This is a genomic window from Microtetraspora malaysiensis (assembly GCF_001528665.1).
Taxonomy (GTDB): domain Bacteria; phylum Actinomycetota; class Actinomycetes; order Streptosporangiales; family Streptosporangiaceae; genus Microtetraspora_A; species Microtetraspora_A malaysiensis.
Genome location: NZ_BBYJ01000010.1, coordinates 113958 through 316434 on the forward strand (window position 1 = coordinate 113958; position 202477 = coordinate 316434).

Below are 202477 nucleotides of genomic sequence, written 5' to 3' on the forward strand. Positions count from 1 at the left end.
GGACGAGGAGCTGGCCACGATCGTGGTCCGCCCGCGCGGCTGGCACCTGACCGAGAAGCACATCCTGGTGGACGGGGAGGAGCTGTCGGCGTCGCTCCTCGACTTCGGCCTCTACCTCTTCCACTGCGCGGAGCGGCAGATCGCCAAGGGCCGCGGGCCGTACTTCTACCTGCCGAAGATGGAGTCGCACCTGGAGGCGCGGCTCTGGAACGACGTGTTCGTCCGGGCGCAGGAGCTGCGCGGGATCCCGCGCGGCACGATCCGGGCCACCGTGCTGATCGAGACCTACCCGGCGGCGTTCGAGATGGAGGAGATCCTCTACGAGCTGCGCGAGCACTCGGCGGGCCTGAACGCGGGCCGGTGGGACTACCTGTTCAGCGTCATCAAGAAGTTCCGCACCCGGGGCCGGGAGTTCCTGCTCCCCGAGCGCAACGCGGTCACGATGACCGCGCCGTTCATGCGCGCGTACACCGAGCTGCTGGTCCGCACCTGCCACAAGCGGGGCGCGCACGCGATCGGCGGCATGGCGGCGTTCATCCCGTCGCGCCGCGACCCCGAAGTCAACAAGGTGGCGCTGGAGAAGGTGCGCGCCGACAAGACCCGCGAGTCCGGCGACGGCTTCGACGGCTCCTGGGTCGCCCACCCCGACCTGGTGCCGATCTGCCGGGAGGTCTTCGACGGCGTGCTCGGCGACCGCCCCAACCAGCTCGACCGGCTGCGCGAGGACGTGCGGGTCACCGCCGAGGACCTGCTCTCGGTCTCCAAGACGCCGGGCGAGATCACCGAGGCGGGCCTGCGCAACAACGTGGACGTCGCCCTGCGCTACCTCGCGGCCTGGATGGGCGGGCTCGGCGCGGTCGCGATCCACAACCTGATGGAGGACGCGGCGACCGCCGAGATCTCCCGCTCGCAGATCTGGCAGTGGATCCACAACGACATCGAGCTCGCCGACACCGGCGCGGTCGTGACGCGTGAGCACGTCGAGCAGATCATCGGCGAGGAGCTGGACAAGCTCGCCGCCGAGCCCGGCTACGACGAGAAGCTGTTCGCCGAGGCGACCGCCCTGTTCAAGGAGGTCGCGCTCGACGACGACTTCGCCGAGTTCCTCACCCTGCCCGCGTACGCGCGGCTCCCATGACGAGGAGCTCCGCGGCCCGCCCGGCCGCTCCCGGCCGGGCGGGCTCTCCCCTGGCGATATCCGCGGCGCGGTGATGGACTGAAGCGTTGGACGTTTCATCCCAGATCGTGGTGAAAGGGCGGGCGTCTCGACGCCGAAGGAGATCCGATGTCCGATGCGGTCCTGGACCGGCTGGCCGTCCGGTTCGCGGAGCTGCTGCCGGCAGGCGCGGTGATCACCGATCCCGTACGCCTGCGGACGTACGAATGCGACGGGCTCACCCTCCACCGGGCGATGCCGGGGATCGTCGTCCTCCCGGAGACCGCCGAGCAGGTCGCCGCCGTGGTCCGGCTGTGCGGCGAGTACGACGTGCCGTTCGTGGCGCGCGGCTCGGGGACCGGGCTGTCCGGCGGCGCGCTCCCCCGGACCGACGGCGTGCTGATCGTCACGTCGCGGATGCGGCGCATCCTGGAGATCGACATGCCGAACCGGCGGGCGGTGGTCGAGCCGGGGGTGACCAACCTGGCGATCACCGAAGCGGTGCGCGAGCAGGGCTACTACTACGCGCCCGACCCGTCCAGCCAGCAGGTCTGCTCGATCGGCGGCAACGTCGCGGAGAACGCCGGTGGGGCGCACTGCCTGAAATACGGGTTCACCGTCAACCACATCCTCGGCCTGGAGATCGTCACCCCCGACGGCGAGATCGTCGAGCTGTCGGCGCTGGACCCGGGCTATGACCTGCTCGGCGCCTTCGTCGGTTCCGAGGGCACGCTCGGCATCGCCACCAAGATCACCGTACGGCTCTCGCGGGCGCCGGAGGCGGTCACCACCCTGCTCGCGGCGTTCGGGAGCATCGAGGGGGGCGGTGCGGCGGTGTCGGCGATCATCGCGGCGGGCATCGTCCCGGCGGCCATCGAGATGATGGACGCGCTGGCCGTCGAGGCGGCCGAGGCCGCGGTCGGGTGCGCGTACCCCGAGGGAGCGGGGGCGGTTCTCATCGTGGAGCTGGACGGCCCCCGGGCCGAGGTGGAGCACCAGTTCACCGCGGTGGAGCGGATCTGCCGGGAGACCGGCGCGTTCGAGATCAGGGTCGCGGCCTCAACCGAGGAGCGGGCCGCCATCTGGAAGGGACGCAAGTCGGCGTTCGCGGCCGTCGGCCGGATCAGCCCGGCGTACATCGTGCAGGACGGCGTGGTCCCGCGCACGGCGCTCCCCGAGGTGCTGGCCGGGATCGACCGGCTCCAGGAGGAGTACGGCATCCGCGTGGCCAACGTCTTCCACGCGGGCGACGGGAACCTGCACCCGCTGGTCCTGTTCGACGACGCGGCCCCGGGTGAGGGTGAGCGCGCCGCCACGGTCAGCGGGCGGATCCTCGACCTGTGCATCGAGCACGGCGGATCGATCACCGGCGAGCACGGCGTCGGCGTCGACAAGTCCCGATATATGCCGAAAATGTTCACGGAGGAGGACCTGGACACGATGCAGCTCGTCCGCTGCGCCTTCGATCCCCGCAGTCTGTCCAACCCCGGGAAGGTCTTCCCCACCCCTCGGTTGTGCGGCGAGGTGCCGGGCGTCCGCAAGGGAGTCCATCCCCTCGTCGAGTCCGGCCGGGCGGAGCAGTTCTGATGAACGGCGCGACCGGCCCCGGAGCCGCGCTCGCCGCGGCGGGCGTGACGATCCGGCCCGCGGGCCCGGACGACGCGGTCGCCGGGGTGACGCCGCGCTGGGTGGCCTTTCCGGAGACCACCCGGGAGATCGCCGCCGTGATGCGGGTGAGCGCCGCGCACGACCTCGCCGTCGTGGTGGCCGGCGCCGGGACCACGCTGCACTGGGGCCGCCCGCCCGAGCGGTGCGACATGCTGATCGACACCTGCCGCCTCAACGAGATCCTGGAGCACGAGGCGGGCGACCTGGTGGTCCGCGTCCAGGCCGGGGTGCCGGTGGAGACGCTGGCCGAGGCGCTCGCCGCGAAGAGGCAGGAGCTGGCCCTCGACCCTCCGCTGGAGGGCGGCACCGTCGGCGGCCTGCTCGCCGCCGGACTCGCGGGCCCGCGCGCCCTCCGGTACGGCACCGCGCGCGACCTGCTCATCGGGATCACCGTCGTCCTCGCGGACGGCACGATCGCCAAGGCGGGCGGCAAGGTCGTCAAGAACGTCGCGGGCTACGACCTGGGCAAGCTGTTCACCGGCTCGTACGGCACGCTCGGGGTGATCGCGGACGCGACGTTCCGGCTGCATCCGCTGCCGACGGCCCGCGCGTGGGTCGTATGGCCGGGCGCGGCGCCGGATGAGGTCCTCGCCGTCGTCCCGGCCGTCACCGCGTCCCAGGCCGAGCCGAGCGCGGTCGAGCTGGACCGGCCCGCCCCGGACGGTCCCTGCGCCGTCGCGGTGCTCGTCGAGGGCGCGGCCGCCGCCGAACGCGCCCAGGCCGTACGGGACCTGCTGGGCGAGAAGGCACGGGTCGCGGACGAACCGCCGCGATGGTGGGGACGGCTCCCGGAACCGGGACATCCCGGCCCCGGACCGTCTTCGGAGCCCGGCGGGCGCCCCGGCGAGGGGGGTGTCCTGGTGGAGATCAGGACCGTGCCGTCACGGCTGCCCGGCCTCTTCGCGGGCGCCCTGGCCAGGACAGACGCGGCCGTACGGGGCTCCCTGGCGTCGGCGGTGCTCCGCGTGGCGCTCCCCGCGGAGACCGATCCGGCCGCCGCGGCGGCCCTCGTCTCCGCGCTCCGCGCCGAGCTGGCGGACGCGGGCCGGGTCGTCGTGCTCTCCGCGCCCGAACCCGTCGCGCGGCGCGTGGACACGTGGGGGCACGTGGGCGGCCTCGCGCTCATGCGCCGGATCAAGGACCGTTTCGACCCCGATCGCCGGATGTCCCCCGGCCGGTTCGTGGGAGGGATCTGACCATGGACCCCGAGCTGATCAAAGACTGCGTGCACTGCGGGTTCTGCCTGCCCACCTGCCCGACGTACGTGCTGTGGGGCGAGGAGATGGACTCGCCGCGCGGCCGGATCCACCTCATGGCGCAGCACGTCGAGGGCACTCCGGTCACCCCGGAGATGGCGGGCCACTTCGACGCCTGCCTCGGCTGCATGGCCTGCGTGACCGCCTGCCCGTCCGGCGTGCGGTACGACCGGCTCATCGAGCAGACCCGGGCCGTGGTGGAGCGGGAGCACGTGCGCGCCCCCGGGGAGCGGGCGATCAGGGAGTTGGTCTTCACGCTGTTCCCGTACCGGCGGCGGCTGCGCGCGCTGCGCCTGCCGATGCGGCTGGCCACGCGGCTGCGGCCGTTCCTGGAACGGGTGCATCCCTCCCTGGGCGCCATGGCCGAGCTCGTCCCGCCGCCCGCCCGGCCGGTACGGCTGCCGCCGCGCGTCCACGCCGTCGGGCGGCGCCGGGCGACCGTGGGCATGCTCGTCGGATGCGTGCAGAGCCAGTTCTTCCCCCAGGTCAACGCGGCGACGGCGCGTGTGCTCGCACTGGAGGGCTGCGACGTGGTGATCCCTCCGCGACAGGGATGCTGCGGCGCGCTGTCGCTGCACTCGGGCCGGGACGCCCGCCGGTTCGCCACGCGCACGATCGAGACGTTCGAGCGGGCCGGCGTGGAGGCCGTCGTCGTGAACGTGGCCGGCTGCGGGTCGAGCATGAAGGAGTACGCCGAGGTGCTCAAGGACGAGCCCGGAGGCTGGGCGGAGCGGGCCGCGGCGCTGCGGGTGCGCGACCTCGCCGAATACCTGGTCGAGCTGGGACCGGTGGCGCCCCGCCATCCCCTGCCGGTCATCGTGGCCTACCACGACGCGTGCCATCTGGCGCACGCCCAAGGGGTGCGTTCCCAGCCCCGTGAACTGCTGCGCGCGATCCCCGGCCTGGAACTGCGGGAGATCGCGGAGTCGGCCGTCTGCTGCGGGTCGGCGGGGACATATAACCTTTTCCAGCCGGGGCCCGCCCGAGATCTGGGCGACCGCAAGGCCCGGCACGTTCTGGCGACCCGCGCCGACGTGCTGGTCTCCGCGAACCCCGGCTGTTCCATGCAGATCGCGGCCGCGATGCGCAGGTCGGGAGAGGGCGGGATGAGGGTGGCGCACACCGCAGAGGTGCTCGATGCCAGCCTGCGCGGGCTCGGCGCCCGGGCGCTGGGCGGCCGATGAACGGGATGAGGACGGTGCGTCCGTGAGCGTGCAGAGCGTCGAGCGGGCGCTCGACGTGCTGGAGGCCCTGGCCGGCCAGGGCGGCGCGGCCGGGCTGTCGGAGATCGCCGCCCGGACCGGCCTGCCGTACGGCACGATCCACCGGCTGCTGCAGACGCTGCTCGCGCGCGGCTACGTCCGGCAGGAGACCGACCGCAGGTACGCCCTCGGCGGCGCGCTGCTGCGGATCGGCGGCGCGGCGGAGCGGATGGTCGCCGCGTGGGCCGAGCCGTACCTCGCGAAGATGGTCGAGCTGTCCGGCGAGACCGCCAACATGGCGGTGCTGGAGGGCGACTTCGTGGTCTACGTGGCGCAGGTGCCGTCACCGCGCCGGTTGCGGATGTTCGCCGAGGTCGGGCGGCGGGTGCTTCCGCACAGCACGGCGGTGGGCAAGGTGCTGCTGGCCGACCGGCCGGACGCCGCGGCCGTCCTCGTGCGTACCGGGCTGCCGCGCCGCACCGACCGGACGATCGTCGAGACGGACGAGCTGCTCGCCGAGATCGGCCGGGTCCGCGAGCGCGGGTACGCGCTGGACTTGGGCGAGGAGGAGAGCGGCGTCCACTGCCTGGCGGTGCCGGTGTACAGCGGCGGCCGGGTGCTGGCGGCGATGTCGGTGTCCGGGCCGGCCGAGCGGATCGACGCGCACGACCGCGAGGAGCTGGCCGCCTCCCTGCGCGCGGTGGCGGACGACTTCGGTGCCTCCGTCTTCGGCGGCTGAGGGCTCACGGGAAGCTCCAGGGTGCCGGGCGGCACGAGAACGAGGAGGATGGGGCGCATGTGCCGAAGCATCAAGACCCTGCGCCCGCCCTTCACGGACGACGTGACCGACGACGACATCCGGGCCGCCGCGCTGCAGTACGTCAGGAAGATCTCGGGGTTCCGGGCCCCGGCCGCGCACAACACCGCCGCGTTCGAGCGGGCCGTCGAGGAGATCATGCGGGCCAGCGCCGACCTGCTCGCCTCGATCGAGGTCCGCGGGGCGCGGGCGTAGGCCCGGCGATCGCACGGTCACGACCCGGCGGGCGGCCGGGAGGGTCAGCAGGTGGCGTACAAGCGAGGCCCAAGTCACGCTCCCGACACTGGCGTCATGGGACTCTTCTCTGACTTCTTCCTGGCCCGGCGGCTGCGCAAGGGGCCGACGCTGCTCCTGCCGTACGTGCCCGACCCGGCGGCCGTGCTGGAGGCCGTACGATTGCACGCTCCGGACGCCCGGCCGTACGGCGACGGCCTGCGGGTGGGCGGCAACGTGCGGCTGCGCGGCCCGATCGCGTTGCCTCCGGGGCTGGCGGCGAGGGCGGGGATCCCGGCCGGATGGCAGACCGCCTACGTCGCGGGCAACATCGACGACGAGGAGGGCGGCGAGTACGACCGGCCCATGGCCCTGGCGGCCGGCCTGGCCGAGCGGCTGAACGGCACGGTGCATCCGCGCGGGCCGGAACCCCCGGCGGACCTGGCCGAGGTCACCGGCGGACGGCCGGTCCCCGTCGCCGAGCTGGTCGCGGCGCTCGCCGGAGAGCTGCCCGGCCTGACCGCCCGCGCCGTGGCCGGGGGGATCACCGTGCTGAGCTGCGGCGCGAGCCCGGTCGAGATCGTCGTAGAGGAGGACGAGGACGAGACCGGCTACTCCGTCTGCGTGGACGACGGCGTGCGCGGTCCGGGCCTCGCCGAGACGGCCCGCCGGGTCGCCCTGACCATCGCCGCCCGGGGCGGAGGCACCGCCAGGGACCACAACGGGTTCCTGATTCACGAGACCGGCTGATCCACGAGGAGGACGGGATGGAACTCGATCCGCGCGAGCGGCGGAGGAGGAGGTGAAGGGCGCGTCGGCGCCCGCCTATCCCTGGAAGGACCCATCCTCCTCATGTTGCTAGAAACCGGAGGTCCACCCTTCGCGCCCTCCTTGGCGGAGAGGCGGAGCGGGTGGTGAGTTCGACGGCTCCGCGCCTGGGCCTGCCGGCCGGCGACCCGGCCGAGCCGGACGGTTCGACGGACGCCGGGCTGATCCGTGCCTCCCTGGAGACGCCGGAGGAGTTCTCCGGCGTCTTCGACCGGTACGCGGACGAGATCCACGCCTACGTCTCCCGCCGTCTCGGCCCCGAACTCGGCCAGGCCGACGACGTGACCGCGGAGACCTTCCTCGTCGCCTTCCGCAAGCGGCACAAGTACGACCTGACCCGGCCGGACGCCCGGCCCTGGTTGTACGGCATCGCGGGCAAGCTGATCTCCGGGCATCGCCGCTCGGAGACGCGCCGGCTCAGGTCGCTGGCCAAGGCCGCGGGCGGCGCGGACGGGCCCGGGGCGGCGCTCCACGAGGAGGAGCGCAGCGCCGAACGCGCGAGCGCCGCCGCAATGCGGCCCGCGCTCGCCGCCGCCCTGGCGCGGCTGTCCGCGGCCGAGCGGGACCTGCTCCTGCTCATCGCCTGGGCCGATCTCACCTACGAGGAGACCGCCGAGGCCCTCACGATCCCTGTCGGCACGGTCCGCTCCCGGTTGCACCGGATCAGGGCGAAGCTCCGCCGCCACCTTCACCTTCCCGAGGAGCCAATCGCATGAACGACGAAATCGAGATGGTCAGGCAGGACCGCCCGGAGGCCGCGCCGTACTCGCGGGAGGCCAAGCTCGCCGCCCGGCGCGCCCTGATCGGCCCGGCCGCACGCCGGCGGCGGCCGTACGGCATCGTGCTCGCCGGGGCGCTCGCGGTCGCGGCGGCGAGCGTCGTCGCGGTCGGCACGCTCGTCCCCGGCACGAAGGACGCCGGGACGGGCTCGGTGAGCGCCGGCGGGCCGGCCGCGGTCACCCTGCCGAGGATCGCGAAGATGTCGGCGGAGGAGGTGCTCGGCCGCGCCGCCCGCGCGGTGACCGACCTGCACCCGCGCGACGACCAGTTCATCAAGGTCACATCTCAGACGATGTACGGTGCCTTCCACGTCGATCTGGATCCTCGAAGCGGCGCTCAGGAGGATGAGAACCGCTACCTCTACCGGACCAAGCGGGCGATCTGGCTCTCCGCGGACGGCACGAGGGACGGCGCGCTCAAGATCGAGAATCTGGCGCCGCGCGCCTACCCCGGCTGGCCGCTTCCCAAGGAGGCGAACCAGGAGAAGCCGGGCACCGACTGGAACAAGTTGCCCACCTGCGGCCGCGTCTCCGACACCGCGTACACCAGCCTGAAGAAGCTGCCGGAGGACGCCGAGGGCATGCGCGCCTACCTGTACTCCAGGGAGCACGGTGACCGGCCGGCGGACGCCGCGGCCTGGACGGCCGTCGGCGACCTGCTCAGGGAGACGTACATGCCCGCCGCGCAGCGGGCCGCGCTGTTCAAGGCGGCGGCGACGATCCCCGGCGTCACCGTCACCGAGGACGCCGAGGACGCGGCCGGGCGCAAGGGCATCGGCGTCGGGCGCGAGTCGGCCGGCGTCCGCGAGGACATCGTCTTCCACCCCGGGACGTACGAGCTGCTGGGCGAGCGCGGCATCGTGGTGGACGAGAAGGAGGCCAAGGCGCCGCTCGGCAGCCTGGTCGCCTCCACGGCCCAGCTGACGGTCTCGGTCGAGGACACGGCGCCCGAGGTCGACGACCCGCACGTGGGCTGCGGCTGATCTCCGGCTTTCCGCCGCGCGCCTGATCGGGGCCCGCTCCCCACGGCCATAGGAGCGGGCCCCGATCAGGCGATCACGTCGTCAGGCGCACTGCTCCAGCATGATCGTCTTGTCCTCGGGGGTCACCGGCAGCTCGTACTTCAGCGCGACCTGCGCGAACCGCACGACGTACGAGCAGCGGATCTCGATGACCGGTGGGAGCCAGTTGGCCGGGCCGGAGTCGCTCTTCGACGCGTTCATCGACCCGTTCACGGGCAGCAGGTTGAGCGGGTCGTTGGCGATCTGCTTGCGCTTGACGTCGCTCCACCGCGACGCGCCCATCTGCCAGTCATAGGAGAGCGGCATGACGTGGTCGATCTGGACCTCGGCTGCCTTCTCCTTGCGCCAGTCGATCGTCTTGCCGGTGTAGGGGTCGTCCAGCGTCATGGAGATGAGGATGCAGGTCGACCCTTCGCGATATTGCAGCTTCTGGCCGTCCCGCCGGAGGAGGTCGTTGCGGGTGTCGCAGCCGTTGCGGCCGAAGGGAATGTCGTCCACGCTGTCGCTCCACGCGGAGCCGAACTTGTCCCGGCTGTATCCGTCCTTGGTGCCGCGCTTCTTGGTGGCGACCTTCTCGATGAGATCGCGGGCCTTCGCCTTCTCCTTCGCCCCCGTGATGGGCGCGAGCCCCGGCCGCGTCCCATCGGTGTTCTCCAGCGGACTGGCCCCCCGCCCGCTCCCGCCCGCCTTCGGCGAGGCGCTCTTGGCGAGGTGTTCGACTCCGGTGTCCGGTACGTCCAGCGGCCCACAGCCCGCCAGTACGGCCGCCACCACCGAGAAACCGAGGATCGCCCTGGATCCGCGTGCCCGCATTGCCACCCCTAGGTCAAGGAATTTCCTACCTAGGTATAGCAAAGGGTCAAGAAGTAGTAATTATCGGGAAATGTCAGGTTTTCCAGTCAACCCGGACACGGGCTCGCGAACGGGGGCGGAGTCAGGCACCGGCTCGGGAGCGGAGCCGGACGCGGACGGCGTGGCGGAGGACGCTTCCGCCGCCGTGGCGGGGTTGCGCCGCCTGCCCAGCAGGGCGCGGAAGGCCAGGCCGGCGGCGAGCCCCCAGAACGCGGCTCCGATGCCGAAGGGAGCGATCCCCGACGCGGTGACCACGAACGTGACCACCGCCGCGTCGCGCTCCCCCTCGTTCGCGACGGCGGCCTGGACCGCCGACCCGAGTGTGGCCAGCAGCGCCAGCCCCGCCACCGTCTCGATGAGCAGCGGCGGCGATCCGGCGATCAGCGAGACGGTCAGGCCGATGGACAGGCCGAGCACGATGTAGACGACCCCACCGGTGACCGAGGCGATCCAGCGCCGCTCCCGGTCGGGATGCGCGTCCGGGCCCGCCGCCAGCGCCGTCGTGATCGCCGCGAGGTTGACGGCGTGCCCGCCGAAGGGGGCCACGGCGATCGTGGCGAGCCCCGTCGAGGTCAGGATCGGCCGGAGCCTCGGGTGGTAGCCGTACGTCGCGAGCATGCTCATCCCGGCCACGTTCTGGGACGCCATCGTGACGATGAACAGCGGGATCGCGATGCCGACCACGGCGCCGACCGAGAACGCGGGCGCCTCGACGGTCACCGCGGGCCACAGGCCGCCGCCGTGCTCCGCCCGGGGCTGGGTGAGCAGGATGACGGCGACGGCGACGACCAGCGCACCCGGCACCGCCCACCTCCTGGCGAAGCGGAACAGCACCGCCCAGGCGACGACGATCGGTATCGCCGGCCCGGGGAACTGTACGACCGCCTGGACGGGGGCCAGGCACAGCGGCAGCAGCACTCCGGCGAGCATGGCCCCGGCCAGCGGGGCGGGGATGGCGTGCAGCAGGCGGCTGAACCGGTCGGACAGCCCGGCCAGCACGAACAGCAGACCGGTGACGGCGAAGGCGCCCAGCGCGGCCCGGTAGTCGGCTCGATGATCGGCGCCGTCCGACCCGATCGACGCCAGCAGCGCGGCGCCCGGCGTGGACCAGGCGACGCTCATCGGCATGCGGTAGCGCAGCCCGAGCACGATCCCGAGGATCCCCATCGCGAGGCAGAGCGCCAGCAGCCCGGACGTCGCCTGTGCCTGGTCGGCCCCGACGGCCCGTAGCCCGGCGAGCACGACGGCGAACGAACTGGCGAAGCCCACGACGGCCAGGACGACCCCGGCGAGGATCGGCTGCAGCACGCGCCCCATGGCAGAACTCCGTTCGTTCCGTATACGGAACACAGAGTTTATGCCGTCGCGTTCCGCAAACGGAACGGATGAGCCTGATACTGGGCACATGAGGGAAAACTCCGCCGCCTTCGCCGCCGAGGTCGGCCGCCGCGTCCGGCGGTTGCGCGCCGAACGCGGCCTTTCCCTGTCTGAGCTGGCCCTGCGGGCGGGCGTCGGCAAGGCCACGCTGTCCGGACTGGAGGCCGGCACCCGCAACCCGACCGTCGAGACCCTCTACGCGATCACCGCCCAGCTCGACGTGCCCCTCGCGGCCCTGCTCACCGACGCGCCGACCGACCCCGCGCGGGGAACCGTCCCGCCGGAGGCGGTCCACGGGGACGCGGTCTCCGCGGCGCTCCTGGAGACCTTCGTGGACGGCCGCGTCACGACCGAGCTCTACCGGCTGCGGATCAGGCCGGGCCGGGTGCAGATCTCCCCCGCCCACCCGCTGGGCGCCGTGGAGTTCCTCACCGTCTTCACCGGGACCGCCAAGGTGGGCCCGCTCGACCGCCCGATCGTCATCCCGGCCGGCGGCCACGCGAGCTGGGTGTCCGACATGCCGCACATGTACGCCGCGGAGACCGGCGAGGACGTGCACGCCTCCCTCGTCATCCGCCACACCTCCCCGACGCCGCCGGAGAGGCCCTGAAGCCCCGCGACGAGAAAGGGGCGTCCGCCCCGGTCGGGTGAGACCGGGGCGGACGCCCCTCACGCTCTCGCGAGCTCTCCGTGGCCGGAGAGCCGGGAATCAGAGGCCGTACTCCTTGGAGATGCGCTCGTGCCGCTCGATCTCGATCCCGACCTCACGGGCGAGGTCGAGCCAGGCGAGCGGGTGCACCCACTGCTCGGTCGCGTCGTCGAGCACCGCGTCCAGCTCGGCCGGGGCCACCGTCGGCGGCACCGCGATCCAGCCGAACACTCCGGGCAGCCGCTCACCGGTCGCCGGGTGGTTCACCTGGTAGTTCTCGTCGCTGTAGACCCACATCGGCCAGCCGCGCTCGGCGAGCAGCTCGTTGAACTCGGTCCACTCGTCCTCCGAGGGCGCCGCGCCGTCGAAGAACCAGCTCGTGTACCCGCCGGGGCGCAGCATCGTCACGCCCGCGAACGGGATGACGAAGCTCTCCCGCTCCTCGGGGTCCTCCGGGACCGGCTCCAGCGGACGCGGGTCGATCACGACCACGTCGCCCGCGTTGTAGTCCATGCCGCGCGGCTGCGGGATCGCGAGGCGCGCCGTCGCCGGACCGGTCCGTACGGCGAGCACCTCCCGCTGGCTGCCGTCGGGCGCGGGCAGGATGGTGCGGACGAGGTGCCACTCCTCCTCGATCGGCCCCTCCGCGGACTGGATCGGCATGCCCAGCTTGGCGGCGGCGGCGCGGACGGCGGTCCAGTCCTCGGCCGCGGTGGCCAGAACGATGATCCGCCAGATGTCCTCCTCCTCCGCGTCGTCGGAGTCGAGGAGCGGCAGCATGACCTCGGCGCCCTTGGCGTTGTCGCCGAGCTGCTGCACGGCGCCCGACCAGAGTCGGCGGCCCTCGACGGCCGCTCCGGCGGCGACGGCCTGCTCCGCCTCGGCCGCGGTCTCCGGCCAGCGCTCGCGGGCGCGGTGCAGCCGGGCGAGGGCGAGGTGGGAGTGCCGCTCGGGCAGGCGGGCGGCGAGTTCCTCGACCCGCTCGTCCTGGTTCGCCTCGATCAGCAGGCCGGTGAGGTACGCGAGGTCCTCCTCGGCGGCGGCGGCCGGGTCGCCGTCCACCGTGATCATCTTCCAGTAGATGTCCGCCCCGGTGCCGGGGTAGCCGAGGAAGCCGAGCGTGGTGGCGTGGCGGCGGGTCGCCTCCAGGTCCCGGCCGGACAGCGGCCAGAGCCAGCCCACCCACCGCTCCGGGTCGGCCGTGCGGCCGTCGGCGGCGTCGAAGTAGGAGACCAGCTCCTCCTGCGGGCCGGGCGCGGGCAGGAGGGGGGCCGCGTCGATGGCGGCGCGCAGCGCGGCGATCCGCTCGGGGAGGCCCTCCGTGGTCTTGAGGTCGGCCAGCGCCGCCTCGGCCAGGTCGGCGAGCAGCCGGGCCTGCCACAGGGCCTGGCGGGCGACGGCCAGGTCGCCGGCGGCCAGCGCCAGCTCCACCCGGGCCCGGTGCCCGCCCATCGTCTCGAAGTACGCGAGCCACTGGCGCAGCACCCGGCCGAGCTGCCAGCTGTTGGAGATCGAGCCGCTGCCGGCCAGCTTGGCGACCGTCAGCGCCCACTCCACCCACTCGCGCGGGTGCTCGCCGACGACGTCGAGGTCGGGCAGCGCCTCGACGGCCTCGTCCGTACGGCCGAGCTCGATCAGGATGGCGGTGCGCAGCAGCGCCTCGCGGCGCGCCTTGGCGACCGGGTCGTCCGGCTTGAAACCGGTGGCCGCGTCGAGCGCGGCCAGGGCGGCCTCGGCCCGGCCGTCGGCGAGCAGCGCCCGCGCGGAGATCGCGCCCAGCTCCCAGCTCGCCTCGCGGCCGGCGGCCCGCAGCCGTTCGACCGCGGCCTCGGCGTAGGTGACCGCCTCGCCGGCCTTGCCCGCGTCGAGCAGGGCGGCGACGTACTGGGTGATGAGCCCCGGGAAGGCGAGCGAGTCCGGCTCCATGCCGTCGAGCGCGGCGCCGACGGAGGCCAGCCGCTCATCGGCGTATCCGGGACCGTCCGTGTTCGCCTGGGCCATCGCCAGCACCTCGACCGCGACGGACGCGGCCGGGCACTCCCGGACGTCGTCCCGCTGTGCGAACTCGAGGAGCTGCCGCGCGTCGTCGAGCGCGACCGCGCCGTTCGCCCGGTCGCCCACCCGGCCGATCATGTGCCAATAGCGGGCGAAGAGCTCCAGCCACGGCTTGCCGAGCACCTCCGCCTGCTGGGCGATGGCCGGGGCCACGACGTCGAGCTGCCCGTACCGCCCTTCGAGGGCCTGCGCCGGGACGTCACCCAGCGCCACGGCCAGACCGGCGTTGCCGGCTTCGTGCAGTTCCCGCTGGGTGCCGCCGACCCAGGCCCAGATGTCCACGTCCATGGGGAGTCAGTCTGCCAGCTCACCGACCATGCCCCAAACGCCGCGACCCATGTGTTAACCGGGCGTTGGGGAAAACGGTCGATCAGAGGTCCAGTGCGGCGGGCCACTCTCCGGAGGCGACCAGGACGGCCGGGCCGGAGAGAAGGCTGGTCTCCTCGTCGAGGGTGACGGTCACGGTGCCGCCGAGCACGCGGACGGCCCAGGCTCCGGTACTCTCCCCGGCGGCGTGCGCGGCGGCCACGGCGGTCGCGACCGCCCCGGTGCCGCAGGATCGGGTCTCCCCCGACCCGCGCTCGTGCACGCGCATGGAGACGGTACGGTCGTCCACCCGGTTGATCAGCTCGACGTTGACCCCGTCGGGGTAGACGTCGCGGTCGAAGCCGGGCTGCGCGGTGAGGTCGAGCCCGGCCACCGGGTCGTCGATGAGGCAGGCCAGGTGCGGGTTGCCCATGTTCACGTTCAGGCCGCGGTATTCGCGGCCGTTCACGGTCGTACGGCTCTCGCCGAGGACGCGGGGCCGGCCCATGTCCACGGTGACGTCGCCTTCGGCGGCCAGCCGTACCCGCCTGACACCGGCCCGGGTGGCGACGCCGAACTCGCCGGGCGCGGCCAGCCCGGACGCGACGAGGTAGCGGGCGAAGACCCGAACGCCGTTGCCGCACATCTCGGCCACGCTGCCGTCGGCGTTGCGGTAGTCCATGAACCACTCGGCCCGGCCCGCCTGGTCGGCCACCTCGGGGCAGAGCTTGGTGCGCACCACGCGCAGGACGCCGTCGCCGCCGATCCCCGCGCGCCGATGGCACAGCGCCGCGACGGCCGCGGGCGTCAGATCGAGCGCCGCGTCCGGATCCGGGATGATGACGAAGTCGTTCTGGGTGCCGTGTCCCTTGACGAACCGCATAACAGCGGATTTTAGTCGCCGCCGACCGCGCCGGACGCGGCCCGCCTCCGGCTGACGTGGGACTACCGCCGGACCAGGGTGAGCGCCCGGTCCGTCAGGTCGGGGGCGTCGAAGGGCAGCCACACGACCCGGGGGTCGCGGCGGAACCACGACTCCTGGCGGCGGGCGAACCGGCGGGTGGCCCGGATCGTCTCGTCCCTGGCCTGTTCCTCGGTCCACTCCCCGTCGAGGAAGCGCAGCACCTGGGCGTAGCCGAGCGCACGGCTGGCCGTACGCCCCTCCGCCAGGCCGTGCTCGGCGAGCCGCCGCACCTCCTCGACGAGGCCGGCGTTCCACATGCGGTCCACCCGCAGGGCGATCCGCTCGTCCAGGATCGGCCTCGGCACCTCGACGCCGATCTGCACGCTGTCGTAGACCGAGTCGTACGACGGCATGGTGGCCGAGAAGGGCCGCCCGGACAGCTCGATCACCTCAAGCGCGCGGACGATCCGGCGGCCGTTGCTCGGCAGGATCTGGGCCGCCGCGACCGGGTCCTGCCGGGTGAGCCTCTCGTGGAGGGGGGCCGGTCCGATCTCGGCCAGCTCCTTCTCCAGTCGCTCGCGGATGGCCGGGTCGGTCCCCGGGAACTCCAGGTCGTCGAGCGCGGCCCGGACGTAGAGCCCGGAGCCGCCGGCGAGAACCGCCGCCCGGTCCGCCGACCTGAGCCGGTCGATCAACGGCCGGACCAGCCCCTGGTACTCGGCGACGCTCGCGGTCCGGCTCACCGGCCAGATGTCCAGCAAATGGTGCGGCACGCCCCTGCGCTCGGAGACGGTCAGTTTCGCCGTTCCGACGTCCATGCCTCGGTAAAGCTGCATGGAATCGGTGTTGATGACGTCACCGCCCAGCCGGAGCGCCAGATCGACGGCCAGGTCGGACTTTCCGGCCGCCGTGGCGCCCACAACGGCGATGACAGGTAGCGGTCCCACAACGATAAGTCTCTCAACTCCTGGGTAAGGGGGTGCCGTACGGCCCGGTCGCATCGAATCGGGGTGAATTTCACGATGTCGATCATCGACAAGGTCAAGGAGATACTCAGCAACACGGCCGAGAGGCTGCAGAGTATCCCGAAGCAGCGTCACGCCAAGATGCACGAGGACATGGAGCGCGACGTCAAGGACACCGCACGCGACACGTTCGAGGACGCCAAGGGCAAGCTCGGCGGGGAGTCGGGCAGGAGAGAAGGCCCTGGCGACATCACCGGCGGAACCGGTGGAGGCGGACCCCGCTGAGGCCGGTCGCGCCGACGGGCGCGAAGGGGGCCGCGTCGCCGCCCCCGAAAGGTCCCGGGTGCCGCTCCGCGAGGCCGGAGCGGCACCGGATCAGAGGGCCCAGTCGAGGGTGGGCTGCAGGTAGCCCTCAAGGGTGAGCAGCCAGCGCTTCGACTCCACGCCCTCTCCGCCGCTGAAGCCGCCCAGGCCGTTGCCCGCGACGACGCGATGGCAGGGCACGATGATCGGGATGGGGTTGCTTCCCATGATCGATCCGATTCCGCGCGCGGGAACGCCGGTGCCGCTCCGGTCGGCCAGCTCGCCATATGTCACGACGTGTCCGTACGGGACCGTGGTGAAGAGCGTGCCGAGCACCCGGCGCTGAATGCTGGACATCAGCCGCCAGTCGAGCGCCACGCCGAACTCGCGTAGCTCGCCGGCGAAGTACGCCGCCAGCTCCTCCCGGACCGGCGCCGTGCGGTCCGGGTCCTCGACGACGGCCATCCGCAGCCGCTCGCTGATCCGCGCCCGAGTCTCGGGGCCGTCGTGGAACTGCGTGGCGGCGACGCCGTCCTCCGTCACGGCGGCGAGGACGTCGCCGACTTTCGTCGGGACGCTGCTGAAGGCGACTGTCTCCATACGTTCCATTCTTCCGGTCCGTTCCGCCGCTGCGGACACCGTCTCAGCCCGGTACAAGCCGTGCTGAGGAGGATTCCCACCCATCGCGATAGTTTTCAGACGTGCTGCGCGAACTCGTCGTCCTTGGAACCGCAAGCGCCGTGCCGACCCGGCGGCGCAACCACAACGGCTACCTGCTGCGCTGGGACGGCGAGGGATTCCTGTTCGACCCGGGCGAGGGCACCCAGCGGCAGATGCTGCACGCCGGGGTGAGCGCGCACGACATCACCTGGATCTGCGTCACGCACTTCCACGGCGACCACTGCCTCGGGGTGCCCGGCGTCGTCCAGCGGATCGCCCGGGACCGCGTCGGCCACCAGGTCCAGGCGGCCTACCCCGCCGCGGGCCAGACGTACTGGGAGCGGCTGCGCCACGCCTCGGCCTTCGCCGACACCTCCGTCATCAAGACGCGGCCGGTGTCCGGCGAGGTCGCGCACCTGCCCGCGGGACCGGTGACCCTCACCGCGCGACCGCTCTCGCACCCCGTCGCGTCGTACGGCTATCGCGTGGACGAGCCGGCCGGGCGACGGATGCTCCCCGCCGAGCTCGCCAGGCGCGGCGTGACCGGCCCCATGGTCGGGGAGCTGCAGCGGAACGGCACGGTGACCGCCCCCGACGGCTCCACCGTCCATCTCGCCGACTGCAGCGTGCCGCGCCCCGGCCAGAGCGCGGCGTTCGTGATGGACACCCGGCTCTGTGACGGCGTGTACGCGCTGGCCGAGGGCGTCGATCTGCTCGTCATCGAGTCCACGTTCCTGTCCGCCGAGGCGGCCCTGGCCACCGAGTACGGCCACCTCACCGCGGCCCAGGCGGGGAAGGCGGCGGCCGAGTGCGGCGTGCGGCGGCTCGTCCTGGCCCACTTCTCGGAGCGGTATTCGGCGGACGACGAGCCGCGCTTCCTCGACGAGGCGGGCGAGGCGTTCGGCGGCGAGATCGTCCTCGCCCGCGACCTCATGCGGGTCCCGGTGCCGAAGCGGCAGAGCTGATCGATCGACGGCGCGGTCAGGCGGCGTCCGCGGCGGACCACCGGGCCACCAGGTAGCCGACGCCGTAGGGGGCGTCCTGATAGAGCAGCTCGCCGCGCAGCCCGCCCGCGGCGATCGACTCGTCGCGGGCGCCCGCCGCGGCGGCGAGGGTCTGGAACACGGCCCGCCCGGCCACCCACAGATCCGCGGCCTCCGCCGGGTCGAGGACGGCGAGCCGGTCGACCCGGGCGTTCCCGAGCGCGTCCGCCAGCATCTCGTCGTACGGCGCCGCCGCCGGGTGCAGATAGCCCGGGGACTTCTCCGTCAGCCGGGCCGAGCCGTCCCCCATGGCGAGGACCGCGACCCGGTCGCCCGCCCGGGCGATCTTCGCGCCGAGCGCCGCGCACTCGTCGGGCGGCGCGTCGATGGCGACCGCCTCGAACCGCGCGGCCGGAACCGGCCCGGGAAGCTCCGCGCGGTCGAGCAGCCAGCGGCCGACGGTGAGTGACAGGGGGAGGACGGGGGCGCCCCGGCCCACCCGGACGTCCACGCCCCACGGCCGCAAGGTGCCCGCGGCGTCACCGGGATACGAGGCGCTCCGGTCGGCGCCCCCGAGCACGACGATCACGTCGGGCCCGGATCGGACGAGGGACCGCAGCGCCTCCGTGCACGCCGTACGGAGCGGATCGAGCTCGGACGCGGCCGATCCGGCGAGCTCGGGGACGATCAATGGCGGATGCGGGCATACCGCGGCGGCGACGAGCACCGCCCCAGGCTATCCGTCGCGCCATCGGCCGCCGACCGTCCCGCCGGACGGGCGCGGATCAGTAACCGCCGGCGGGCTCTCCGGGCTCGACGACGCCGGCGCCTCCGGTGCGGTCCAGCCCGTCCGGGTCGTCCGTCCCGCCGGTGGACGGCTTGGCCGGCGACTTCCCGGTGGTGGACGACTTCGTCTCGTTCGGGGTGGCACCCTTGCGGCCGTTCCCGCCGGAGCCGGATCCGCCGCCGGACGCGGAGGAGCCTCCCGTGGTGGTCGAGCCGCCGCCCGCACCCGCGTCATCGGGCGCGTCGGCGTCCGGCGGGCTCGCGTCGTCCGCCCCGGCGTCGGCGGCCGGCGTGGGGCGGCTGTCCGCGGACTGGCCGCTCTCGGCCGGCCCGCCCGCTCCTCCCGAGCCCGCGACGGCGTACACCACGCCGCCGGTGGCCAGGATCGCGACGAGCGCGGCCCCGGCGACGACGCGTTTGTCCAGACCGCTCCTGCGGCGGGATCGCGGACGGCCCGCCGATCTCGGCGGGCTCGCGGGAGTGGGCCGGGTCGGCTCCTCCTCGTGGTGCGGCGGTCGATCGTGCGTGTCCAAGGTGACAACAACTCCCTGCGGCTGGTCGGGGGAAATCTCCAGGCCCCCGAAGGGCCCGGCCAGCCTAGCCAGCAGAAGCCACCTTTCGCACATTAACCACACAAATAACATCACTTCATCGGAAATGATCTCAAATCGCCCACAAGTGGAACGGGCCGGTGGAGCGAGATCGCCGAATCGGCGCCACGCGCCCGGCCGGTGCACCACACTGGTCCCGCCCGCCGTGACGGAGCGGCGTCGGCCGATCACGAAAGAGTCATGTTTTGTCAGGCTTGAGCGATTTTGCGGACGTCCCGCGACGACAGCACCCATGGCGTACGGGCATCGCCCTGGCGGGAGCCGCCGGCGTCGTCGCCCTGGGCGGGCTGGGCGTGCTGCTCGGCACCACCGGCGGTCCGGTGGAAGGCGACGACGGACATCGGCGTCATCCCTCGACCGGCGGGGCGGCCCTGGGAGCGCGGGACTCCGCGCGCGGCCCGGCGTCGCTCGGCCACGTTCGCGGCCGCGACCCCGCGCCCGGCGGGCCCGCACTCGGAGGCACACCGGGGGCCGTGGACAGCTCGGCCACCGGCCGGAGCCACGGCGGGCACACCGGTACACCGGCCGACCGGAACGGCGGCGACTCCGCGGCGGACGCCTCCCGAGCCGGGACCGCCGCCACCGGCCCGACCGGATCGGACCGCACGCGGGCGAGCGCCGGCACAGACGGCGGGGAAACAGGCCACATCGGCACAGAAGGCCTGGTCCTGGACCCCGGAGGGCTCGGCACGGTCCGCCTCGACCCCGACGACCCGGGAACGACTCCGCGCTCCCTCACCCGGCTCACGCTGCCGCCGCCGTCGCGTCCCGTGACACGGATGTCGCCGATGCCGTTCCCTCCCCCGGTCCGGAGCACCGCCGACGCGCGGCCGTCGCCCGCGCCCGGAGAGCCGGCGACCCCGAAGCCGACGCCGACGAAACCGGCTCCCACGAAGACGGCGGGCGCCGGAGGTGCGTCGATCACCGGGAATACCGGGACCGCGCGACGGAGGTCCGCCACGCCGTCCGACCGCAGCCGGCCGCGTGGCCGGCTCTTCCCGGACCCCTGCGCGACCTTCCACGACTTCCGCCGGGACTTCTGCCACCGGTTCGTCGACAGCCTGATCGCGCCCCGCGCTTGAGCCCCGTACGGCGGCACGACGCGAAAAGGGGCGGTCGCCCCTTTCAGAACGTTCGGAAGCCGCCGCCCGGGCTGACGGCCATGCCGCTCACCGGCCCTTGGCCACGCCGGGCGCCCGCCTCAGGGGTGGACGGAGCAGGCCGAGGAGGGAACGGCCTCGGCCGGCGGCCGGCCGATGGTCGGCATGCCCAGGCTGACCGCGCTCCCGGCGCTCGGCGCGGCCTGCCGCGCCTCCCACGCGTCCCCCGCGCGCGTCCGCCGTACGGAGACGACCGTGTCGGCGACGAGGTGGTGCGGGGCGGCGTACGTCACCTCGGCGGTCACCATGTCGCCGGGACGGGCGTCCACGGCCGCGAGGTGCACCAGTCGGTTGTCGGCGGCGCGACCGGACAGGCGGTGCGTGGCGTCGTCCTTGCGGCCCTCACCCTCGGCGATCAGCACCTCGAGAGTGCGTCCGACCTGCTTCTTGTTCTCCTCCCAGGAGATCTCCTCCTGGAGGGCCACCAGGCGCTCGTAACGCTCCTGGACGACGGCCTTGGGCACCTGGTCCTCCATGGTCGCCGCCGGGGTGCCGGGGCGGATGGAGTACTGGAAGGTGAAGGCGTTGGCGAAGCGGGACGCGCGGACCACGTCGAGGGTCTGCTGGAAGTCCTCCTCGGTCTCGCCGGGGAAGCCCACGATGATGTCGGTCGAGATGGCCGCGTCGGGCATGGCGGCCCTGACCCGGTCGATGATGCCGAGGTAGCGCTCCGCGCGGTACGAGCGGCGCATGGCCTTGAGCACCCGGTCGGAGCCCGACTGCAGCGGCATGTGCAACTGGTGCACGACGTTGGGCGTCTCGGCCATCGCGTGGATGACGTCGTCGGTGAACGCCGCCGGGTGGGGCGACGTGAAGCGGACCCGCTCCAGCCCCTCGACGTCGCCGCAGGCGCGCAGCAGCTTGCCGAACGCGAGCCGGTCGCCGAACTCGACGCCGTACGTGTTGACGTTCTGGCCGAGGAGGGTGATCTCCAGGACGCCCTGGTCGACCAGGGTGCGGATCTCGCTCAGGATGTCGCCGGGACGGCGGTCCTTCTCCTTGCCGCGCAGCGACGGCACGATGCAGAAGGTGCAGGTGTTGTTACACCCGACGGAGATGGCGACCCACGCGGCGTAGGCGGACTCGCGCCTGGTCGGGAGCGTCGAGGGGAAGGTCTCCAGCGAGTCCTTGATCTCGACCTGCGCCTCCTGGGCGATGCGGGCGCGTTCGAGCAGCACCGGAAGCGAGCCGATGTTGTGCGTGCCGAAGACGACGTCCACCCACGGGGCCTTGCGGACGATCTCGCCCTGGTCCTTCTGGGCGAGGCAGCCGCCGACGGCGATCTGCATGCCCTCCCGGGCCATCTTGATCGGCCGTAGATGCCCGAGGTTGCCGTAGAGCCGGTTGTCCGCGTTCTCCCGCACGGCGCAGGTGTTGAACACGATGACGTCCGCCGTCTCCCCCTCCGGGGCGCGGACGTATCCGGCGTCCTCCAGCAGCCCGGAGAGCCGCTCGGAGTCGTGCACGTTCATCTGGCACCCATAGGTCCGTACCTCGTACGTGCGGGCGCCTGCTTCGGTGACAGTCATCTCAACCAACAAGGGTAGGCGCTCCGGCGACCCCGGAACGCCTCCGCGGGCCCATCCCGGATCGGGACAACGAAGATCCAAACCGAAGATGCCGACAATGGCCGGAAACAGATGGTCAAAGGGTCGGGTACGGCCCGTTTCCCGCCGACGCCCGGAAGCCGGGCTTGGCCGCCCGGTTCGGCCGGGCCGTAACCGCCGATGAGGCCCTGGCCGTACCCGCGTATGCGACCCGGTCCGTATCGGCGCGCGAGGCCCCCACGGCCCTTCACGGAGATCACGAGAGCCGCGTCCCACATATCGGTCGTCCTCCTCTTGCGACGGCTCGGGCGCTACGGGAAGATCTCTAAACGACTTTTTTGGCCAGAAGATGACATCCATTACGGATTGACTGCATTTTGGTCACATGTCTCCCTTGCATTGAGAAATAACGTTACGAGGAGGCTGTGGTGCAGCCCCAGGAGAATGTCGAGCAGTACGGATACCGGCAGGAATTACGCCGCCACATCGGGCTGACCGACCTGGTGTTCTACGGCCTGATCTTCATGGTGCCGATCGCGCCATTCGCGATTTTCGGCCAGGTGTACTCCATCTCCAAGGGCATGCCCGCCCTCACGTACGCGATCGGGATGATCGCACTGCTGTTCACCGCAGCCTCCTACGCACAGATGGTCAAGGCGTTCCCGCTGTCGGGCTCGGTCTACAACTACGCCGGCCGCGGCATCGCGCCCCCTGTCGGTTTTATGACCGGATGGGCGATCCTGCTCGACTACATCATCGTCCCGAGCCTGCTTTACCTCGTCGCCTCGATGGCCATACACGCCTCGATTCCCGCGATCCCCGTCTGGGCGTGGCTGCTCTTCTTCGTGGTGGTCAACACGGTCATCAACCTGCGCGGCATCCGGATGACCATCTCGCTCACGAAGGCGCTGATCACGATCGAGCTGATCGTGCTCGGGCTGTTCCTCGCGGCCGGCATCTGGGCCCTGCTGCAGGGCAAGGGTCACGGGTTCAGCTTCGCGCCGTTGTTCAATCCGGACACCTTCTCCTGGCCCGTCGTGTTCGGCGCGGTCTCCGTGGCCGTCCTGTCCTTCCTCGGGTTCGACGGCATCAGCATGCTCGTCGAGGAGGCCAAGGGCGGCTCCGCCCAGGTCGGCAAGGCCATGCGGCTGGCGCTGATCCTGGCCGGCGCGCTCTTCATCGTCCAGGTGTGGGTCGCCGCGCTGCTGGTCCCCGACCCGGCCGGCCTGATCGCGCACGGCGACCCGGGCGACACCGCCTTCTACGACACGGCGGAGATCGCCGGAGGGAGCTGGCTCGCCCACGTCACGTCCACCGCGACCGCCGTCTCCTGGGGCGTTGCCGACACGATGGTCGCGCAGGTGGCCGTCTCCCGGCTCCTCTACGCGATGGCGCGCGACCGGCAGCTCCCGTCCTTCCTGGCCAAGGTCTCGGTCAAGCGCTCCGTGCCGACCAACGCCACCCTCTTCGTCGCGGCGCTGTCCATCGTCGTCGGGCTGTGGATGTCGTCCCGCGACGACGGCGTCGGCCTGCTCAGCAGCCTGATCAACATGGGCGCGCTGATCGCCTTCATCGTGCTGCACATCTCCGTCATCACGCACTACGTGATCCGCCGCAAGTCGACCGACTACTGGAGACACCTGGTCGTCCCGCTCATCGGCATGGCGATCCTGATCTTCGTCGTCGTCAACGCCAATATCCTGGCGCAGAAGGTGGGTCTGATCTGGCTCGCCATCGGCGCCCTGGTCCTGCTCGTCCTGTACGCCATGGGACGCAGGCCGACCCCGTCCGGCCTCACCGTCGCGGAGGAGCAGCACCAGTGAGCGGCGCCGTCGGCGGCCGGGCACCCGGCCCGCCCACAGGCCCGCACCCCGCTCAGGACCGGCCGGCACGGCACCCTGCCGATCCGCCGGTCCGGACGCCCCCAGCAGAGGACCCCCCGACGTCATGAACCGGCCGCCGCTCCATCACGACCTGTATCTGATCGCCCACGACCAGACCGGCAAACCCCTGATCCACCTGTCCTCGCTGGGCGTCGGGCTGGCGGGCGCGGTGCTGCTCGACCTGGCCCTGAGCGGCCGCCTGGAGATCACCCAGGGACGGCTCGCCGTCTATGACCGCAGCCCGACCGGGGACATGATCGCCGACAGCCTGATCCCGGTGATCCTCAAGGACCGCGACAACCGGGACGTCAAGTTCTGGCTCAAGAAGGTGGCCGAGGACGTCTACGACCGCGCCTGCGGAGGCCTGGTCGCCGCCGGCGTCCTCACCCGGGTGACCCGGAGGCGCATGGGCGTCATGTCGCAGACCCGGTACGAGCCGGCGGACGTCGCCCCCGTCGTACGGGCGCGGGCCGGGGTGCGCGGCGCGGTCGAGGCCGGCGAGCAGCCGGACGCGCGGTGCGCCGCGCTGTGCGGCCTGGTCGGCGTGCTGCGGCTGGAGTCGGCGCTCCACCTCGCCCAGCCGTCCGGGCCGCTCGTCAACCGCCTGCGCGCCATCGCCCGGGAGTACCCCCGCCCGGTCAACGAGGTCATCGGCGTCGTCGAGACCCTCATCAGCGAGAACGCCATCGCCCTGTACCGGTGACCCCGCCCCGCCGCACCAATCCCCCTCCAACCGGGACAAAGTCCCATCATTCTTGGCGGTGACGTCGCTAGCCTGAGCCAGGCGATCAGGGAGGTCACGGTGCGGCGTGCGGCATGGATCGTGTGCGCGGCCACGCTCCTGCTGGTCGTCGCCGCGCTCCTGCTCAGCGTGCGCAACGAGGCGGAGCCGCTCTCCCAGAGCCACCTGCTCTTCGTGGCCGCCTTCGGGGGCGTGGGCGGGCTGATCGGCGTACGGCGGCCCGGCAACGCGATCGGCCTCGTCATGGCGACCGGCGGCCTGTCCTTCGCCCTGCTCGACGCCTTCGGCCAGTATGCGATCTTCGCGCGTTCCGCCGGGGCTCCGCTGGCCGAGGCGGCGGCCTGGCCGCAGACCTGGCTGTGGATCCCGGCGAACGTCTCACTCGCCTCGGTCCCCCTCTTCTTTCCCGCCGGGCGGCTCCCCTCGCCGCGCTGGCGGCCGTTGCTGGGCGCGGTGGGCGTGATCTGCGTGGCGGCGATGGCGCTGAGCGCCGTACGGCCGGGGCCCAACGACCAGGCCGGGCTCGGCACCGCGGTGGTCAACCCGCTCGGCGTGCCCGCTCTCGCGGATCTCTCCCGGATCGCCGACCCGGTGACGACGGTCCTCTCGGGCGTGCTGTTCGTCGTCGGCGCGGCGGACCTCGTCCGCCGGTCCCGGCACGGCGGGCGGCGAGAGCGCGACCAGGTCAAATGGCTGGCGTACGCGACCGGGCTGGCCGGTCTGATCATCGCCGCCCGCCTGGTCGCCGGGCTCACCGACGACGTGCCGGAGGTCGTCTGGCCGGCGACCGACACGTTCTGGGAACTCGCGGGGACGCTGGGCGGCGCCCTCCTGCCGGTCGCGGTCGGCGTGGCCGTGCTCCAGCATCGGCTGCTCGACATCGACTTCGTCATCAACCGGACGTTCGTCTACCTCCTGCTCTCCGGATGCGTCGTCGGCGGATACGTCGCGACGGTCGGCTACCTCGGCGCGATCTTCGACTCCGAGGGCGCGCTGCCGGTCTCGATCGTGGCCGCCGGAGTGGTGGCGCTGGTCTTCGCCCCGCTGCGCGACCGCGTCCAACGCTGGATCAACCTGCTCATGTACGGCAGGCGCGACGATCCGTACGCCGCCCTGGCGCTGCTGGGCCGGCGGCTGGAGGAGACGGCGGAGCCCTCCGCCGTGCTGGCGGCGGTGGCCCGATCCGTGGCCGAGGCGCTACGGCTGCCGCACGTCGCGGTCGAGGCGGCCGGCGGCCCGTCCCACGCGCACGGCGTGCCCGCCCCCGATCCCGTACGGCTGCCGCTGGTCTACCACAACGAGCCCGTCGGGGAGCTCGTCCTGTCCCCGCGGCCGGGCGAGAGCGGGTTCGGGCCGAAGGACCGGCGCGTCCTCGCCGACCTGGCCAGGCAGACGGGCGTCGCCGTCCACTCCGTACGGCTGTCCGCCGACCTCCGGAGGTCGCGCGAGCGCCTGGTCGTCGCCCGGGAGGAGGAGCGCCGCCGGCTCCGCAGGGACCTGCACGACGGCCTCGGTCCCACGCTCGCGGCGCTCACCATGCGGGCGGAGGCCCTGCAGGACATGGTCGAGGACGAGACGGCGAAAGCCATGCTGGAAGAGATCATGACCGACGCCCAGGCGGCCATGAACGACGTGCGCGCGTTGGTGGAGGGGCTGCGCCCGCCCGCGCTGGACACCCTCGGCCTGCTCGGCGCGATCCGCTCACACGTCGCGGACCTCCCGAGGAGCGCGCGGGCGCGGCTGGACGTGCGGGTGGAGTGCGCGGGAGAGCTGCCCGCGCTGCCCGCGGCGGTGGAGGTCGCCGCGTACCGGATCGCGGTGGAGGCGCTGGCCAACGTGCGCGGGCACTCCGGGGCCACGCGCGCCCTGGTCCGCCTGTCCGCGGCCGGCGGACGCCTGCGCCTGGAGGTCACCGACGACGGACCCGACCCGGCGGGCCCGGACGCCGACCCGGCTTCGAGGGGGGTGGGCGCGGGCGTGGGGACGGCGTCGATGGGCGAGCGGGCGGCCGAGCTCGGCGGGTCGTGCCTGGTCGAGCCGCGGGCCGAGGGCGGCACCCGGGTGCTCGCCGAACTGCCTCTCGGCGCCGATCGAGAGACTCCCCCGGAGAGCCGGGAGACGACGGAAGGAGAGCCGGAACCCGATGAACCCGATCCGCGTGCTGCTCGTTGACGACCACGCCGCATTCCGTGCCGGGCTGCGCGCGCTGCTCCGGTCCACCGAGGGCGTGGAGGTGGCGGACGAGGCGGCCAGCGGCGAGCAGGCGCTGGCCCTCGTCACGAGGGTGCAACCCGACGTCGTCCTGATGGACCTGGCGATGCCCGGCATGGGCGGCGTCGCGGCCACCGAGCGGATCGTGCGGGACCACCCCCACGTCAGGGTCCTCGTCCTCAGCATGTCGGACGACGACGACTCGGTGCTCGCCGCCGTACGCGCCGGGGCGAGGGGCTACGTGCTGAAGGGGGCGCGGCGGGCCGAGCTGGTCCGCTCGATCCAGGCGGTGGCCGAGGGCGAGGCCATCTTCGGCGCCGCCCTGGCCGTACGGCTGACGGACTACTTCTCCCGGGGGTCCGGCGAGAAAGAGGTCTTCCCCGAGCTGACCCGGCGGGAACGGGAGATCCTGGAGCTGCTCGCCTCCCACCTGACCAACCCGCAGATCGCCGCGCGGCTCGGCCTGAGCCAGAAGACCGTGCGCAACCACGTGTCGAGCATCCTGGCGAAGCTGCGGGCGGCCGACCGGGCCGAGGCGATCATCCGCGCCAGGGAGTCCGGTCTCGGTGGTTGAGGATCGGGATCAGGCGGCCGCCCAGCCCGCCACGGGCATGCGCAGCACGCGCACCCCGACCCAACCGAACGCGGCGAGCTGGAACAGCGCTCCGATCGACTGGACGGCCGGCGTCTGGCCCATGGTCAGGAACGGTCCCACGATCCCCATGAGCGTCGCCGGGGGCAGCCACCACGGCCCGGCCTTGGCGAGGGCCAGGCCCGTCATGAGCGTGAGCACGCCGACGTGGGCGAGAAACCCCGGAAGCAGCATGCCGTACACGAAGCCGCCGAGCGCGCCGGCGGCCTCGGTCACCCGTACGGCCTGCTCGGCCGGCATGGTCTGGGCCAGCGCGAGGTCGTAGAAATCGGTGACGAAGAGGGCGACCGCGCTCGCGGCTCCGGTCAGCCCGATCGCGGCGCCCACATTGCCGGTGCGCGGCATGCGTCCGCGCAGCAGGTGCGCGAGCCCGAGTATCGCGGGGATCAGGGCCATGGCGGCCCACTGGAACAGCAGCGCGCTCGCCTGGACCTGCACCGGCCGGCTCGCGAAGACCGCCGGGGTGTGGTCCGTGCCCGGCGGCGAGGTGAGGAAGGCCAGGAACTCCAGCACCGGCCAGGCCAGCATGGCGATCCCCGCGACATTCCTTCGGAACAGATCGGAATCTTTCAGCATCGATGACTCACCGCTTCTCCCCGGGCCGCTCTCGGCCGCTCTGGACGTATCACTACGAACCCAGCCAAGCGGCCCGCCGTCCCAGGACGGATGTGCCACCGTCCCGGGGAATGCGGGAGAAATGGCCTGATGCGAGCACGTAGGCAGCCTGTGATCTGATCGGTACCGTGACCTAGTGACACGGCGACGTCGACGCCCCTACGTTGTTGACCATGACCGAGCCTGGTGACCCCCGCACGCTTGTCAGCCTGAGAGGCGTCAACAAGAGCTTCGGCGCACTTCATGTGCTCAAAGACATCGACCTGAACGTCGCGCGCGGCGAGGTCGTCGTGGTCATCGGGCCGTCCGGCGGCGGCAAGTCCACCCTGTGCCGTCTGGTGAACCGCCTGGAGACCATCGACTCGGGCACGATCACCTTCGACGGTCAGGAGCTTCCCGCAGAGGGGAAGGCGTTGGCCCGGTTCCGTTCCGACGTCGGGATGGTGTTCCAGTCCTTCAACCTCTTCTCGCACAAGACGATCCTGGAGAACGTCACCCTCGGGCCGATAAAGGTCCGCAAGGTCTCCAAGGAGGCGGCCGAGAAGCGCGGCATGGAGCTGCTTGAGCGGGTCGGCATCGCCTCGCAGGCCGCGAAATATCCGGCCCAGCTCTCCGGAGGCCAGCAGCAGCGCACCGCCATCGCCCGTGCGCTGGCCATGGACCCCAAGATGATCCTCTTCGACGAGCCCACCTCCGCACTGGACCCCGAGATGGTGCAGGAGGTGCTCGACGTCATGACCGGCCTGGCCCGTGACGGCATGACCATGATGGTCGTCACCCACGAGATGGGCTTCGCCCGCCGGGCCGCCAACCGCGTCGTCTTCATGGCGGGCGGTGAGGTCGTCGAAGAGGGCGCGCCCGACGAGTTCTTCGACAGTCCGCGCTCCGACCGGGCCAGGGACTTCCTTTCCAAGATCCTCACGCACTGATCAGGCGATCCTCCCCGAGCCGCGACCCGGCTCAGCGCACGGAAGAAGAAGGTGGCAGTTATGCGAGCACGTCGAATCTGGGCGGCTCTCGCCGTCGCCGCCACAGCCGCGAGCCTGTCGGCCTGCGGCGGGGGCGACGAGAGCTACTCCAGCGTCGCCGAGAAGCTGGAGAAATCACAGAAGGTGGTCCTCGGCACCAAGTGGGACCAGCCCGGCCTGGGCCTGAAGAAGGGCTCCGAGCCCGAGGGCTTCGACGTCGACGTCGCCAAGTACGTCGTCAAGGAGCTCGCCGGCGGCAAGGACGTGGACATCACGTGGAAGGAGTCCGCGTCGTCCAACCGCGAGGCGTTCCTCGCCAACGGCACCGTGGACATCATCTTCGCGTCCTACTCCATCACCGACAGCCGCAAGGAGAAGGTGACCTTCGGCGGGCCGTACATCGTGGCCCACCAGGACGTCATGGTCCGCAGCGACGACAGCGCGATCACCAAGCCGACCGACCTGAAGGGCAAGCGGATCTGCCAGGCCGCGGGCTCCAACTCCTACAAGCGGATCACCGACCCGCCGCCGGACGGCGAGCTCAACCTCGACGCCCAGCTCGTCGGCGCGGCGACCTACTCCGAGTGCGTGAGCAAGCTCGGCGGTAACAACCTCGACGCCGTCACGACCGACGACCTGATCCTCGCCGGGTTCGCCGGCCAGGCCCCGGGCAAGTTCAAGATCCTCGGCCAGCCGTTCACCGACGAGAAGTACGGCGTCGGCCTGAAGAAGGGCGACACGAAGACCTGCGAAGCCGTCAACGCCGCCATCACCAAGATGTACCAGGACGGCACCGCGGAACAGCTCTTCACCAAGTGGTTCGGCCAGGCACAGGGGCTCAAGGCCCCCACCGCTGCTCCGACGTTCGAGCCCTGCGCCTGACCGTGTCCTGAGGACACCTGACACGGCCGCCGCCGAGCCGGTTCCCCGGCCGGCGGCGGCCTCCATCACCGGTGGAGCACGATGGACGATCTGATCAAATACGCGCCGGACCTGCTGGCCGGCTTTCTGGAGAACGTCAAGCTCTCCCTGATCTGCGGGGCCCTGGCGCTGGTCCTCGGCACGGTCCTGGTGGCGGCGCGGGTCGCGCCGACCCCGGTTCTGCGTGCCGCCGGAACGCTGTACGTCAACGTCGTGCGCAACACGCCGCTGACGCTGGTGCTGGCCTTCTCCTCGCTTGGTCTCAGCGACACCATCGGGTTGACCTTCTCCGAAACCCCGAGCACCAACAGCTTCTGGCTGGTGGTCTTCGGGCTGTCCGCGTACACCGCGACCTTCGTCTGCGAGGCACTGCGCGCGGGCATCAACACGGTGCCGCTCGGGCAGGCCGAGGCGGCGCGCGCCATCGGGCTGACGTTCCTGCAGTCCCTGCGGCTGATCATCCTGCCGCAGGCGTTCCGGACGGTCGTCGCGCCGCTGGGCAGCGTGATGATCGCGATGATCAAGAACACCACCGTGGCGATCGCCGGAGGCTACCTGATGGAATCGGCCTTCCGCATGAGGGACACCTTCGACGACACGGGCGTGTCGATCCCCATCTTCCTCGGGCTGGTCGTCGCCTTCATGGCCGTCACCCTGCCGGTCGGGTTCGTCACCAGCCGCCTGGCGTCGAAGCTGGCGGTGGCCCGATGAGCACGAACATCCTCTTCGACGCGCCAGGCCCGCGCGGACGGTTGCGCAACAACGTCCTGACCCTGCTGTCCGTGGTCGTCCTGGCCGCCGCCGCGTACTACGTCTACGCCAGGTTCGACGCCAAGGGGCAGTGGGAGGGCGAGATCTGGAAGCCCTTCCTCGACGTCTCCACCTGGACCGAGTACATCATCCCCGGACTGCTCGGCACGCTGAAGGCGGCCGGTATCAGCGCGGTCTGCGCGCTCGTCTTCGGCGCGATCTTCGGCCTGGCCCGACTCTCCGACCACCGATGGGTCCGGGGCGTCGCGGGCGCGGTCGTCGAGACGTTCCGCGCGATCCCGCTGCTGCTGCTGATCTTCTTCCTGTTCTTCCTCGCGCCGAGCGTGTTCGGCGGCGGCGACTACACGCTGATCGCGCTGGTGGCCGGGCTCACGCTGTACAACGGGTCCGTGCTGGCCGAGATCGTCCGGGCCGGGGTCCGCGCCGTGCCGACCGGGCAGGCCGAGGCCGCGCAGGCGATCGGGTTGCGCAAGAGTCAGATGATGCGGCTGGTCCTGCTCCCCCAGGCGGTCACCGCCATGATGCCGGCCATCGTGAGCCAGCTCGTCGTGCTGCTCAAGGACACGGCGCTCGGCTACATCATCGCGTACGTGGACCTGCTGAACATGGGCTTCAAGCTCATCCCGGCGGTGTACTTCGGGTCGCTCATCCCGGCCGCGATCGTCATCGGCGTCATCTACATCGCGCTCAACATGTCGCTCAGCGCGCTCGCGAACTGGCTGGAGCGGCGCACGAGGCACAGCAACCGTACGGCCGCGCAGCCGATCACCCCGCCCGTAGACACCGGAGCCGGCATTCCCGCCTGATCGTCGCCGGTCGGGCGATCCGCGCGGGAAGCTCGGCTGTCGCGATCGAGCGGCCGTGGGGTCGCGCTTCATCTCCGTGGCACGCGCCGTGGAACAGCGGGCCGGATTCTTTCCGGTTCCTTGTCGTGTCGCTGCTTGGCCTCGCGCCGGGCCCGCCCGGATCCTTGGGCTCGTGCGGCGTGTCGCGGCCCTGTTCCTGGGCCTTTCGGTGACGGTCGCCTCCCTCACCGCGTGCGGCAGGGGCGGCGTCCTCGTCATCGGCGTGCGCGTCGGCTACCCCGGGCTGGTCGTCCGGCTCCCTGACGGCGGCTACACCGGCTTCGACATCGCGGTCGCCCAGTACGTGGCCCGCGAACTCGGCTACAGCGACCGGCAGACCGTCTACACCGGCGACCTGGACCAGGCCGACATCGTCGTCGGCGCGACCGACACCCCCGACGCCGCCGGGCCGTACCTCGTGACCGGCTCCGACCTCCTCGTACGCGCGCGGGACCTGACCATCGCCGGCCCGAAGGACCTGCGGGACAGACGCGTGTGCGGCACCCCCGCGGACGCGGCTCCGCTGGTCCGCAAGCTGGGGGCGGCGTGGAAGGCCGCGTTCCTCGCCGTGGCGAACGTGCCCGCCGCGTGCGCTCCGCTGCTGGCGAAGGGAACGGTCGACGCCATCGTGGCCGACGCGCCGGTCCTGGTGGGGCTCGACGCGCAGTACCCCGGCAGGTTCCGGCTCTGCGGCCGTTCGCTCGCCGTCCACCGGTACGGCATCCGCGCCGACGCGGAGGAGACACGGGAGGAGATCGACGCCGCCCTGCGGCAGATGTTCGACGACGGCGCCTGGCAGCGGGCGGTGATCGGCCATCTCGGCGTGCTCGCCGCCCGTTACACCACCCCTCCCGCTCTCGACCCGCGATAGCGCTCGCCGTTCCCGGACGTGGTGCTGCCTGTGCTCCTGTGTCTGGAGGGGGTGAGCGGACACGGCGCCCTTCCTTCCGCCAGGATGGGAGGCATGTCCCCCGAGCCCATGCCGCACGGCGCCTGGCCATCGCCGATCTCGACCACCGACGTCGCCCGGTCGGGGCTGTCACTCGGCTTCCCCACCGTGCTGGGCGACCAGCTGTGGTGGGAGGAGGACCGGCCGGCGGAGGGCGGGCGGCGCACGGTCGTCCACCGTGACGCCGAAGGGATCCTGCACGAACTGCTCCCCGCCCCCTGGGACGCGCGCACCCGCGTCCACGAGTACGGCGGGCGTTCCTACGCCGTCGTGCCGGGGCGGGGCATCGTCTTCGCCGACCACGCCGACCAGCGGCTCTATCTCGCCGCCGCCGAGACCGATCCGTGGCCGCTCACGCCGGAGCCCGACCGTCCCGGCGGGCTGCGCTACGCCGACCTGCTCGTCCACGAGAGCCCCGACGGCCCCGAGTTGTGGTGCGTACGCGAAGGCCACCACGACGACGGGGCGGTCAGCCGCTCCATCGTCTCCCTATCTCTCGCGACGGCGTCCCTGGCGGCGGCGCACGAGGGCCGGACGGACGGGATCGTCGAGCGGGTGAGCGGAAGCGACTTCTACGCCTTCCCCACGCTCTCCCCCGATGGGCGGCACCTCGCCTACATCTGCTGGGACCACCCGGCCATGCCGTGGACCGGCACCGAGCTGCGGGTGACCCGGATCTCCGACGGGCACACCGTGGCGATCGCGGGCGGCACCGACGAGTCCGTGCTCGCCCCGTGCTGGCGCGACGACCGCACCCTCTACTTCGTCTCGGACCGTTCGGGCTGGTGGAACCTCTGCCAGTCCGACCTCCTCGGCGGCGCGCGCCGGGCGCTCCACCCGGCCGAGGAAGAGTTCGCCGGACCGCTCTGGCAGCTCGGCGGCCGGCCGTACCAGCCGTTGGGCGACGGCCGGATCGCGGTGCTGCACGGGCGCGGCGACCTGCGGCTCGGCATCCTCGACCCGGCCGCCGGGACGCTCTCCGACGTCGAGGTCCCCTACACCGGCTGGCTCCCCGCGCTGGCCTGCGACGGGCGCACCATCGCCGGCATCGCGTACGGCCCGGGCCTGCCCAGGGCGGTCGTCCGGATCGCCGCCGGCAGCGGCCGGGTCGAACTGCTGTGCGGCGACATCGCCGAACTGCCCGACGCCGCCTACCTCCCGACGCCACGCGCCGTCGAGATCACGAGCGGCGACGGCCGCTCCGTCCACGCGTTCCTGTACCCGCCCTCCGGTCCCGGCGCGGCCGAGTCGACCGCCGCGCCATACGTCGTGTTCGTGCACGGCGGTCCGACCGGGCACGCGACGACCGAGCTCAGCCTGGAGAAGGCGTTCTTCACCAGCCGCGGCATCGGCGTGCTCGACCTCAACTACGGCGGTTCGACCGGGTACGGCCGCGCCTACCGGGAGCGGCTGCGCGGGCAGTGGGGGATCATCGACGTCGAGGACGCCGTCGCGGCGGCGCGGTGGCTCGCGGCGGCGAACCTGGCCGACCCGGCGCGCATCGCGATCAGGGGCGGCAGCGCGGGCGGCTGGACCGTGATGGCGGCCTGCTGCGCCTCCGACGTCTTCGCCGGAGGCGTGTCGATCGCCGGGGTCAGCGCCCTCGCCCCGCTCGTCGCCGTCACGCACGACTTCGAGTCCCGCTACATCGACTGGCTGGTCGGCCCCGAGGCGCTGTACGGCTCCCGCGAGCCGCTGGCCAGGGCGGGCGAGATCGGCTGCCCGATGCTGCTGATGCAGGGGCTGGCCGACCCGGTGGTGCCGCCCGCCCAGTCGGAGGCGTTCGCCGACACGATGTCGGCGCGCGGCGTGCCCTGCACCTATCTCACCTTCGAAGGCGAGTCCCACGGTTTCCGCCGCCAGGAGACCAAGGCCACCGCCCTGGCCGCGGAGCTCTCCTTCTATCTGCAGATCTTCACCGCGATGGCCTGATCCGGATTTCTCGGTCCTCGGCGACCACTGGTCGCCCATCCTGGCCTCGCTCGCGCCGTTCTACTGGCTGCACGACGGGCCGGAAACCCTGCTCGCCCTCCAAGGGGTGCTGCTGGCCGCGGCGATCCCGCCGCTGTGGCTGCTCTCGCGGCGGCGGCTCGGCGGACCCGGCCAAGGCCCGTGGACACCCCGCTAGCGAGCGAACTCGGTGGCGCGGGACTCGCGGACGACGGTGATACGGATCTGACCGGGGTAAATCAGCTCCTCCTCCACCTGCTTGGCGACATCGCGGGCGATGACCTGGGCTTGGATGTCGTCCACGGCGTCGGGGCGGACCATGACCCGGATCTCGCGCCCGGCCTGCATCGCGAACACCTTCTCCACGCCGTCGTACGACTGGGCGATCTCCTCCAGCCGCTCCAGCCGCTTCACGTACGCCTCAAGCGACTCGCGCCGGGCCCCGGGGCGGCTGCCGCTGATCGCGTCGGCCGCCTGGGTGAGCACCGCCTCGACCGTGCGTACCTCGACCTCGTTGTGGTGCGCCTCGATGGCGTGGACGACGTCCTCGTGCTCGCCGTACCGACGGGCGATCTCCGCGCCGATCAGGGCGTGGCTGCCCTCGACCTCGTGGGTCAGCGCCTTGCCGATGTCGTGCAGCAGGGCGCAGCGCTTCACCAGGTCGCGGTCGATCCGCAGCTCAGAGGCCATGATCCCGGCGATGTGCGCGGACTCGATCAGGTGCTTGAGCACGTTCTGCCCGTACGACGTCCGGTAGCGGAGCTGGCCGAGCAGCGTGATCAGCTCGGGATGCATCTCGGTGATGCCGAGCTCGACCAGGGCGTCCTCACCCGCTCGCACGCACAGGTCACGCACCTCGGCCTTGCTGCGCTCGTACGCCTCCTCGATGCGCTGCGGATGGATGCGGCCGTCGAGGACGAGCCGATCCAGCGTCAGCCGGGCGGTCTCCCGCCGGACCGGGTCGAAACAGGAGAGAAGCACCGCCTCGGGCGTATCGTCGATGATCAGGTTGACCCCGGTCGTGGACTCGAACGCCCTGATGTTGCGGCCCTCGCGCCCGATGATGCGGCCCTTCATGTCGTCGCCGGGCAGGTGCAGCACGCTGACCACGGACTCCGTGGTCTGTTCGGTGGCGACCCGCTGAACCGCCAGCGTCACGATCTTGCAGGCGCGTTTCTCGCCCTCTTTGCGCGCTTCGCTCTCGATCTCGCGGACGATCAGGGCGGCCTCGCGTTTGGCCTGGTTCTCGATCTCTTTGACCAGCTCGCTCTTGGCCTGCTCGGCGGTGAGTCCCGCCACTCGCTCCAGGATCTTTTTCCGGTTGTCGGCGACCTGGTCGAGCTCGACCCGTCGATCGGCCAGCTCGGTCTCGGTCTCGGCCAGCTTGCGCGCCCGATCGGCCTGCCTGCGCGCCTCCTCGTCGAGCCGTTGCTCCCGCTCGACCAGGCGGCTCTCCCGGCGTTCAAGATCGGAGCGTAGCTCTTTGACCTCGCTTTTGAGGAGCCGCCCCTCCTCCTCGACTTCCTTGCGCATCAGCGCGGCGCTCTCGGCGACGGACTCGGACCTCTTGACGATCTCGCCCGCGTCTCTCTCCGCCTGCCCCCGGATCTCCTCCGCCTGACGCCTCGCCTGCTCAAGCTCCTCGTTCACCTCGGCCTCGGCCGCGGCGACTTGCTCAGGGGAAGGGCCTTTACGCCGGGAGACTCCGGTGTGGCGCACCACCATGACGAGCGCGGCGATCGCTACGAGCGTCAGCAGCACCACCGCCAGCGCCAGAACGATCACGATCGAATTCATGCGCGCTCACCCCTCCTCGCGTCGCAACTTCGAGCTAGCGAGGGGGTAACGCGCACAGCACGGCAGAGCTCGGCGACGTCAACGGAACGTCGTGAAATCCGGCAGCCCTGGGGGCTGCCGTCATATCCGGCAAGCCGGTCGATATCTCTCGTTCTGTCATCCACCGATATGGCAATCCGCACTGCGGAGTAACTCCTCACTGCGGTCGAGATTAAGCGTCAGCGAGGTAACGGGCAAGCAAAGGAGTGGCGTCAAATCGCTTCCCCCGGTCAGATCCGGCGTCAGAACCGGTCCGGCCTCCGGGTCCGGCGCGCGGCGAGGGCCCGGTCAGCCCGCCCGACACGCCCTCAGCGCGAGTCGCCGGCGCATCGCCCTACCGCACCGTCACCGCAGGTCGCCGTCGAAGAAGTCGTCGACCTCGCTGCCCTCGCCTTCCAGCGCCTCGCGGACGACCCGGAAGGCGAGCCCGGGACCGTACCCCTTGCGGGCGAGCATCCCGACGAGCCGGCGCGTACGGGTCTGCGGGTTGAGGCCGCGCGTGCCCGAAAGCTTGCGGGCGACCAGCCTGCGCGCCGTCTCCACCTCCTGTTCGGAGTCGAGCTGGTCGACGGCTTCGTTGACCGTGTCCTCGTCCACTCCCCGGTGGCGCAGCTCCTGTGCGAGCGCCCGCCGTGCGAGACCGCGCCCGGCATGCCGGGAGCTGACCCATGCCGCCGCGAACGCCTGGTCGTCGATGAGCCCCACTTCGGAGAAGCGCTCAAGCACGGCCTGCGCGGCTTCCTCGGGCACTTCCCGCTTTCGCAGGGCTTCGGCGAGCTGGGCCCTGGTCTTCGGCGCCATGGTGAGCAGCCGAAGGCAGATCGCCCTGGCCACGGCCTCCGGGTCGGCGGACGGCCCGTGCTCCGCGGAGAACTCCTCACCACGGGCAGCACCGCGCCCACGGCGAGAACGACGCTCGCCCTCAGGCCCGGACTCCCCGAAGAGATCCCCGCCGTCGAATGCACCGCGCCCACGGCGGGAGCGACGCTTCCGCTCAGGGCCTCGTTCCTCTGGAGAGTCGCCGTCGGCGAAAAGGCTCCCGAGGTGAGGAGCTCCGGCCTGGCCGTCTGGAGTCCAGCGGTCGCGAGCCCCCGCACCGTCGAAGGCGTCCGCGCCCTCGAAGGCGGCGGCGCGATCCGCACCGCGCGAGGAACGACGAGGTCGCTCCCCCGGGGCCGCGCCCTCCGAGCGGAACCCGCGCTCGCGCACCCGGATCTCCTCCCGAAGTGCCTCCAGCGAGGGGACACCCGACGCCGGAGGCCCGGACTCGGCGTCTCCCGGCCACGGCTCGTCGGCGGAGCCGGGAGACTCGTCACGCCTCACGGCCGTGCTCAGACATCACCCGGTTTGGGCGTGGCCGCCTTGGATCCGCGTCCGCCGGAGGGAGCCGTTGCCGCCGGAGCGGGAGCGGGCGCCTCGGCGGCGTCCAGGCGCGGCCCGACCCCGAGCTTCTCCTTGATCTTCTTCTCGATCTCGTTGGCGATGTCGGGGTTGTTCTTCAGGAAGTTGCGGGCGTTCTCCTTGCCCTGGCCGAGCTGATCGCCCTCGTAGGTGTACCAGGCGCCGGCCTTGCGCACGAAGCCGTGCTCGACGCCCATGTCGATGAGGCCGCCCTCACGGGAGATGCCCATCCCGTACAGGATGTCGAAGTCGGCCTGGCGGAAGGGCGGCGCCATCTTGTTCTTGACGACCTTCACGCGGGTGCGGTTGCCGACCGGCTCGGTGCCGTCCTTGAGCGTCTCGATGCGCCGGACGTCCAGCCGGACCGAGGCGTAGAACTTCAGCGCCTTACCACCCGTGGTGGTCTCGGGCGAGCCGAACATGACGCCGATCTTCTCGCGGAGCTGGTTGATGAAGATGGCGGTGGTGCGGGTCTGGTTGAGCGCGCCGGCGACCTTCCGCAGGGCCTGGGACATCAGGCGGGCCTGGAGGCCGACGTGGCTGTCGCCCATCTCGCCCTCGATCTCGGCCTTGGGCACCAGGGCGGCGACGGAGTCGATGACGATGATGTCGACCGCGCCGGAGCGGATCAGCATGTCGGCGATCTCGAGGGCCTGCTCACCGGTGTCCGGCTGGGAGACGAGCAGCGCGTCGACGTCGACGCCGAGCTTCTTCGCGTACTCCGGGTCGAGGGCGTGCTCGGCGTCGATGAACGCGGCGATGCCGCCGGCCCGCTGCGCGTTGGCCACGGCGTGGAGCGCGACGGTCGTCTTACCGCTGGACTCCGGCCCGTAGACCTCGACGATGCGACCGCGCGGGAAGCCGCCGATGCCGAGAGCGACGTCGAGGGCGATCGCGCCGGTGGGGATCACCTCGACCGGTGCGCGCGCGTCGTCGCCGAGGCGCATGACGGAGCCCTTGCCGAACTGCCGCTCGATCTGTGCGAGGGCGGTCTCAAGGGCCTTCTCGCGGTCGTTGATTGCCATTGGGTGCCCCCTGGGGGTCGTGGTCTGTTGGTCACCGGAAAGCTACGGGGTGCCACCGACATTTTCCGGAGTTCCGCGGGCCGGCACCCGGGAACCGATGCCGAACGCCCCGGGAAGCACCGAGGAGTCCCGGAAAGCGGCTGCGGCTGCCGGGCGGACGCGGCACACCCTGCGGCGGCGGGTTCAAATATAGCCGAACGACTGTTCGATCACATCGGGAACGTCCGGCGAGTCGGGCGCGCCGTCCGCTGATGCCGTACGGCACGGCCTCGGGCGGCCGGGCGGCATCACCGACGAGGGCTCTGGGCACGGAGACGGCCCGCACGCCTGGCCGCACATCGATGCCCGCCGACAGCCGCTGGGCCGCGCCGCCGCCCCACCCCAACCACGAAGTCACATTCATGGGCATTCCGTCACCGCTGTTGCCTGGCCGGTGACCTGTGGCGATCCTGAGGGAAAGCCGGTTCTCTCCTCAAGGCGGCCATGTGACGAGCACCAGCACCTACGGACCGCAGCGACGTACGCACCTGGAGGAACTCGCCGGACGGCTCCCCGAGCGCGGGCTCGTCGGTCGCATGCTGGGCGGAGACGACCCCGTGCTGTGGGTGTGGCACCCCGAGACCGGGAACCAGACGATCATCTTCGCCGCGCCGACGATCGACGGCTGGATGTTCCTGTGGTCTCCCGACGGCCAGGAGAGCGCCGAGGACCCGGGAAAGACGGCCGACGCCGTGACGCACCTGCTCTCCGGTACCGGCCGAGGCGGGCCGGGGCCGGATGGCTCAGATGGCGATGACGACCTTGCCGAACGCCTCCCCTGAGGCGTAGTACCGGTAGGCGGCGGGGGCGTCGTCGAAGGCGAACACCCGGTCGATGACCGGACGCAGCCCATTGGCCTCGATGACGCGGTTCATCTCGAGGAACTGCGCCCGGCTGCCGACCGCGACGGCGCGCAGGGTCGCGCCGGAGGCGAACAGCGCCCGAGGGTCGATCGGCCGCGCGGTGCCGGAGACGAAGCCCACACAGGCCACATGGCCCGCCATCGCGACCGCTTTCAGCGACTGTTCCAGCAGACCGGCGACGTCGACGACGCGGTCGGCGCCGCGCCCTCCGGTCAGCTCACGGACCTCACCGGGCCAGTCGGGTGTGGCCCGGTAGTCGACGACCTCGTCGGCGCCGAGCTCGGCCAGGCGTGACGCCTTCGCCGGGCCGCTCGTCGTGGCGATCACCCGGGCTCCGAGAGCCTTGGCGAAACGCAGCGCGAACAGCGACACCCCGCCGGATCCCTGCAATACGACGGTCTGACCGGCGCGCAGTCCGGCGCCGTCGCCGGTCAGGGCGTTCCAGGCGGTGACCGCGGCGCAGGGAAGCGTCGCGGCCTCCTGGTAGGAGAGGTGAGCGGGAATCGGCACAAGGGCCTTCTCGTCGAGCAGCGCGAGTTCGGTCAGCATGCCGTCCAGAGACCCGCCCAGTTGCGCGAGGTGCTCGACCCCGAACGGGCCGTCCTGCCAGCTGGGGAAGAGCGTGGCCGTCACTCGGTCGCCGGCACGCACCGAGCTCACGCCGGGTCCGAGCGCCACGACCTCGCCGGCTCCGTCCGACACCGGCACCACATCCGGCTTCACCGGCAGAACGTAGTCGCCGCGCACCACCATCAGCTCGCGGAAACTCAGCGATGCGGCCCGTACGGCGACCAGCACCTGCCCCGGGCCGGGGACGGGGTCCTCATGCTTCCTGATCGACAGGCCGTCCAGCCCGGCGCCACTGTCGAGGTGATAGCTCCGCATCAATGGGTTCCTTCTGCTCCCGGCGCCCGGCGCTCAGCCGTCCAGGCCAGTCTCGGCGGCCAGCGGGACTTCGCCGGCGGTCTTGCTGTAGCCGAGCGCCTCGATGATCTGGCCATGGCGCACGTGCATGAGGTTCACCCCGCGCACCGAGTCGGCGGGGCCGTCGCCGAAGCGGTAGCGCCAGCGGATCGTCGCCCGGTCGCCCGCGACCACCACCTCCTCGGGCTCGAACTGCGTGGTGCGGTCCTCGGCGAGCGCCTGCCAGAAGGCCAGGCAGGCTTCGCGACCTTCGTACCGGTCGCCGTCGGGTGCCGGCTGAACAGCCTCCATCACGCAGTCGTCGCCGATCAGGTCGGCGAGCACGGACGGGTCGTGGTGGACGAAAGCCTGGTTGAACCGGTCGATCACGTCGGCGGTGGTGCGCTCGGACATACGGCCTCCAAGGAGATAGAACGTTCGGTATACGCATATGTATATCGACCGGTTGTTCTACTCGTCAAACACACGAAGACCTCCGTGTGTGGCGTGGAGCTCGGGCATCTCCACCACACCGGAGGTCTTCCTGTTGATCAAGCGGAGCCGTCGACGACGCTCATGGTCCGTGGGTCAGAGGCCCTCGTCCGGGCTGAAGATCTCGTAGTGGATGCGGTCGGCGGGGACGCCCAGGTCGAGCAGGCGCGTCCGCACCGCGCGCATGAACGGCACAGGACCGCAGAGGTAGGCGCGGGTGCCGTCGAGGATCTCGACGCCGCCCAGGTCGACCAGGCCCGTACGCTCGGCGGGCCACCCCTCCCCCGGCTCCTCGTACCAGACGTGCGTGACGGCGTGGGGGATCTTCTCGCTGAGCAGTTCCAGCTCGCCGCGGAAGGGGTGGGTGAGCGGGGAGCGGTCGCCGTGCACCACGGTCACCGGCCGGGTGGTCGCGGTCGCGGCGAGGTGGGCCATCATGCTGATGATCGGGGTGGCGCCGATGCCGGCGGAGGCGAGCAGCAGGGGGCAGTCCCCCTCATCGAGGGCGACGTCGCCGAAGGGGGCGCTCACGCGGAGGATGTCCCCCTCGCGGACGTTCGCGTGCAGCCAGTTCGAGACCTCGCCTTCGGGGTCGCCCGCCACCCGCTTGACCGAGATCCAGTGGTCGGAGCCACCCGGCGCGCAGGACAGGCTGTACTGCCGGATCTGGCGCGCCCCGTCCGGAAGCTCCACCTGGACCGAGACGTACTGGCCGGGCCGGAAGGGCGGCGTCGGGCCGCGGTCGGCGGGCCGCAACATGAAGGTGGCGACGTCAGGGGTCTCCTCGACCCGCCCGACCACGCGCCACGGCCGCCACACGTCGCCGTCGGCGACGCCGGACTCGGCGTACAGGCGCGCCTCCAGGGCGATCAGCGCGCCGGCCATCAGCCAGTAGACCTCGTCCCACGCCGCCGCCACCTCCGGGGTCACCGCGTCCCCGAGCACCTCGGCGATCGCGGCGAACAGGTGGCGGTGCACGATGCCGTACTGCTCCGCGGTGATGCCGAGCGAGGCGTGCTTGTGCGCGATGCGCTCGAGCAACTGCTCGGGACGGGTGTCCGGGTGCTCCAGCAGCGCCACCGCGAAGGTGGCGATGGAACCGGCCAGCGCCCGGCCCTGTGCGCCGTTGGCCTGGTTGCCCCTGTTGAAGAGGTCGCGCAGCAGCTCCGGGTGGGCGGTGAACATCTTGCGATAGAAGATCGGGGTGATGTCGTTGATCGCCCCTCCGACGGCGGGCAGGGTCGCGCGGACGACGGCGGCCGATTCTGCTGAGAGCATGACGAACTCCTTAACATGATTTTGAGATACCAATTTCAGCCGCGCCGTTCACCGCAGCCGGAAAGGAGTGTGGACGAGGGTCAGGCGGGTGGAGAGGTGAGCAGCTGGAGGAGCATCGGCCTGGAGGAGTCGCCGACCAGATCGCGTACGGTCAGCGGATCGAGTGAGGAGTAGAACGCCTCCTGGGCGTCACGCAGCGCGCCGCGCAGGCGGCACGCTCCTCGCAACGGGCAGGGCGGCTCGTCGTCGCATCCGACCACGTCATCGGCGCCCTCCAGTTGGCGCACCAGCCAGCCGACGGAGGCGTCGCGACCGACTCCGGTGATCCCAAGACCGCCTCCCCTCCCCCGCCGGGTTTCCAGGACGCCGAGGTGCTGCAGCCGGCTGACCACCTTGGCGACGTGCGTGTACGGCGCGGCCACGGAAGCGGCCACCTCCCTGGAGGTGGGCAGCTCCTCCGCTCCGTCTATCACCGCCAAGCGCATGGTCACCCGGAGCGCGAGGTCGGTGAACTTCGTCAACCGCACGTCATAAAAGCTAGCAAATCGGCATCTGAGGGTCCAATTTGGGGCCCCACATACGACCAGGATGGGGAGCCACGGACGCGTCCGGGCGTGAGGTGGGTGCTAGGCGCCTGATCAGCGAAGCTTGGGGTCCACGTCGACGACCGTGCAGACGGCGCGCCAGACCCGCTTGGCGGCCACGCCGTCGGCGAGGGCCTGCTCGACGGTCTTGCCGTCGAGATCGGCGATGACATAGTCCTTCGCCCACGATTCGGCGTACGCCTCGCCGAAGTGGCGGTGCATACGACTCCAGAAGTCCGTCAGGCGCATCCCCCAAGTATGCTGCCGCGCCAGAGTGGCCTCAAATGCCGGGAGAGCCGTGCGTCTCGCCGAACGGGGCGGCGCGCAGCGAGGCGGGGCGCCGCCGGCCGGAGAAGATCGCATCCGTTTTTGTCGGAGGGCGCAGGCATGATGGCGACCTGACATCCCTCGCCCGCGGCGACGCCTCGCCGCCCCCTGTTGAGGAGGACGACGTTGAGTGCTCCCCGGCCTCTTCGCGCCGCCCGCGGCAGCGCAGGCTCGGCGACTGCGACGCTGCGCCAGAGGTCGATGGGGTGGCGTAACGGCCGCGGCGCATGCGCGGGTCCGGGCAGCGGCGAGCCGTTACGCGAGAGATGGCCATAGCCTGGGAGAAGCCCCGGAGCGCCCGCCGCGAGCCGGCCGTCGGCCCAGTGCGTGACCATGCGACAGCCACGCTGAAACCGGAGAGCCGGGAGAACCTGGAGACCACCATGCGAGACCGTTCCGCGGTTCCTCTTCGCCCCGACGGGCCGGGCCCGTACGCCGCCGCGGGTGTCCGATGAACGTGCTCGACCACTTCGGGCCGGTGACCAGGGAGTGGTTCACCGGCGCCTTCGCCGCGCCGACGGCCGCGCAGGAGGGCGCCTGGTCGTCGATCGCGCGCGGCGACAACACGCTGGTCGTCGCTCCGACCGGTTCGGGCAAGACGCTGGCGGCCTTCCTGTGGTCGCTCGACCGGCTCGCCACCGAGCATGCCGGTGCCACACCGGAGCCGGACAAGGCGCCCGGACGGCTGTGCCGGGTGGTGTACGTCTCCCCGCTCAAGGCGTTGGCCGTCGACGTCGAACGGAACCTGCGCGCGCCGCTCACCGGGATCAGGCAGACCGCCCGCAGGCTCGGCCTCCCCGCGCCGGAGATCTCCGTGGCGATCCGATCGGGTGACACGTCCGCCGAGGACCGGCGCCGCTTCGCGACCCGCCCGTCGGACATCCTGATCACCACACCCGAGTCGCTGTTCCTCATTCTCACCTCGCAGGCGCGCGAAGCCCTGCGGGGGGTGGAGACGGTCATCGTCGACGAGGTGCACGCGGTCGCGGCCACCAAGCGCGGGGCCCACCTCGCGCTGTCGCTGGAGCGGCTCGACGCGCTGCTGCCCCGTCCCGCGCAGCGCGTCGGCCTGTCCGCGACCGTACGGCCGGTGTCCGAGGTGGCGACCTTCCTCGGCGGATCACGCCCCGCCACAGTGGTCCAGCCGCCCTCGGAGAAGGTCATCGAGGTCGACGTGGTCGTCCCGGTCGAGGACATGACGGAGCTGGCGCCTCCTCCTCCCGGCATGGACGGCGAGCCGGCCGAGCACCGGCGGAGCATCTGGCCGCACGTGGAGGAGCACCTGCTCGACCTCATCGAGGCCCACCGGTCCACGATCGTCTTCGCGAACTCGCGCCGCCTCTCGGAGCGGCTCTGCACCCGCCTCAACGAGCTGGCGGACGAGCGCGCGTCCGCCGAACCGGCGGCGGGGCCGGGCCGGCCCGGCGGTCCGGGGTCTCCGCCGGGACAGGGGCCATCCGCGCCGCCACCGGGTCGCGGCGGAACGGTCGACGACGAAACCGCCGCCGGGTCACGCCCCCGCGGCTCTCTCGGCACCCCGGACGAGATGATGGCGCAGGCCGGGGCGTCCCGCGGCGCGCCCGCCGAGATCGTGCGCGCGCACCACGGCTCCGTGTCGAAGGAGGAGCGGTCCCAGATCGAGGAGGCGCTGAAGTCGGGGCGGCTGCCCGCCGTCGTCGCGACCTCCAGCCTGGAGCTGGGCATCGACATGGGGTCGGTCGATCTCGTCGCGTGCGTGGAGTCGCCTCCGAGCGTGGCCAGCGGCCTGCAGCGCATCGGCCGCGCCGGGCACCAGGTCGGGGCCGTCTCCCGCGGGGTGATCTTCCCGAAATACCGCGGCGACCTCGTCCAGACGGCGGTCGTCGCCGAACGCATGAAGAGCGGCCAGATCGAGGAGCTGCGCTACCCGCGCAACCCTCTCGACGTGCTGGCCCAGCACATCGTCGCGATGACCGCGCTCGACGAGTGGACGGTGGACTCGCTGGAGGCCCTCGTCAAGCAGGCCGCGCCGTACGCGACGCTGCCCCGGAGCGCCCTTGAGGCGACGCTCGACATGCTCGCGGGCCGCTACCCCAGCGAGGAGTTCGCCGAGCTGCGGCCGCGCATCGTGTGGGACCGGGTGACCGGAACCCTGCGCGGCCGGCCCGGCGCACAGCGGCTGGCCGTGACCAACGGCGGCACGATCCCCGACCGCGGGCTCTTCGGTGTCTTCCTCGTCGGCGAGCGGGCCTCCCGGGTCGGCGAGCTGGACGAGGAGATGGTCTACGAGTCCCGCGTGGGCGACGTCTTCGTGCTCGGCGCGACGTCCTGGCGGATCGAGGACATCACCGCCGACCGCGTGCTCGTCTCCCCCGCCCCCGGACAGCCGGGCAAGCTGCCGTTCTGGCACGGTGACGCCCCCGGCCGCCCCGCCGAGCTGGGCCGGGCCGTCGGCGCGTTCGTCCGGGAGCTGTCCGGTGCGGGGCTCCCGGCCGACGGCGGCCGTAAGCCCGGTGGAAAGGACCGGCGGCCGGAGGCGTCCGCCGCGGCCCGGGTCAGCCAGGCCGGGCTGGACGAGTTCGCCACCGGCAACCTGCTGGCCTACCTGGCCGAGCAGCGCGAGGCCACCGGATACGTGCCGGACGATCGCACCCTGCTCGTCGAGCGCTTCCACGACGAGCTGGGCGACTGGCGGGTGGTGATCCACTCGCCGTACGGGGCGCGTGTGCACGCGCCGTGGGCGCTCGCCATCGGGCGGCGGCTGCGCGAGCGGTACGGCCTCGACGTGCAGGCGATCCACTCCGACGACGGCATCGTGCTGCGCATCCCGGACACGCTCGACGAGCCGCCCTCGGATGTCGCGGCGTTCGACGCCGACGAGATCGAGCAGATCGTCACCGAGGAGCTCGGCGGCTCGGCCCTGTTCGCCGCCCGCTTCCGTGAGTGCGCCGGGCGCTCCCTGCTGCTGCCGCGCCGTACGCCGGGGCGGCGGACGCCCCTGTGGCAGCAACGCCAGCGCGCCGCGCACCTGCTGGCCGTGGCGAGCAAGTACGCCGGGTTCCCGGTCGTGCTGGAAACCATGCGCGAATGCCTTCAGGACGTCTTCGACGTGCCCGGGCTGGTCCGGTTGATGCGCGACATCGCGGCCCGGCGGGTCCGGCTGGTCGAGGTCGAGACCGCCCAGGCGTCGCCGTTCGCCGCGTCGCTGCTGTTCAACTACGTCGGCGCGTTCATGTACGAGGGCGACGCGCCGCTCGCCGAGCGCCGCGCGCAGGCCCTGGCCCTCGACACCGCGCTGCTCGCCGAGTTGCTCGGCCAGGCGGATCTGCGCGAGCTGCTCGACCCCGACGTGATCGCCGAGGTCGAGCGCGAGCTGGCCCGGCTGGACCGGCCGCTCCGCGATCCCGAGGATCTGGCCGACCTGCTCCGCACCCACGGTCCGCTGCTCGCGCAGGACGTGTCGATCCGCGAGGGCGACCCCGCCTGGCTGACCGAGCTGGAGCGGGCCCGCAGGGCCATCCGGGTGCGGGTGGCGGGCGAGGAGCAGTGGGCCGCGATCGAGGACGCCTGGCGGCTGCGCGACGCCCTCGGCACCCCGCTTCCCGTCGGGGTTCCGCAGGAGTTCCTCGATGCCCCGGCCGCCGCCTCGGGTCCCGGTTCCACCGCACGGCCCGATCCGCTGGCCGACCTGATCGCCCGACATGCCCGCACGCGCGGCCCTTTCCCCGCCGACACGGCCGCCGCCCGGTTCGGGATCGGCGGCGCGGTGGCCGGCGACGCGCTGAGACGCCTGGCCGCGAGCGGGCGGGTCGTCTCGGGCGAGTTCCGCCCCGGCGGGCGCGGCGAGGAGTGGTGCGACGCCGAGGTGCTGCGGATGCTGCGCCGCAGGTCGCTGGCCCGGCTCCGCAAGGAGGTGGAGCCGGTCCCGCCCGAGACGCTGGCCACGTTCCTGCCCGCCTGGCACGGCGTCACGCCCGCCCGGCCGTCCCACGAGCACGGCGCCGACGGAGGGCGGCGCGGCGGCCCCACGCGGGCCATGGACGACCTGGTCAACGCGATCGAGCGGCTCCAAGGGGCGGCGGTGCCCGCTTCGGCGCTGGAGACGCTGATCCTGCCCGGGCGGGTGCCGGGCTACTCTCCCGCGCTCCTGGACGAGCTGACCGCGTCCGGCGACGTCATCTGGTCGGGCCAGGGGTCTCTGCCGGGCGGCGACGGCTGGGTGTCGCTCTACTTCGCCGACACGGCTCCGCTGCTGCTCCCCGAGCCCGCCCAGATCACGATGACGCCGCTGCACGAGAGCATCCTGAGCGTGCTGAGCGGCGGCGGCGCACTCTTCTTCCGTGAGCTGTCCAACCGGGTCGCGTCCCTGGCGATCGGCGCGGCCGGGCCGGGCGAGGCCGTTCCGGACGACCCGGCCCTGGCCGCGGCGCTGTGGGACCTGGTCTGGTCGGGACGGGTCACCGGCGACACGCTGGCTCCGTTGCGGGCGGCGCTCGGCTCCGGGCGGCCCGCGCACCGGCCCCCGGCGAGCCGTTCGCTCCGTGCCCGGCGCGCGGTGCTGCCGACGCGCAGCGGGCCGCCGACGGTCAGCGGCCGATGGTGGCCGCTGCCGGCTCCCGCCGTCGACGGCACCCAGCGGGCGCACGCGCAGGCCGAGATCCTGCTCGAACGGCACGGCGTGTTGACGCGGGGCGCGGTGGGCGCGGAACGGCTGCCGGGCGGGTTCTCCGCGGTTTACCAGGTGTTGCGGGCGTTCGAGGAGAGCGGCCGCTGCCGCCGGGGCTACTTCGTCGAGGGGCTCGGCGGCGCGCAGTTCGCGCTGCCCGGGGCGGTGGACCGGATGCGCGCCATGTCCCCGGGCGGCTCCGCCGCGTCGTCCACGGCCGGCGCGCCCGCGTTGGAGGACCTGTGGACGACCCCGCCGCCGCGCGCACCCCGGCGTGTGGTCGTGCTGGCCGCCGCCGATCCGGCCAACCCGTACGGCGCGGCGCTGCCCTGGCCCGACCGGCCCGGGGAGATCACGCACAAGCCGGGCCGCAAGGCGGGCGCGCTGGTGGTCCTGGTCGAGGGGCGGCTCGTGCTCTACGTGGAGCGCGGCGGCAAGACGCTGCTCTCCTTCGGCTCCGGGGAAGCCGGGGGCGGCCTCGACGGCGACGACCTCCAGTCGGCGATCGACGCGCTGGCCCAGGCGGTGCGAGACGGGGCGCTGGGCAAGCTCACCGTCGAGCGGGCCGACGGGGCGGCGATCATCGACTCGCCCCTGGCGGCGGCCCTGGAGGCGGCGGGCTTCCATCCGACGCCCAAGGGCCTGCGCATCCGCGCCTGAACGGCTCGTCTCGCCCGGAACGCCCCCGCCGGGTCCGGACGAGACGAGCCGTTCAGGAGACCACCTTCTCCGGTGCTTCGAGCAGCTCCTTCAACGCGCGAAGGAACAGCGCCGCGTCTCTGCCGTTGATCAGGCGGTGGTCGTAGGCGAGGCCGATGTTGGTGACGGTGCGGCTCACCACAGCTCCCGCTTCGAGCCGTAGCTCGTCCTGCGGCGCCGTCACGGCGAGGGCGCACACGTTCCCCGGGAAGATCAGCGGGATCGCGAGCGTCACGTCACCGTCATGGTGCAGGGTCACCACGATGTTGGCCCCGGCCAGGTCGCTCTCCCGGAAGTCCCCGGTGATGGCGGCCAGGCGATACTTCATGAGCAGGTGCGCGACCTCCCGCACCGGCCGGCGGGCGGCGTCGTGGACGACCGGCACGTACAGGCCCTCGCCGGCGTCGAAGGTGACGCCCACGTTCGGAACCTCCGCGGGCATGGCATGGCCGTCGTCGACGAGCGTGGCGAAGAACAGCGGGAACGTCTCGTGGAGCCGGGCCACCGCGCACGTCACGAGTTCGGGCAGGCTGACGGGCCGTCTGACCTCCCTCGTCAACCCGGCCGACAGTTCGAGCGCCGCTCCGACGTCGGCCCGCACGACCGTGTACGCCGCCGGAACGGTCTCGTGTGACGTTCGGACCGCCCGAGCGACCGCCCGTTGCACCCGCGAGAGCGGGTACGGAACGCCGCCGGGGGCCGAAACGGATTCGGCACCGGACGCGGAGCCGGGCGGCCCTCCGGGCGTCTGGGCGGACGCCCCACGGGGCGGCCCATCGGAGGGGTCGGAGCGTGCCGGGCGATCGGCCACGAGCCGTTCGATGTCCGCGCGGCGGACCACGGAGACGCCGAGACGGCGTACCTCCGCCGGATCGATGCCCAGCTCGTCGATCAGCTCCTGCGCGGGTCCGGTGACCAGCGGCCGGTGAGCGCTCCGGTCGCCGGACACGGGCCCCGAGCCCGCCTCCGCGGCGGAGGCCGGATCGGCCTCCGGACCCGGGCCGAAGGCGTCCGGGCGCCCGTCACGGGGGTCCGCGGCGAGGGCGCTCCCGCCGGCCGTGGCATTCGGCGCGGGCGTGGGGCGCGCGTTCTCGGGGGTGAGGCGGGCGATCACGGTCCCCGGAGGGCAGTCGGCGTTCACGGGGACGGCCTGCCAGACGAATCCGTCCTGCTCGGCGACCAGTTCCTCCGTGGCCTTCGACGTCTCCAGAACCGCGATCGGGTCGCCCGTCCCGGCCCGCTGCCCGTCCTCGACGAGCCACTCCACCAAGACGTAGGAGCTGTCGTTGCTGTTGAACTTGGGCACCCGGATGTCAGTCACGCAGGGCCTCCAGCACGGCGTCGTAGATGGTGGACTCCCCTACGAGGACGGCGCTCTCCAGGTGGGCGGCGGCGGGGATGACACTGCCGACGGAGTTGACCTGCGCCACCGGCCGCCGGAGATCCCGCCACATCAGGCGGTGGATCTGGTGCGCCACCTCGCTCCCCCAGGTTCCGCCCGCGGTCCCCTCTTCCACGACGAGTACGGCTCTCGCCCGGCGCAACGCGGGCCCGAGCCGTCCCGCGCCGACGGCCCGGGCGCCGGAGTCAGTGAGGTCGAAGGGGTCGAAGGGGTACAGCCGCGAGGGCACGTACAGGCAGCAGGTGATCTCGTGGTCCAGCAGCAGGGCGCGCATCGCGCGGGTCACCCGGTCGACCATGCCGCCGGGCGCGATGATGACGCAGTCGGCCTCCTCGGGGTCGTCCAGGAAGACGCGCGCCACGCCCGGCCCGGTGTGCCCCGCCGGGATCATGTCGGAGCGGAACGGGTCGGGGACGTCGTACATCCTCCGCGTATAGAGCACTTTGTCCTCGAAGAACACGGACGGCTCGCCCGAGGCCAGCATGGCGTTCATGACCGCCCGGTTGTCGTGGAGCGGCGACATCTCGTAGACGGACAGCCCCGGCACACCGATGAAGTGCTTCTGCAGGCTCTGGCTGTGGGTCGGGCCGTACCCGCGGCCTCCACCGGTCGGGCAGCGGACGACCATCCGCATCGGGACGCGGGTGCCGTACATCGAGCACGACTTGGCGGCGAAGTTGACGATCTGGTCGAAGGCGAGGGCGACGAAGTCGCCGAACATGATCTCCACGATGGCCGTGTCGCCGCACAGCGCGAGACCGGCGGCCAGCCCGGTGATGCCCGCCTCGCTGATCGGCGTGCCGAGCACACGCCCCGGGAACCGGCTGGAGAGCCCCTTGGTGATCTTGAACGCCCCGCCGTAGGGGTCGAGGATGTCCTCACCGATGACGTACGCGGCCGGGTCGGCCTCCAGGACGCCGTGGAGGGCCGCGTTGAGATTCTCGGCTACCCGCATGGTTCCCACCTCGACAGCGGGCGCGCGGAGATCTCGCGGACGATCGCGGCGACCCGGTCCCGCTGGATCTCGTCGGCCCGCGCGAACCTGCCGGCATCGGCCTGCGCGTACCGGCGGTACCAGTCGTGCGCCTCGGCCTCCCGTACGGCGTCGCGGGGGCGGGTGTCGTCGCCCTTGCTGTGCGGGCCGAGCCGGTGGGTGGCGAACTCGACGACCAGCGGCCGGTTCTCCAGCCGCACCTCCGACACAAGGGGCGCCAGCTCGTCCCTGATCACTCCGATGTCGGTGGTGTCGACCCGGTGGTGGCGCGCCCCGAACGCCTCGGCGCGGGCGGCGACGGTCCCGGCCATCTGCCGGGCGGTCGGGGTGGACTGCGCGATCCCGTTGTTCTCGACGACCACGAGCAACGGGAGCCGCCAGAGCGAGGCGATGTTGAGCGCCTCGTAGACGGCGCCCTCGCCCCAGGTGCCGTCGCCGATGAAAGCGCAGGCCAGCGCGCCCGGAGAGGTGTTCTTCAGATGCAGGGCGACCCCGGTGGCCACCGGCAGGCTCTCCCCCTGGACGCCGGTGGACATGTAGCGATCGCGGTAGACATGCTGGCTGCCGCCCACACCTCGGCAGACGGCCCCTTCCCTGCCCATGATCTCGGCGAGCAGCCCGGCCGGGTCCTCGAACCGGGCGAGGTAATGGCCGTGGCCGCGATGGTTGCTGAAGACGAAGTCGTCCGCCCCGAGCAGCGGCCGGAGGGAGACCGGCACGTACTCCTGGCCGAGGCAGGTGTGCGTGGTGCCGGCGAGCAGGCCCTGGCCGAAGAGGTCGAGCAGCGCCAGTTCGAAGTGCCTGATCAGAAGCAGCAGGTCGAGATCGCCGTCGTCCGGGAGCGGCGGGCGGGCGAGTACGGCGGACGGCTCGGTCACCGGCCGCCGTCCACGCCGACCGGCTCCTCGCCCGCGGCGCCCTCGATGCTCCGCAGCACGCCCGCGATGGTGGGCGTGTCGAAGAAGACGTCGAGCGACACCTCGACGCCCAGCCGCTTGCGCATGCGGGCGATGATCTGGGTGATCGTCAGCGAGTGGCCGCCCAGGTCGAAGAGGTCCTCGTCGTCGCCGATCTCGTCGATGCCGAGCACTTCCTGCCAGATGGCCCTGATGTCGTCGGCCGGGCCGGGCGCTCCGGTGCGGGCCACGCCCGAGGACGCGGGGCTGTCACCCGAGAAGGTCGGTCGGTCGCCCGTCAGGATGTCTCCGATGGCGGAGTCCGGATTATTCATGATCGCTGTCAGGTCCTTCGCTGTCTGGGTGACTCCCGCGACCGCGCGCGGGTCGTACTGCATGATCACGTCGAGTCCGTCGGGGCCGTCGACGGCCTGAATGTGCAGGACACTGCGGACGGAACCGGTGAAGACCGCCCAGTCGACCGCCGTCCGCAGCCCGGCGAACTGGGGCTCCGGCCCCCGCCTTCGGTAGCTCAGGGAGACCGGCGCCATCGCCGTACGGGGCCGGAGCCCGCGTACGGCCCGGGCCAGGGGCACCGGCCGGAACCGGTACATCAGCCGCAGTTCCGCGTGGAGCTGTGTGGCGAGTTCGGCGACGGTGGTGCGCGGCGACGGCGCCGACGCCACCGGCAGCTCGTTGACGAAGAGGCCGATGTGGTCGCGCGACTCCGGCGTCCGCGTGGACATGTCCACCGCGCACACCGGCTCCTCGTTCCCGTACGCGTACAGCAGCGCGTGCACGGAGGCGAGGAAGAGCTCGAAACGCGAGACCCGCGGCGCCCCGGGTACAGCGGCGGCGGCCGGGCCGCCGTCGAGAAGGCCGGGCACCCGGAAGGTGTGGACCGCCCCCCGCGCCGCTCCTCGCGACCGCGCCGTCCCGTCCGGCGGAGCGGACAGGCCGGGCAGGAGCACTTCTCCGGGTTCGCGCCGGCGTTCCCGCCAGAACTCGCGGGCGTCCACGAGCAGCCTCTCCATCCGCGCGCGTTCGGCCGCCGCGTGGTCGGCGTATGTCCCGGACAGCGGGGAGATCGGGTCGCCGTTGTAGAGCGCGGCCAGGTCGCGGAGCAGGATGTCCTTGGACTCGCCGTCGAAGACCAGATGGTGCGCGACGATGATCAGAACGTGCCGGGCGGGCGCGACCCGGACGAGCCGGAACCGGACCAGCGGCCCCGCCTCGACGTCGAACGGCCGCTGGACCTCCTCGCGGACCAGATCGTCGAGGTCTCCGGCGAGGGTCACGTCGATGCTCGGGGGCAGGCCGGGCACCTCCACCGGCACGCCGTCGTGCTCCCGGATCGCGGTCGCCAGGACGGGATGGCGGTCGGCCAGCACCTCACACGCCTCGATCAGCCGGGGGGCGTCCAGATGCCCCTCGAAGGTCACCAGCAGCGGCATCCGGTAGGCCGTACCCGCCCGGCCCATGCGCTCGGTGATCCACATGCCGACCTGGGCGGGTGACGCCGGCGTCGGGACGTTCATGGGCGCGCCCGCAGGGCCCGCTTGTCCACCTTGCCGCCGGCGTTCCTGGGCAGGGCGTCCACGGTGACGATCCGGGAGGGGATCTCGTGCTGGGCCAGCCGCTCCGCCAGGAAGGCGCGCAGCGCCGCGAGGGACACGTCGCCGTCTTCCGGCGCACCCTCGCTCGACCGGTCCGGCCCGGGAGCGCGCGGGACGACGGCCGCCGCCACGGCCATGCCGAGCACGGGGTGCGGGAGGCCGTAGGCGGCCGCCTCCGCCACGGCAGGGTGGGCGTGCAGCGCCTCCTCGACCTTGAGCGTGGAGACCTTGAACGCTCCCGACTTGATCACGTCGCTCTCCCTGTCGACCAGGTAGAGGTAACCGTCCTCGTCGATGTAGCCGAGGTCCCCCATCCGGATCCAGCCGCCCCGGAAGACGTCGGAGGCCGCGTCGGAGTCGTTGTAGTACGAGCGGGGCACGGCGGGCGAGCGCATCCACACCTCGCCGGTCTCTCCCGTGGCGACCGCCTCTCCTTCCGGCGAGGCGATCCGTACGGCGCCGCCCGCCGCCGCCCTGCCGACGGACCCCGGCCGCTCCGGGTCGACGATCATGATCGTCTGGGCGGGCGCGGCCTCGGTCGAGGTGTAGTAGTTCGCGATCGTCGCGTTGGGGAACATCCCCGCCAGCCGGGTGGCGACCGCCGTGGGCAGCGGCGCCGCGGCGGAGCCGAGCAACAGGACGCTCGACAGGTCGTGCTCCTCGCGGCGGCCCAGCAGTTCGGCCGCCATCGCGGGGACCAGGAACACCGTGCCCGCACGGTGGTCCGCGATGAGCCGGGCGAAACGGTCGGGGGTGAACCGGGGCAGGGTGACCACGGCCGGATGCGCGTTGAGCGCGTTGACGAGCATCATCTGCCCCGCGTTCGTCCCGATCGGGAAGGCGTGGACCAGGTGCCGCGAGTGGGCGAACATCCGCATCCCGGGACGGCGCGGGTTGAGCACGGCGCCGAAGGCCAGGTTGGCGTGCGTGGCGGCGACGCCCTTGGCCGTACCCGTGGTGCCCGACGTGTAGAGGATCTGCGCGACGGCGTCCGGCTCGTTCGGCAGTCCGGGCGGCTCCGCCGAGGCCCGGGGCAGGTCGGCGAGTTCGCCGATCGTCATGGAGATCGAGCAGTGTGCCGCGATCCGCGCGACGTCCGCCGCCGGTGCGCGGTCCGCGAGGGGCACGGCCACCGCACCGGCCTTGAGCACTCCCATGAACGCGATCGCGTAGTCGATCCAGCGCGCGGCGGGGAAGATCAGCCCGATGCGCTCTCCGCGTCCGATCCCCATGGAGAGCAGGGCGCCCGCGACCTCGTTCGAGCGCCGCTCCCACTCCTCGAAGGTCAACTCGCCGGTTCCCTGGACGATCATGGCGACCTTCCCGGGCTCCGCGGCGGCCCGGGCCGCGAGCAGGGCGGGAAGCGCCGGCGTTTCGAGCGCGGTCCTCACAGAACGACTCCGAACGATCCGATGAATGATTCTCAGCCGCCGACCTGTCCGGCGCTTTACTGGAAAGATTCTTTCCAGTTATGTCGGGACCGGATTCTGACACGCCGACGCGACAGCCGACAAGGGGGCGATCAGATCACCCGGCAGCACCGGTCGCACCGCCGCCGAAGGGGTTGTGGCCGAAAGGATCTGATGCCACACTTGACCTCCCGATAACTGATAAGAAACTTTCCTATTCTTTTCAGCCGACATCCGCCTCGGCCGTTTCGGGCTGCGGTCATTCGATCCGTTGGAGGCGTACGCCTTGACGCTTGCCATCTCCGACATCCCGCTGTCCCTCGGGCAGGAGCGGCTCTGGTTCCTGCACGAGCTGAACCCGGGCGACGCCTCCTACAACATCTGCGTCACCGAACGGCTCCGCGGGCCGCTCGACCCCGTCGCCCTGGAGCACGCCCTCGGTGCGGTCATCCGGCGCCACGACGTGCTGCGGACCCGCTACCCCGCGGTGGACGGGCGCCCCGTACAGGTGGTCGAGGACGGCGTCCCCGCGCTGGAGCGCGTCACCGCCCCGGACGAGGAGCGGGCGGCGGAGCTGGTCGCCGAGCTGACCAACCAGCCGTTCGACCTCGCCCACGGCCCCGTGATCCGGGCCCGCCTGATCACGCTCGGCGACACGGGGAACGAGACGCCCACGGCGGCCGAGGCCGAGCACGTCCTCGTCGTCGTCCTGCACCACATCGCGGGTGACGGCTGGTCGCTTGGGGTGCTGTTCCGCGAGCTGGCGGCCCATTACGCGGCCTTCCTGGACGGCGCGCCGCCCGCCGTCCCCGACCTGCCGATCCGGTACGCCGACCACGCGATCCGCCAGCGCGCCACGGACGACACCCGGGAACGCGACCGCTCCCTGGCGCACTGGAAGGAACGGCTGGCCGGGGTGCCGGTCCTCGCCCTGCCCACCGACCGGCCGCGCCCCCGGGTACGGAGCTCGCGGGGCGAGTGCGTCACCCTCCGGCTGCCCGCCTCCCTGACCGAGGGGCTCACGCGGCTCGCGCGGGCCGAGCGGGTCACGCCGTTCATGCTGCTGCTCACCGCCTTCCAGACCCAGCTCTCGCGATACTCCGGCCAGCCGGATTTCTGCGTCGGGTCCCCGGTGGCCGCGCGCGAGGACGAGGAGACCGAGCACCTGATCGGCTTCTTCCTCAACACCCTCGCCATCAGGGCCGACCTCTCCGGCGACCCCACCTTCCGGGAGCTGCTCCGCCGTACCCGCTCGACCGTGGTGGAGGCGCTGGTCCACCAGGACACCCCGTTCGATCGGCTGGTCAGCGAGCTCGGCGTCCAACGCGATCTGAGCCGGACCCCGGTCTTCCAGACGCAGTTCAGCCTGCGCAACGAGACGAACGACCGCCTGAGCCTCGCGGGTGTCGTCGCCGAGCGGTACGACCCCGGATTCCGGCAGGCGAAGTTCGACCTGTCGCTGGAGATCGTCCCGGCCGGGGACACCCTCGACGCGTTCTTCGTCTACAGCGCCGACCTCTTCCACCGCGAGACCGTGGAGCGGTTCGCCGCCAACTTCGCGACCCTGCTGCGGTCGGTGACCGGCGATCCCGAAACACGGGTCTCCGAGCTTGCGCTGCTCGCGCCCGCCGAGCACGCGCTTCTCGACGGATGGAGCCGCTGCCCCGACGTCCCCGAGCCGCCCGCGCCGACGCTTCCCGAGATGGTCGCCGCGACGGCTCGCCGCTCTCCCACCACTGTGGCGGTACGATACGGCGCGGACGAGCTGACCTACGGCGAGCTGGAGGAGCGGGCCGGAGGGCTGGCGGGCCGGCTCAGGGATCTCGGTGTCGGCCCCGACGTCCTTGTCGGGATCCGCCTGGAGCAGTCCCTCGACCAGGCCGTGGCCATCCTCGCCGTGCTGAAGGCGGGCGGCGCGTACGTGCCGCTCGACCCGGAACAGCCCGGGGAACGCCTGCGGCACATGCTCGACGGCGTGGCCGTGCTGATCGCCGGGACCGACGGCGTCCAGGAGGGCCCCGAGAGCGCGACGGCCGCTCCCCCGCCCGGCTTCACCGGGCCCGTGGTCGATCCGGACGAGACCGGCACGGGTGACGCCGGCGCGCCGCCGTCCCCGGACGATCTCGCCTATGTGATCTACACGTCCGGGTCGACCGGACGCCCGAAGGGCGTGGCCGTACAGCACCGGCAGGTCATGAACTACCTGGCCGACGTACGGGACCGGTTCGGCGTCGCCGAGGGCGGCAGCTTCGCCCTGCTCCAGTCGCTCACCTTCGACTTCGGCATGACCGTGTTCTACCTGGCGCTCATGACCGGGGGCACGCTGCACCTGCTGCCGTCGCGGATCTCCGCCCCCGAGCTGGCCGCGCGCATGCCGGAGATCGACGTTCTCAAGATGACGCCGTCCCACCTCGGCGCGCTGGCGGCGGACGTCGCCGCGCGGGATCTCCTTCCCCGGCGGCTGCTGATCCTGGGCGGCGAGGGGTCGAGCTGGGAATGGGCGCGCGACCTGGCCGCGCTCGGCGCCTGCCGGGTGGTCAACCACTACGGCCCGACCGAGGCGACCATCGGCGTCACCACGTACGACGTCGAGGCGGGCGCCGAGCCGACCGGGCCGGTCACCCCGATCGGCCGGCCCCTCGGCCACGCGCGCGCCTTCGTCCTCGACGCGCACCTGCGACCGGTGCCGGTCGGCGTGCCCGGCGAGCTGTGCGTCGGCGGCGACCGGCTGGCCCGCGGATACCTCGGCCGGCCCGATCTCACCGCCGAGGCGTTCGTCGAGTCGGAACGGCACGGCCGGATCTACCGGACCGGCGACCTGGCCCGGTGGCTTCCGGACGGCACCCTCGAGTTCCTCGGCCGCCGCGACCTGCAGGTGAAGATCCGCGGCTACCGGGTCGAGCTCGGCGAGGTGGACGAGGCGCTGCGGCGCTGCCGGGGCGTCGGCCACGCGGTGACCGACACCCGGCACGGCGAGCTGGTCGCGTATCTGGTGGCCGAGGACGGCTTCGCGGCGGCGGACCTGCCGGGCGTCGCCGAGCTGCGCCGCGACCTCGGCGCGCGGCTGCCCGACTACATGGTGCCGACCCGCTACACCTGGCTCGACACGCTTCCGCTGAAGGGGCACGGCAAGGTCGACCGGGCCGCGCTGCCCGATCCGGAGGGCGACCGTCCGGACCAGGAGGTCCCGTTCGAGCCGCCGGCCGACCCGGTCGAGGAGATCATCGCCGCGGCCTGGTGTGACGTGCTCGGCCTGCGGCGGGTGGGCGTGCTCGACGACTTCTTCGATCTCGGCGGCCATTCGCTGCTGGCCACCCGGGTCGTGGCCCGGCTGCGTCGCGAGCTGCCGCCCGGAAGTCATCCGATCGCCCTCATGGACCTCTTCCAGCGGACCACCGTCCGCGAGCTGGCCGAGCTCGCGCGAAGCGGCGGCGGCCCGCGCGGCCTGCTGTACGAGCTGACCCCGCCGCGCGCGGGGCGGGTCGCCTCGACCCTGGTCTGCGTGCCGTACGGCGGGGGGAGCGCGGTCGTCTACCAGCCGCTCGCCGACGCGCTGCCGGAGACGTGGGCGCTCTTCTCGGTCGCCGTTCCGGGGCACGATCTCGGGCTGGCCGAGGACCCGCGTCCGCTGGGGGAGGTCGCGGAGCGATGCGTCGCGGAGATCACGGAGAAGGTGGCCGGCCCGCTCGTGCTGTACGGCCACTGCGGGGTCGGCGGCGCGCTGACCGTCGAGATCGCCCGGAGGCTGGAGGCGGCGGGGAGGGCGGTGGATGCGATCTACCTGGGCGGCGTCTTCCCCTTCGCCCGTCCGGTGAAGGGGCTGCTCGGGCGGTGGGCCGCGCTGACCCGGCTGGAGCGGCTGCGCAGCGACCGCGCGGACGTCAACTGGCTGACCGCGCTCGGCGCCGACCTGTCGGACCTGGACGACGAGCAGAAGGCGTTCGTCGTGCGGAACATGCGGCGGGACGCCCGCGAGGCCGAGGACTACTTCACCCGGCTGATCGACGAGGGCACCGACCGGCTGTCCGCACCGATCATCTCGGTGGTCGGCGAGTACGACCCGGCGACGGACTACTACGAGGAGCGCTATCGGGAATGGGGGTTCCTCACTGACACGACCGCCCTGGTCGTCCTGGACGAAGGCGGCCACTATTTCCTGAAATATCGGGCGAATGAGCTGGCGGCCGTCGTCACCTCCCCCCATCGGGGGCTCTCCGAGAGCGACCCCCCGAGCGACGCGGAGCGGGACCCCCGAAGCAGGACAACCACCACCGGCCAAACCACGGGCCAAACCATCGGCCACACCGCCGGACCCGACCCCTCGGTGCGCCGGTTCCTCGCGGTCGCCCTCGGTCAGATGGCCTGCCTGATCGGCTCCACGCTGACCGAGTTCGCCCTCCCGGTGTGGGCGTACCTCAAGACCGGCTCCATGGCGCAGTATGCCGTGCTCCAGATCCTCGCCGTGATCCCGGGCATCCTGGCCGCGCCCCTCGCGGGCGCGATCGTGGACCGGTCGAGCCGCCGTACGGTGATGATCGCCGGAAACGTGGCCGCGCTCACGATCCAGACGGTCGCCGCGCTGCTCCTGTGGGCCGGCCGCCTCGGCATCGGGCCCCTGTACGTCCTGCTCACCGCGTTGTCGGTCGCGTTGACCTTCCAGCGGCTGGCGTTCACGTCGGCCGTGCCGCAGATCGTGCCGAAGCGGTATCTCGGGCACGCGAACGGCGTCACGCAGACCACCCTCGGCGTCGCGCAGTTCATCGCGCCGCTCGCCGCCGTGGGCCTGCTGTCGGCCGCGGGGCTGGAGGGCATCCTCGTCCTCGACGTGGCGGGGCACGTGTTCACGCTGGTCGTTCTCGCGCTCGTGGCCTTCCCCGCGACGATGGCGCACCGCCGCAGGGAGAGCGTCGGCCGGGAGATCGCGGAGGGGTTCCGGCTGTCGATGGGCAACCGGAGCTTCCGCGCCATGGTGATCTTCTTCGCCCTGCTGTCGCTCGGCCTCTCGCCGGTGTTCATGATGTACTCGCCCCTCGTGCTGTCCTTCGGCACGCTGACCGACGCGGGCGTGATCGCGGTCGTCGCGGGCGCGGGGGCGGTGTGCGGTGGCCTGACGATGGCCCTCTGGGGCGGCCCCGCCCGCGGGCGGATGCGCGCGATGCTGCTGACCACGGCGTTCATCGCCGCGTCCTGCCTGGTCGTGGGGCTCGACACCTCGCTGGTCCTGATCGGCGTGGGCGCCTTCGGGGTCTCGTACGGCCTGGCCCTGGTCAACGGCGTCTACGCGACGATCATCCAGGTGAAGGTGCCGCAGCGTTTCCACGGCCGGGTGTTCGCGCTCAATCAGATGGTCGCCTGGTCGACGATCCCGCTGGGGGTCGGCGTGATCGCCCCGCTCGGCACCCGGCTGCTCGGCGACATCGGCGCGATGTACCTGGTGTTCGCGGCGTACATCGCGGCCGTCACCCTCGGCGCGCTCCGCACCCGCGTCCTGGCCCGCTTCGACGCCGAGGTGCCGGACGCCACGCCCGACGACCTCGTCGGACTCGAACGGCGATCGGGCGGATCGGCATGAGAAGCGCCGGGATGTTCGCACGGAACCGCACAGAAAGGGACGAAATGCTGAAGGAACGGCTGGCCGAGCTGGTGTCGGAGTCGTGCGACGGCGAGATCAGCAAAGCCGAGGCCCTGGACGCGACCGTGCCGCTGTCCTACCTCGGCGTCACCTCACTGGCCCAGATGCGCCTGATCGACGCGATCGAACGCGAGTACGGCGTGGAGGTCGACCTCGGTGGCGACGTCTCCTTCCTCGACAGCGTCGACGGGCTGGCCACGTGGCTCGCGGCGGCACGGTGATCTCCTTCGCGGGCACGCGCTCGGGCACCGCGCCGCTCACGTGGGGCCAGCGCGCCATCTGGCAGGCCATCCTGCGCACGGCGCCCGACGACCATTACTTCAACTTCGGCCGGGTGGTCGAGGTGCCGAGAGGCGCCCGGCCCGCCTCGGCCGCACAGGTGTCGCGCGGGATCGGCCTGCTCGTGGAGCGGCACGAGGCACTCCGCACACTCGTCGGGCCGGGCCCGTGCCAGGACCTGCGCGACCGCGGCGAGCTGCCGATCCGGGTCGCGGCGGACGCCGACCCGGCCGCGCTCCTGGCCGAGCTGTCCGCCACCGCCTTCGACTACGCCGAGGAGTGGCCGCTCCGGGTGGCGCTCGTGACCACGGGCGGACCCCTCCGCGCGGAGGAGGTCACGCACGTGGTGCTCGTCTTCTGCCATCTGGCCGCGGACGGGCACGGCGCCGAGCAGGTCGTCCGCGACCTGCGGCTGTTCCTCCTGCGCGGCGCGATCCCCGGCGACCCGCCGCGGCAGCCCCGCGACCTGGCGCGGTGGCAGGGGTCCCCGGACGGGAGGAGGCAGGCGGCCGGCGCCGCCGCCCTCTGGGAGCGCGAGTACGGCAGGATCCCGCCCACCATGTTCGGCCGGCCGTCCGGCGTCCCCGAGCGGCCGCCCATCCGGCGGGCCGTCCTCACGTCGCCGGCCGTCCACCTGGCCACCCAGCGGCTCGCCCTGCGGTACGGCGCCAGCACCTCGACGGTCCTCCTCACGGCGGTGACCGCGCTCGTCGGCGAGGTGACCGGACACGAGAACGTCGCCGTCCTGCCGATCGTGAGCAACCGCTTCGGCCGGGACACCCGGACCGCGGTGACCACTCTCTCCCAGGAAGGGCTGTTCGTCCTCGGCTCCGCCCCCCGCGCCGGACTCGGGGGCGCCTTCCCCGACCTGCTCGCCGCGGCCCGCCCGGCCGTGCTGCGGGCCTACCGGAGCGGGTACCACGATCCGGACGACCGGGAGCGGATCACCGCCGAGGCCGGCCGGGAACGCGGCGTCCCCGTCCACCCGTACTGCTGCTTCAACGACATGCGGTTCGCGGAGCGGGTGGAGGAGCACGACGACGAGCTGATCCGGCGGGCCCGCGCGGAGACCTCGATGTCCTGGCCTCTCAGCCAGAACGAGCTCAACTGCCGGTTCTGCGTCCACGTGAGCGAGGCGACGCGGATCTCGGTCACGGCCGACACCCGATGGCTTTCGGCGGCGGACGTCGAGCGATACCTGCTCGATCTGGAGCGGCTGCTCGTCGAGGAGGCCCTGCGGTGACCGCTCGCGTGCGCGCATACGCGACCCCCACCTCGTGCGGGCAGGGCGAGTCGCTGGAGTTCCGCCTGGAGGGCCCGCCCGAGATGGGCCCCGAGATGAGTGTCGCCGTCCATGACGCGACCTGCGACCGGCTCATGCTGACGACGTCCGTACAGGGGCCGTCGTGGCGGCTCGACGTGCCGCCGGACTGGCCCAGTTCGCTCTACCGGGCCAGGTTCGTCGCCGGCCCTCCCGAGCCGGACGTGTCCGTGCCCCGCGCCTCCGGCGAGCTTCCCGGCACGGCGACGTCCTCGGACGACGAGGTCTACTTCGTCGTACGGCAGGCCGTCCCGGGCACCACGTCGCCGATCCTCGTCTCGATCCCGTTCGCCACATGGCAGGCCTACAACCGGGCGGGCGTCCCCGGGGAGAGCGTGTACTGGACCGAGCAGCCGGACCGCGCGGCGCGCGTGTCGTTCGACCGGCCCGGCGGCGGGCCCCCGCCCGAGCGCTGGGAGGACGGCCTGCTGCGATGGCTCGGCCCGGCGGGGTACACCGTGGAGTACTGCTCGGGCCTGGACCTCGATCTCGGCCTGCTGTCCCGCTACCGGCTGCTCGTCGTCAACGGGCACGACGAGTACTGGACGGCCGGGATGCGCGACGCCTGCGAGGAGTTCGCCCGGCGCGGCGGGAACATCGCCTTCCTCTCCGGGAACACCTGCTGGTGGCAGATCCGCATGGAGGGCCGGACCATGGTCTGCCACCGCGACCCGGTGAGCGACCCGGTCGAGGACCCCCGCCTGACCACGGTGGAGTGGTCGAGCGCGCCGGTCTCCCGCCCGGAGAACGCGCTGACCGGGGTGAGCTTCCGCAACGGAGCGGGCACGTGGGGGCCGTCCATGCCGCTCATGCGGGAGGAGCCGTACACCGCGAGGTTCGCCGCGCACTGGGTCTTCGAGGGCACCGGGCTGACGGACGGCGACAAGTTCGGCCAGGGTGCGCTCGGCTACGAGACCGACGCGGCCGAGTTCACCGAGATCATGGGGGTGCCCCGGGTCACCTGCCGCGACGGCACCCCGCCGTCGTTCGTCGTGCTCGCGACGGCCGACCTGCGGCACTGGAGCACCTGCGGGCAGGGCGGCTGGGCCACCATGGGCGTCTTCTCCCTGGGCCGCGGCACAGTCTTCAACGCCGCCACGGTCAACTGGGGCAACACCCTGCACGACCCGGTCGTGAACCGGATCACGCGCAACGTCCTGGACCGGCTCGCACGACCGGCGCGGCCACGCTGGGAAGTGATCGGCCCGGCCGCAGACATCCGCGCGCTCGCCGCCTGGCGCTCCACCCTGTACGCAGTGGGCGCCGACGGCGGCCTCCTGACCCGCGAGCTGTGCGGACAGAACCTGCCCTGGCGGCCGATCGGCTCCGGCGGCGGGGTGATCTGCCTGGACACGCCGCGGGAGGCCGCCGCCGGCCTCGGCACCGGCCTGTACGGCGTGACCGCGGACGGGATGCTGCGCTATCGCGAGGCGGAGGCGGGTCCCGCGGAATGGACGGACGTGGGACCGGCTCCTCGGGGCACGATCGCCCTCGCGGTGCATGACGGCGCGTTCTTCGCCGCCACGTCGGGCGGCCGCCTGTGGACGGCGCCCTTCGGCGACATGGCCGCCGACGCGCCCGTCTGGCGCGACATCGGCGACTCAGGCGGCGCGATCTGCCTGAGCGGGAGCAACGGCCGTCTCTACGCCCTGGGCGCGGACGGGCGGGTCCGCACCCGCCTCCCGGTGACCGGGCCGGAGCCCTGGTCGGACCTCTGCGGGGCGCCGGGGGCGGCGGTGCTCGCCGCCCACGCGGGCCTGATGGTGTCGGCCGGTGGAGGCCGGGAACTGATGTGGCGGACCGCCCAGAAGCCGGTCGTTCAGAAGCCGGTCGTTCAGAAGCCGGTCGTTCAGAAGCCGGCCGCTCAGAAGCCGACCGGGCCGTAGATCGCGGCGGAGGCGCCCGTCGTCATGGCCCAGTAGCGGTCGCCGTAGGACCAGTGCCACCACTCGGTCGGGTAGTTCACCAGCCCGACGGCCTCCAGGGCGGCCCCGAGGACCTTGCGGTTCTGCCGGGCGTCGTCGCCGATCCCGGGCGCGTCGGTGTAGCAGGCGCCGCCGCTCTGCTCGGGGTTGTCGTTCACCGCGGTGCCCATGTCGAGTTCGACGCCGTCGTCGCCGCACAGCGTGAGATCCACCGCCGCGCCGGCGGTGTGCGGCGCGACCTCGATCGGCGAGACGTACCGGCTGGCGGCGCTGTGCAGCTCCTCGGGCGACATTTCGGGAAACGCCGCCCGGAGCTCGTCCTTGTAGTCCTCGAAGTACGTACGCTGCAACGCGGGCGGGCGATATCCCTCCACGACCACGATGTGGTACCCGGCCGGCAGCAGGGCCTGCGCGTCCTCAAGCCGGGCCAGCACCCCTTCCCGCAGGTGCGCGTACGCCCCGGCGTCGTCGGCGAGACGACCGTCCACGCGGAGCCTGCCTCGGACGTCGTGGAGCGGCTCGCCGCACTCCTCGACGGGCAGGGAGGTCACGCGGGGGTCGGAGATGAGGACGATGTCAGACATGACCAAAAACCTACCCTGCTCTTGCCGACGCGCGGGCTGAGCGGACCCGAGGGCTGCCGCAGGCGATCAGACCGTGGACGAGAAGACCTGCTCCCGCGCCTGATCCAGCGCCGCGACCAGGGCGCCCCGCAGGATGGGGTCGCCCTCGACCTGGGTGACCGCGACCTTGGGGCGGCTCGGGCAGATCCGGGCCACCGCCTCTTCCACCCGGCGGGCCAGTTCCCAGCCCCCGGCCCGCCCGATGTCGCCGCTGAGGACGACCAGCCCGGGGTCGAGCACCACCGCCACCGCCGCCACCCCCACCGCGAGCCGCCGGGCCAGATCCTCCAGGAAGCCGGAGTTGCCCGTGGCGACGGCCGTCCGGACGAGGTCGGTGACGGGCGCGGCGGCGAGGCCGTGCCCGGCCGCGATCTCGGTCAGAGCCGTGTTCCCGACCAACCGCTGGAACGAGCCGGACTGGGGGTCCGTGACGTCCGCCGGCAGCGGCTCACCGGGGACGGGAAGCCAGCCGAGCTCGCCCGCGCCGCCGGAGATGCCCCGATGAAGCCGCCCGCCCAGCATCACGCCGAGCCCCTGACCGACGCCGGTCCACAGGATGACGAAGTCGTCCACACCCTTGGCGACGCCGTACGCCTGCTCGGCGAGGGCGACCAGGTTGACGTCGTTCTCGATGGCCACCGACCCGCCGAGCTCGGCCCGCAGCCCGGCGAGGACGCCGACGTGCCAGGCGGGCAGGTCGAACGAGTAGCGCACGTCACCGGTCGCCGGGTCGACCACGCCGCGCGTGCCTATCACGAAGGACCGCAGCCGGGCCATGTCCACGCTCGCCGTCGCGCAGGCGCGGAGCACGGCGTTGCGCACGATGCCCACCGGATCGGCGGCCTCGCTGGGGTCGACGGTCACCTCGGCCACCACCGTCCCCGTGATGTCCGCGACGAGGGCGGTGACGCTGTCCGGCACCACCTCCAGAGCCGCGACGTACGCGCTGGTGGGGTCGACGGCGTACAGCGCCGCGTTGGGGCCGCGGCCGCCCGGCCGCTCGCCCGCCATGGTCACCAGACCCCGTTCCTCCAGCCGCGCCAGCAGCTGGCCCGAGGTGACCCTGGAGAGCCCGGTCAGCTCTCCCAGCTCGCCCCTGGTCAGCGGGCCGTGCGCGACGAGCAGTTCCAGCGCGGCCCGGTCGTTCATCTGACGCAGCAGCCGGGGTGTTCCCGGTCGTAGTGACACCGGCCGCGTCTCCTCTCGTCACGATCCGCTAACGGCATGTTTTTTTTAATAAAGTTTATTGTTAGTTTAGCCCCAGCCGCCCCGGAGGCAAGCGATCAGGCCACGGGACGCGCCAACCGAGCGCCACCCCGACGTGAAGCCGGGAAGGGAGAAACCCAACGTGAAGTTCGTGAAGATCACGGCCGCCACCACCGCGACCGCCGCTTTGGCCCTGGGTCTCGCCGCTTGCAGCAGCGAGGACAAGCCCGCGACGCAGCAGACCGCCGCCGCGTCCGACGCCGCGTCCGGCCCCAAGTACGCCGGGCAGACCCTCACCGTGTGGCGCCTCGGCGCTCCCACTGAGGTCTCCGACAAGTACATGGCCGACCTGGGCGCCAAGTTCAAGGAGGTCACCGGCGCGGAGGCCAAGGTCCAGTACATCCCGTGGCCCGACGCCCAGAAGAAGTGGACCGCCGCGCTCGCCGGCGGCGAGGGCCCGGACGTCACCGAGTTCGGCAACGACCAGGTCGCCGCGTGGGTGCAGCAGGAGGCGCTCTCCGACATCACCGACCTGACCAAGAGCGACGCGGACCTGCAGCAGATCCCGCAGAACCTGTGGAGCTACGAGACCATCGACGGCAAGATCTACGCGGCGCCCTGGGGCGGCGGCACCCGCGCCGTGCTGTACCGCAAGGACTGGTTCGACAAGCTCGGCATCTCCGTGCCGACGAACTGGGACGAGCTGGTCTCCGCGGCCAAGAAGATCGTCGAGAAGCAGGGCAAGGACGTGGACGGCTTCGCCTTCAACGGCGGGTCGGACGCCAACATGTCGCTCTCGCCGTTCGTCTGGTCGGCCGGCGGCGACTTCGCCGCCTTCGAGGGCGGCAAGTGGGTCGGCAAGCTGACCGAGCCCGCCTTCAAGGAGGGCTTCCAGTTCTACACGGACCTGGTCGCCAAGGACGGCGTCTCCGGCAAGGGCCGCCTGACCCAGAACTCCGTCGACATCTCCCAGCGCTTCGCCGCGGGCAAGGTCGGCATGTACGTCACCGGCGGTTGGGACATCGCCGCCATCAAGGAGCAGAGCAAGGGCAAGATCGACGAGTCGAAGATGGCGTTCTTCTCGCTCCCCGCGAAGGACGGCAGCGGCCCGGCCCCGGCCTTCCAGGGCGGCAACGACATCGCCATCTGGAAGGACGCCAAGAACCCCGAGCTGGCCGCCGAGTATCTGAAGCTCGCCGCGGGCAAGGAGTTCGGCGTCCGGTACGCCAAGGAGGGCGGCCTGCTCCCGCTCTACCCGGACGCGCTCGCCGAGCTGGGCAACGACCCGGCGCAGAAGCCGTTCACCGACACCTTCAAGGTCGCGAAGGGCTTCCCCGCCAGCCCCAACTGGGCTGAGGCCAACGACACCAAGGCGGTGCTGCAGAACGCGGCCCGCTCCGTGATCGACGGCAAGAAGAACGTGGACCAGGCTCTGGCGGACGCCAACACCGAGCTCGAGAACATCCTCAACCAGTAACGCCATGACGACTCACACGTCGACAGCGGCCCGGGGCGGGGACAACTCCTCCGCCCCGGCGCGGCGCCCGCGACAGTCACCGCACAGATCCAGCGGGCTCCCCGACTGGGTCGTTCCGTACGTCCTGCTCCTACCCGGTCTCCTGGTCATCGCGGCGCTGCTGCTCTACCCGCTGTACCAGATAATCGACATGTCCTTCCACAAGGTCGGACTGGCGCAGATCAAAGCGATCAACCCGCGCCCCGCGGAGTTCGTGGGGGTGGACAACTACACCCACATCTTCGAGTCCGACCTGTTCTGGCCGTCGCTGCGTAACACCATCCTGTTCGCCGCCGTCACGGTCGCCCTGACGCTGATCCTCGGAACGCTCGTCGGCCTGCTGCTCAACAAGCTCGGCAAGAAGATGTCGATGCTCGTCATCGTCGGCATCATGGCCGCCTGGGCGACCCCGCCCACCGCGCAGAGCGTGGTCTGGAAGTGGATATTCGACTCGGACTCCGGCGTGGTGAACTGGTCGCTGAACCTGGTCCCCACCTGGCTGTCCGAACTGGTCTTCGGGGTCTCCGACTGGAGCGGGCACCCCTGGTTCAACAGCACGATCACCATCTACTTCGTGTTCGTCCTCATGGTGGTCTGGGGGGCCTTCCCGTTCATCGCGGTGTCGGTCCTCGCCGGTCTGAAGAGCATCCCCAGCGAGCTGTACGAGGCCGCCCAGATGGACGGCTCCGGCCCCTTCACCACGTTCAGGAAGGTCACCTTCCCGCTGCTCAAGCCGGTGTTCTCGGTTCTGATGGTGCTGTCCATCATCTGGGACTTCAAGGTCTTCACCCAGCTCTACCTGTTGGGTGGCGGCACCGTGAACCGGGACGCGTTCAACCTCTCCCTGTGGAGCTACGCCGAGGCGTTCAGCAACCCGCCGAAGATGGGCATCGGCGCCGCGATCGCCGTCGTGCTGACGGCCATCCTGCTGGTGATCACCTTCGTGTACGTCCGGCAGATCGTGAAGACGGAGGACGACATCCGATGAACGACGGTCTGACCCGCAAGCGTCTCGGGCGCGCCGCGCTCAACGGAGCCGGGATCGTCGTGTTCCTGTTCGCGGTGTTCCCCGTCTACTGGATGATCTCCACCGCGTTCAAACCGAACGACCAGATCTTCACCACCGAGTTCATCCCGTTCCCCAGCCCGCCGTCGCTCGACCACATCTCCCGGGTGTTCACCAAGGGCGTCGCCGGGCACTCGATCTGGCAGTACCTGCTGAACAGCGCGATCGTGGCGGTCAGCGCCGTCGCGCTCGGCGCGGTCTTCGCGCTGCTCGCCGCGACCGCGGTGGCCAGGTTCAGGTTCCGGTTCCGCACCTCGTTCCTGATCCTGCTGCTGATCGTGCAGATGGTGCCCGCCGAGGCCCTGCTGATCTCGCTGTTCACCATGGTGAAGCGGCTCGGCATGTACGACCAGCTCATCGGCTTGGTCGTGATCAACGTCGGGCTCACCCTGCCCTTCTCCGTCTGGATGCTGCGCACGTTCGTCGCCGCGGTGCCCAAGGAGGTGGAGGAGGCGGCCTGGATCGACGGCGCCAGCCGGTTCTCGACCTTCTGGCGGGTGCTGTTCCCGCTGGTGGCTCCCGGCCTGGTCGCGACCAGCATCTTCTCGTTCATCACCACCTGGAACGAGTTCGCCTACGCGTTGACGCTGATCAACGACCAGGGCAAGTACACGATGCCGGTCGCCCTGCAGTTCTTCGTCGGCCAGCGCTCGACGGACTGGGGCGGCATCATGGCCGCCTCGACGTTGATGACCATCCCGGTCCTCATCTTCTTCCTCCTGGTGCAGCGGCGCATGGTCTCCGGACTCGTCGCGGGCGCCGTCAAGGGCTGAACCCGCCCCTCACCACCGCGCGCTGAACCATCAGCGCCATCCACGCCATCTCGTACGGCTCCGGCATATCGCGGGAGCCGTACCACGACAGTCATGGAGCCGAAGACAGCCATGTCCGACTTCTCCGCGAGCATCGGCAACCGGGGGCTATACCGTCTCGCGGCCGGCACGCTGCTCGTCGCCTTCCCCGGCACGACCGCCCCGGACTGGGTTCTCCACGAACTGGAGAACGGCCTCGGCGGTGTCACCCTCTTCGGATTCAACGTGGAGAGCCCCGAGCAGCTCTCCCGCCTCACCGCGCAGCTCGGCGGAGCGGGCCACCCGGTGGTCTCGCTCGACGAGGAGGGGGGCGACGTCACCCGCATCGCGTACCACACCGGCAGCCCGTACCCGGGCAACGCGGCGCTGGGCGCGGTCGACGACGTCGAACTCACCGAGCGGGTCTACCGCTCGATCGCGGCGGACCTGGCCAGGTCCGGCGTCAACCTCGACATGGGCCCGGTGGCCGACGTGAACTCCGCGGACGACAACCCGGTGATCGGCACCAGGTCCTTCGGCGCGTCCACCGAGCTGGTCTCCCGGCACACCGTGGCCGCCGTACGCGGGCTGCAGGCGCTCGGGATCGCGGCCTGCGTCAAGCACTTCCCCGGGCACGGCGCCACCCGGCAGGACTCCCACCTGGAGATCCCGCGGGTGGACGTTCCGCGCGACCTCCTCTGGGAGCGCGAGCTGGCGCCCTTCCGCGCCGCCATCGAAGCGGACACCAAGTCGATCATGACGGCGCACGTGGCGGTCCCCCACCTCACCGGTACGGCTCCCGCCACGCTCTCCCCCGCCGCGCTGACCACGCTGCTGCGCGGGGAGATGGGCTACGACGGCGTCGTGATCTCCGACGCCCTCGACATGCACGCGATCTCCAAGAGCGTCGGGCTCGGCGGCGGCGCCGTGCTCTCCCTGGCCGCGGGCGCCGACCTGCTCTGCCTCGGACCGCTCCCGACACAGCAGGAGATCCACGGCCTCCTGGACGAGATCATCCGGGCCGTGGCCGACGGCCGGCTACCGCTCGCCCGCCTTGAGGAGGCCGCCGACCGCGTCGCGCGACTGCGCGAGTGGTTCGCGCTCGCGCGCGACGAGGCGGCGGAGAGCGACATCATCGGCCTGGACGCCGCCCGCCGCGCCGTCACCCTCTCCGGATCGCCGGCACCCCTGGTGGATCCGTTCGTGATCGAGGTGGACACCCCGCCGACGATCGCGGTCGGGGACGTCCCGTGGGGCGTCGCGCCGTGGCTGCCCGAGGCCGAGATCGTCCGGATCAAGCCGGACGCGGCCCAGCCCGCCGAGCTGCTCGGCCGCGCCAAGGGCCGCTCGCTGGTCATCGTGGTCAAGGACGCGCACCGGTATCCCCTCAGCCGCGACCTCGTGTCCACCCTCCTCGCCGAACGCCCCGACGGGGTGGTGGTCGAGATGGGGCTGCCCGTCTGGCGACCCCGGGCGGCGGCGTACATCGCGACCTACGGAGCCGCGCGGGCCAACGCCCAGGCGGCCGTGGAGCTGCTCACGGTCTAGCTCCAGGAACAGCATGGACGCCCGGCCCGCGCGCACCCGCGCGGCCGGGCTTCCGCCGTACCCGGACGCGCTAAGAAGCGAAGATCTCCTCGCGGGCCTGTTCGAGCGCGGCCAGGACGGCGCCGCGGAGCACCGGGTTGCCCTCGACCTCGGTGGTGGCCACCTTGGGGCGGATCAGGCAGATCCGCGCGACCGCCTCCTCCACCCGCGCGGTCAGCTCCGTGCCTCCCGCCCGGCCGACCTCTCCGGCGAGGACCACCAGCCCCGGGTCGAGCACCACGCACACCGACGCGACGCCGAGGGCCAGCCGGGAGGCGATCTCGTCCAGCAGCGGCCCGCCGGGCTCCCCGGCCTCCACCGCCACCGTCACGCACTCGGCCGCGCTGCCGCCGACGAACCCGTACTCGCGAGCCAGCTCGGTCACCGCCTCGGAGCTGACCAGGGACTGCAGGCCGCCGGCGAGCGAGGGCAGCCGCCCGGGCGTCGCCTTCACGGTCTCGGCCAGCGGCACGCCGGGCACGGGGAGGTAGCCGATCTCGCCCGCGCTCCCGGTCCGGCCGCGGTGCAACCGGCCGCCGAGGACGACGGCGAGGCCGATGCCGCGGCCCACCCAGACAAGCACGAAGTCCTCGTCGTTCCGGGCCGCCCCGTTGGCACGTTCCGCGACCGCCACGAGGTTGACGTCGTTCTCTATGGTGACCTCGCGACGCAGGTCGCGGGCCAGCGCCGCGTGGATGCCCTCGTGCCAGTGCGGCAGGTCGAAGGAGAACCGCACGTCGCCGCTCCGCGGGTCCACGACGCCGGGTGTGCCGATCACGACGCCGCGCAGCCGCGACAGCGCCACCTTGGCCGACCGGCACGCCTTGACGACGGCGCTGTGGACCGCGGAGACCGGGTCCTCGTGCTCGCCGGGCTCCACGGTCACCTGGGCGACCACCTTGCCGTTGATGTCGGCGATCGCCGCCGCGACCCGCCGCGGGCCCACGTCCAGCCCCGCGACGTACCCGCAGGAGGGGACCACGCCGTACAGAGCGGCGTTCGGGCCCCTGTTGCCCGCCTGCTCGCCGACGACCTCGACGAGGCCGCGCTCCTCCAGCCGGGCGAGCGTCTGCGACGCGGTGACCTTGGACAGCCCGGTCAGCTCGCCGATCTGGCCCCTGGTGAGCGGCCCCGAGGCGAGGAGCAGTTCGAGCGCGGCCCGATCGTTGATCTCCCGTAGCAGCCTCGGGACGCCGGGACGTCGCTCCACCGTCCTACTTTCCATGCTCGCCCCCGAAAATCCGTTAGGTGCGCCCGCGACCAATCAGCAAAGTTTCCTGCCAGCTTAGCGATCAGGCAATCCCCCCGCATCGGACGGAAACCCTGAGACCTCGCTATTGCCCTCCCGATCAAGAAGTACGAGGATCGCTCATGTCTTCGGCAGAGGAGAGCGCATGGCCGGACAGGTCACCGAAAATCGCGACACCCCCATCGTGGGCCGGCTCACTCCCCGGGCCGCGACCCCCGTCGCCATCGCCCTGGGCGTCCTGCTGCTCAGCGACGTGCTGCGGGGCTTCCTGCCCTCCCTGATCACCCTGTACGGCAGGGCCGGCGAGACCCCACCGGAACAGATGGGACTCTTCGCCGCGCTGTGGTTCGCGCTGCCCTTCGCCGCGGCACCGGTCGCGCGTCTCACGGGCGTCCGCCCGATCCTGCTCTTCGGCGCCGTCGCCCTGGTCGCGGCCCGGATCGGCCTCCAGACGACCGACGGCGGCGACCCACAGCTCTACCTCTCCGCGATCGGCGTGTGCGCCGGCCTGCTCTTCCTGTACGGCGCCGCCCGCACGGCCGCGCGCGACGCCGCCCCCGTCGGCATCGCGGCCGGACTCGCGGCCTCCACCGTCGTCCACCTGCTGCTCGACCGGATGGACCTGGTCTGGCGGGACGGCCCGCTCCCCTGGATCGCCGTACTCGCCTTCTGCGCCGCCTTCCTGGCCGCCGTCCTCACGTCCGTACGGCTCGCGCACCGGCCGGGCGACCTCGCCCCCGCCGCCGTGTGGCTCCTCGCCGGTCCGGCCCTGATGCTCACCGGCATGTTCTCCGGCGGCCCCGGATTTCTCGAACTCGGCCAGGACTGGGCCGCGCTCTTGTCCTTCGACGTGGCGCTGCGCGTCGTGCTGGTGTGCTGGGGCGTCGTGTGCGCCCGGACGGCCCCGTGGAGCGGCTGGGCCGGGCTCATCCTGATCGTCGCGGCGTCCGCCCAGGCCACCGACCTGGCGGGCGGCCTCGTCATCGTCACGCCGGTCGTCCTGGGCGCCTGCCTCGGCCAGGCCGCGCGCGGCGACCTCCCCACCGGCCGGCCACCCAGGAACGGCGCGGCCGTCCTCGGCGGCATGGCGGTGTTCCTCGTCGGCACATTCCTCTACTACGCGGCCTACGACACGAACCTCGGCTTCCCCAACGTGGTGATCCCGATCGCCGCCGCGGTCCTGGTCGCGGTGACGGGCACGCGGATCTCCCGGCGCCGCCCCGCCGTACCGGCCGGGCGGCCGGCGATGCGGTGGCTCGCGTTCGCCCTGCCGCTGGCCCTGGTCGCCGGGGTGCTCTCCTGGCGGCCCGCCCCCGGCACGCGGGCGGCGGACGGGCCCGAGTTCACCCTGATCACCTACAACATCCGCATGGGGTTCGGCCTGAAGGGACGGCTCGACCTGGACCGGATCGCCGACTGGGCCCGCGCGCAGCGCCCGGACGTGGTGCTGCTCAGCGAGGTGGACCGGGGCTGGATGCTCAACGGCGGGCACGACGACCTGGCCAGGATCGCCGCGGGCCTCGGCATGCGCTACTACTTCGCCCCCGCGGCCGACCCGCTCTGGGGCGACGCGCTGCTGACGAACCTGCCGGTCCGGCAGATCGTCTCGCACCCCCTGGGCCGGCACGACTACCCGACCGGAGCCCAGGCCCAGGCGATCGTGCTCACCGTCGGCGGCACGGAGGTCGGCATCGTCAACACCCACCTGCAGGCCCCGCCCGGGCAGGCTCCGGAGGCGGCCGCGATCGTCCGCGCCCTCGCGCAGCCGAGAGGCGGTACGGCACGGCCGGTGCTCCTCGCCGGCGACCTCAACACCACGCCGGACGATCCGGCGATGCGGGTCCTCACGGCCGCCGGACTCTCCGACCCGCTGCTCGCACTCGGCGACCCGCCCTCGTCGCCCGCCGACGCGCCCACCGAGCGCATCGACCATGTGCTCCTCTCCCCCGGGCTGCGGGCGGTCGAGGCCCGGGTGCCGCGGGTCCCGTTCTCCGACCATCTCCCGATCGTCGTACGGCTCCGCCTGGAGTGAGGGCGTACGGCCCGAGGGCGGCGTCGAACCAGTCCCAACCAGGCGGGATAATCGACTACATGCGACTTTCTGCCCGTGTCGACTACGCCCTCCGTGCCGCCGCCGAGCTCGCCGCCGCGGGCGAGGGACCCACAACCGTGGGCGAGCTCGCCAAGGGTCAGGAGATGCCCCCGAAATATCTGGAGAACATCCTGCTCCAGATGCGCCGCGCGGGACTGGTCCGCGGTCAGCGCGGCCCGGAAGGCGGCTACGTCCTGGCCCGGCCGGCCGACCAGATCTCGCTCGCCGACGTGATCAGGGCGGTGGACGGCCCGCTGGCCAACGTCCGAGGCGAGCGCCCCGAGCACGTGGGATACACCGGCGCGGCCGAGGCGCTCCAGCGTGTGTGGATCGCGTTGCGGGCCAGCGAGCGCGCCATCCTGGAAGAGGTCAATCTGGAGCAGATCGCCAAGGGCGAGCTGCCCCAGAAGGTCACCGACCTGGCCGCCGACCCGTCCGCGTGGAACTCACACACGCCGGTCTGAGATGCCCGAGGGCGACGCGGTCTATCGGGCCGCCAAGCGGCTGCGCGGGGCGCTCGACGGCCGGACGCTCACCCGATCGGACTTCCGGGTGCCCCGGCACGCCACCGCCGACCTGCGCGGCCACACCGTCCTGGAAACCGTCTCCCGAGGCAAGCACCTGCTCACCCGTGTGGAGGGCGGCCTCACGATCCACACGCACCTGCGCATGGACGGTGCCTGGCGGATCTCCCCCGCCGGGCGGCCTGCCCCTCGCGGCGACGTCGTACGGCTGATCCTCGCCAACGTCGAATGGCAGGCCGTCGGCACCAAGCTGGGCGTGGTCGACCTGCTGCGCCGGGACAAGGAGGACCTGGTCGTCGGCCATCTGGGGCCCGATCTCCTCGGCCCCGACTGGGACGCGGCGACGGCTGTGCGGAATCTCCATGAAGCGCCGGGGACCACCATCGGGGAGGCGCTGCTCGACCAACGAAACCTGGCGGGGATCGGCACCATCTGGCGAGCCGAGACGCTCTTCCTCGCGCGTCTGTCGCCGTGGCGGACGGTCGGGTCGCTGTCGGCGGACGAACTCGAAAACGTGGTGACGCTCGCCCATCGAATCATGGACGCGAGCAAGGACGCTCCGGCCCCGGTCACCACCGGCGACTCCCGGCCAGGGCGGGCATTCTTCGTTTATGGCAGGGCACACCGCCCCTGCCGGCGTTGCGGTAACCCGGTCAGCAGTGGAGAACTCGGGCCGCGGTCGTACGAACGGTTGATCTACTGGTGCCGCGCCTGTCAGGCAGACTAGGCGGCGACCATGTCCTTGACCTCGGGAAAGCCGTCGAACTCGGGGCCGGGTAGGCCACCGGGGACGGTCTCCGGAATCGGCAGCCGCTCGTGCTCGGGCACGTCGGCCAACACCGGCGCATGCTGCAGCTCGGCCAGCGCGAACTGGTCGGAAACCTCACGAAGCACCTGGGACAGCGGGACACCGAGAGCACCGCAGATCGAGGCGAGCAGCTCCGAGGACGCCTCCTTCTGGCCGCGCTCCACCTCGGACAGGTAACCGAGTGAGACACGCGCCAAAGTGGACACCTCGCGCAGGGTGCGGTTCTGCCGCACCCGCAGCCGCCGCAGCACATCACCGAGCAGCTGACGCAGCAGGACCATCTGTCGCTCCCTCCCGAGCGCAGGCGTCTTCACGGCGCTCCGCGCGGTCACCTCGTATCGCTCGTTCTTCGAACGCCCTTCGTACACAGTCCTCGCCGTCATCATTGGTTCGTTCGGCCCTTTCCCCGGCCGTTTCCCGGACTTGCTCCTCGCCGATGGCTCACGGACCTCACTCACAGCTCCACCGTACCCGTATCGAGCGACACCGCGGCAGACCGTGGCGAGCATGTTCGCTGGTGACGTAACGCGGTAATCACCCCGATTGTTCCCCCAAATTTGCTTCTAGCACACCTCTCAGGAGCTCCAAGGCCTCCTGGGCGGTGGCTTCGCGGATGCTCTCGCGCGACCCGCTCAACACCATGTTCCGATGCCAGACCCGACCGTCCGGGCCGCAGAGCGCGGCGTAAACGGTGCCGACGTCCTTGCCGTCCTGCATGTCCGGACCGGCCACCCCGGTCACCGCCAGGCCATAGTCGGCCCCGGTGGCGTCGCGGACCCCCTTGGCCATCGCGACGGCGACGTCGGGATGCACGGCCCCCTCCCGCTCAAGCAGGTCGGCCGGAACCCCCAGCAGCTTCGTCTTCAACTCGGTCGCGTACGCGATCACGCCGCCGCGAAAAGCGGCCGAGGCGCCCATGGGGTCGGTCAGCCCGGCCCCGAGCAGGCCGCCCGTCAAAGACTCGGCCACCGCGACGGTGGCCCCCTGCCTGACCAGCAGCGACAGGATGTGCGCTGCGGCTGAACCCCTCACGCGGCCCGCGACCTCCTCGCCACCTGACGCAACCGGACCGCCCGGACCACATAGTCGACGCCCGTGCCGATCGTGACAGCCAACGCGAGTCCCATGGACAGCCACCGCAGCAGGTCGGGCGTCTGCGGGAGGATGTAGAACGCGATCGCCACGATCTGCAGGACGGTCTTCACCTTCCCGCCGTAGCTGGCCGGTATCACGCCGTGCCGGATGACGATGAACCGGAGCAGGGTCACCCCCGCCTCCCTGCTGATGATCACAATGGTGACCCACCAGGGCAGCTCGCCGAGCAGCGACAGGCTCACCAGCGCGGCCCCGATCAGCGCCTTGTCGGCGATGGGGTCCGCGATCTTCCCGAAGTCGGTGATCAGGCCGTACCGGCGGGCCAGCCAGCCGTCGAGCTGATCGGTGAGCGAGGCGATGAGGAAGACCCCGAGCGCGGCGAACCGCCAGCCCTCCCCCTCCATGAAGAGGAACACCGTGAAGACCGGCACGATCGCCAGCCGCACGATGGTCAGGGCGTTCGCGATGTTCCAGGTGCTGACCAGGCGAGCGGGAGCCTCCGCCGGCTCGGCGAGGCGCGGCGCCGACGGCTCCGGGATGATCTCCGGCGAACTCGCGGCGGTCATCGAAGGCTCGCTGCGCTCGGTCATGGACCGGCCTTGATCCGGGCGATCAGGTCAACCCCCTCCGAGTCGACGGCGACGGCGGGGACGATCTGCCCGGGCACCAGGCCGATGCCCTGGACGGTGACCGAACCGTCCACCTCCGGCCCCTGATGGGCCGCCCGTCCCTCGTAGCCTCCGTCGCCCAGATCCTCCTCGATGAGGACCTCGAGGTCGGTGCCGATGCGCTCCTCCGCCCGCTGAGCGACGAGCTCCTCGGCCAGCTCGGACAGGATGGCGACCCGCTCGTCCACGACCTCCTGGTCGAGCTTGCCGTCGAAGGACGCCGCCTCCGTGCCCTCCTCGTCTGAGTAGCCGAAGACGCCGATCACGTCGAGCCTGGCCTCCTGAAGGAAGGCCACCAGCTCGTCGAAGTGCTCCTGGGTCTCCCCCGGGAAGCCCACGATGAAGTTGGAGCGCACACCCGCCTCGGGGGTCCGCTCGCGGATCTGCTCCAGCAGGTCCAGGAAGCGCCGGGGGTCGCCGAACCGCCGCATCCGCCGCAGCACCGGCCCGCTCGCGTGCTGGAACGACAGGTCGAAGTACGGCGCCACGCCTTCGGTGGAGGCGATCACGTCCAGCAGGCCGGGCCGCACCTCGGCCGGCTGCAGGTAGCTGACCCGGACCCGCTCGATGCCGTCGGTCGCCGCCAGCCGCGGCAGCAGCGCCTCCAGCGCCCGCAGGTCGCCCAGGTCCTTGCCGTAGGACGTGGAGTTCTCGCTGACCAGCACCAGCTCCTTGACGCCCTGCTCGGCCAGCCAGCCCGCCTCCGCCAGCAGATCCTCGGGGCTCCTGGAGACGTACGCGCCGCGGAAGGCCGGGATGGCGCAGAAACTGCACCGCCGGTCGCAGCCGGAGGCGAGCTTCAGCGAGGCGACGGGACCGCCGGTCAGCCGCTTGCGCAGCGTGCGGGGGCCGCTGGCCGGGGCCAGGCCCTCCGGCAGGTCACCGCCGTGGCCGGGGATCTGGGCCCGCGCGGCCTGCCGCTCGACCGGAGAGATCGGCAGCAGCAGCCGCCGGTCGCGCGGCGTGTGCGGCTTGAGCGCCCGGCCGGCCACCACGTCGTCCAGCCGCTCCCCGATCGAGGTGTAGTCGTCGAAGGAGATCACCGCGGCCGCCTCGGGGAGCGCCTCGGCGAGTTGCTCGCCGTAGCGCTCCGCCATGCAGCCGGCCGCCACGACCTTGGCGCCGGAGTCGGCCGCCGCGAGCAGCGTGTCGATCGAATCTTTCTTCGCCGAATCGATGAAGCCACAGGTGTTCACGACGATGACGTCCGGCGCGTCATCGCCCATCTGCCAGCCTGCGGCTTCGAGACGCGCGGCCAGCTCTTCCGAGTCCACCTCGTTGCGCGCGCAACCCAAGGTGACCAGCGATACGGTTCGGCGAGAAGACATGATGAAACTACGGTATCGGGAGTCGGGCCCTAGCGGGGACCCGGGACTCCCGGCCCGTAGGTGCGCCGCAGCATCTGCCCTCCCTTGCCCGGGGTGCCGAGGTCCTTGCCGTTCACCTCAAGGTGGAAGGCGCCGGCGTCGCCGAAGACGACTTTTACCTGGTCACGCGCCTTCCAGGTGGACGTCTTGCCCTTCGGGACAGTGCCCTGGAAGAGCTGGCGGCCCGCGCCGTCCCTGACATTGATCCAGGACGGCCTCTTGGCGGTGACCTTGAGCACGACCATGTCGCTCTCCGGCTTGGCCGGGGCGTGCCGCGCCTCGGGCGCCCGCCGGGTGTGCGCCGCCGTCTCCTGGACCGCGTCCCCACCTCCGCCGAGCAGCCGGACGATGCCGAAGATCAGGGCGAGGACCACGGCGACCGCCAGCGCCATCGTCCATCCGGATGCCCTGCGCGCCCGGGCCCCGAGGGAGCGGCCGGCCTTGAACACGCTCGACGCGCGCACCGGCATGACGGACCCGCCGCGCAACTCGTCGTACTGCCTGACCGTCTCGTCGGGGTCGAGCCCGACCGCCCTGGAGATCGCGCGCAGATGCCCCCGCGCGTAAAAGTCGCCTCCACAGAGCGAGAAGTCGTCCCGCTCGATGCCCTCGATCACGGTCTCGCGTATGCGCGTGCGCTGGCTGAGTTGACCGATCGTCAACCCCATGCGCTCCCGCGCCTCCGCCAGAGCTTCGCCTATGGTCATAGTTTCCGCCCCCCGAAACGACTACGCCGGAACCATCACCCGTCATCGACGGTGCGTAGTTGGTCCCATTCAATCAGTAGTCGGTCCGAGACAGCCCAGTACGGGCACTCCATATCGTAATATTCCGGCTACTCTCCGCGCAGATCGGCGAGCAGTCCCGGCAGGTCATCCGGCTTGACGAGGACCTCGCGCGCCTTGGACCCCTCGCTCGGACCGACGACATTGCGGCTCTCCAGCAGGTCCATCAACCGCCCCGCCTTGGCGAAACCGACCCGCAGCTTGCGCTGCAACATCGACGTGGAGCCGAACTGGGTCGAGACGATCAGCTCCGCCGCCTGGATCAGCAGGTCGAGGTCGTCGCCGATCTCCTCGTCGATCTCGCGCTTGGCCGAGGCCGGGGCGGCCACGTCCTCGCGGTACTCGACCTGCATCTGCGACTTGCAGTGCTCGACGACGTCGGCGATCTCCTTCTCGGAGACGAAAGCGTTCTGCAGGCGCATGGGCTTGCTCGCGCCCATCGGCAGGAACAGCGCGTCACCCTGCCCGACCAGCTTCTCCGCGCCCGGCTGGTCGAGGATGACCCGGGAGTCGGCGAGCGAGGAGGTCGCGAACGCGAGCCGGGACGGCACATTGGCCTTGATCAGGCCGGTGACGACGTCCACGGACGGCCGCTGCGTGGCGATCACCAGGTGGATGCCGGCGGCGCGGGCGAGCTGGGTGATGCGGACGATCGAGTCCTCCACGTCACGCGGCGCGACCATCATCAGGTCGGCGAGCTCGTCGACGATCACCAGAAGATAAGGGTAGGGCTGGTAGACGCGCTCGCTGCCGGGCGGCGGGATGAGCTTGCCCGCGCGTACGGCCTTGTTGAAATCGTCCACGTGCCGGAAGCCGCTGGCCGCGAGGTCGTCGTAGCGCCGGTCCATCTCGCCGACGACCCATTCGAGGGCCTCGGCGGCCTTCTTCGGGTTGGTGATGATCGGCGTGATGAGGTGCGGGATGCCCTCATAGGAGGACAGCTCCACCCGCTTGGGATCGACGAGCACCATCCGGACCTCGTCCGGGGTGGACCGCATCAGGATCGAGCTGATCAGGCCGTTGATGCAGGTCGACTTGCCCGCGCCGGTGGCGCCCGCGATGAGGATGTGCGGCATCTTGGCGAGGTTCGCCACTATGGTGCGGCCCTCGACGTCCTTACCGAGGCCCACGATCATCGGATGGTGGTCCGCCTGGGCCACCTGGGAGCGCAGCACGTCGCCGAGCGAGACGAGGTCCTTGTCGGTGTTGGGGATCTCCACGCCGATCGCCGACTTGCCGGGGATCGGGGACAGGATTCTGACATCGGCGGACTTGACGGCGTAGGCGATGTTCTTGGTGAGCGCCGTGACCTTCTCGACCTTGACCGCCGGGCCCAGCTCGATCTCGTACCGGGTGACGGTCGGCCCCCGGGTGAACCCGATCACCTGCGCATCGATGCCGAACTGCTCCAGCACGCTGCTCAGCGCGTTCACCACGATCGTGTTGGCCTTCGTCTGCGGCTTGGGCGCCGACCCCGTCCGCAGCATCTGCGTGTCCGGCAGCGTGTACGGCCCGGCCTGCGGCGAGAGAACGAGCTGCTCGACCTTGCGCGGCGCCGGGGTCGGCTCCGGCGGCGGGGAGGGCGCCTTGGCCGAAGCCGCCGCGGTCTCCGCCTCGTCGTCGACCAGCCCGGGGACGATCTCCGGCGCGTGGTCCGCGCGCCGTCCCTCGTCCTCCGACAGCACCGGGGTGTCGTACGGCTTGACGTTGTCGCCGATCTCAGTCTCGCCGTCGGACGTCCCCGGCTTCTTCCGTACGCGCTTGGGACGCTGCGACTTAGACCGGTCGCCGGAGGAGCCCCGCCCGGCCGAGTCCGGGCGCTGGAAGAGCATGTGCCGGATCTCGGCGAGGCGCTCAGGGACCCGGTGGACCGGGGTGGCCGTGATGACCAGGACGCCGAAGCCCGACAGCATCAGCAGCAACGGGATCGTGATGAACGCGGGCAGGATGCTCGACGGCGGGGCCGAGACGAGGAAGCCTAGCATCCCCCCGGCCTCCGAGATCTTGTCCATGCCGTCGTTCGGCCCGCCCGAGGGGTACGGCGTGCCGTGCGTCACGTGGACGATCCCGAGGATGCCGGTCAGCAGCGCCGCCCAGCCGATGCCCATCCGGCCGGTCTCCGCGTTCTGGTCGGGGTGGCGCAGGAAGCGCCAGGCGAGCAGCCCGAGCAGGAACGGCACCGACCAGGTGAGCGCGCCGACGGTGCCGTGGATGACGGCGTCGACCACCGCGGCGACGCCGGTCTTGGTGTCCCGCCAGGTCATCGCGGCCACCACGATCGCGCCGGCGAGCACCGAGAGGCCGAGGCCGTCACGGCGGTGCGCCGGGTCGAGGTCGCGGGCGCCCTGCCCGAGAGCGCGTACGGCGCTACCCATGCCGTTGGCGATCACGGACCAGACGCCGATGACCAGCTTGCCGATCATGAGGAAGACCCAGCTCACCGGGTCCTGGCCGGTCGCGACCTGACGAGAGCGGGCCGAGCGGGACCCGGAGCCGGACGGGCGGGAACCCGACCCGGACCGGCCGCGGGACCCCGACGGCGTCCGCTTGGCGGCGGCCGGGCGGGACCCGGTCCGCGGCGTGGGACGTTTCCCTGAACCGTTGCCGGACGTACGGGTGGCCATGATGTCAAAGTTACCCGCGAGACTCGGCCGAGATCCCGGAGGCACGCCGAAGGGAGCTCCAGCCGGTCAGCTCTCCACGGTGCGGCCGCCGAGCCGGGCGTAGTCGGGGTCGGCGACGTCGAGCCCGGGCAACTCGGCCGCGTAGACCTCCGCGTCGTCGCACGGGTGGTAGCCGAGGGCCCGTCCCGGCTCCAGGTCGAGCCACCCCCTGGTGTTGGCCGACACGCCCCACACCAGCGCGTAGGTCAGGTCCGGTGCCGTCAGGCAGGCGTGGGCCAGCCGCACCATGTCGCCCGGGCTGAGCCACGTGGACAGGGCTCGGGCGTCGGGCGGACGGGGCTCGAAGGAGCCGATGCGCAGGCAGGCCACGCGCATGCCGTACCGGTCGGCGTAGTACCGCCCCAGGGCCTCGCCGTACGCCTTGGAGACGCCGTAGAGCGAGTCGGGCCGGACCGGCGTGTCGGCCGGGGCGCACTTCTGGCGCGGCGTGAACCCGGCGGCGTGGTTGCTGCTGGCGAAGACGATCCGTTCCACGCCCGCGAGCCGCGCCGCCTCGAAGACCCGATACGTCCCCTCGATATTGGCGTCGAGCACGCTGTCGAAGGACGCGCCCGTCGAGGGGTCGCCCGCCAGGTGGACGACGGCGCGCACACCCTCCATGGCACGGGTGAGCGTCGCGGGGTCGGTGATGTCACCGACGACCTGGTCGATGCCGGCATCCCCGATCGGGGCCCGGTCAGTGAGGCGCAGCCGGTGCCCGAGCGCGGGCAGTCCCCCGCGCAGACAGGCGCCGATGCGACCCGCGGCGCCCGTGATGAGCGTGATCATGTACCGACCCTAGTGGCCCTCCCGCCGATTTTTGCCCCGGGCAAACCTTGCCGATCACGGCACTGGCCGCCGGCACGGCGAAGCTGGGAGCTCGATCGCAGAGTGCGGCTGCCGGTGGTCACGGGACCGGTCGGGCGGCCCACTGGTGATGCCCGCCCGGCCGCGCCTCGGTCCGGCGGGGTTGTCCACAGGACGGTGACACCGGTCACCTTGTCACGAGCCGCCTGGTGCAGGATGGGTCCAGCCGCCGGCGCCTGGCCCGCGCCCCTCCGGCGGACCGCGTGAGATCGTGATTGGAGACCCACACCGATGACCCTTTGGAGCGTCGACGCCCGCACCGGCGACCCCCGCGGCGAGTTCGCCGAGTCATCCGCTGATCAGGTCGATCTGGCTTGCCATACCGCCGAGGCGACCCGGCGGGCGCTGGACGAGGCGGGCCCGCGCGGACGCGCGGAGCTGCTGGAGGCGATCGCCGCCGAGCTGGAGGCGGCCAGGGACGCGCTCGTCGCCGCCTCCGACGCCGAAACCGCGCTCGGCGTGCCGCGGCTGACGGGCGAGGTGGGCCGGGCCGCCGGGCAGTTCCGGCTGTTCGCCGCGGCGTTGCGCGAGGGGTCCTTCCTGGACGTGCGCGTCGACCTGCCCGCCCCCTCGGCGACGCCGCCGCGCCCCGACCTGCGCCGGATGAACGTGCCCGTCGGCGTGGTGGCCGTGTTCTCCGCGAGTAACTTCCCGCTCGCCTTCAGCGTCAGCGGGGGCGACACCGCGAGCGCCCTCGCCGCCGGCTGCCCGGTCGTGGTCAAGGCCCACCCGCTGCACCCCGAGACCTCGGAGCTCGCCTTGGCGGCACTGCGCGCCGGAGCGCGCAAGGCCGGCCTGCCCGCGGACGTCGTCCAGCTCGTCCACGGCCAGGACGCCGGGATCGCCCTGGTCCGCCACCCGCTCGTGAAGGCCGTGGGCTTCACCGGGTCGGTCCCCGGAGGCCGCCACCTGCACGACGTGGCGAAGTCGCGGCCCGAGCCGATCCCCTTCTACGGCGAGCTGGGCAGCCTCAACCCGCTGGTCGTCACGCCGGGTGCGGCGCAGGCGCGCGGCGCCGAGATCGCCTCCGGTCTGGCCGCGTCCGCGACGCTCGGCTCCGGACAGTTCTGCACCAAGCCGGGCCTCGTCCTCGCCCCCGCCACGGACGCGGGTCGCGCGCTGGTCGAGGCGCTGGCCGCGCACTTCACCGAGACCGGGCCGCAGGTGCTGCTCGGCGACAACATTCGCCGCGGCTTCGCGTCGGGGGCGGACGCCCGCTCCTCGCTGCCCGGCGTGACCGTCGCCGCCACGGGCAAGCCCGGGGACGACCGGCAGGTGGCCGCGCGCCTGCTGACCGCCCCCGCCACGCTGCTCTCCGACGGGAACGCCGCCGAGCTGCTCCTTGAGGAGTGCTTCGGCCCGCTGACCGTCGTGCTGACATACCAGGACGAGGACGAGCTGGTGGCGGCGCTGTCGGCCACGCCCGGCAACCTGACCGCCACCCTGCACAGCGAGCCTGGCGAGGAGGAGCCGGCGACGCGGCTGCTGTCCGTCCTGCGCGACCGCGCCGGTCGGCTGATCTTCAATGGGTACCCAACCGGCGTCGCGGTGTCCTGGGCTCAGCAGCACGGCGGGCCGTACCCCTCGTCCACCGAGCCGGCCACGACCTCGGTGGGTCAGGCGGCGATCTTCCGCTTCCTCAGACCGGTGGCCTACCAGGACACTCCCCAGGCCCTGCTGCCCGAGGCGCTGCGCGACGACAACCCGCTGCGGGTGCCCCGCCACGTGGACGGCGTCCTGGACCTGCCGCGCTGATCCCCAACGGGCAACTCTTGAACTTATCAATAGTTGACCCTATAAAGAGAATGTGCGTGACGAGACGTCCGAGGACAGGTTCTTCCGCGAGCTGGGCGGCGCCTGCTCTGAGCTGAGACAGGCGTTCGCCCGGCATGTGGGGATGAGTGCCCACCGAGTGCAGTTGCTCGTTCGGCTGCGGCGTGCGGGCGAGACCAGCCACAGCGACCTGCGCCAGGCGCTGGGCCTCGACGGTGCGAGCATCACCCGGCTGGTCAAGGAACTGGAGAGCGAAGGACTGGCCGGCCGCCGCCTCGATCCGGCGGACAACCGCTACACCCTGGCCGCGCTGACTCCCGCCGGCGAACAGGCCGCCGCAGATCTGGAGCGATCACACCAGGCGTACCAAGAGCGGCTGCTGGACGGCGTCGCCACACAAGAGCAGGAGATCGTGCTGCGCGTCCTGCGGCGCGTCCGCGCGAACATCACCGGGCAGGAGACCCATGACCAATGACGTGCGGGCGGCGGCCCGACGGATGTACGCGGCGTTCAACGCCCACGACCATGACGCCGCCCAAAACATCTTCACGGCCGACTTCTACAGCCACCCCTTGGCCACCACCGGGCCGGACAGCGTCGTCCATGCCTGGCGGCGGCTCCACGAGACCTTCCCCGAGGCCCACGTCACCGTCGAGGACATGGTTGTCGAAGGGGACATGGCCGCCGTCCGCACGCGCGTGCACGGCGTTCCCGGACAGCAGTCGCCCATGATGCTGGAGTTCTTCCGCGTGCGCGACGGACGCATCTCCGAGCTGTGGGGCCTGTCCTCCCTGCAGCGCTCCTGAAGTCCTGCTCCCGACGGCCGCCTGCAGCGCGTTTCGCGATCTCGGTTGCCGGGATTTCGTCGGAAGGCGTCAGCCGACCAGGGAGAGCCACCGGTCGTGGGCCCCTCCGAAGGGGCCGTCACCGCGCCGTACCGCGTCCATCAGCCAGGCGGCCGACCGCTCCGCCTGGCTGATGATCTCCGCCGGATAGCCGTAAATCACCTGGTGCTCGGCGAACTCGTCCTCGTCGTCGAGATGCAGGCGGCCGTCCTGGAAGCGCAGCACGTCGAGATCCAGATCGACCATGGTCACCTCGCCGTCACGCCACTCGGGCACGGTGGTGACATCGCAGTAGATCGCCGTCTTGTGGTCGGCGGGGTTGAACGTGGCCGTCCACCACGCCTGGTGGGGGAACAGGATCACGAACGGCCGCTCCCATACGACCGGAGGCTCCTCGCCCCTGCGGCCGCTGGTCCCGGCCGGGCACCCCACCCACACGCCGAACTCGTCGTCTCCGAGCAGGCGTGCCCGATGGTTCCAGTGCAGCGACCCGCCGTACTTGCGGTATACGACCCTGACCTGATCCGCCTCGGCCGTCACGCGGCCCCTTCCTCCCGTACGTCGATGATCGCTCCGAACGTACGCGCCGGCGCACCGGTCGCACAAGGTGAGGAGCACCGGGCACACACGGTCCCCGGTGCTCCTTCCGCTATACCTCGACCACCACGGGGATGATCATCGGGCGGCGGCGGTAGGTGTCGCTCACCCACCGGCCGACCGTGCGACGAACCGCGCGGCGGATCTGCTGCACGTCCGCGACCCCGTCGGCCGCCGCCTCCTGAAGGGCGGCCTCGATCTGCGGGATGACCCCGTCGAGCGCGTCCGGATCGATGCCGGAACCGCGAGCGGTGATCTCGGGACCTCCGGTCAGCTTGCCGGTCGTCGAGTCGACCACCACGACGACGGAGATGAAGCCCTCGTCGCCAAGGATGCGGCGGTCCTTGAGCGCGATGTCCGTGATGTCGCCGACCGACGTCCCATCGACGAACACGTAGCCGCAGGCGACCGCCCCTGTGATCCGCGCCTGACCGTCGACGAGGTCGACCACCACGCCGTCGTCGGCGATGACGATGTTCTCGTCAGGCACGCCGGTCAGCCGCGCGAGCTGGGCGTGCGCCCGCAGGTGCCGCCACTCCCCGTGCACCGGCATGAAGTTCGACGGCTTGGTGAGGTTCAGCACGTACAACAGCTCACCGGCCGCCGCGTGCCCGGACACGTGGACGCGGGCATTGCCCTTGTGCACGACTCGGGCACCCCAGCGGCTCAGGCCGTTGATGACCTTGTTGACCGCCGTCTCGTTGCCCGGGACCAGCGAGGACGCCAGCAGGACCGTGTCGCCGGCAGCGATCCGGATGGGGTGGTCGCGGTTGGCCATGCGCGACAGCGCGGCCATCGGCTCCCCCTGGGACCCGGTGCAGATCAGCACCACGTCCTCCGGCGGCCGCTCCTCGATCTCGCGGGAGTCGACCAGCAGCCCGGCGGGCACGTTGAGGTAGCCGAGGTCGCGGGCCACCCCCATGTTGCGGACCATGGACCGGCCGATCAGCGCCACCTTGCGCCCGTGCTTTTCCGCCGCGTCCATGACCTGCTGCACGCGGTGGATGTGCGAGGCGAAGCTGGCCACGATGATCCGCTTCTCGGCGGTGCGGAAGACGCCGTCGATGACCGGGGCGATGTCCCGCTCACTGGTGACGAAGCCGGGCACTTCGGCGTTCGTCGAGTCCGACATCAGGAGGTCGACGCCCTCGGCCCCGAGCCGGGCGAACCCGCCGAGGTCGGTCAGCCGCCCGTCCATCGGGAGCTGGTCCATCTTGAAGTCGCCGGTGTGCAGCACGATGCCGGCCGGCGTCCTGACCGCGACCGCGAGGGCGTCCGGGATCGAGTGGTTGACCGCGAAGAACTCGCACTCGAACGGCCCGAACCGGCGCCGCTCCCCCTCGATGACCTCGACCTTGACCGGCTGCATCCGGTGTTCGGTGAGCTTGCTCTCGATCAGGCCCAGGGTCAGCCGCGACCCGACCAGCGGCAGGTCCCGACGCTCCCGCAGGAGGTACGGCACCGCGCCGATGTGGTCCTCGTGGGCATGGGTCAGGACGACCGCCTCGATGTCATCCAGTCGGTCGCGGATGTAGTCGAAGTCGGGCAGGATCAGGTCGATGCCCGGCTGCTCGGGGTCGGGGAAAAGCACCCCGCAGTCCACCACGAGCAGACGGCCGTCGAACTCGAAGACCGCCATGTTGCGGCCGATCTCCCCGAGACCGCCAAGCGCGACGATGCGCAGGCCGCCCGCGGGCAGCGGCGGCGGAGGCCCGAGTTCAGGATGCGGATGGCTCATGCGAACTCCTCGATCCGCCCACCGCGGGTTCCGATCGCTCCCCCGTTCACCGGTTCTCCCCGCCGGTCGGCTGGATCCCCCGGAGATCGCGACCGTTATGTCTGGTGATGCGCTTGCTCATTCGTCTCCATCATTACTAGCTATCTGCAAGCTTCAGGCCGCCCGCGACAAGGTCCACGCGCAGCATCGCGATCTGCTCCTCGGTCGCGTCGACGAGCGGCAACCGCATGTAACCGGCGTCCTGGCCGATCAGCCGCAGCGCGGCCTTGGACATGATCGCCCCCTGGGTCCGCGTCATGATGCCCGCGACCACGGGCAGCAGCCTGCGGTGCACCTCCAGGGCGCCGGCGACGTTCCCGGACCGGTAGCGCTCGATCATCGAGGCGAGGTCCGCGCCGACCACGTGACCCACCACGCTGACGAACCCGGCGGCGCCCACGGACAGCCACGCCAGGTTCACCAGATCGTCCCCGGAGTAGAACACCAGGTCGGTGGCCGTCATGACCTGCGAGCCCGCGAACAGGTCGCTCTTGGCGTCCTTCACGGCGACGATCCGGGGATGCTGGGCCAGCCGGATGAGCGTCTCGGTCGCGATGGGCACCCCCGTCCGGCCGGGAATGTCATAAAGCATCACTGGAAGACCAGTAGCGTCAGCCACAGCGGTGAAATGACGATAAAGGCCCTCTTGCGGCGGTTTATTGTAATAGGGAGTCACCACCAACAGACCATGCGCTCCGGCGCGCTCGGCAACCCGGGCGAGCTCCACGCTGTGATGCGTGTCGTTGCTGCCGGCCCCTGCCACGACCGTGGCCCGGTCACCCACTGCCTCGACCACCGCGCGGAGGATGCGCTCCTTCTCATCGTCGGTGGTGGTGGGGGACTCTCCGGTCGTGCCGCTCACGACGAGTCCGTCGTTGCGCTGCTCGTCGACCAGATAGGCAGCGAGACGCTGGACGCCCTCGTAGTCGACGGCTCCGTCCTTGGCGAACGGGGTGACCATCGCGGTCAGCATGCGACCGAAGGGGGCGTCAGAGGTTCCAGTTGGCGATGCCATAGACCGAACGCTACCCGGATCCTCGGAATCGGTGGACCTCGCCACCCCGTTACCCGGACGGCCCCGTACGGACCGGGTCAGGACGGGATGGAAAGAGGCCGCTGATATGTGCTCGGGGGTACACAGATCAGCGGCCTCTACTCCATGAATCGCCGCGTCTTACGATCGCGTTACACGTAACGGACGAGAATTTTTCAAAACTCGCGGCTGATGACGTTTTCCCAGGTCACGGGCACCCCGGCCTGTCTCGACCAGGTCACGGTCATCTCTCCTGCCGTACCCCGCGCACGACACCGGCCGCAGCTCGCCCCGACCGGGCGCCGACGCTGGCGTGGGCCACCGCGCTGTCACCGGGCCTCGCCGAGCAGCAGCATGAGCCAAAGGGCCTCCATCTTGGCCGTGACGAGCCGATCGCTCTCGTGGATCCGCGCCCCGTCGGGTCCACGTACTGTCCGGCGCATGAACAGCAGACCGCCGGAGTGGCACAACTCATAGATCGTCGCCTTGCATTCGCACGTATGCCGACGAACCCGGACGCGGTCGCTCCGCTGACTCGGGGCGAGCCAGCGGATCTTCTCGTGCCCCCTTTGCGCCGGGGCCACGTGAACGCCGTGATACGGCTCGGGAATCGGGTTTTCCGGAACGGCCGTGGGGGGCGTCTCCATCTCCGGCGCACCTTTCACCATCTGATCCGTAAAGTTGGAGTCACAGACAGGGACCATTACTCTGGGTTGTCCATCGGATACGCCAAGATTGGGCGACCGCATCAAAGCCCACCCCCAGGGATGGATGATGGCCAATTCCGATCCGGTCTACCTGCGCGTTGTCGAGGACATTCGACGTCAGATCGTCGATGGCACTCTGCCGCCGGGCGCACCGATCCCCTCACGTCACCAGATCACGCGGAAATACGGCGTCGGCGAGACCGCGGCCCGGCACGCGTTGCGCGTGCTCGCGCACGAGGGTCTCATCGTCGGCCGCGTCGGCTCCGGCCACCGCGTCCGAGAGAAACCGATATTGCTCCCCCTCTACCGAAGCCGCCTCCCCGACACCCTGGCCACGCTGCCGTCGGAGATCCACGGCGGCGGCTATCGCCCCACCTGGAGCTGGCGCAGCGAACTTTCGGAGGCCCCTCCGGAAATCGCCCAGCGCCTGCGGCTCGGGCAGGGCAGCCAGGTGACCAAGGTCTTCCACGTGGTTCGCGGCGACGGGCGACCGATCCAGCTCGCCACCTCCTACGAGCTGCTGGAGTTCAGCCTGGGGCAGCCCCCCGACGAGGGCACGACGGAGCGCAAGAGTGTTCTGGAACGCCTGGCGATCTCCGGGACGAAGATCACCGAGATCAGCGAGAGCGTTCACGTCAGGGTCCCCCAGCCGACCGAGAGCGACCTGCTCGAACTCCCGGCCGGGGTCCAGGTGATGCACGTCGAGCGCACCCACTGGACCGGCGACCGCCCGGTCGAGACCAGTGACATCGTCATCCCGGGCGACAGGTTCCGCCTGGTCTACGGGATCCCGGTCCAGCTCTGACTGTCGGTGGCCGCTGGTAGAACCGATCCGGATTCCCCGTCCGGAGGTGGCGATGCGCGTCAAGGATCTGCCCGTGGCCGACCAGCCCCGAGAGCGCCTGCTCGCCTCGGGCCCGGCCGCACTCGCCGATCGTGAGCTGCTCGCGCTGTTGCTCGGCTCGGGCAGCAAGGGCGCCAACGCCGTCGAGCTGGCCTCGCGGCTCATCGCCCATTGCGGCGACCTGGGAGAGCTGGCCCGGGCCGAAGCCCATCGCCTGCTGGCGGTTCCCGGCGTGGGTCCCGCCAAGGCCGCCCGCGTCGCCGCCGCCTTCCAGCTCGTACGGCGTGCCCAGGCCGAGCCGGAGCGGACCCGCATCACCTGCTCGGGAGACCTGGCCGCCGCCGCGGCACCACTCCTGCACGGCCAGGCGAGGGAACGCCTGGTCGTGCTGGTCTGCGACACCAGGGGCAACGTCCTGCGGCGGACCCTGGCCAGCGAAGGGGGCAGCGACCACACCCCCGCACCCGTTCGCGACATCATCACCACCGTCCTCGTCTCCGGCGGGGCCGCCTTCGGCCTCGCCCACAACCACCCCAGCGGCTCGCTTGAGCCCAGCCAGGCCGACCTGGAGGTCACCGCACGCCTGCTTGAGGCGGCCGAGACCGTCGGCCTGCGCTTCCTCGACCACGTGATCGTCACCGACACGCGCTGGCGCCGTATCCCCCTTCTCTCCCCTCCCCCTCAAGGCGCACGCGATTGATGATACGTCTAGTCGTATCCTTCCGTCTAATCTAGAGGAATCCTTCGGCTAGACAGACATAGCTCAACGGGATGGGTCGACACCGGTCGCCTATGTTGCCGACCGTGCTCGATCATGATGGCGACACCCACCTCTACGTGCAGATCGCCGAGATCATCCGGCAGCAGATCCTGCGCGGCGAACTGGCTCCGGGAAACGCGGTCCCAAGCGAGGCGGCGATCCAGAGTCAGTTCGGCGTGGCGCGCACGACGGCCAGGCGTGCCTTCCACATGCTTCGCGAAGAAGGACTCATCTACACGGTTCAAGGCGAGGGCACGTTCGTCGGGCCCCCGGGCGAGGCGCCTCGGGAGGCGCGGAGGACACCGCTCTACCGGCAGATCGCGGATGACGTCATCGAGCGCATCCGCCAAGGAGAACTCCGCCCGCGCCGCCCGATCCCGAGCGAGACCACCCTCCTGCAGCAGTACGACGTGGCGCGTGAGACCGTGCGCAGAGCCATCGCGCTCCTCCGAGAGGAGAAGTGGGTCTACACGGTCCCGCAGCGCGGCAGCTTCGTCTCCCCCGAGGAGAACTGGCCCAAGGATTAGCCGAACCGATCAACTACTTGTATCGATACGTCTAGTCTTGAAGCGTGCTTGACCGAGAGGGACCGATACCTGTCTACAAGCAGGTCGCTGAGATCATCCGTCGGCGCATCGATCACGGTGAGCTGAAGGCAGGCGACGCAGTTCCCAGCGAGGTCGAGCTGGAGGCCGAGTACGGCATCGCCCGCATGACCGCTCGGCGGGTGGCCCGGGAGCTCAGAGAACTCGGCCTCGTGCACACCATCCAGGGCGAGGGAACCTTCGTCGGAGACGACACCGCGCCGCGAAACCACCGCCGCCCCCTGCTCTACCAGCAGATCGCCGAGGAGATCGCCGAACGCATCCGGCGTGAGGAACTCAGCCCCAATCGGCCGATCCCCAGTGAGAAGGCCCTCATGCGGCAGCACTCGGTCGCCAAGGCCACCGTCCGGCAGGCCGTCGCGCTTCTCCGCGAGCGGAAGTGGGTCTTCACCGTCCCCTACCGGGGCACGTACGTCTCCCCCCGCGAGGACTGGCCCCAGGACTGAGGGCGATCTGGGACGTTTTTCTGCGGTTTGGCGGGTAGTGACCGGATGCGGGCGGCCTGTCCTGGCCGCGCCGTGATCGTCCGACAAGAGGTCCAGGGGGGATCTCATGGTGAGACGGATTGTCCTTCTGCTGGCAATCGTGATCAGCGCGCTGGTGGCAGGGGCCACCGGCGCGTTCGCGCAACCGAGCCCCAGTCCCACCGGCGCTCACAGTCCGAGCCCGAGCCCCGGCGTGAGCGAACAGGACCAGATGTTCCTCATCAAGGCCCACCAGGGCAACCTGGCGGAGATCCGGGCGGGAAGGCTGGCGCAGCAAAAGGGGCACACGTCGGCGGTACGCGACCTGGGAACGAGGCTGATCAAGGATCACACCAGGCTCGACACGAAGCTCCGGCAGGTGGCCAAGGACGTCGGCGTCCAACTGCCCCATGAGCCGAGCAAGCAGCAGCAGGCCCAGCTCAAGGAAGTGAGCGGGCTGAGCGGCGCCAACTTCGACCACGCCTGGGTCCAGTCGCAGCTGACCGCCCACCGCCAGACCCTGACCCTCATCAACAAGCAGCTGGCGAACGGCAAGTCTGAGCAGGTCAAGAAGACGGCCCAGGAGGCGAAGCCCGTCATCCAGGAGCACCTGACGCTGCTCAGGAAGGCGGCGGCCACCACAACTCCGCACATGGGCACTCCGACCGCGCACCCCACGCCCACCCACTGAGCGCCCCGTCCGGGCACGCCGGCGAACGCCGGGGCCCGGCACAGCCGCCTACGGCGCTCCTCCGCTTCCGAGGTCGCTCTCAGGGAGTCCGCTCCCGCACGGACGACCTCGGAAGCGCACGTCTGGAGAACCGCGGATCAGAGCATCCGGAATGATCGATGCAGCACGCCGGCTGCGTACGGTCGCTCAGGTCCGGTCCGGGCGCCTCGCCCCGAGTCCGCGGCTCACCTGGGTGACCGCCACGCACACCAGTACGGCGAGAGCCGCCGCGACCGTCGCCCAGCCGAACCGTTCGCCCATCAGGAGCCAGGCCCACAGCAGCGTCAGCAGCGGCTGCGCGAGCTGGACCTGCCCGGTACGGGCGATCCCGCCCATGGCGAGACCCGCGTACCAGGGGATGAATCCGAGGAACATCGAGACCAGGCCGACGTAGGCCAGCCCGCCCAGCGAGACGGCGTCCGGACTCGGGTCGGTCGTGAACGCGAGCACGACGGTGACGGGCACGGTGACCGGAGCGGCCACGACCAGCGAGTACGAGATGACGCGCCAGCCAGGGGTCTCCCTGGCCAACCGCCCTCCCTCGGTGTAACCGGCGGCGGCTCCGACCAGGGCGAGCACCAGGAGCAGATCCGCCACGGCGAAACGGCCGCCGCCGCGGGTGAGGACGAAGACCGTGATGGAGAGCGCGCCGCCGGCGCAGGCGATCCAGAACAGCGGCCGCGGCCGCTCCCCCGCGCGTAGCACCGCGCCCACCGCCGTCGCCGCGGGAAGCAGGCCGGTCACGACGGCCGCATGGGCCGTGCTCGCCCCGCCGTGCAAAGCCAGGGCGCTGAACAACGGGAAGCCGAAGACGACGCCCACGGCGATCACGAGGTACGACCGCAGATGCCCCCTCGGCGGCAGCAGCGGCGCGCCCGCCATGGCCAGGCAGGTGACGGCCGCCAGGGTGGCGAGACCGGCGCGCGCGAACGTGAGGAGGTACGGGTCGAACCCCCGCATCCCGAAGACGGTGCCGGGGAACGAGCCGGAGAACGACACAACGCCGACCAAGGCGAGCACGGTGCCCAACCAGGCGCTCCGCCGAACGGCGGCTCCCGCGCGGCTCGGCGCTACTGACGCCGTCTCGATAGCGCTATCGTAATCTCTCATGAATGACGATAGCAGTATCGCCCGTTTGGCCGCGATCCTGCGCGACGAGACGGAGCGCGCGCGGCCGGGCGATCGGCTGCCGTCCAGCCGGGAGCTGATGCGGCGGCACGGTGTCAGCCCGGTGACCGTCTCCCGCGCCATCGCGCAGCTCAGCGCGGAGGGCCGGGTCGTGACCAGGCCGGGCAGCGGAGCGTTCGTGGCCCCGGCGCGCGGGCGCGCGGCCGAGGCCCTCGACCTCTCCTGGCAGACCGTGACGCTCGACGACCGTATGGTCGATGACTCCGCCGTCTCCGGGCTCCTTGCCCGGCCGGCCGACGGAGTGATCCCGTTGACCGGCGGATATCTACCTCCCGACCTCCGACCGCTTTCGGCCCTGTCCGCCGCGGCCGCCCGTGCCGTACGACGGCCGGAGTCGTGGTCGCTACCTCCCCTCAACGGCGACCCGGGGCTGCGGCGATGGTTCGCGAGCGAGGCGGGCGGCACGGCCACGCCGGACGACGTGCTCGTGGTCAGCGGCGGCCAGGCCGGGCTCACCCACGCCCTGCGCGCGCTGGCCGCTCCGGGCAGGCCCGTCCTCGTGGAGACCCCCACGTACCCGGGGGCGCTGGCGGCGGCCAAGGCCGCCGGGCTACGTGCGACCGCCGTCCCGGTCGACCGGGACGGCGTACGGCCCGACCTGCTGGCCGAGGCGTTCGCCGTCACCGGGGCGCGGGTCTTCCTCTGCCAGCCCACGCTGCACAACCCCACCGGCGCGACTCTCCCTCTCGAACGCAGGGAGCAGGTGCTCGCGGTCGCGCGGGCGGCGGGTGCGTTCGTCATCGAGGACGACTACGCCCGCTATCTCGGGGCCGACCCGACCCCGCCCTCGCTCGGCTCGATGGACCCGAACGGCACGGTCGTCCACATCATCTCGCTGAGCAAGATCTCGGCGCCGAGCATGCGGGTGGCGGGGGTCATCGCCCGCGGCCCGGCGGCGCACCGCCTGCGGGCGAGCCAGGTGGTCGAGTCGTTCTTCGTCGCGCGGCCGCTGCAGGAGGCGGCGCTGGAGTTCGTCAGCTCACCGGCATGGCGGCGTCATCTCGCCGCCGTACGACAGGAGATCCTGGTGCGGCAGGGGGCGCTGCTCTCCGGTCTGGCCCGGTATGTGCCGCAGGCCGAGGTCGAACTCCGGCCTCACGGAGGGTTCCACGTCTGGGTGCGCCTCCCCCAGGGCACGGACGAGGCGGCGGTCGTCGAGGCCGCGCAGCGCAAGGGGGTGCTGGTCAGCCCCGGCCGCATCTATTACCCGTCAGAACCTCCCGGACCGCGCATCAGACTCACCCACATCGCCTCGTCGAGCGTCGCGGAGCTGGACGAGGGCGTGCGCCGCCTGGGCGCCGCGTTCCAGGACACACGCTGATCGAACGGAAGCGCCCCCGGCAGGCGAACGCCGCCAGGCCGCCCGCGTCGACCGGCACGGCGTTTCTGCAACCGCACGTCATCACCTCGGGCGGCGCTGAGCCCGGTCTGCATCCGGAACACAGCCGCGGCCGGGCCGGGGACGGTGCGGTCATTTCCCCGTCTGCGCCTCCCATACAGTGGTCGCGGGAGGGGATCACGCAGATGACAGGCCCCGCGGAGCTGCTTCGCGATTTCGTGAACACCTACGACGTCGAGTCGGACGTCGACGATCTCGCGTCACCGGCCGAGCTGACCGTATGGCTACAGGAACGCGACCTGATCCAGGACACGGATCGCGCGGCGGACGACGACCTCGTCCTCGCCGTCCGGCTGCGTGAGGGCCTCCGTGAAGCGTTGCGCCGAAACCACGACGCGACGCCGTACGAGATCGGTGCGGGACTGGAAGCGGCCCTGGCGACGTTCCCGCTGCGGGTGACGCTGGTGGGAGGCGTGCCCACTCTGGAGCCGGCGGCGTACGTCCCGCGCGGTGGTCCGGGATCATCGGGAACGCTCGGGCCGTCCGGCGTGCCAGGCGATGCCGACACAGGGTGTGCCGCCGGCACGTGGGGAACGGCCGGCCTCTCGGAAATGCCCGGCTCCCACGACTCGGCCGCCTCCAGTACGCCGGGGCCCTCCGGCGCCCCGGCGGTCTCCTCGGAGGGTGGGGTGGGCGCGGGCCTCGCCCGGATCGTCGCCGCGATCCCCGCCGCCCACGCCGAGGGGATGTGGCCCCGACTGAAGGTGTGCGCGGAGAGCACGTGTCAGTGGGCCTTCATAGACTCTTCCAAGAACCGCTCCCGATCCTGGTGTTCCATGCGGGTGTGTGGAAACCGCACAAAAACTCGGGCATATCGGGCACGACGCCAGACGGACGGTTCATCTCGCATCTCCTGACCAGTACGGTGATACATGTACAGAGAGGAGCCGGCCGCATGGGTGTTAGATCTGCCCGTCTGGAAGACGTCGACGCGGTGACGAGCACCCAGATCAGGGCGTGGAAGTGCGGATATCGCGACTTCCTCCCCCCCGGCCCGCTGGAGCAGATGACCGGCCCCGCCGCCGAGAAGATGTGGCGGCGACAGTGGGACGAGGCGATCCTCTCACCACCCACCCCGCGTCACCGCGTTCTCGTCGCGGTCGAGCGGGTGGTGCCCGACACGGACGCGTTCACGGCGCTCGGTCCCGGCGGCATCCTGGCCAGCGCGGCGTCCCGGGCGTCCGACCGGGTCGTGGGGCTCGCCTCGCACGGCCCCGCCGAGGATCCCGACCTGCGCCCGTCGGAGACCGCCGAGCTGCTCACCCTCCTCGTCGACCCGAACCACATCCGCCGCGGACACGGCAGTCGCCTGCTCAACGCCACGGTGGACCACCTGCGCGAGGACGGCTACAGCAGCGTCGTCACCTGGGTGTTCGCCGACAACCACCCGATGCTCGGCTTCCTTGAGTCGGCGGGGTGGGGCGAGGACGAGGCGGAGCGCGTGCTCGACATGGGCCGCCCCATCAGGATGATCCGTCTCGGCACCGACATCAGCTGACCTGCCCCAGCGTGAGCAGGATCCCCGTCGGTTCTCCGGCCCTCGTGGACGTGCCGTGTCCGTCGGTACGTCCTGCCCTGAGCCGTTGCACGACGGGACGCCCGCGGATGGTCGTGGCCGTGCGCGGGCTTCCACTCTCCGGTGATCTCACAAAGGTATAAACGTGGCCACACCAGCTCAATGGGTCGCGGGCGCGCGTCCCCGTACCCTTCCCGCAGCCGTCGTTCCGGTCGCCGTCGGCACCGGCGTAGCTGTCGCCGAGGGCGGAGCCGTCTGGTGGCGGGCACTCCTCGCCCTCTTCGTGGCGCTGGCTCTGCAGGTCGGCGTGAACTACGCCAACGACTACAGCGACGGCGTCCGAGGCACCGACAAGGACCGGGTCGGCCCGATGCGCCTCGTCGGGTCCGGCGCGGCCGCTCCCAAGGAGGTGCTGGCGGCGGCGCTGGGCTGCTTCCTCGCGGCCGCAATCGCCGGCCTGGCACTCGTGGTGGCCACCCGTGCCTGGTGGCTGCTGCTGGTCGGTCTCCTCTCGATCCTGGCGGCCTGGTTCTACACCGGGGGTTCCCGCCCGTACGGCTACCGCGCCATGGGCGAAATCTCGGTCTTCGTGTTCTTCGGCCTCGTCGCGGTCGCCGGGACGACATACGTCCAGTTGGAGCGGCTGCCCTGGCTGGCCCTGGCCGCCGCCGTCCCGGTGGGCCTGCTCGCCTGCGCCCTGCTCGTCGTCAACAACCTGCGCGACATCGTGACGGACGGTCCTTCGGGCAAGCGGACACTCGCCGTCGTCCTCGGCGACGGGCGGACCCGGCTGCTCTACGCGGCCGCGCTGATCGTGCCCTTCCTGATCGCACTCGGCGTCGTCCCCGACCGGCCGTTCGCCGCGATCGCCGTGCTCGCGCTCCCGCTGGCCATCGCACCGGTGCAGACGGTGCGCTCGGGGGCGACCGGGCCCGCGCTCATCGCGACGCTGCAGCAGACGGGGCGCCTCCAGCTCGCCTTCGGCGCCCTGTTCACCCTCGGCCTGGCCCTCTGACCAAGAGGCGCCGGCGAGGGCCGAAACCAAAGGGCAATCTGACGGCGGAGCCGTCAGGCACGTGTACGGGGCGCTCTGGCGCCCCGTACACGTATCGGCCTTTCGCTAGTTCACGGATGTGACGCCTTGGGCACGACCGTCGGCCATCCCCCTGATGAGTGAGACGACCTCATCGATCCGGGAGTCCATCCGATCGAAGCGAGAATCCATCCCGTCGAAGCGGGAATCCATCCGATCGAGACGAGAATCCATCGCATCGAAGCGAGAGTCCATCCGATCGAGCCTGGCGTCGATGTGGGTGAAGCTGGAGTCCACCGCGTCGAACCGGGCGTCGACGGAGTCGAAGCGGACCGAGACCTCCTGACGGAACTCCGTCATGTCGTCGCGTACGGCCTGGATCATGCGCGTGTTGGCGGCCTGAGCCTGCCGCACATCGGCGCGGACCCGTTCGACCTTGTTGTCCACCATGCCGATGGCGATCTTCATGGACTGCATGTCAAGTTCCAGTGCGGTGACCCGCTCCTCGAAACCAATGCCGGTCATGCCTCTCCCCTGGGCGGTCGGTTAGGGCCGCCGGGCGGCGACCCATGGGACAGCCTTCCTGAAGGCGGAAGTGGGGTGGCAAGCCGAAGCTCGTTCGGTGGATAAGCGGCTGCCTGTGGATGAGGTTTATAGGTCGAGGAGGTTCTCCAGACCGACCGTGAGCCCCGGAAGATCGCGTACCCGGCGCACACCGAGGAGCACGCCAGGGGTGAACGACGACCGGTTCATGGTGTCGTGCCGGATGGTGAGGATCTCTCCGTCACCGCCGAGCAGCACCTCCTGATGGGCGATCAGACCGGCCAGGCGGACGGCGTGGACGTGTACGCCGTCCACGTCGGCACCGCGGGCCCCCGGCAGCTCGGAGGTGGTCGCGTCCGGGGAGGGGCCGACGCCCGCCTTCCTGCGGGCCTCCGCCACCAGCTCCGCCGTACGGCGCGCCGTCCCCGAGGGGGCATCCGCCTTGTTCGGGTGGTGCAGCTCGACGATCTCCACCGAGTCGAAGTACTTGGCGGCCTGCTGGGCGAAATGCATCATCAGCACGGCGGCGATGCCGAAGTTCGGGGCGATCAACGCGTTCGTCCCCGGGTTGGCCGCGAGCAGGGCGCGCACCGTGTCCAGCCGCTCGGGGGTCCAGCCCGTCGTCCCGATCACCGGATGGATGCCGTGCGTGACACACCACTCGACGTTGTTCATCACCACGTCGGGATGCGTGAAGTCGACCACCACCTCGGCGCCGGCCAGCGCCTCCAGCGGATCGTCCTTGTCGACGGCCGCCGCCAGCTCCAGGTCGTCGGCCGCGTGTACGGCCTTGCAGACTTCCACGCCGACGCGGCCACGCGCGCCGAGAACACCCACCTTAATCACGGGCCAAGGCTATACCCGGACGTCACGCTCTCACCTGCAGCATGCGCGGCGCCGGCAGCTGAAAGACCCTGGACATGCGAAGGGCCCGGACCACCACGATCCGGGCCCCTCTCACGGGTTCAGGCGATCGCCCCGCTGAAGTCCTTGTCGGCGTACGGCCCGATGACGGCGAGCGTCAGCGGCCGGGTGAGGATGTCCTGCGCCACGGCGCTGACGTCCTCGGGCGTGACCGCCTCGATCCGGGCGAGAACCTCGTCCACGGACATGAGCTCTTCGTAGACGAGCTCGCTCTTGCCGATCCGGGACATACGGGAACCGGTGTCCTCCAGGCCGAGGACCAGCCCGCCACGCATCTGTCCCTTGCCGCGAGTGATCTCCTCGGCGGTGATGCCCTCGGCGACGATCCGGGACAGCTCGTCCCGGCAGATCTTGAGAACGTCGTCGATCTTCGAGGGGAGGCAGCCGACGTAGATGCCGAACTGGCCCGTGTCGGCGTACTGCGAGGTGTAGCTGTACGCGCTGTAGGCCAGTCCGCGTTTCTCACGGATCTCCTGGAACAACCGGGACGACATGCCGCCGCCCAGCGCCGCGTTCAGCACGCCGAGGGCGAACCTGCGGTCGTCGCCGCGGGAGACGCCGGTGGTGCCCAGCACGAGGTTGGCCTGCTCGGTGGGCCGGTCGACGACCCGGATGCCGGACCGCTGCTCGACGCCGGGGCCGTCGAGGCGCGGAGGCGCGGGCGGCGCGAGCTGGGCCAGGGCGCCGGCGCGCTCGTACGCCGCGGCGACCAGTTCGACCACGCGCTCGTGGTTCACGTTGCCCGCCACGGAGACGACCGTCAGCGGGGGAAGGTAGTAGCGCTGGTAGTACTCGTGGATCCGATCGCGGCTGAGCGCGTTGATCGACTCCTCGTTGCCCAGAATGGGCCGGCCGATGGGCGTGTCGCCGTACAGCTCGGCGGAGAACTGCTCGTGCACGACGTCCGACGGGTCGTCGTCGTGCATCGCGATCTCCTCCAGGATCACGCCGCGCTCGGACTCCACGTCCTCGGGGGTGATGAGGGAAGAGGTGACGACGTCGGCCAGGACGTCGATCGCCAGGGGGAGGTCCTCGTCGAGCACCCGCGCGTAGTAGCAGGTGTACTCCTTGGCGGTGAACGCGTTGATCTCACCGCCGATGCCCTCGATGGACGCCGAGATCTCCATGGCGTCCCTCGTGGAAGTGCCCTTGAAGAGCAGGTGCTCGAGGAAGTGGGTGGCCCCCATGTGCTCGGGGGCCTCATCACGGGAACCGATGCCGACCCACATGCCGACGGCGACACTGCGCACCGTCGGCATGGTCTCGGTCACCACTCGCAGACCGCCGGGAAGGACGGTGCGGCGGATGACCCCCGCACCGTCCTTGCCGGGATAGAGGATGGTGGTCGTCACGAGTTGCGGTCGTCCCGTCCGCCGCGGGTGCGCCGACGCGGACGCTCGGAGCGGTCCTCCTGCTGCTGCGGCGCCTCGGCGGGCTCGGCCGCCTCATCGCCGCCCGCGGCCTTCTCCGCGGCTTCCTTCTCGACGACCTCGACCGGGACGAGCGACAGCTTGCCGCGCGAGTCGATCTCGGCGATCTCCACCTGGATCTTCTCGCCGACGTTCATGACGTCCTCGACGTTCTCGATGCGCTTGCCGCCGTGCAGCTTGCGGATCTGCGAGACGTGCAGCAGGCCGTCCTTGCCGGGCAGCAGCGAGATGAACGCCCCGAAAGCGGCGATCTTCACGACCGTGCCCAGGTAGCGCTCGCCGACCTCGGGCATGTGCGGGTTCGCGATGCCGTTGATCAGCGACCGGGCGGCCTCAGCGGACGGACCGTCGGTGGCGCCGATGTAGATCGTGCCGTCGTCCTCGATGGTGATCTCGGCGCCGGTGTCGTCCTGGATCTGGTTGATCATCTTGCCCTTGGGCCCGATGACCTCGCCGATCTTGTCGACCGGGACCTTGATCGTGATGATGCGCGGCGCCGTCGGGTTCATCTCCGCGGGAGAGTCGATGGCCTCCTGCATCACGTCCAGGATCGCCAGGCGGGCCGCCTTGGCCTGCTTGAGCGCCGCGGCCAGGACCGACGCCGGGATGCCGTCGAGCTTGGTGTCGAGCTGCAGCGCGGTGATGAGGTCCTTGGTGCCGGCGACCTTGAAGTCCATGTCGCCCATGGCGTCCTCGGCGCCGAGGATGTCGGTCAGGGTGACGTACTGGTCACCCTCGCCGATCAGGCCCATGGCGATGCCGGCGACCATCTCCTTGAGCGGCACACCGGAGTCGAGGAGCGACATCGTCGAGGCGCAGACCGAGCCCATCGAGGTCGAGCCGTTCGACCCGAGAGCCTCCGACACCTGGCGGATCGCGTACGGGAACTCCTCGCGGCTCGGCAGCACGGGGATCAGCGCCCGCTCGGCGAGCGCACCGTGACCGATCTCGCGCCGCTTCGGCGAGCCGACGCGGCCCGTCTCACCGGTGGAGTACGGCGGGAAGTTGTAGTTGTGCATGTACCGCTTGGTGCGCTCCGGGTTGAGCGTGTCGATCATCTGCTCCATGCGCAGCATGTTGAGCGTGGTGATGCCCAGAATCTGGGTCTCACCGCGCTCGAACAGAGCCGAGCCGTGGACCCGCGGCACGACGTGGACCTCGGCGTTGAGCTGCCGGATGTCCTTGGTGCCACGCCCGTCGATGCGGATGCCCTCGGTCATCACCCGCTCGCGCATGAGCTTCTTGGTCAGCGACCGGAACGCGGCGGAGACCTCCTTCTCACGCCCCTCGAAGTCGGCGAGCAGCTTCTCGGCGGCGAGGGCCTTGACCCGGTCGATCTCGGTCTCGCGCTCCTGCTTGCCGGCGATCGTCAGCGCGGCGGCGAGCTCGCTGCGCACCGCGGCGGTGACCGCCTCCAGGACGTCGTCCTGGTAGTCGAGGAAGATCGGGTACTCGGCGGTCTCCTTCGCGGCGACCTTGGCCAGCCGCGACTGCGCCTCGCACAGGACCTTGATGAACGGCTTGGCCGCCTCCAGACCCTGGGCCACGGCCTCCTCGGTCGGCGCGGCGTCGCCCTCGGCGACCAGCTTCAGCGTGTCGCGCGTGGACTCGGCCTCGACCATCATGATCGCGACGTCGCCGTCCTGCAGGACCCGGCCGGCCACCACCATGTCGAAGGTGGCGCCCTCCAGCTCTGAGTGCGTCGGGAAGGCCACCCACTGGCCGTTGATCAGCGCGACGCGGACGCCGCCGATCGGGCCGGAGAACGGCAGCCCCGCGAGCTGCGTCGACAAGCTCGCCGCGTTGATCGCGACCACGTCGTACAGGTGGTCCGGGTGCAGCGACATGACGGTCGCCACGACCTGGATCTCGTTGCGCAGGCCCTTGACGAACGACGGGCGCAGCGGCCGGTCGATCAGGCGGCAGGTGAGGATCGCGTCCTCGGACGGCCGCCCTTCCCGGCGGAAGAACGAGCCGGGGATGCGGCCCGCGGCATACATCCGCTCCTCGACGTCGACGGTGAGCGGGAAGAAGTCCAAGTTCTCCTTCGGATGCTTGGACGCGGTGGTGGCGGAAAGGACAGTCGTCTCCTCGTCCAGGTAGACGACGGCGCTTCCGGCCGCCTGGCGCGCGAGCCTGCCGGTCTCGAACCGGATGGTACGCGTGCCGAACGAGCCGTTGTCGATAACGGCTTCTGTGCTGTGGACACCCTCCACGGGGGACCTCCTTCTCGGGTCGGTCTCCCCCACGTCCGTGTGCTGCGGTCAAGGCAGCCTGACCGGCCTACCCCTTCCTTTGCCGGCTCCCCGTCAGGTGCAGTGCCGGTCTTCGATCGAAGCGCCCGGTTCCCTCCGCGGCTGTGCCGCATGACCGGGGGCCACTACCGAGGACCGGCCCTCTCACGCCGCGGATCGCGCGTGTGCTTGCGTGCGGACGCGGGGCACTGTCTGTCGGGTTGAGGAGACTATCCGGTCTCCTCTCCCTTTCGGCTATTAAGTTTGCGCGGTCCTAAGCCCGCTTCTGCGGCGACTCGCCGAACCGTAGGCCTATTTTGACCTGATATGTGAAAGGAGCGGCGTTGGATCGCCGCTCCTTTCACCCTATCGACGAAGGCCGAGCCGCTCGATCAGGGAGCGGTAGCGGGTGATGTCCTTGGCCTGCAGGTACTTCAGCAGGCGGCGCCGACGGCCGACCAGCAGGAGCAGCCCGCGACGGCTGTGGTGGTCGTGCTTGTGGGTCTTCAGGTGCTCCGTCAGGTCGCTGATCCGCTTGCTGAGCAGCGCGATCTGGACCTCGGGGGACCCGGTGTCACCCTCGCTGGCGCCGTACTCGGCGACGATGGCCTTCGTGGTGGCGGTGTCAAGCGACACTGCATCTCCTTTTCTGGGAGGCACGCGTAAGGATGGTTCCAGCTCGCGAACGACCGTGCGTGCCAACAGTCGCCGTGCCAGCCCGGCCACTCGGCGGACATACACCCGCACCGATGGCCGACATGCAAGGCTACCATCGCGTTCCGCCACCCGGGACGGGCGGGGCGTGACCGGCCGCTCTTCAGCCGCTGGTCAGCCGCCTGGCCTCGGCCACGTCGGCGTGCATCTGCTCGATCAGCGCCTCGATCGAGTCGAACTTGAGATTGTCGCGGAGTCGCGTCGTGAAGTCGACCGCCACGTGCATGCCGTACAGATCGAGGTCGTCGCGGTCCAGCGCGTACGCCTCGACCGTCCGGGCGACGTTCTGGAACGTGGGGTTGGTGCCGACCGAGATCGCGGCGGGCCAGAGCTCCCCCTCGTATCGCGAGGGCGACTCGGTGCAGCGCAGGTAGCCGGCGTAGACGCCGTCGGCCGGGATCGCGGTGTGCTGCGGCGACTCGACGTTGGCGGTCGGGAAGCCGAGGGCCCTCCCCCGCTGGTGGCCACGCACGACCACGCCCTCGACCCGGTGCGGACGACCCAGCTCGGCCGCGGCGGCCTCGACGTCGCCCTCCGCCAGCCGCCCGCGGATGCGGGTGGACGAGATCGCCTCGCCCTCACTCACCAGGGGCACGCCTTCCACCACGAAGTCGTACTTCTCACCGAGCGTGCGCAGCGTTTCCAGATCGCCGGACGCCTTGTGGCCGAAGCGGAAGTTCTCCCCCACGACCACGCCGGCCGCGTGCAGCCGGTCGACGAGCGTGGTCTGCACGAACTCGTCCGGCGACATCCGGGAGAACTCCACCGTGAACGGCATCACGCACACCGCGTCGACGCCCAGCGACACGAGCAGCTCGGCGCGGCGGCGCGTGTCGGTGAGCAGCGGCGGGTGGCTGCCGGGGCGGACCACCTCGTCGGGATGCGGGTCGAATGTGATGGCGACCGAGGGAAGTCCGAGCTTCGCGGCCATGTCCACCGCACGCGCCACCATCTGCTGGTGACCGCGATGTACCCCGTCGAACACGCCGATCGTGACGACGGATCTGCCCCAGTCCTCGGGCACGTCGTCCAGTCCGTGCCAGCCCTGCACCTCGACCTCGATTCCCTCACACGCGATCCGGCAGTAGACAAGACTGCCATGCCCGGACACCTGACCGGGAACCAACCCCCGCCGATCCTCTTCTCACGGGACGAACACCGCGAGCGGCCGGGCCGTACGCCCCCGCTCCTCGACGAGCGCGAGCAGCGTGCCGTCGGGGGCGAAGACGCCGATGGGACCGGAGCCGAGCCCCGCGGCGGGCAGCCGGCCGCCGTGCGCGACCAGGCGCGCCTCCTCCTCGGTCACGTCCCTGCGTGGGAATGCCGCCGCCACCGCGTCCGCCATGGGGAGAATCACGCACTCCTCCACGAGCTGCTCGATCGTGCGCGCCGACTCGATCGTGTACGGCCCGACACGGGTACGGCGCAGCCGGGTGAGGTGCCCGCCGACGCCGAACCCGTTCCCGAGGTCGCGGGCCAGCGCGCGGATGTAGGTGCCGCTTGAGCAGGTGACAATCGCGTCCACGTCCACCACGTCGCCCTCGTGGCGGATCGCGGTCACCTCGAAGCCGTACACGGTGACGGGGCGGGCGGCCAGCTCGACCTCCTCGCCGGCGCGGGCCCGCTTGTACGCGCGCTCGCCGTTCACCTTGATCGCGCTCACCTGGGGCGGAACCTGGCTGATCTCGCCGGTCAGCGCCGCGACGCCCTTGCGGACGTCCTCGTCGGTCACGTGCCCGGCCGGCACGGTCGCCACGACCTCGCCCTCGGCGTCGTCGGTGTTGGTGCTCACGCCGAGCCGGATCGTGGCCTCGTACACCTTCTCGGTCAGCGCGAGGTGGCCGAGAAGCCGGGTCGCCTTCTCGACGCCGACCACCAGAACGCCGGTGGCCATCGGGTCGAGCGTCCCCGCGTGGCCGACCTTGCGGGTGCCGGCGACGCCGCGCATCTTGCCGACCACGTCGTGGGAGGTCCACTCCGCGGGCTTGTCCACGATGATGAGGCCGCTCGGGGGCGGGGTTCGCCTGGCCTTGGCCGTGCGCATGACGCTGGTCCTCCGCAGGGATGGTCGAGCAGGGATGGTCGGGAGAGGTGGATGGGACGCCCGGTCAGGACGAGAGCAGGGGGCGCAGGGCCGCCATGATGTCAGGCGGCGACTCGCGGGAGGAGAAACCCGCGGCGCGCGGATGACCGCCTCCGCCCAGGGCCGAGCAGGCGCGTCCCACGTCCACGGCCCCCTTGGACCGGGTGGAGACGTTCCACGTGCCCGTGTCGTCCTCCTTGAGCACCACCGCGACGTCCGCCTCCTCGACCCGGCGGACGACGTCGATCACGCCCTCCACCTCGTCGTACGGCAGGGCCGCCGCGGCGCGCTCCGCCCGCGTCACGTACGTCCAGACCAGGCCGTGCCCGCCGGCGGCGGCGGGTTCGAGCGTGACCCGGCCGATCGCGGCGCCGAGGACGGTGAGATAGCCGAAGGGCGCGCCGTCCCACAGCTCCCGCGCGATCTCGTCGGGACGCAGCCCGGTCGCGATCAGCCGCGCGGCCAGCGCGTGGACCTCCGGCGTGGTGGAGTACTTGAACGAGCCCGTGTCGGTCACCAGCGCCGTGTAGAGGCAGGTCGCGACGTCGATATCCACGGCCAATCCCAGGCGCCGGACAAGCTCCTCGACCAGGACGGACGTGGCGGCGACGGTGGAGTCGACCAGGTTCAGCGTGCCGAACCCGGTGTTCGACGCGTGGTGGTCGACCACGACCAGTTCCCCGGCCTGGCCCGCGTGCGGGGTGAGCAGGCCCAGCCGCTCCACGGTGGAGGCGTCGAAGGTCATCATCAGCGGCGGCCCGGTCGGATAGTCCAAGGGATCGACCAGCAGGTCCTGCCCCGGCAGGAAACGCAGCAGCCGCGGCACGGTGAAGCGGCGGTCGCCGAAGGACGCGACCACCTCCTTCCCCGCGCCGCGGAGGGCGAGGCCGAAGCCGAGCATGGAGCCGAGGGCGTCACCGTCCGGCGACACGTGACAGGCCAGCGCGATCCGGTCCGCGGCGGCGATCAACTCGACCGCGCGCGCCCAGTCCCGCTCGTCGGGCGCCGGGATGCCGCCCGCCGCGGGCTCGACCCGACCGCCCGCGTCCCGTGTCACGTCCGGTGCCACCTTCCGCGCCGCGTCCGCTCAGATCGCCCGGTGGCCGGGGCGCTCGGACTCGTCGTCACTCTCGTCGTCGCCCGCCTCGCCGTCGTAGGCCTCCTCAAGGCGGTACGGGTCGGCCTCGCCGGCGTAGTTCGCGCCCTCGGCCCGCTTGGCGATCTCGGCGTCCTTGGCCCTGGCCACGGCGAACAGGTCGTCCATGTGCCGGGCGCTGTCAGGCAACGGGTCGTGCACGAACGTGAGCGTGGGGGTGTGCCGCAGGCCGGTCTGCCGGCCCACCTCGGAGCGGATGATCCCCTTGGCGCTCTCCAGGGCGGCGGCCGTGCCGGCCCGGTCCACCTCGGATCCGAAAACGGTGTAGAAGACCGTGGCGTCACCGAGGTCGGCGGTGATCCGGGCGTCGGTCACCGTCACGAAGCCGAGGCGCGGATCCTTGATCCGTCGCTCCAGCATCTCGGCGACCACCTGCTGAATGCGGTCGGCCAACTTCCTGGCGCGCGCTGCGTCCATGGCCGCGCTCCCCCTTCTCGGTTCTGGCACGGCCGCGCTCGGGGCACGGCCGTCTATTCTTCGTCGTCGTTGAAAAGCCGCTGTCGCGCGGACAGCAGCTCGATCTCGGGGCGGAAGGCGACGAGACGCTCGCAGGCGTCGAGTACCTCACCGCAGTTGGCCGCGGAGGCCGACACCACGGCCACACCGATCTCGGCACGGCGATGCAGGTCGAGATGGCCGGTCTCGGCCACGGCCACCCCGGGAAACCGCCGTTGCACCTCGGCGACGAGGGGGCGGATCACGGAACGCTTCTGCTTCAGCGACCGCACGTCGCCGAGCAGGATGTCCAACGTCAGAGCACCGATGTACATCGATTTCTCACCGCAGAACGACGGTCACGCCGCCGCCCCCGCACCAGGCGGGGGCGGCGGCGTCACACGTCACACGCGCGGCTTCTCCTGCATCTCGAACGTCTCGATGACGTCGTCGATCTTGATGTCGTTGTAGCCGACACCGATACCGCACTCGAAGCCCTCGCGGACCTCGGTCGCGTCGTCCTTGAAGCGACGCAGCGACGAGACGGTGAGATTGTCGGCCACCACGACACCGTCGCGGATGATCCGTGCCTTGCTGTTGCGGGTGATCGTGCCCGAGCGGACCAGAGCACCGGCGATGTTGCCGATCTTCGGCACCTTGAAGACCTCGCGGACCTCGGCGGTACCCGTCCTGACCTCTTCGAACTCCGGCTTGAGCATGCCCTTGAGGGCCGCCTCGATCTCCTCGATCGCCTGGTAGATGACCGAGTAGTACCGGATGTCGACGCCCTCGCGCTCGGCCAGGTCGCGCGCCCGGACCTCCGGACGCACGTTGAAGCCGATGATGACGGCGTTGTCGTCGGCCACCGCCAGGTTGACGTCGTACTCCGTGATCGCACCGACGGCGCGGTGCAGAACCCGGAGGTTGACCTCTTCGCCGACGTCGATCTTGAGTAGCGCGTCCTCGAGGGCTTCCACCGAACCGGAGACGTCACCCTTGATGATGAGCTTGAGCTCGTCGACCTGACCCTTCTCGAGGTCCTTGAACAGCTCCTCGAGAGTGCGCCGGCGGCCGGACTTCGCCATGTCGGCGATGCGCTGACGGGCCGCCCGCTGCTGGGCGATCTGCCGCGCCATCCGGTCGTCGGTGACGACGATGAAGTTGTCGCCCGCGCGCGGGACAGCGGTCAGACCGAGCACCAGGACCGGACGCGACGGGTCGGCCTCTTCGACCGTCTCGCCGTTGTCGTCCAGCATCGCCCGGACGCGGCCGAAGGCCTCGCCACAGACGATGGAGTCGCCCACCCGGAGCGTGCCGCGCTGCACCAGCACGGTCGCCACCGGACCGCGGCCCTTGTCGAGATGCGCCTCGATGGCCAGGCCCTGGGCGTCCATGTCCGGGTTCGCCCGCAGGTCGAGCTCGGCGTCGGCGGTCAGCAGGATCGCCTCGAGCAGCTTGTCGATGCCGAGGCCCTGCTTGGCGGAGATGTCCACGAACAGCGTGGAGCCGCCGAACTCCTCGGCCACCAGGCCGTACTCGGTGAGCTGGGCCCGGACCTTGGTCGGGTCCGCACCCTCCTTGTCGACCTTGTTGACCGCGACCACGATCGGCACGTCCGCCGCCTGCGCGTGGTTCAGCGCCTCGATCGTCTGCGGCTTCACGCCGTCGTCTGCGGCGACGACGAGCACCGCGATGTCGGTGGCCTGGGCACCACGGGCACGCATGGCGGTGAACGCCTCGTGACCGGGGGTGTCGATGAAGGTGATCTTGCGGGTCTCACCCTCGTGCTCGGTGGCCACCTGGTACGCACCGATGTGCTGGGTGATGCCACCCGCCTCGCGCGCGACCACGTTGGTGTGCCGGATCGCGTCGAGGGTCTTCGTCTTACCGTGGTCGACGTGGCCCATGACGGTCACGACCGGCGGACGCGGCGCGAGGTCGGCCTCGTCACCCTCGTCCTCACCGAACTCGATCTTGAAGGACTCGAGAAGCTCGCGGTCCTCCTCCTCCGGGCTGACGACCTGGATGATGTAGTCGAGCTCAGCGCCGAGAAGCTGCAGCGTCTCCTCGTTGACCGACTGGGTCGCGGTCACCATCTCGCCGAGGTGCAGCATGATCTGCACCAGCGACGCGGGGTTCGCGCCGATCCGGTCGGCGAAGTCGGACAGGGACGCGCCACGCGGCAGACGGATCGTCTGCCCGCCGCCACGCGGAGCCTGGACGCCGCCGATCGACGGAGCCGACATGTTGTCGAACTCCTGGCGCCTCTGCCGCTTCGACTTGCGACCACGGGTCGGACGCCCGCCGGGACGACCGAAGGCGCCCGCCGTACCGCCACCGCGGCCGCGGCCGCCGCCACCGGGACGACCGACGAAACCGCCGCCGCCACCACCCGGGCCACCGCCCGCACCGGGACGACCGCCGGTGCCCGTACGGGCACCGCCGAAGCCGCCGCCACCACCGGGACGACCGGCACCGCCACCGCCACCGGGACGGCCACCGCCGCCACCGCCGGGACGGCCACCGCCGCCACCGCCGGGACGACCGGCACCGCCACCCGGAGCGGCCGGGCGGCCCTGCGGCATCATCATCGGGTTCGGACGCGGACCACCGGGACGCGGACCACCGGCGCCAGGCCCCGGACGGGGACCGCCGGCACCAGGGCCAGGACGGGGACCGCCCGCTCCCGGACCGGGACGCGGACCGCCGGCGCCGGGAGCACCCGGGCGCGCCGACGGCGGACGCGGCATCGCGCCGTCGCGGGCGCCGTCACGCCGCGGCTCGCGAGGACCACGGTCGCCGCGGTCGCCGCGGTCGCCGCGCTCGCCACCGTCGCGGGCGCCGGGACGCGGAGGCCGCTGACCCATGCCGCTCGCGGTGGACGAGAACGGGTTGTTGCCCGGACGCGGACCGCGCGGGCCCGGCTTGGGCGCACCCGGACGCGGAGCCTGACCGGACGGCGTCGGCGCACCCGGAGCGGCCGGACGCGACGCGGGACCCGGGCGCGGGCCCGGCTTCGGCGCGCCGCCACCCGGACGGGGGCCGGACGCGGCCGGACGCGGGGTCTCGGGCCGCGCAGCCTCGGGCCGCGGAACCTGCGGACGCACCGCGGGCCGCGCCGCCTCGGGCCGCGCAGCCTCGGGCCGCACCTCCTCGGGCGCGGGCTGCGTCGGATGGGGCATGGGAACCGGACGGGGCGCGGGCCGCGGGCCCGGCTTGGGGACCGGCCTGACGCCGGCGTCCGGAGACTGGGAAACAGGCGCCGCCGCGCCGGCGGCCTGGCCTTCGGCCGGCCTCGGCGCAGGCCGAGGCTGCGCCGGACGGGGAGACGGCTTGCCGCCCCTGGAGGAGTCGCCCTTACCGAACGCCTCCGTAAGCTTGCGGACGACCGGTGCCTCAATCGTTGAGGACGCCGATCGCACGAACTCGCCCATCTCGGTGAGCTTGGCCATCACGACCTTGCTCTCTACTCCGAACTCCTTGGCGAGTTCGTAAACCCGGACCTTCGCCACTGCACTCCCTAACTCGGCCCGGGAGGCTGGCTGGCCGCCGGACCGTCGCTACCTAGACGTACTCATCGCCGCGTGCTCATCAGGCGCTCATAGCAATCTGACTCCGCCCATCAACTCGGCGTCCCTTACATGACAGTTCGTTCCGACCCCATGCCTACCGTGAGATCGGCAATTGGTAACCATTCACCCGGTCAGCGCCGGGCGTCAAGCCCCGCGAGGTAGTCACTCAGACGCGTCACATCGAGCGTCCTCCCGGTGCGGAAGGCACGAGAGAACGCCCGGCGACGCATCGCGAGCTCCAGACAGCTCGGCGCGGGATGCAGTGACGCACCTCGCCCAGGAAGCCGTCCTCGCACGTCGGGGACGATGACGTCCTCGACCACGACCAGGCGGAGCAGCTCGGACTTGACCGTGCGAACCCGGCAGCCCACGCAAGTTCTCAGCGGGGCCGCCTGGCCACCATGCTCCAGCTTACCTTGCCGACGCATCAGCGGGATCGGCCGGTGCCTCCTGGGTGTCCGGCCGGATGTCGATGCGCCATCCGGTGAGCCGGTTGGCGAGGCGGGCGTTCTGCCCCTCCTTGCCGATCGCCAGCGAGAGCTGGTAGTCGGGCACGATCACCCGGGCGACGCGCGCCTCCGCGTCGACCACCTCGACACGGGAAACACGCGCGGGCGACAGGGCATTCCCCACGAACTCCGCCGGGTCCTCCGACCAGTCGATGATGTCGATCTTCTCGCCGTGCAGCTCGGTCATCACGTTGCGCACACGCGAACCCATCGGGCCGATGCAGGCGCCCTTGGCGTTCACGCCGCCCTTGCGGGAGCGTACGGCGATCTTCGTGCGGTGGCCGGCCTCGCGGGCGATGGCGGCGATGTCCACCGTGCCGTCGGCGATCTCGGGCACCTCAAGGGCGAAGAGCTTCTTCACCAGGTTGGGGTGCGTCCGCGACAGCGTCACCGACGGCCCCTTGGGCCCCTTCTTCACCTGCACCACGTAGCAGCGGATCCGCTCGCCGTGGGTGTACTCCTCGCCGGGGACCTGCTCGTTGTGGGGCAGGATCGCCTCGATCTTCCCCAGGTCGACCAGGACGACCCGCGGGTCCTTGCCCTGCTGGATGATCCCGGCGACGAGCTCACCCTCGCGGCTGGCGAACTCCCCGAAGTTGATCTCGTCCTCCGCGTCCCGCAGCTGCTGCAGGATCACCTGCTTGGCCGTGGTCGCGGCGATGCGGCTGAAGTTGCCGGGGGTGTCGTCGTACTCCCTCAGCACCTCACCGCCCTCGCCCAGCTCGACCGCCCAGATGGTCACGTGACCGGTGGCGCGGTCAAGCTCGGCCCTGGCCTTCTGCGCCGCGCCCTCGGTACGGAAGTAGGCGATCAGAAGCGCGTCCTCGATCGCCTTGACGACGAGGTCGAAGGAGATGTCCTTCTCCCGCTCCAGGCTGCGCAGGACGCTCATGTCAATGTCCACAAGGCTCCCCCTTAGCCCTCGTCCTCGATGTCGCCATCGAGATCTTCACCGTGGCCGTCGTCCGCCCGGTTGAACTCCACCTGGACCCGCCCCTTGGCCAGGTCCGCAAGATCGATGCGGCGCGTGCCGTCCAGCTCCACGCCGGACTCGTCGACGCCGGTCACCCGTCCCTCGACGGAGGAGCCGTCTCGCAGGTCGGCCTTGACCAACCGGCCGTGGGCCCGCCGCCAGTGGCGCGGCTCGGTGAGCGGCCGGTCGACTCCCGGCGAGGTGACCTCCAGCACGTACGGGCTGCCGCCCAGCACGTCGGCCTCGTCAAGCTCCTTGGAGACGGCCTGGCTGACCTCCGCCACGTCGTCGAGGCTTATGCCGCCGTCGCGATCCACCACCACGCGGACCAGCCGCCGCTTGCCCGCCGGAGTGATCGTCACGTCCTCCAGATCGAGCCCCTCGGCGGCGACCACCGGGCCGAGCAGCTCCAAAAGGCGGCCGCGTCGAGCATCCTCGCCCATGCCGACCTCCCTGATTCAATTGGCGTACCTCGCCGAATGTGCCAACAGCCTATCGACACCACGGGGCGGAAAGAGCGCGACGCCTGGCCCCGACTACGGCGTCTCCCCCCTTACGATGCTGTCTCGTGGACGGAGGATCGACGCTGACGAGGCGCTCGTTGCTGGGTGTCGCGGTGGCCGGGGTGCTCGTCTCGGGCTGCTCGTCGTCCCCCGCCGCGAAACCCCGCGTGCCGGGGCCCCCTGATCCCGAGACGCTGCTGCTCAGGTCGCTGATCGCAGGCAAGGAGGAGACCGTCGCCCTGTACCACGGGGCCGCGCTCTCCCTGACGAAGCTGGCCGCCGAGCTGCGGCCGTTCGAGCAACGCCATCTGGCCCATCTGGCCGCGTTGCGCGGCATGCTCCCGCAGGGCGCGGGCACGTCCGCCCCCGCGTCCGCGGCTCCGTCCGGTGCGGCACCGTCCGGGTCGCCGTCACCGTCGGCGTCCGCCGTCTCGCTGGCCGACCTGCGCCGCGCGGAACGGCGCGCGGCGACCGCGCGCCCCGGGCAGACGGAGGGGGCCTCCCCTGCCCTGTCCCAGCTCATCGCCAGCATCGGCGCCTGCGAGGCCGTGCACGTGATCGCCCTCGGGAGGCTGCGATGATCGACCCGCTCGAAAAGGCGCTCGCCGCCGAGCACGCCGCCGTGTACGCCTACGGAGTGATCGGCGGCAAGACCGGCGGCGCGCTGCGCACGAAGGCGACGGCCGGGTTCGACGCCCACCGGGCGCGCCGCGACCGGCTGCGCACGCTGATCCTGCGGCGGGGCGGCACACCGCCGGAGGCGAACCCCGCCTACCCGCTCCCGTTCGACGTGAAGGACAAGGACGACGCCGTACGGCTCGCGGTGCTGATCGAGGAGCGGGTCGTCGCCGCCTACCTGGAGCTCGCCGGCGATGGGGACGCCTCGCTGCGCCGGCTCGCCGCCCAGGCGATGCAGGAGGGCGCCGCCCGCGCGTACGACTGGCGGCCCGCGGTGGCCGCGTTCCCCGGGATGCCGGCGGAGCGGACCACCGGGTCGCCGCCGGTCAAGACCGAGCCGACGCCGGTGCCCGCGGCCTCCCCATGAATGTGCCCGGTCCGGCCGTGCCGGACCGGGCGATGCCTCGGGTACGTCAGGCCCGGCAGGCCGCGAACACGCGCTCCACGGCCTCGGCGAGCGGGATCTCCTCCTTGGCGCCGGTGGCGCGGTCGCGCAGCTCCACGACGCCCTGAGCCAGCCCCCGGCCCACGATCAGCACGGTGGGCATGCCGAGCAGCTCGGAGTCCTTGAACTTCACGCCGGGCGAGACGCCGGGGCGGTCGTCCACCAGGACGCGCAGGCCGCGCGCTTCGAGCTCCTCGGCGATCTGGGTCGCCACCTCGATCTGGTTCTCCTTGCCGGTGCCGACGACGTGGACGTCGGCGGGCGCGATCTCGCGCGGCCACGCCACGCCGAGGGCGTCGTGCCGCTGCTCGACCAGCACGGCGACGGCGCGCGAGACGCCCACGCCGTACGAGCCCATGGTGACGCGGATCGGCTTGCCGTCGGGGCCGAGGGCGTCGAGCCCGGCGGCGTCGGCGTACTTGCGGCCGAGCTGGAAGATGTGGCCGATCTCGATGCCGCGGTCGATGGACAGCGGGTGCGCGCAGCGCGGGCAGGAGTCACCGGCCCGGATCTCCGCCGCCTCGATGGTGCCGGCCGGCTGGAAGTCGCGGCCGGCGACGACGTGGGCGGCGTGCTTGCCGGGCTCGTTCGCGCCGGTGATCCAGGCGGAGCCGTCGACGACGCGCGGATCGACGAGGTAGGTGAGGCCCAGCGAGGCGAGCACCTGCGGGCCGATGTAGCCGCGGACGAGCCCGGGGTGCCGGGCGAAGTCCTCGGCCTCGAAGATCTCGGGGACGCCGGGGGTGAAGACCGCCTCCAGGCGCTTGAAGTCGACCTCGCGGTCGCCGGGCACGCCGACGACGACGACCTCGACCTTGTCTGATCCGGGGGTGCGGACCTTGACCACGATGTTCTTGAGGGTGTCCGCGGCGGTGATCCCGAGCCCGTGGTGCTCGTTGACGTACTCGACCAGCGACTCGATGGTCGGGGTGTCCGGCGTGTCGAGGACGCGGAGGGCGGGCTGCTCGGCCGTCACGGCGGGCGGCGCGGGCGTGGTGACCGCCTCGGCGTTCGCGGCGTATCCGCAGTTGTGGCAGGCGACGAAGGTGTCCTCACCGGTGGGGCAGGGCGCGAGGAACTCCTCGGAGGCCGAGCCGCCCATCGCGCCGGACATGGCGAAGCAGATGCGGTAGTCGATGCCGAGCCGGTCGAAGATGCGGATGTACGCCTCGCGGTGCTGCTCATACGAGTGCTTGAGGCCGTCGTCGTCGAGGTCGAAGGAGTAGGAGTCCTTCATGACGAACTCGCGCCCGCGCAGGATGCCCGCCCTGGGCCGGGCCTCGTCGCGGTACTTCGTCTGGATCTGGTAGAGGGTGACCGGATAGTCCTTATAGGAGGAGTACTCGCCCTTCACCATGTCGGTGAACATCTCCTCGTGGGTGGGACCCAGGAGGTAGTCGGCGCCCTTGCGGTCCTTCAGGCGGAAGAGCGTGTCGCCGTACTCGGTCCAGCGGCCGGTCGCCTCGTAGTAGTCGCGGGGCAGCAGCGCGGGGAAGAGCACCTCCTGGCCGCCGATCCGGTTCATCTCCTCGCGCACCACGCGGGCGACGTTCTCCAGGACGATCTTGCCGAGCGGCAGCCAGGAATAGATGCCGGGCGCGACCCGCCGGACATAGCCGGCGCGGACGAGCAGCTTGTGGCTCGGCACTTCCGCGTCCGCCGGATCCTCACGCAGGGTGCGCAGGAACAGGGTCGACATACGCAGCAGCACGGCTACTCCTCGCTCGGTGATGGGAGATCTCATAAGAGACGATGTGCTAAGGCTATCCACTCCCGGCCGCGAAGTGCCCGCCGTTATCCCCAGGCTCCGCCGTGAGCTCTACTGTCGACCCCTGTTCGAACCCGGAACGTGGCTAGGACACGGCGGTCAGCGCGTAGATCACGACGAGCCCGAACGCGACCCCGGAGGCGCGCAGCCGGGACGGCAGGGTGGGGCGCAGGCACAGTGCGGAGGCCAGGCCGAGCGCGAGCGCCGTGCCCCACTGCCACACCGGCAGCGCCGCGCCGTTCAGCAGGTCCAGGTAGCCGTCCACGTCGTCGGCCAGGAAGAGCACGGCGAGGCCGCCGGCGGCGACGTCGCCCCACCTGTCCCGCAGCCGGGTGAGGGAGGCGAGCACACCGCTCAGGACCATGAGGAACAGCAGGCGGTTGAGGGAGTCGGCCACGCCGTCGAGAGGGGACTGCCCACCGATGACGGCCGCGCAGACGATCCGCGAGATCAGCGCGCCGAACGCGGTGAGGGTGCTGTTGACCAGCGCCCAGCCGAACCCGAGCGACAGGCGGCCGGACAGGATCACGACGGCGACCACGAGGTAGGGGTCCGCGGCGGCCGAGGCCTGCGCGGGGGCGAACCTGACGCAGACGGCGGCGACCACCCCGGCGACCACGCCCATGGCGAGTCCGAGCAGCATGTCGCGCTGGATGCGGTTCTCCCACCGCTCCAGATCCGCGAAGTCACCCGGCAGGTCGCCTACGACCCGACGCCGGAGCTTGTCCAAGGCCACAGCCACTCGATCCCCCGAAATCCTACGAAAGTGGCAATAGCGAGTATATAGATGCCTCAAAACAGGACAAAATACCCCACAGGAAGGCAATGATTGGCAAGCAAACGCTTGTTATCCTGCCCGCGTGACCTCTTCTGATGAACTGCGCGAGCTGCGAGCCGCCGTACGATCCTTCCTCGACGCCCACCCCGGCGCGGCGGACCAGAACACGTGGCGCCGCTTCGCCGGAGAGCTCGGGGTCGCCGGGCTGGCCGTCCCCGAGGAGTACGGCGGCGCCGGCTGCGGACTCGCCGAGGCGGCCGTCGTCTGCGAGGAGATCGGCCGGGCGCTGTCGCCGCTCCCCTATCTCTCCACCGCCGTCCTGGCCGTCACCGCGATCACCGAGTCGGGAGACGACGACGCCAAGGAGCGCCTACTGCCCGGCATCGCCGACGGGACCGTGACCGCCACCGTCGTCTTCCCCGGCGAGGCGGAACTGTCCGTGGAGGGCGGACTCCTGAGCGGCGTCGCGCCGTACGCGCTGGACGGCGCGGTGGTGCTCGCCTACGTCGGCGACGCCCTGATCGAGGCGGCGCCCTCCGCGCGCCGGCCGCTCGTCACCATGGACCAGACCCGGCCACTGGCCGAGCTGACCTTCGACGGCGTCCCGGCCCGGCGGATCGGGGACGCGGCCGCCCACGACCGGGTGCGCGACATGGGCGTCGCGGCGCTCGCGGCCGAGCAGGTCGGCGGCGCGGCCCGCTGCCTGGAGTCGGCCGTGGGGTACGCCAAGCAGCGGCACCAGTTCGGCCGCCCGATCGGCTCGTTCCAGGCGATCAAGCACAAGCTGGCCGACGTGCTGCTCCAGGTGGAGTCGGCCCGCTCGGCGGCCTACCAGGCCTGCGCGGCTCCCGCCAGCGAACTGGCCGTCTACGCCGCGATCGCGGGGTCGTACTGCACCGAGGCCTACCTCTCGGCGGCCGGCGAGAGCATCCAGATCCACGGCGGCATCGGCGTCACCTGGGAGCACGACGCGCACCGCTACTTCAAGCGCGCGACCTCCGACGCCCAGCTCTTCGGGCCGCCGCAGGCGCACCGGGCGCGGCTGGCCCGGTCCATCCTCTGATCACGCTTTGACGGCGCTCGATCGCGTTCTGATCGGTGGGAGCCGGACGGGGCGGTCAGCCGCCGAGCAGTTCCTCCCAGTGCCTGCGGGACTCGCCGCGCCCCGCGGGCTCCCCGTCGGCGGCGCTGATCGACGCGGCCATCCGCCACAGGCCCGGGGTGGTGCGCAGGCGTTCCAGCCCGAGTGGATCGACCGCGCGCAGCAGGAGGCCGACGCCCATGACGTCGATGTTCGCCTCCGTGCGCGTGGCCGGGCCGGACGACGCGGCCAGGGCCGCGTCCGGTCCCGCCGCGCGGAGCCGCCCGACGACCAGGTCGGCCACCTCCGAGGCGTACGGGCCATCGCCCCACTCGATGTGCCAGCTCTCGTCCGCCGCCTGCCACCAGGTCAGGTCGCGGCAGGCGTCACGCATCTCCGCGTCTCCGGACAAAGCGGCGAGCACCCGGCCGAGCGCCTCGTAGCGCCGTGCTTCCGGCAGCGGCCCGTCCTCCGGACGCGCGCCGGGCTGCCTCCTACGGAATCCCCTCATGTCTGGGAGCGTGCCATCCGACCGCTGGTGCGTCCCGGGGTTTCTCCGCCTTTTGCCCACGAGGATCAACTTTGATCGTCACAGCAACCCCACGCAACCCTCATTCGCGACATTTCCCCGTACTGCACAGCGGTGCCGTGCGGCGGGGCGAGTCGGGGAAAGACATCCTCCGCCGGTGGCGCGGCCCACCTGGCCCGTCGGGGCCCTCGTGGTAAAGAATCACGTAAAGGACACCTGCCCTGGAGGCCATGGTGACGTTGCGCGTGGCAATCGTGGGATCGGGACCGGCCGGGATCTACACCGCCGAGGCCCTGTCCAAGCAGTCCGGCGAGCCTATCGAGATCGACGTGCTCGAGCGGCTGCCCACCCCCTATGGACTCGTCCGGTACGGCGTGGCCCCCGACCACACGTCCATCAAGTCGATCGCGGGCTACCTGCGACGGGTCCTCGAATCGCCCGGCATCCGCTTCCTCGGCGGCCTCGAGCTGGGCGCTGACGTCTCCGCCGACGACCTGCTGGCCTGCTACGACGCGGTCGTCTACTGCACGGGGGCGATGGTGGACCGGCACCTCGGCATCCCGGGCGAGGATCTGCCCGGCAGCGTGGCGGCCACCGACTTCGTCAACTGGTACTGCGGCCACCCGGACGTCCCCGCCGACGCGTTCACGCTCGACGCCGAGGAGGTCGCGGTGATCGGCGTCGGCAACGTCGCCGTGGACGTCGTCCGCATCCTCGCCAAGACCGCCGACGAGTTGCGCGGCACCGACGTGCCCGAGGAGGTGCTCGACCGGCTCGCCGCCTCCCGCGTCCGCAGGATCCACATGATCGGCCGCCGGGGGCCCGAGCACGCCAAGTTCACCCTGAAGGAGCTGCGCGAGCTGGGCGAGGTGACCAACGCCGACGTCCGCACTCTCCCGAGCGAGGTCGAGGTCGCCGACGTCGAGGGGCTCTCCCGGCAGATCAGGGGGAACGTCGAGGTGCTGCGGTCCTGGTCGACGCGGGTCCCGGCGGGCCGGCCGCGCGCGCTGGACGTGCGCTTCTGGCTGCGCCCGGTCGAGATCCTCGGCGCCGCCCGGGTCGAGGGCCTCCGGCTGGAGCGCACACGGCTGGTGGAGGGCCGGGTCACCGGCACCGGCGAGTACGAGACCATCCCGGCGGACATGGTGCTGCGGTCGGTGGGCTACCGGAGCGTGGCGCTGCCCGGCGTGCCGTTCGACACCGGGACCATGACCGTGCCCAACGTCGCGGGCAAGGTGACGGGGACCGACCGCCAGTACGTCGCCGGATGGCTCAAGCGGGGCCCGACCGGCGTGATCGGCACCAACAAGTCCGACGCCGCCGAGACCGCGCGCACCCTGCTCGCGGAAGCCGTCCCCGGCACCGCGGACGCCAAGCTGGACGACCTGCTGAGCGCGCGCGGGATCACGCCGGTGACGTACGACGACTGGCTCGCGATCGAGACGGCCGAGGCCGAGCTGGCCCGCACGCTGGGCCGCGGCGAGCGGGTCAAACTGGTCGGCCGCCCCGCCATGCTGGCCGCCTGCGGCCGCGTTCCCCGGGACACTGCGGGCGCCTCCTCCTGACCTCGCCCCCGCACGCTTTGCGAGGATCGAAAGATGAAGACGACCCTGCCCGAACCGGCCGGCCTCATCGGGGGCTTCGAGGAGACCTACCGCGAGCAGTCGGCCCGGTTCTCGGGGGCGGGACCGGCCTGGCAGCCGGTGCACACGGTGTATATCCCCGCCGACCGGGTCTCCGCGACCACGGTCGACGAATGGGGACGCGCGGCCACCGAACTGCTCCACGAGCATCTCTTCTCCCCCGGGGAGCTGCCGCCGCTGTGCGGGCTCGACCCGGACCTGGCCGCGCCGGTCCACGACCGGGTCCGCAGGAAGCTGCGGATCGAGCCGGTCGAGGACCTGCGGATCGACTTCGAGGACGGGTACGGCCGACGGCCCGACGCCGAGGAGGACCGGCACGTCGAGAGCGCCGCCGAGGCCGTGGCGGCCATGGCGCGGGCGGGCACGCTGCCGCGCCGGTGGGGCCCGCGGGTGAAGTCGTTCGCCGACGGCGACCCCGTACGCAGTGTCAGGACGCTCGACGGCTTCGTCACGGAGGTGCTCAGGCGGGTGGGCGAGCTGCCGCCGGGGTTCACGGTCACGTTCCCGAAAGTGCTGATGGAGGGCTATCTCCGGCAGTTCGCACGCTGCCTGGAGGCGCTGGAGGGCGCGGCGGGCCTGCCGGAGTGCGTCCTGCGGTTCGAGATCCAGGTCGAGGCCCCGCAGACCGTGGCCTTCCTGCTGCGCTCCCCCGACCTGGTGCCGTCCCTCGGCGGACGGCTGGCCGCCGCGCATTTCGGGGTGTTCGACTACACCGCGGCCTGCGGGCTGCCGCCGCACGAGCAGCGGCTCGACCATCCCGTGTGCGACCACGCCAGGGAGATCATGCGGATCGCGTTCGCGGGGACCGGGGTGGAACTGGCCGACGGCTCGCTGGCCGCCTTCCCCGCGTCGAACTCGGCGAAGGACGTCCACGCCCTGTGGGCCCGGCACGCCCAGTTGGTGGCGCACTCGCTGTCGAACGGTTTCTACCAGGGCTGGGACATGCACCCGTCGCATCTCGTCAGCCGCTACGCGACCGTGTACGCGTTCCATCTCGCGCACTACGAGGAGTACAGCGCGCGGGTGGAGGCCTGGGAGCAGCGGCGTGAGGCGGGCGGCGGCGTCATGGACGAGCCCTCCACGATCAAGACCATGGCGGCGGCCCTGGCGCGCGCCGACCACGCTCTGCTGGATCGTCCCACCTCGGGCGAGACAGGCTTGGGGCTCCCCTTGAGGCGATGACCTTCGGGCCGTCGCTCGGGGATCGCCCCTTCGATCAAGCGCTGTCCAGGATGTGGCGCCAGGCACGTACGCGGGAGGGATCCACAGGGTGCGCCCACGACTCGCGCGCCGGACTGCCGACGTGGAAGGCGCGTACGCCCCACCGGCGCAGCGCGGGGACGTGCTCCTCCTTGAGTCCGCCTCCGGCCAAGATGATCTCGCCGTCCCCGGCGTCGGTGCGCTCGCGCAGCACCGGGAGCCCCTCACCGACCCCCTTCGGGGAGCCGGACGAGAGGACGGTGGCCAGGTTCGGCAGCAGCCGTACGGCACGCCAGGCGGCACGGACGTCGGCGGCGTGGTCGACGGCGCGGTGGAAGGTCCACGGGAGCGGCGCCACCGCGTGGATGAGCGCCTCGGTCGCCTCCAGGTCGACCGTGCCCTCCTCGGTGAGGAATCCGAAGACGAAGCCGCCCGCGCCCGCCTTGGCCAGCTCGCGGGCCTCCTCGCGAAGACGGTCGAGCTCCTCGGCGGTGGCCGTGAAGCCCGCGTTGCCGCGGAGCATCACCATCTGGGGCAGCGAGCACACCTCGGCGATGGCCGCGACCACGTCCGCCGAGGGGGTGAGCCCGCCGGAGGCCATGTCGGACACGACCTCCAGCCGGTCGGCTCCACCCTCCTCGGCGGCGACGGCGTCACGCACGTCCAGCGCGATCACTTCCAGCAGCGGTGCGGTCATGTACCGAACAGTAGCCGGTCCGTTTGACACGCTGTACGGCATGCGCCCCGTTCAGCGGGAGATCGCTACCTTGTGCGAGCGGATGTCACGGTGGCTCCCGCCGGGCGCTCGAAGAGCGCGCCCGACGCCCGGTGGGCCAGGTCCACGGTCCGGACGTGCCGGAACCCCAGTTCGGCGTAGTAGCGCTGCAGCCGGAGGTTGTCCTTGGAACAGTCCAGCCGCAGCCAGCGCCTCCCGTCGGCCGCCGCGCGCAGCCCGGCCCAGTCGAGGAGCGCCTCGCCCAGTCCCCTTCCGGCGTACGCGCGGCTCACCGCGAGTTTGTGGACGTAGCGCGCGGTGTCGGGACGGTCGTCGCGCCCCCAGAACTCGGGGTCGGCGTGGCCGTCGAGCGCTACGGTCGCGGCCGCGCCCCTGCCGTCGTCGAGGACGTACATCGTGCCGGTCTCGATGAGCGGTTCGATCCGGGAGGCGGGGAAGCCGTCGGCCGGCCACTGCCGTACGCCCTGGGAGGCGAGCCATCGCGCGGCGTCGGCGAGCAGGGACAGCACGGAGGGCAGGTCGTCGGGGACGGCCCCGCGGAGGGTGAACTTGCCGGGGAGGAGAATGTGGGACGGCATGGTCGATTCCTTTCTGTGGTGCGATGAACACGGAAAGTCACCGATGGAGAGTGTGCGCCTCCGCGCCGCCTCGGCGGGCGTCTAGGGGGAGCGGCCTTCCAGCGGCGTTCGCCCGCCGGATGGCGGCCTTCTCCAGCTCATGGAGGGGGCAGGCCGTGACTGATGCGACGGCGAGCGGGCCCCGCGGTCGCCCGCGGGGAGGAACATGGGGGAACGCCCCGTCAGGCGACGGGGGATCCGTGGCGCGTCATCGGGCTTCCAGCTCGTATCTGATGAGGTGCTTGTCGGCGGGAAGCACCGACACCGCGACGCGTACGGGAACGTCCTCGGGGTCGTATCCGACCCGGACGTAGACGACGACGGGGGTGCCCGGCTCGATCTGGAGCCGGGACGCCTCGTCGGGGGTGGGCATCCGGGCGGAGATGTCGTCGACGACGCGAACCTGGGGGTGCCCGAGCTCTTCGAGCACCCGGTTGCCGCCCCGCCTGATGTCGCCGGGCCGGGCGATCTCCGAGTCGGCGACGATGACGTACGGGAAGTAGGAGTCGTTCGTGTTGTACGGCTGGCCGTCCACGTAGCGGAGGCGGCGGCGCACGACGGCGAGGGCCCGGTCGGCGAGGGCGAGCCGGGTGGCCACGTCCTCCGGCGGCTCGACGATGGCCACCTCGATGTCCTGCCCGGCCTCACGACCCTCGGAGGTGACGGCGTGCACGAACGCGTCGCTGCGGGGCTCACCCGTCCTCAGGGGCAGCAGCTCGTGCTGTGGACGGAGGAGGAGCGGGCGGCGCTCGCGGACGAAGGTGCCACGGCGGCGCATCCGGAGGATCAGGCCTTCATTCTCGAGCTCGCCGAGCGCCAGCCGCACGGTGTTCCGGCTGACTCGGTGGGCCTCCATGAGCTCGGCCTCGGTGGGGATCTGGTCTCCTGGCCCGAGCGCCCCCGCGTAGATGGCCTTCCGTAGCTCGGCGGCCACCTGCTGGTAGAGCGACGATCGTGCCATTTTCCCTCAATCTACCCTTTTGTTCCAACAAATTTAGACGATCTCTGTCTTTGTGCAAACAACCACTTGACCTGAGCGGGCAGACCGCGCATCATCCAAACGTTGGTACAAATCCATCGAATGGGAGCGGGGGGCGCCGCAAGGGGCTTCCCACACCTACCAGAGCAACGGAAGCGGGATGTCGGTGCCGTCGGTATGTACCGAACTGGCCGCCTGGCACGCGTACGGGGCCTTCGCCGGGAATGTTGGTGAAGTCGTCGCGACGCGCCGGGTGGACGACGCCGGCGCCGCACTGCTGACCATGCGCCATCGAACGGGATCGGCCGGTCCCGGCGAGGACGACCGGCCACCGCGAGACTCCGCGCGATGAACGACGGCCACGACCTCAACCCTCGCCGAGGTCGTGACCGTCGCGCCCGGAGCGTGACGTGTCCTGGCGGGCTCCCCACGCCCGCCAGGACGCGTCACGTCACTTCGCCCCCCGCCCACGGGCGCGCCTCCGGGCCGAAACCAGCCGCCCCTTCCTCTGCTGACCGGCGGCCGACGACACCCTCATAAGGGACACCGGGAATGACACCGGCCGGAATCGGCTTGAAATTCAGCGGAGGCCCGGCCGCGTACGAGCGCTCGCCGACGGGCGCGCCGCCCCGACTGAGCCTCGGGCCACCTCCACGTCCGAACGGCACGGTCCCCTCAGGGCCGGGCCACGTCCGTACGTCCAGGTCAGAGCGAGTCGCCGCGATGTCGCGGGGATCGCTGTCGCGTCGAACCAAGCGCTTGCTAAGGTGAACGCAGGGCAGGGCGGGACCGAGGGAGGAAACGCCAGGATGAGCACCGACGCGGTCCGGCCGCTCACGCCGGACCCCGCACGTCCCTCCTCGCGCGGCCCCGGTCACCGCCATCCCGCCGGCGAGCACGCCCCGTCCTCGGCCGCCGGGCACCGCGCCCGGCCGGACGCCCGCCTCAGGCAGCACGCCTTCCCCTCTGACAGCAAGCACTTCCGAAACGTCCTCGGCCGGTTCGCCACCGGAGTCGTCGCCGTCACCGCGATCGACGAGGCGACCGGCGAGCCGTGCGGCCTCGCGGCCAACTCCTTCACCTCGGTCAGCCTGGACCCGCCGCTGGTGGCGTTCTGCGTGGCCCACACCAGCACGAGCTGGCCCCGGGTGAAGGCGGCCGGGCGGCTGTGCGTGAACGTGCTCGCCGAAACCCAGCGGCACGTCTGCGACCGGCTCGCGGCCAAGGGCGGGGACAAGTTCGCCGGCCTGTCCTGGTCCCTCTCACCCGCGGGCGGTCCCGTCTTCGACGGCACGCTCGCCTGGCTCGACTGCACGATCGAGACCGAGCTCCCGGCCGGGGATCACGTCATCGTGGTGGCCCGCGTCCACGGCCTCGACAAGCACGAGGACGGCGATCCGCTCGTCTTCTTCCGCGGAGATTACGGACGGTTCCACGCATGACATCAGACAGCTTCCGACACGAGGTCCGGGAGTGGCTGGAGGCCAGCCTGACCGGTGAGTTCGCCGACGCGCGGGGCCTCGGTGGGCCGGGCCGCGAGCACGAGGGCCACGAGCTGCGGGTCGCCTGGGAGCGCCACCTCGGCGCGGCCGAATGGACCTGCCTCGGCTGGCCCGGCGAGTACGGCGGACGCGACGCGTCGCTCGACGATCAGGTCGTGTTCTACGAGGAGTACGCGCGGGCGAACGCCCCGGCGCGGGTCGGCCACATCGGCGAGGGCCTGATCGGCCCGACCATCCTCGACTTCGGCACGCCCGAGCAGAAGAAGCGGTTCCTCCCGCCCATCCAGCGGGGCGAGGAGCTGTGGTGCCAGGGCTACTCCGAGCCGGACGCCGGTTCCGACCTCGCGAACGTGCAGACGAAGGCCGTCCTCGACGGCGACGAGTGGCTCGTCACCGGGCAGAAGGTGTGGACCTCCCTCGCCCACGTCGCCGACTGGTGCTTCGTCGTGTGCCGTACCGAGCCGGGCTCACAGCGGCACAAGGGCCTGTCGTACCTGCTGGTCCCGATGGACCAGCCGGGGGTCGAGATCCGGCCGATCACGCAGATGACCGGCACCGGCGAGTTCAACGAGGTCTTCTTCGACGGCGCCCGTACGGCGGCCGCGAACATCCTGGGCGGGCCCGGCGACGGGTGGCGGGTGGCGATGGCCACGCTCGGGTACGAGCGCGGCGCGTCCACGCTCGGCCAGCAGATCGGCTTCCGCCGGGAGCTGGCCGCGGTGATCGAGGCCGCCCGCGGGTCCGGCGCGGTGGACGACCCGGTGCTGCGCGACCGGCTCACCCAGTCCTGGCTGGAGCTGGAGATCATGCGCCTGAACGCCCTGCGCACGATGACCTCCCTCAGCTCGGGTGAGCCGGGCCCCGAGGTGTCGATCGCGAAGCTCTACTGGTCGGAGTGGCACCGCAGGCTGGGCGAGCTGGCACAGGCCGTCCAGGGACGGGCCGGGCTGGTCGCCGACGGCGAGCCGTACGACCTGAACGATCTGCAGCGGCTGTACCTGTTCAGCCGGGCCGACACCATCTACGCCGGGTCGAGCGAGATCCAGCGCAACATCATCGCCGAGCGCACGCTCGGCCTGCCCCGCGGCTAGAGGTCCGAGCGAACGCCACGGCCGGGTCGCCCGTACCTAGCCGCGGAGCATCTCGGCCAGGGCGCGGGCGAACAGGCCGGGGGCGTCCAGCTCGTAGCGGAGGAAGAGGTACGGCTCGGTGAGTTCGAGCTCGATCAGCACGGGCTCGCCGTTCGGCATCCGCACGAGGTCGACGCGCGCGTAGAGCAGCGGCTCGGACACCTTGCTCAGCACCAGCTCGGCGACCTCGAACTGGTCGGCGTCCGGGTCGCGCAGCGTCGCCCTGTTGTTCAGGTCGAGCTCCTGGCCGTCCCCGGCCAGCATCGGGTGTCGCCGTACGGCGTGGCTGAACTCGCCCCCGAAGTAGAGCAGCGACAGCTCGCCCTCGTGCTCGACGCTGTCCAGGTAGGGCTGCACCATGACGGTCCGCCCCTCGGCGGCGAGCCGGGCGGCGTGCGCCTCGGCCACGGCCCGGTCGGCGGTCCGGATGGTGTCCCGCGCGCCCGACGAGATCGCCGGCTTGACGACGTATTCGTCCCACTCAGGGATGCCCTCGTGGCTCCAATGGGTGGGGACGGTTGGCACGCCGAGGTCGCGCAGGTAGGTCTTGTCGGTGTTCCGTTCGAGCACCGGCGCGGGGTTCAGCAGCCGGGTCAGCCCGCCGACCCGGTATGCCCAGGCGACGAACTCGTCCCTCCGCTCGATGTAGTCCCACGCGGAGCGGACCACCGCGGCGTCGAAGGAGGCCCAGTCCGCTTCCGGATCGTCCCATCGCACCGGCGTGCCCTGGATGCCCTCCCCCAGCCACGCGGCGAGTGCGGTCTCCCGCTCGTCGTCGTGCCCCAGCGGGTCGGCGAAGGTGACGTAGGCGACCTTCATCGCGCTCCTATCCTGTCGCGTCAGTACCGAAGAAATCGTACGGACATGTCACGGGGGACGCGACACGCGGGGGACGTCAGGCGAAGCCGTACACGGGCACGGGGACGGGGGCGTGCGCGAGCAGCCCGGCCACGGCGGCGCCCACGTCCGCGCGGTCCCACTTGTCCCCGCCCGCGCTGGGGCCCTGCCGCCAGCCGGTCGCCAGGGAGATCGCGCCCTCCCCCACCTCGAACACTCGGCCCGTGACGTGCCGCGACCCGGCCGACCCGAGCCAGGCGGTCAGGGCCGCCGCGTCGTTCTCGCCCGCCTCGGCCGTGCCGGCGACCCGGTCGCGGCTCGCGCCCGGCGCGACGGCGTTGACGGTGACGCCGTACGGTCCCAGTTCGGCGGCGGCCACGTGGGTGAGCGCGGCTATGCCGGCGGTGGCGGCCACGTAGTTGCCCTGGCCCGCGCTGCCGTACAGGCCCGCGCCGGACGAGATGGTGATCACCCGGGCGTCCGCGGGGTGCCCGGCCGCGGCCCGTTCCCGCCAGTGCTCGGAGGCGTGCCGCATCGGCAGGAAGCAGCCCTTGAGGTGGGACCGGATCACGTCGTCCCAGTCGCCCTCGGTCATGGCCACCAGCGCGCGGTCGCGGGTGAAACCGGCGGCGCAGACCAGCACGTCCAAACCCCCGAACGCGCTCAGCGCGGTCTTGACCAGGCGTTCCGCCCCGTCCCAATCCGTGACGTCGTCGCAGCTCGCCACGGCCTGGCCGCCCCTGGCGCGGATCTCCTCGGCCACCTCGCGGGCCGGGCCGCCGCCCCCGGCGGCGCCGTACGGACTCGTGCCGGGATCGTTGACGACGACCTTCGCACCCTGACGCGCGAACTCCAGGGCTTGCGCGCGCCCGATGCCGCGTCCGGCCCCCGTCACGACGACCACCCGGCCCTCGCAGATCCCCATTTATCGACCCTTTCGCACCGTAATCCCCGACAGTGTTCTGGAGCGCGGATGATCTGTCCAGGGCCGGAAGACCTCTGTCTGAGAAACGGCATGACGCGGGGAAAGGGCGCTGGTCAGGCGCGGCGTGCGCACCTGGACGAAGATCAGACGCGGCCGGTCAGCACCTCGGCGGCGGCCTGACCGCAGACGCGCGCCACCCCGTGGGTGGCGATGTGCACCGCCCCCAGGTCCGTACGGCCCGGCAGCCCCATCTCGACCACCACGCCGTCCGGGCGGGCGGCGAGCAGGTGGGTCAGCGTGTCCATCTGCCAGGGGTGGCGGTGGGCGTCCCGCACGACGACGACCAGCGGCCGCCCGGCCGCCTTCTCGAGCGCCTCGGGGGGTACCCCGTCGGCCACGTCCTCCTCGCGGAGCCGGATGGCGGTGGTGCCCGGCAGGATCCGCCCGAGCGGCTCCGCGGTGCCCCACGGCATGTGCCGGTCGATGGCGAGGTTGGTCTCGGGGGCCAGCTCGACCACGTGTGGCGCCTCCGTGAGCGGCAGCGCATCAGGCACCCCCGCGCGCCGGGTGATCCGGATGGCGCGGCGCGCCGCCACCAGCCCGACCTCCGCCGGGGCTCCCGCGCCGTTCCCGCCGGAGGCGTGGCCGTTCGCTCCGCTCCCGGCGGCCGTGGCCGAGGCGTGCCAGGCCGCCAGCTGCCGGACCCGCCAGGCGGCATCGGCGAGCCGTTCCTCGGGCAGCCGCCCCTCGACGACCGCGGTCACGATGGCGCGGCGGATGTGCTCCAGCGTCTCCTCGTCGGAGTTCTCCCCGCCCACGCACACGGCGTCGGCGCCCGCCGCGACGGCCATGGCGCTCGCGCCGCCCAGCCCGTACGCGCCGGACACGGCGGCCATCTCGATCCCGTCGGTGACGATCAGGCCATCGAAGCCGAGCTCGTTCCTGAGCAGGCCGGTCAGGATGCGGGGGCTGAGGGTGGCGGGCAGCCCGTCGTCGTAGGCGGTGACGAGCAGGTGCCCGGTCATGATCGAGCGGACGCCCTGCTCGATCGCGACCCGGAACGGCCACAGCTCCACTTCCGCGAGCTCCTCCGAGGAGACGGTGACGCGGGGAACGCCGTGGTGGGAGTCGACCGCGGTGTCCCCGTGCCCCGGGAAGTGCTTGGCGCAGGCCGCGACGCCAGCGGACTGGAGACCGCGGATCCAGGCGGCCGTGTGGCGGGCGACCAGCTCGGGGTCCGCCCCGAACGCCCGCAGCCCGATGACCGGGTTGTCGGGGTTGGAGTTGACGTCCGCCGCGGGCGCGAAGTCGAGGTTCACGCCCGCGGCGGCGAGATCGCGCCCCACGTCGCGGGCGACCTGCTCGGTCAGCTCCTCGTCGTCGACCACTCCCAGCGCGTAGTTACCGGGACGGGAGCTGCCGGTGCGCGCCTCCAGACGGGTGACCTCGCCCGCCTCCTCGTCGATGCCGACGAGGACCCGCGGGTTCTCCGCGCGCAGCGCCGCGGTCAGGTCGGCGAGCTGGCCGGGGCTCTCGACGTTGCGCGAGAACAGCACGACCCCGGCCAGGCCGTCGGCCAGCCGCCGGCGCAGCCAGTCGGGCGGCGCGGCCCCGGGGAAGCCGGGCAGGATGACAGTGTCGGCGAGGCGCAGCAGATCACGCATGCCCGCAATCTAATAAGAAAGTTTCCTATTCGCTAGCCCACCTCATCCCCTATTTGGCGTGGCATCTCCTGTTCGGCCCCTATTCGCCTCCAGTCAGCGCAGCCTGCCGTCCGCGATCTCGTACCGGGCCACCGTTGAGACGGGGGCGTCCGGCCGGTCCACGTGATCCACCGCGCGGAACTCCGCGCGGAAGCCGTCCATGTCGGCCGTGCAGGTGAGGTAACCCCGGCGGTCGGTGGCGAGCCGGAGACGCGGATCGCGGTCGAGAACGGCCTGGGAGCCGACCCGCGGCGCGGCCGACACCGAGGTGGTGGAGAACTCGACGCCGACGGCGCGCGACCCCGGATCGGCCGGGTCGGCCCGCAGGTCGCCCGCCCAGCCGTCGCCCGTGTCTCCGCTCAGCACGACGAGGCCCTCCGGGGCGTCCGCCAGCACGCGGGCGCGGCTGCGCGGGAAGGCGTCCCACCCGGTGGGGTCCCCGTCCGTGAGACCGCGCGGGCCGAAGAACGCGGGCTGGACCAGGACCCTCCAGCGGGCGGTCCCACTCGCCAACCGGGTGCGCAACCACTCCTCCTGCTCCGCGCCCAGCATGTCGTCACCGTCGCGGTGCTGCCGCGTGTCGAGCAGCAGGAGGTCGGCCACCCGGCCGTACGGCCGCCAGCGGTGCACGCGCAGTGACGCGCCGGTCGGCCGGACGCGCAGCGGCATGTGCTCGAAGTACGCCTTGAACGCGGCGGCACGCCGCTTGAGGAAGGCGGCCGGACTGGATCCGTCGCCGGGCCGCGCGCCCGCGCAGCCCTCGCGTACCTCGTGGTCGTCGAGGACGGGCAACCACGGCGCCGCGGCGTGCGCCGCCCGCAGGTCGGGGTCCGTCCGGTAGGTCGCGTACCGGTTCCGGTACGCCGCCAGGGTCGTGCACTCCGCCTCCGATTCCAGCGGCCGTACGTACGCGTCCGGCCCGGAGCGTACGGTCGCGCCCGCGTACATGTAGCCGCCGAGGTGCACGATCACGTCGGGACGCTCGGCGGCGAGGTGCCGCAGCGCGGTGAAGCGGCCCTCCTCGTAACGCTGACCCGAGGCGACCGCGAACCGCACGGGCGCGGTCGAGCCGGGATCGGGGGCGGTCCTGGTCCGCCCGACCGGGCTCTCGTGGCCGTCCACGGAGAACCGGTAGAAGTACTCCCGTCCGGGCCGCAGGCCCGCCACCCTTACGTGGACGCTGTGCGCCCGGTCCGGCCACGCGGAGGCCTCGCCGGACCGGACCACGCGGGTGAGCTTCTCGTCCTCCGCGATCTCCCAGCGCACGGCGGCCGTCCGGCCGGGCATGCCGCCGGGACGTACGGCATCAAGAGGGTCGGGGGCGAGACGGGTCCACAAGATGATCCCGTCGGGAAGCGGCTCCCCCGATGCCACTCCCAAGGTAAACGGATACCCCAATTTCACCATAAGGAGGATCTTGCACAATATGTGACCTTGGTGGTGCCAGGATGCGCAAGTCCGAATTGCAGCAAGCGCTTGGTAGCATATCTGGACGGCGATGAGCAGGTGACTCTCCACCGCTTTAAGGCGAGCAAGCCATTGCTCGGACCTTCATAATGGGTGGTGTGAACCAGCGAAAGAACTCCGGCGGCGCCACCGCCGCCCCAGTGAGGCGCCAGGGCACGGCGAAACGAGCGGCCACCGCGGGCTCGGCCTCCGAGCGGCGCGACCACCTCGTCAAGCTCGCGGCGGAGCTCTTCGCGCGCAAGGGCTTCCAGGCGACCACCGTCCGGCAGATCGCCGACGAGGCGGGGATCCTCTCCGGAAGCCTCTACCACCACTTCGACTCCAAGGAGACGATCGTCGACGAGGTGCTGCGCACCTTCCTCGAAGATCTCACCGCCCGCTACCGCGCGGTCCTGGAGACAGCGGGCGACGCCCGCACCGCGCTGACCGAGATGGTGCGCGTCGGTTTCGGCACACTGGAGCCGCACCGCGCGGCCATCACGGTGATGCAGAACGACTGGAACTACCTCCGCTCCCTCCCCGGCGACCGCTTCGGCTACCTGGTCAAGGCCGAGGACGAGGTCGAGCGGATGTGGGTCGAGCAGATCAAGCGCGGCCAGGCCGAGGGCCTCTTCCGCGCCGACCTCGACCCCAAGCTCACCTACCGCATGATCCGCGACACGATCTGGGTCGCGGTGCGGTGGTTCCGCCCCGGCGGGCGGCTCAACACCACAACGCTGGCCGAGCATTACATCACGGTGCTGTTCGACGGCCTCGCCACCGGTGACCGCACCAGCCACGGCGCATGATGCTCCTCAAGGCCGTACGGCACGCCCTCGCCGAGGCGGCCGACCCGGCGAAGGCCCCGGTGATGCAGGCGTACATGAAGTCGGACATGCCGTTCCTGGGCGTGCAGGCCGTCCCCCGGCGCGCCGCGCTCAGGCGGGTCTTCGCCGAGCACCGCCTGGGATCGGCCCCCGAGTGGCGCCGGGCCGTGCTCGCGCTGTGGCGCGAGGCCGAATACCGCGAGGAGCGGTACGCCGCGATCGAGCTGTCCGCGCACCGCTTCTACCGTTCCTGGCAGACGCTCTACACGCTCCCGATGTACGAGGAGATGATCGTCACCGGCGCCTGGTGGGACCTGGTGGACGACATCGCCATCAACCGGATCGGCACGCTGATGCGGCTCTACCCGGAGAGCATGCGCCCGCTCATGCTGGAGTGGGCGTACCACCCCAACCTCTGGAAGAGGCGCACCGCCATCCTCTGCCAGAACTCCTTCAAGGAGCGGACCGACCCGGCGCTGCTGTACGCGTGCATCGAGCCGAGCCTGTCGGACATCGACTTCTTCGCCCGCAAGGCCATCGGCTGGGCCCTCCGCGAGTACGCGAAGACCAACCCCGACGAGGTCGTCCGCTACGTCGACCACCACGGCATCTCCGGACTGAGCCGCCGCGAGGCCCTCCGCAACCTCCCCAGCCGTTAGTTCCCACCGGGCGGGGACGGGGTGGCCAACGGACAGGCCCCCTCGGCGATGCGTGTGAACGATCTTGCATCGGTGGACGATCCGGCTCGGAAGCTCTCGAATCCCGATGCCGCTTCGCCCATGATGGCGGGATGGACGACGCGTCGCACCTGCCGTCAGGGGCCGGACCGCTAGCTCCGGAGTTCGCCGGCATCGACCCGTCGCTGATGAACGGGTTCATCAGCGAACTGGAGCGGACCGGGCAGGTGATCGCCGAACACGCCGAAGGGATCCGCCGGGAGCTGGCCGTCGTCGATCTGCCTGCCACCGACCTCGCCCCGGTCAGAGAGATCGGCGGCTGGGCCGAGGAGCAGATCCCCCGGCTCCGTCAGCGGGCGGAGACCATCGACGTCACCCTGCCGTGGCTGCCCAGCGCGGGCTTGCGGCCGTATCAGGAGAAACCGTTGCTCGCCCCCGGGGACGCACGACGTCAGGGCGCCGCCCTGGCCGAGCGCTTCGTGGCCATCGACCCGGATGAACTCGTTCTCACAGGTACGTCGCCCACCGACAGGATGACCGCCGTCATCGGGACGCTCCGCAACCACCGGCACGACGCGAACTTCACCGCAGCCTTCTTCGCCGCTCTCGGAGCCGAGGGAACGCGGCGGCTCGCCGCCACTCTGCGTCGCCGTCTCTCCGATGAGGCGGTCGACGTCGCCGGTACGGCGTTCGCCACCGCGCTCAGGGGCGGGACAAAGGTGCCCGGGTTCGCCGCGGTCGCGAACGAACTGCGCAAGAGTACGGGAAAGGACCTCGACGGAGTCGTCGACCTGCTGAAGCCGGGGCCGTACCCGACCGAATGGCTGGCCGGGATCGCTTCGGCCGTGCTCACGGAGCGGGTTCACAGCACGGCCGCCAACGGAAACCTCTCCACGTTCATGGACCTGCTCGCGGCCAACCCCTCGGCGGCACGGTTGGCCATCGGCAAGGCGGCGCGCCTCGGCCCGCCCTCAGCCTGGGAGAAAGAGCTCCTGCGCGGGTTCTCGGAGCGAGATGAGAGCGACAAGCTGGCGGGATTCCTGGTGAAGCTCGGCGAGCGGGCACAGCGGGACGGGACGACAGCCGACGCCTTCGGGCGCCTGCTGGCCGCGATGTCGGGCGCCTACGACGAGAAGCAGGGCGGACACAGCCGGGAGGCCGCCTTCTTCGCCTACACGGTGATGACTACCGTCGATGACATCTCGCTGCATGACGCGACCCGTGTCCACCTTGGGGAACTCGCCGGTTCGTACGCCCCGGAGATCACCCTGGGCGCCGACATCGAAGCCGTGGACGCGACCATGGACAGCGCTCGGTTGCCCTCCCCCGGAGTGTTCGAGCCTGTTCTCGTTCCAGGGTTGCGGGGCGCGTTCCGGCTAAGCCCCAAGGACACGTTCCGGTTCCTGACCACCTTCGCGGCCCAGGCCGAATCGCGAGTTCCGTTCGACGCGGGGATGGGCGAACTCACCCAACGGCTCCTTCCCAGGGTGTCCCAACTGACAAAGAAGGGAGACCCCTCTGCGATGCACGCTCTCTTCAAAATGCTCGGCAACACCCGAGGTTTCGAACTTGCCGCCGCCGTACGGGTGCTCACGCCGAAAGATAAGGCGGCCAAGAGCGCACACGACGCAGAGAGCTTTGTGATCGGCACGGCGATGGGAATCGTCGGTTTTGCCCCTCCGTTCGGTGCCGTGATCTGGACCGGGCTCTCCACCGGAGCGTCCGCGTACTACACGTGGATGCACGAGCCGGAAAAGGATACAGAAGAGCTCCAGAAGCTCATCTCATTCGAAGTACTGGGCCGCAAGCACAACATCACCGGCCTCCTCATGGAGCAAGGTTTCACACCACGGGTTCCTCCTGCCCAGACCTCCCACGGCAAGGGGTCTCTTATCACAGACAAGAACGGCTCTCTCTTGCCTTTCGTTGAGATCAACAAGCATGGCGAGAATGGCCGTCAGGCTCTCGATCAATGGTTGATCGACAATGGGATGGGAACTTCCCAGACCCACACCCTGGGCTACCTGTCAAGCACCGAAGCAGACTTTTTCGAGGGGAACAGGAACACCGGATACCAGCGGGCGCTCGCCTACGAGGGAAAACTTACGACAGACTGAGACACTCCGTCTCCCCCCGGACCACGTACCGCCCTGTCACCGAATCCAAGACCAGAACAGTCCTGGTCACCTCATTCACCAAACGGAACGGCTTCGCCATAGGATCCGAAAAATGGTACTTATGGTCGGCTGTGCGTCCTAACGCGCCGACCAGCAAATCGTTCATAGAGCCAGGGTCCATCTCCGGCTCAGCGCCCTCTCCGGTGGCGGCGAAGGTGCGTTTCGCCCTGTCCTCTCCGCAGGGGATGTCCTTCCCGCCGGGATCCGTTACCCGGACATTCAGCGCACCGCGTTCCTTGAGAAGTCGCAAAACGTGGGTTTGCAGGGTCGCCGCGGCTTCGGCCACCGTGGGTTCCCGCTCCCCGCAGGCGACCACGAGCAGGGCGAGCACCGAGACCGCTCCAACGAGCCGCGCGGGAGAGCTGTGACGAGAACGGGACATGAAATATCCTCCGAGTCTGGCCGCCTGAGCGCACGATCTCATATGGGCCGGGGGACTGCACACGCCATTCCGGAGAGGAAAGGTGAGGTGTTTGACGGCGAACCCTGATGACATGGTGCCGAACCCTCGCAAGCAGGAACTTTTGCGAGCGCTGGAAAAGGTGCGCATGCATGCCAGGCAACTGGAGGCGGCGCTCGACCCGCCGCATGCGACCTTCACCGGGAAGACGGTCTGGGTGGGGCCGCAGGCGCGGGCGTTCGCGGACGAACTGACCCAAAGGCGGGCGCGACTGCGGTCGCTCATCCAGCGGATCGTCAGCGACCTGGAGGCCGAGTTCATGGCCACGCCTGAGAAGGTGAGGCGATCGCCAACCGCGTACTGAGACCGGCAGAGCTCCCCCACGCAGCTTGATCTCGACGCTTCGTCTGTTCCATCGCGCTCCTCGCAGATAGGAACAGGCTGTCTCGGGTGGTCATCGGACATGACCAAGCAGGATGTTCGTCCACAGCCGCCGGGCAGGGACGGCGCGGAGCCACTCGCTCTCCGTGACAACGGCGCCGTCGGCGGCGCGATAGTGGCGGCGGACGAAGAGCAGGCCCCCGGCCTGGCACAGCTCATAGACGATGTCCTGGCATTCGCAGGTGTGCTCAAGCACCCGGATCCGAATCGCACGCGGGTGACACTCTCGCCATTCCAGCCTTTCCCCGCCGGCCTTCGGGTGTGCGGGGTGGACGCCGTGATACCCGGCGGGCAACTCGTCGATTGCCATGCCGGTCGTCACCTCCTCACTGTGAAGCGTCGTCGTAATCCGTGGTGGCCCCCGCAGAGAAGCACTCGGGGGCGGGCGGCTCTGCGGGGCGGCGCCCGCCGACGGGATAGGGAAGGCGCCGCCGGCAGGCGCGGTACAGCGGTGGCCTCCTCGCCCACCCCCAGTGCGCAGGGAGGCCACCAGTCCAAAAGCCCCGGCCAGCGGACCATCCCGCTCTTGGGGCCGAACTTCCAACTTGTGCGGCGCCTGAAAGCCAGGCGGTCTGCGTACGGTCACCGGCGAGCTTCTTGGGCGCGCAGGAGGGCGAGGAAGGCCGGAAGGTCATCAGCGCAGGCCGTCTGTTGAAGCCCGGTTCCGATCTCCGAAGGAGAGTCGCTCACCGCGCCTGGTGGCGTAGAAGGCGCCCGCATCGCTACGGAAGAACACCCATGCGGGGAAGCGGTCCCGCACCTCGTCGAGGTCGCAGCCGACTGTTGACATGAGACCAGAGTAGGAAGATTTGGCGAGCTTGTCTATAGGGCACCATAGGGCCATCCGGAAGACGATGGGGAATCACCGATTCCTACAGTGGTGCTGTGATCGAGTTCCGCGAGGATCAGCCCAGGTGGGAGCAGGTAGCCAGGGTGATCCGCGACCGCATCGTGGTGGGTGAGTACCGCCCGGGATCACGGGTGCCCAGCGAAAACGACCTCATGCAAGAGTTCGGCATCGCCCGCATGACTGCCCATAAGGTGATGCGGGCTCTCCGCGCCGAAGGCACCATCTACACAGTCCGGGGCATGGGAAGCTTCGTCGCGCAACCGGACGGACAGACCGGTACCAACGACCCCGTAGAAGTCGACGAGTAATCCACACCCGGCAACCGCAGCGGTCTGTGTAGGCCATCGTGAAGCGCCGTCGGCGGCAGCCAGCGCGACCTTGGGGCGCTGAACCAACTGCTATGACTGGGCGCGCGATCGGGCCGACTGCTCCAGCAACGTCTGTTGATCGTCATTCCACGCCGCCGTGAATGGCTGCGCGTCGGCGTGCCCCTGGACGTGTCTAGCGCGGTTGATCATTGCGGCAGCGGGTGAGCGCGCCAGGTATGGGTACGGCAAGATGCCGTCATGGCTTCCCCGCGCACAACCTCCAGTGCCCGAACGACCCTCACAGTCCACCAGATCAAGGTCACGCTGGCCGGGTCACGGCCGCCGATCTGGCGGCGTTTGGAAGTCCCGTCCGCGATCACGCTGCGCGCGCTGCACGACGTCATGCAAGCTGCCTTCGGCTGGGAGGACTACCACATGTGGGTCTTCGAAAGCCCGTTGGGCCGCTACGGCGCCACCGACCGCGAACTGCGGATCAACAGCGCCTCCGCCAAGCGACTCAACCAGGTAGCCCCCGGACAGGGAGACCGGCTCAGCTACACCTACGACTTCGGGGATGACTGGGAGCACACCATCGTCGTCGAGGCCGTCACCACACCCGAGCCCGGCATCGCCTACCCACGTTGCCTCACCGGCCGCCGGGCCTGCCCACCCGAGGACTGCGGCGGTATCTGGGGCTACGACTACCTCCTTGAGATCCTCGCCGATCCCAAGCACGAAGAGCATGAGGATCGGCTGGAATGGCTCGGCCTCGACTCAGCCGACCAGTTCCACCCCGCCGCCTTTGACCTGGCTCGTACAAACGCCGCGGTATCCAGCCTGGCTGCAATCCTCATCAAGGAGTGATCGCGCCCCGGCCAGCCGGTAGGGGCCCTGGCACGATCAACCCGGCGCAGCACTGGCTCGCCCGCGTTCCGACATGGGGACGACGGTCTCCCACGAGGCCCGCTCTCCGACTACGGAGCCGGAGAGCGGGTCGACAGGCATGCCCGGGTCGTGTTTCGTGGATCCATTTGGCCGGCCGCGGTCGCCCGGATGGCCCCTCGCGACGTGGCCGCCGAAGCCACGAAACCCTTCCTAGGCGGGGCGGAAGGAGTCCCTGGCCTGGGGGGCGGCGTGCTTGATCATGAGGTGCCGGGTGACCGAGTACTCCTGGACCGCCTCCTGGCTCATGTCCTTGCCGAAGCCGCTGCCCTTGACGCCGCCGTGCGGCGCCTCGGAGGCGATCGGCAGGTGGTCGTTGATCCAGGTGACGCCGACGTCGAGGCGGTGCGACACGCGCAGCGCCCGGGACACGTCCGTCGACCAGACCGACGAGGCCAGGCCGTACTGCGTGTCGTTGGCGAGGCGGACCGCCTCGTCCTCGGAGTCGAACGGCACCGCGACCAGCACGGGACCGAAGATCTCGCCCTGAACGATCTCGCTGGACTGGTCGGCGTCCGCGATGAGGGTGGGCGCGTAGTAGAAGCCCGGCCCGTCCAGCGGCGCGCCGCCGCAGACCACGCGGCCGGAGGCGCGCGTGATGAAGCCGTGCACCCGGTCGCGGTGGGCCTGCGAGATCAGCGGGCCGATGTCCGAGCCCTCCTCCCACGGGTCGCCGGGCCGCACCCGGGAGAGCGCGTCGCGCAGCGCCTCGACGCCTTCGGCGTACCGGGAGCGCTCGATGTAGACGCGGGTGGCGGCGGTGCAGTCCTGCCCGGTGTTGTACGTGGCGCCCATGGCGACGCCGAACGCCATGTCCTCAAGGGAGGCGTCGGCGAACACCAGCGCGGGCGCCTTGCCGCCGAGCTCCAGGTGGACCCGCTTGAGACCGTCCACCGCGCCCTGCATGACGGCCCGGCCGGTCGCCGTGGAGCCGGTGACGCTGACCATGTCCACGCCGGGGTCGGTGACGAGGGCCTGCCCGACTTCGGCGTCGCCGGTCACCACCTGCAGCAGCCCCTCGGGGGCGCCCGCCTTGGCGAACAGCTCGGCCAGCCGGAGCGTGCTGCGCGGCGTCTGCGGCGCGGGCTTGATGACGACCGCGTTGCCCGCGGCGAGGGCCGGGCCGATCTTCCAGATCCCCATGATGAAGGGGAAGTTCCACGGCGCGATCGAGCCGACGACGCCGACCGGCCGCCTGATCAGCACGGACGTGTAGCCGGCGCTGAGCACACCCGCGCCGGTCCCGTCGAGCGAGCGTCCGGCTCCCGCGAAGAACCGCAGGTTGTCCACGCCGAACGGCAGCTCGCCATCACGGAACACTGGGGCCGGCTTTCCGGTCTCCTCGACCTCGAGCCGGGTCAGCTCCTCGGCGTCCTGCTCCACCAGGTCGGCGAAGCGCAGCAGCACCCGCGCCCGCTCGGCCGGGGTGGTCTCCCGCCACTCCTCGAAGGCAGCACGCGCGGCTCGTACGGCCGCCGCCACGCCCTCGGGCGACGTGTCCGGCACGTCCTCGACGGGCCGGCCGTTCGCGGGATTGATCAGGGTAGCCATGCCATCCTCTTTCATCGGTCACGATGGACCTGCGGACATTCGCCACAAATGCGGCAAATGTCGCAAATTGCCTAAGTTATACGTTCACCGTGGATATCAACTGTCGAAACCGACGCCGAAGCGGTCGAGCAGGCGCAGCCACGGCCCGCGACGACCCGCGTTCTCGTCCGCCCGGGCCAGCGCCCGCCGGGTGACCTCGACCACCGGCCAGCGCAGCGGCTCCGGCGGGAACGGCACCGGCAGGCGGCGCACCATCCGCAGCCCGGTCCGCCTCGTCGAACGGCGGGCCAGCAGGTCGAGACCGACCAGCGCGCCGAACCGGGAAGCGCCGACACCGAGCCCCGTGTAGCCCAGCGCGTACGCCACCCTGCCGCCCATGGCGGTGCCGAAGAACGGGGTGAACCGGCTGGTCGAGTCGATCGCTCCGCCCCACTTGTGGGTGAACCGCACTCCGTCGAGCTGGGGGAACGTCTCGAAGAAGTGCCGCGCGAGCACTTCGTGCGTGGCGTCGCGCTGTTCGCTCCCCGAGCCGCCGAAGTTGTAGATGGCGTCGTAGCCGCCCCACAGGATCCGGCCGTCGGACGTCAGCCGGTAGTAGTGGAACTGGTTGCCCGCGTCGGTGAGGCCCTGCCCCTCCGCCCAGCGCAGCGACGCGCGCTGCGACTCCGACAGCGGCTCGGTGGCCAGCACGTAGTCCCAGACCGGCAGCACGAAGTTGCTCAACCTGCGCAGCGGCGGCGGATACGCGTTGGTGGCCAGCAGCACCTGCGCCGCGTCGATCACGCCGGAGCCGGTGGTGACATGGATCTTGGCTCCGGAACGTTCCAGACCCGTGACCGCCGTCTTCTCGTAAACCCGGACACCGAGCCGCTCGGCCACTCTGACCAGGCCCCAGGCCAGCTTGGCCGGGTCCAGGATGCCGCCGGTGCCGCGCAGCCGCAGCCCGCCGAGGTACGTCGGCGAGTCCACGTCGGCGCGCATCTCGTCACGGTTGAGGAAGACCGCGTCCTCACCGTGCTCGCGGTGCAGCCGCTCGGCTTCCTTGAGCTCGGCGACGTGGTGCGCGGCGACCGCGACCGTCGTCTTGCCCAACAGGCGCAGGTCGGCGTCGATGTCGTGGGCCTCGACGAACGCGGCGATGGCCGCGAGGTTCTCCCGGCCGAGGGCGAGCAGCGTACGCATCTCGTCGGGCCACAGCTTCAGCCCCTGGCTGAGCCCGTGGGTGAGCGAGTCGGAGATGAACCCGCCGTTGCGCCCGGTCCCGCCGTACGCGATCGACTTCGCCTCGACCAGGACCACGTCACAGGCCGGGTTCTCCTCCTTCGCCAGCACGGCGGCCCAGAGGCCGGTGAAACCACCGCCGACGATGAGCAGGTCGGCGGTGGTCCGTCCGTCAAGCGGGTGATACGCCGGCGCCCCGGGCCTGTCGGTCCAGAAGACCCGGGGAGCGGCGTCCTTCAGTGCTTTCACTTGGCGGCGATCTTCTCAATCACGTCGGCGGCGACGCGCAGGCCGTCCCGGCGCCGGATCTCCGCGCCGTGGGCGGCCAGCCGCTCACGCAGCTCGGTGTCGCCCAGCAGGCGGTCGAGGGCACCGGCCAGCTGCTCGTCGGTGAACTTGTAGGTGTCGAGGCGGACGCCGTAGCCCTTCTCGTGCACCCGCTGGGCGTTGTCGTACTGGTCCCAGAACAGCGGCAGCAGGATCATCGGCTTGCCGAAGTGCAGCGCCTCGGTGGTGGTGTTGTTGCCACCGTGGGTGATGACGAGGTCCACCTGCGGGATGATCGCCGCCTGCGGCACGAACTCGGCGCCCCACATGTTCGGGGCCAGCTCGATCTCCTCGTGCAGCGGGCCCTTGGAGACGATGAACCGGTACGGCGTCTTGGCCAGCACCGAGATCACGCGACGCATCAGCTCGACGTCGGCGGAGCCCAGCGAGCCGAGCGAGAAGTAGACCCAGGGGCCGTCCCCCGGGATCTCGGGGAGGGTGAACTCGTCATCCGTCTCACGCACCGACGAGTCGAGCCGGGTCCACGTCGGGCCGAGGGGACGCTCGTCGGTATAGTCCACGATCTCCGGGAACACGTACAGGTTCGCGTCTCCCTCCTGGATGAACTCCAGGTCGGGCAGCGGCGGAGCGCCCTGTTCGACGACCCACTCGTTGAACGCGGTGTAGATCTCGCGGTGGGTCCGGTCGTACTCGGCGCGGAAGGCGTCCCACTCGCTCCTGTCGTCGGCGGGCAGGCCGGAGTAGGCCGGAGCGATGTCGGCGCCCTTCACCTCAAGCGGGTTGCAGGAGACGATGCGCACGAACGGCTTGCCGGCCGTGAGCAGCGCGGGGAAGGAGATGACGTTGTCCTCGACGATCACGTCCGGCTGGACGCGCTCGATGATGGCCTTGAGCTGCGGCTCGCAGTACTTCACGCCGTCGATCAGTGCGTCCCAGATCGGCTTGGTGACCGTCTCCTGCTGCGCGAAGGTGCTCTTCCGGTACTCCGGCGCGGTGTCGCGGATGAAGTCCTTCCAGAACTGGCCCGCGTCCTGCTCCTCCTCGGCCGGCGGCGCGAGGTCGACCAGGTCCTCCTCGAAGCCGAGGGCCTCCAGCTTGCCCTTCCACGACGCCTCCGCCGCGAAAACCACGCGGTGACCGCGCTTGCGCAGGACGTCTCCGATGCCGATGCAGTTGTTCGTCGGCCCGTACGCGCTCTCGGGCATGAAAAGGATAGTCAGCTGCTTGTCTGTCATCTCCGGACTCCCTGGCTTGTTGAACCGTGATTCAAATAGGTATCTAGCGCGCCGTCAATAGCTGGGACATTATGGGTGGGCCAGTTGTTGTCGTACGTTCAAATCGGATGGGATGGAATGGCCCAGCGCAAGAGCAGAGCGGACCGGCGGATGGATCTCATCGATGCCGCCCGCCGGGCGATGATCCAACACGGCGCGGAGGGTGTCCACCTCAACCAGATAGCCGAGGAGGCCGGGCTCACCTCCGGCGCCGTGCTGTACCACTATCCCGACCTGAGGGACCTGCTGATCGAGGCCCACCACGCCGGGATGGAACGCTTCTACGAGCAGCGGATCAAGAAGATCCGAGGCATCGCCGACCCCGCTCAGAAGCTCATCACCACGATCAGGTCCGGCCTGCCCGAGGGGCCCGAGGACGCCGGCGTGCGCCTGCTCTGCGAGCTGGGCGGCGCCGCCGGACGCAACCGGGTGTACGGCACGCTGCTGACGACCCTGTTCGACCGGCAGGTGTCGATGTACCAGACGATCCTCGAAACCGGGGCCGCCCAGGGCATCTTCACGCTCGCCCAGTCGTCCGAGACGATCAGCCGCACGCTCGTCGCCCTCGAGGACGCCTACGGCTACCGCATCATCGCCCGGCATCACTCGATCGGGCCGGACGAAGCCGTGGAGCTCATCCTCGACTACGCCCGCCTCGCGACAGGACACGAACTCAGGCCGGAATGAGCACGGCGTCGGCGGCGTCCCAGCCGATCGCGACCTCGGTGCCGGGCTTGACCCGCGCCGACCCCTGGGTCGCCGCCAGCACGTGCCCCTCGTGCCCCTCCACGCGCAGCACGATGTGCGACGTGCCGCCGTAGAAGCTCACGTCCACGACCGTGCCGCGCAGCGCGCCCTCGGTCCCGGGCTCGGCGTCCGCCTCGTCCTCGTTGCCGGACTCGGCCACGGCTCCCTGCTCCTGGGCGGGGACGGCCTCGGCCACAGTCTCGACCACGGTCTCGGGGGCGTCGGCCGTCTCCGGCGCGGGCTCCTGAGCGGTCTCGGTCTCGACGGCGGCCCCGGTCTCAGGCGCTGTCTCGGCCACGGTCTCGGGCGCGGTCTCGTCCCGCTCCTCGGCCTTGGCCTTGGCGTCGTTGTCGGCGAGGACCTCGGTCACGACCTCCGCGACCACCTTGGCCACGACTCCGGCGACGGCCTTGGCGACCACCTCGGCCATCGCCTCGGCGGTGACCTCGCCGGTCATGGCGCTCTTCACGACGGCCCGGAGGTCCTCCCCGTCACCGGCCTCGGCCTCGGCGGGGGCCTCCCCCTCCGCGGAGTCGGCGTCCTCGGCCTCCGGCTTCGGCTCGGCTTCGGACACCGCGTCGCCCTGAGATTCAACCTCGGACACCGCGTCGCCCTGAGATTCGCCCTCGGACACCGCGTCGCCCTGAGGCTCGGCTTCGTCCGCGACGGCGGGCTCGCTGTCGGCCTCGGCGTCGGCTTCGCCCTTGGGCTCGTCGACCTGAGCCTCGGCGGCCGGCTCCGCGGGCTTGGGAGCCTTGGGCTCGGCGCCCTCGTCGGTCCTGACCGCGCCCTCCTTCACCTCCGCCTCGGCGGCAGACTCGGCGGTCTCCTCCGACTTCGCCTCGTCCTTGGTCTCGGACTCATCCTTCGACTCATCCTTGGCCTCGGACTCATCCTTGGACTCGGACTCATCCTTGGACTCGGACTCATCCTTGGGCTCGGCGTCGCTCTCAGCCTCAACCTCAGCCTCAACCTCAGCCTCGGCATCGGCCTTCGCCTCGACGGCTTCGGCAACTTCGGCGGCGGCTTCCTCCGTCTTGGGCTCGGCGCCCTCGCCGGTCGTGACCGCGTCGTCCTTCACCTCGGCCGCGTCCGTCACCTCGGCGGCGTCCTTCGCCTCAACGGCGGCGTCGGCGGCGTCCTCTTCCTTGGGCGCGATCTGGGTGAGCCGGATGTTCTCCGGGCGTACGGCGAGGAGCGCGGCGTCGCCGTCCGCGCCCTTCGGCGCGGGCAGCAGGCCGAGGCCGTCCACGTGGAGGCCGCCCTCGGTGACCTTGCCGGAGAAGATGTTGTTGGCGCCGATGAAGCCGGCCACGAACGGCGTGCGCGGCTGGTCGTACAGCGCGATGGGCGCGTCCACCTGCTCGACCTTGCCGCCCTGCATGACCGCGATGCGGTCCGCGAGTGACATGGCCTCCTCCTGGTCGTGGGTGACGACCACGAAGGTGATGCCGACCTCGTGCTGCAGCCGCTTGAGTTCGAGCTGCATCTCGGCGCGCACCTTCTTGTCCAGTGCGGACAGCGGTTCGTCGAGCAGCAGCAGGCGCGGACGCTTGACGATCGCGCGGGCGAGGGCGACGCGCTGGCGCTGGCCGCCGGAGAGCTGGTGCGGCTTGCGGCGGGCGTGCGCGGAGAGGCCGACGGTCTCCAGGACCTCGGCGACGCGCTCCCCGATCTCCTTCTTCGGCAGCTTCTCCCGCTCCAGGCCGTAGGCGATGTTCCGCTCCACCGTCATGTGCGGGAACAGCGCGTACGACTGGAACATGAGGTTGATCGGGCGGCGGTGCGCGGGGATCTGGAGCAGGTCCTCGCCGTCCAGGCGGACCGCGCCGTCGTCCGGCTGCTCGAACCCGGCGAGGATGCGGAGCAGCGTGGTCTTCCCACAGCCGGAGGGGCCGAGCAGCGCGAAGAACTCGCCCTGCTGGATCTCCAGGCTGACCGAGTCGAGCGCGGTCACCTCGCCGAAGCGCCGGCTCACGCCATCAATGGAGATAAGTGTCATGAGAGTGCCTCGGTGAGCTTGGTCATGCGCTGGGCCGCGATCACGACGGTGAAGCTCACCGCGAGCAGCAGGGTGGCCAACGCGTTGATCTCGGGAGTGACGCCGAACCGCACCATGGAGTAGATGACGATCGGCAGGGTCGGTTGGGTGGGCGCGGCGGTGAAGAACGCGATCACGAACTCGTCGATGGAGAGCGTGAACGCCAGCAGGGCGCCCGCCAGGATGCCCGGCGCCAGGGTCGGCAGCGTGATCCGCATGAACGTCGTCACCGGGGTCGCGCCGAGGTCGCGGGACGCCTCCTCCATCGAGGTGTCGGCGTGGTTGAGCCTGGCCCGTACGACGGCCGTCACGAAGGCCATGCCGAACACGGTGTGCGCGATCAGCACCGAGTGCAGTCCGAGCGTCATCTTGACCGCCGCGTAGAAGATGAGGAGGCCGATCGCGAGGACCAGGTCGGGCAGGAGCGCGGGCATCGTCGAGAGCGCGTCGAGCATCCGCGACTTGTTGTACCGCGCCAGGCCGACCGCGAGCAGCGTGCCCAGCACCGTCGAGAGGACCGTCGAGCCGAACGCCACGATCAGGGTGTTGATCAGGCCTTCGCGGATCTTCTCGTTCTCGAGGAGCTGGCCGTACCAGCGCAGCGAGAACCCGCCCCACGCGTACGGCGACTTGTTCCGGTTGAACGACATGAGTACGACGACGGCGATCGGTACGTACAGGAAGACGTACGTCAGCCAGAAGGGGAGGCGCAGCCAGCCGTTCCCCTGCTTCCGGTTCTTACGCATCGCGGCCCACCCTCCGGCTGGCCCAGGCCTGGGCGAAGAGCAGGAGCACCAGGACGCCGATCACGGACAGGGCCAGCACCGAGCCGAACGGCCAGTCGCGGGCCTTGAGGAACTGGTCGCGGATCAGGTTCCCCACCATGATCCGGCGACCGCCGCCGAGCAGCTCGGGGATCACGAAGTTGCCCAGGCTCGGGACGAAGACGAAGACGCAGCCGGTCAGCACGCCGGGCAGCGAGAGAGGCAGGGTGACCGACCAGAAGGTCCTGATGGGGCGGGCGCCGAGGTTCGCCGACGCCTCGCGGAGCTGCGGGTCCAGCCGCTCGATGGCCGAGTACAGGGGCAGGATCATCAGCGGCAGGTACGCGTAGAGCAGGCCGGCGACGATGGCGCCATCCGAATAGAGGAGCTCGATCTTGCCGAGACCCAGTGCGTCGAGTCCCGAGTTGACCAGGCCTTCCGAGTTCAGCAGCACGATCCAGGCGTACGTGCGGATCAGGAAGTTCGTCCAGAACGGCAGCACGACGGCGACCAGCGCGATGACCTTCCACTTGGCCGGAAGCCGGGCGATCATGTAGGCGGTCGGGTACGCGAGCAGCAGGGCGAGAAGCGTGGTGATCGTGGCCAGCTTCACCGATCCGATGACCACGTCGAGGTAGAGCGGGTCGATCAGCCGGGTGAAGTTCTCCCCCGTCGCCTCATAGACGACCCCGCCGAACCTGCCGCGGCGGAACACCGTGTAGCTGAGCACAAGGGCGAGTGGGACCGCCAGGAAGACGATCAGGAAGCCGAAGCCTGGCCCCATGGTGGCGAGTCGACCGACCACCCGTGCTCGTACGGTGGACTTCATGGTGCCATCGCCCCAAAGGCGGGCACGCGAAATGACATGCGAGAGCTTCCTTCCGGTGGGGAGCTTAGAGTGTTGCAGGATAAGTCAACTTAGACAAGACTTTCCCAGGCATTGTGAGCATTGGCGATACAAGCCTTATTGAATCGAGATTCAACAGATGCAGGTCGAAGCGCGGCATTGGCCAACCCTTCACGAGGAACCGGACGGTTCGCTCACGTTGGCCGTGGGAGAAGGCGTCACCGGAGCCGTCGTCCGGGCGCTCGCGGAGGGCGTCACGCCTCCGCGTCCCTTCTCCGTCCGCGCCTTCCGCCCGCTGCCCATGCCGCCTCCCGGCGAGCGGGCGATCACGGTGGACCAGACGAACCACTCGGTGATCGCCGGCGAGAGCGTGGTCGTCAAGTGGTTCCCGCGGCCGTCCCGCGCGCCGCAGCCGGCGCCCGACCTGCTGGCGCATCTGTCCGCTTTCTCCCGCACCGCCACGCCGTACGCCGCCGTCTACTGGGAGGGCGCGCTGGTCGCGCTGGTGACCGCGTACCTGCCGGAGGCCCGGGACGGCTGGGAGTGGTGCGTGGACGAGGCCGAGGCCGGGCACACCGGTTTCGCCGCCGACCTGGGCACGCTGGCCGCCGAGCTGCACCTCGCCATGGCGACCCCGTCCCCCGTGTTCCCCGAGCCGGTACGGCTCACGCCCGACGGCAACGGCGACGCGTGGGCGGAGCGCGCGGAGGAGGCGCTGCGCGACGCGCTCGCGCTGACCGACGGCGAGGACGGCGCGTGGCTGACCTCCCGGGCCGGGGAGCTGCGCCGCGAGCTGGCGCCCCTGGCGACGGCCGGCCCGACCCCGCTGATCCGCATCCACGGCGACCTGCACGTCGGCCAGATCCTGCGGTGGCGCGACGGCTACGCGGTGGTGGACTTCGACGGGAACCCGACGGTGTCGGCCGAGGCGCCGGGCGGCGGCGCCTTCCAGCCGGCCGCCCGAGACCTCGCCCAGCTCACCACGAGCGTCGACCACGTCGGCCAGGTGGCGATCCTCCGCAGGGGCGCCGACCCCGAGCGTGTCGCGGAGTGGGTCGCCGAGGCACGGGCCGCGCTCACCGCCGCGTACGCCGCCGGGCTCGCGGAGGCGGGGCGCTCCGACCTGCTCGACCGGTCGCTGGTCCGGCCTTTCGAGGTCGAACAGGAGTGCCGCGAGCTGATTTACGCCGCCCGGCACCTGTTGCGCTGGCGGTACGCACCGATGGGCGTGCTCCGCACCTGGTACGACACCGACGCCGCCTTTACCAAGTAAGTCACGACAAAATAGGACAAAAAGAAAGATAGGAGTGCATTGTGGACGCGGCGCTGTTCAAGGCCGACCTGCTGACCAAACCGGAGGCGCTGGGCGCGCTGGCCGACTCGCTGGAGGCCGGTGACCCGTTCGAGGGTCTGCCCGAGCGCATCGACCGGGTGGTCTTCCTCGGGATGGGCAGTTCCCGGTACGCCGCCGGCGTCGTCGCGTCGCGGCTGCGCGCCTCCGGGATCGACGCCGTGGCCGAGTACGCCTCCGCCGCGCACACCGTGCCGGGGCCGGGGACGCTGGTGGTCGCCATCTCCGCGACCGGCGGCAGCAGGGAGACCCTCGACGCGCTCACCCGCTACACCGGCACCTCGTTCGTCGTCGCCATGACCAACAAGCCGGGCTCCGCGGTGACCGAGGGCGCCGACCTGGTCGTGCCCATGTCCGCCGGCGAGGAGCGCGGCGGCGTCGCGTGCCGGACGTTCCAGCACACCCTCGCCCTGCTGCTCGCGCTGAAGTCCCGGCTCACGGGCGGCGGCGACGTCCCCGCGCTCGTCCGCCGCGTGGCCGAGGCCACCGCGGACCTCCTCGACCGGCGCGACGACTGGCTGAAGACGGCCTCCGACGTACTCGACGGGCCGCACGGCGTGTACGCGATCGCCCCCGCGGAGCGGCTCTCGTCGGCGGAGCAGTCCGCGCTGATGTTCCGCGAGGGCCCGCGCCGCCAGGCGGACGCGTGCGAGACCGGCGACTGGGCGCACGTGGACGTCTACCTCACCAAGACCTACGACTACCGCGCGCTGATGTTCCCCGGCTCCCGTTATGACGAGCAGGCCATGGAGTGGATCCGGCAGCGGGGCTCCACGGTGCTCGCGGTCGGCGGCGAGCTGGACGGCCAGGCCGCGTCCATCCGGTACCGCCACGACGACGACCCGGAGGCCGCCCTGCTCACCGAGACGCTGGTCGCCGAACTGCTCGCCGCCTCCTGGTGGGCCCGGGCCTGAGATCGGCTCACCGTCGGCGGGCATACGTCCGGATTGCACCTTCTTCCGGATAAGGACGGAAAAGACGTGGTGTGCATGGTAGATAGGTGATCCACATCACCCGTCGAGAGTGAACAACCGTGGTCAGCACGATGCGCGCCGGGTTCTCCCTCGCCATGCTCGCCGGCTTCTTCCTGGTCGCGGCCGCCCAGGTCGCGGCCGCCGTCGCACTCACCTTCTGGCTGTCCACGGTGATCGCCGGCGCCCTCGCGGTGAAGCTCGTCTGGTCCTGCTTCGCCGCGAGCACGCTGGCCGTCGGGCGGGGCACATGGCGGGCGATGCGGTCGCGCCCCGAGCCGCCCACCGGGCTGCCGCTCACCGCCCGAGAGGCCCCGCTCCTCTGGGCGACCGTACGGGAACTGGCGGCCGAGGCGGGCATCCGGGCGCCGGACGAGATCTGGCTGATCCCCGAGGTGAACGCCGCCGTGCAGGAGGAGTCGCGTTTTCTCGGTCTGGTCGGCGGGCGGCGCCGCCTCTGCCTCGGGCTGCCGCTGCTGCACACGATGACGGTCGCCCAGGTGCGCGCCGTACTCGCGCACGAGCTGGGCCACTACTCCGGCAAGCACACGCGACTGTCCGCGCCCGCCTACCGTGGCCGGCTGGTGATCGCGCACACGCTGCGGCAGATCGGGCCCTACAACCCGTCCGGATGGATCTTCAAGGGGTACGCCCGGCTCTACCTGCTGGCGGACAACGCGGTCTCACGGAGGCAGGAGTTCGAGGCCGACCGGGCGTCGGCACGGGTCGCCGGGATCGAGGCCGCGGCGACCGCGCTGCACGAGATCCGCGTCCTGGACGCCGCGTGGCACTTCTTCCTGAACGAGTACGTCCAGCTCGGCTGGGAGTCCGGCTTCGCCCCTGACGACCTGTTCGCCGGATTCGGCGCGCTGGTCGCGGGCCGCGGAGGCGAGCTGGACGCGTTGCGCGCGAGCACTCCGGAGGAGAAGGGGTCCCGGTGGGACACGCATCCGCCGCTGAATGAGCGGATCGCCGCCATCCGCGCGCTCCCCCGCACGCCGGTCCTGCCCGATGAACGGCCCGCGGCCGTACTCGTCGGCGATCTGGCCGGGGCGGGGCGGGCGTTGCAGGAAGAGGTGGTCGAGACCGGTGAGCGCACGGTGCTCCCCTGGCCGATGTTCACCGCGGCGGCGCTGGGCGCGGCGCTTCAGCGGGACGCCGACGCGATCTTCCGTATGGTCGCGCGGACCTCCGGGCGCCCGGAGGTCGGGCTGGCCGACGTGTTCGACCTGATCGCCGCCGGCCGGCTCGCCGAGATCGCCCAGCCGTTCTTTCCCACCGCCACCCGCCGCGAGGTCGGCGAGCTGTTCGGCGGCCCGCTGAACACCGTGCTGCGACTCGCCGCCGTACGGTCCGGCGTCGCCGGGTGGCGGCACTTGTGGAGCGGCCCCGCCGAGTTCGCCGGGGCGGAGGGAGTCGTCCCCGCCCTGGAGGAGGTCGCCAGGCTGGCCGTCTCCCCGGGCGGTGCCGGCAAGGCCCGGACCGAGCTGGAACGGCTCGGCGTCGACGCCGGCCGGGCCACTCAGGCCGAGCGGGCGCCGAGCACGTTCGGCTCCGCCGTCCTCGCCGGCCTCGCCAACGTCCGGGTGGACGGCACGGAGTACGACCTGATCGTGCTGAACACGGGCCTTGTCCTGGTGGCCGGCCCGGGCTCCGCCGGCGAGGGCAGACAGCGGATGCTCCGGCTCGTCGAGTCGGCGCCCGCGGCCAAGCTCGCCGAGTGGTACCGCTTCCTGTCCTACGAGGAGATCGCCGCCGCGAAGGTGACCACGCAGACCCCGCTGCGCGCCGACCTCACCCTCCACGGCGGCGCGACCGTCTCGATCGAGCAGGGGTGGACCGGCGAGGAGATCGGCAAGGGCAGCCGGGAGCGCCTCGCCCGGGTTCTGGCCGAGATCGGCTGACGGCCCGCGTTCCCGGCGGGAAATCCGGGTGCGCCGAGACGGGGCCGGCTGAGAAAGTGGCCGTCATGACCATGGACGATGTCACCCTGCGCCGGGCGACCGGCGCCGACGCCCCCGCCGTGGCCGACGTGTGGCTGCGCTCGTACGACGCCGCCCTGCCGGGGGTGCGCCGGGCGCACACCGACGACGAGATCCGGGCCTACTTCCGCGAGGTTGTCGTGCCCGCGCGCGAGACCTGGGTCGCCACGCTGGACGGCACGGTGGTCGGGATGATGGTGCTCGGCGACGGCCTCCTCAGCCAGCTCTACCTCGATCCCGACCGGCGCGGGCGCGGCATCGGCGACCGGTTCGTGGCGCTGGCGAAGGAACGCCGCCCGGACGGGCTGGAGCTGTGGACGTTCCAGGTCAACGGCCCGGCCCGCCGCTTCTACGAGCGGAACGGGTTCGTCGCGGTCGAGCACACCGACGGCCGCGACAACGAGGAGCGCGAGCCGGACGTCCGCTACGTCTGGCGGCCGGACGCGACCTGAGCGGCGCGCCGACCGCCGCACGCGGCGCGACCCCGGCCATCGTGGGCGGTGGGAACCCGGCCATCGTGTGCGGCGCGACCCCGGCCGTCGCGGGCGGCGGGCACCCGGCCATCGTGGGCGGCGCGACCCCTGCCGTCGCGGGCGGCGGGCACCCGGCCGTCGCGGGCAGCGCGAGCCCGGCCGTCGTACCTCATTCCTGCCAGCCGAGCCGGAAGGCGGCGTCGTCCGGGACGTAGCCGTCGAGCCCCGCCTCGCCGATCCACAGGATGTCGTCGTACTCGGTGACCGGCCCGATGACGTAGCTCATCGGCAGCCGGGGCTGGACCGCGAACCGGACCTCCAGCTCGGGGTCGAACCGCTCCAGGGTCTCGATGAGATCGGCCACGGTCTCGATGCCCGTCCCGCCGCGTCGGCTCCTGTCGCGCCTGTGCCTGCCCATGGCTGCTTCTCCGTGCTCCGGTTGACCGGTGGTGTGCCGAACCTGTACGGAGAGTAACTCAATGACATCGCGGCGCGACAGATCCTTGACTCCGGGTTCACGATCACCTCGGGAGGCCGATCGGCGTCAGCGGAGACCGGCGAGCCGTTCGGCCGCCCTGTCGCCGATCTTGTTGGTCGGGACCAGCTCACCCGCCCCGCCGAGGCCGAACGGCGGCATGTTGACGTAGACCGTCTCGTATCCGCTCACCGTGTACGTCTCGTGCCAGACACCCACGGCCTCGCTCTTGTACGCCTCACGGAAGAAGCGCTTCCAGGCGGGCCAGTGGGTCGCCTCGCGGTTCTTCGCGTAGGCGATGAGGTGATCGGTGCTGCGCCAGTACTGGACCATCAGCGTGGTGCGCCCGTTGAAGAAGCTCTCGAAGCCGAGCAGGCCGTGCGCGGGGTCCGCTCGCAGTTCCTTGACCATCGGCGGCATGGCCATTGCGACCGGCAGCCACTTGCGCAGGGACCGGAACCTGTTGATCCGCATACCGATCAGAAAGACGACGAAGTCGCCCTCCATGCGCGCACTCATGCGCATGACGCCTCCCATTGGATAGTCCTGCTACCTAATAATTGGATAGTAGAACTATCGAGTGATATTGGCAAGCAGTACTATCCAGCCATGCGAATCTCCCAGCTCAGCGCCGAATCCGGGGTCCCGATCCCGACGATCAAGTACTACCTGCGCGAGGGACTGCTCCCCCAGGGCGATCAGACGTCGGCCACGCGAGCGGAGTACGGCCAGGAGCACCTGCGCCGGCTACGGCTGATCAGGGCGCTGCTGGAGGTCGGCCGGCTGCCGGTCGCGGCGATCCGCAAGGTCATCGCCGCCGTGGACGACGAGCGGATCGACTTCCACGACATGCTCGGCACCGCGCACTACGCGCTCTCCACACCGGTCGAGCCGCCCCCCGAGGACGAGGACTGGCGCGAGGCCAGAGAGCTGGTCGACCGCATGATCGCGGGCCTCGGCTGGAGCGTCCACCCGCTCGCCCCCACGCGGGACGAGCTGGCGCAGAGCGTCGTCACGCTGAAGCGCCTCGGGATGCCCACCTCTCAGGAGGACCTGCTGCCGTACGCGTCGGCCGCGCTCGACCTCGTCCGCGACCTCGACATCACCAAGATCCCCTTCGACGGCCCCCGAGATGTCGCCGTCGAGACGCTGGTGATCTGCGAGGTGCTGTACGGCAAGGCGTTCGACGTACTGCGCCGCCTGGCCCAGGAGTCGGAGTCCACCCGCATCCTCGGCGCCCGTCCCTGCCCGAGCGGCGACACGACCCGGTGACCCGCCAGGGCGGCCGCTCCGGCGCACCGCGAGCGGCACAATAGGGAAAAGTCGCCTTACCGGACAACTTCCCAGATTTCCCCCCAAGAGCCCATATTTACCTTTTCGCGCTTATTACGGAATGCCGCTTATTGACGGAACTCGGAATGTTTTCCTCGGTCGGATCTGTGACCCCAGGAGATACTTCCCGACCTCTTTATACAGGCTCACGGGGCGGCGTTTTTGTCGGTGGCGGTTGTTAGCGTTGCGGCGTGATTGTCGAACGGCAGCCGATACCCGACACCCTGGGCGAGATGGCCCCGGGCGTCGAACTGGCCGCCGTGCTGGCCGAGATCGACATCGCCAGGCTGGACGGCTACGACGCCGTCACCGTCCTGCAAGCCTACGCCCGCCTCGAAGCACACGTGCAGGCCCGGAAAGCCGTCGTGATGGCCGAAGTCGGACTGTACGAAATTTCCGCCAGCGGCATGGAGAAAATGTCCGAACCGGACAATAACTCACCCGACGAAATCCGAGCGGCTTTGCGGCTCACCCGCCGTGCCGCCGAGCGTGAATACGGCATCGCCTACGACTTGAAAGTCCGTCTCCCCGCCGTCAGGGACGCGTTGTCGGCGGGATTGATCGACAAGGCGCGGGCCGTGGTGTTCTGCGACTGGCTCGAAGACGTCCCCGTCGAACTGGCCCGCGCTGTGGCGGCTCATCTGCTGCCCAAGGCGGGGAAGTGGACGACGACCGAGCTGCGGGAGAAGATCAGGAAGCTGCTGATCGCCGCCGATCCTGCCTGGGCCCGCCGCAAGTACGAACGGGCCGTCCAGCAACGGCGGGTGATCGGGGTCCGGCACGCGGATGGCTCGGCCAGCATCATGGGCCAGCAGTTGCCGGTCGACCAGGCCGCCGCCGCGATCGCCCGTGTGGACGCCATCGCCGTACGAACCAAGAGGTCCGGCCTGCACGCCCCGATCGATCACGTGCGGGCGGATGTGTTCCTCGGTCTGCTGGACGGGAGCATGTCCGGCCTGGACGACGACGCCATCATCGCCGTCCTGTTCGAGGAGGCCGCCCGCAAGGCGGCGGGTGATGAGGACGACCACGACGACCAACTCTCCGACAACCCCTTCAGCACCGTCGACCTCGACGACACCGGCGATGCCGAGGCAAATGCTGAGGACGCCACCGGCCTCCACACCGGCAGCGGCGACCCCGACGACACCGCCGGCGACATCGACGATGACGCCAGCCAAGCCAGGACTGCCGACCCGACTGACAACGACGACGACCTCGGCGACACCGGTCCTGATCCAGGCCCCACCCCTGGCGCAGGCCCCGGCTCTGGCCCCGGCTCTGCTCCCAGCTCTGGCGATGGTGGCCCTGTCGGCCCGGCCTCGGGGACGGGTGCTGAAGGCGGTTCCAGCGGTCCAGGTCCAGGCCCCACCCGCACGACAGGCGTCGGGACCAACATTGAGAGGGGCAGGGCGGGCCCGGTTGGGTTCGCGGCGGGTGAGCTGCGGGTCCAGGTGTCCACATTGATGCACTTGGACGACCTGCCCGGCGAACTCGCCGGGTGGGGACCCGTCCACGCCCAATTGGCACGCAGGCTTGCCAAACACCAGATCAGCGGCGAGTGGCGCTTCGCCGTCTGCGACGAGGAGGGCCGGCTTCTCTTTGCTGGGATTACCCGGCGACGCCCCAGAGGGTGGGCCCGTCCCGCGGGATGGCCCCGCCGCCCTGTACCCGGCCCAGCACCCGGTCCTCGTTTGCCTCCCGGTCCTTGGTTGCCTCCCGGCCTTTCCTCCCCACCCGGCGATGGGGACGGGACAGACCCGGCGGGCCCGGCCGGGACGGGGGTGACGCCTGCCCGCACATCGGCTGCCGGTCAGGAAAAGGACGACCGGCCAAGTGACGACCGGCCAAGTAGGGACCTGCGCGCCAGGTCGGGGTCGCTTCGCCGCCGCGGGATCGTCGAGCTTCAGCTCCCGTTGTCACTGCTGCGCGCACTGTGCGCGGACATGTACGCCCAGGGTGGCTGGGCCGGTGTAATCGCCGACATCATGCGCCAATACGACGAAGCCGTCGATGAGGCGGCTGACCACGCGCGAGGATCCGTGACCGGACGCCGAACCGCTGCCGGGGATGAGCGGCGGCGGTTCCCGAAAGCTGGGCTGCGGCGGCGGATCGAGGTCCGAGACAGAGTGTGCTCGCACCCTGGATGCCGTGCTCCGGCCACGCGCTCGGAGATGGATCACACCCGCCAGCACGCGAACGGCGGCCCCACGACCGACAGCAACCTCGCCGCCGCATGCGCGCATGACCATGACCTGCGGGACAACGGCTGGCAGGTCGTACAAACCAGCTCAGGGCACCTGACCTGGATCAGCCGGACCGGCCACAGCTATCCGGTCCAACCGCCACCGATCATCGAACCGATGCCCGAACCTTTCGCTCCCAACAGCTGGCCCCAGACAGAAACAGACCACCACGAGGTGGACGAAGTGCCCGCTCCGGCGCCGACAGCAGGTGCGGGGTCCGTGGGCTCGGACCCGCCACCTGATCCGGCGCACGACATCCCGCCCTGACATCCCGCCCTTCTGAAGCCCGACGACGCAGTACCCGTTTGCTCCCGGGCAGTCGTCCAGCCCTCTAGGAGGGAGGGGGTGCCCTTGTTAAGGTCGGTTGCCGAGCGAGCGCTTCTGAACAGGGACGGCCATGACAGTCGGCGATCACCCCGTGACCACGTCCGGACACTGCGACCCGCGATTCTCCCGGGTACGCGAGGTCTTCGACCGGCATTTCTCCGACGGCGAGGAGGTGGGCGCCGCCTTCGCGGTCTTCCTCGACGGCGAGCCCGTCGTCGACCTCTGGGGCGGCGTGGCCGACCGGCACACGGGTCGCCCCTGGGAGGCCGGCACACCTGTGCTCGCCTATTCGTGCACCAAGGCCGTCGCGGCCACCGCCATGCTGCTGCTCGTGGAGCGGGGTTTGGTCGACGTCCGCTCTCCCGTGAGCGCGTACTGGCCGGAGTTCGCCCGCGACGGCAAGGCCCGTGTCACCGTCGAACACGTCCTCACCCATCAGGCCGGCCTGCCCGCGATCGAGGAGCCGGTCCCCCTGGAGGAGTTCGAGGACCTGCCCGCGATCGCGGACCGGCTCGCCGCACAGGCACCACTCTGGGAGCCCGGAACGGCGCACGGCTACCACGCCGTGACGTACGGCTTCCTGATCGACGAGCTCATCCGCAGGGTAACCGGCATGTCCACAGGGGAGCTGGTCGCGGCGGAGATCGCCGGGCCTCACCAGCTCGACCTCTGGCTCGGTGCCCCACCCGACGTTGCGGCTCGCGCCGCCCGCCTCTCCGCCGGAGAGCGTACGGCCCGAGCGGGAGAGCATGCGGCCCGGACCGGAGAGCGTGCGGCCCCTGCGGGCGGAGCCGGTGTCGCGGAGCCCCCCGCCGGGGACGGCCCGGTGGCGGCGATGGCCGCCGCGACACGGGACAAGGACAGCCTGATGAACCGGGCGCTCGGCAACCCACCCATCCATAAGCTGCCCGGCGGCGGAAACCACCCGGTGATCCTGCGCGCGGGCTGGCCCGCCCTCGGCATGGTCACCACCGCGCGGGCGCTGGCCGGCTTCTACCGTGCTCTGGTCGCCGGCGAGATCCTCGCACCCTCCACGCTGGGCGACGCGATGCGCCCGCGTGTCGGCGGTCCCGACCGGGTCCTGTACCTGGACAGCGCCTTCGGCCTCGGCTACATGCGTCCGGCGATGACCTTCCTCACTCCCGCTCGCGGAGTGGAGTCGGCGTTCGGCCACACCGGCTTGGGTGGCTCCCTGGGCCTCGGAGACGTCGAGCACGGTCTCGCCATGGCGTACACGATGAACCGCATGGTCGGGTCGGTGGCCGGCAGCCGCCGGGCCTACCGTCTCGCTGAAGCCGTCTACGGCTCGCTCACCTAGAAAGACCCGGCTGATCAGGTCGGCCGCGCTCTCCGGCGGGGCGTGTCGTCGGGCCGGTCCCCGAGGGCGAGCAGGACGTCGCGCAGCACGTCGGCGAGGGCGCGCGCGGTCGCCTCGGGAACGTCCGCGAACAGGTCCTTGTGCGCCTCCGTGGTGGCGAGGGACAGTTCCTCGGCCCTTTCCACCCCCTGTGGAGTGAGCCGGACCCATGAGCTGCGACCGTCGGAGGGGTCGGGTTCGCGCTCGACCAGGCCCGCGGCCAGCAGCCGCTGCAGGATGTTGCTGGTCCCGCCGGTTGTGAGCATCAGTCGCGCGGCGAGCGTGCTGGGCTTGACTCGGTACGGATGCCCGGCCCGCCGGAGCGTCGCAAGAACGTCGAATTCCGCATAGGTCAGGCCGTATCCGGCGAGCACGGCCTGGGTGACCGTCTCGATCCGCGCCTTGAGCCGCCCGACCCGCTTGACGATCTCCAACTGCGTCGTGGCCGCCTCCGGCAGCTCGGCCCTCCAGGCCTCGATCATCGCGTCGACGCGATCCCGGCCGGTCACCCGCCCCTCGTTCATGCGCTTGAGGATATCCGCGCCTCTTGATAGCTTTCCAACAAGCTTTTTCAAAAGCTTTCTGAAATGGAGTCTTTGCCCATGAGCCTGCTCATCAGGAACGGCATCGTGATCGACACGGAGCCGGACGTACGCGTCCACCGGGGAACCGACGTCCTCATCACTGGCGGAGCGATCGCCGCGGTCGGCCCCGATCTGCCCGCCGACGGCGCGGAGGTGATCGACGCCACGGGCCGGATCGTACTTCCCGGCTTCGTCGACACCCACCGCCACGTCTGGCAGAGCGTGCTGAGGTCCGTTTCCGCCGACGCCACCCTCGGCGACTACCTGGCGATCGTTCTCGGCCGGCTCGCCCCCGCGTTCCGGCCCGAGGACGTCTACGCCGCGAACCTCTGGGGCGCCATCGAGGCGCTCAACGCGGGGATCACCACCGTGTACGACTGGTCGCACATCCAGCTCACCCCCGCGCACACCGACGCCGCCGTCGAGGGCCTCCGCGACTCCGGCGCCCGCGTGGTCTTCGCGTACGCGCATCCGGGCACCGACGACGCGTCCAGGGACGAGGCGGAGGCACGGCGGGTCTTCGCCCGGCACTTCCCCTCGGGGGATTCCGGCCTGGTCACCCCCGCCTTCGCGGCGTGGGGACCGGTGTACGGCTCCGTCGAGGCGGCCGTGGCCGACTGGCGGCTCGCCCGCGAACTCGGGCTCCGTATCAGCCTGCACGCGACCGGGGAGGAGCCGGTGGAGCGGCTGCACACGGCCGGGCTGCTCGGCCCCGACGTCATGTTCGTGCACGCCAACGGCTTCACCGACCGGTCGATGAAAATGGTCGCCGACAGCGGGGGGACGGCCTCGATCGCGCCCGCTGTGGAGTCGCAGATGGGCCACGGCTCCCCCGAGACGGGCCGGTTACGCGGGTTCGGCATCCCGACCGGGCTCGGCGTGGACACGGTGGCCGCGGTGCCGGGAGACATGTTCGGCGTCATGCGCGCCGCGCTCGCCGCCGCCAGGCTCCGGCACTTCGAGGACGGCGTCGGCACGCGGCCGACCGCGGCCGACATCCTGCGCATGGCCACCATCGAGGGCGCCACCGCCCTCGGCATGGCCGACCGGATCGGATCGCTGCGTCCGGGCAAGCGGGCGGACCTCGTCATGCTGGACACGAACCTGCCCAATCTCGCGCCGGCGCACGACCCGGTCGGGGCCGTCGTGACGGCCGCCGACGTGAGCGACGTCGACATGGTGATCGTCGGTGGCGAAGTGGTCAAGCGGGGCGGCCGCCTGGTCCGCGCGGACCTGCCGCGCGCGCTCGACCTGGCCCGCCGCTCGGGCGAGCGGCTGCTCCCCACCGCCGTCTGATCCGGGTCAGGCGGAGCGCTCGTCATACGTCGCGAGAAGCTGGGCCTCGGCGGCGTCGAGATAGGCGAGCAGCTCGTCCGCCGCCCGCTCGTACTTCCCCTCGGCGAGCAGGGCGGCGATGCGCGCGTTGCCGTCCAGGTACGGCTCGTGGAACGGCCGGGGCTCACCCACCGCGTGGAAGGCCAGCCGCAGCTCGGCCAGGACGCGGGCCATCGCCTCGTCCACCCGGCGGCTGCCGAGCAGCGCGGCGAGCGCGCCGTGGAAGCGCATGTTGGCCGTGCCGACCCCGCCCCAGTCGCCCGCCTCAGCCGCCGCCCGGCCCTCCTCGACCCGGCGCGCCACCTCGCGTACGGCCTCCGCCGGGGCGGAGCCGGCGGCGCGCAGGCCGGCGGTTTCGAGCGGGCGCCGCATGCGATAGATGTCGGCCACGTCGGCGGCGGTCAGCCTGCGCACGAACATCCCGCGATGGAACTCGTGGACGAGCAGGTTCTCGTGGGAGAGCAGCCGGAACGCCTCGCGGAGCGTGTTGCGCGAGACGCCGAGCGCCTGGCCGATGACCTCTTCCGACAGGCGCGTGCCCGGGGGGAGCGAGCCCTCGATGACGCTCTCGCGCAGGACGCCGGCGACCAGCTCGGCGGTGCTGGCCCGTTCGAGCGCCGGCCTGGCGGCGCTCAGCCGGCTCGCCCACTCCGCCGTCGCGGTCATCACCGCAGCCCTTCTCTCGGGAAACGCGCAAGACCTGGGACACCGAGCTTAGGACGCGACGGGTCTCCCCGACAGCAGACGATCGACAGAATCTACCCGCGAAGGATTGCCGGATTGTTCAACAATCCTTACGTTCTCCCTGAGGGCGATCCATCCGAAAAGCCGCCCTCTGGAGCTGATCGTGCCTGACCCCATCGTCCGCATCGACCTCAACTCCGACCTCGGCGAGGGCTTCGGCCGGTGGCCGCTCGGCGACGACGACGCCCTGCTGGGGATCGTCACCAGCGCCAACGTGGCCTGCGGCTTCCACGCCGGCGATCCGTCGATCATGCGCCGTACGTGCGAGACCGCGGTCGAGCGCGGCGTGGCGATCGGCGCCCAGGTCGGATACCGCGACCTGGCCGGATTCGGCCGACGCTTCATCGAGGTGCCGCCCGGCGAGCTCGCCGACGACGTGCTGTACCAGATCGGCGCCCTCGAGGCGTTCGCCCGCGCGGCCGGCGGCCGGGTCGGGTACGTGAAGCCACACGGCGCGCTCTACAACGCGATCGTGCGGCACGAGGAGCAGGCCGCCGCCGTCGTGGCCGCCGTACGCGCCTTCGATCCCGGGCTGCCGGTGCTCGGCCTGCCCGGCTCCGCCTGGCTGCGTCGCGCCGAGCAGGCCGGGCTGACCGCGGTCACCGAGTGCTTCGCCGACCGGGCGTACACGCCGGAGGGGACGCTGGTGCCGCGTGACCGGCCGGGCGCCCTCGTCCACGACCCCGGCGTCGTGGCCGGGCGGTGCGTGCGGATGGCGCGCGGCGAACCCATCACCGACGTGGCCGGAGACCCGCTGGTCGTGCGCGGCGACTCGATCTGCGTCCACGGCGACAGCCCCGACGCGGTGGCCATCGCGCGCGGCGTCCGCGCCGCCCTGGAGGCGGCGGGCGTCGCCCTCATGCCGTTCAGCCAGGTCTGAGGGGAGGCCCGATGCGCCTGCGCCGCTGCGGCGACCGCGCCCTCCTCGTCGAGCTGGACGACCTCGGCGAGGTCCTCCCGTTCTACGACGCCCTCGCCGCGAGCCCACCGGAGGGCGTCGTCGACATCGTCCCGGCGGCGCGCACGCTCCTAGTCCGGTTCGAGCCCCCGGCGACGCCGCACGCGATCGAGTCCGCGCTCCGTTCCGTACGGCCCGTGCCCGGCGCGCGCGGCGAAACGGGCGAGGTGCGGATCCCGGTCGTCTACGACGGCGCGGACCTGAAAGACGTGGCCGCGCTGACCGGGCTGGCGGAGCGCGAGATCGTGGCGGCGCACACGGCCACCCCCTGGACGGTCGCGTTCTGCGGCTTCGCTCCCGGTTTCGGGTACCTGACCGGCGGCGACCCGCGGCTGGCCGTCCCCCGGCGGGCCGAGTCGCGGGTCCGCGTGCCCGCCGGATCGGTGGCGCTGGCGGCCGGGTTCAGCGCCGTCTACCCGCGCGAGTCCCCGGGCGGCTGGCAGCTCATCGGCCGTACGGAGGCGGTGGTGTGGGATCTGGACGCCGACCCGCCCGCCCTGCTGCGTCCGGGCACCAGGGTCAGGTTCACGGAGGCGGCGAGGAACCGGCATGAACCGGCTGCTTGAGGTGGTGGCGACCGGGCCGATGACCACGGTGCAGGATCTCGGGCGGCCGGGACGCGGCGATCTCGGCGTGGGGCGCTCGGGTGCCGCCGACCGGGGCGCGCTGCGGCTGGCCAATCGGCTCGTCGGCAACCCCGAGGGCGCGGCCGCGCTGGAGGTGACGTTCGGCGGCCTGTGCGTGCGGGCGCACGGGAACCTGCTGATCGCGCTCGCGGGCGCCGCCTGCCCGGCGACCGTGACCGGCCCGCTGGGCGCCCGGTGGCCGATCGGGCACCACTCGGTCGAACGCCTGCCGTGCGGGGCCACACTCCAGCTCGGGCCCCCGGTTCGCGGCGTGCGGACGTACCTCTCCGTGCGGGGCGGCCTGGACGTGCCGCCGGTGCTGGGCTCCAGGGCCACGGACGTCCTCGCCGGCCTGGGGCCCGACCTGCCCGCGCCGGGAGAGCTGCTGCCGGTCGGGCCACTGCCCGACGTGTTCCCCGCCGTCGACCTCGCCCCGGTTCCCGAACCCGCCGACGGTGACCTCGTCCTGGAGATCCTGCCCGGCCCGCGCGACGACTGGTTCACCCCCGACGCGCTGCGCGTGCTGTGCGCCGAGCCGTACCAGGTGACGACCGACAGCAACCGGGTGGGCATCCGGCTGCGCGGGCCGATCCTCGAACGGGCACGCGAGGGAGAGCTGCCGAGCGAGGGCATGGTGCCGGGGGCGATCCAGGTGCCTCTGTCGGGGCAGCCCACGCTCTTCCTGGCCGACCATCCGCTGACGGGCGGCTATCCGGTGATCGCGGTGGTCCGCAGCGACGACGTGGATCGCGCCGCCCAGGCCCGCCCCGGCCAGCGGATCCGCTTCCGGGTGGCGTCCGCCACTACAACCCCGAGGTGACATTACTCAATCGGTGACAAACCCCCCTTCCGATGAGAAGTTCGGAAGGATGAATGCCTGGACGGTTCCGGGATACCGGGAGGTGCGCGAGCTCGGCGCCGGCGGCGCCGGGCGGGTGGTGCTGGCGACCTACAAGACGACCGGCGCCCTGGTCGCGGTCAAATACCTCCGCCCCGAGCTCCGGGAGGACCCGCGCTTCCTGGCCGGGTTCCGCAGCGAGGCCCGGGTCATGGTCGAGATCAACGACCCCAACATCGTCCGGCTCTACGAGTACGTCGAGACGGCGGCCGGGGCGGCGATCGTCATGGAACTGGTCGACGGCGTCTCGCTGCGCCGGATCCTCGCCGAGCACGGCACGACCAGTCCCGAGGCGGCGCTCGTCGTGTTGAAGGGATCGCTGGCCGGCCTGTCCGCCGCGCATTCGTCCGGGGTCGTCCACCGGGACTACAAGCCGGAGAACGTGCTGGTCCAGGCGGACGGCACGAGCAAGCTGTCCGACTTCGGCATCGCGGCCCCGAGCGGCGTCCCCGGACTGCCCGCCGGGACGCCCTCGTACATGGCGCCGGAGCAGTGGGAGGGCGCCCCGGCCGGTCCGGCGGCCGACGTGTACGCCGCGACCTGCGTGTTCTTCGAATGCCTGACCGGGCACAGGCCGTACCGCGCGGAGCACGCGGCGGGGCTGCGGCGCCTGCACCAGAACGCGCCCGTGCCCGTCTCGGAGGTGCCCGCCTCGGTGCGCGGGCTGGTCGGGCGGGGCCTGGCCAAGAACCCGGCGGACCGCCCGCCCACCGCCCGCGCGTTCATCGCCGACCTGGAGGCCGCCGCCGCGGCCGCGTACGGGCCCGAGTGGGAGCAGCGCGGACGGCGGCACCTCGCCGAACTGGCGACCCTGCTCGCTCTGCTGTTCCCGCTGGCGCAGCCGGCCGCGCCGTCCGAGGCGGGCACCTCGCTGGCGCGTACCGTGCTGTCGGACCGGTTCGCCCACTTCGCCCCCAGGTTCGCGATCGGCGCGACGGCGCTGTCCGCGGTCATGGTGGCCACGGTGGTGGCGGCGAACCGGCAGGCGACGGTGGCGGACGACAGCCGCCTGCCGCCCGCCTCGGCGACGCCCGCCCCGTCCGCCCCGTCCGCTCCGGCCGTGCCGCGCACGCCGAAGGCGTCCCCGCGGCCGCCTTCGCCGTCGACGGAGGAGCCTTCGCGAGAGCCACCGGGCACACCGACCGGCAACACGACAGGCGGCAGCGTGACGGGTGGCGCGGACGGCAGGCCGACCCCGCCGGACACGGGTCCGACGCCGCGCCCCGCGCCGCCCTCCGTCACCGATCTCGGCGTCTCCGGGTGGAACGGACGGACGGCCGTCGTCCGGGTGCGCACGACGACCGGCGGGGCGGTGGCGCTGAGCGTCCGGTTCTCCGAGGGGCCGACGCCGGACGACCTGCGCCCGGTGACGGCGCAGACCGTGCCACTGGAGGGCGCGACCGCCTACTCCCCCGCCGTCCAGCACGCCTTCGCCGACCCCGCCTGCGGCATGTCCGTCTACCGCCGCGTCGAGGCGGCGACCGTGCCCAGAGCGCGCGGAGGCGCCGCCACCGCGACCGTCCGGGTGAAGGGCCCGGCCTGCCCGGCGCCCGCCGTACGGAGCGTGGCGATCACCCGCTGGGACGGTGTCGCGGCGGCTGTCGAGGTCGGCACCGAGGGAGCCGGAGGAACCGGGCCGGTCAAGCTGGTCGCCGAGTTCACCCGGGACGGCACGACCGTGGCACGCGAGACGCGCACCCTGTCGGGACACACGTCGTACGCCGTCGAGCTGACACCCGATCCGATCAAGGTGGAGTGCGGTACGACCGCCGTGCTGGGGGTGCGGATCCGGACCGAACCCGCCGCCGCCGACGGCGCGCAGACGAAGGAGACCCGCGTCACCGGCCCCGCGTGCGCCCCGCCGTCCGTCTCGATCAGCTCCTGGGACGGCACGGCGCTGCGCCTGGGGGTCACCTCCGGCTCCACCGGGCCGGTGACCGTCGTCGCGACGTTCACCCAGCGGCTGCGCGGCGCGGAGGGGACGACGACCTCCGAGCAGACCCGGCGGGAGATCCTGGAAGGGGACAAGGTCTACACGCCGTCGTTCTCGGTGTCCTTCAAGCAGGCGGGGTGCGACGTCGAGGATGTCAGGAGCGTGAGCGTCACCCTGTCGCCCGGCGGGAGCGGCGCGACGAGGTCGGTCACGCTGCACGGGCCGCCGTGCACGGAGCCGGAGGAGACGCCGGGCGCTGACACACCGGGCGCCGACACGCCGGGGGACGGCGCGCACGCGGATCTTGTCCGTCAACCAAGCGTTCGCTAGGTTGAGACCACAGAGCGGGCGCTACGCGGGAGGAAGCCATGGGCATGCTCGACGGCAAGGTCGCGCTGATCACCGGTGGGGCGCGCGGGATGGGCGCGTCACATGTCCGGCTCTTCCTCCAGGAGGGCGCCCGCGTGGTCTTCGGCGACGTGACCGACGAGGAGGGCAAGGCACTGGCCGACGAGACCGGCGCGCTCTACCTCCACCACGACGTCACCCAGCCCGCCGACTGGGACCGCGCGGTGCAGGCGGCGGTCGAGACGTACGGCCGGCTCGACGTTCTGGTCAACAACGCCGGCATCCTGATGTTCCGCCGGATCGCCGACATGACGGTCGAGGAGTACCAGCGGGTCCTCGACGTGAACCTCAAGGGCACGTTCCTCGGCGTCAAGTCGGTGATCGAGCCGATGAAGGCGGCCGGGTCCGGCTCGATCGTGAACATCTCCTCGATCGAGGGCTTCATCGGAGCCGCCGGACTGTCGGCCTACTCCGCGTCGAAGTTCGGCGTACGGGGCCTCACCAAGGCGGCGGCGCGCGAGCTGGCCCCCTTCAAGATCCGGGTCAACTCGGTGCATCCCGGCGCGATCAACACGTCCATGACCAGCAACCCCGAGCTCATGGCCGAGGTGGACGGCGAGCAGTTCGTGAAGGCGATGGTGATCAAGCGCTTCGCCGAGCCGGTGGAGGTCTCGCACGTCGTGGCGTTCCTCGCCTCCGACCGGGCCGGATACTGCACCGGCAGCGAGTTCACGATCGACGGCGGCCTCCTGACCGGCGCCGGCTACTGACGCCCTCGCCGGCTCACTCGGGGATCGCGTTCACCCAGGGAGTCGGCGTGATGAACAGACCGGTCGCCTCCACCAGCACGGTGCCGTCGGGCAGGCTGATCGTGCCGTCCACCCACGTCTTGCGCCCCTCCGCGCGGGTCGCGGCGGCCCGGCCGACGACCGGCTGCCCGTACGGCACGCGCCGGCGGTAGCGGATCGACAGCGTGCCGGTCATGCCCGCCCGGCCCGCCGCCGCGACGGCGTCGCCGAGCAGGTGGTCGAGGATCATGGCGCTGACGCCGCCGTGCACGCTGTCGGGCGGCCCCTCGTGCGTGGGCCGGAACTCCAGCTCGGCGCGGGAGCCGCCCTCGGGGTCGCGCTCGATCACAAGCGGCAGCGCGTGCGGGTTGCACGCGCCGGTGACGGCGTTGCCGAGGTGCCGGAAGCCGTTCCGCGTGAGCTCCGGGACCGGCGGGCGGTCGCGGCGGGCCGCGTTGAGCCGTTCGGTGAGCGCCACGAGTTCGGCGGTGACGGCGGTCATCTCGTCCTCGGACACGTCGGTGAGCACCACCGCGTCCATCAGCTCTCTGACCTGCTGGGCGAGCACGGCCTGAGCCGAGAGCCGCGCCTCCTCGTCGTGCTCGGGGGCGAGATCCATCGTCATGCCGGTGATTGTAGAACGTGTTCCATCCATCTCAGCATTTGGGGTGATTTCACCATGTTTAGGTAAAGAACCTTGGGTTTGTCCATATCTGGCGTTGAATATCCCTTTTGAGATGGCTAGCCTCCGACGTCACGTAGGACATCAAACGACCGAACAGAGGCCCCTATCCGCATGAGCCCCGAGATGACGAAGCTGCTGGAACTGCTGCGCTCCCAGGTCGGTTACAGCGCGCAAGGCAATGGCCACACCAAGTTCGGCCAGTGGTACAACAACGTGGAGCAGGACGCCGACTACTCCGGCCAGCCCTGGTGCGACATGTTCCTGTCCTGGGGCGCGCGCCAACTCGGCTACGACGACTGGTTCGGCCAGTTCGCCTGGACCGTCCGCCACGCCGAGTGGTTCAAGGAGCAGGGCGCCTGGGGCAACCGGCCCACTCCCGGCGCCCTCGTGTTCTACGACTGGGACGGCACCGGCACGATCAGCGGCATCGACCACGTGGGCATCGTGACCAAGGTCATGGGAAGCAAGATCCAGACGATCGAGGGCAACATCGACGGCGGCCGGGTGAGCATCAAGGTCCGCGGCCAGAACTCCGTCGTCGGCTACGGCTACCCCGAGAAGATCAAGGAACGGGTGGAGCAGGGGAAGACGATCTCCGCGACCAAGGCGTCGGCGCAGCAGCTCGCCACAACCCCTCCGTACGACGTGAGCGCGCAGGCGGTCGTCGCCTCCGTCGCGGTCGCCGCGCTCGCCGTCGGCGTCATGCGGGCCCGCCGCCGCGTCCGCGCCCGCATCCTCGGCGGGCGGCCGTCGGCACGCTCCCGGATGTGACTCCCCGGACTCTGTGACATCTCGCGCACCCCGGTCGATGACTACCTAGACCGCCTCATCGCCCGGGAGCCGTCGCATAAGTTCGAATGCCGTTCACCGACCACACCGACGACGTGGTCGCGGTCGCGTTCGGCCCGGACGGCCGCACGTTGTCCTCGGTCGCCGCCGACGGCACCGTCATGACCCGGAACCTCGACCCGGACGACGCCGTCCGCGCCCTCTGCCTGCGCGCCGGGACCAGTCCCCCTCGGAGGGGGACTGGTCCCGGCGCGTCCCCGACGTGCCGTATCGCGCGACGTGCGAGCCGGGGGTCAGTGCCGCCCGGCCGTCGTGAGGTCCCGGTCCGGCGCGACCTCCGCCGGCTCGTCCTCGTGGCCCTCGATCGAGATGTTCGGCAGCACGCGGTCCAGCCAGCGCGGGATCCACCAGTTGAGCCGCCCGAGCAGGACCATCGTCGCGGGCACCAGGAAGCCGCGGATGATCGTGGCGTCCACGGCGATCGCCACCGCCAGCCCGACGCCGAACACCTTCACCAGCGGGTCGGGGTAGGCGACGAACGCGGTGAACACCGCCACCATGATCAGCGCCGCGGAGGTGATCACCCGACCGGTCGAGCCCAGACCCTCGGCCACGGCCGCCCGGTTGTCCCCGGTCCGCGTGTACGCCTGCCGTACCGCGGTGAGCAGGAACACCTCGTAGTCCATCGACAACCCGAAGAGGACCGCGAACAGCATCAGCGGGACGTAGTTGTCGATCGGCACCGAGAAGAACAGCGTCTTCACGAAGGTGCCGTCCGGCGAGAAGGGCGGGTCCATGCCGACGAGCCGGCTGCCCAGGCCCATCGAGAACACGACGGCCAGCGCCCCGAACGCGGTGCCGAGGGACACCAGGTTCATCACGGCCGCCTTGATCGCCACCAGCGGGGCGCGGAACGCGAGCAGCAGGAGCAGCGCGCTGAGCAGCACGACGACCGCGACCACCAGCGGGGTCCGGCCCATGATGCGGTCCCCCGCGTCCGCGAGCCCGGCGACCTCGCCGCCCACATGGACGTGTACGCCCGGGATCCGGATCGCGCGCACCTGGGACACGACGTCGAGGGCGCGCGGGTCGCTCGGCGCGTACTCGGGGATCACCTGGACGAGCACGGACCTGCCGTTCTCGTTGACCTTGTGCGGTGACACGTGCGCGACGCCGGAGGCGTCCCGCAGCCTCTGGGTCAGCTCCCGCACGAGAGGGTCGGCCGGCTCGGTGTCGGCGATCGCGCGGTCCAGCTCGGCGACGACGATGAGCGGCCCGTTCGCCCCGGGCCCGAACCCGACCGACACCAGCTCGTACGCCCGCCGCTCGGCGGTGCCCTGGTCCGAGTAACCCTGGTCGAGCGCGCCCAGCTTCAGCGCCGCCGCCGGGACGGCCAGCGCGGCGAGCGCGACCACGGTGGCCGTGAGCACGCGCCACGGGCGCTTGGCGACCCAGGCGCCGAGCGCGGCCCAGCCGGTGGCGGGCCCGTCTCCGCGACGGCTCGCCACCCGCCCCACCAGCGGCAGCCGCAGCGCGTTGACGCGGTGCCCGAGCAGGCCGAGCAGCGCGGGCACCAGGGTGATCGACGTGAGCACGGCGCACACGACGGAGATGCCGGTGATCCAGCCGAGCGTGCGCAGCAGCGGGAACCCGGCCAGCATCAGCGCGCTCAGCGCGATGACGACCGTGCCGCCCGCGAAGAGGACCGCGCCGCCGGAGCTCGCCACCGTGCGCCGGACCGACTCCCGCACCGGAACGCCGTCGGCGAGCAGCCGGCGGTGCCGCGACAGCAGGAACAGCGCGTAGTCGATGCCGACGCCGAGCCCGATCATCGTGGCCATGATCGAGGCGGACTTGGGGACGTCGACCAGGTGTCCGAGCAGGCCGATCACGCCGAGCCCGACGCCGATGCTGATCAACGCGGTGAAGATCGGGATCAGCGCGGCGACCAGCGTGCCGAAGGCGAACAACAGGACCAGCAGCGCCACGGCCACGCCGATGATCTCGCTGACACCGGTCTTGATCTCCTTGTCGGCCGGCGAGCCGGAGGTCGCGGCCACCACCTCGATGCCCGCCTCCGCCGCGGGTGCCGCCGCCGTGACGAGCTCGTGCGCGGTCTCGCCCTGCTTGGCGCCGTCCTGGCCCGCCAGCTTCACACTGATCATGCCGATGCGCTGGTTGGACGACATGCCGCCCATGCGGTACGGCGTTTCCGCCTCGACGACGTGGGGGACCTGCCGTATCCGCGCGAGGGCGTCGCCGACCGCCTTCTCACGCTCCTTCGACAGGAGCGTGCCCTCCTCGGTGTACAGGACGAGCTGGACGGTGCCGCCCGCGTCGTAGCCGGGGCCGAACCCTTCTCGCATCAGCTCGTGCGCGCGCTGCGCGTCCGTTCCGGGGATGGCGACGTCGTTGCTGACCGGGCTGCCGAAGACCATGGTGAGGCTGGTCAGCAGGCCTGCCGCGAGCACCCAGAGAGCGAGTACGAGCCGCCCGTGCCGGGCGCACCAGCCGCCGAGACGTCCTAGCAACGAACTCATGGGAACCGCCCCGCCATGTCCCTGAAACGCCGTCCTGTACGGTCGTACAGGACGAGCGTAAGACGCAAATCACTTCGAATGCCGCGCCTCGCTAGAAAATGAGACGATGACCACATTCGACCCCGGGAACGACACCCGATCCCGCATCCTGGCCGCCGCCCGCGAGCTGTTCGCGGAGCGGGGGTACGCCGCCACATCGCTGGCCGACATCGCGGCGGCGGTGGGCCTGACCAAGACCGCCGTGGCCTACCACTTCCACCCGAAGGACCGCCTGGCCGCCGAGCTCATCACACCCGCCGCCGAGGACGTGCTGCGGCTGCTGGGCACGGACTTCGGCGATGACCGAGCCGCCTACATCCGCGCCTTCGTCTCCTTCGCCGTACGGCACCGCGCCGTCGTCCGGCTGCTCATGGAGGACATCAGCGGCGCCGACGATGCCGCTCCCGGCACCACCGGCGAGGCGATCAGGACCTTCCGCGACGAGCTGTACCGGCGGCTGGCGGGAGACGATCCGGACCCCGCCACCCAGGTGCGCGCCTGGGCGGTGCTCGGCTGCGTGCAGGCCGCCGTCGTCAAGACCACCGAACTGCCCTCCGAGCAGGTCGAGGAGGCCGTCGCCCGCGCCGCGCTCGCGATCGACGAATCCTGAGACCGGGACGCCCGCATGTGCTCGACGGTGTCGATGGTCAGGAGTCGCGGGCGAGGCGGCCGGTGTAGGCGACCTCGTCCGACCCGTTCTTGATCACATCGACCGTGGCCGACCGGTCGTCCTTCGTCCGGAACACCACGGTCGCCGGATGGCAGCTCGTCCCCGTCACCTCGTCCAGCCGCAGGACGAGGTCGCCTCCCGTCTCCTCGCGCCGGGTGAGCCGTCCCTCGCAGTGCAGGTCCGCACCCCACCGCATTCGGGACGCCCCGGACAGATAGATCTCGATCGGGAACGTCCGGGAGGCCGCGGGATAGCGGGCCACCCCGATCCACATGCCGTCGGCCGTGCCGCCGTCGTCCCCCTGCGCGCCGCCGCCTCGCACCAGGAGGACCGCGCCCCCCGCGATGACGGCCGCCACGGCGATCCCGGTCACCAGGACGGGCCACCGCCGCCGGAGCCCGCCCGGCCGCCGCGCCGGAACGCCCTCCGGGACAGCCGGAGAGCCCGCCTGACCCGCCGCCTCTCCCCCTCCGAGCAGCCGGCCGAGCACCTCCTCCGCGGTCGGCCGGTCGCGCGGCTCGCTCGCCAGGCAGGCGACCACGATCTCGCGGAGCGGGCCGTCGAGAGGGCCGAGGTCCGGCGTGCCGTACAGGATCCGGGCGAGGATGGCGCCGTACGTGTCAGCGGCGAAGGCGTGCCGCCCGCTCGCGGCGAACGCCACGGTGAGCGCCCAGCCGAACATGTCGCTCGCGGGTCCGACGGGCTCGGCTCTGAGCTGCTCGGGCGCGAGATAGGCGGGCGTGCCGACCGGACCGCCGGTGGTCGCGGTGGCGTCGAGCAGGCGCGAGATGCCGAAGTCGATGACGCGCGGCCCGTCCGCGCCGATGAGGACGTTCGCCGGCTTGAAGTCGCGGTGGATCACACCCGCCCGGTGGATGGCGGCGAGCGCCGTCGCGGTCCCCACCGCGACCCGGTCCAGCGCGCCGTCCGACCTCGGGCCGTACATCCTGACGTGCTCCTGGAGCGAGACGCCGTCGATGTACTCGCTGACGATGTAGGGCCGGTCGCCGTCGAGGTCGGCGTTCAGGACCCGCGCGGTGCAGAAGGGGGCCACCCGCCGCACGGCCTGAACCTCCCCGACGAACCTGCGCCGGTCGCCGGCCTCGCCGGTCAGGCGGGCGCGGAGCAGTTTCACCGCCACCGGCGAACCGTCGGGTCCGGTGGCGTGGAAGACCACGCCCTGCCCACCCGCGCCGATGCGACCGTTCAGGAGGTAGCCGCCAAGCCGCTGCGGATCCTCGGGCCGTAAGGGGGAGAGCCGCGACACCCGCCATGCCTACCACGATCGCCCCAGACGCCCCCAATCAGGACGGCCCCCTCTCCTCAGCGCCGGATTCGGCGGGCGCCGGGAACGGAGCCGGCAGCCGATAGCCTTTACGGCGTGCTGGAACAGATCACGGCCACGCGATACGTGACGCCGCTCAGGGAGGGCGGGTCGCTTCCCGGCGTCGTGGAGGCCGACGATCTCGGCACCTACGTCGTGAAGTTCCGGGGAGCCGGGCAGGGGCGGCGGGTCCTCGTCGCCGAGATCGTCTGCGCCGAGCTGGCCCGGAGCCTCGGCTTCGCCACCCCCGAGCTGAAGATCATCGACATCGACCCGCAGCTCGGCGCGCGCGAGCCCGACGAGGAGATCCAGGACCTGCTGACCGCGAGCGCCGGCCACAACCTGGCGATCGACTTCCTCCCCGGCGCGCTCGGCTTCGACCCGCTCGGCTGGCGGCCCGACCCCGGCTTCGCCTCCCGCCTGCTCTGGTTCGACGCCCTGATCCACAACGTCGACCGGAGCTGGCGCAACCCCAACCTGCTCGTCTGGCACGGCGACGTGTGGCTGATCGACCACGGCGCCGCCCTCTGGTTCCACCACAACTGGCGGTCCGCCAACCCCCGGCGCGCCTTCGACGGGAGCGACCACGTCCTCGGGCCGTACGCCACCGAGATGGACGCGGCCGACGCCGATCTGGCCCCGCGCGTCACCCGCGACCTGCTCGACAAGGTGACCGCGCTGATCCCCGACGAGTGGCTGGAGGACGAGCCCGGCTTCGACGGCGCGCAGGCCGTACGCGACGGATACGTCGAGCACCTCCTCGCCCGCGTGCACGGCCCGCGCGACTGGCTGCCGAGCCCGGCCGTCGCGCCTCCGCCGGACCGCGGACGGCAGGGCTCGATCGGCCGCTTCTGGCGGGCGGCGCGGGAGGAGGGCCGATGAGCCGCGACGTCTACGAGTACGCCGTGATCCGGGTGATTCCCAGCGTCGAGCGGGGCGAGCTGATCAACGTGGGAGTGATCCTCTACTGCCAGCCCCGCGGCTACCTGTGCGCCCGCGTCGAGCTGGACGAGGCCCGGCTGCGCGCGCTCAGCCTCTCCGTCGACCTCACCGGCGTACGGCACGCGCTGGACGCCTACGAGCTGGCCTGCACCGACGACGCCGGACCGCTCGACGGCGAGGCCCCGGGCAGCAGGTTCCGATGGTTGACCGCCCCGCGCAGCACGATCGTGCAGACCGGCCCGGTCCACGCGGGCCTGACCCTCGACCCGGCGGCCGAGCTCGACCACCTGATGGAGCGGCTGGTCAGAACAGCACGGACATGAACGTGTCGACCTCGCGGAAGCCGACCCGGCGATAGACCGCCCGCGCGGGCAGGTTGTAGTCGTTCACATAGAGGCTGACCAGCGGCGCGAAGTATTTCAGTGCCTGCTCCACGACGGCGGCCATCCCGGCCGAGGCGTGACCGTGCCCACGCAGCTCCGGGTCGACCCAGACGCCCTGGATCTGGCACGCCTGCGGCGTGACCGCGCCGATCTCGGCCTTGAAGACCACCCGGCCGTCGTCGATGCGGGCCAGCGACCGGCCGATGCGGATCAGCTCGGCGACCCGCGCGCGGTAGAGCGCGCCGCCGTCCCCGTTGTCCGGGGAGACGCCCACCTCCTCGGTGAACATCGCCACGCAGGCGGGCAGCAGAGTGCCGAACTCCTCGGGCTTGACCCGCCGTACCAGCGGGTCCGGCGTGACGGCGGGAGCGGAGCTGGTGGCCATCACCGGCTGGGCCCAGCGGATCGCGCGGGCCGGACCCCAGTGCGGCTCCAGCCGCTCCCAGAGCTGCTCGACCGCGGTCGAAGGGCCGACGATCGACGAGCAGCGGCGGCCCTGCTTGCGGGCGCGGTCGGCGAACGCGTGCACGGCATCGCGACCGGCGTTCACCGGGACCAGGTTGGCCCCGGCGTAGCAGAGCGAGACCAGCCCGCCGCGCGGGCCGTACCCCCACATCTGCCCCCCGAGCCGGGACGGGCTCAACCCGACGGACCTGATCCGGGAGGCGACGAAGACGTTGGCGACGGGATCGGAGTCGAGGAGCGCCAGCACCTCTTCGCGATCGTTGTCGTCGAGGACGCGCGACGCCGAAGTACGCAGCATCACGGGGCCAAGCCTACGCGACTGCCTCGATTTTGGAAGTTAGCGGACGCGCCCCATCAACAGCTCGGTGAGGAGCGCGTGCCCGCTCGGCCCGCCCGCCGCCATCGGGGTGATGGGACGCGGCTCGGTCGCGCCGTCGCACGCGGCGTCGGCCCCCTGGCCGATCCGGCGCGGCGGCGTGGTCCCGTCCCGCAGGTAGGCGGCGAGATAGCGGTCCACGCAGCCGTTCCCGGCCAGCGCCACACCGTGGTCGCCGCCCGGCACGGTGACCAGCCGCGCGGTCGGGAACAGGCCGCGGACGCGCAGCGCGCCCGCCTGCGGCGTGGCCGCGTCGTGCCGGGCCTGGAACAGCAGGACCGGCGGCAGCTTCGCCGTCCCCACCGCGGGCGGAGTCCCGCCGCGCTCCGACCAGAAGGCGCACGGCGCGTTGTAGACGGCGTTCGGCCAGGTGAGGAACGGCGCTTGCTTGGCGGCCCGCGTCGTGTCCGCGTGCCAACGGGTCCAGTCGCGCGGCCACGCGGCGTCGCGGCACTGGACGCCCAGGTAGACGGCGTAGCTGTTCTCCTCGGCGGCGTCGTTGTCGACCAGCGCGCGGTAGGCGGAGACGAGCCCCGCGGTGTCGCCCTTCTTGACGTAGTCGGAGAACACCTGGGCCAGGCGGGGCCAGACGGAGCTCGAATAGCCGCCCACGGTGTACAGGTCGTCCAGCTCGCTCGGCCCGACCACGCCGCCCGCCGGACGGCTCCGCAGCCGGGAGCGCATGGAGTACCAGGCGAAGCCGAGCCCGGACCTGGTGCGCCCCAGGCCGTACACGTCGTCGTGCCGGGCGACCCAGTCGAGGAAGTCCCGGTGGCGCCGGTCGAAGGCGTAGTCCTGCGCGATGTTCGTGTCGTACCACACGCCCGCGGGATCGACGACGCTGTCGAGCACCAACCGCTTGACCCGCTGCGGGAAGAGCGTCGCGTAGACCGCCCCCAGATAGGTGCCGTACGAGTAGCCGAGATAGCTGACCTTGTCCTCGCCGAGGGCGCTCCGGATGGCGTCCATGTCGCGCGCGGAGTTCTCGGTCGTGAGGTAGGGCAGGAACCAGGCCCAGCGGTTGCCGCACGCGTCGGCGTACTCGCGGGCGCGGCCGACCAGCGCCCGCTCCTCTGCGGCGTCGCGCGGCACGTTGTCCAGCCGCGGCGGGGCGAAGAAGCGCTCGGGGTCCACGCAGCTCAGCGCGGGCTCGCTGGCCCCCACCCCGCGCGGGTCGAAGCCGATCACGTCGTACCGCGCGGCCACGTCCGGCGGGAGCGAGCCCGCGACGAACCTGGCCAGCGAGCGCCCGGACGCGCCGGGCCCGCCCGGGTTGACCAGCATCACGCCGAGGTGGTTGCCGTCGCGCGAAGCGGTCCCCTTGATCCGGTTGAGCGCGAGCGAGATCTGCTGCCCCTCCGGCACGGTGTAGTCGAGGGGGACGCGCAGGGTGCCGCACTCGACCTCGCCGACGGGCGCCTGCCGCCGCCCGGCCACCGGCCGGGTGACGTGCGCGCCCGCGTCGCCGATCCGGCCGAGCGCCTGGCCGAGCGCGCCGGTGGCCGGCCTGGCCTCCTCACACGACCCCCACGTGATCGCTTCCGGCATCGCCGTGCGGGTCCGGGCGCTCGTCGCCCCGGCCCCGCCGGCTCCGGTGACCGCCGCTCCGGTGACGAGCACCGTCGCACCCGCGACCATCCCGATGATTCGCCTCACCCGCACGCTCCCTCTGCTCAGACGGCAGAGGACAGCTTGGCGTGGGTCACCGTTTGGTCACGCAGCGCATCCGAGGATGCCTGTCACGCTGTAATCGAGATATTGCGGAGTGTAATGATCAGCTGACGACGACCTGGGGGCCCGGGGCGTCGTCGTCGAGGTCGACGTCCACGCCCATCTCCTCGGCGAGGCGCAGGGCCTCCTCGATCAGGGTCTCGACGATCTGCGACTCGGGCACGGTCTTGATGACCTGCCCCTTCACGAAGATCTGGCCCTTGCCGTTACCGGAGGCGACACCGAGGTCGGCCTCCCTCGCCTCGCCGGGGCCGTTGACGACGCAGCCCATCACGGCCACCCGCAGCGGGACCTTCAGGCCGTCGAGACCGGCGTGGACCTGCTCGGCCAGGGTGTAGACGTCCACCTGGGCCCGACCGCAGGAGGGGCAGGAGACGATCTCCAGGCCGCGCTCGCGCAGGTTCAGCGACTCCAGGATCTGGCAGCCGACCTTGATCTCCTCGACCGGCGGGGCCGAGAGCGAGACGCGGATCGTGTCGCCGATGCCCTCGGCGAGCAGCGCGCCGAACGCCACCGCGGACTTGATCGTGCCCTGGAACGCCGGACCGGCCTCGGTGACGCCGAGGTGGAGGGGGTAGTCGCACTTCTGCGCGAGCAGCCGGTACGCCTGGATCATGACGACCGGGTCGTTGTGCTTCACCGAGATCTTGATGTCGCGGAAGCCGTGCTCCTCGAACAGCGAGCACTCCCACAGGGCCGACTCGACCAGCGCCTCGGGAGTGGCCTTGCCGTACTTCTTGAGAAGGCGGGGGTCGAGGGAGCCCGCGTTGACGCCGATGCGGATCGGGACGCCGTGGTCGGACGCCGCCTTGGCGATCTCGCCGACCTTGTCGTCGAACTTCTTGATGTTGCCCGGGTTGACGCGTACGGCGGCGCAGCCGGCCTCGATGGCGGCGAAGACGTACTTGGGCTGGAAGTGGATGTCGGCGATCACCGGGATCTGCGACTTCCTGGCGATCATGGGGAGCGCGTCGGCGTCGTCCTGGGACGGCACGGCGACGCGGACGATCTGGCAGCCCGACGCGGTGAGCTCCGCGATCTGCTGGAGGGTGGCGTTGACGTCGGCGGTGAGCGTGGTGGTCATCGACTGCACCGAGATCGGGGCGTCCCCTCCGACCGGGACCGAGCCGACCATGATCTGCCGTGACACCCGCCGCTGGGCGATCGGCTGGGTCCTTACGGTGGGAATCCCGAGATCAACAGACATTTCAGCACCTTGGGTTCTGGGTCGACGGCCGCGTGCGGGCTCTCCCAGTCTAGGGAGTCCGCCAAGATCTCCAGCCCGGCGGCCGGATTGTCCGGTTCGGCGGAGCGCGCGCGGCCAATGAAGGTTTCATCACCCGGCGCCCGCGCACGACCGCCTGAGCTGCGGGGACGCGGAGCGGCCGGTACGGCGGCCGCCGCCTTCCTGGGCGGGCGCGCGGGCCCGGGTTAGTGTCCGGAGCGCGTGAGCGCTTACGCGCAAATAGTCCGGTATGTCAGCGGCTGTCCTCCGGCCGGCGGGCGTCGCATCGTACGGCGATGCCGTGCCGCGCCACGCGTGCGGCAGCCTTGACCACGCGAAAGGGTAATCCGTGGGAGCACCACGAAGAACACGGTCACGATTGACCGTCGCCACCGTCGTCGCCGCCTTGTCCGCCCTCGTCGCCGCCGTGCTCGTCGCCTCCCCCGCGTCCGCGCACGGGGCGCCGATGGTCCCGGGCAGCCGCACCTACCTGTGCTGGAAGGACGGCCTGACCTCGAGCGGCGGCATCGTCCCCAACAACCCGGCCTGCGCGGCCGCGGTCGCCCAGAGCGGGACGAACTCGCTCTACAACTGGTTCGCCGTCCTGCGCTCGGACGGCGCGGGCCGCACGTCGGGCTTCATCCCGGACGGCAAGCTGTGCAGCGGCGCCGCGGTCGTGTACGACTTCAGCGGCTTCGACCTGGCACGCGCCGACTGGCCGGTGACACACCTGACCTCCGGCGCGACCCTGCGGTTCACGTACAACAAGTGGGCGGCCCACCCCGGCTCGTTCCGCTCGTACATCACCAAGGACTCGTGGAGCCCGACCAGGCCGCTCGCCTGGAACGACCTCGAGTCCACGCCCTTCTCCAACGTCACCGACCCGCCGAGCGTCGGCTCCCCCGGCAATGAGGACGCGTACTACTACTGGAACGCCACGCTGCCGTCGGGCAAGAGCGGTCGCCACATCATCTACACCGTGTGGCAGCGGTCAGACAGCAACGAGACGTTCTACAGCTGCTCGGACGTCGTGTTCGACGGCGGCTCCGGCGAGGTGACCGGGGTGGGACCGGGCGGCTCGACCCCCTCCCCCAGCCCGTCGGCCAGCCCCTCCACGAGCCCCAGTCCCTCCGCGTCGCCGAGCCCCTCGACGTCTCCGGGAACGGGCGGCTGCACCGCGACGTACGCGATCACGAACCAGTGGCAGGGCGGCTTCCAGGGCGAGGTGACGGTGCACAACGCCGGGACCTCGTCGATCGGAGGCTGGACGGTCGGCTGGACACTCCCGTCCGGCCAGACGATCACCCAGGTCTGGAACGGCATCGGCAGCCAGGCGGGTGCCTCGGTGACGGTGAAGAACGAGAGCTACAACGGCTCCCTGGCCCCGAACGCCTCGACGACGTTCGGCTTCCTGGGCAACGCCTCGGGCACCGTGACCGCTCCTTCGAGCGTCACCTGTACGGCGGCCTGACCGCCTGACGGAGGCGCGGGGGCCCGGGACGGGCGCGAGACCGCTCCCGGGCCCCTCAGGCCGTCAGCTCGGCGGCGCGGGAGCGGGCCCACTCGTCCGCCGCCAGCACCTCTTCCACCGTGGACGCCTGGCCGGTCACGTGCTCGGACACCACCTGGGCGACCGTGTCCACGATCCCGGGGAACGGCAGCGCACCCTTCAGGAACGCCTCCACGCACACCTCGTTGGCCGCGTTGTAGACGGCGGGGGCCGTACCGCCCTGGGCGCCGACCTGGCGGGCCAGCGAGACGGCCGGGAACGCCTCGTCGTCGAGCGGCTCGAAGGTCCAGGTGTGCGCCCGGGTCCAGTCGACGGGGAACGCCGCGCCGGGCACACGCTCCGGGTATCCCAGGGCCAGCGAGATCGGCAGCCGCATGTCGGGCGGACTCGCCTGCGCGATCGTCGAGCCGTCCACGAACTCGACCATCGAATGGATCACCGACTGCGGGTGGACCACGACATCGATGCGGTCGAACCCGATGTCGAAGAGCAGATGCGCCTCGATCACCTCAAGGCCCTTGTTGACCAGGGTGGCCGAGTTGATCGTGATCACCGGCCCCATGTTCCAGGTCGGGTGGTCGAGCGCCATCTCGGGCGTGACGTCCCACAGCTCCGTGCGCTTCCTGCCACGGAACGGCCCGCCGCTCGCCGTGACGACGAGCCGCCGCACCGTCCGCGCGTCCGCTCCCGACGGACCGGCCGCCCACAGGCACTGCGCGAGCGCCGAATGCTCCGAGTCGACCGGGAGGATCTGGCCCGGCTTGGCCAGCCGCTTGACGAGCGGCCCGCCGACGATCAGCGACTCCTTGTTGGCCAGGGCCAGGTCCCGGCCTGCCTCCAGTGCGGCCAGCGTCGAGGTCAGGCCGAGCGCGCCGGTGATCGCGTTCAGCACGATGGGCCGGTCTCCCTCGTCCGCGCCGCCGGACGGCCACGCGGCGACCTCGGCCACCCCCTCGGCGCCCGCGAGGACCGTGGGCGCCGCTCCGTGCGCGGCCAGCGCCTCCTTGAGAGCCGGTACGACCGACGGATCGGCGACGGCCACGGCCTCCGCGCGGAACTCGGCGGCCTGGCGGGCGAGCAGCCCGACCCGACCTCCGCCTGCGGCGAGCGCGGTGATCCGGAGCCTCTCGGGGTTCCGGGCGATGACGTCGAGTGCCTGGGTGCCGACGGAGCCGGTGGAGCCGAGAAGGACGACGGGGCGCGGGCTGCATTCAGGAGTCATCGTCCCATTGTCCCGCCATCGCCGTCGCCCGGGACGTCAGGGGAACGGAGGCGCGACGACGCACCGATGTTCACCAAAAGTAGCGACAGAAATACAATGCGTAGTGCAAAATCGCGTTTCATGACCCCGAGCCTCATCCTCTTCACCATCTCCACCCTCGTCGCCGAGCTTCTCGGGTCGCCCGCCCCGGCGAGCCCGCCCGCCGGCGTCGTCGATCACACCGCGGCCGCCGCGCCCGCCGCGTACTGGACGCCCGAGCGGATGGCCGGGGCGCTCCCGATCGACCTGCTCTCCTCCACCGTCGCGCGCGTCGGCGCGCTCGCGGAGCGGCTGGTCTCCCCGCGGTCCGTCCCGCTCAGCGCGGTGCGCCCGTTGGGCGTGGACCAGCGGACAATCGTCCGGCGCTCCGCCGTCGGCAGCCCGGCGAGCATGGCGGTGAACACGGCGACCAGCGGGACCCCGTGGCCCGGCGGCGGGACCATCACGACGACCGTCGGCCGGGTGTTCCTCACGCTGAGCGGTGTCGACTTCGTCTGCTCGGGCACCGCGGTGCGCAGCGCCAACAGAGACGTCGTGGCGACCGCCGGCCACTGCGTCAAGGACGGCACGGGCGCCTGGGCGGACAACTGGACGTTCGTCCCCGGCTACGAGTCGGGGCGGCGGCCGTACGGCAGCTATCCGGCGCGGCGGATGTTCGTCGCCGGGCCGTGGGCGCGGGACGCGAACGACGGCTACGACGTCGGCATGGTGGCGGTGAGCGACCGCGGGGGGCGGCACCTCGCGGACGCGGTCGGGGCCCAGACCATCGGCTGGAACGCCGCGCGCGGCCGGCAGACGTACACCTTCGGATTCCCGGCGGACCCGCCCTACAACGGCGAGCACCTGCTCTACTGCGCTGGCGTGCCGTCCGACGACCCGTACAAGAAGACCCAGGACCAGGGGCTGAAATGCGATCTCACGGCCGGGGCGAGCGGGGGGCCGTGGTTCAGCGGCTTCGACCCCGTGACCGGCCAGGGCCAGCTGACCTCGGTGAGCAGCTTCAAGTACAGCAACGACACCGGCAGCATGTACGGCCCGTACTTCGGCGACGAGGTCAAGCAGGTCTTCGACACCGCCCAGCGGGCGTGAGCAGCGGGCGGAGAAGAGACGGGCTGGGCGTGCCGCGCCTGGAGATCGGACGGATCTTCATGAAGGATCTCCAGGCGCGTCTCCCGAGATCTAGAGGGTCACGCCGGTGATGACCATGACCTTCTCGTAGGTGAAGTCGTTCATCGCGGAGAGCACGCCCTCGCGGCCCACACCCGACTGCTTCACCCCGCCGTACGGCATCTGGTCGGCGCGGAACGACGGGACGTCGCCGATGACCACACCGCCGACCTCCAGCTCGCGGTTGGCCCGGAACGCGATGTCGAGGTTCCGGGTGAAGATGCCCGCCTGCAGGCCGTACTTGGAATCGTTGACGGCGGCGAACGCCTCGTCCACCGAGGCCACCGGCTGGATGATCATGACGGGGCCGAAGACCTCCTCGCAGGCCAGCTTGGCGTCCGCGGGGACGTCGGCGAGCACGGTCGGGGCCACCGCCGCGCCATCCCTGGTGCCGCCGGCGAGCACGCGGGCGCCGCCTTCTACGGCCTCCTTCACCCACTGCTCGACCCGCTCGGCGGCGGCGACCGACACGAGCGGCCCCACCTGGGTCTTCTCGTCGGACGGGTCGCCGGTGACGAGGGCGTCCACGGCGGCGAGAAGCTTCTCGGTGAACGGCGCGAGCACCGACTCCTCGACGATCACGCGCTGCACGGAGATGCAGCTCTGCCCGGCCTGGTAGTTGGAGAACAGCGCCGCCCGCGCCGCGGCCCAGTCGAGGTCGGCGTCGGCCAGCACGACCGCGGCGCCGTTGCCGCCCAGCTCAAGCGTCACGTGCTTGCGCGGGACCTGGTCCATGAGGGCGTAGCCCACGGGGCCGGAGCCGGTGAAGGAGACGACCGGCAGGCGGGGGTCCTCGACGAGCGCGCCGGCCCGGTCGTTGGGCACGGGCAGCACGGAGAACATGCCCTCGGGCAGGTTCGTCTCGGCCAGGATCTCGCCGAGCACCAGCGCGGACAGCGGCGTCGCCGGGGCGGGCTTGACGATGAACGGGGCGCCGACGGCGATGGCCGGGGCGACCTTGTGGGCGACCAGGTTCAGCGGGAAGTTGAACGGCGTGATCGCGAGCACCGGGCCGTGCGGCACGCGCGAGACGTAGGCGATGCGGCCCTGGGCGGCGGGCTCGGTGTCGAGGCGCTGGACGGCGCCGCTGAACCGGCGGGCCTCCTCGGCGGCGAACCGGAACGTGGAGATCGCCCGGTTGACCTCGCCGCGGGCCCAGAAGATGGGCTTGCCGTTCTCACCGCTGATCAGCTGCGCGATCTCCTCGGCACGCTCGGCAAGGCGGCGCGCGACGTGGGAGAGCGCGTCGGCGCGGACGTGGATGGGCAGCGCCGCCGCCTGCCTGCGCACGGCGTCCGCGGCGGCGACGGCCTGCTCGACCTGCTCGGCCGTCGGCACGGAGTAGACGCCGACGACGCGGCCGTCATGGGAGTTGGTCACCTCCAGCTCGGCGTCTCCCGTCGCGGGACGACCGGCCAGCCAGAAGGGGATCGGTGAGGTGGCGTTCGCGCTGCTGTCCATGCCGACGACGCTATGCGAACCGGTGGGGGACGGCCCTACTCCGGGGCGCACAATCACCGGGCCATGACTGGCCAATGTGGACAACACCTTGCCGCCACGCTATGTCACAGATATGGCGCGATTTCGTGATGAATTCAGTTTCGGAGCGGTTTGAAAGCGCAACGGCATGGTTAAGTCTCAACCGGGTCCGTAACGGACCCCATCGATGGAAGGGCTCGTCGCTGATGGGTACGCCGGCGCCTCTGGGACTTCAGGGCGCCTACGCCCTCGGGCAGCGTAGTAATAACGACGAGCTGCGCACCCGGCTCCTCGACGTCGCGAGCAAGCTGCTCGCCACCACCGGCCCGGAAAGCCTCACCGTCCGCAGGATCGCGGCGGAGGCCGGCTGCTCGACGACCGTGATCTACACGATGTTCGGCAGCAAGGAGGGGTTGGCCGAGGCGCTCTACCTCGAAGGGTTCGAGCGGTTTCGCCGCCGCCTGGCCGCCGTCCCGCCGCGCGCCGACCCGCTCGAGTTCCTTGTCGCGCTCGGGCCCGCATACCGGGAGGCCGCGCTCGCCGACCCCGGGTACTACAGCCTGATGTTCGAGCAGGCGATCCCCGGTTTCGCGCCGAGCGAGCGGGCGAGGACGCTGGCCCGCGCCGCGCTGAACATCCTCGACCGGGTGATCGCGGACTGCATCGCCGCCGGGTATCTCATCCCCACCCAGCCCAGGAAGATCGCCGACGCGGTGTGGGCGGCCGCCCAGGGAGCGCTCAGCTTGGAGCGTGCCGGGCACCTGCGCGACACCAAGACGTACGAGACCGTGACCACCGCCACGATCACCTCTTTCCTGGCCCGCCGGCCCGGCGAGCCGCGGTCGTCCCGCTGATCTCGCCCGACCCCATCAGGCGAGGTCAGGCGGATCCGTAGCTGAGCGCGATCCACAGCTCGGCGCGCGCGGCGGGGTCGTCGAGGTCCCGCCCGAGCAGCTCGCTCACCCGCTTCATGCGGTAGCGCAGCGTGTGCCGGTGGACGCCGAGCCGCTGCGCGGCCGCGTCCCAGTGCCCGTTGCAGGCGAGGTACGCCCGGAGCGACTCGATGAGATCGGCGCGCGAGCCGTACTCGCGCAGCGGCGCGAGCAGCGCGGCGGAGAACGCCGCGGCGGCGGCCGGGTCGAGCAGGGAGAGCACACCCTGCCCGGCCAGCTCGGGGAACCGGGCGACCGGAGCGGCCGACGCCAGCGCGCGTTCCGCCTGGTCGAGCCCCAAGGCCAGCTCCGCGTACGCCACCGGCCCGCTGGCGCCGACCCGTCCCCGCCGGGCCACCCGCGCGATCACGCCCTCGGCCTCCGCCTGGCCGGCCAGCGTCACGGTCAGCCCCCCGTACGGGAAGCCGTGGGCGAGAGGCTCGTCGGTGTCGCAGGCGAGGACGACGAACGGCTCGGCGGGCAGCTCCTCGCCCATCGCGGCGACGGTCTCGCCCGCCGCCGCGCGCTCCCCCGCGAGCAGCAGCCGCAGCACGGCGGCGCGCACCCGCCGCTCGGCCGCCCGCTGCTCGCGCCCCTGCTCCAGCCCGAGAGTCAGCAACGATCCGGCCGCGTTGACGATGGTGTGGCCGACGGGGGTGAACGGCCGCGCGGAGCCCACCGCGAAGAAGCCGCGACGACCGAGCGGCTGCACGATCACGTGCTCGCCCGGCACGGACAGGGCGATGCTGGAGGGAGCTCCGGGGGCGCGCAGCCGCGCCAGCTCCGGCTCCAGCGCGTGGGCCCGCGCGGCCGGCTGTCCTGTGCGCGCGGCGTGGCGCACCGCCCCGGCGGGGTCGAGGAGCAGCGCCCAGCCGTCGATCTCACGGGCGAGCCGCTCGATCACGGCGCTCATGCCCTCCGGCTGGAGCGCGGCCCTGGTGAGCCGGCCCTGAGCGGCGAACGCGCGGCTGATCTCCTCGTACTGCTCGGCCGCGAGCAGCTCGCTGACCGCCTTGCCGATCGCGATGAACGGCGTGTCCCTCGGCACCTCGATGAGCGGAAGCCCGGCCGCGGCCGCCGCCTCGACCAGCTCGGCGGGCACGTCCTCGTGGGACAGGCCGACGCCGAAACCGAGCCCGGTGACGCCTCTGACGACCAGCCGCGACACGTACGGCAGGGCGTTGCCGGCGTCGAGCCGCATGCCGGTGGTGAGGACCAGTTCTCCGCCCTCAAGGAAGGGTGTGGGATCCTCGAGCTCGCTCACCGCCACCCAGCGGACCTGCCGGTCGAGCGCCGCCGCGCCCGCCAGGACCTCCAGATGGAGCGGGGCCATCGCCGTCACTCTGCGCAGCGTCGGCGCCATGTCGTCCTCGACTTATCCACCTGGTACAAACGAACATCACCATTGTGCCACGGCGACACATCGGCAGGCCGGGACGTGGGCCGTACCGTCGATGGCATGAGCACTGCCCCGCACGGCGGCCCCGGACTTCCCCAGGAGCGCCGCCTCGTCACCGAGATCCCCGGCCCCAAGTCGCGCGAGCTGTTCTCGCGCAAGCAGTCCGCCGTGCCCTCCGGCGTCGGCACGACTCTGCCCGTCTTCATCACCCAGGCCGGCGGCGGCGTGGTCGTGGACGTGGACGGCAACTCCCTGATCGACTTCGGTTCGGGCATCGCCGTGACGAGCGTCGGCAACGCCGCGCCGCGCGTCGTCGAGCGGGTCCAGAAGCAGGTCGCCGACTTCACCCACACCTGTTTCATGGTCACGCCATACGAGTCGTACGTCGCGGTGTGCGAGAAGCTCAACGCGCTCACCCCCGGAGACCACGAGAAGCGCACGTTCCTGGTGAACAGCGGCGCCGAGGCCGTCGAGAACGCCGTCAAGGTCGCCAGGAACGCGACCGGCCGCCAGGCGGTCGTCGTGTTCGACCACGGCTACCACGGCCGGACGCTGCTCACGATGACGCTGACCGCCAAGAACATGCCGTACAAGCACGGGTTCGGGCCGTTCGCTCCCGAGGTGTACCGGGCGCCGCTGGCCTACCCCTTCCGTTGGCCGACCGGTCCGGAGAACTGCGCCGACGAGGCCGCCGCCCAGGCGATCGACATGATCACCAAGCAGATCGGCGCCGAGAACGTCGCCGCCGTGGTCATCGAGCCGATCGCCGGTGAGGGTGGCTTCATCGAGCCGGCGCCCGGCTTCCTGCCCAAGATCGTCGAGTTCTGCAAGGCCAACGGCATCGTCTTCATCGCCGACGAGGTGCAGACCGGCTTCGCCCGCACCGGCGACATGTTCGCCTGCGAGCACGAGGGCATCGTCCCGGACATCATCGTCACGGCCAAGGGCATCGCGGGCGGCCTCCCGCTGGCGGCTGTGACCGGCCGGGCCGAGCTGCTCGACGCCGTCCACGGCGGCGGCCTCGGCGGCACGTACGGCGGCAACCCGCTCGCCTGCGAGGCGGCGCTCGGCGTGCTGGAGACCATCGAGGAGGAGAAGCTCGTCGAGCGCGCCGCGCACATCGGCGAGGTCATGCTCTCCCGCCTCAACGCGTTCAAGGAGCGCTTCGAGATCGTCGGCGAAGCCCGCGGCCGGGGCGCCATGGTCGCGATCGAGCTGGTGCAGCCCGGCGGCAAGGAGCCGAACGCGGCCGCCACCGCCGAGATCGCGCGCCGGTGCCACGCCGAGGGCCTGCTCGTGCTGACCGCCGGCACGTACGGGAACGTCCTGCGCTTCCTGCCGCCGCTCGTCATCTCCGACGAGCTGCTGGAGGAGGGCCTGTCCATTCTGGAGAAGGCCATCGCCGCGGTCGCGTAGGAAGCAAGGTTTACGGGGGGACACCCGGCTTCACGCCGGGTGTCCCTTTTGTTGTTATACGGTCTGCCACATGCCTGCGATTTAACCCGTGCTTGACATCTCCCTAATCGATCACACGCCGTAACCGCGTTATAACGGTTCGGGTATGCGAAGGGGGAACGCGATGGGGTGGGATCCGAAAGGGGCCGGAAGGCTCGTGCCGACGTTCGACCCCGCGGGCCTGACCGCGACCCAACTCGAAGGTGACGCCTGCGTGGTGTGCCACAAGAAATGGCCGCGACCCCGGGTTCTGGTGGGCCGGCTTCCCGACGACGCGCCCGTCCACGCGTGCGACGACTGCGCCGAGGCGCTGCTGCCCGTCCCGGAGGGCGCGGTGCCGCTCCAGCGCCGCAGCCGGGCGTTCTCCTGAGCGCTCCCCGAAGGCCGGGGATCAGCCCACGAGGCGCTTCCAGCGCTCGACCCACTGGCCATAGGGCACGCACACCCCGTCCCCGCCCGCGCAGTTCTTCGCCGGGCGCGAGGCGAAGTGAACATCGTCGAACGACTCGTCGTCCGCGCAGATCCGCCGCGTACGGCCGGCGCACGCCTCGCTGTTGGCCGGGGCCAGCCCCACCCACTCGGCCGCGTCCTTCTGCACCGCCACCGAGCTGACCCAGTCGAGCCACTCGTACGCGCACGAGGGGTGGGCGGCCGCCGAGGAGACCATCCACGCGTCGGCCCAGCCGGTCACCGGCCCGCTCGCCGCCTTCACCGGCCGGCCGCCTCGGGCCAGCACGTCCCGCTGGTACGGCGTGCCCTGGGCGAGCCGTACGGACCCGGAGGCGAACCCCTGGACGACCTCGATGGGGTCACGCCAGTAGACGCGGCCGGCCGGCTTCCCAAGGGACAGCAGCTTGACCGCGTCGTCGAGCTGGGACGGCGTGAGCTGGAAGGGGTCCTCGATGTCGGCTCCGCGCCGCTTCAGCACGAGGGCGGCGTCGGCGATCGTCAGCGGGCTGTCCTTGAGCATGACCTTGCCGGTGCCGCCGTAGAGTGCCGCCGCCGTCCTCGGCCCCTCCTTGGAGGAGTCGTAGAGGACCTCGTTGACCCCCCACAGGTACGGCACGCCGTACGCGTCGCCCTTACGCGTTTCCAGCCGGCGCAGCCGCTTGGGGATGTCGGGGTAGGCCGCGATCAGCGAGGTGTTCAGCGGGGCGACGGAGCCTTCGTCGATCAGCTTGCCCGCCACCTCGGGTGGGGCGGCGACCACGTCGAACGATCCGGGGTCGAGCGGCCGCGCCCCGGCGGCCGTCGCGGCGGCGTCGTAGGTGCGCAGGTTCACCTTGCAGCCGGTCCTCGCCTGGAACGGCGTCACCCAGTTGACCTTGGGGTCGGTGCCGCCCCATTCGACGTATCCGGGGAGCGCGAGGACGTTGACCGCGCCCTCCCCCGGCCCGGTCGAGGCGATCGGCGTGGGTGCCTTCTCCGGTTTGGACGGCGTGGCCGAGGTGGGGCTCGGCGACGGGCCGGTAGCGCGCGCCCGCGGCACGGCCCCGGATCCGGCCGCCGGGGTCCCCGCTCCCTGGGAGTGCGGCGTCGCCGTGGCTGTCGCCGTCGTGGCGGCGGTCGTGGTGACAGCCGTGGCGGCGGGGGTGGTCGAGGGGGTGGTCGCGGCCATCCCGGCCGTCGTCGGCTCCGTCGCGCCGCAGGCCGCGGCGAGCAGTCCGATGAGGGCGATGGTGGCGCACGGCACGGCGGTGCGCGGGCGCCGGGGAGCGCGGGCGGGGTGGGCACGGCGGGAAGGGCGGGCAGGACGGATCGCCACTCGGACCCCCTTAGGAAACGGACGTCCCGAGCCTACTGGCGCGGCGGCGGGACGACCCCGTTCGCGCGCCGCCGTCCCGTCCCGCCTTCCCTGAGGCCGCCCCTCAGACCGTGGTGAGCGCCTCGTGCGCGGGCCCCTCGTCGGCCCTGGCCTTGATGCGGTGCCGTACGACGAGGCCGAAGACGGCGACGAGCAGGCCGAAAACGCCGGCGACCACGAACGGCCCCGCGGGACGCCACGCGTCGTGGAGTGCCCCGCCGAGCGCCGAGATGATCATGACGCCGAGGGCGCCGCAGAGCGTGTGCACCCCGAACGCCGCCCCTCGCACCGCGGCGGGAACCTGCTGCGCCAGCATGGGCCCCGCGGTCGTGATGCCGGCGATCTCGCCGATGCCGATGAGCACGGCGACGATCATCATGCCCGGACCGAGGGGATCGCTGACGAGCAGCGTCGACAGGTAGGCGCCCGCGCCGATGAACTGGGCCAGGATGAGCAAGTCCTCGCGGCGCATGCGGTCGCCCAGCCAGCCGAAGAGGGGCGCGAACACCAGCGCGACGGTCTGCGAGATGCCGACCACCGCGCCCGCCTTCGCCAGCGCCTCGGCGCTCGACAGCCCGCCTTCGGCGGTCGCGTACTTGACGATCCAGAGCGACAGGAAGCTCACGACGATGGCGAGGTCGGCGCGCGCGACGAACGAGGCGGCGTAGGAGAGCGCGACGCCGGGATCGCGTCCGAGCACGAGCCCTTCGCGGACCAGACGGGTCAGCGGCGTGCGCTCGGTGGTGGCCGCGGCGGGAACCCGGGAGAGCGTCGCCCAGAGGAGGCCGGCCACGAGCAGGATGCCCGCCGCGATCAGCAGGAACGACACCCGGGTCGCCGCCACCGGATCCAGGCCGCGCTTCTCCATGGTCTGCGGCAGTTTGGCCACGGCCAGCACCGCGATCAGCGCGCCGAGCCCGCCGAAGACGCCGATGAGCCCGTACGACTTGCCGCGCGACCGTTCACGCACGTAGTCGATGGCGATCGTCGAGAGCATGGCGTTGATGGCCGCGACACCCAGCCCGAAAATCACCCTCAGGGCGACGAGGGCCGTGGTGTTGCCGGCGAAGGGGAACAGCAGTGCACCGATCGCGCACAACGCCAGACCGCCGACCACGATGAGGCGGCGGCCGAATCGGTCGGCGAGCGCGCCGTACCAGGCCAGGCTGAGGATCATCGCGAGCTCGGCGGACGAGGTCAGCAGGCCGACGATCGTGCCCTGCTCCGACTCGGGCACGCCGAGGATGGTGGTGAGGATGTGCGGCTGGGTCGACGGCAGGAAGGAGACGACTGCCGTCCCCGCGGTCGCGAGGAACAGCAGAGCCCACATGTTTCCTTTGGAGATGCCGTCCGCAAGCTGTGCGCCCAGCACGCGAGGCGGGGAAGTCACGGACCCGATCATGGCACCACAAAACCCCGATAAGCTAGCTTTTCCTCAGATATCCAGATATCTCAGCTTTTCCAGTGAATTCAGCCCGATACGCGGCGCGCGAGGATCAGCGATGAATAGGGGACGTGATGGGCGTCGAGTTTGATCCGAATACTCCCAATGCGGCACGGATGTACGACTATTACCTGGGCGGAAAGGACAACTTCCCCTCCGACCGCGCGGCGGCCGACCAGGTCCTGCGCTACGTGCCGGAGATCCCGATCGGGATCAGGGAGAACCGCGCCTTCCTGCAGCGCGCGGTGCGGTTCCTCGCCGAGCAGGGCGTCCGCCAGTTCCTCGACATCGGCGCCGGCCTGCCCACCCAGCAGAACGTGCACCAGGTGGTCGCCGAGGTAGCCCCCGAGGCCCGTACGGTCTACGTGGACAACGACCCGCAGGTGCTCGTCCACGCTCGCGCCCTGCTGCAGGACAGCCCCCAGGTGCTCGTCGTGGAGGGCGACCTCCGGCAGCCGGACGAGATCATGAACCACCCCGAGGTGCGCGGCCACCTGAACTTCGACGAGCCGATCGCCGTGCTGTTGCTGGCGATCGTCCACTTCATCCCGGACTCCGACGACCCCCTCGGCATCATCGCCCAGGTCCGGAGCGCGCTGCCCCCGGGCAGCCACATGGTCATCTCGCACGTGGCGGTGGACGAACGTCCCGAGTCCGCCCCCCCGGTCGAGGGCATCTACCGGAGCGCGTCCGCGCAGTTCGTGGCGCGCGTGTCCAGCGAGATCGAGCCGTTCTTCGACGGCCTGGACATGGTCGAGCCGGGCGTGGTCAACCTGCACGAGTGGCGGCCGGACAGCCCGGTGCTCGCGCCGCGCCTGGAGACGGTGAAGTCCTACTTCCTCTGCGGCGTCGGCAGCGTCAAGTAAGGCGACGCGCGCCGGGGCGTGTTCCCACGCCCCGGCGCGCGTCCGGCCGGTACGCCCCGTTACTTGTTGGTCGGGAAGCCGAGGTTCACGCCCCCGTGCGAGGGGTCGAGCCAGCGCGACGTCACGACCTTGCCCCGGGTGTAGAAGTGCACGCCCTCGGTGCCGTGGACGTGCGTGTCGCCGAAGAGCGACGCCTTCCAGCCGCCGAAGCTGTAGAACGCCATCGGCACGGGGATCGGCACGTTGATGCCGACCATGCCGACCTCCACCTCGTTCTGGAAGCGCCGGGCCGCGCCGCCGTCGTTGGTGAAGATCGCGGTGCCGTTGCCGTACTCGCCGGTGTTGATCAGCTCCAGGCCCTCCTCGTACGACTTGACCCGCACGACGGACAGGACCGGGCCGAAGATCTCCTCGCGGTGGACCCGGGAGTTGGCCGGGACGTGGTCGAGCACGGTGGGGCCGAGCCAGAAGCCCGGGGTCTGCGCGGCGGCCGCCCCACCCTGGACGGGCGTCTCGCGGCCGTCGACCACGAGCTTGGCGCCCTCCTCCAGGCCGAGGTCGATGTAGGAGGCCACCTTGTCGCGGTGGACCTCGGTGACCAGCGGGCCCATCTCGGACGTCGGCTGGTCGCCGGGGCCGATGGTGAGCTTCCCGACCCGCTCGACGATCTTGCTCACCAGCTCGTCGCCGACCGGGTCCACGGCGAGCACGACGGAGATCGCCATGCACCGCTCGCCGGCCGAGCCGAAGCCCGCCGACACGGCCGAGTCCGCGACCAGGTCCAGGTCCGCGTCGGGCAGCACGAGCATGTGGTTCTTGGCGCCGCCCAGCGCCTGGACCCGCTTGCCGTGCGCGGTCCCCGTCTCGTACACGTACCGGGCGATCGGGGTCGAGCCGACGAAGGAGACGGCCGCGACGGAGGGGTGCTCAAGCAGCCGGTCGACGGCGACCTTGTCGCCCTGGACGACGTTGAACACGCCGTCGGGCAGGCCCGCCTGCTTCCACAGCTCGGCGATCAGCAGCGACGCGGAGGGGTCGCGCTCCGACGGCTTGAGGATGAACGTGTTCCCGCAGGCGATCGCCACGGGGAACATCCACATCGGCACCATCGCCGGGAAGTTGAACGGCGTGATCCCGGCGACCACGCCGAGCGGCTGCCGGATGGAGTACGAGTCCACGCGGGTGGAGACGTTCTCGGAGAAACCGCCCTTGAGCAGGTGCGGGATGCCGCAGGCGAACTCCACGACCTCGATGCCGCGGGCGACCTCGCCGAGCGCGTCGGAGTGCACCTTGCCGTGCTCGGCGCTGATCAGCGCGGCCAGCTCGTCGCGGTTCCGGTCCAGCAGCTCGCGGAAGCGGAAGAGGATCTGGGCCCGCTTGACCAGCGACGCGTCGCGCCAGGCGGGGAACGCCGCCTTCGCCGCCTCGACGGCGGCGTCCACGTCCTCGACGGCCGCGAGCTCGACGGCGCCGCCGACCTCGCCCGTGGCCGGGTTGAAGATCTCGGAGGTGCGGCCCCCGCCGGAGACGCGGGTCCCGTTGATCCAGTGGTTAACGTGCTTCATCGTTGACGGTCTCCAGAGCGGTGATCATGATGTCCAGGCCCTCCCGGGCCTCGTCCTCGGTCAAGGTGAGCGGCGGGGCCATGCGGAGCGCGCTGCCCTGCAGGCCGCCCTTGCCGACGAGCAGACCGAGCTTGCGGGTCTCCTCCATGAAGCGGACGGCCAGCGCGGGGGCGGGCGCCTTCGTGCCCGGGTCCATGAGTTCGATCGCGAACATCAGGCCCTTGCCGCGGACCTCCTTGACGATCGGCAACCGGGCCGCGGCCTCGCGCAGGCCGGAGATGATGATCTCGCCCGTCTTGGCGGCGTTGGCCTGCAGGTCGTTGTCGAGGACGTAGTCGAGGGTAGCCCTCGCCGCCGCCATCGAGATGGGGTTGCCGCCGAAGGTGGCCACGCCGAGCGCGTGCGGCCCGTCCATCAGGTCGCGCCGGGCGACGACGCCGCCGACCGCGAAGCCGTTGCCGAGCCCCTTGGCGAAGGTCATCATGTCGGGCGTCACGCCGTGGTTCTGGATGCCGAAGAACGCGGAGCCGGTCCGGCCCCAGCCGGTCTGGACCTCGTCGGAGATGAGGAGGATGCCCTCCTCGTCCAGGACCTCCTTGTACGCCGCGAACAGGCCGTCGGGGGCCATGGTGAAGCCGCCGACCCCCTGGATCGGCTCGGCGATCAGCGCCGCGACGTTGTTCGACACGCCGGTGGAGAGCACGTGCCGCAGGTCGTCGACGCAGGCCTCGATGTAGGCGGCGTCCGACATCCCGCGGAACTGGGCGAGGTGCCGGTCGGTTCCGTGCAGGAAGTGCACGTTGAGCGGCGAGAGCGAGTTGTTCTTCCACGACCGGTTGCTGGTGACGCTGATCGCGCCGAAGGAGCGGCCGTGGTAGCTCTGCCGCATGGCCAGGACCTGGTCCGACTTGCGCGCGTAGGTGGCGAGCAGCAGCGCGGTCTCGTTCGCCTCGGTGCCGGAGTTGGTGAAGAAGACCTTGGCGTCCTCGATGCCGGAAAGCTTGGCGATCTTCTCGGCCAGCTCGATCTGCCCGCGCAGCAGGTACGCCGTGGACGTGTGGACCACACCGGTGGCGAGCTGCCGCTCGACGGCCTCGCGCACCTCGGGCACGTCGTACCCGATCATGTTGGTCAGGATCCCGATGAAGAAGTCGAGGTAGCTCTTGCCGGAGGAGTCGACGACACGGTTGCCCTTGCCGCTGACGATCTCGAGGGGCTCTTCGTAGTTCAGAGCGAGCCAGTTGGGCATTACCGCGCGGTGGCGGGCAAGAAGGTCCGACATGGTGTCGAGTATCCCGCCTCGCGTCCTCCGCTCCCACCCGCACCATGTCGGCGTTCTCATGTTCCGCCTTACATGATGAAACCTCCGAAAAGACATCCGCATGTCCGGACAAATAGAGGTACGGCCGCCGGGGCGCAGCGGCCGTACCTTGGGCGAAGCGACAGGTCAGGCCGGCGTGCCCGCCGTGGGCGCCCCCGCGACGGGCGCATCGGCCGCCGGCGTCCCCGCCGCGGCCGAGCGGCGTAGCACCAGCAGAGCCACCACCGCGGCGGCCAGCGAGCAGCCGACCCCGACGAGGGAGCCGACGGACATGGCCGACACGAACGCCTCCTTGGCCGTGGCCACGATCGACGGATCTCCCAGAGCCAGCGCTCCGCTGATCGAGTCGCGCGCCGCCTCGGGCGCCGACTCCGGCATCGCCGCGGTGTACGCCCCGGCCAGCACGCTGCCGAGCACGGCCACCGACAGCGCCATGCCGACCTGCTGGACGGTGTCGTTCAGCGCGGACCCGACGCCCGCGTGCTCGGCCGGCACCGCGCCCATCAACGTCGCGTACGCCGCGGGACCGGCGAGACCGCCGCCGACGCCCATGACGATCAGGCCGGTGATGAGCGTGCCATACCCGCCGGTGAGCGTGGAGAGCACGCCGAACCCGGCGGCCATCACGAACAGGCCGACCACGATCAGCGTGCGGTTGCTGACCTTCTTGCCCAGCCCGGCGCCGAGCCCGTTGAACACGAGCGCGGCCACGACGTACGGCAGCAGCGCGAGCCCCGCGCGCATCGGCTCGTAGCCGAGCACGAACTGAAGGTACTGCGTGAGCGCCAGCATCAGCGCGCCCGAGCCGAAGGAGAGCAGCACGATGGAGAAGCAGGCGCCGCTGAACGACCGGTCGCGGAACAGCCCGAGCGGAAGCATGGGGTGCTCGGCCCGGCGCTCCCAGAACACGAACCCGGCGAGCGCGATCACCGCGACCGCGAGGGAGAGCGGGTCCAGGCCGTCGGTGGGCAGGACGATGACGACCCACACCAGGGCGGCCATGCCGACGACCGACAGGACGACGCCCACGGGGTCGATCTTCCGGGTCGAACCGCGCGTCTCGGGCATCAGCACCACGGCGGCGATGACGGCGAGCGCGGCGATCGGCACGTTGAGCAGGAAGACCGAGCCCCAGTAGTAGTGCTGGAGGAGGAACCCGCCGATCGTCGGCCCCGCGATCACGCCGAGCATCGCGACCGAGCTCCAGGCGGCGATGGCCTTGCGCCGCTCCGACTCGTCGAAGACGGTGATCAGGATCGAAAGCGTGGACGGCATGATGAACGAGCCGCCGACGCCCATCAGCGCCCGCGCGCCGATGAGCTGCCACGGCTGCCCCGCGAGCATCGCCAGCACGGAGGCCCCGCCGAAGAAGACCAGGCCGACGATGAGCATGCGGCGCCGGCCGTATCGGTCGGAGAGGCTTCCCGCGGTGAGCAGCAGGCCCGCGAACACCAGGACGTACGAATCGATGATCCATTGAACGTCCGACGGACTGGCTCCCAGGTCCCGCATGAGCGCGGGGATCGCCAGGTTGAGCACGGTGTTGTCCACGACGAGGACAAGCAGGCTCAGGCAGAGAACGCCGAGGATCCACCACCGGCGCGGATGTGACATCGTTCTTCCTCTCGTACAGTGTGCGATTCAGCTCGCACACTGTACGATAAACCTCGTACGCCGTGCGAGGAAATATCCTGTGATGATGTCAGCGAAGCCCTTCACCTCCGTCTGGACCCGGGAACGCAAGGGGCGGCGTGAGCAGGGGCTCAGCCGCGACCAGATCGTTCGCGCCGCCATCGAACTGCTCGACGCGGAGGGGCTCGACGCGCTGAGCATGCGCAAGCTCGGCGCCCGGCTCGGCGCGGGGGCGACCAGCCTCTACTGGCACGTCGCAAACAAGGACGAGCTGCTCGAACTCGCCATGGACGAGGTCTACCGCGAGGTGCCGACACCCGTCGGGGCGAGCTGGCGCGAGACCGCGGGGGCCATCGCGTGGGGCCTGCGCGGGGCGATCCTCGCGCACCCGTGGTCCGTCGGGCTCATCGGAGTGCTGCCGGGCATCGGGCCGAACGCGCTGGTGATGTCGGACCTGCTGGTCAAGGCGTGCAAGGAGGCCGGGTTCCAGGGCGTCGACATCGACTTCGCCGTCGGGGCCGTCGTCGCGTACACCCTCGGCTCCGCCGTACCCGAGGCGGCATGGCGCGGCATGCTGAACCGTTCGGGCGACTCCCCGTGCGAGGTCCAGACCGAGATGATGCCGACGATCGAGGGACTGGCCGCCGGGCACCCCGACCTGCTCGAACAGTACAAGGACTACACCGCCAGCGGCATCGATCCCTTGATCGGACGGCAGATCGCCTTCGACTACGGCCTGGTCGCACTGCTCGACGGTCTCGACGCGCGCCGGCCCCGGCCCGACACCGGCCCAGAAGAGCGCGGGACCGAACGGGTCCGCGGGGAGCGGGCAGCTCAGGACGCGCCCAGGACCAGCCCTTAGTGGCGGAGACGCGGGTCGACTCCGCGTCATCCTGTCAGGCTGGCCCGCATCGGCCTTACATAATGATCAGGTAGCCTCATGGGCATGCTTCCGACGGTCGCCGACGTGCTCGCGCTCGACGCCGTCCGGCGTGGCAACCCACGGGTGGTGGCCGGCTCGGACCGGCTGGACACCCGCGTGCGTTGGGTCCACGTCGGCGAGATCAGCGACATCGCCACCATGCTGCGCGGCGGTGAGCTGGTGCTCACCACCGGCGTCGCCCTGCCCGACGAGCCCGACAAGCTCGCTGACTACATCGCCGACCTGGCCTCGGTCGGCGCCTCCGGCCTCGTGGTCGAGCTCGGACGCAAGTTCGTGCGCGAGCTGCCCCGCCTGGTCGTCAAGGCGGCGGAGGAACACGGCCTGCCCCTGATCGTGCTGGCCCGCGAGACGCCGTTCGTGCAGATCACCGAGTCGGTGCACGCCCGGATCATCGACATCCAGCTCCAGGAGCTGCGGGCGTCCGAGCAGTTGCACGAGGTGTTCACCGAGCTGTCGGTCGAGGGCGCGCCCCCGGCCGAGGTGCTCGGCCAGGTCGCCCGCTTCTCCGGCCGGCCGGTCCTGCTGGAGAACCTCGCCCACCAGGTGCTCGCCTGCGACACCGCCGGCCGCGACACGGGAACACTGCTGGCGAGCTGGGAGACCCGCTCCCGCGGGGTCGCCCCCGACGAGCGCACCGCGTACGACGCGGCCTCGGGCTGGCTGATCACCACGGTCGGCGCCCGGGGACAGGACTGGGGCCGGCTGATCCTGCTCTGCGACGGCGAGCCCAGCCCCCGCGACATCGTGCTCGCCGAGCGGGCCGCCACCACGCTCGCGCTCAGCCGTCTGCTCGAACGCCACCAGGAGTCCCTGGAACGCCAGGCCCACGGCACGATCATCACCGGCATCCTGACCCACGCGTACGCCGACCCGGAGGAGGCGGCCGCCCGGGCCCGCGCCGTCGGCGTGCCGCTCACCGGGCGGAAGCTGGTCAGCGCCGTCATCCGGCTGACCGGCCCCACCGACACGGCGCTGGGCGAGCAGGCCCAGCTCGGAGAGCTGGCCGAGGCGGGCGCGGCGGCGTGCCGCGACGCCAAGCTACCCGCCCTGGTCGGCACACTGGACCAGCACCACGTCGGCCTGCTGATCCCCCTGCCTCCGCGCCTCACGGCCGAGGCCGCGCTCAACGCGCTCGCCGACCGGCTGCGCACCTCCTACACCGGCACGTTCGTGCTCGCCGCCGGCTCCGTGGTCGAGTCCATCAGGGACGTACGACGCAGCTTCCTCGAAGCCGAGCAGGTGGCGGACGTGGCGGTGCGCCAGCCCGACGGGCGGGCCTTCTACCGGCTGCCCGACCTGCGGCTGCGCGGCCTGCTCCACCTGCTGCGCGACGACTCCCGGTTGCAGACCTTCGCCGAGCGCGAGCTCGGCACGCTGCTCGCCCACGACGCCCAGCGCAACGGCGACCTGACCCGCATCCTGCGGATCTATCTGGACGCCGGGCGCAACAAGGCCGTCGCCGCGCAGAAGGCCCACCTGTCCCGGCCGGCGTTCTACGACCGGCTGCGCCGCCTCGAACGCGTTTTGGACACAGACCTGGACGATGTTGAATCGTGCCTGTCACTTCACGTGGCACTGCTTGCCTTGGAATCCTTTCGAAGGGAGGCCCGTTGAGGGCTCGCGAGCACGGCATCGTTATCGGCACGGGAACGCCTGGGCCGCACAACGCCATCACCGACGTCGCCGGAGTGCGTGTCGGCCACACAACGCTGATCAGTGGCGAGGGAGCCCGGGTCACCGGTCAGGGCCCGGTCCGCACCGGAGTGACGGTCATCCTCCCTCACGGGGATTCGACCTTCGACGAGCCCCTGTACGCCGGCCTCCACTGGCTCAACGGCTGCGGCGAGATCACCGGCATGCCCGTCCTGGAGGAGTTCGGGGTGCTCACCTCCCCGATCGCCCTGACCAACACCGCCTCGGTGGGCGTGGTCAGGGACGCGTTGGTGGAGCTTGAGATCGCCGCCACCGGCAAGCCGGCGTGGTCGCAGCCGGTCGTGGGTGAGACCTGGGACGGTCGGCTCAACGACATCAGCGGCCAGCACGTCCGGCGTGAGCACGTCCACCAGGCGTACCGCGAGGCCAGTGGGGGCCCGGTCGCCGAAGGCTCGGTCGGCGGCGGCACCGGCATGATCTGCCACGGTTTCAAGGGCGGCATCGGCACGGCCTCACGCGTCGTGGACGGCTACACGGTCGGCGTCCTCGTCCAGGCCAACCACGGCAAGAGGGAACGGCTGACGGTCAACGGGGTCAACGTCGGCGAGCGACTGCCCGCCAAGCCGGTGGCCAACGAGGGCGCCGGTTCGATCATCGGCATCGTGGCGACCGACGCGCCGCTCCTCCCCCACCAGTGCAGGCGGCTCGCGCAGCGCGCCGGGCTCGGCGTCGCCCGGACCGGTGGCGCCGGCGAGAACTTCAGCGGCGACGGCTTCCTGTGCTTCTCCACCGGGAACAGGAACATCCCCTCTGCGGCGCTGGACTCGGCCACGCCGCGCACGTACCAGGTGACCGCACTCTCCGACGAGTACATCGACCCGTTGTTCTACGCGGTCATCGAGGCGACCGAGGAAGCCATCGTCAACGCGCTGGTCGCGGCTGAGACCATGACCGGAGCCGACGATCTGACCATTACCGGCCTCGATGGGGCCACTCTGGCAAAGGTGCTGACCACGTGATTTCCGACAACCTGGCCGCCGCCGGGGCGATCGCCCTCCCCGTCGCCGACGTGGAGCTGGAGCCGTACGACCTGGACCCGGGCCAGATCGTCTCCGGTGACCCGAGAGTGGCGCTGGCGCAGCTCAGCCCGGGTCGCGGCGTGTGGGAGATCACGCCGGGCGTGGTCACCGACGTCGAGGCCGACGAGATCTTCGTCGTGCTCACCGGCCGCGCCACGATCGAGGTCGAGGGCGGGGCGACCGTCGAGGTCGGCCCCGGCGACGTCTGCCTGCTCGCCGAGGGTGCCAAGACGACCTGGACGGTGCACGAGACGCTCCGGAAGGTCTACCACTCCCGATCCTGACCCCGGCGGGAGCGGTTTTCCCACCCAGGTGTAAGACCTATCGCACCGGCCACGTTCCGTAGGGATGCGTGCACGGTGCGATGTGGTTTTCTCGATGGGTGCAGACGACCAGCGAACCTGAGATCAGTCCGGACACCGTGGTCCGCGCCCTGTCCGCCCGCTTCCCCCGATGGACGATCTGGTGGGGCAAGGCCACCTCGCACTACTGGGGGCTCTCCCGCCGCCGGGACGGCGTGCTCGTCTACGTCGAGGCGCACTCGGCGCGGGAGTTCATGCAGCGGGCCCGCGAGATCGACTCCCACCATCCTTAGCGATTAGTCCCCTTTAGGGGAGAGTGTCGTAATTGTCGGAATTTTGCGGATGCGAATCTCGCCACATTTTTCGATAATTACCGGTTTTCGCTCCCGTCGCATTGCGTTTCTCGCCACCATGGTCATTTCACGGACCACGAATGGGAGAGACCGCAATGAAACGCCGCCTGATCGCCGGCGCCGCCGCCCTGGCCGTCGGGATGCCGACGCTTGTCGGGCTGACCACGTCCAGCGCCGTCGCCGCTCCGGTCACCGGCCTGCCCACGACCGCATTCCCCCTCGGCCAGGCCGGCGTCCCCAAGTCGGCGCACAAGTCCCTCGGCCCCGGCATCGACTACTTCACCGTGAAGCACGGCACCTCCAAGGACGGCTACACGGTCAGCGTCATCGCCGGGGGCAAGGACTTCATGACCGAGGCCACCGCGCAGACCCAGGCGGTCGCCGTCCAGGACGCCGGGATGACGCCGGTCATCGTGAAGTTCACCCGGCCCGCCGTCGCCGACTTCCCCGCCGCCGACTTCTGGTCGGTCCACGTCGGCTCCTGGTCCCTCAAGGACAAGGACGAGGCCGCCAAGGTCGTGAAGGAGCTGAAGAAGGCCGGCATCAGCTCCAAGGTCGACTACACCGGCGACGACGGCTTCCAGACCTCCGGCCCCTGGTCGATGCGGGTGGTCACGATCGACCCGCGCACCTTCCGTGGCTCGTTCCGGTCCTCCCTCGGCGTCAGCGTCGCCAAGCGTGAAACGGTCTCCTCGATGGCCAAGGCCGCCGGAGCCACGGTCGCCGTCAACGGCGGGTTCTTCGACATCCACACCCTCAAGAACCTGCGTGGCGACCCGACCGGCCTCTCCGTCGTCAACGGAAAGCTGCTCAGCGAAGCCGTCGCCGGCCGCATCGGCATCGTCCTCAAGGGCCGCACGGCCCGCATCACCGAGCTCTCCTCCAGCGTCGTCGCGAACGCCGGTGGCACCAAGGCCGTCGTCGCGGGGGTGAACCGGGTCGCCAAGCCCGACGAGCTGGTCATGTACACCGAGGAGTTCGGCGCCAAGACCCCCAAGGACGACGGCACCGAAGTCGTGCTCGACGCCTCGGGCAAGGTCATCGCGGTGCGCTCCCCCGGCGCCGCCGTCACGCGCGGCACTCGTGTCCTGCACGGCGTCGGCGCCGCCGCCGACTGGCTGTGGGAGTACGCCGAGGAGGGCGCCACCGTCCAGGTGACGACCACCATCACCGACCTGCGGACCAGGAGGACGATCCCGCTCACCCCGGAGACCAGCGTCATCGCCGGCGCGATCGGCCTGGTCCGCGGTGGCCAGACCGCGATCACCGCGAACCGGGACGGCATGGCCAACGTCAACATGATCCTGCGCCGCCACCCCCGCACCCTCGCCGGAGTGACCGCGTCCGGGAAGCTGATCCTCGCCGTGGTCGACGGCCGGGACCCGGGCAAGAGCGTCGGCGCGTCCTTCATCGAGGCGGCGCAGATCATGCGCTGGCTGGGCGCCCGCGACGCGATCAACCTGGACGGCGGCGGTTCCAGCGTCATGGTGATCGGCAAGAAGGTCGTCAACCGCCCGTCCGACGGCGTCGAGCGCGGTGTCGGCGACGCTCTGCTCGTCCTGCCCGAGTAAGGCCCGCACGAGCCACTGACGACGCCACGGCGGCTCCTCGGCCCGGCCCCAGCCGGTGCCCGAGGAGCCGCTATCCGTTCTCCCGACGGTTCAGCCGCTGTTCCAGTACGCCTGTTCCGGGGCGGGTCAGACCGCGGTTCCAGTGTGTCGATCCAGGGTGTCCACCGCCGCTCCAGGATGTCGACCACCGCTCCGGCGCGGCGACCGCCGTTCCGGTGGCTCAGCCGTCAGCGAGGAGGCGCGCGATGCTGTCGTCGTCGCATGTCGCCCAGAAGGACCCCACGACGTCTTCGAGCTGGTCGAACGACATCGCCTCGAACAACACGTCCTGATACTTCGTGATGTCGTACTCCGTCGTTCCCATGGCCTTGAGATCGAGCGGCCGGATGTCCATGCCCCTGAACTCCTCGATCTCGCCGTACGAGCTGAGAATCCCCGCGCCGTACGCCTTCAGCTCCGACGCCTCCCGCATCACGCCGAACTCCAGCGTGAACCAGAAGACCTTCGAGACGAACTGGAGGGCGTCCTCGCTCTCGACCCTCCGCGCCGCCCCACCCGCGACCCGGTACAGCTCCGCGAACCGGTCCGAGGCCAGCGTGTTCGCGTGACCGATCACCTCGTGGATGATGTCCGGCTCCGGAGTGTAGAACGGGACGGAATGGTGCCGGATGTACTGGGTCGAGTGGAAGTATCCGTCCGCCAGCACGCCGTAGAACTCCCGTAGCGGGACGAGACCCGCCGCTGGGATGTAGCGGAACCCGGTGAGCGGATAGAGGCGGTCACTGACCTCCTGAAGCTGGGGGATGTGATCCTTCGGCAACCCCAGCCGCTCGGTCGCGTCCAGGAACTCCCTGATCGCGTACCGCTGGTGTTTGGCCGCCAGTTCCCGTGACACCAGAGCCCACACCTGATGCTCTTCCTCGGTGTACTCCGCGTGCGGGACGGGATCGCCCAGCTGATAGTTCAGCGCCAGGGCGGCGATGGCGTTGCGCCGCTCACGGTAGACCGCGTCGGCGAATCCGGGGTGGCTGGACGCCAACTCCACGGTGACCGAGCCGTCTTCCCGCTTGGCGACGGGAGCGAAGTATTGGGCTTCCTCGAACATACTTAGATATGACAGCAAGTCGGCTTTCGGCTGGCAAGAGCGACCAGTCCAAGTACACGGACCGTTCAATATCGCCATCGTTATCCGCTTTTGACTGGTCAAATCGCACAGTGTCGGCGTAACGTCAGCTTCATGCTCGACGCTCTGGACAGCAAGCTCTTGATCACGATGCGTGACAACCCGAGGATCGGGCTGACCGAGCTCTCCCGCCTCCTCGGCGTCGCCCGCGGCACGGTCCAGGCCCGCCTGGAGAAGCTCACCGCCCGGGGCGTGATCGGCGACTTCGGACCCACCGTGATGACCGAGGAGATCGGCTATCCGATCCTCGCCTTCGCGTCGCTCCAGATCGCCCAGGGCAAGCTCGCCGAAGCCGTCGAGGCACTCCACGTGATCCCCGAAATCCTCGAGGTGTACGGCACGAGCGGCCAAGCCGACCTCCTCTGCCGGGTGGTCGCCCGCAACACGCCACACCTCCAGGAGATCATCGCCCGCATCCTCGCCTCGCCCGCCGTCCAGCGCACGGACACGACGATCGCCCTCTCCACCCAGATCCCGTACCGCATCACCCCCTTGCTCACCGCGGCCGTGTCACCGTGACCCCATCGCACGGCGCTGAGCCTCTTCGGCGCTGCTGCCGCCTGGGGCCATAGGACCTGCCGTGGCTGAGCGCTGAGCCTCTTCGGCGTTACGCAGGGCTAAAGCCTGTAACGCCGCCGCCACGCCTGGGGCCGTAGGCGCTGCGCAGAGCTGAGCCTTCTCGGCGTTGCGCAGGGCTGAGGTCCGTAGGCGCTGCGCAGGGCTGAGGTCCGTAGGCGTTGCGCAGGGCTGAGGTCCGTAGGCGCTGCGGCGGGGGCTGCTCCGGCCGGCCGTGATAGTTACGCCCCCGGGATGCCGCTCCCGCGGCCATCGCGGGCACGGTGGTACATGGCACGGTCCTACGCCGGCCTCCGCAACCCCCGCC

The 202477-nt window shown here is 71.3% G+C and carries 185 protein-coding genes (1 of these 185 running past the window's edge); 94 read left to right on the top strand and 91 right to left on the bottom strand.

Features of this window, described 5'->3' with window-relative positions:
• The 9 genes from aceB to AWQ71_RS14190 form a co-directional block, all read left to right on the top strand.
• On the top strand, positions 1 to 1138 hold the 3' portion of the coding sequence (aceB, locus tag AWQ71_RS14150) for a malate synthase A (protein ID WP_067132633.1). The gene continues 449 nt to the left of window position 1, outside the view; the window shows 1138 of its 1587 coding nt (coding positions 450-1587); the start codon falls outside the window, past its left edge; the stop codon is at positions 1136 to 1138.
• Positions 1139 to 1285: 147 nt separating this feature from the next.
• Positions 1286 to 2743, top strand: a complete 1458-nt coding sequence (locus tag AWQ71_RS14155) for an FAD-linked oxidase C-terminal domain-containing protein (protein WP_067132636.1) — start codon at positions 1286 to 1288, stop codon at positions 2741 to 2743.
• On the top strand, positions 2743 to 4020 hold the full coding sequence (locus tag AWQ71_RS14160; protein ID WP_067132640.1) for an FAD-binding oxidoreductase: 1278 nt from the start codon (positions 2743 to 2745) through the stop codon (positions 4018 to 4020). Before AWQ71_RS14155 ends, AWQ71_RS14160 begins: the two co-directional genes overlap by 1 nt.
• Positions 4021 to 4022: 2 nt before the next feature.
• Positions 4023 to 5264, top strand: a complete 1242-nt coding sequence (locus tag AWQ71_RS14165; protein WP_067132643.1) for a (Fe-S)-binding protein — start codon at positions 4023 to 4025, stop codon at positions 5262 to 5264.
• A 22-nt stretch (positions 5265 to 5286) separates the two neighbouring features.
• Positions 5287 to 6021 (top strand): IclR family transcriptional regulator, encoded by a 735-nt coding sequence (locus AWQ71_RS14170; protein ID WP_245658278.1) that lies wholly within the window; start codon positions 5287 to 5289, stop codon positions 6019 to 6021.
• A 57-nt stretch (positions 6022 to 6078) separates the two neighbouring features.
• Positions 6079 to 6294, top strand: coding sequence for a DUF2277 domain-containing protein (locus AWQ71_RS14175; protein WP_067132648.1), 216 nt, complete (start codon positions 6079 to 6081; stop codon positions 6292 to 6294).
• Positions 6295 to 6390: 96 nt separating this feature from the next.
• Positions 6391 to 7062 (top strand): hypothetical protein, encoded by a 672-nt coding sequence (locus AWQ71_RS14180; protein ID WP_067132650.1) that lies wholly within the window; start codon positions 6391 to 6393, stop codon positions 7060 to 7062.
• A gap of 164 nt (positions 7063 to 7226) precedes the next feature.
• Positions 7227 to 7856, top strand: a complete 630-nt coding sequence (locus AWQ71_RS14185; protein WP_245658279.1) for an RNA polymerase sigma factor — start codon at positions 7227 to 7229, stop codon at positions 7854 to 7856.
• Positions 7853 to 8902 carry a CU044_5270 family protein gene (locus tag AWQ71_RS14190; protein WP_084258875.1) on the top strand — a complete coding sequence of 350 codons (1050 nt, stop codon included), beginning with the start codon at positions 7853 to 7855 and terminating at the stop codon, positions 8900 to 8902. Before AWQ71_RS14185 ends, AWQ71_RS14190 begins: the two co-directional genes overlap by 4 nt.
• An 81-nt stretch (positions 8903 to 8983) precedes the next feature.
• Here the strand turns inward: AWQ71_RS14190 and AWQ71_RS14195 are convergent, their stop codons facing one another.
• Positions 8984 to 9754, bottom strand: a complete 771-nt coding sequence (locus tag AWQ71_RS14195) for an HNH endonuclease family protein (protein ID WP_067132653.1) — start codon at positions 9752 to 9754, stop codon at positions 8984 to 8986.
• Between the two features lie 60 nt (positions 9755 to 9814).
• Positions 9815 to 11110: a benzoate/H(+) symporter BenE family transporter gene (locus AWQ71_RS14200; RefSeq protein ID WP_067132656.1), complete on the bottom strand. Its 1296-nt coding sequence runs from the start codon at positions 11108 to 11110 to the stop codon at positions 9815 to 9817.
• 88 nt (positions 11111 to 11198) lie between these two features.
• Between AWQ71_RS14200 and AWQ71_RS14205 the strand changes: the two genes are divergently transcribed.
• Entirely contained in the window at positions 11199 to 11780 is a 582-nt protein-coding gene (locus AWQ71_RS14205; protein ID WP_067132659.1) for a helix-turn-helix domain-containing protein, read from the top strand.
• Between the two features lie 99 nt (positions 11781 to 11879).
• On the opposite strand, the gene AWQ71_RS14210 is transcribed toward AWQ71_RS14205, so the two are convergent.
• From AWQ71_RS14210 to miaA, 3 genes are all read right to left on the bottom strand, one after another.
• Positions 11880 to 14162 (bottom strand): hypothetical protein, encoded by a 2283-nt coding sequence (locus AWQ71_RS14210; RefSeq protein ID WP_067132662.1) that lies wholly within the window; start codon positions 14160 to 14162, stop codon positions 11880 to 11882.
• A gap of 82 nt (positions 14163 to 14244) precedes the next feature.
• Entirely contained in the window at positions 14245 to 15063 is an 819-nt protein-coding gene (dapF, locus tag AWQ71_RS14215; protein WP_067132665.1) for a diaminopimelate epimerase, read from the bottom strand.
• A 62-nt stretch (positions 15064 to 15125) separates the two neighbouring features.
• The gene (miaA, locus tag AWQ71_RS14220; RefSeq protein WP_245658280.1) at positions 15126 to 16031 is read right to left on the bottom strand and encodes a tRNA (adenosine(37)-N6)-dimethylallyltransferase MiaA; all 906 of its coding nucleotides are present in this window, start codon (positions 16029 to 16031) and stop codon (positions 15126 to 15128) included.
• A 75-nt stretch (positions 16032 to 16106) separates the two neighbouring features.
• On the opposite strand from miaA, the gene AWQ71_RS14225 reads away from it, so the two are divergent.
• The gene (locus AWQ71_RS14225; protein ID WP_157570344.1) at positions 16107 to 16334 is read left to right on the top strand and encodes a hypothetical protein; all 228 of its coding nucleotides are present in this window, start codon (positions 16107 to 16109) and stop codon (positions 16332 to 16334) included.
• Between the two features lie 90 nt (positions 16335 to 16424).
• Here the strand turns inward: AWQ71_RS14225 and AWQ71_RS14230 are convergent, their stop codons facing one another.
• Entirely contained in the window at positions 16425 to 16952 is a 528-nt protein-coding gene (locus tag AWQ71_RS14230; protein ID WP_218001779.1) for a methylated-DNA--[protein]-cysteine S-methyltransferase, read from the bottom strand.
• 101 nt (positions 16953 to 17053) lie between these two features.
• Here AWQ71_RS14230 and AWQ71_RS14235 point away from each other — a divergent pair, with 101 nt between their 5' ends.
• On the top strand, positions 17054 to 17977 hold the full coding sequence (locus tag AWQ71_RS14235; protein ID WP_067132677.1) for a ribonuclease Z: 924 nt from the start codon (positions 17054 to 17056) through the stop codon (positions 17975 to 17977).
• A 16-nt stretch (positions 17978 to 17993) separates the two neighbouring features.
• Here AWQ71_RS14235 and AWQ71_RS14240 read toward each other — a convergent pair whose 3' ends face one another.
• Positions 17994 to 18722, bottom strand: a complete 729-nt coding sequence (locus AWQ71_RS14240) for a class III extradiol dioxygenase subunit B-like domain-containing protein (protein ID WP_067132679.1) — start codon at positions 18720 to 18722, stop codon at positions 17994 to 17996.
• Positions 18723 to 18780: 58 nt separating this feature from the next.
• On the bottom strand, positions 18781 to 19314 hold the full coding sequence (locus AWQ71_RS14245; RefSeq protein ID WP_067132683.1) for a hypothetical protein: 534 nt from the start codon (positions 19312 to 19314) through the stop codon (positions 18781 to 18783).
• Positions 19315 to 19586: 272 nt separating this feature from the next.
• Here AWQ71_RS14245 and AWQ71_RS41590 point away from each other — a divergent pair, with 272 nt between their 5' ends.
• The gene (locus AWQ71_RS41590; RefSeq protein ID WP_157570345.1) at positions 19587 to 20474 is read left to right on the top strand and encodes a hypothetical protein; all 888 of its coding nucleotides are present in this window, start codon (positions 19587 to 19589) and stop codon (positions 20472 to 20474) included.
• Positions 20475 to 20593: 119 nt separating this feature from the next.
• Here AWQ71_RS41590 and miaB read toward each other — a convergent pair whose 3' ends face one another.
• The gene (gene miaB / locus AWQ71_RS14255; protein WP_067132689.1) at positions 20594 to 22081 is read right to left on the bottom strand and encodes a tRNA (N6-isopentenyl adenosine(37)-C2)-methylthiotransferase MiaB; all 1488 of its coding nucleotides are present in this window, start codon (positions 22079 to 22081) and stop codon (positions 20594 to 20596) included.
• Positions 22082 to 22527: 446 nt separating this feature from the next.
• Here miaB and AWQ71_RS14260 point away from each other — a divergent pair, with 446 nt between their 5' ends.
• The 4 genes from AWQ71_RS14260 to AWQ71_RS14275 all read left to right on the top strand — a co-directional run bounded on the left by AWQ71_RS14260 (position 22528) and on the right by AWQ71_RS14275 (position 27509).
• Positions 22528 to 23922 (top strand): APC family permease, encoded by a 1395-nt coding sequence (locus tag AWQ71_RS14260; protein ID WP_067133151.1) that lies wholly within the window; start codon positions 22528 to 22530, stop codon positions 23920 to 23922.
• 124 nt (positions 23923 to 24046) lie between these two features.
• Positions 24047 to 24685, top strand: coding sequence for a GOLPH3/VPS74 family protein (locus AWQ71_RS14265; protein ID WP_067132692.1), 639 nt, complete (start codon positions 24047 to 24049; stop codon positions 24683 to 24685).
• 99 nt (positions 24686 to 24784) lie between these two features.
• Entirely contained in the window at positions 24785 to 26896 is a 2112-nt protein-coding gene (locus tag AWQ71_RS14270; protein ID WP_067132695.1) for a sensor histidine kinase, read from the top strand.
• Complete coding sequence (locus tag AWQ71_RS14275; protein WP_174550706.1) at positions 26868 to 27509, top strand: response regulator transcription factor; 642 nt, start codon at positions 26868 to 26870, stop codon at positions 27507 to 27509. The genes AWQ71_RS14270 and AWQ71_RS14275 overlap by 29 nt, the downstream gene beginning before the upstream one ends.
• A gap of 9 nt (positions 27510 to 27518) precedes the next feature.
• Here AWQ71_RS14275 and AWQ71_RS14280 read toward each other — a convergent pair whose 3' ends face one another.
• Positions 27519 to 28163, bottom strand: coding sequence for a hypothetical protein (locus tag AWQ71_RS14280; RefSeq protein WP_157570346.1), 645 nt, complete (start codon positions 28161 to 28163; stop codon positions 27519 to 27521).
• A gap of 212 nt (positions 28164 to 28375) precedes the next feature.
• On the opposite strand from AWQ71_RS14280, the gene AWQ71_RS14285 reads away from it, so the two are divergent.
• The 7 genes from AWQ71_RS14285 (at position 28376) to AWQ71_RS44635 (ending at position 34784) form a co-directional block, all read left to right on the top strand.
• The gene (locus AWQ71_RS14285) at positions 28376 to 29131 is read left to right on the top strand and encodes an amino acid ABC transporter ATP-binding protein (RefSeq protein WP_067132701.1); all 756 of its coding nucleotides are present in this window, start codon (positions 28376 to 28378) and stop codon (positions 29129 to 29131) included.
• 60 nt (positions 29132 to 29191) lie between these two features.
• Positions 29192 to 30052 (top strand): glutamate ABC transporter substrate-binding protein, encoded by an 861-nt coding sequence (locus tag AWQ71_RS14290; RefSeq protein WP_067132705.1) that lies wholly within the window; start codon positions 29192 to 29194, stop codon positions 30050 to 30052.
• Positions 30053 to 30133: 81 nt separating this feature from the next.
• Positions 30134 to 30802: an amino acid ABC transporter permease gene (locus AWQ71_RS14295; RefSeq protein ID WP_067132708.1), complete on the top strand. Its 669-nt coding sequence runs from the start codon at positions 30134 to 30136 to the stop codon at positions 30800 to 30802.
• Positions 30799 to 31668, top strand: coding sequence for an amino acid ABC transporter permease (locus tag AWQ71_RS14300; protein WP_067132711.1), 870 nt, complete (start codon positions 30799 to 30801; stop codon positions 31666 to 31668). The genes AWQ71_RS14295 and AWQ71_RS14300 overlap by 4 nt, the downstream gene beginning before the upstream one ends.
• A 172-nt stretch (positions 31669 to 31840) precedes the next feature.
• Positions 31841 to 32578 carry a type 2 periplasmic-binding domain-containing protein gene (locus tag AWQ71_RS14305; protein WP_067132714.1) on the top strand — a complete coding sequence of 246 codons (738 nt, stop codon included), beginning with the start codon at positions 31841 to 31843 and terminating at the stop codon, positions 32576 to 32578.
• Positions 32579 to 32671: 93 nt separating this feature from the next.
• Positions 32672 to 34588: a S9 family peptidase gene (locus tag AWQ71_RS14310; RefSeq protein WP_067132717.1), complete on the top strand. Its 1917-nt coding sequence runs from the start codon at positions 32672 to 32674 to the stop codon at positions 34586 to 34588.
• Entirely contained in the window at positions 34560 to 34784 is a 225-nt protein-coding gene (locus AWQ71_RS44635) for a DUF2079 domain-containing protein (RefSeq protein WP_369407200.1), read from the top strand. Before AWQ71_RS14310 ends, AWQ71_RS44635 begins: the two co-directional genes overlap by 29 nt.
• Here the strand turns inward: AWQ71_RS44635 and rny are convergent.
• The 3 genes from rny to recA form a co-directional block, all read right to left on the bottom strand.
• On the bottom strand, positions 34781 to 36403 hold the full coding sequence (gene rny / locus AWQ71_RS14315; protein ID WP_067132720.1) for a ribonuclease Y: 1623 nt from the start codon (positions 36401 to 36403) through the stop codon (positions 34781 to 34783). The two genes, AWQ71_RS44635 and rny, sit on opposite strands and share 4 nt — an antisense overlap.
• Before the next feature lie 384 nt (positions 36404 to 36787).
• The gene (recX, locus tag AWQ71_RS43795) at positions 36788 to 37765 is read right to left on the bottom strand and encodes a recombination regulator RecX (RefSeq protein ID WP_369407199.1); all 978 of its coding nucleotides are present in this window, start codon (positions 37763 to 37765) and stop codon (positions 36788 to 36790) included.
• Positions 37766 to 37773: 8 nt separating this feature from the next.
• The gene (gene recA / locus AWQ71_RS14325) at positions 37774 to 38868 is read right to left on the bottom strand and encodes a recombinase RecA (protein WP_067132726.1); all 1095 of its coding nucleotides are present in this window, start codon (positions 38866 to 38868) and stop codon (positions 37774 to 37776) included.
• Between the two features lie 485 nt (positions 38869 to 39353).
• Between recA and AWQ71_RS14330 the strand changes: the two genes are divergently transcribed.
• A complete protein-coding gene (locus tag AWQ71_RS14330) occupies positions 39354 to 39689 on the top strand; it encodes a hypothetical protein (protein WP_067132729.1) in 336 nt (111 codons plus the stop codon).
• On the opposite strand, the gene AWQ71_RS14335 is transcribed toward AWQ71_RS14330, so the two are convergent.
• The 5 genes from AWQ71_RS14335 to AWQ71_RS40160 all read right to left on the bottom strand — a co-directional run bounded on the left by AWQ71_RS14335 (position 39651) and on the right by AWQ71_RS40160 (position 43276).
• Entirely contained in the window at positions 39651 to 40655 is a 1005-nt protein-coding gene (locus AWQ71_RS14335) for a zinc-dependent alcohol dehydrogenase family protein (RefSeq protein ID WP_067132731.1), read from the bottom strand. The genes AWQ71_RS14330 and AWQ71_RS14335 overlap by 39 nt on opposite strands.
• A 33-nt stretch (positions 40656 to 40688) precedes the next feature.
• Positions 40689 to 41087 carry a nuclear transport factor 2 family protein gene (locus AWQ71_RS14340; protein WP_067132734.1) on the bottom strand — a complete coding sequence of 133 codons (399 nt, stop codon included), beginning with the start codon at positions 41085 to 41087 and terminating at the stop codon, positions 40689 to 40691.
• A gap of 174 nt (positions 41088 to 41261) precedes the next feature.
• Positions 41262 to 42443, bottom strand: coding sequence for a globin domain-containing protein (locus AWQ71_RS14345; RefSeq protein ID WP_067132737.1), 1182 nt, complete (start codon positions 42441 to 42443; stop codon positions 41262 to 41264).
• An 80-nt stretch (positions 42444 to 42523) separates the two neighbouring features.
• Positions 42524 to 42970: an RrF2 family transcriptional regulator gene (locus tag AWQ71_RS14350; protein ID WP_067132740.1), complete on the bottom strand. Its 447-nt coding sequence runs from the start codon at positions 42968 to 42970 to the stop codon at positions 42524 to 42526.
• A 111-nt stretch (positions 42971 to 43081) separates the two neighbouring features.
• Positions 43082 to 43276, bottom strand: a complete 195-nt coding sequence (locus tag AWQ71_RS40160; RefSeq protein WP_084258879.1) for a DUF3046 domain-containing protein — start codon at positions 43274 to 43276, stop codon at positions 43082 to 43084.
• Between the two features lie 529 nt (positions 43277 to 43805).
• Between AWQ71_RS40160 and AWQ71_RS14355 the strand changes: the two genes are divergently transcribed.
• Entirely contained in the window at positions 43806 to 48659 is a 4854-nt protein-coding gene (locus AWQ71_RS14355) for an Lhr family helicase (RefSeq protein WP_067132743.1), read from the top strand.
• 52 nt (positions 48660 to 48711) lie between these two features.
• Here the strand turns inward: AWQ71_RS14355 and AWQ71_RS14360 are convergent, their stop codons facing one another.
• From AWQ71_RS14360 to AWQ71_RS14380, 5 genes are read right to left on the bottom strand one after another with little or no spacing between them, the layout of a single operon-like run.
• Positions 48712 to 50019 (bottom strand): 2-oxo acid dehydrogenase subunit E2, encoded by a 1308-nt coding sequence (locus AWQ71_RS14360; protein WP_067132745.1) that lies wholly within the window; start codon positions 50017 to 50019, stop codon positions 48712 to 48714.
• A complete protein-coding gene (locus AWQ71_RS14365) occupies positions 50012 to 51055 on the bottom strand; it encodes an alpha-ketoacid dehydrogenase subunit beta (RefSeq protein ID WP_067132748.1) in 1044 nt (347 codons plus the stop codon). Before AWQ71_RS14365 ends, AWQ71_RS14360 begins: the two co-directional genes overlap by 8 nt.
• Positions 51046 to 51972: a thiamine pyrophosphate-dependent dehydrogenase E1 component subunit alpha gene (locus AWQ71_RS14370; RefSeq protein WP_067132751.1), complete on the bottom strand. Its 927-nt coding sequence runs from the start codon at positions 51970 to 51972 to the stop codon at positions 51046 to 51048. The genes AWQ71_RS14365 and AWQ71_RS14370 overlap by 10 nt, the downstream gene beginning before the upstream one ends.
• Positions 51969 to 53528, bottom strand: coding sequence for a condensation domain-containing protein (locus AWQ71_RS14375; RefSeq protein ID WP_067132754.1), 1560 nt, complete (start codon positions 53526 to 53528; stop codon positions 51969 to 51971). The genes AWQ71_RS14370 and AWQ71_RS14375 overlap by 4 nt, the downstream gene beginning before the upstream one ends.
• Entirely contained in the window at positions 53525 to 54997 is a 1473-nt protein-coding gene (locus tag AWQ71_RS14380) for a class I adenylate-forming enzyme family protein (protein ID WP_067132757.1), read from the bottom strand. The genes AWQ71_RS14375 and AWQ71_RS14380 overlap by 4 nt, the downstream gene beginning before the upstream one ends.
• A gap of 304 nt (positions 54998 to 55301) precedes the next feature.
• Here AWQ71_RS14380 and AWQ71_RS14385 point away from each other — a divergent pair, with 304 nt between their 5' ends.
• From AWQ71_RS14385 to AWQ71_RS14400, 4 genes are read left to right on the top strand one after another with little or no spacing between them, the layout of a single operon-like run.
• Positions 55302 to 60587 carry a non-ribosomal peptide synthetase/MFS transporter gene (locus AWQ71_RS14385; RefSeq protein ID WP_245658281.1) on the top strand — a complete coding sequence of 1762 codons (5286 nt, stop codon included), beginning with the start codon at positions 55302 to 55304 and terminating at the stop codon, positions 60585 to 60587.
• A 44-nt stretch (positions 60588 to 60631) separates the two neighbouring features.
• Positions 60632 to 60868 (top strand): acyl carrier protein, encoded by a 237-nt coding sequence (locus tag AWQ71_RS14390; RefSeq protein WP_067132760.1) that lies wholly within the window; start codon positions 60632 to 60634, stop codon positions 60866 to 60868.
• Positions 60865 to 62169 (top strand): condensation domain-containing protein, encoded by a 1305-nt coding sequence (locus AWQ71_RS14395; RefSeq protein WP_169806566.1) that lies wholly within the window; start codon positions 60865 to 60867, stop codon positions 62167 to 62169. The genes AWQ71_RS14390 and AWQ71_RS14395 overlap by 4 nt, the downstream gene beginning before the upstream one ends.
• Complete coding sequence (locus AWQ71_RS14400; protein ID WP_067132767.1) at positions 62166 to 64133, top strand: N,N-dimethylformamidase beta subunit family domain-containing protein; 1968 nt, start codon at positions 62166 to 62168, stop codon at positions 64131 to 64133. Before AWQ71_RS14395 ends, AWQ71_RS14400 begins: the two co-directional genes overlap by 4 nt.
• Here the strand turns inward: AWQ71_RS14400 and AWQ71_RS14405 are convergent.
• Positions 64112 to 64756, bottom strand: coding sequence for a M15 family metallopeptidase (locus AWQ71_RS14405; protein WP_067132769.1), 645 nt, complete (start codon positions 64754 to 64756; stop codon positions 64112 to 64114). The two genes, AWQ71_RS14400 and AWQ71_RS14405, sit on opposite strands and share 22 nt — an antisense overlap.
• Before the next feature lie 66 nt (positions 64757 to 64822).
• Positions 64823 to 65983: an ROK family protein gene (locus tag AWQ71_RS14410; RefSeq protein WP_067132772.1), complete on the bottom strand. Its 1161-nt coding sequence runs from the start codon at positions 65981 to 65983 to the stop codon at positions 64823 to 64825.
• 160 nt (positions 65984 to 66143) lie between these two features.
• Here AWQ71_RS14410 and AWQ71_RS14415 point away from each other — a divergent pair, with 160 nt between their 5' ends.
• The 4 genes from AWQ71_RS14415 to AWQ71_RS14430 all read left to right on the top strand — a co-directional run bounded on the left by AWQ71_RS14415 (position 66144) and on the right by AWQ71_RS14430 (position 70922).
• Complete coding sequence (locus AWQ71_RS14415; protein ID WP_067132775.1) at positions 66144 to 67478, top strand: sugar ABC transporter substrate-binding protein; 1335 nt, start codon at positions 66144 to 66146, stop codon at positions 67476 to 67478.
• A 4-nt stretch (positions 67479 to 67482) separates the two neighbouring features.
• Positions 67483 to 68505 (top strand): carbohydrate ABC transporter permease, encoded by a 1023-nt coding sequence (locus AWQ71_RS14420; RefSeq protein ID WP_067132778.1) that lies wholly within the window; start codon positions 67483 to 67485, stop codon positions 68503 to 68505.
• Positions 68502 to 69356 (top strand): carbohydrate ABC transporter permease, encoded by an 855-nt coding sequence (locus AWQ71_RS14425; RefSeq protein WP_067132781.1) that lies wholly within the window; start codon positions 68502 to 68504, stop codon positions 69354 to 69356. The genes AWQ71_RS14420 and AWQ71_RS14425 overlap by 4 nt, the downstream gene beginning before the upstream one ends.
• 93 nt (positions 69357 to 69449) lie before the next feature.
• The gene (locus AWQ71_RS14430; RefSeq protein ID WP_245658282.1) at positions 69450 to 70922 is read left to right on the top strand and encodes a glycoside hydrolase family 3 protein; all 1473 of its coding nucleotides are present in this window, start codon (positions 69450 to 69452) and stop codon (positions 70920 to 70922) included.
• A gap of 70 nt (positions 70923 to 70992) precedes the next feature.
• Here AWQ71_RS14430 and AWQ71_RS14435 read toward each other — a convergent pair whose 3' ends face one another.
• Positions 70993 to 72171 (bottom strand): ROK family transcriptional regulator, encoded by a 1179-nt coding sequence (locus AWQ71_RS14435; RefSeq protein WP_174550707.1) that lies wholly within the window; start codon positions 72169 to 72171, stop codon positions 70993 to 70995.
• A gap of 184 nt (positions 72172 to 72355) precedes the next feature.
• Between AWQ71_RS14435 and AWQ71_RS14440 the strand changes: the two genes are divergently transcribed.
• The 3 genes from AWQ71_RS14440 to AWQ71_RS14450 are packed head-to-tail and all read left to right on the top strand — an operon-like array spanning position 72356 to position 75553.
• A complete protein-coding gene (locus tag AWQ71_RS14440) occupies positions 72356 to 74242 on the top strand; it encodes an endonuclease/exonuclease/phosphatase family protein (protein WP_084258880.1) in 1887 nt (628 codons plus the stop codon).
• 59 nt (positions 74243 to 74301) lie between these two features.
• Positions 74302 to 74766, top strand: coding sequence for an RrF2 family transcriptional regulator (locus AWQ71_RS14445; protein WP_067132790.1), 465 nt, complete (start codon positions 74302 to 74304; stop codon positions 74764 to 74766).
• 1 nt (position 74767) lies between these two features.
• Complete coding sequence (locus tag AWQ71_RS14450; protein WP_067132793.1) at positions 74768 to 75553, top strand: Fpg/Nei family DNA glycosylase; 786 nt, start codon at positions 74768 to 74770, stop codon at positions 75551 to 75553.
• Here the strand turns inward: AWQ71_RS14450 and AWQ71_RS14455 are convergent.
• The 7 genes from AWQ71_RS14455 to AWQ71_RS14485 all read right to left on the bottom strand — a co-directional run bounded on the left by AWQ71_RS14455 (position 75550) and on the right by AWQ71_RS14485 (position 83001).
• Positions 75550 to 75915: a helix-turn-helix domain-containing protein gene (locus AWQ71_RS14455; RefSeq protein ID WP_061257752.1), complete on the bottom strand. Its 366-nt coding sequence runs from the start codon at positions 75913 to 75915 to the stop codon at positions 75550 to 75552. The genes AWQ71_RS14450 and AWQ71_RS14455 overlap by 4 nt on opposite strands.
• A 253-nt stretch (positions 75916 to 76168) precedes the next feature.
• On the bottom strand, positions 76169 to 76666 hold the full coding sequence (locus AWQ71_RS14460) for a CinA family protein (RefSeq protein ID WP_067132796.1): 498 nt from the start codon (positions 76664 to 76666) through the stop codon (positions 76169 to 76171).
• Positions 76663 to 77319, bottom strand: a complete 657-nt coding sequence (pgsA, locus tag AWQ71_RS14465; RefSeq protein ID WP_245658283.1) for a CDP-diacylglycerol--glycerol-3-phosphate 3-phosphatidyltransferase — start codon at positions 77317 to 77319, stop codon at positions 76663 to 76665. Before pgsA ends, AWQ71_RS14460 begins: the two co-directional genes overlap by 4 nt.
• A complete protein-coding gene (rimO, locus tag AWQ71_RS14470) occupies positions 77316 to 78725 on the bottom strand; it encodes a 30S ribosomal protein S12 methylthiotransferase RimO (protein WP_067132799.1) in 1410 nt (469 codons plus the stop codon). Before rimO ends, pgsA begins: the two co-directional genes overlap by 4 nt.
• 29 nt (positions 78726 to 78754) lie before the next feature.
• Complete coding sequence (locus AWQ71_RS14475; RefSeq protein ID WP_067132802.1) at positions 78755 to 79471, bottom strand: helix-turn-helix domain-containing protein; 717 nt, start codon at positions 79469 to 79471, stop codon at positions 78755 to 78757.
• Positions 79472 to 79599: 128 nt separating this feature from the next.
• Positions 79600 to 82173 (bottom strand): FtsK/SpoIIIE family DNA translocase, encoded by a 2574-nt coding sequence (locus AWQ71_RS14480; RefSeq protein ID WP_067132805.1) that lies wholly within the window; start codon positions 82171 to 82173, stop codon positions 79600 to 79602.
• Positions 82174 to 82239: 66 nt separating this feature from the next.
• Entirely contained in the window at positions 82240 to 83001 is a 762-nt protein-coding gene (locus AWQ71_RS14485) for an NAD-dependent epimerase/dehydratase family protein (RefSeq protein ID WP_067132808.1), read from the bottom strand.
• A gap of 309 nt (positions 83002 to 83310) precedes the next feature.
• Between AWQ71_RS14485 and AWQ71_RS14490 the strand changes: the two genes are divergently transcribed.
• The 3 genes from AWQ71_RS14490 to AWQ71_RS14500 are packed head-to-tail and all read left to right on the top strand — an operon-like array spanning position 83311 to position 85658.
• Positions 83311 to 84834 carry an aldehyde dehydrogenase (NADP(+)) gene (locus tag AWQ71_RS14490; RefSeq protein ID WP_067132811.1) on the top strand — a complete coding sequence of 508 codons (1524 nt, stop codon included), beginning with the start codon at positions 83311 to 83313 and terminating at the stop codon, positions 84832 to 84834.
• Between the two features lie 52 nt (positions 84835 to 84886).
• Positions 84887 to 85327, top strand: coding sequence for a MarR family winged helix-turn-helix transcriptional regulator (locus AWQ71_RS14495; protein WP_067132814.1), 441 nt, complete (start codon positions 84887 to 84889; stop codon positions 85325 to 85327).
• Positions 85317 to 85658: an ester cyclase gene (locus tag AWQ71_RS14500; protein ID WP_067132817.1), complete on the top strand. Its 342-nt coding sequence runs from the start codon at positions 85317 to 85319 to the stop codon at positions 85656 to 85658. Before AWQ71_RS14495 ends, AWQ71_RS14500 begins: the two co-directional genes overlap by 11 nt.
• A gap of 69 nt (positions 85659 to 85727) precedes the next feature.
• Here the strand turns inward: AWQ71_RS14500 and AWQ71_RS14505 are convergent, their stop codons facing one another.
• The 4 genes from AWQ71_RS14505 to AWQ71_RS14520 form a co-directional block, all read right to left on the bottom strand.
• Complete coding sequence (locus AWQ71_RS14505) at positions 85728 to 86237, bottom strand: DUF402 domain-containing protein (protein ID WP_067132820.1); 510 nt, start codon at positions 86235 to 86237, stop codon at positions 85728 to 85730.
• Between the two features lie 109 nt (positions 86238 to 86346).
• Complete coding sequence (locus AWQ71_RS14510; protein WP_067132823.1) at positions 86347 to 88032, bottom strand: ribonuclease J; 1686 nt, start codon at positions 88030 to 88032, stop codon at positions 86347 to 86349.
• A 136-nt stretch (positions 88033 to 88168) separates the two neighbouring features.
• On the bottom strand, positions 88169 to 89086 hold the full coding sequence (gene dapA / locus AWQ71_RS14515; protein ID WP_084258881.1) for a 4-hydroxy-tetrahydrodipicolinate synthase: 918 nt from the start codon (positions 89084 to 89086) through the stop codon (positions 88169 to 88171).
• A gap of 347 nt (positions 89087 to 89433) precedes the next feature.
• Positions 89434 to 89751, bottom strand: a complete 318-nt coding sequence (locus AWQ71_RS14520) for a hypothetical protein (protein WP_067133166.1) — start codon at positions 89749 to 89751, stop codon at positions 89434 to 89436.
• Between the two features lie 127 nt (positions 89752 to 89878).
• Here AWQ71_RS14520 and AWQ71_RS14525 point away from each other — a divergent pair, with 127 nt between their 5' ends.
• The 5 genes from AWQ71_RS14525 to AWQ71_RS14545 all read left to right on the top strand — a co-directional run bounded on the left by AWQ71_RS14525 (position 89879) and on the right by AWQ71_RS14545 (position 93175).
• Complete coding sequence (locus tag AWQ71_RS14525; protein ID WP_067132828.1) at positions 89879 to 90616, top strand: GntR family transcriptional regulator; 738 nt, start codon at positions 89879 to 89881, stop codon at positions 90614 to 90616.
• A gap of 52 nt (positions 90617 to 90668) precedes the next feature.
• Positions 90669 to 91355 (top strand): RadC family protein, encoded by a 687-nt coding sequence (radC, locus tag AWQ71_RS14530; protein WP_067132829.1) that lies wholly within the window; start codon positions 90669 to 90671, stop codon positions 91353 to 91355.
• Between the two features lie 104 nt (positions 91356 to 91459).
• A complete protein-coding gene (locus AWQ71_RS14535; protein WP_245658284.1) occupies positions 91460 to 91942 on the top strand; it encodes a GntR family transcriptional regulator in 483 nt (160 codons plus the stop codon).
• Positions 91943 to 91986: 44 nt separating this feature from the next.
• The gene (locus tag AWQ71_RS14540; RefSeq protein ID WP_067132835.1) at positions 91987 to 92466 is read left to right on the top strand and encodes a GntR family transcriptional regulator; all 480 of its coding nucleotides are present in this window, start codon (positions 91987 to 91989) and stop codon (positions 92464 to 92466) included.
• A 106-nt stretch (positions 92467 to 92572) separates the two neighbouring features.
• On the top strand, positions 92573 to 93175 hold the full coding sequence (locus AWQ71_RS14545) for a DUF4142 domain-containing protein (RefSeq protein WP_084258882.1): 603 nt from the start codon (positions 92573 to 92575) through the stop codon (positions 93173 to 93175).
• A 186-nt stretch (positions 93176 to 93361) separates the two neighbouring features.
• Here AWQ71_RS14545 and AWQ71_RS14550 read toward each other — a convergent pair whose 3' ends face one another.
• Positions 93362 to 94234, bottom strand: coding sequence for a DMT family transporter (locus AWQ71_RS14550; protein WP_245658295.1), 873 nt, complete (start codon positions 94232 to 94234; stop codon positions 93362 to 93364).
• 88 nt (positions 94235 to 94322) lie between these two features.
• Here AWQ71_RS14550 and AWQ71_RS14555 point away from each other — a divergent pair, with 88 nt between their 5' ends.
• The 4 genes from AWQ71_RS14555 to AWQ71_RS14575 all read left to right on the top strand — a co-directional run bounded on the left by AWQ71_RS14555 (position 94323) and on the right by AWQ71_RS14575 (position 98332).
• Entirely contained in the window at positions 94323 to 95723 is a 1401-nt protein-coding gene (locus tag AWQ71_RS14555; RefSeq protein WP_067132845.1) for an aminotransferase-like domain-containing protein, read from the top strand.
• A gap of 203 nt (positions 95724 to 95926) precedes the next feature.
• Complete coding sequence (locus tag AWQ71_RS43800; RefSeq protein WP_245658285.1) at positions 95927 to 96658, top strand: CGNR zinc finger domain-containing protein; 732 nt, start codon at positions 95927 to 95929, stop codon at positions 96656 to 96658.
• A gap of 38 nt (positions 96659 to 96696) precedes the next feature.
• A complete protein-coding gene (locus tag AWQ71_RS14570; RefSeq protein ID WP_067132848.1) occupies positions 96697 to 97299 on the top strand; it encodes a GNAT family N-acetyltransferase in 603 nt (200 codons plus the stop codon).
• A 163-nt stretch (positions 97300 to 97462) separates the two neighbouring features.
• The gene (locus tag AWQ71_RS14575) at positions 97463 to 98332 is read left to right on the top strand and encodes a 1,4-dihydroxy-2-naphthoate polyprenyltransferase (protein WP_067132851.1); all 870 of its coding nucleotides are present in this window, start codon (positions 97463 to 97465) and stop codon (positions 98330 to 98332) included.
• Positions 98333 to 98437: 105 nt separating this feature from the next.
• On the opposite strand, the gene AWQ71_RS14580 is transcribed toward AWQ71_RS14575, so the two are convergent.
• The 14 genes from AWQ71_RS14580 to rimP all read right to left on the bottom strand — a co-directional run bounded on the left by AWQ71_RS14580 (position 98438) and on the right by rimP (position 113366).
• The gene (locus tag AWQ71_RS14580) at positions 98438 to 98875 is read right to left on the bottom strand and encodes a hypothetical protein (protein ID WP_067132854.1); all 438 of its coding nucleotides are present in this window, start codon (positions 98873 to 98875) and stop codon (positions 98438 to 98440) included.
• A 126-nt stretch (positions 98876 to 99001) separates the two neighbouring features.
• Positions 99002 to 99739, bottom strand: a complete 738-nt coding sequence (gene dapB, locus AWQ71_RS14585; RefSeq protein ID WP_067132856.1) for a 4-hydroxy-tetrahydrodipicolinate reductase — start codon at positions 99737 to 99739, stop codon at positions 99002 to 99004.
• Positions 99740 to 99858: 119 nt separating this feature from the next.
• Positions 99859 to 101169: a M16 family metallopeptidase gene (locus AWQ71_RS14590; protein ID WP_067132859.1), complete on the bottom strand. Its 1311-nt coding sequence runs from the start codon at positions 101167 to 101169 to the stop codon at positions 99859 to 99861.
• Positions 101166 to 103463 carry a polyribonucleotide nucleotidyltransferase gene (locus AWQ71_RS14595; protein ID WP_067132862.1) on the bottom strand — a complete coding sequence of 766 codons (2298 nt, stop codon included), beginning with the start codon at positions 103461 to 103463 and terminating at the stop codon, positions 101166 to 101168. Before AWQ71_RS14595 ends, AWQ71_RS14590 begins: the two co-directional genes overlap by 4 nt.
• 384 nt (positions 103464 to 103847) lie before the next feature.
• Positions 103848 to 104117 (bottom strand): 30S ribosomal protein S15, encoded by a 270-nt coding sequence (gene rpsO, locus AWQ71_RS14600; RefSeq protein ID WP_030450882.1) that lies wholly within the window; start codon positions 104115 to 104117, stop codon positions 103848 to 103850.
• 181 nt (positions 104118 to 104298) lie between these two features.
• A complete protein-coding gene (locus AWQ71_RS14605; RefSeq protein WP_067133168.1) occupies positions 104299 to 105246 on the bottom strand; it encodes a bifunctional riboflavin kinase/FAD synthetase in 948 nt (315 codons plus the stop codon).
• 93 nt (positions 105247 to 105339) lie between these two features.
• Positions 105340 to 106239 (bottom strand): tRNA pseudouridine(55) synthase TruB, encoded by a 900-nt coding sequence (gene truB / locus AWQ71_RS14610; protein ID WP_067132865.1) that lies wholly within the window; start codon positions 106237 to 106239, stop codon positions 105340 to 105342.
• Between the two features lie 64 nt (positions 106240 to 106303).
• A complete protein-coding gene (locus AWQ71_RS14615; protein WP_157570347.1) occupies positions 106304 to 107335 on the bottom strand; it encodes a DHH family phosphoesterase in 1032 nt (343 codons plus the stop codon).
• Positions 107336 to 107365: 30 nt separating this feature from the next.
• On the bottom strand, positions 107366 to 107851 hold the full coding sequence (gene rbfA, locus AWQ71_RS14620) for a 30S ribosome-binding factor RbfA (protein WP_067132871.1): 486 nt from the start codon (positions 107849 to 107851) through the stop codon (positions 107366 to 107368).
• A gap of 53 nt (positions 107852 to 107904) precedes the next feature.
• Entirely contained in the window at positions 107905 to 108204 is a 300-nt protein-coding gene (locus AWQ71_RS14625; protein ID WP_067132874.1) for a DUF503 domain-containing protein, read from the bottom strand.
• A gap of 69 nt (positions 108205 to 108273) precedes the next feature.
• Positions 108274 to 111381: a translation initiation factor IF-2 gene (infB, locus tag AWQ71_RS14630; RefSeq protein ID WP_067132877.1), complete on the bottom strand. Its 3108-nt coding sequence runs from the start codon at positions 111379 to 111381 to the stop codon at positions 108274 to 108276.
• 191 nt (positions 111382 to 111572) lie between these two features.
• On the bottom strand, positions 111573 to 111869 hold the full coding sequence (locus AWQ71_RS14635; RefSeq protein ID WP_067132880.1) for a YlxR family protein: 297 nt from the start codon (positions 111867 to 111869) through the stop codon (positions 111573 to 111575).
• Positions 111853 to 112854 (bottom strand): transcription termination factor NusA, encoded by a 1002-nt coding sequence (nusA, locus tag AWQ71_RS14640; protein ID WP_084258884.1) that lies wholly within the window; start codon positions 112852 to 112854, stop codon positions 111853 to 111855. Before nusA ends, AWQ71_RS14635 begins: the two co-directional genes overlap by 17 nt.
• 11 nt (positions 112855 to 112865) lie before the next feature.
• On the bottom strand, positions 112866 to 113366 hold the full coding sequence (gene rimP, locus AWQ71_RS14645) for a ribosome maturation factor RimP (RefSeq protein WP_067132886.1): 501 nt from the start codon (positions 113364 to 113366) through the stop codon (positions 112866 to 112868).
• A 125-nt stretch (positions 113367 to 113491) separates the two neighbouring features.
• Between rimP and AWQ71_RS14650 the strand changes: the two genes are divergently transcribed.
• Positions 113492 to 114007, top strand: coding sequence for a hypothetical protein (locus tag AWQ71_RS14650; protein ID WP_084258885.1), 516 nt, complete (start codon positions 113492 to 113494; stop codon positions 114005 to 114007).
• Positions 114004 to 114471 carry a ferritin-like domain-containing protein gene (locus tag AWQ71_RS14655; protein WP_067132889.1) on the top strand — a complete coding sequence of 156 codons (468 nt, stop codon included), beginning with the start codon at positions 114004 to 114006 and terminating at the stop codon, positions 114469 to 114471. Before AWQ71_RS14650 ends, AWQ71_RS14655 begins: the two co-directional genes overlap by 4 nt.
• Before the next feature lie 46 nt (positions 114472 to 114517).
• Here the strand turns inward: AWQ71_RS14655 and AWQ71_RS14660 are convergent, their stop codons facing one another.
• A complete protein-coding gene (locus tag AWQ71_RS14660; RefSeq protein WP_157570348.1) occupies positions 114518 to 116260 on the bottom strand; it encodes a proline--tRNA ligase in 1743 nt (580 codons plus the stop codon).
• Between the two features lie 142 nt (positions 116261 to 116402).
• Positions 116403 to 117059: a hypothetical protein gene (locus AWQ71_RS14665; protein WP_157570349.1), complete on the bottom strand. Its 657-nt coding sequence runs from the start codon at positions 117057 to 117059 to the stop codon at positions 116403 to 116405.
• A 118-nt stretch (positions 117060 to 117177) separates the two neighbouring features.
• On the opposite strand from AWQ71_RS14665, the gene AWQ71_RS14670 reads away from it, so the two are divergent.
• Entirely contained in the window at positions 117178 to 118158 is a 981-nt protein-coding gene (locus AWQ71_RS14670) for an acyl-CoA dehydrogenase family protein (RefSeq protein WP_067132894.1), read from the top strand.
• Positions 118159 to 118213: 55 nt separating this feature from the next.
• On the opposite strand, the gene AWQ71_RS43010 is transcribed toward AWQ71_RS14670, so the two are convergent.
• Positions 118214 to 118687 (bottom strand): hypothetical protein, encoded by a 474-nt coding sequence (locus AWQ71_RS43010; RefSeq protein WP_067132897.1) that lies wholly within the window; start codon positions 118685 to 118687, stop codon positions 118214 to 118216.
• Positions 118688 to 118935: 248 nt separating this feature from the next.
• Here AWQ71_RS43010 and AWQ71_RS14680 point away from each other — a divergent pair, with 248 nt between their 5' ends.
• Entirely contained in the window at positions 118936 to 120270 is a 1335-nt protein-coding gene (locus AWQ71_RS14680) for an FAD-dependent oxidoreductase (RefSeq protein WP_067132900.1), read from the top strand.
• 33 nt (positions 120271 to 120303) lie between these two features.
• A complete protein-coding gene (locus AWQ71_RS14685; protein WP_067132902.1) occupies positions 120304 to 121530 on the top strand; it encodes a DUF6986 family protein in 1227 nt (408 codons plus the stop codon).
• 34 nt (positions 121531 to 121564) lie between these two features.
• Here the strand turns inward: AWQ71_RS14685 and AWQ71_RS14690 are convergent, their stop codons facing one another.
• The 3 genes from AWQ71_RS14690 to AWQ71_RS14700 all read right to left on the bottom strand — a co-directional run bounded on the left by AWQ71_RS14690 (position 121565) and on the right by AWQ71_RS14700 (position 123862).
• Positions 121565 to 122245, bottom strand: a complete 681-nt coding sequence (locus AWQ71_RS14690) for a copper homeostasis protein CutC (RefSeq protein WP_067132904.1) — start codon at positions 122243 to 122245, stop codon at positions 121565 to 121567.
• Between the two features lie 65 nt (positions 122246 to 122310).
• Complete coding sequence (locus AWQ71_RS14695) at positions 122311 to 122862, bottom strand: GNAT family N-acetyltransferase (protein ID WP_067132907.1); 552 nt, start codon at positions 122860 to 122862, stop codon at positions 122311 to 122313.
• 247 nt (positions 122863 to 123109) lie between these two features.
• Positions 123110 to 123862 carry a GntR family transcriptional regulator gene (locus AWQ71_RS14700; RefSeq protein ID WP_067132910.1) on the bottom strand — a complete coding sequence of 251 codons (753 nt, stop codon included), beginning with the start codon at positions 123860 to 123862 and terminating at the stop codon, positions 123110 to 123112.
• 178 nt (positions 123863 to 124040) lie between these two features.
• On the opposite strand from AWQ71_RS14700, the gene AWQ71_RS41605 reads away from it, so the two are divergent.
• The 3 genes from AWQ71_RS41605 to AWQ71_RS14710 all read left to right on the top strand — a co-directional run bounded on the left by AWQ71_RS41605 (position 124041) and on the right by AWQ71_RS14710 (position 126473).
• Positions 124041 to 124232, top strand: coding sequence for a hypothetical protein (locus AWQ71_RS41605; RefSeq protein WP_157570350.1), 192 nt, complete (start codon positions 124041 to 124043; stop codon positions 124230 to 124232).
• 457 nt (positions 124233 to 124689) lie between these two features.
• Entirely contained in the window at positions 124690 to 125322 is a 633-nt protein-coding gene (locus tag AWQ71_RS40170) for a flavin reductase family protein (protein WP_084258886.1), read from the top strand.
• Complete coding sequence (locus AWQ71_RS14710) at positions 125319 to 126473, top strand: acyl-CoA dehydrogenase family protein (protein ID WP_067132913.1); 1155 nt, start codon at positions 125319 to 125321, stop codon at positions 126471 to 126473. Before AWQ71_RS40170 ends, AWQ71_RS14710 begins: the two co-directional genes overlap by 4 nt.
• A gap of 36 nt (positions 126474 to 126509) precedes the next feature.
• On the opposite strand, the gene AWQ71_RS14715 is transcribed toward AWQ71_RS14710, so the two are convergent.
• From AWQ71_RS14715 to AWQ71_RS14730, 4 genes are all read right to left on the bottom strand, one after another.
• Positions 126510 to 127331: an ATP-grasp domain-containing protein gene (locus AWQ71_RS14715; protein WP_067132916.1), complete on the bottom strand. Its 822-nt coding sequence runs from the start codon at positions 127329 to 127331 to the stop codon at positions 126510 to 126512.
• Between the two features lie 76 nt (positions 127332 to 127407).
• Positions 127408 to 128274: an SDR family NAD(P)-dependent oxidoreductase gene (locus tag AWQ71_RS14720; RefSeq protein ID WP_067132918.1), complete on the bottom strand. Its 867-nt coding sequence runs from the start codon at positions 128272 to 128274 to the stop codon at positions 127408 to 127410.
• A gap of 143 nt (positions 128275 to 128417) precedes the next feature.
• Complete coding sequence (locus AWQ71_RS14725) at positions 128418 to 129938, bottom strand: glycoside hydrolase family 3 protein (RefSeq protein ID WP_067132922.1); 1521 nt, start codon at positions 129936 to 129938, stop codon at positions 128418 to 128420.
• Between the two features lie 93 nt (positions 129939 to 130031).
• Positions 130032 to 131357, bottom strand: coding sequence for an alkaline phosphatase D family protein (locus AWQ71_RS14730; RefSeq protein ID WP_169806567.1), 1326 nt, complete (start codon positions 131355 to 131357; stop codon positions 130032 to 130034).
• 176 nt (positions 131358 to 131533) lie between these two features.
• Between AWQ71_RS14730 and AWQ71_RS14735 the strand changes: the two genes are divergently transcribed.
• The 3 genes from AWQ71_RS14735 to AWQ71_RS14745 all read left to right on the top strand — a co-directional run bounded on the left by AWQ71_RS14735 (position 131534) and on the right by AWQ71_RS14745 (position 135044).
• Positions 131534 to 132232, top strand: a complete 699-nt coding sequence (locus AWQ71_RS14735) for a TetR/AcrR family transcriptional regulator (protein WP_067132928.1) — start codon at positions 131534 to 131536, stop codon at positions 132230 to 132232.
• The gene (locus AWQ71_RS14740) at positions 132229 to 132909 is read left to right on the top strand and encodes a DNA alkylation repair protein (protein ID WP_067132931.1); all 681 of its coding nucleotides are present in this window, start codon (positions 132229 to 132231) and stop codon (positions 132907 to 132909) included. The genes AWQ71_RS14735 and AWQ71_RS14740 overlap by 4 nt, the downstream gene beginning before the upstream one ends.
• Positions 132910 to 133040: 131 nt before the next feature.
• Positions 133041 to 135044, top strand: a complete 2004-nt coding sequence (locus AWQ71_RS14745) for a hypothetical protein (RefSeq protein ID WP_067132934.1) — start codon at positions 133041 to 133043, stop codon at positions 135042 to 135044.
• On the opposite strand, the gene AWQ71_RS14750 is transcribed toward AWQ71_RS14745, so the two are convergent.
• A complete protein-coding gene (locus AWQ71_RS14750) occupies positions 135031 to 135435 on the bottom strand; it encodes a hypothetical protein (RefSeq protein ID WP_067132937.1) in 405 nt (134 codons plus the stop codon). The two genes, AWQ71_RS14745 and AWQ71_RS14750, sit on opposite strands and share 14 nt — an antisense overlap.
• A 142-nt stretch (positions 135436 to 135577) precedes the next feature.
• Between AWQ71_RS14750 and AWQ71_RS14755 the strand changes: the two genes are divergently transcribed.
• On the top strand, positions 135578 to 135868 hold the full coding sequence (locus AWQ71_RS14755; RefSeq protein WP_157570351.1) for a hypothetical protein: 291 nt from the start codon (positions 135578 to 135580) through the stop codon (positions 135866 to 135868).
• A gap of 90 nt (positions 135869 to 135958) precedes the next feature.
• Here AWQ71_RS14755 and AWQ71_RS14760 read toward each other — a convergent pair whose 3' ends face one another.
• Positions 135959 to 136255 (bottom strand): hypothetical protein, encoded by a 297-nt coding sequence (locus tag AWQ71_RS14760; protein ID WP_067133180.1) that lies wholly within the window; start codon positions 136253 to 136255, stop codon positions 135959 to 135961.
• A gap of 324 nt (positions 136256 to 136579) precedes the next feature.
• Positions 136580 to 136735, bottom strand: coding sequence for a hypothetical protein (locus AWQ71_RS41610; protein WP_157570352.1), 156 nt, complete (start codon positions 136733 to 136735; stop codon positions 136580 to 136582).
• Between the two features lie 95 nt (positions 136736 to 136830).
• Here AWQ71_RS41610 and AWQ71_RS14765 point away from each other — a divergent pair, with 95 nt between their 5' ends.
• Both AWQ71_RS14765 and AWQ71_RS14770 read left to right on the top strand, forming a co-directional pair.
• Entirely contained in the window at positions 136831 to 137103 is a 273-nt protein-coding gene (locus AWQ71_RS14765; protein ID WP_067132944.1) for a GntR family transcriptional regulator, read from the top strand.
• Positions 137104 to 137361: 258 nt separating this feature from the next.
• On the top strand, positions 137362 to 137967 hold the full coding sequence (locus tag AWQ71_RS14770) for a plasmid pRiA4b ORF-3 family protein (protein WP_067132947.1): 606 nt from the start codon (positions 137362 to 137364) through the stop codon (positions 137965 to 137967).
• 231 nt (positions 137968 to 138198) lie between these two features.
• Here AWQ71_RS14770 and AWQ71_RS14775 read toward each other — a convergent pair whose 3' ends face one another.
• The 3 genes from AWQ71_RS14775 to AWQ71_RS14785 form a co-directional block, all read right to left on the bottom strand.
• Positions 138199 to 139596: an aminobutyraldehyde dehydrogenase gene (locus AWQ71_RS14775; protein WP_067132950.1), complete on the bottom strand. Its 1398-nt coding sequence runs from the start codon at positions 139594 to 139596 to the stop codon at positions 138199 to 138201.
• A gap of 96 nt (positions 139597 to 139692) precedes the next feature.
• Positions 139693 to 141066: an NAD(P)/FAD-dependent oxidoreductase gene (locus AWQ71_RS14780; RefSeq protein ID WP_067132953.1), complete on the bottom strand. Its 1374-nt coding sequence runs from the start codon at positions 141064 to 141066 to the stop codon at positions 139693 to 139695.
• On the bottom strand, positions 141063 to 142340 hold the full coding sequence (locus AWQ71_RS14785) for a glycosyltransferase (RefSeq protein ID WP_067132956.1): 1278 nt from the start codon (positions 142338 to 142340) through the stop codon (positions 141063 to 141065). Before AWQ71_RS14785 ends, AWQ71_RS14780 begins: the two co-directional genes overlap by 4 nt.
• A 150-nt stretch (positions 142341 to 142490) precedes the next feature.
• Here AWQ71_RS14785 and AWQ71_RS14790 point away from each other — a divergent pair, with 150 nt between their 5' ends.
• Positions 142491 to 143066, top strand: a complete 576-nt coding sequence (locus AWQ71_RS14790) for a TetR/AcrR family transcriptional regulator (protein WP_245658287.1) — start codon at positions 142491 to 142493, stop codon at positions 143064 to 143066.
• Here the strand turns inward: AWQ71_RS14790 and AWQ71_RS40175 are convergent.
• From AWQ71_RS40175 to AWQ71_RS14805, 3 genes are read right to left on the bottom strand one after another with little or no spacing between them, the layout of a single operon-like run.
• Positions 143053 to 145104: a polyamine ABC transporter ATP-binding protein gene (locus AWQ71_RS40175; protein WP_245658288.1), complete on the bottom strand. Its 2052-nt coding sequence runs from the start codon at positions 145102 to 145104 to the stop codon at positions 143053 to 143055. The genes AWQ71_RS14790 and AWQ71_RS40175 overlap by 14 nt on opposite strands.
• A 20-nt stretch (positions 145105 to 145124) precedes the next feature.
• Positions 145125 to 145913, bottom strand: coding sequence for an ABC transporter permease (locus tag AWQ71_RS14800; RefSeq protein ID WP_067132962.1), 789 nt, complete (start codon positions 145911 to 145913; stop codon positions 145125 to 145127).
• Positions 145906 to 146760, bottom strand: a complete 855-nt coding sequence (locus tag AWQ71_RS14805; RefSeq protein WP_067132965.1) for an ABC transporter permease — start codon at positions 146758 to 146760, stop codon at positions 145906 to 145908. Before AWQ71_RS14805 ends, AWQ71_RS14800 begins: the two co-directional genes overlap by 8 nt.
• A gap of 217 nt (positions 146761 to 146977) precedes the next feature.
• On the opposite strand from AWQ71_RS14805, the gene AWQ71_RS14810 reads away from it, so the two are divergent.
• The 4 genes from AWQ71_RS14810 to AWQ71_RS14825 all read left to right on the top strand — a co-directional run bounded on the left by AWQ71_RS14810 (position 146978) and on the right by AWQ71_RS14825 (position 151534).
• On the top strand, positions 146978 to 148051 hold the full coding sequence (locus AWQ71_RS14810) for an aminoglycoside phosphotransferase (protein ID WP_157570353.1): 1074 nt from the start codon (positions 146978 to 146980) through the stop codon (positions 148049 to 148051).
• Positions 148052 to 148092: 41 nt separating this feature from the next.
• The gene (locus tag AWQ71_RS14815; RefSeq protein ID WP_067132972.1) at positions 148093 to 149043 is read left to right on the top strand and encodes an SIS domain-containing protein; all 951 of its coding nucleotides are present in this window, start codon (positions 148093 to 148095) and stop codon (positions 149041 to 149043) included.
• Positions 149044 to 149162: 119 nt separating this feature from the next.
• Entirely contained in the window at positions 149163 to 151004 is a 1842-nt protein-coding gene (locus AWQ71_RS14820; RefSeq protein WP_067132975.1) for a M48 family metallopeptidase, read from the top strand.
• 65 nt (positions 151005 to 151069) lie between these two features.
• Complete coding sequence (locus AWQ71_RS14825) at positions 151070 to 151534, top strand: GNAT family N-acetyltransferase (RefSeq protein ID WP_067133183.1); 465 nt, start codon at positions 151070 to 151072, stop codon at positions 151532 to 151534.
• A gap of 190 nt (positions 151535 to 151724) precedes the next feature.
• Here the strand turns inward: AWQ71_RS14825 and AWQ71_RS14830 are convergent, their stop codons facing one another.
• Positions 151725 to 151973, bottom strand: coding sequence for a hypothetical protein (locus AWQ71_RS14830; protein ID WP_067132978.1), 249 nt, complete (start codon positions 151971 to 151973; stop codon positions 151725 to 151727).
• A 126-nt stretch (positions 151974 to 152099) separates the two neighbouring features.
• Positions 152100 to 152549: a DUF4188 domain-containing protein gene (locus tag AWQ71_RS14835; RefSeq protein ID WP_245658289.1), complete on the bottom strand. Its 450-nt coding sequence runs from the start codon at positions 152547 to 152549 to the stop codon at positions 152100 to 152102.
• A gap of 90 nt (positions 152550 to 152639) precedes the next feature.
• Between AWQ71_RS14835 and AWQ71_RS14840 the strand changes: the two genes are divergently transcribed.
• The 3 genes from AWQ71_RS14840 to AWQ71_RS14850 all read left to right on the top strand — a co-directional run bounded on the left by AWQ71_RS14840 (position 152640) and on the right by AWQ71_RS14850 (position 157253).
• Entirely contained in the window at positions 152640 to 153302 is a 663-nt protein-coding gene (locus tag AWQ71_RS14840) for a MerR family transcriptional regulator (protein ID WP_067132983.1), read from the top strand.
• A gap of 251 nt (positions 153303 to 153553) precedes the next feature.
• Positions 153554 to 155875: an HNH endonuclease signature motif containing protein gene (locus AWQ71_RS44385; protein WP_067132985.1), complete on the top strand. Its 2322-nt coding sequence runs from the start codon at positions 153554 to 153556 to the stop codon at positions 155873 to 155875.
• A gap of 130 nt (positions 155876 to 156005) precedes the next feature.
• On the top strand, positions 156006 to 157253 hold the full coding sequence (locus AWQ71_RS14850; RefSeq protein WP_067132988.1) for a serine hydrolase domain-containing protein: 1248 nt from the start codon (positions 156006 to 156008) through the stop codon (positions 157251 to 157253).
• A gap of 14 nt (positions 157254 to 157267) precedes the next feature.
• Here AWQ71_RS14850 and AWQ71_RS14855 read toward each other — a convergent pair whose 3' ends face one another.
• Positions 157268 to 157816, bottom strand: coding sequence for a MarR family winged helix-turn-helix transcriptional regulator (locus AWQ71_RS14855; RefSeq protein WP_067132991.1), 549 nt, complete (start codon positions 157814 to 157816; stop codon positions 157268 to 157270).
• 78 nt (positions 157817 to 157894) lie between these two features.
• Here AWQ71_RS14855 and AWQ71_RS14860 point away from each other — a divergent pair, with 78 nt between their 5' ends.
• Complete coding sequence (locus tag AWQ71_RS14860; RefSeq protein ID WP_218001781.1) at positions 157895 to 159172, top strand: amidohydrolase family protein; 1278 nt, start codon at positions 157895 to 157897, stop codon at positions 159170 to 159172.
• Positions 159173 to 159178: 6 nt separating this feature from the next.
• On the opposite strand, the gene AWQ71_RS14865 is transcribed toward AWQ71_RS14860, so the two are convergent.
• Positions 159179 to 159877, bottom strand: coding sequence for a GntR family transcriptional regulator (locus tag AWQ71_RS14865; protein ID WP_067132997.1), 699 nt, complete (start codon positions 159875 to 159877; stop codon positions 159179 to 159181).
• A 181-nt stretch (positions 159878 to 160058) separates the two neighbouring features.
• Here AWQ71_RS14865 and AWQ71_RS14870 point away from each other — a divergent pair, with 181 nt between their 5' ends.
• The 5 genes from AWQ71_RS14870 to AWQ71_RS14890 are packed head-to-tail and all read left to right on the top strand — an operon-like array spanning position 160059 to position 165488.
• Complete coding sequence (locus AWQ71_RS14870; RefSeq protein WP_245658290.1) at positions 160059 to 160835, top strand: LamB/YcsF family protein; 777 nt, start codon at positions 160059 to 160061, stop codon at positions 160833 to 160835.
• Between the two features lie 11 nt (positions 160836 to 160846).
• Entirely contained in the window at positions 160847 to 161479 is a 633-nt protein-coding gene (locus tag AWQ71_RS14875; RefSeq protein ID WP_067133000.1) for a 5-oxoprolinase subunit B family protein, read from the top strand.
• Entirely contained in the window at positions 161463 to 162359 is an 897-nt protein-coding gene (locus AWQ71_RS14880) for a 5-oxoprolinase subunit C family protein (protein ID WP_084258889.1), read from the top strand. Before AWQ71_RS14875 ends, AWQ71_RS14880 begins: the two co-directional genes overlap by 17 nt.
• A gap of 49 nt (positions 162360 to 162408) precedes the next feature.
• A complete protein-coding gene (locus AWQ71_RS14885; protein WP_157570355.1) occupies positions 162409 to 164700 on the top strand; it encodes a serine/threonine-protein kinase in 2292 nt (763 codons plus the stop codon).
• Positions 164701 to 164738: 38 nt separating this feature from the next.
• Positions 164739 to 165488, top strand: a complete 750-nt coding sequence (locus AWQ71_RS14890) for a glucose 1-dehydrogenase (RefSeq protein ID WP_067133006.1) — start codon at positions 164739 to 164741, stop codon at positions 165486 to 165488.
• Positions 165489 to 165501: 13 nt separating this feature from the next.
• On the opposite strand, the gene AWQ71_RS14895 is transcribed toward AWQ71_RS14890, so the two are convergent.
• On the bottom strand, positions 165502 to 166131 hold the full coding sequence (locus AWQ71_RS14895; protein WP_067133009.1) for a PaaI family thioesterase: 630 nt from the start codon (positions 166129 to 166131) through the stop codon (positions 165502 to 165504).
• Positions 166132 to 166314: 183 nt separating this feature from the next.
• Between AWQ71_RS14895 and AWQ71_RS14900 the strand changes: the two genes are divergently transcribed.
• A complete protein-coding gene (locus tag AWQ71_RS14900; RefSeq protein WP_067133012.1) occupies positions 166315 to 166962 on the top strand; it encodes a CHAP domain-containing protein in 648 nt (215 codons plus the stop codon).
• 55 nt (positions 166963 to 167017) lie between these two features.
• On the opposite strand, the gene AWQ71_RS44390 is transcribed toward AWQ71_RS14900, so the two are convergent.
• Positions 167018 to 167143 (bottom strand): hypothetical protein, encoded by a 126-nt coding sequence (locus AWQ71_RS44390; RefSeq protein WP_281196192.1) that lies wholly within the window; start codon positions 167141 to 167143, stop codon positions 167018 to 167020.
• Between the two features lie 130 nt (positions 167144 to 167273).
• Entirely contained in the window at positions 167274 to 169520 is a 2247-nt protein-coding gene (locus tag AWQ71_RS14905) for an MMPL family transporter (protein ID WP_067133015.1), read from the bottom strand.
• Between the two features lie 106 nt (positions 169521 to 169626).
• Here AWQ71_RS14905 and AWQ71_RS14910 point away from each other — a divergent pair, with 106 nt between their 5' ends.
• Entirely contained in the window at positions 169627 to 170169 is a 543-nt protein-coding gene (locus tag AWQ71_RS14910; RefSeq protein WP_067133018.1) for a TetR/AcrR family transcriptional regulator, read from the top strand.
• A 37-nt stretch (positions 170170 to 170206) separates the two neighbouring features.
• Here AWQ71_RS14910 and AWQ71_RS14915 read toward each other — a convergent pair whose 3' ends face one another.
• Positions 170207 to 171496, bottom strand: a complete 1290-nt coding sequence (locus AWQ71_RS14915) for a serine/threonine-protein kinase (RefSeq protein WP_067133021.1) — start codon at positions 171494 to 171496, stop codon at positions 170207 to 170209.
• A gap of 114 nt (positions 171497 to 171610) precedes the next feature.
• Here AWQ71_RS14915 and AWQ71_RS14920 point away from each other — a divergent pair, with 114 nt between their 5' ends.
• Both AWQ71_RS14920 and AWQ71_RS14925 read left to right on the top strand, forming a co-directional pair.
• The gene (locus AWQ71_RS14920) at positions 171611 to 172435 is read left to right on the top strand and encodes a HipA family kinase (protein WP_067133024.1); all 825 of its coding nucleotides are present in this window, start codon (positions 171611 to 171613) and stop codon (positions 172433 to 172435) included.
• A complete protein-coding gene (locus tag AWQ71_RS14925) occupies positions 172432 to 172818 on the top strand; it encodes a DUF3037 domain-containing protein (RefSeq protein WP_067133027.1) in 387 nt (128 codons plus the stop codon). Before AWQ71_RS14920 ends, AWQ71_RS14925 begins: the two co-directional genes overlap by 4 nt.
• Here the strand turns inward: AWQ71_RS14925 and AWQ71_RS14930 are convergent.
• The 3 genes from AWQ71_RS14930 to ispG form a co-directional block, all read right to left on the bottom strand.
• On the bottom strand, positions 172799 to 173641 hold the full coding sequence (locus tag AWQ71_RS14930; RefSeq protein WP_067133030.1) for a GNAT family N-acetyltransferase: 843 nt from the start codon (positions 173639 to 173641) through the stop codon (positions 172799 to 172801). The genes AWQ71_RS14925 and AWQ71_RS14930 overlap by 20 nt on opposite strands.
• A gap of 39 nt (positions 173642 to 173680) precedes the next feature.
• Positions 173681 to 175375, bottom strand: a complete 1695-nt coding sequence (locus tag AWQ71_RS14935) for an alpha/beta hydrolase (protein WP_067133033.1) — start codon at positions 175373 to 175375, stop codon at positions 173681 to 173683.
• A 118-nt stretch (positions 175376 to 175493) separates the two neighbouring features.
• Positions 175494 to 176657: a flavodoxin-dependent (E)-4-hydroxy-3-methylbut-2-enyl-diphosphate synthase gene (gene ispG, locus AWQ71_RS14940; RefSeq protein ID WP_067133036.1), complete on the bottom strand. Its 1164-nt coding sequence runs from the start codon at positions 176655 to 176657 to the stop codon at positions 175494 to 175496.
• Between the two features lie 397 nt (positions 176658 to 177054).
• On the opposite strand from ispG, the gene AWQ71_RS14945 reads away from it, so the two are divergent.
• Entirely contained in the window at positions 177055 to 178146 is a 1092-nt protein-coding gene (locus AWQ71_RS14945; protein WP_245658291.1) for a lytic polysaccharide monooxygenase, read from the top strand.
• Positions 178147 to 178201: 55 nt separating this feature from the next.
• On the opposite strand, the gene dxr is transcribed toward AWQ71_RS14945, so the two are convergent.
• Positions 178202 to 179407 (bottom strand): 1-deoxy-D-xylulose-5-phosphate reductoisomerase, encoded by a 1206-nt coding sequence (gene dxr, locus AWQ71_RS14950; protein ID WP_067133042.1) that lies wholly within the window; start codon positions 179405 to 179407, stop codon positions 178202 to 178204.
• Between the two features lie 120 nt (positions 179408 to 179527).
• Between dxr and AWQ71_RS14955 the strand changes: the two genes are divergently transcribed.
• A complete protein-coding gene (locus AWQ71_RS14955; RefSeq protein WP_067133044.1) occupies positions 179528 to 180535 on the top strand; it encodes a trypsin-like serine peptidase in 1008 nt (335 codons plus the stop codon).
• Between the two features lie 90 nt (positions 180536 to 180625).
• On the opposite strand, the gene AWQ71_RS14960 is transcribed toward AWQ71_RS14955, so the two are convergent.
• Entirely contained in the window at positions 180626 to 182074 is a 1449-nt protein-coding gene (locus AWQ71_RS14960) for an aldehyde dehydrogenase family protein (RefSeq protein WP_067133047.1), read from the bottom strand.
• Positions 182075 to 182298: 224 nt separating this feature from the next.
• Between AWQ71_RS14960 and AWQ71_RS14965 the strand changes: the two genes are divergently transcribed.
• The gene (locus tag AWQ71_RS14965; protein WP_067133050.1) at positions 182299 to 182946 is read left to right on the top strand and encodes a TetR/AcrR family transcriptional regulator; all 648 of its coding nucleotides are present in this window, start codon (positions 182299 to 182301) and stop codon (positions 182944 to 182946) included.
• Between the two features lie 25 nt (positions 182947 to 182971).
• Here the strand turns inward: AWQ71_RS14965 and AWQ71_RS14970 are convergent, their stop codons facing one another.
• Positions 182972 to 184387 carry a PucR family transcriptional regulator gene (locus tag AWQ71_RS14970; RefSeq protein WP_067133053.1) on the bottom strand — a complete coding sequence of 472 codons (1416 nt, stop codon included), beginning with the start codon at positions 184385 to 184387 and terminating at the stop codon, positions 182972 to 182974.
• Between the two features lie 96 nt (positions 184388 to 184483).
• On the opposite strand from AWQ71_RS14970, the gene gabT reads away from it, so the two are divergent.
• Both gabT and AWQ71_RS14980 read left to right on the top strand, forming a co-directional pair.
• Positions 184484 to 185839 carry a 4-aminobutyrate--2-oxoglutarate transaminase gene (gene gabT / locus AWQ71_RS14975; protein ID WP_067133056.1) on the top strand — a complete coding sequence of 452 codons (1356 nt, stop codon included), beginning with the start codon at positions 184484 to 184486 and terminating at the stop codon, positions 185837 to 185839.
• 196 nt (positions 185840 to 186035) lie between these two features.
• Positions 186036 to 186248 (top strand): hypothetical protein, encoded by a 213-nt coding sequence (locus AWQ71_RS14980; protein ID WP_373282394.1) that lies wholly within the window; start codon positions 186036 to 186038, stop codon positions 186246 to 186248.
• A 21-nt stretch (positions 186249 to 186269) separates the two neighbouring features.
• Here AWQ71_RS14980 and AWQ71_RS14985 read toward each other — a convergent pair whose 3' ends face one another.
• Positions 186270 to 187643, bottom strand: coding sequence for an extracellular solute-binding protein (locus AWQ71_RS14985; RefSeq protein ID WP_157570356.1), 1374 nt, complete (start codon positions 187641 to 187643; stop codon positions 186270 to 186272).
• A 103-nt stretch (positions 187644 to 187746) separates the two neighbouring features.
• On the bottom strand, positions 187747 to 189072 hold the full coding sequence (locus AWQ71_RS14990) for an MFS transporter (protein WP_169806568.1): 1326 nt from the start codon (positions 189070 to 189072) through the stop codon (positions 187747 to 187749).
• A gap of 128 nt (positions 189073 to 189200) precedes the next feature.
• Between AWQ71_RS14990 and AWQ71_RS14995 the strand changes: the two genes are divergently transcribed.
• Positions 189201 to 189992 carry an SAM-dependent methyltransferase gene (locus AWQ71_RS14995; RefSeq protein WP_067133067.1) on the top strand — a complete coding sequence of 264 codons (792 nt, stop codon included), beginning with the start codon at positions 189201 to 189203 and terminating at the stop codon, positions 189990 to 189992.
• A 59-nt stretch (positions 189993 to 190051) separates the two neighbouring features.
• On the opposite strand, the gene AWQ71_RS15000 is transcribed toward AWQ71_RS14995, so the two are convergent.
• From AWQ71_RS15000 to AWQ71_RS15010, 3 genes are all read right to left on the bottom strand, one after another.
• The gene (locus AWQ71_RS15000; RefSeq protein WP_067133070.1) at positions 190052 to 191557 is read right to left on the bottom strand and encodes a CoA-acylating methylmalonate-semialdehyde dehydrogenase; all 1506 of its coding nucleotides are present in this window, start codon (positions 191555 to 191557) and stop codon (positions 190052 to 190054) included.
• Positions 191544 to 192839: an aspartate aminotransferase family protein gene (locus tag AWQ71_RS15005; protein WP_067133073.1), complete on the bottom strand. Its 1296-nt coding sequence runs from the start codon at positions 192837 to 192839 to the stop codon at positions 191544 to 191546. Before AWQ71_RS15005 ends, AWQ71_RS15000 begins: the two co-directional genes overlap by 14 nt.
• A gap of 165 nt (positions 192840 to 193004) precedes the next feature.
• Positions 193005 to 194492 (bottom strand): MFS transporter, encoded by a 1488-nt coding sequence (locus AWQ71_RS15010; protein WP_067133076.1) that lies wholly within the window; start codon positions 194490 to 194492, stop codon positions 193005 to 193007.
• An 85-nt stretch (positions 194493 to 194577) separates the two neighbouring features.
• On the opposite strand from AWQ71_RS15010, the gene AWQ71_RS15015 reads away from it, so the two are divergent.
• The 6 genes from AWQ71_RS15015 to AWQ71_RS15040 all read left to right on the top strand — a co-directional run bounded on the left by AWQ71_RS15015 (position 194578) and on the right by AWQ71_RS15040 (position 200411).
• Positions 194578 to 195372, top strand: coding sequence for a TetR/AcrR family transcriptional regulator (locus AWQ71_RS15015; protein WP_084258904.1), 795 nt, complete (start codon positions 194578 to 194580; stop codon positions 195370 to 195372).
• An 84-nt stretch (positions 195373 to 195456) separates the two neighbouring features.
• Entirely contained in the window at positions 195457 to 197067 is a 1611-nt protein-coding gene (locus tag AWQ71_RS15020) for a PucR family transcriptional regulator (RefSeq protein ID WP_067133195.1), read from the top strand.
• Positions 197064 to 198125 (top strand): DmpA family aminopeptidase, encoded by a 1062-nt coding sequence (locus tag AWQ71_RS15025; RefSeq protein ID WP_067133082.1) that lies wholly within the window; start codon positions 197064 to 197066, stop codon positions 198123 to 198125. Before AWQ71_RS15020 ends, AWQ71_RS15025 begins: the two co-directional genes overlap by 4 nt.
• Positions 198122 to 198469 (top strand): cupin domain-containing protein, encoded by a 348-nt coding sequence (locus AWQ71_RS15030; RefSeq protein WP_157570357.1) that lies wholly within the window; start codon positions 198122 to 198124, stop codon positions 198467 to 198469. Before AWQ71_RS15025 ends, AWQ71_RS15030 begins: the two co-directional genes overlap by 4 nt.
• Positions 198470 to 198567: 98 nt before the next feature.
• Positions 198568 to 198780: a hypothetical protein gene (locus AWQ71_RS15035; protein WP_067133085.1), complete on the top strand. Its 213-nt coding sequence runs from the start codon at positions 198568 to 198570 to the stop codon at positions 198778 to 198780.
• Positions 198781 to 198935: 155 nt separating this feature from the next.
• Positions 198936 to 200411, top strand: a complete 1476-nt coding sequence (locus AWQ71_RS15040) for a phosphodiester glycosidase family protein (RefSeq protein ID WP_067133088.1) — start codon at positions 198936 to 198938, stop codon at positions 200409 to 200411.
• A gap of 220 nt (positions 200412 to 200631) precedes the next feature.
• Here AWQ71_RS15040 and AWQ71_RS15045 read toward each other — a convergent pair whose 3' ends face one another.
• Positions 200632 to 201516, bottom strand: a complete 885-nt coding sequence (locus AWQ71_RS15045) for a phenylalanine 4-monooxygenase (RefSeq protein WP_067133090.1) — start codon at positions 201514 to 201516, stop codon at positions 200632 to 200634.
• Positions 201517 to 201648: 132 nt separating this feature from the next.
• On the opposite strand from AWQ71_RS15045, the gene AWQ71_RS15050 reads away from it, so the two are divergent.
• Positions 201649 to 202113, top strand: a complete 465-nt coding sequence (locus AWQ71_RS15050; protein WP_067133093.1) for an Lrp/AsnC family transcriptional regulator — start codon at positions 201649 to 201651, stop codon at positions 202111 to 202113.
• The last annotated feature ends 364 nt before the right edge of the window (positions 202114 to 202477 follow it).

Bases quoted from the DNA above. Each gene is read 5' to 3' on its own strand.
- AWQ71_RS14885 (WP_157570355.1), top strand. From the start codon at position 162,409: ATGAATGCCTGGACGGTTCCGGGATACCGGGAGGTGCGCGAGCTCGGC.
- AWQ71_RS14875 (WP_067133000.1), top strand. From the start codon at position 160,847: ATGCGCCTGCGCCGCTGCGGCGACCGCGCCCTCCTCGTCGAGCTGGAC.
- AWQ71_RS41605 (WP_157570350.1), top strand. From the start codon at position 124,041: ATGTCGGTGCCGTCGGTATGTACCGAACTGGCCGCCTGGCACGCGTAC.
- AWQ71_RS15050 (WP_067133093.1), top strand. From the start codon at position 201,649: ATGCTCGACGCTCTGGACAGCAAGCTCTTGATCACGATGCGTGACAAC.
- AWQ71_RS14710 (WP_067132913.1), top strand. From the start codon at position 125,319: ATGACATCAGACAGCTTCCGACACGAGGTCCGGGAGTGGCTGGAGGCC.
- AWQ71_RS14405 (WP_067132769.1), bottom strand. From the start codon at position 64,756: ATGTCTGACATCGTCCTCATCTCCGACCCCCGCGTGACCTCCCTGCCC.
- AWQ71_RS14210 (WP_067132662.1), bottom strand. From the start codon at position 14,162: ATGGACGTGGACATCTGGGCCTGGGTCGGCGGCACCCAGCGGGAACTG.
- AWQ71_RS43010 (WP_067132897.1), bottom strand. From the start codon at position 118,687: ATGAGGGGATTCCGTAGGAGGCAGCCCGGCGCGCGTCCGGAGGACGGG.
- gabT (WP_067133056.1), top strand. From the start codon at position 184,484: ATGAGCACTGCCCCGCACGGCGGCCCCGGACTTCCCCAGGAGCGCCGC.
- AWQ71_RS14890 (WP_067133006.1), top strand. From the start codon at position 164,739: ATGGGCATGCTCGACGGCAAGGTCGCGCTGATCACCGGTGGGGCGCGC.
- AWQ71_RS15045 (WP_067133090.1), bottom strand. From the start codon at position 201,516: ATGTTCGAGGAAGCCCAATACTTCGCTCCCGTCGCCAAGCGGGAAGAC.
- AWQ71_RS43800 (WP_245658285.1), top strand. From the start codon at position 95,927: ATGACAGGCCCCGCGGAGCTGCTTCGCGATTTCGTGAACACCTACGAC.
- AWQ71_RS14910 (WP_067133018.1), top strand. From the start codon at position 169,627: ATGACCACATTCGACCCCGGGAACGACACCCGATCCCGCATCCTGGCC.
- AWQ71_RS14970 (WP_067133053.1), bottom strand. From the start codon at position 184,387: ATGGCGCCGACGCTGCGCAGAGTGACGGCGATGGCCCCGCTCCATCTG.
- rny (WP_067132720.1), bottom strand. From the start codon at position 36,403: ATGAATTCGATCGTGATCGTTCTGGCGCTGGCGGTGGTGCTGCTGACG.
- AWQ71_RS14195 (WP_067132653.1), bottom strand. From the start codon at position 9,754: ATGCGGGCACGCGGATCCAGGGCGATCCTCGGTTTCTCGGTGGTGGCG.
- AWQ71_RS14300 (WP_067132711.1), top strand. From the start codon at position 30,799: ATGAGCACGAACATCCTCTTCGACGCGCCAGGCCCGCGCGGACGGTTG.
- AWQ71_RS14725 (WP_067132922.1), bottom strand. From the start codon at position 129,938: ATGCGTGATCTGCTGCGCCTCGCCGACACTGTCATCCTGCCCGGCTTC.
- AWQ71_RS14735 (WP_067132928.1), top strand. From the start codon at position 131,534: ATGGGTGGTGTGAACCAGCGAAAGAACTCCGGCGGCGCCACCGCCGCC.
- AWQ71_RS14800 (WP_067132962.1), bottom strand. From the start codon at position 145,913: ATGCGTAAGAACCGGAAGCAGGGGAACGGCTGGCTGCGCCTCCCCTTC.
- AWQ71_RS14335 (WP_067132731.1), bottom strand. From the start codon at position 40,655: ATGCGGAGCTATCACCTCGACAGTGGCGCCGGGCTGGACGGCCTGTCG.
- AWQ71_RS14655 (WP_067132889.1), top strand. From the start codon at position 114,004: ATGATCGACCCGCTCGAAAAGGCGCTCGCCGCCGAGCACGCCGCCGTG.
- AWQ71_RS14180 (WP_067132650.1), top strand. From the start codon at position 6,391: ATGGGACTCTTCTCTGACTTCTTCCTGGCCCGGCGGCTGCGCAAGGGG.
- AWQ71_RS14525 (WP_067132828.1), top strand. From the start codon at position 89,879: ATGGCCAATTCCGATCCGGTCTACCTGCGCGTTGTCGAGGACATTCGA.
- AWQ71_RS14760 (WP_067133180.1), bottom strand. From the start codon at position 136,255: ATGGCAATCGACGAGTTGCCCGCCGGGTATCACGGCGTCCACCCCGCA.
- AWQ71_RS14580 (WP_067132854.1), bottom strand. From the start codon at position 98,875: ATGACCGGCATTGGTTTCGAGGAGCGGGTCACCGCACTGGAACTTGAC.
- AWQ71_RS14205 (WP_067132659.1), top strand. From the start codon at position 11,199: ATGAGGGAAAACTCCGCCGCCTTCGCCGCCGAGGTCGGCCGCCGCGTC.
- AWQ71_RS14700 (WP_067132910.1), bottom strand. From the start codon at position 123,862: ATGGCACGATCGTCGCTCTACCAGCAGGTGGCCGCCGAGCTACGGAAG.
- AWQ71_RS14930 (WP_067133030.1), bottom strand. From the start codon at position 173,641: ATGCTGCGTACTTCGGCGTCGCGCGTCCTCGACGACAACGATCGCGAA.
- AWQ71_RS14510 (WP_067132823.1), bottom strand. From the start codon at position 88,032: ATGAGCCATCCGCATCCTGAACTCGGGCCTCCGCCGCCGCTGCCCGCG.
- AWQ71_RS14500 (WP_067132817.1), top strand. From the start codon at position 85,317: ATGACCAATGACGTGCGGGCGGCGGCCCGACGGATGTACGCGGCGTTC.
- AWQ71_RS14520 (WP_067133166.1), bottom strand. From the start codon at position 89,751: ATGGAGACGCCCCCCACGGCCGTTCCGGAAAACCCGATTCCCGAGCCG.
- AWQ71_RS14840 (WP_067132983.1), top strand. From the start codon at position 152,640: ATGCGAATCTCCCAGCTCAGCGCCGAATCCGGGGTCCCGATCCCGACG.
- AWQ71_RS14295 (WP_067132708.1), top strand. From the start codon at position 30,134: ATGGACGATCTGATCAAATACGCGCCGGACCTGCTGGCCGGCTTTCTG.
- AWQ71_RS14190 (WP_084258875.1), top strand. From the start codon at position 7,853: ATGAACGACGAAATCGAGATGGTCAGGCAGGACCGCCCGGAGGCCGCG.
- AWQ71_RS14475 (WP_067132802.1), bottom strand. From the start codon at position 79,471: ATGACCATAGGCGAAGCTCTGGCGGAGGCGCGGGAGCGCATGGGGTTG.
- AWQ71_RS14720 (WP_067132918.1), bottom strand. From the start codon at position 128,274: ATGGGGATCTGCGAGGGCCGGGTGGTCGTCGTGACGGGGGCCGGACGC.
- AWQ71_RS14905 (WP_067133015.1), bottom strand. From the start codon at position 169,520: ATGAGTTCGTTGCTAGGACGTCTCGGCGGCTGGTGCGCCCGGCACGGG.
- AWQ71_RS14445 (WP_067132790.1), top strand. From the start codon at position 74,302: ATGCGACTTTCTGCCCGTGTCGACTACGCCCTCCGTGCCGCCGCCGAG.
- AWQ71_RS14155 (WP_067132636.1), top strand. From the start codon at position 1,286: ATGTCCGATGCGGTCCTGGACCGGCTGGCCGTCCGGTTCGCGGAGCTG.
- AWQ71_RS14740 (WP_067132931.1), top strand. From the start codon at position 132,229: ATGATGCTCCTCAAGGCCGTACGGCACGCCCTCGCCGAGGCGGCCGAC.
- AWQ71_RS14960 (WP_067133047.1), bottom strand. From the start codon at position 182,074: ATGGACAGCAGCGCGAACGCCACCTCACCGATCCCCTTCTGGCTGGCC.
- AWQ71_RS14480 (WP_067132805.1), bottom strand. From the start codon at position 82,173: ATGGCCACCCGTACGTCCGGCAACGGTTCAGGGAAACGTCCCACGCCG.
- truB (WP_067132865.1), bottom strand. From the start codon at position 106,239: ATGCGCACGGCCAAGGCCAGGCGAACCCCGCCCCCGAGCGGCCTCATC.
- AWQ71_RS14925 (WP_067133027.1), top strand. From the start codon at position 172,432: ATGAGCCGCGACGTCTACGAGTACGCCGTGATCCGGGTGATTCCCAGC.
- AWQ71_RS14545 (WP_084258882.1), top strand. From the start codon at position 92,573: ATGGTGAGACGGATTGTCCTTCTGCTGGCAATCGTGATCAGCGCGCTG.
- dapA (WP_084258881.1), bottom strand. From the start codon at position 89,086: ATGGCATCGCCAACTGGAACCTCTGACGCCCCCTTCGGTCGCATGCTG.
- recA (WP_067132726.1), bottom strand. From the start codon at position 38,868: ATGGCAATCAACGACCGCGAGAAGGCCCTTGAGACCGCCCTCGCACAG.
- AWQ71_RS41610 (WP_157570352.1), bottom strand. From the start codon at position 136,735: ATGTCAACAGTCGGCTGCGACCTCGACGAGGTGCGGGACCGCTTCCCC.
- AWQ71_RS15000 (WP_067133070.1), bottom strand. From the start codon at position 191,557: ATGAAGCACGTTAACCACTGGATCAACGGGACCCGCGTCTCCGGCGGG.
- AWQ71_RS40170 (WP_084258886.1), top strand. From the start codon at position 124,690: ATGAGCACCGACGCGGTCCGGCCGCTCACGCCGGACCCCGCACGTCCC.
- ispG (WP_067133036.1), bottom strand. From the start codon at position 176,657: ATGTCTGTTGATCTCGGGATTCCCACCGTAAGGACCCAGCCGATCGCC.
- AWQ71_RS14790 (WP_245658287.1), top strand. From the start codon at position 142,491: ATGGATCTCATCGATGCCGCCCGCCGGGCGATGATCCAACACGGCGCG.
- AWQ71_RS14365 (WP_067132748.1), bottom strand. From the start codon at position 51,055: ATGCGGGTAGCCGAGAATCTCAACGCGGCCCTCCACGGCGTCCTGGAG.
- AWQ71_RS14455 (WP_061257752.1), bottom strand. From the start codon at position 75,915: ATGGTCCTGCTGCGTCAGCTGCTCGGTGATGTGCTGCGGCGGCTGCGG.
- AWQ71_RS14785 (WP_067132956.1), bottom strand. From the start codon at position 142,340: ATGACAGACAAGCAGCTGACTATCCTTTTCATGCCCGAGAGCGCGTAC.
- AWQ71_RS14175 (WP_067132648.1), top strand. From the start codon at position 6,079: ATGTGCCGAAGCATCAAGACCCTGCGCCCGCCCTTCACGGACGACGTG.
- AWQ71_RS14285 (WP_067132701.1), top strand. From the start codon at position 28,376: ATGACCGAGCCTGGTGACCCCCGCACGCTTGTCAGCCTGAGAGGCGTC.
- AWQ71_RS14865 (WP_067132997.1), bottom strand. From the start codon at position 159,877: ATGACCGCGACGGCGGAGTGGGCGAGCCGGCTGAGCGCCGCCAGGCCG.
- dapF (WP_067132665.1), bottom strand. From the start codon at position 15,063: ATGCGGTTCGTCAAGGGACACGGCACCCAGAACGACTTCGTCATCATC.
- AWQ71_RS14850 (WP_067132988.1), top strand. From the start codon at position 156,006: ATGACAGTCGGCGATCACCCCGTGACCACGTCCGGACACTGCGACCCG.
- AWQ71_RS14355 (WP_067132743.1), top strand. From the start codon at position 43,806: ATGAACGTGCTCGACCACTTCGGGCCGGTGACCAGGGAGTGGTTCACC.
- AWQ71_RS14825 (WP_067133183.1), top strand. From the start codon at position 151,070: ATGACCATGGACGATGTCACCCTGCGCCGGGCGACCGGCGCCGACGCC.
- AWQ71_RS14570 (WP_067132848.1), top strand. From the start codon at position 96,697: ATGGGTGTTAGATCTGCCCGTCTGGAAGACGTCGACGCGGTGACGAGC.
- AWQ71_RS14770 (WP_067132947.1), top strand. From the start codon at position 137,362: ATGGCTTCCCCGCGCACAACCTCCAGTGCCCGAACGACCCTCACAGTC.
- AWQ71_RS14165 (WP_067132643.1), top strand. From the start codon at position 4,023: ATGGACCCCGAGCTGATCAAAGACTGCGTGCACTGCGGGTTCTGCCTG.
- dxr (WP_067133042.1), bottom strand. From the start codon at position 179,407: ATGACTCCTGAATGCAGCCCGCGCCCCGTCGTCCTTCTCGGCTCCACC.
- AWQ71_RS14555 (WP_067132845.1), top strand. From the start codon at position 94,323: ATGAATGACGATAGCAGTATCGCCCGTTTGGCCGCGATCCTGCGCGAC.
- AWQ71_RS14690 (WP_067132904.1), bottom strand. From the start codon at position 122,245: ATGACCGCACCGCTGCTGGAAGTGATCGCGCTGGACGTGCGTGACGCC.
- rimO (WP_067132799.1), bottom strand. From the start codon at position 78,725: ATGTCTTCTCGCCGAACCGTATCGCTGGTCACCTTGGGTTGCGCGCGC.
- AWQ71_RS14345 (WP_067132737.1), bottom strand. From the start codon at position 42,443: ATGCTCTCAGCAGAATCGGCCGCCGTCGTCCGCGCGACCCTGCCCGCC.
- AWQ71_RS14265 (WP_067132692.1), top strand. From the start codon at position 24,047: ATGAACCGGCCGCCGCTCCATCACGACCTGTATCTGATCGCCCACGAC.
- AWQ71_RS14425 (WP_067132781.1), top strand. From the start codon at position 68,502: ATGAACGACGGTCTGACCCGCAAGCGTCTCGGGCGCGCCGCGCTCAAC.
- AWQ71_RS14860 (WP_218001781.1), top strand. From the start codon at position 157,895: ATGAGCCTGCTCATCAGGAACGGCATCGTGATCGACACGGAGCCGGAC.
- AWQ71_RS14955 (WP_067133044.1), top strand. From the start codon at position 179,528: ATGACCCCGAGCCTCATCCTCTTCACCATCTCCACCCTCGTCGCCGAG.
- AWQ71_RS14225 (WP_157570344.1), top strand. From the start codon at position 16,107: ATGTCGATCATCGACAAGGTCAAGGAGATACTCAGCAACACGGCCGAG.
- AWQ71_RS14200 (WP_067132656.1), bottom strand. From the start codon at position 11,110: ATGGGGCGCGTGCTGCAGCCGATCCTCGCCGGGGTCGTCCTGGCCGTC.
- AWQ71_RS14635 (WP_067132880.1), bottom strand. From the start codon at position 111,869: ATGCGTCGGCAAGGTAAGCTGGAGCATGGTGGCCAGGCGGCCCCGCTG.
- AWQ71_RS14625 (WP_067132874.1), bottom strand. From the start codon at position 108,204: ATGTACATCGGTGCTCTGACGTTGGACATCCTGCTCGGCGACGTGCGG.
- miaB (WP_067132689.1), bottom strand. From the start codon at position 22,081: ATGACTGTCACCGAAGCAGGCGCCCGCACGTACGAGGTACGGACCTAT.
- AWQ71_RS14280 (WP_157570346.1), bottom strand. From the start codon at position 28,163: ATGCTGAAAGATTCCGATCTGTTCCGAAGGAATGTCGCGGGGATCGCC.
- AWQ71_RS14695 (WP_067132907.1), bottom strand. From the start codon at position 122,862: ATGCCGTCCCACATTCTCCTCCCCGGCAAGTTCACCCTCCGCGGGGCC.
- AWQ71_RS15010 (WP_067133076.1), bottom strand. From the start codon at position 194,492: ATGTCACATCCGCGCCGGTGGTGGATCCTCGGCGTTCTCTGCCTGAGC.
- AWQ71_RS14275 (WP_174550706.1), top strand. From the start codon at position 26,868: ATGAACCCGATCCGCGTGCTGCTCGTTGACGACCACGCCGCATTCCGT.
- AWQ71_RS15005 (WP_067133073.1), bottom strand. From the start codon at position 192,839: ATGTCGGACCTTCTTGCCCGCCACCGCGCGGTAATGCCCAACTGGCTC.
- AWQ71_RS14895 (WP_067133009.1), bottom strand. From the start codon at position 166,131: ATGACGATGGATCTCGCCCCCGAGCACGACGAGGAGGCGCGGCTCTCG.
- AWQ71_RS15020 (WP_067133195.1), top strand. From the start codon at position 195,457: ATGCTTCCGACGGTCGCCGACGTGCTCGCGCTCGACGCCGTCCGGCGT.
- AWQ71_RS14160 (WP_067132640.1), top strand. From the start codon at position 2,743: ATGAACGGCGCGACCGGCCCCGGAGCCGCGCTCGCCGCGGCGGGCGTG.
- AWQ71_RS15040 (WP_067133088.1), top strand. From the start codon at position 198,936: ATGAAACGCCGCCTGATCGCCGGCGCCGCCGCCCTGGCCGTCGGGATG.
- AWQ71_RS14440 (WP_084258880.1), top strand. From the start codon at position 72,356: ATGGCCGGACAGGTCACCGAAAATCGCGACACCCCCATCGTGGGCCGG.
- AWQ71_RS14450 (WP_067132793.1), top strand. From the start codon at position 74,768: ATGCCCGAGGGCGACGCGGTCTATCGGGCCGCCAAGCGGCTGCGCGGG.
- AWQ71_RS40160 (WP_084258879.1), bottom strand. From the start codon at position 43,276: ATGCGCCTGACGGACTTCTGGAGTCGTATGCACCGCCACTTCGGCGAG.
- AWQ71_RS14995 (WP_067133067.1), top strand. From the start codon at position 189,201: ATGGGCGTCGAGTTTGATCCGAATACTCCCAATGCGGCACGGATGTAC.
- AWQ71_RS14685 (WP_067132902.1), top strand. From the start codon at position 120,304: ATGAAGACGACCCTGCCCGAACCGGCCGGCCTCATCGGGGGCTTCGAG.
- AWQ71_RS14230 (WP_218001779.1), bottom strand. From the start codon at position 16,952: ATGGAGACAGTCGCCTTCAGCAGCGTCCCGACGAAAGTCGGCGACGTC.
- AWQ71_RS14880 (WP_084258889.1), top strand. From the start codon at position 161,463: ATGAACCGGCTGCTTGAGGTGGTGGCGACCGGGCCGATGACCACGGTG.
- AWQ71_RS14340 (WP_067132734.1), bottom strand. From the start codon at position 41,087: ATGTCCGAGCGCACCACCGCCGACGTGATCGACCGGTTCAACCAGGCT.
- AWQ71_RS14420 (WP_067132778.1), top strand. From the start codon at position 67,483: ATGACGACTCACACGTCGACAGCGGCCCGGGGCGGGGACAACTCCTCC.
- AWQ71_RS14375 (WP_067132754.1), bottom strand. From the start codon at position 53,528: ATGAACGTCCCGACGCCGGCGTCACCCGCCCAGGTCGGCATGTGGATC.
- AWQ71_RS14835 (WP_245658289.1), bottom strand. From the start codon at position 152,549: ATGAGTGCGCGCATGGAGGGCGACTTCGTCGTCTTTCTGATCGGTATG.
- AWQ71_RS14430 (WP_245658282.1), top strand. From the start codon at position 69,450: ATGGAGCCGAAGACAGCCATGTCCGACTTCTCCGCGAGCATCGGCAAC.
- AWQ71_RS14775 (WP_067132950.1), bottom strand. From the start codon at position 139,596: ATGGCTACCCTGATCAATCCCGCGAACGGCCGGCCCGTCGAGGACGTG.
- AWQ71_RS14290 (WP_067132705.1), top strand. From the start codon at position 29,192: ATGCGAGCACGTCGAATCTGGGCGGCTCTCGCCGTCGCCGCCACAGCC.
- AWQ71_RS14830 (WP_067132978.1), bottom strand. From the start codon at position 151,973: ATGGGCAGGCACAGGCGCGACAGGAGCCGACGCGGCGGGACGGGCATC.
- AWQ71_RS14485 (WP_067132808.1), bottom strand. From the start codon at position 83,001: ATGATCACGCTCATCACGGGCGCCGCGGGTCGCATCGGCGCCTGTCTG.
- pgsA (WP_245658283.1), bottom strand. From the start codon at position 77,319: ATGACCGAGCGCAGCGAGCCTTCGATGACCGCCGCGAGTTCGCCGGAG.
- AWQ71_RS14855 (WP_067132991.1), bottom strand. From the start codon at position 157,816: ATGAACGAGGGGCGGGTGACCGGCCGGGATCGCGTCGACGCGATGATC.
- AWQ71_RS14715 (WP_067132916.1), bottom strand. From the start codon at position 127,331: ATGAAGGTCGCCTACGTCACCTTCGCCGACCCGCTGGGGCACGACGAC.
- AWQ71_RS14900 (WP_067133012.1), top strand. From the start codon at position 166,315: ATGACGAAGCTGCTGGAACTGCTGCGCTCCCAGGTCGGTTACAGCGCG.
- rimP (WP_067132886.1), bottom strand. From the start codon at position 113,366: ATGGGCGAGGATGCTCGACGCGGCCGCCTTTTGGAGCTGCTCGGCCCG.
- AWQ71_RS14390 (WP_067132760.1), top strand. From the start codon at position 60,632: ATGCTGAAGGAACGGCTGGCCGAGCTGGTGTCGGAGTCGTGCGACGGC.
- AWQ71_RS14310 (WP_067132717.1), top strand. From the start codon at position 32,672: ATGTCCCCCGAGCCCATGCCGCACGGCGCCTGGCCATCGCCGATCTCG.
- AWQ71_RS15015 (WP_084258904.1), top strand. From the start codon at position 194,578: ATGTCAGCGAAGCCCTTCACCTCCGTCTGGACCCGGGAACGCAAGGGG.
- radC (WP_067132829.1), top strand. From the start codon at position 90,669: ATGCGCGTCAAGGATCTGCCCGTGGCCGACCAGCCCCGAGAGCGCCTG.
- AWQ71_RS14745 (WP_067132934.1), top strand. From the start codon at position 133,041: ATGGACGACGCGTCGCACCTGCCGTCAGGGGCCGGACCGCTAGCTCCG.
- rbfA (WP_067132871.1), bottom strand. From the start codon at position 107,851: ATGGACGCAGCGCGCGCCAGGAAGTTGGCCGACCGCATTCAGCAGGTG.
- AWQ71_RS14680 (WP_067132900.1), top strand. From the start codon at position 118,936: ATGGTGACGTTGCGCGTGGCAATCGTGGGATCGGGACCGGCCGGGATC.
- AWQ71_RS14965 (WP_067133050.1), top strand. From the start codon at position 182,299: ATGGGTACGCCGGCGCCTCTGGGACTTCAGGGCGCCTACGCCCTCGGG.
- AWQ71_RS14805 (WP_067132965.1), bottom strand. From the start codon at position 146,760: ATGAAGTCCACCGTACGAGCACGGGTGGTCGGTCGACTCGCCACCATG.
- AWQ71_RS14490 (WP_067132811.1), top strand. From the start codon at position 83,311: ATGACCCTTTGGAGCGTCGACGCCCGCACCGGCGACCCCCGCGGCGAG.
- AWQ71_RS44390 (WP_281196192.1), bottom strand. From the start codon at position 167,143: ATGACGGTGCCGTCGGCGGCGACCGAGGACAACGTGCGGCCGTCCGGG.